The sequence below is a fragment of the Neorhizobium sp. DAR64862/K0K3 genome (assembly GCF_050500185.1).
Classification (GTDB): domain Bacteria; phylum Pseudomonadota; class Alphaproteobacteria; order Rhizobiales; family Rhizobiaceae; genus Neorhizobium; species Neorhizobium soli.
On record NZ_CP191449.1, the window covers coordinates 57,672 to 284,022 of the forward strand.

Genomic DNA, 226,351 nt, shown 5'->3' on the forward strand with positions numbered 1-226,351 from the left:
CCATCCGCGATCGGGCGTTCGTCGAGAAGGCCGTCGAGCACAACACGCTCTGGCTCGACAAGCTGACCCACGCATTTGAAACGCTCGGGCTCAAGGTCACGCCGTCGGTCACCAATTTTGTGCTGATCCATTTCCCTGATGTGGACGGCAAGCGTGCGCCGGATGCCGATGCCTTCCTCACCAGCCGCGGCTATATCCTGCGGGTCGTCAAGGGCTATGGCCTGCCGAACGCGCTGCGCATGACGATCGGCTCGGAAGAAGCCAATCGCGGCGTCATCGAAACGCTCGGCGAATTTCTGGCACGCTGACAGCAACGGGACCGACATCATGACCCATCCGCAGTTCGATCGGATCGCTCTGATCGGCATCGGCCTGATCGGCTCATCTATTGCGCGCGACGTGAAGGAGCTCGGGCTCGCCAATCACGTCGTCATCTCGACACGCAGTAGCGAGACGCTGAAGCGGGCGGAAGAGCTGGAGCTTGGCACCGAATACACCGCGTCTGCAGCCGATGCGGTGAAGGATGCCGACCTCGTCATTGTCTCTGTGCCTGTTGGTGCGTCGGAAACGGTCGCCAAGCAGATCGCGGGCAGCCTGAAGCCGGGTGCCATCGTCACCGATGTCGGCTCGACCAAGGCCTCCGTCATTGCGCAGATGGCGCCGCATATGCCTGAAGGCGTGCATTTCATTCCCGGTCACCCGCTGGCCGGTACCGAGAAGTCCGGTCCGGATGCGGGCTTTCCGGGTCTGTTTCGCGATCGCTGGTGCATCTTCACGCCGCTGCCGGAAACGGATCAGGCGGCGCTCGAGCAGTTGAAGGCCTTCTGGGTGGCGCTCGGTTCGCGCATCGACGAGATGGATCCCGAACACCACGACAAGGTGCTCGCGATCGTTTCCCACCTGCCGCATATCATCGCCTATAATATCGTCGGCACGGCGGATGATCTGGAAACGGTCACCGAATCGGAAGTCATCAAGTATTCCGCCTCCGGTTTCCGCGATTTCACGCGTCTTGCAGCCTCCGATCCCACCATGTGGCGGGACGTCTGCCTGCACAACAAGGATGCGATCCTGGAAATGCTGGCCCGGTTTTCGGAAGATCTTGCCTACCTGCAGCGGGCAATCCGCTGGGGCGAGGGCGACAAGCTGTTCGAACTGTTCAGCCGCACCCGCACCATTCGCCGCTCCATCATTCAGGCCGGGCAGGATGTCGACGCGCCGGACTTTGGCCGGCACGCACTGGATGTGAAGAAATAAGCAGGTCTGTCTGCACTAGATCCGCGGAATTTCGCCGATCTGGATCAGCCCGCCCGCCAGAACCTTGCCGCGCCGGATGGTGATGTCGAGTGAGGCATTTTCACCACCTCCAAGCGCTGCCAGCATGTTTGCCGCGGTCTTGATGGTCGATGCGAGATCCGGAAACACTTCGCCGAGGCTCTGCTGCCACGCGTCGATCTTTTCCACGCGCAGTTTGAGCTTGCCTGACATGCGCCCTTCGTCATCGAAGGAGAAGGGGCCGGAGATAGTGGCAACCCGTCCCTCGCCGAGATCGGCCTTCAGGGAACGAAGCTCGCCCTTGGTATTGTAGAGTGCTGTACCGTTCGGATCGCTGCCGTCAATCATGCCGGCGCGACCGGCAAGCGTCACGTCCACGAGAGCGTTGAGCTTGGGCAGAAGCTCTGCCATGCCCTCGGCTGTCGTCGAGGTGCCGTCGAGCGAGATCGCGGCATCGAGATCGTCGCCGTTCTGGCGCAGGTGGATTTCCGTCCGGTCGGTGGTGATGTCGAAGGGCTGGGTGTTTGCCGCGGAAACGACGCTTGCGCGCGAGCCCTCGATGACCATCGACGCCCGCTCGACGCCTTTCAGCTTGGCAGCGATACTGGATTGCAGCGATTTCCAGGTGGTGGATACGGAGAAGCCATGGCTGGTGCGGACTTCAGAGGGTGCGTCGAGTTCCCAGACGATGTGACCAGGCGCATAGACCTGGGCTGCCGAGCGCAAAGCGCCGAACGTGCCCGAAATGCCGTTTTCACGGTCATCCACCGTCACCTTGGAGCAGAACAGGCCTATACGGAAAGGATAGCCGCGATATTCGGCATCGGTGCATTCGGCGACGATGCCGCGCTTCTGCTGGCTACCCAGCAGTGCCAGCGTGTTCTGTTTCAGAACCGATGCGGCATAGAACCAGCCTGCCGTATAAAGGGCTATCGCCAGAATGACGGCACTCGCCAGGATCCATAGTTTTCTGCTGACGCCGCTTCGGCTTGACGCTGCCATGTTGTTCTCCCAAAGGTCTTTTCGCAAATCTCGATGACGGCATGGCGTGCGATATGGACGAATTTTGGGTGTTTGGCTACGGATCGCTGATGTGGAACCCGGGCTTTCCGTTCGAAGAGAAGGCGCAGGCCCGCGTTTACGGCTTTCGCCGGTCGCTGTGCATCTGGTCGACAGTGCACCGTGGAACGCCGGATCGTCCGGGTCTGGTCATGGGGCTCGATCGTGGCGGATCGTGCAGGGGCGCGGCCTTCCGGGTAGCTGGCGGCGAATGGGACGATGCGATCGAGTATCTGCGTCGTCGCGAACTTGTCACCAATGTCTATCTCGAAAAGATCGTGCCGATCACGCTGATGGACGGGCGGCAGGTGAAGGCCGTCACCTATGTCGTCGATCGTTCGCACCGGCAATATGCCGGTGCGATGGATGTCGAGAAAGCAGCTGGCATCGTGCGTCACGCGGCCGGCCAGTCCGGCCCCAACGATGCCTATGTGTTCAACACCGTCGAGCATCTCGCCCAGATCGGTATTCGCGACCTGTGGCTGGAAGGGGTTGCCGCAGCGCTTGCGGCCTGAAGTTCCCCGCTCAAACCGGCGTTTGTTGCGCTTTCAGTTCCGCCAGACGTTTCGACGCCGTCGGAGGCAGCGGCACATGCGGGTTCGCCGCAACGGTCTCGACCAGCAGCTGATCGCTTGCCGTTTCCAGCGTTTCGATCAGGTGCTTGTAGAAGGCATCCGGCTGCATTCCCGGCTGGATGGCCGGCAGGATCCGGACCTTGAAATGGCCCGGATATTTCACCAGCTTGCGGCGTCCCCAGAACAGCCCCCAATGGGCGACGACCGGGACGACCGGAACCTTCGCATCGCGATAGATGCGGGCGATGCCGTAGCGATAGTCCGGTTCGGCGCCAGGCGAGCGGCGGGTTCCCTCAGGGTAGATGATCAGCTGGCGGCCGCTGTCCATCTCTTCCTTGGTGCGCTTCATCACCTCGACCATGACCTTGCCGCGGGCACCGCGATTGACCGGGATCATCCGCTGCCTGGCCAGATACCATCCGAACAGCGGGATCCACAGAAGCTCGCGCTTCAAGATATAGACCGGGTCGGGATAGTGGGGCATCAGCGCGAATGTGTCCCACACCGACTGGTGCTTGGGGGTGAAGATACAGCCGCCTTCCGGAATGTTCTCGAGACCCTCGATTTCGAAGGTCGCGCCGACGATCTTTCCCATCAGCCAGTTGCTGGACGAAGCCCAGCCCTTGGGAACGCTGAACGCGGCCTTGCGCGAGGCCAGGAAATAATAGGGCGCGAACACGATCATCCGCAGGATCATGTTGGCGTAAAAGGCGGTATTAAACACGACGGAGCGGATGAGAAGCATGGAGCGGGCTTTCTTGCAGACTGCCCGTTGCCTACACGAGAACTCGAGCGGACAAAAGCGCGAGATCGACGGCCTGCTCAGATCAGGGAGATTTTTTCGGCACCGACCCGGTCGGATCGCCGTCGGTTCGAAGCCCGCTGCCCTTCTGCATGCCCACCCAGTCGCGAATGGTTGCCAGCACCACCTTTACGTATTCCGACAGCATCGTGCGCAGAGTATCCGGCTCGGCGAACCAGGCGCGGCGGGCGAGATCTGCATTGATGACCGGATAGGGAATGAATTCCGTCGCGGGATCGGCGCGGCGCAGTTCGTGCAGACTGCGCAGCATGTGGTAGTTGTTGGTCACGACGAGCACGGATTTGTAGTCGTTGTCGTGGATCCAGCGGGAGATCTCGTTGGCATTGCCGATCGTATCGATCGCATCATAGCCGATATCGACGCAGCACTTGAAAAGGTCGGGCGAGGCCTGCGTGACCTTGCGGATCTGCGTTGGCGTGGTGGATGGATGCGCGCCGGAAATCAGAAGCCGCCTGCCGGCCCCGTCGCGCAGCAGACCGAGCGCCTGTTCTATGCGCAGATATCCACCTGTCAGAACAACGATTGCATCGGCCTTGACGCCATCGGGCGCTCGCAACGATGTGACCGCGTCCGCGAACCAGAGGAAGCCGCCGACGACGATCGCAACGCAGATAAACGCCACCATGACGATCCGTCTTGCTATTCGTCTAAACGTGCTCCGGCGCGAGAGCAAAGCCCTTCGTCTCCGGTCCGAAGTCCGGTCGTCCGTCACATCGGGAGGGGTCTGGCCGAGTGTCATGATTTCGTTGATAGACCTAGATTTCGTTGTCGCCTAGCCCCACAACGGGTTCACTTCAAAAAACACGTGCGGGTTATGATTTCGGCGCGCCATCCGCCCGTGCCGGATCGGAGCGGATCAGGTCGATCTCGTCGATGGTTTTCATCACCGTCAGGCGGGCGGTCAGCGTCGTCAGAAGGGCGATCACCAGGATCGTCGCGAAGATCCCGAGATAGCCGCCGAAGCCGATCGTGAAGGATCCGAACAAGGCGGTCGCCTGCTCGCTCTGGGGCGTCGCGCGCGAATTCGACTGCCACAGATTGGCGGCCGCAAACAGCAGTGCCGCCAGCGCGCCGCCGGCTGCCGATCCCTTGATGCTGATCTTCAGGAAATGCTTCTGGAATTCGCGGGCGACGAAACCGCTTTCGGCGCCGACGAAATGCAGGACTTCGATGATATGCCGGTTGCCGGACAGGGCGCCGCGGGTGGCAAACACGACGGTCAGGATCATCGCGGTAAAGACGAGGATCAGCACACCCATGCCGATCAGCACCGTGGTGCGCGCCATCGAGACCAGCCGGTCCACCCAGGTACGGTGGTCATCGAGAAAGGCTTGCGGCACCTCGGTCTTCAGGAGGTCGCGCATGGCTGCGAAATCGGGCGGGTTCTGCTCGTCGATCGTGATGATCACCAGCCGCGGCACGGGCAGGTCGGCAAGGTCGAGGCCGGTGCCGAGCCAAGGTTCCAGCAGCCGCGCGGTGGCGCTGTCATCCATGATCGTGCCGTCCCGGGTGCCGACAAAGGTCAGTGCGACATCGCGCGCCTTCTTCAGCGCCGCATCCATGTCGAGGCCATCGTCCGGCTTGATCTGGATGGTGATTTCGCGGGCGATCTCGCTCTGCCAGCCGGCCGCGGTGGCGCGCACCATGCTGACCCCGCCGAGCGTCAGGCATGCGAGGAAGGCCATGATGGCGATCACCACCATCAGCGCATTGCCCTGGATATTGGAGGGAGGCAGGATCGGGGCCGTCGGGCGCACGCGCATCGAGGCGCGGCGCGGACCCTGGTCGTTCGCTGTCTCGGCGCCTTTCTCCTGCCAAGCGTTTGCCGGTGCCGGGGCTTTCTCCGTCTTAGCCGGTTTGGTCTTCTTGGGAGGGCGCGGCTCATTCATAGATATCAAGCCGCCCTTCGGTGAGGATCATCCGCCGTGCATCGACCTGATCCATCAGCGCCAGATCGTGCGTCGCGATGACGACGGCGGTGCCGAGCCGGTTGAGCTCGAGGAACAGGCTGAGCAGCCGGCGGGCCATGGGCGGGTCGACATTGCCGGTGGGTTCGTCGGCGAGCAGGATTTCCGGACGGTCCATCAGCGCACGGGCAATCGCCGCACGCTGCTTTTCGCCGCCGGACAGGACGGCCGGCAGCACATTGATGCGCTCGCCGAGGCCGACCCATTTGAGGAGCTCGATCACGTCATTGCGATAGGACGCCTCGTCCTTGCCGCGCACCCGAAGCGGCAGGGCGACGTTCTCATAGGTGGTCAGATGGTCGAGCAGGCGAAAGTCCTGATAGACGATGCCGATTCGCCGGCGCAGCATCGGCAGCTCGCTCCGCGGGATCTGCGACAGCTCGCGGCCGAACATGCGGATGATGCCGCGGGTGGGGTAGAGCGAGGTGAAAAGCAGGCGCAGAAGCGTCGTCTTGCCGGCACCGGACGGGCCGGTCAGGAACTGAAATGACCGTTTCGGGATGTCGAACGTCATGTCCCGGAGAATCTCCGGGCCCATGCCGTATCGCAACCCAACATTTTCGAAATGAATCAACGGAAGACCAAATCCCTGAACCCTTCAGATTCGCACCTGACCATCTCTTAACGATGAAGGTAAACGAAAGGTAAAACGCCGGTCAAAAAGGGCTTATTTCGGGCGCTGTTTGCAAACGGTTAACCAATCGAATTTACGACTAGGGGGGATTCGTTTCAATGGCCGCCTCTTTCGATATCGGGGGACAAGCGGCGCCGAAGAGGTCCGATGAACACGTTCAGCAGCCGCGCCGGCAAGACGATCGTCCGCATGGACATCCTGCCGCCCGAAATCACAACAGGCCCCAAGGGCCGGGTGAAGGCGCGTGGTCCCGTGGTGGATGCGCAGTTCGTGCCCGTGACTGATGGCGGGTGGCAGCGGTCCAGACCGCGTTCGCACAACGACAATTCAGACGACAGGACCAAGAACCGGGCGACCGGCAAGCCTGCAGAGAGCGTGAGGTCCAGTGCTCCGGCCTCGGTGCCGAATGGCTTCGTCGGCAAGGTCGAGCGCGTGCTGAATACGCTTTCGGCCGATCTGTTCTGCGCTCTTGTGGCTGCCGCTTTCGTGCTGGTCTTTGCGAGTGCCGGCGGCTTCTCGTTCCTGTTCAACGACAGCGGAGAAGCCCAAGCCGAGCCATCGCTCGATATCACTCACATCACCATGACGCCACGCGATGCGGATGGCATGCGGGTTCTGCTGATCAACGGAATCGTCGAGAACCGGACCAGTGACGCAAAGACCATGCCCGCGATCCGGGCGGAGCTGATGGCCGGCGACACGCTGGTCGCCTCGACCTTGATTGCCCCGCCGGCTTCCGCCATTGCTGCCGGCCACAGCCGCGGGTTTTCTGCGCGGGTGCCGCATCCCGGCGGAAAACTCCCGGATTTGCGCCTGACCTTTGCGGAACGGGATGCGTCCCGCCTCTGATTGTGTTATCGCGGCGCTTCCGATCTATCAGGAGTATCCGTATGCCCGTCGTCCGCGGCAAAAACATCGAGCCGCTTTTCACTGCCGAACAGATCGCCGAGCGCAATCACCAAATCGCAGCGCAGATCGCGACCGGTCCCACGAAGGATCTGCTCGTCATCGCCGTCCTCAAGGGCTCGTTCATTTTCGCAGCGGATCTTCTGCGCGCGCTGCATGAGACGGGCCTTGCACCGGAAGTGGAGTTCATCACACTTTCGAGCTACGGCACCGGCACGGTCTCGCAGGGCGTTCGCATCGTCAAGGATATCGACAGCGACGTGAAGGACCGCGATGTTCTTCTGATCGACGACATCCTGGAATCCGGGCGCACGCTGAAATTTGCCAAGGAATTGCTCTATGAGCGCGGCGCCCGCCATGTCTCGCTGGCCGTCCTTCTCGACAAGAAGGTGAAGCGCAAGGAAGACCTGGAAGCGGATTACGTCGGCTTCGAATGCCCCGACTACTTCGTCGTCGGCTACGGCATGGACGTCGCCTACGCGTTCCGCGAACTGCCTTTCGTCGGCGTCGTGACTGGCGACGCGTGAGTTGATTTTGGTTCGGATGGGGGCAGAAATCTGCCGCCATCCGGTCGCAAGGTGTTAACCATGGCGCGGTTTGAGCCTCGCCTGTTTACTCCTCGACAACCAAACTCTGGTGAATTGCTCTCGGATTGATACACAAAACGGGAGCGATGATCGCTATGGCCAAGATCCTTATTACCGAGGATGAACACACGTTGCGCATGTTTGTTGCGCGCGCTCTCCGGATGGATGGCCATGAGACGCATGAGGCCGGCGATGGCGCCGAAGGCCTCGAAAAGCTCGAGCAGGGCGCGTTCGATCTTCTGCTTTCCGACATACGCATGCCTGTCATGGATGGCATTGCGCTGGCGCACGAAGCCGCCGCCCAGTATCCCGACATGAAGATCCTTCTGATGACCGGCTATGCCGAACAGCGCGAACGCGCCGATGACCTGTCGTCGAAGATCGTCGATGTGGTGCAGAAGCCTTTCGCATTGCCGGAGATCCGCAAGGCAGTCGCCATGGCGCTTGCCGTGCAGACATCCTGCGCCGCCTGATCAATAGCTGGCGAATTTAGCGGATCTCGAGCAACCGCTCGAGATACTGACGCTCGGCATCGCCCGATAGGGTGTTGCCCAGCTTTTCGCGGATCGCATCGAGGATCTCGCGGGCCCGCTGAACGTCGATTTCGTCCGGCACCTTCACCTGATCGCCGAAGTCCGGGCCTGACGTTGCGCGGGGACGACCCAGCGGATCGCGACCGTTCTGGCCGCCCTGGTTGGCCATGCCTTGTCCTTCGCCGTCCTGCTGGCCTTCGCCTTGGCCCTGACCCTGCTGCATGGCCTGCATCATCTGCTGCATCATGCTCTGGGCGCCTTGGCGAAGCGCGTTAAGCGCGTTGCCCTGGCCTTCGACGGCCTGTTCGCCCTGGCCGTCACCGAGCGCCTTGCCGGCGCTGCCCATTTGACTCTGGGCTTCCCCGAAGCCTTGGCCTGGATCCATGCCCATGCCCTTCAGGGCCTGCTGTAGCTCGCCGAGCTGTTTTCCGAGGCCTTCCTGCTGGGCACGCAGGTTCTTCAGCGCCTCACGCAGCTGCTCGGCTGTCATCTGGTCGGTATTCTGTTCGCCGCCCTGGCCGTTCTGACCCTGACCTTGCTGGCCCTGCTGCCCGCGCTGTGCCTGCTGGCCTTGCTGACCCGGTTGGCCCTGCTGACCCTGTTGGCCGTTCTGGCCCTGCTGCTGCTCGCCCTGTTCACCGCTCTGCGGATCGGGGTCGCCGCGCTGCATGCGATCACGCAATGCCTGGTCCAGCTTGAATGTCTGGTCCATCAGCCGCTGCTGTTCCTGCATGATCTGGCCGAGCTTGTCGATCTGCTGGCGCATCTGGCTGTTCTGCTGCTGTTGCTGACCCTGCTGGCCGCGCTGCGGGCGTCCGGCCTGCAGGTTGTTCATCATCCGCTGCATCTGCGACAGCATCTCCTTGGCCGCGTCACGATTGCCGGATCGAGCGAGGTTTTCGATCTGGTCCATCATGTTCTGCAGGTCGCGCTGGCGAATGATATTCTGCGCCTGCATGTTCTGCTGGCCCGGCGGTGCGTTTTGCATGCGCTGCGCGAGCTCGTTCATAAACTGCTGCATCGCCTCGCGCAGTTCCTTCATGAGGGCAGCGATTTCCTGATCCCCGGCACCTTTCTCGAGCGCGTCCGACAGATTGCGCTGGGCATCGCGCAAACGGCGTTCGGCGGCGGAAAGATCGCCGTCCTCGATGCCGAGCGCGATTTCCCAGAGGTAGTCGGCGGCGTCCTTCAGCTGTTCCTCGTTGCGGGCAATCTTCATGCGCTCGCGGGCCGAGCGGATTGCCAGGAAGTGGCCAAGGTTCGGAATGGTCTCGTCGGGACGGATCGCCAGCGCGTCGTTGAGCTCGATCGCGCGCGGCACCTGGCGCGTGTCGAGCGCGAAAACCTGGCGCTGTTCGGCAACGGCTGCCGCCAGCGGTTCCGAGAAGCCGCGGCCCGGCATTACCATTTCATGGGCGGGGCTGCGGCCGGTCTGACCGGCGCCGTCCTTGGCAATCAACGTAATCCTGACCCGCTTTCCGGCCAGCGGATGCTCGACCAGGCTGCGGCTGGTCAGGGCCTTCACCTCCTGGCCGCGGTTCTGGCGCGGCAGGTCGAGGCGGTATTCCGGCGCCGGGTAAAGAGGCGTGGCCGCCGGGTCGATAGGTCCGACAGGCTCGATCAGCGCATGGGCTTCCCGAATGCCGTAATCGTCCTTGCCGCGGAAACCGATTTCGAGCGCGCCATTGACGGACCGCTTCGGCTGGCCGTCGAAGGCGATCTCCGGCGGGCGGTCGGGAATGACGTCGAAGGTCCATGTCTGGCCATTAACGGTGAGTTCGCCGCTTTCGTCCACATTGAAGGCGTAGCTGCGCGGCGGCACAGTCTGTGCGGTCTGCGGCTGTTTGACGGGTGGCTGCGGCTTGGCCTGCTGGCCCTCGGGCAATGGCGAGCCTGGTGCCTTACCTTGTGCCTGCTTGCTTGCGTCTTCAGCCGCCTTGCGCGCTTCCTCGGTGATCAGCGTCAGCGGCTCTCCGCCGGATTTCGGCGTGAAGACGACCGCTTCCTCGCCCTCGCCACCGGTTACGCGCACGGTCAGGCCGGAATTCTGCGGCACAGATGCCGTGTTGCCGGCCGTATCGCCCGCGGCTGCGGGCGCCGTGTCGCGGCCGGTCAGGAATATCGGGGCGCGGCCGGTGTAGGATGGCGGCGTCAGCCAGGCGTCGATGCGCAGGTCAGGGTTGGTGCTTGCAGCCAGTGGTGCCGGACGGAAGGCGTCCGCAGGCGACCCGCCGCCGTTCGAGAAGGAATAGCCGAGCGCCACGGCAAACACGAGCGCCGGCACGGCGCGCAGCGCGAAACGGTCATGGCTTGCAATATCGGGGCGCGGCATGCCCGTATCGAGCGCTGCGATCCGCTCGGCCATGCGGATCTGGTGTTCTTTCCAGAGCGCGCGGGCAAACGGTGTCTCGAACGCCGGCTGGTCTTCCTGCACGGCGACGGGCTGGTGCGGCAGGCCGTTGCGATCTTCCAGCAACCGATCCGCATCGGCGGCGTCAGGCCAGCGAAGTCTCGCCAAGGGAAGGAGAGAGGTCAGGAACGCGAAGGTGAAAAAGCCGAGCAGTATCCAGCGCAGCAGATCAGGCGTGACGCGGAAAAGGCCGAACCAGGAGACGGAGAAGAACAGGGCAACGACCGCGAGCGGGGCCAGAAGCTTCGGCAGAAGGCGTTCGGAAAACAGCACGAAACGGGCAAACGACCGTTTCAGCGCAACGCGTCTTGCGAGCGCCGGATGTGTTTCGAATGCACCTTTGCGGATCAAGCTCATGCGGTCCGTCTCCGATCGTGGCGGCCCAAATCAAGCTATCAACATAACAATGTTTGTGGCGAAGACGAGGGCGGCGACATGCCGGCCCCGATATTTCCAGGCGGTTTGCCGCAAAAGTGAACGTTTCTGCGCGGGTCTAACCAAGCCAGGCAGGCATGGAATCCAGTCCGATCAGGTCATCATAGGAGCCGCGCGGGCGGATTACATGGAACTCCGAGCCCTTCACCAGCACTTCCGGCACCAGCAGGCGGGAATTGTAGGTACCGGCCTGCACGGCGCCATAGGCACCGGCAGAACCGACGGCGATCAGGTCGCCGGGCTTCGGTTCCGCCATCTCGCGGTCGAGCGCCAGATAGTCTCCGGTCTCGCAGACGGGGCCGACCACGTCGCCCTTGATCCGCGGCGCATCGGCTGGCGGCACCACGACCGGGCGGATCGAGTGATAGGCCTCATAGAGCGTCGGGCGGATCAGGTCGTTCATCGCGCCGTCGACGATCACGAAGGTCTTTTCGCCGCCATCCTTCACATAGATGACTTCGGTCACGAGAATACCGGCATTGCCGACGATCAGGCGGCCGGGTTCGGTCACGATCTTGCAGTCGAGCGTGCGCAGCTGCTTCTTGATGGTTTCCGCATAGGCGTCCGGCAGCGGCGGCGGAGTGTTGTCGTCCTTGTAGGGAATGCCGAGACCACCGCCGACATCGACGTGGCTGATCGTGTGGCCATCGCCGCGCAGCAGATCCACCAGCGCCCGCAGCAGTCGGTAGGCATCCTCGAACGGCTGAAGCTCGGTGATCTGGCTGCCGATATGCATGTCGATGCCGGTGACTTCGATGCCGGGAAGCGTTGCCGCATGGGCATAGACGGCGCGGGCCCGGTCATAGGCGATGCCGAACTTGTTTTCCTTCTTGCCCGTCGAAATCTTGGCATGGGTGCCCGCATCCACATCCGGATTGATGCGGAAGGACACATGCGCGCGTTTGCCGACTTTAAGGGCGCGCAGGTTCAGCACTTCCAGTTCCGGCTCGGATTCGACGTTGAAGCAATAGATACCGGCCTCGAGCGCCAGATCCATTTCGGCGACGGTCTTGCCGACGCCCGAAAACATGATGCGGGAGGCGGGAATGCCGGCCGCCAGCGCACGCCGCAGTTCGCCGCCCGAGACGACATCGACGCCGGCGCCGAGCTTTGCCAGGGTTTTGAGGACGGCCTGGTTGGAGTTCGCCTTCATGGCGTAGCACACCATCGTATCCACATCGGAAAACGCCTGCGCGAACACCTTGTAATGGCGCTCCAGCGTGGCGGTCGAATAGACGTAGAATGGCGTGCCGACGGCTTTTGCGATTTCCGGGATGGCGACGTTTTCGGCGTGAAGCACGCCGTCGATGTAATGGAAATGATTCACGTCAAAACTCGGAAAACTGAAGGGGTCTGGAAACTACAGAAGCGGGTCGAGGAAGAACGGGCGCTCGGCAACCGGTTCCTTGTTGGCGTCACCGGGTTTGCTGCTCTTGCGGATGTTCTGCTGTTCGACGGGCGTGCTGGGGCGGTCGAGGTCGCCCTTGCGGCCGCAGCCGGCGACAACGAGGCTGACGACGCCCAGGATCAGGCTGACATGGGCGATTTTCACCAGGGATTTCGACATTCTCTTCCTTCTCCGGCACGGTCACGCAGACTTCATAGCGAAGTTCCGCGCGCTTGTGCAGTATCCTTGCCGCTTCATTCGTCGTGCAGGCGTCAGTTTCTCTCGCGCCACCAGGCGATCTGCTTGCGCACCTCGGAGGGAGCCGTACCGCCGAAACTGACGCGGCTGGCAACCGATGCATCCACCGAGAGAACGTCGAAGACCTTGTCGGTGATGGCGGGATTGATCGCCTGCAGTTCTTCAAGCGTGAGTTCGGAGAGGTCGCAGCCCTTTTTCTCCGCCAGCGCCACGGCATGGCCGGTCGCATGATGCGCTTCGCGGAAGGGCAGGCCGACTTCGCGAACCAGCCAGTCGGCAAGATCTGTCGCGGTGGAGAAGCCGGCGCCGGCCGCGGCGCGCATCTTGTCGGCGCGGATGGTCATATCGCGCATCATGCCGGTCATGGCGGCAATCGCCAGTTCCAGGTTTTCGGCGCAGTCGAACACCTGCTCCTTGTCTTCCTGCATGTCCTTGGAATAGGCGAGCGGAAGACCCTTCATGACGGTCAGCAGCGCGACCAGCGATCCATTGATGCGGCCGGTCTTGGCGCGCACCAGTTCGGCGGCATCCGGGTTCTTCTTCTGCGGCATGATCGAGGAGCCGGTCGAAAACGCGTCGGACAGGCGCACGAAGCCGAATTGCGGCGTCGACCAGATGACGATTTCTTCGGCAAGACGCGACAGATGCACGGCGCAGATGGCAGCAACCGACAGGAATTCCAGCGCGAAATCGCGGTCGGAAACGGTGTCGATCGAGTTGCGGGTCGGTTCGCGGAAGCCGAGGGCCTTTGCCGTCATGTGGCGGTCGATCGGGTAGGGCGTGCCGGCAAGCGCTGCGGCACCGATCGGGCTTTCGTCGAGATGTTCGATCGCATGGCGAACGCGGGCGCGGTCACGGCCGAACATTTCGACATAGGCCATGCAGTGATGGCCGAAGGTGACCGGCTGTGCCGTCTGCAGATGGGTGAAGCCGGGCATGACCGTATCTGCATGCTCTTCGGCGCGGTCAAGAAACGCGGCGATCAGGCCCGTCAGCATCTTCTCGGTCTTGACGAGCTCTTCCTTGACCCAGAGGCGGAAATCGAGCGCGACCTGGTCATTGCGGGAGCGGGCGGTGTGGAGGCGACCGGCGGCGGGACCGATCAGGTCTGCCAGCCGCGCCTCGATGTTCATGTGAATGTCCTCGAGCTTGCGCGAGAACTGGAACTGTCCGCTTTCGATCTCTGACATGATCGTGTTCAGGCCGGAAACGATCTTGTCTTTATCTTCGTGCGAAATAATGCCTTGTTCCGCCAGCATCGTCGCATGGGCGATCGAACCGCGGATATCCTGGGCGAACAGCTTCTTGTCGAAACCGATCGAGGCATTTATCTCCTCCATGATCGCATCCGGCCCGGAAGCGAAGCGTCCGCCCCACATCTGGTTGGAAGATGTCGCGTCCTTCGTGTCGGCCATGAATTCAGTCCTGGAGTAGTTGATGACGTCCAAAAGACCGCTTGGCCTTCCGTCTGTCCGATTGATCCTGATTGCCGCCGTCCTCGGGATCGTCGCCGGCACCGTCGCCGTATACGTGACGAACATGGGGTCTGGCAATGGTTTGGATGGGGCTGGGGACGCCTCGATGTCCGCCTCTGCCGGGCAATGCGAGGGTTCCGCGGAACTGGCGAAGTCCGTCGGCGCCTTTTCCAAGGGCCAGGTTGCCGCCATGGTCGAGGCACAGCCGCCGCGTCCGCTCTCTCTGTCCTTCAAGGGACCGGCGGGACAGGACATGACGACGGCCGATCTCGCCGGCAAAACCGTGCTGCTCAACCTCTGGGCCACCTGGTGCGTGCCCTGCCGCGAAGAGATGCCGGCGCTGAACGGGTTGCAGGCGGCGATGGGTGGCATTGATTTCGAGGTCGTCGCCATCAACATCGATACCGGCAGCGACGAGAAGCCGAAGACCTTTCTTGAAGAGTACAAGATCGACAAGCTCGGCTTCTACCGCGACAGTTCGATGGGCACGTTCAACGCCTTGAAAAAGGAAGGCCTCGCCTTCGGCCTGCCGGCAACGCTGATCCTCGACAAGAAGGGCTGCCTGATCGGCGCCATGAACGGCCCCGCCGCATGGGACAGCGACGACGCGAAGGCGCTGGTGACGGCCGCCAAGGGCGCTTGAGGGCTGCGGATGAAGGTCTTGCCCTTCACCTCAGCCGACCCCTTCTAGCATCCAGTCAAGCGGGTGCGGAGCGGGCCGCCACAAGGCTGATCCCTACCGCGTCGGGACCGGGACTTCGCCGCGATAGTCGTAGAAGCCGCGGCCGGATTTGCGGCCGAGCCAGCCGGCTTCGACATATTTGACGAGAAGCGGGCAGGGGCGGTATTTGCTGTCAGCGAGGCCGTCATGCAGCACCTGCATGATCGACAGGCAAGTGTCGAGGCCGATGAAATCGGCAAGCTGCAGCGGTCCCATCGGATGGTTGGCGCCAAGCCTCATGGCCGTATCGATCGCCTCGACCGAGCCAACGCCTTCATACAGCGTATAGATCGCCTCGTTGATCATCGGCAGCAGGATGCGGTTGACGATGAAGGCGGGGAAATCCTCGGCAACGGTGGCGGTCTTTTCCAGCGCGACCACGTATTCCTTGGCGGCCCGGAAGGTCGGCTCGTCGGTGGCGATACCGCGCACCAGTTCCACCAGCTTCATCAGCGGCACCGGGTTCATGAAATGGATGCCCATGAAGCGCTCGGGCCGGTCGGTCGCGGCGGCAAGCCTGGTAATGGAGAGCGACGAGGTGTTGGTGGCGAGAAGCGCTTCGGGCTTCAAAACCGGACAGACCTGCGCATAGATCTTGCGCTTGACGCTTTCGTCTTCGGTCGCAGCTTCGATGACCATGTCCATCGGTGCGAGGTCGTTGACATCGGCGGAGCCGGTGATGCGGGACAGGGCTGAGTTGCGATCCTCGTCGGAAAGCTTGTTGCTGGAAACCTGGCGGGCGAGGTTGCCGTTGATGGTCGCAAGTGCGCCTTCGATGCGGTCCTTGGAGAGATCATAGATATGCACGTGATAGCCGGCGAGCGCCGAAACATGTGCAATTCCGCAGCCCATCTGGCCTGCGCCGATGACGCCGATATTCTTCATGATCTCACTCGCTCCCTGGGTGCGGTTTTCGCCCGCGTCTCGCATTTTTCATCATCATCTGGCGTCTCACAGCAAAATGCCGGGTTGCTTGAGACATCCCGGCATTTTTCTAGTCTGCTAGCGTGTTTTTTGCCAGCATTTTCGCGTCGCCGAACTGCGGTGCGAAAAAGCCGGTCGGCCTCACAGGGCCTTTTCGAGCTGCGGCAGGATCTCGAAGAGATCGCCCACGAGACCGAAGTCGGCCACCTGGAAGATCGGTGCCTCCTCGTCCTTGTTGATCGCAACGATAACCTTAGAATCCTTCATGCCGGCCAGATGCTGGATGGCACCGGAAATCCCGACCGCGATGTAGAGCTGCGGTGCAACCACCTTGCCGGTCTGGCCGACCTGCCAGTCGTTCGGCGCATAGCCTGCGTCGACCGCTGCGCGCGAAGCGCCAACGGCTGCACCCAACTTGTCGGCGACGGGCAGGATGACTTCCTGGAATTTTTCCGAGGACCCGAGTGCGCGGCCACCGGAGATGATGATCTTGGCGGATGCGAGTTCAGGACGGTCCGAGGAGGCAAGAGCATCGGAGACGAAGGACGAGACGTCAGGGTTTGCTGCGGCTGCCACGGTTTCCACGGAAGCAGAACCACCTTCGCCGGCTGCCGCAAAGGATGCCGTGCGCACGGTGATCACCTTCTTGGCATCGGTTGCCTGGACGGTCTGGATGGCGTTGCCGGCATAGATCGGGCGACGGAACGTATCCGGCGAAATCACCTCGATGATCTCGGAAACCTGCGCCACATCGAGCAGCGCTGCAACGCGCGGCATGACGTTCTTGGCGGACGCTGTCGCCGAGGACATGATGACGTCGTAGGAGCCGGCCAGCGACACGATCAGTGCTGCAAGCGGTTCGGCAAGGCTGTTGGCAAGGCTTGCGTCGTCTGCAAGCAGAACCTTCGAGACGCCGGAAAGTTTTGCCGCCGCATCCGCTGCGGCCTGCGCGCCCGAACCGGCGACCAGAACGTGGACGTCGCCACCGATCTGCGAAGCTGCCGTCAGCGCCTTGGCGGTCTGGTCGTTGAGGCTGGCATTGTCGTGTTCTGCCAGAAGAAGAATGGCCATGAGTTTATCTCCCTAAAATCAGATCACGCCGGCGGTCTTCAAGGCGCCGACCAGTTCCTCGACGGACTTCACCTTGATGCCTGCCTTGCGGCCGCCCGGTTCCTCGGTCTTCAGAACCTTGAGGCGAGGGGCGATATCGACGCCGAAATCCGCTGCCGTCTTCTTGTCGAGCGGCTTCTTCTTCGCCTTCATGATGTTCGGCAAGGACGCATAGCGCGGCTCGTTCAGGCGCAGGTCGGTGGTGACGACGGCTGGAAGCTTGACCTCGACGGTCTGCAGGCCGCCATCAACTTCGCGGGTAACCACAGCCTTGTCGGCGGAAAGCTCGATCTTCGAGGCAAAGGTTGCCTGTCCGGTGCCGAGCAGGGCTGCCAGCATCTGGCCGGTCTGGTTGGAATCGTCGTCGATAGCCTGCTTGCCGACGATAATGAGGCCCGGCTGTTCGGCGTCGACGACGCCCTTCAGGAGCTTCGCCACGGCAAGCGGTTCGACCGTCTCGTCGGTCTCGATCAGGATCGCCCGATCGGCGCCCATTGCAAGCGCCGTGCGCAGCGTTTCTTCAGCCTTTGCCGGACCGATCGATACGACGATCACTTCCTCTGCCTTGCCGGCCTCCTTCAGGCGCAAGGCTTCCTCGACGGAAATCTCGTCGAACGGGTTCATCGACATCTTGACGTTGGCAAGCTCGACACCGGATCCATCCGGCTTGACGCGGATCTTCACGTTGTAGTCGACGACGCGCTTTACAGGCACCAGGATCTTCATGGGGTCCTTCCTTGACTTTTCTCCAGCCGCAGATTGCGACATCTGCGGCTTATCCATTTGTCAGTGGGCGACATGGATACCCATTTTTGCCCTGATGACAACGTGGATTATCCCATCAGGGTTGCGGTTTTCTCATAGGCCTATTCGGCCAGTCGCGTCTCTTGCGATATGCTCTGCTTGTGCAGCACGGCCTTCGGCGTGACGATCTCGCGGTCGAACAGGGGAACGCCCCGGCGCCGCATCACGATGACAAGTGCGGCACCCGCCAGAATTCCGCCGACATGCGCGCCCCAGGACACCGCACTATCGGCTTCGAGCCAAAGCATCACAAATTGCTGAACGATCCAGAGCGTCAGCGGAACGAAAGCGGGCAGCGGCAGCGGAATTCGAAACAGCACAAGCACCCATACGCGAACGCGCGGATGCAAAAGGAAATAGGCGGCGACGACACCGGAGATGGCGCCCGATGCGCCAATCAGCGGCCCCTCGGACATCGGGCCGACGAGGCCGTGCACCAGCGCGCCGGCTGCGGCGCAAAGCAGGTAGAATATCAGGAAGCGCACGTGCCCCAGCGCGTCCTCGACATTGTCGCCGAACACCCAGAGAAACAGCATGTTCGATGCAAGGTGCCAGAAATCCAGGTGCAGGAAGGCGTAGGTGACGAAGGTCGCATCTTCCGGGACGAGGATGGCGGAGGGGTCGAGCACCGCATAGTCGAAGATGATCGCCGGAATGAAGCCGAGACCCAGCGAGGCGATCTCCGTCGTTTCCGACGGAGCAAGCGTCGTGAACACCCACATGAGCACGTTCGCGGCGATCAGCGAGATCGTCACCCACTGCACACGGATGTATTTCAGCGCGACGGCATCGTGCAGCGGAATGAACATGCGTCGCTTCCTCTCCTCCCGTCCGTCGCGCCTTGGTCGCGTTTTTGCCTATCTGTTCTTGCCGGGCACCCACAGAATGTCTGTCCTGCCATTCTCGTTGGCGACGCGGGCGGCGACAAACAGAAAATCCGACAGGCGGTTGATGTATTTGAGCGCAGCCGGGCCGATCGCCTCATGTCGTGAAAGCTCGACCATCAGCCGTTCTGCACGCCGCGACACGGTGCGGGCGAGATGCAGATAGGCGGATGCCGGCGAGCCACCGGGCAGCACGAAGGATTTCAGCGGTTCGAGATCCGCGTTCAGCGTGTCGATCTCGGTTTCGAGACGTGTCGCCTGCGCTTCGATGATCCGCAGAGGCTCGTATTCGGGCTTTTCGCCGGTATCTGGCGTTGCAAGATCGGCACCGAGATCGAACAGGTCGTTCTGGATGCGAAACAGCATCTGGTCGACCTCGCCCATGCCGGCCGTATGAAGCCTTGCCATGCCGATTGTCGAGTTGACCTCGTCGACCGTGCCATAGGCTTCGACCCTGATGTCGTGCTTGTCGCGCCGCGGGCCGGATACCAGTGCTGTCGTCCCGTCGTCGCCGGTGCGCGTGTAGATCTTGTTGAGCTTGACCATGAAGACTGTAATTTCCTTAGTTCGGCATTTCTCTAGCTCGGCCGGCCGCCGCCGGTCAGCCAGAGCGTGAACATGATGAGGATGACGGCCACGGCCTGGAGCAGCAGACGCAGCTGCATCAGCTTGTTCGACCGGTTGGCATCGGTGCCCTTTACCATGTTGAACAGGCCCTTGATCAGAACGAGTACGACCAGGCCGATGACGATCACGGTCAGAACGGTGGTAAAGGTGGCCATCGAGTTTTTGCTTTCCGCTTGCTCGCGATCAGTCGATCCGTTGCATCAATTTGTAGAAGAGCGCTGCCGGCAGGATACGTTTCAGGAACGCGCCCTGCTTGGCCGGCTTCGTCACCAGATAATGTGGCTTCGGGTTGTCGGCGGTCAAGGCATGTTTCAGTACCGTGTGAACGGCGTCCGGCCCCAGCTTGTGGCGGTTGACCGGCCCGCTCCCGTCCAGGCGCTGCAAGTGCCGCTTGTATTGTTCGGCATGCGGCGAATTGATGAGGTCGATATTCTCTTTGACCTTGGCAAGCGCATTGGCCGTGAACTGCGTGTCGATCGGTCCGGGCTCGATCAGGCTCACATGAATGCCGCTTCCGTAAAGCTCCATCCGCATCGTCACGGTCAGACCTTCCAGCGCGAATTTCGAGGCGGTGTAGGCGCCCCGGTAGCGGTAGGGAACGATGCCGAGGATGGAGGAGCAGTTGACGATGCGTCCATGGCCCTGTCTCCGCATCACGGGGATGATGCGGGTTGTCAGGTCATGCCAGCCGAACAGATTGGTCTCGAACTGGAGACGCAGCACGTCGGTCGAAAGGTCTTCGACAGCGCCGGGCTGACCATAGGCGCCATTGTTGAAGAGCGCGTCTATGCGGCCGCCGGTGCGCGCGAGAACGGTGTCGACGAGAGCCTCGATCGTCTCAGGCTTGGTGTAGTCCATCAGCAGGGCTTCGATGCCGTCCTCATCCAGCGCCACGAGGTCGGCTTCCTTGCGCACGGTCGCGAACACCCGCCATCCCTCGGATTTCAGGGCGCGGGCACAATGAGCGCCGATCCCTGAGGAACAGCCTGTCACAATAATCGTTCTTCCGTCTGTCATGCCGATTGCATACCGTTAAGGTCTCTCTGTACAAGTTGCCGCCTACCTTCCATATTTTGCCACAAGCCTCAACTCATCCTCCACCGAAGCCCTCAGGGAGATGCCGCCTTTGGAAGAAAACTCCCCGGTCAGGTGGCCGAGACTGGCGTTCAAGGTGCTCTGGGATGCCTATTGGCATTTCTCGGAGGACGATGGATGGGCGATGGCGAGCCACGTGGCGCTGTCGGGGCTACTGGCGCTGTTTCCATTCCTGATCTTCGGCACGGCACTTGCCGGCTTTCTCGGTGCCGGCGGCTTTTCGCAAACGACCGTGCACCTCCTGTTTGATACGTGGCCGGCCGATGTCGCCGATCCGATCGCGTCCGAACTTCAGCGGGTGCTGGAGATACCGCGCGGCGGGTTGCTGACCGTATCCGTGCTGGCGGCTGCCTATTTCGCGTCGAACGGCGTCGAGGCCCTTCGCATCTCGCTCAACCGCGCCTACCGGGTCACCGAAACGCGACCCTGGTATGTGACGCGTCTTGCCAGTCTGGGTTACGTCATCCTGGCGGTGGTGATCTTTGCGGTCATCAGCATTCTTCTTCTCGCCGTCCCCGTCGCATCGCGGTTTGCTCAGACCCGTTTCCCTTGGCTGATCAGCGATCTCAACGCGGCCGCCAACTGGGGTCTCGTCGGCACGGCGTTTCTCCTGATGATCGGTCTGCTCGGGTCGCACAAATACCTTCCGGCGGGAGATCGCCGGCTGATCGACATCATGCCGGGCGTGGCGCTGACGGTGCTTTTGTGGACATGCTTTGGGTTCGGTTTCGCGGCCTATCTTTCGACCTTCGCCAATTACGCAGCGACCTATGCGGGTCTGGCGTCGATCATGATCGTGCTGATCTTCCTTTATATGGTGGGCGTGATCTTCATGCTCGGCGCCGAGTTCAATGCGGCGTTGATGAAGTACCGGATCTATTCGGTCTTCTCCCGCGTCCGGAAAGAGCGTCGCCGCCGGGGCGATGCTTCGGCTCTAGCCCTCAAGGCCGAGGAGGCGGCGAATGTCGAGCGGGCCGAGACCCGCGTCGCGCAGAGCCGAAAGCCCGGTTGATCCCTCGCTCTTCGAGAGCTTCCGGCCGTCCGTGCCAAGAATGAGCCGGTGATGGTGGTAGAGCGGCTGCGGCAGACCGAGCAGATCCTGCAGAAGCCGGTGAACCGAGGTTGCGTGATAGAGATCCATGCCCCGCACCACATGGCTAATACCCTGCGCCGCGTCGTCCACGGTAACGGAGAGATGATAGCTCGAGGGTGCATCGGAGCGCGACAGGACGACATCGCCCCAGGCTGCCGGATCCGCCGGGACTTGCCTTTCGGCGCCGTCGCTTATCTCCCGCCATGTCAAAGCGTCCGAAACTCTCGCCAGCGCCTTGTCCATGTCGAGCCGCCAGCTGTGGCGGATGCCGCTTTCGATCAGCCTCTTCCGCTCGGTTTCGCTCAGGTGCCGGTCATCCTGCGGATAGAGCGGTGACCCATCCGGGTCGCGCGGCCATGTGGCGCCACCGGTCTCAAAATCCGAGACTTTCGCCTTTACCTCGCCGCGCGTCATGAAGGCCGGATAGACGAGCCCAATGTCCATCAATTCACCAAGCGCTTCCCGGTAGATCTCGAAATGCTCGGACTGGCGGCGCGGCGGTTCTTCCCAGGAGAGTCCCAGCCAGCGGAGGTCGCGGTAGATGGCGTCCTCATACTCGGGCGTGCAACGGGCAAGGTCGATATCCTCGATCCGCAGCAGGAAGCGGCCATTCATGTCCCGCGCCATGTCGTGGTTGAGGACCGCCGAAAGCGCATGTCCGAGATGCAGCAGTCCGTTCGGGCTTGGCGCGAAACGCAGGATTGGTCTATCAGGATCGGTGGCGATTTGGGCGGCTGGCATGCCTCCTTCTGCCATGATTTGTGATGCGCAACCATGGAGAAAACCGTGCGGATCATCCGCGACCGATCGGATATCGACGAGGGGCTTGCCGAACTGGTGATCGCCGATCCGCGCCTTGCCCCCATCATCGAGCTGTCCGGCGAGCTGCCACTGCGGCTGATCGAGCCGGGTTTTGCCGGCCTTGCCTCCATCATCGTCTCGCAGGTCGTATCGCGGGCAAGCGCCGACGCGATCTGGAAGCGTATGGCGGCTGTCGGTGCCACCGAAGCAGAGGCTTTTGCAGCGCTCGATCCCGAGGTCGTGGCGAGCTTCGGTCTATCGCGGGCCAAGGCTGCGACGCTGATGCATCTTGCGACGGCGATTGCGCAGAAGGGCTTCGATCTCGATGCGATCGCGGGACTGGAGGCATCAGAGGCGACACGACAGCTGATCGCACTTCCCGGCATCGGTCCCTGGACGGCAGAGTGCTACATGATGTTTTCCGCGGGCCACCCGGATTTCTTTCCGGTAGGCGACGTGGCGCTGCAGGCAGCGGTTGCCGATGGGCTTGGCATGGAAGCGCGCCCGACAGAAAAGCAGCTCGCCGCCATCGCGCTCATCTGGCGGCCGTGGCGCTCGGTCGCGACGAGGCTTTTCTGGTCCTATTACGGGGTCCGGACGAAGCGCGACGTCTCTCCGATTTTGTGAAGTTTGAGTGACGAAGCCGCCTGTATTTAAAGGGCTTCACAATCCTGTAACAACGGTCCTAATATAGAGGAGATAGATGCCGAATCCGTTAGGAGCGTCATTTGACGATTGCAGTCTCCCCGCAGGCCTTACCGGCGCTCGTGTTGAACGCTGACTATCGGCCACTGAGCTATTATCCCTTGTCGTTGTGGTCCTGGCAGGACGCGATCAAGGCGGTTTTCCTCGACCGTGTGAACATCATTGCCGAATATGAGCATTCGGTGTGTTCGCCCAGCTTCTCGATGAAACTGCCAAGCGTTGTCAGCCTGAAGACCTATATCCAGCCGACCCGCAATCCCGCATTCACGCGCTTCAACGTGTTCCTTCGCGACAAGTTCGAGTGCCAGTATTGCGGCGATCACGACGATCTGACCTTCGACCACGTCATTCCGCGGGCGCATGGCGGCGAAACGACCTGGCAGAACGTTGTGGCGGCATGCTCGCCCTGCAATTTGCGCAAGGGCAGCAAGCTTCCCAAGCAGGCCGGCATGTTCCCGCACCAGAAGCCCTATGCGCCGACCGTGCAGGACCTGCATAACAACGGCCGGCTGTTTCCGCCCAACTATCTGCACGAAAGCTGGATGGACTATCTCTACTGGGATTCCGAGCTGCAGCCGTAAGGGTTACGTCTCACGCGGCCTTCTTGGCGCCGATCAAGGCGATGGCCGCGAGGATGACGCTGGCGATCACGTTCCAGCCTGCAAAGGACAGACCGAGCACGCGGAGTGCTGCTTCCGTGCAGGACGGACCATGCACCGTGTTGAGGTCGGAGAGAAGGCTGCCGGCATTGGTGGTGACGCCCGCGCCGCCGCCGCAGCTTGCGGGACCTTCCCAGAAGGCCCATTCGACGCCCGCGTGATAGACGCCCATGCCAGCGCCAACCAGCATCATCAGGCCGACGAGGATCAGAAGCGTGCGGCCGATCCAGGCGGGCATGCCGAATGCCAGGGCACCCATGGCAAGAATGCCGACCGGAATTGCATAGTAATAGGGTTCGCGCTGCAGCAGGCACATCGCACAGGGAATATAGCCGCCGAGATACTGGAAACCGAGCGCTGTGCCGACGGTTGCCGCCATGCCGAGCGTGACGATGACCGCATGGCCGAGGCCTTTGCGGGCATGGGTGGTGGAAGCTGTCAGCGCCATCGGCGTATCCTTGTATTCCCGACGAGATTTCGGGCGCAGCTGTAAATCAGAACCGGCCATCCTGTAAACCGTGTGCCCCTTGTCAGGCAGGGCGTGTGCGGCACATTTCCGTGATGGCCCCATCCGATTTCCCATTTCTTACGAAAAGGTGCCTTCTTACTAAAAGTTACTATGGATGATATTGAAGCGCATCAGCAGCATTGGAGAATGCAAATGGATTTCACGAAAGCAACAATCCTGATCACCGGCGGCAATTCCGGCATCGGCCGCGGTCTCGCCATCGCCCTTTCCGAACGCGGCGCGAAGGTGATCGTTACGGGGCGCAACGAGGCGAGTCTGAATGAGACGCTGAAGGACAATCCGGCGCTTTCCGGATACCAGCTCGATGTCACCGACAAGGACGGCCTGAACGAGTTTGCCGCTTCGGTGGTCATGGATCATCCGGATCTCACCGTCGTCATCCACAATGCCGGCATCATGGAGCGTGAGAACGTGCTCGCAGACGTCTACGACGTCGATGTGGCCGAGCGCACCATCACCACCAACCTTCTCGCGCCGATCTGGCTGACCTCGGCACTGCTTCCGCATCTGCGCCAGAAGCCGGAAGCTGCGATCGTCACCGTCTCCTCCGGCCTTGCCTTTGTACCGCGCACCGATTCCATGACCTACAGCGCCACCAAGGCGGCCATCCATTCCTGGACGATGAGCCTGCGGCACGAATTGCGCAGCACCAAGATCGCCGTGGTGGAGCTTGCCCCGCCACAGGTGGCAACGGAGCTGACGCCCGGCCAGTCGAAGTTCGCGACAGCCATGCCGCTTGCCGATTTCGTCTCCGAATCCGTCGGTCTGCTCTGCGCCGATCCGACGCCGTCGGAAGTGATGGTTCAGCGGGTGTCGCGGCAGCGCACGGCCGAAGCCACCGGCAATTTCGACCAGGTGTTTGCGATGATCAACCCGAGCTGACGGCTGCACGATCCGAGGGCGCCGGTATCGCCGGCGCCCTCAGTCTTCGTCGTCGAAAGCCGTTCTCGCCTTTGCCACCGCATCGTGGTTCTCGACCGCCCAGATCCACACATTGCAGAAGGCAGCTCCGAGCGTCAGGCCAAGCGGAGAGAGGCTGTATTCCACCTTGGGCGGCACGCAGGCATAGGTCTTGCGGATGACCAGACCGTCGCGTTCCATGCGCCGGAGCGTCTGGGTCAGCATTTTCTGGCTGATGCCGGTAACGCGGCGGGCGAGGTCGGAAAACCTTAAAACACCTTCGTCCCACAGCGTATCGAGGATGACCACCGTCCACTTGTCGGCGAAGCCCGAGATCATCTGGCGGACGAGGTCTTCCACCTTGGGATCGACATTGTCAGGATAATCGCGGGCCTTGTAGCTCTCTGCCCGCGCCACGTCGTCGGCCGTGAAGACCGGCTTCTGCTGGATGCTCATGGTGGCGTTTTCCTTGGGCTCGAACCTTGAGTGCGTTTGTATCGAAAAGAGAGTTAGGCAGCAAGACGAGCGCCTTCGATCCATCCACCGTGCGTTGTGGAACTATTGCGCCGGTGGGACATTCGGACTCCCTAGCCGTGCCGGGAGCGTTCCATGTCCGATACTCTTTCAACCTACCGCAGCAAGCGTGATTTCAAGAAGACCAAGGAGCCGAGTGGCGCCGCGGAAGTCCGGCCGTCCAAGCGTGGCCGCTTCGTCATCCAGAAGCACGATGCGACGCGACTGCATTACGATCTGCGGCTGGAAATGGATGGCGTGTTCAAATCCTGGGCGGTCACGCGCGGTCCCTCGCTCGATCCTCAGGACAAGCGCCTTGCCGTCGAGGTCGAGGATCATCCGCTAGATTACGGTGATTTCGAAGGGACCATTCCGAAAGGCGAGTATGGCGGCGGCACGGTCATGCTCTGGGACCGGGGTTACTGGGAAGTCGATGGCGCGCTTTCCCTGGAAAAGGCGCTCGACAAGGGCGATTTCAAGTTCATTCTGGATGGCGAACGCCTACAGGGCGGCTTCGTGCTGGTGCGGATGAAAAAGGACCGCGATGGCGGCAAGCGAACCAACTGGCTGCTGATCAAGCATCACGACGATCACTCGGTCGACAAGGACGGCGATGCGGTCTTGAAAGAGATGGAAACCTCGGTCGCTTCCGGTCGCGACATGGCGACGATTGCTGCGGGCAAGGGGCGCAAGCCGAAGCCTTTCATGCTGACCAGCAGCGCGGTCGATGCGGATGCGGTCTGGGACAGCAGCGAAGGACTGGCGGCGGACGAACGGAAGGCCGGGGGCAAGGGCGCAGATAAGGGCAAGAGTGCAGATAAGGCCAAGCCTGCTTCGGTGAAGATGCCGGATTTCATCGCACCGCAGCTCTGCCAGATCCGCGACCGTCCACCATCGGCAGAAGGCTGGCTGCACGAGATCAAGTTCGATGGATATCGGGTTCAGATGCGCGTGCAGGATGGCAAGACCATCTTGAGGACCCGTAAGGGGCTCGACTGGACGGATCGGTTTTCGCAGATTGCCAAGGATGCCGAAGTTCTGCCGGATACGGTGATCGACGGGGAGATCTGCGCGCTCGATCACGACGGCGCGCCGGATTTTGCAGCGCTGCAGGCCGCACTTTCCGAGGACAAGACAGACGACCTCGTCTATTTTGCCTTCGATCTCCTCTTCCACGAGGGCCAAGACCTGCGCGACATGCCGCTCGATGAGCGCAAATCGAGACTTTCGCAGTTGATTGCCGAGGCGGAAGCGGGCGCCCGGATCCGCTATGTCGACCATTTCGAAACCGGTGGCGATGCGGTTCTGCGTTCCGCCTGCCGTCTCTCGCTGGAAGGTATCGTCTCGAAACAGGCGGACGCGCCCTATCGGTCGGGCCGAAGCGACACCTGGGTCAAGGCCAAGTGCCGGGCCGGCCACGAAGTGGTGATCGGCGGCTATGCGACCACGGAGGGCAAGTTCCGCTCGCTTCTCGCCGGGGTCTATCGCGACAACCATTTCGTTTATGTCGGTCGCGTCGGAACCGGTTTTGGCGCGGGCAGGGCGGCGGATCTGATGTCCAAGCTCGAACCGCTTTCTGCCGACAAAAGTCCGTTTACCGGTATCGGAGCGCCGAAGAAGACCAAGGACATGCATTGGGTGAAACCGGAGCTGGTTGCCGAGATCCAGTTCGCGGGCTGGACCAATGATGGTCAGGTGCGCCAGGCGGCATTCAAGGGCCTGCGCGAAGACAAGCCGGCTGACGAGGTCGAGGCGGAAAAGCCGGCTTCACCGGATCAGGAGACGCCGCAGCCAAAGGCGGCAAAGACCGCTAGCGCTGCAAAAACGACGAAGGTGCCGCGCGGCAGGGGTGGCAAGGCGGAAGTGATGGGCGTGATGCTCTCCAATCCCGACAAGCCGCTCTGGCCAAGCGATGCGCAGAACGGCGACACGCCTGTTACCAAGGAGGATCTAGGCCGTTACTACGAATCGGTCGCGGGCTGGATGATCGACCATATCAAGGGTCGGCCCTGCTCGGTCATCCGCGCGCCAGACGGGATAGGCGGCGAGCAGTTCTTCCAGCGGCATGCCATGCAGGGCACATCGAACCTTCTGGAACTGGTCAAGGTGCATGGCGACAAGAAGGCCTATCTGCAGGTCGATCGCATCGAGGGACTGGCAGCTCTCGCGCAGGTCGGATCGCTGGAACTGCACCCATGGAACTGCCAGCCGAACAAGCCCGAGGTTCCCGGAAGGCTCGTCTTCGACCTCGATCCCGCTCCCGATGTCGCCTTTCCGAAGGTAGTCGAGGCGGCGCGGGAAATCCGCGATCGGCTCGACGAACTGGGGCTGATGAGCTTTTGCAAGACGACGGGCGGCAAGGGCCTGCACGTGGTCGTGCCGCTGAAGACGGGCGGCCGCAAGGAACTGACCTGGGATGAAGCCAAGGATTTCGCGCACCGGGTTTCCAACCTGATGGCGCAGGACGATCCCGATCTCTATCTCACCAAAATGTCGAAGAAGCTGCGTGAAGGCCGCATCTTCATCGACTATCTGCGAAACGACCGCATGGCGACAGCCGTCGCGCCGCTTTCGCCGCGTGCGCGCGAGGGTGCGACGGTCTCCATGCCGCTCACCTGGACCCAGGTCAAAGCCGACCTCGACCCGCACCGCTTCACCATTCATACGGTGCCGGCGCTGATTGCGAAAAGCGAAGCGTGGAAAGACTATTGCGACGCCGAACGGCCGCTTGCCGAGGCGATCAAGCGGTTGAAGAAGGTTGAGGCTCGAGGTTGAGTGGTGAGGACAGTAGGCCGGCGTTCGGCCTACTCACGCAGCTGACAATGCTGTTATTGAACAACTCTACAGTCAATTGGAAAAGTGAGCCTAGTCCCAAACGCCCCTCATCCTCGCCCTTGTGGCGTGGATCCAGTCAGCTCAAATCCTTGAGCTGACAAGAGTCTTCGACCCGACAGGCGTCGTGTCGCTGGATCCCCGCCACAAGGGTGAGGATGAGGGAAGTGGGGCGTCGCTCTCGTCAAGCAACGCGCGGCTGGGGGACTTTCAAGGCCTGCGCGACCGAGGTATCGCCTGCATCCTGAGCAGTAGCTTCTTCAGTGGTTGTCAGCAGCCTGAGGCCACCGTTCCCCAAAAGCCGTCGCCCTACTTGCTCTTCCGCTTGTCGGCGGCCAGCGAGCGTTTCAGAGCATCCATGATGTCGATGACGTTGCTGGGCTTGTCCGACTCTTCCTTCTCGGCCTTTTTCGGTGTCGGGCGGCGTTGTTTCTTTTTCGACTTGATGATGTCGAGCAGATTGTCCTGCACCGGATCGGTCACGAATTTTGCGTCCCAGGGGCGGGTCTGCTGTTCGATCAGCTTGCGGATCAGCGGAAGTGTCTCTTTCTCGGGCTCCGCCTTGTCCAGTCCGTCGAAATAGTCCTTGGCTTCTCGCACCTCGTCGCCGTAGCGCAGCGTCCAGAGAACGATGCCCTTGCCGCGGGGCTCGATCATCACGGCCCGCTCGCGCCGGCCGAGCACCAGTCGCGAAATGCCCACCATCTCCTGGCTGTCCATCGCGGCGCGGATCACCGAAAATGCCTCTTCGCTGACCTTTTCGTTGGGCGTCAGATAGTAGGGGGTATCAAGCCAGATCCAGTCGATGTCGGAACGCGGCGTGAAGGTCGAGATATCGATCGTCTTGGTGCTTTCGAGCGCGACATTGTCGAGCTCCTCGTCTTCCAGCATCACGTAGTCGTCTTCGCCTCGCTGATAGCCTTTGACTTCATCGTCATCGCGCACGGGCTTGCCGGTCACCGAATCCACGTAGTGGCTCTGCACCCGGTTGCCGGTTTCGCGGTTAAGCGTGTGGAAGCGCACCTTCTCGCTTTCCGAGGTCGCCGGTGTCATCTCGACGGAACAGGTGACGAGCGAAAGCTTCAGATAGCCTTTCCAGTAGGGACGTATCGCCATGGCTGTCGTTTCCCTTAACCGGCCTTGCGGCGCGTGCTTGTCGAGGATGATGGTGCGGATTTGGCAGTCTTGCGTGGCGTCTTGTTGGTGTTGGCGGATTTCGGCTTGGCGGGCGCCTTGGTCTTTGCCTTCGGCTTGTCCGTTGATCCGGACTTGCCGCCCATGCCGGCGCTTTCACGCAGGGCCTGCAGAAGATCGGATGGTTTGGAGGCTGTCGGAGCCTTCCGCTTCGGGATCTTCTTGCCCTCGAGCTTCGCCTTCACCAGTTCGGCCAGCGCTTCTTCATATCGGTCGTCGAACTTGGTCGGGTCGTAGCTACCCTTCTTGGTGCCGATGATATGGGAGGCGAGTTCGAGCATCTCCTTGTCAATCTTGACCTCTGTCACGTCTTCGAAGGCCTTGTCCGTCGAGCGGACCTCGTAATCGAAATTGAGCGTGGTGCCGATCAGCCCGTCGCCGTGGGGACGGATCAGCACTGTCCGCAACCGCCGGAAAAGCACGGTGCTGGCGATCGCTGCGACGCCCGCCTCCTTCATGCCGTCGCGCAGAAGCGCAAAGGCTTCCTCGCCGAGCTTCTGGGGCGCAAGATAGTAGGGCTTGTCGAAATAGATGTCGTCGATCTCCGCGCAGGAGATGAACGCGTCGATATCGAGCGTCTTGTCGCTCTCGGGGATAGCGGCGGCGATTTCCTCGGGTTCCAGCACCACGTATTTGCCGCTGCCGGTCTCGTAGCCCTTCACTTGGTCGTCGTGCTCGACGGTGTTCCCCGTTTCGCTGTCCACGAACTCGCGGCGCACGCGATTTCCGGTCTTGCGATTGAGGATGTTGAAGCTGATCCGGTCCGACGATGAAACCGCTGTGTAGAGCGCGACAGGGCAGCTCACCTCGCCGAACTTGATATGACCTTTCCAGTTGGCACGTGGTGCACTCATATCAACCTGCTCCCTTGCTTGACGGCGAGATCGTCAACGAACGTGACGTAACGGAGCCAGAGGGCGATAGTTCCTTTTCGCGAGCGGTTGTCATGAAGTTCGATGAGACGCGGCCCTTAACGCTCATCGTTTTCACCGGGTAAAAAAAATTCGTTTTGGGTGGGAACAAAATTAGAAGTCATGCATTGCGCCTGTTCGAGCCGGGGGTGAAGAGCAGAATGAACGATGACCGCGTGACCGGCGACAGCCGGCCAACCCGATCTCAAACCTATTTCGACGATGTCATCGTCCGCGCCCTTCTGCCTGCGGCGAAAGCAGTCCTTTCCCTAATTCTCCTCTGTCCGCTGATGGTTTCCTGCTCCGGCGTGCAGTCGGTGCTTGATCCCGCGGGACGGGAAGCTGCGGGTGTCGCGACACTGTTCTTCGCAATGCTGATCGGCGGCGCGGTAATCTGGGTCGGCGTCGTGGCGCTTCTGTTTTATGCGGCGCGCAAGAAGAACGCCCATTCCGAACAGGGGGCGGGAAAGCTGATCCTATGGGGCGGCGCCGTGATGCCCTGCATCGTTCTTGGCGCGCTGTTATCCTACGCCATGTGGCTGATGCCCAATGTCCGTCCGTTTTTCTCGGGAGGCGGTGAGGGGCTGCAACAGATCGATGTCACGGGCGAGCAGTACTGGTGGCGGGTCCGTTATCTCGATCCGGACGGCTCTGTCGCCTTCGAGACCGCCAACGAGATCCGCATGCCGGTCGGCGAGCGGGTGGCGTTTCAGCTGACCTCACCCGATGTCATCCATTCGTTCTGGATCCCGGTGCTCGGCGGCAAGATGGACATGATCCCCGGCCGTCGCAACGTGTTGACGCTGGAGGGCAACAAGCCCGGCTCCTATCGCGGTGTCTGCGCCGAATTCTGCGGCACCTCGCATGCGCTGATGGGCTTTACCGTGGAGGTAATGGAAAAGCCGGCCTATGACGCCTGGCTCGCCTCCCGCCGCAGCGCTTCGGGTAGCGGCGATGCCGAGGGGCTGGCACTGTTTCTGAAACACGGCTGTTCCGCCTGCCATGCGATCTCAGGCACCGAAGCGCGCGGCGTCATCGGCCCGGATCTGACCGCTTTCGGCGAACGCGGTTCCGTCGGCGCCGGCACGCTTGGCAATTCCACTGCCGATATCGCCCGTTTCCTGCGCGATCCCGCCGGCATCAAGCCCGGTGTGCGGATGCCGCATTACAATATGGTGCCTGAAGCCGAAACCGATCGCATTGCACAGTATCTGAAGGGGCTTCGATGAGCGTTGAACTCGGAAATTTCTCGCCCGAGGAGCGCGCCGCCCAGGAAAAGAGGCTGCGCGACACCTGGGAAACGCCGAAGGGCTGGCGCTACTGGACGTCGGTCAACAACAGCGAGATCGGCCTCTGGTACGGCGTCACCGCATTCGTCTTCATGCTGTTTGCCGGTGTTCTCGGCCTGCTGATCCGGCTGCAGCTCGTCGTCCCCAACAACGATTTCATGTCGGCCGAGCTGTTCAACCAGGTCTTCACCCTGCATGGCACGGTCATGATGTTCCTGTTCGCGGTGCCGATCTTCGAGGCGATCGCGATCTTTCTTCTGCCGTCCATGCTCGGCGCACGCGAACTGCCGTTCCCGCGGCTGTCGGCCTTCGGCTACTGGAGTTTCCTTCTCGGCGGCATCTTCGTCTGCGGCTCGATCTTCTTCAACGCGGCACCCAATGCCGGCTGGTTCATGTATCCGCCGCTTGCCACCGACAAGGAATATGCAGGCATCGGCGCCGACATCTGGCTGCTTGGCCTCTCCTTCATCGAGGTGGCATCGATTGCCGCAGCCGTCGAGATCATCGTCGGCATCATGAAATGCCGCGCCCCCGGCATGCGCATCAACATGATGCCGATGTTTGCCTGGTATCTGCTGATCGTCGCGGGCATGATCCTGTTTGCCTTCCCGCCGCTGATTGCCGGCGACATCCTGTTCGAGATGGAGCGGATGTTCAACTGGCCGTTCTTCGATCCATCGCGCGGCGGCGATCCCTTGCTCTGGCAGCATCTGTTCTGGATCTTCGGCCACCCGGAAGTCTACATCGTCTTCCTGCCGGCCATCGCGCTGATGGCGATGATCGTGCCGACATTTTCGCGGCGTCCGATCGTTGGCTATTCCTGGATCGTGTTGGCGGCTGTCGGTACGGGTTTCCTGAGTTTCGGGCTGTGGGTCCACCACATGTTTGCGACCGGCCTGCCGCAGATTTCGCTCGCCTTCTTCTCGGCGGCATCGGAAGCGGTGGCGATCCCGACCGGGGTGCAGATCTTCGTATTCATCGCCACCATGCTTGCGGGCCGGGTGATCTTTTCGGTGCCGATGCTGTTTGGCGCGGGCGGGCTGATCATCTTCGTGATCGGCGGGCTGACCGGCGTCATGGTGGCCCTCGTTCCGTTCGACTGGCAGGCGCATGACACCTATTTCATCGTGGCCCACCTGCATTACGTGCTGATCGGCGGCATGTTCTTCCCGATCGTCGCCGGCATCTACTATTACTTCCCCTTCGTGACCGGCAAAAAGCTGTCGGATACCTGGGGCAAGGTGTCGTTCTGGCTGATGTTCACAGGCTTCAACACCGCGTTCTTCCCGATGCATTTTTCCGGGCTGCGGGGCATGCCGCGACGCGTCTTTACCTACCCGGAAGAATTCGGCTGGGATATTTTCAACCTCGTCTCGACCATCGGAGCCTTCATCTTTGCCGCAGGTATCGCGACATTCGTGATCGACATCTTCCGGCCGAAACCCAAGCCTGCGGAACGCAATCTCAACCCGTGGAATTCCGGAACGCTGGAATGGACCAACGATCCGGACGAGAGCTGGGGCATGCGCTCCGTGCCGATCATCACCAGCCGTTACCCGCTGTGGGACCAGCCGAACCTGCAGGCCGATATCGAGGCTGGCCGCTTCTATCTGCCGGATGCGAAATCCGGTCGGCGCGAGACGCTGGTCACGTCGGTGCTCGATGCAAAGCCGATCCAGTGCCTGCGCGTCGGCGGCGTGTCCTATGTCACCATCATAGCCGCCCTGTCGCTGGGTGGCGTGTTTATCGCGCTCACCTTCCACTGGTGGATCCCCACCATCATCTGCGCCATCATCACCTTTGTCGCCATCATCTACTGGCTGTGGACGGGCACGGCGCAGATCCCTGAAGCGGCTGAGACGGATGTCGGGCTGGGCCTCAGCCTGCCGGTCTATGTTTCAGGCCCCGCGTCCGTCGGATGGTGGGCGATGTTCATCACCATGGTTGGGGACGGTACCGCCTTTGCCAGCCTGATCTTCGGCTATTTCTTCTACTGGACGGTGCATGACGATTATACCGGCGTCAGTGCCGGGCCGGGTGTGTTCTGGCCGATGGTGGCGCTGGTGCTCTATCTTGTCGCCTGGGGCCTGACGATGCTGGCCCGGCAGCTGAACGAAAAGGGCCCGGTCGGTTGCCGCTTGGCCCTCGTTGCAGCCGCAGCCGTTACCATCGCCGCCTCGCTTGCCGGTCTCGCCGGTCCATATCTTACCGGCATGGACCCGACCTCCAACGTCTATCCGGCCACCGTCTGGGTGATTGCCCTCTGGACCGTCATCCACGGCGTGGTCGGCGTCGTGATGCAGCTCTATTGCCTTGCCCGCAGCCTCACCGGCAACATGACAGGCGAATACGATCAGGATATCCGCAACGTCACGCTCTACTGGCATTTCATGGCGTTTACCGCCGTCGTCACGTTCGGCGTGCTCGGTCTCTTTCCGCTGGTGGCATCATGAAGAGCGTTATCCCCCGCGAGGTCGAAACTCTCTGGACCCTGTTTACGGCGCCAGTGGTCTGGGCGCTGCATTTCATCATCTGCTATGCGACGGTCGCGGTTTTCTGCGCCAAGCGTCTGCCGGCGTCGTTCAGCTTCGATACGGTCCGGATCGTGCTTGTCGTCGTGACACTCGCCGCGCTCGCGATGATCGTGCTTTCGGCCTATCTCGCCTGGCGCCAGTGGGGGTTCGGTGCCAAGGACGCGCCGCATGACGAACCGACGCGCTCGTCGCGCACGCTGTTCCAAGGGTTTGCAACGCTGCTTCTGTCGGGCCTGAGCTTCGTGTCGGTCGTCTATGCGGCCATTCCGCTGATTTTCATTGCGGAGTGCCAGCCATGAAACGCCTTGCACTGATCGCGGGGGCGCTGGTCCTCGGTCTGCTGTGGTTCGGCATCCTGCCGTTTTCCGATCGTGGCTCGTTCTCGGTGCACATGGTCGCGCATATGGGTGTGGTTGCCGTTGCATCGCCGCTGATTGCGTTTGGCATGTCCGGAAGCCGCTTCGATTTCACGGCCGGTCATCTCTGGCTCACACCGATGCTCGCCTCGGTGCTGGAACTGTTTGCCGTCTGGGGCTGGCATATTCCGGCCATGCGCGAGCTATCGGAAGGGTCGGTCCCGTTCGCCGCTCTCGAGCAGATGGTATTTCTCACGGCCGGGCTGACGCTGTGGCTCTCCTGTCTCGGCGGTGCGGCATCGGGACGCGAGGCGCGTCGACTTGCCGGCACGTTCGGCCTCTTGTTTACCTCGATGCATATGACGCTGCTCGGCGCGCTCCTGTCGCTTTCGCCGCGGCCGCTATACGGGGCGGGCGAGGTGAGCTGTTTCGGCATTTCGCTGACGGCACTCGCCGATCAGCAGACAGGCGGTGTGGTGATGCTGCTGGTTGGTGCTATCGTCTATCTTGCAGGCGGCGTGGCGCTGCTCGCCGGCATGCTGAGGCATGATCCGGCTCCTGAGCTTGAGGGGAACGCATGATGACGATCCGCTGGAAGCATCTGATCATTCTTGCCATCCTTGCGCCGATCCTCGGCCTCGGCGTCGCCTGGTCGGGCCTGATCAGCGTGCGCGCCTCGACGGGACACTGGGCAGCGACCGACTGGTTCCTGCATTGGGTGATGCGAAATTCGGTCAGCACTGCCTCAATGTCCGTCGATCCGCCACCGCTCGACAATCCGGCTTTCGTGCCGGCCGCTGCGGGTCATTTCGAAAGCGGATGTGCCACCTGTCACGGGTCGCCGGCGCAGGGCCGGTCCGATGCCGTGCTGTCGATGCTGCCGCCGCCGCCGGATCTGAAAGTAGTCGTGCCGACCTGGACCGACGCGCAGCTGTTCGAGATCGTCAAGCACGGCGTTCGCTTTACCGGCATGCCGGCCTGGCCGGTGCAGACGCGCGACGACGAAGTCTGGGCGATGGTGGCGTTCTTGCGCAAACTGCCCGAGATGGACGGCAAAGCCTATATCGCCGCGTCAGGGCTGCACGGAATGGGAACCGCGGGCGAAGTATCGCCGCTGCCGATCACCTGCGAAAGCTGTCATGTGGAGGCAAAGCTCAACGATGGCAGCATAATCCCTAGGCTCGTAGGACAGTCGGAGACCTATCTGCTGGAAAGCCTTAAGGCCTATCACGACAACAGGCGGCCGAGCGGGATCATGGGTGTCGCAGTCGGCACGCTCCCGGAAGAAAGCCTGCCGGAACTGGCGCGCTACTATGCCGGTCAGCAAAGTCCGAAACGCGATATGCCGCCGAAGGACCAGGCGCTTGTGGAACGAGGCCGCGAGCTCGCCGAAAGGGGAAGGTCTGCGGACAAGATCCCCGTCTGTCTCAGCTGTCATGACAAGGACGGTGCGAACCCTGCCTATCCGAAATTGTCGGGGCAGAATGCCGCCTATCTGAAGCAGCAGCTCGATCTGTTTCGAGGCGATGTTCGTGGCGGCACGTCATCGAGCCATCTGATGGTGAATGCTGCAAAATATCTTCAGGATGACGATATCGACGCGCTGTCGGCTTTCTTCAGCCAGCGCTGACGCCTGAAAGAGATCGGCCGGGCGCAACGGGTGTTGCGTCCGGCCGGTTTTGTTTTTTAGGCGCGCAGGTCGAAACGGTCTGCGTTCATCACCTTCACCCATGCGGCAACGAAATCCTTGACGAACTTCGTCTTGGCATCGGCCTGGGCATAGATCTCGGCAATCGCGCGCAGCTGCGAATGCGAGCCGAAGATCAGGTCGGCGCGGGTGGCAGTCCACTTCTGCGCGCTGGTGCTGCGGTCGCGACCTTCATAGACGCCACGCTCGCCGGCAACAGGTGCCCAGACGGTGCCCATGTCGAGGAGGTTGACGAAGAAGTCGTTCGTCAGCGTCTCCTTGGCAGTCGTGAACACGCCATGCTCAGGGGTGCCAACGTTCAGAACACGAAGGCCGCCGACCAGAACGGTCATTTCCGGTGCCGTCAGGGTCAGAAGCTGGGCACGGTCGACCAGTGCTTCTTCCGCCTGCATGAACTGCGTGCGCTTTTCGTTCACGTAGTTGCGGAAACCGTCGATGCGCGGCTCGAGTGCTGCAAACGACAGGGCGTCGGTCTGCGCCTCGGAGGCATCCATCCGGCCGGGCGAGAAGGGCACGACGACATCGTGACCAGCAGCCTTCGCCGCCTTTTCAACGCCGGCAGCGCCCGCCAGCACGATCAGGTCGGCAAGCGAGACCTTCTTTGCACCGGCATGGGCCGTGTTGAAGGCGGTCTGGATGTCTTCCAGCTGACGCAGAACCTTGGCAAGCTGTTCCGGCTGGTTGACGTCCCAGTCCTTCTGAGGGCTCAGACGGATGCGGGCACCGTTGGCACCGCCGCGCTTGTCAGAACCGCGGAAGCTGGAAGCCGAAGCCCAAGCGGTGGACACCAGTTCCTGAACCGAAAGACCTGTTGCCAGAACCTTTTCCTTGAGGTTGGCGATGTCAGCATCGTCGATCAGCGGATGATCGACCGGCGGAATGACGTCCTGCCAGATCAGGTCTTCGGCGGGCACTTCCGGGCCGAGGTAGCGAACCTTCGGTCCCATGTCGCGGTGGGTCAGCTTGAACCAGGCGCGGGCAAACGCGTCGGCAAATTCGGCCGGGTTTTCGAGGAAGCGGCGCGAGATCGGCTCGTAGATCGGGTCGAAACGCAGCGCCAGGTCAGACGTCAGCATGGTTGGCACATGCTTGCGGCCGGGAATGTGCGCGTCCGGTACAGAAGCGTCGGCGTTCTTTGCCTGCCACTGGTGGGCACCGCCCGGGCTCTTCGTCAGTTCCCATTCAAAGCCGAACAGGTTTTCGAAGAAGTAGTTGCTCCACTGGGTCGGCGTCTGCGACCAGGTGACTTCGAGGCCGCTGCCGATCGTGTCGGCGCCCATGCCGGTGCCGTGCTTGCTCGCCCAGCCGAGGCCCTGCGATTCCAGCTCGCCGCCTTCCGGGTCGGTTCCGACCAGCGACGGATCGCCGGCGCCATGGGTCTTGCCGAACGTGTGGCCGCCGGCGACCAGCGCCACGGTTTCCTCGTCGTTCATCGCCATGCGGGCAAAGGTGCTTCTGATGTCGCGGGCCGAGGCCAGCGGGTCCGGATTGCCGTTCGGGCCTTCCGGGTTGACGTAGATGAGACCCATCTGCACGGCGCCGAGGGGTTCGGCCAGCTCGCGCTCGCCGCTATAGCGCTCGTCGCCCAGCCAGCTGCCTTCGGGACCCCAATAAAGTTCTTCCGGCTCCCACACGTCGGCACGGCCGCCGGCAAAACCGAAGGTCTTGAAGCCCATCGATTCCAGCGCGACGTTGCCGGTCAGGATCATCAGGTCGGCCCAGGAGATCTTGTTTCCGTATTTCTGCTTGATCGGCCACAGAAGGCGGCGAGCCTTGTCGAGGTTGACGTTGTCAGGCCAGCTGTTGAGCGGTGCGAAACGCTGCTGGCCCATGCCGGCGCCGCCGCGGCCGTCGGTGATGCGGTAGGTGCCGGCGCTGTGCCAGGCCATGCGGATGAAAAGACCGCCGTAATGACCGAAATCGGCCGGCCACCAGTCCTTGCTATCGGTCATCAGCGCATGAAGGTCCTGCTTCACGGCGTCGAGATCGAGCGTCTTGAATTCTTCGGCATAATCAAACGACTTGCCCAGCGGGTTGGCCAGTGCCGTGTGGGTATGTAGAATCTGAACGTTTAGCTGGCTTGGCCACCAGTCGCGGTTCGAGCGACCGCGCGGCGTATTGCCCTGGGGGTTCTGGCCATGTGCAACGGGACACTTGCCCGCAGTGTCAGTTTTCGTGTCCATGACATTCTCCTTAGATTGTCTGTGTGCATTGCATGAAAAGGGGAGGATTGTGTGTCTCAACCCGTTGCCGAGAGTTCTACAGGAACATTTCGATAAATTTAAGTTGGATTTCCTGATGGTTGCGATAATTTCACCTTATGACCAATTTTACTCTCAAACAGCTCCGCTATTTCGAGGCTTTGGCGCGCGACGCGAGTTTCCGCAAGGCGGCTGAAGCCTGCGCCATCTCTCAGCCTGCGCTGTCGATGCAGATCAAGGAACTCGAAGATCAGGTCGGCCGCGCCCTGTTCGACCGAGGCACGCGCGACGTCCGGCTGACCGCGTTCGGAGAGCTTTTTGCGCTCCGGGCGCGAGATATCGTCCGAGCCGCCGACGAACTCGCCGATCTCTCGCGCGCCTCGCGCGACCGGTTCCTGTCGCGGCTTCGCATCGGTGTCATCCCGACCGTCGCACCCTATCTGCTGCCGTCGGTCATCAACGAGCTCAATCGCGCCTTCGACGGGATCCGGGTCGAGATCCGCGAAACGCAGACGACCAGACTGGTGCAGGAAGTGATGCAGGGCGGGCTCGATGTGGCGATCGTCGCGCTGCCGGTCTCCGAGCCTTCACTGACGGAGCTCAAACTGTTCGACGAGGAATTCGTGCTGGTGCGCAGCCGTGAGGATGGCGACAAACCGGTGCCGGAGCCGGATGCGCTCAAGGAAATGCGGCTTCTCCTTCTTGAGGAGGGACATTGTTTCCGCGATCAGGCGCTGTCCTTCTGCGGCATCGGGTCGAACCGCCCGCGCGAGATCCTGTCTCGGGAAATCATGGAGGGAAGCTCGCTGTCGACGCTGGTGCAGATGGTCGGTGCCGGCATCGGCGTCACGCTCATTCCGGAAATGGCGGTGCCGGTCGAGACCCGCTCCGCGCGGGTCTCCATTTCGCGGTTCGATTCACCGCCACCGGCCCGCAGCATCGGCATGATCTGGCGCAATTCGACGCCGCTTGCCAAGCAGTTGCTGCAGGTGGCCGACGTGGTACTTGGTGCGGCCGCCATCATGCGGCAGCAGCAGACGGCCTATACGAGGCCGTCGTCCGATGCGCTTGAGATCGACGACGTAGGCGCTGCATCGTCGTTGATCTCGTAGGCATGGATATAGTCGATGACCATCTTGGCTCCGCCGGACAGATCACCCGGCTTGCCGGCCGCGCCGCCGACGGCCAGATTGACCAGAAGGTACATCGGGTCATGCATGTCTGACGGTGTCTCGGCGCTGGCAATCGCCACGTCGTCGAAATACCAGACGATTTCCTCTTCGGTCCACAGCATGCCGTAGGTGTGGAAGCCTTCGGTGCTGGGAACGCTGATCGCAGACGTCTGCGTGGTCTGCTTGCCGGTCTCATTGGAATGCGCGGAAACATGAACCGTGTTCGGGTCCTGGCCGCGCATTTCCACCACGTCTATTTCCGGTGGCCACGATCCGTCTTCCGGCAGCAGCCAGAAGGCTGGCCATGTCGCCTGGTCGGTCGGCATGTCGGCGCGCATTTCAAAATAGCCGTAGGTCTGCGAGAATGTCGAATGGGTGTTCAACATTCCAGACACGTAGTCGTAGCCGTTGACCGCGTCCGAGATCGCATCCGGCGTATTCTTGGCGGTGATCGTCAGCGCTCCGTTTGAGACCGAGAACGGGCTGTAGCCGGCGGTCGGCGAATAAAGCGGGTTCACGTACCACTGGCTTTCGCCATTCGTCGGCAGGGAACTGCCCTGGTCCGGCGCCCAGTGGAAGTTTGCGTCCCACGTGCCGCTCGTGCCGTTATTCAGGGAAAGCGCGTTGAACTCGTCGCCGAATGTCTTCGTCAGGACCGAGCGGTCGAGGCTGAGCGCAAACTGGTCGGCAGACAGGTCATCGGCTGTCGTGCCCGCAAACACGAGGCTGTCGCCGTCCCCGAGGTCAAGCCGCAGATTGGCGCCTTCCTGGGTCAGGCTGTTGCCCACCTGTTCGAAGGAGGTGAAGCTGTAGCCATCGAGGCGGATCTTGTCGTCGGCACTGAAATCGGTGATCAGGTCGCTGCCATTGCCCTTGGCGACGATGAATGTGTCGGCCCCGCCGCCACCGGTCAGCACGTCGTTCCCCGCACCGCCATCGAAGGTCTGGCGCGAGGACGAGCCCGAGATGATGTTGTCGAGATCGTTGCCGAAGGCGAAGCGGTTGTCACCGGTGACGCGCAGGTTTTCGATATTGTCCGGCAGCGTGTAGCTCATCCAGGTATCGACCGTATCGATGCCCTGGCCTGCCGCTTCAGCGGCCCGGTTGATGCTGGAATAGAGGTAATAGACGTCGTCGCCGGCGCCGCCGCTCATGGTCACGTTGACGGCGCTGTCGCCGTACATGGAGTCATTGGCCGCTGTGCCTGAGAGTGCGGTGCCGGCACCCGTCGCCGAAATCCAGGCTTTGGATGTTCCGCTGTAATACAAGGTTTCGCCAAGGGCGTTCAAAACGGTTTTGGTCATCAAAGTGTCTCCTGTTTGAAAAACGTTGACCTTTGGTCTTCTCCTCCGTTTCGTTAGAGCTCCCTGTTTCAGGCTACCGCGTCGATGCTGCACCGCACAGCGCGAACCGCTGGCGGGCTGAACAAGCTGCTCCCATTTCTGGACACGACTGTTCGTGCCGTCCTTTTTTGCGACAGAAGTGTGCGGGTATGGGGCAGGCATGCCAGATCTGGCTGTGGACAGTCGCGGTTACGGGCGGTCCAGTTCAGGTCCCAGCTGCGCGGTCAGCCATGTCTTGAATGTCAGCATGGACGGGCTGGAATGGATATGGGGCGTGCTGAACCAGTAGCCGAAATCGCTCCGGTAACCGAGGCCGGCCGGATTGATGAGCCTGCCGGTAGCTATCTCGTCGAGGATCAGGCCGCGCGGGATCAGTGCCAAGCCCTGGCCGGCAAGTGCGGCGCGGATCACCATCGTGTAATAGCCGAAGCGGGTAATGTGGCGAACAGTAGCCCCGTCGCGGTTGTGATGAGCTACAAAATGTTGCCAGTGAAACGGCGTCTGGGGATGTTCGAGCATCACGTGTTCGGCGAGGTCGTCGATGTCACAAGGCGTTCCGGCCTTGGCGAAATAGTTCGGCGCGCTCACCAGAAGCACGTCGTGACCGAAGAGATAGGTGCTGTTGTCCCGGTGTTGTGGCGTCGCCGCAAACTCGAAAATGCCGTCCGGGACTTCAGACTGCGACGGCGAGATGAAGGTCGTGAACTGCACCTCGATGTCAGGATGCTGTTCCGCAAACAGATGAAACTTCGGCAACAGCCAGCGATCGCCGAAAATCGGCAGGACCTGCAGGCGCAGCACGCCGGGGCCGGGTTTCAGCCGGGCCACCAGAAGCGCGGCGTCTTCCATGGCCTTCAGGGCCGTGCGCGCGTGGTCGATATAGATGCGGCCGGCCTCGGTCGCCACCATGCCGCGCGGCGTGCGCAGAAAGGCGGGGCTGCCGATCAACTCCTCCAGCGCCAGCAACTGTTTGCTGACAGCACTCTGGGACAAGGCCGTGGTTTCCGCCGCAGCACTGGTCGATCCGCGTTCGGCCACCGCCAGCAGAACCTGAAGCGATGCGGTGGACGGCAGGCGCCTTCGACGTTGCTCCATCAGGGTCTCGCTGTTTGATCGGTATGCGTTCGATCCATTATCGCCAGCGCGTCGTTTTGTGCTAGTCGTTTTTGTCATAGGGCCAAGGAAATAAGTTCGCTTGCCCATTCGTGGTGCACATGGGATCCCTGCCCATTATCTGAACAGAGGGGTTTGCTCATGTCGGCATCCGCACAGCTCTGGGGTGGACGTTTCAAGTCCGGTCCTTCCGAAGCTCTGGCCAATCTTTCACGGGCACCTGCCTCCTATTTCCGCCTCTATCGCGAAGACATCGCCGGCTCCCGGGCGCATGCGTCCGAGCTGAAGCGCGCCGGCGTGCTGGATGCGGCCGAATTTTCGGCCATCCGCTCGGCGCTCGACACGATCGAAGCCGATGTCGCGGCAGGCCGTGAAACGCCTGTCGCCGGCGACGAGGATGTGCATACGTTTCTCGAGCGGCTGCTGATGGCCCGTCTCGGCGCTCTGGGCGGCAAGCTGCGCGCCGGCCGGTCGCGCAACGACCAGACCGCCAACAACACCCGTCTCTACCTGCGCCGCATGGCGCGCGAACTCTCCGCCGGCCTGGTCGAGGTCGAGGACGCGATCCGCGAGCAGGCGGCACGCCATGTCGAAACCGTCATGCCGGGATTCACCCATCTGCAGCCGGCGCAGCCTGTCGTGCTCGGTCATCACCTGATGGCGCATGCGCAGTCGCTGTTGCGCGATCTGGAGCGCTTTGGCGATTTCGACCGCCGCTTCGACCGGTCGCCGCTGGGTGCGGCAGCGCTTGCCGGTTCCGGCATCGTCAACCGCCCGGATCTGTCGGCACTTGAGCTCGGATATTCGGCAGCTGCGGAAAACTCGATCGACTCGGTCGCCTCGCGCGATATCGTCGCCGAATTCCTGTTCATCGCCTCGCTGATCGGCGTCAACCTGTCGCGTCTGGCTGAGGAAATCTGCATCTGGAGCTCCAAGCAGTTCTCCTGGGTGCGCCTGCATGACAGCTATTCCACCGGCTCCTCGATCATGCCGCAGAAGAAGAACCCCGATATTGCCGAGCTGACGCGCGGCATGTCCGGCACGCTGATCGGCAATGTTACGGGCTTTCTTGCCACGATGAAGGCGATGCCGCTCGCCTATAACCGCGATCTCGCCGAGGACAAGAAGGTCCTGTTCGAGACGATCGATACGCTGCAGCTTATACTGCCAGCCTTTGCCGGCATGGTCGCGACGCTGGAGTTCGACGTCGAGAAGCTGAGGGCAGAGGCGCCGCGCGGCTTTACGCTGGCAACCGAAGTGGCCGACTGGCTGGTCAGCCAGAACGTCACCTTTGCCGAAGCGCACGAAATTACCGGCGCTGTGGTGCGCTACTGTGAAGAGCGCGGCCATGATCTTGAAGGGCTCACCGCCGAAGATCTGCCGAAGATCGATCCGCGTCTCGGCCCCGGCCTGCTCGAAGCGATCACGCTCGAACATGCGCTTGCCAGCCGCACCGGTTACGGCTGCACGGCACCCGCTGCGGTGCGCGAGCAGATCGGCCGTTTCGAGGCAGCAATTGACGCCCGTCGACGTTTCGCGATGGAAGAGATCGGCGCAAAGACGCCTAAAGCCGCAAACGCTGCGGAGGCTGGCACCCGATGAGCGCACCCACGACCGTTGCTGTAGACGACAGCGCAAAATACGAGGTTGCCCATCTGAAGCTGGTGCCGAAGCGGCATATCGGCCGCAATGTGGCCGCCGGCATCGTCATTCTGCTGATGGCAGCGCTCGTGCGCGCCTTCAGCGTCGGCCAGATCGAATGGTCCTATGTGCGCGACTTCCTGTTTGCGCCGGTCATTCTGCAGGGCCTCGTCAACACGCTGGTCATGACGGTTGCTGCCATGGCGATCGGCATCGTGCTCGGCGTCGTCATCGCCATCATGCGCATCTCCGGCAATCCGGTCCTGTCGTGGATCGCGATCGGCTATCTGTGGATCTTCCGCGGCGCGCCGGCACTGCTGCAGCTGATGCTGTGGTTCAATCTGGCGCTGATCTTCCCCACGCTCGGCATTCCCGGCCTGTTCGAATTCCGCACCGTCGATATCATGACGCCGTTTGTGGCGGCCATGCTCGGTCTCGGTATCCAGCAGGGCGCCTACACGTCGGAAGTGGTGCGAAGCGGTCTTCTGTCGGTCGATAGCGGCCAGTACGAGGCTGCCCGCACGATCGGCATGACGCAGATGAAGATGCTGCGCCGCATCGTTCTGCCGCAGGCCATGCGCGTCATGGTACCGCCTGTCGGCAACGAGGTGATCGGCATGGTCAAGCTCACCTCGCTTGCCAGCGTCATCCAGTTTTCCGAAATCCTACACAATGCGCAGGTCATCTACTACGCCAACACCCGCGTTCTCGAACTGCTGCTGGTGGCAAGCTTCTGGTACCTCGTCGTGGTGTCCGTTCTGTCCGTCATCCAGCAGCGCATCGAGCGCTATTACGGGCGCGGATCGAAGTCTATCAGAGCATCGATGTGAGGTTGGACATGACGAAAGATATTCTGGTCAAGGCAATCGACGTCACCAAGAGCTTCGATGCGTTCAAGGCCCTCGACAAGGTGAGCCTAGAAGTCCGGCGCGGCGAAGTCGCCTGCATCGTCGGACCCTCCGGTTCCGGCAAGAGCACGTTCCTGCGCTGCATCAACCTCCTGGAGCGGATGGACGAAGGTGCGATCTGGGTCAATGACGAGCTGATGGGCTATCGCCGCGAAGGCGACAACCTGCATGAACTCGCGGACAAGGAAATATCCCGCCAGCGTCGCCGCATCGGCATGGTGTTCCAGCGCTTCAACCTGTTTCCGCATCAGACGGCTGTCGAAAACGTCATGGAAGGACCGGTCCAGGTTCTCGGCCAGCCGGTCGCCAAGGCGCGCGAGGATGCGCTTGCGCTTCTCGCCCGCGTCGGCCTGTCCGACAAGGCGAACCATTACCCTTCCGAACTTTCCGGCGGCCAGCAGCAGCGCGTCGCGATCGCCCGTGCCATGGGCATGCAGCCCGATCTCATCCTGTTCGACGAGCCGACGTCTGCGCTCGATCCGGAACTGGTGTCTGAAGTGCTCGACGTGATGAGGGATCTGGCGGCGTCCGGGATGACCATGATCGTCGTCACCCATGAAATGGGGTTTGCACGCAACGTTGCGAACACCGTCACGTTCATGGAAGCGGGCAAGGTCGTCGAAACCGGCCCCGCTTCGGAAGTGCTGTCGGCGCCGAAAAGTGCGCGCACCGCGGAATTTATCCGGGCAGTCCATAACTGACCGCGTCAACGTTCAACCAGTCGACCAAAAACAAGAGAACAGGGGATATCATGACCAAGACATTCGCAATCGTCGCCCTCGCAGCCGTTGCTGCGGCCAGCTCGGTTTCGGCTCAGGCCCTGCCGGAGCGTATCAAGACCGCCGGCAAGATCGTCGTTGCCAACACGCCGAACTATCCGCCGATGGAATACAAGGACCCGGCCACCAACACGCTGATGGGCCTCGATATCGATCTTGGTCTGGCGCTTGCCAAGCAGCTCGGCGTGACGGTCGAATGGTCGGATATCGGCTTTGAACAGATGGTGCCGTCGGTTGCCACCGGCCGCGTCGACATCATCCATTCGGGCATGAGCGATCTGCCGAAGCGCCGCGATGCTCTCGATTTCGTCGACTACATGAAGTCCGGCGCCCAGTTCTATACGACGGCGGCCCGCAAGGATGAACTGAAGTCCGAAACCGATCTTTGCGGCAAGAATGTCGGCATGAGCCGTCGCACGTCCTTCCCGGACGAAACGGCGAAGTGGAGCGCTGCCAACTGCGAAGCCAAGGGCCTGCCGGCCGTCAAGGTCGTCGGCACCGAAGGTTCGGCCGATGCCCGCACCCAGCTGAAGCAGGGCCGCGTCGATGCAGCCGTCCAGGGTTCGGAAACCGTTCCCTACCTGATGACGCTCGAAAAGGGCGCATACGTTTCGATCGGCGCGCCGTTCACCGCCATCTACCAGGGCATCGGTTTCTCCAAGAAGGATACCGAACTGCGCGACGCCTATATCGGTGCGATGAAGGCCCTGATGGCCAGCGGCGAATACAAGACGATCCTTGCCAAGTGGAACCTGGAATCGGCTGCCCTCGACGGCATCTACGTCAACAGCGAAGCCCAGAAGTAAGCTTTCACGTTTTGCAAAACGGGTGCCTCCGGCCTGATCTCCTTCAGGCCGGACGGTCGGCGGACCAGTCCGTTTTGCATCGGAAGCCGGGCTATCTGTTCAGCGGTGGCCCGGCTTTGCATTCTTCCCGACCGGAGGTTTTATAATGCCCTTCGACCTTTCTCCCCGTCCGCTCAATCCGGCGCCTGTCACACCCGCCATGGTTTGGCCGAACGGCGCGAAAAGCACGCTCTTCATCGGCTTCGACGTGGACGCGGAAACCGCCTGGATCGGCAACAATCCTTCCAATGTCGATCGCATGGTTACGACGTCGCATGGCGGCTACGACGCCCGCGTCGGCATTTCGAAAATCGTGTCGCTGATGGATGAATTGTCGCTGCCGGCGACCTTCTTCATTCCCGGCTGGACGGCATTGGCGCATCCCGCCCAGTGCGAAGCGATCCTGAAAGCTGGCCACGAGATCGGCCATCACGGCTATCTCCATAAGCTGCCCGACCGCGACAAGCTGGATGAGGCTTTCGAGGAAATCGATCGCGGCTATGAGGCGTTGCAGCAGGTGCTAGGCGTGCGGCCGATCGGCTACCGCGCACCATCGGGTGAGAATTTCCCGGAACTGCTCGCCTATCTCTCGAAATCCGGCATGCGCTATTCCAGCTCCTTCCGCGACGATATCCTGCCTTATCGGCATGCGGACCATGGCGGCGAGCGCGGCCTCATTGAGATCCCGGTCAATTTCGCCTTCGACGACTGGAATTTCGGCATGACGAGCCGCACCAGTTCACGGCCGATCTTCGGACGCGACGCGGTGCTGCAGATGTGGATTGACGAGTTCGAGGCGACCCATGCCTGGGGCGGCGTCACGACGCTGGTCCTGCATCCGCAGGTTTCGGGACGGCCGATGCGCTGGCATCTGCTGCGCGATTTCGTGATCCATGTGCAAAGCAGAACCGACGTCTGGATTGCCACGGGCGCCGAGATATCGGACCATTTCGACGCGCTGGAAGCGGCCCGCGCAGAGCTTTAAGAAAGACCTGGAGAAACCGACATGACGTTCGACACGAAAAAGCTGGAAGAGCTTCGAGCAAAATACGGCGAAGGCCACGGCGGAAGCATCCATGATCCGGAATTTCGCGCCGTCGCCGACCGGATCTTTTCCGCAAGCGGCACCCGCTCGGCCCCCTATGCCGGCGTGCCGACACTTCTCGATGCGCCTTTGGTCAGCATCGATGCGGACAATCCGGATTTCGGCGATCTTCAGGTGGCGCTGATCGGCGTGCCGATGGATCTCGGCGTCACCAACCGTCCGGGCTCCCGCTTCGGGCCGCGGGCGCTACGCACGATCGAGCGCGTCGGTCCCTATAACCACGTTCTGAAGACAGCGCCGACCTTCGAGGTGAAGGTGGCCGATATCGGCGACGTGCCGTTCCGCAGCCGTTACCGGCTGGAGATGAGCCATGACGATATCGAGGCGCATTTCAACAAGGTCGTCGATGCGGGCGTGATCCCCTTGTCGGTCGGCGGCGACCATTCGATCACGCATCCGATCCTCAAGGCGGTCGGCCGCGACCGACCGGTCGGGATGATCCATATCGACGCGCACTGCGATACGGGCGGCGCCTATGACCTTACCAAGTTCCACCACGGCGGCCCGTTCCGCAACGCGGTTCTCGACGGCGTGCTCGACCCGACACGGGTCATCCAGATCGGCATTCGCGGTGCGGCGGAATATCTGTGGGAGTTCTCCTTCGAAAGCGGCATGACCGTCATTCATGCCGAAGAGATCGGCAAGATAGGGATCGACGCGGTCATCGCCAAGGCGCGCGAGATCGTCGGTGATGGCCCGACCTATCTCTCCTTCGATATCGACAGCCTCGATCCGGCCTATGCGCCGGGCACCGGCACGCCTGAGATCGGCGGGCTGACGAGCCGCCAAGCGCTCGATATCCTGCACGGGCTCAAAGGTCTGAATTTCGTCGGCGGCGACGTCGTCGAAGTGGCGCCGCAATACGATACGACCACCAACACGGCGCATGCGGGCGCGCAGATGCTGTTCGAGATCCTCAGCCTGATCCGCTTCAGCCCTGCACTGAAGGGCTGAGCTCTAAGCCTTCTGACAGTAATGCGCCGTCGGTGCGTTACTGTCAGGCTCGGCTTCGCCTGGCTGCGGCGACACGATCGGCTTGAACAGGCTCCGGTCGGGCTTGAGATCAAGAAGTGGCGTGCCATCGAGGCAATCCATACCGCGCACCAGAAGCACATTGCCCTCGACGCCTTCGAGAACCACGATGGACGTGCCGATCGGGTTCGGTCTGACAGGGGAGCGCAGCGAGAAGGTGCCGTGCACCTTGCCGCTGCTGGCGGGGCTCTGCAGAACCAGATCGCGGCGCGCCTGATGCAGCCAGTAGAGGATTTCCAGCCTCTCGAATGTCTCGACGCCCTTCAGGGCCGCAACCCATGGCTCGAATATCTCGATCCGGCAGAGTGGTCCGCTATGGCTGCCCTGACGCGGCGTTTCGCTGCGTGCAGCCCAGGGGGTCGAAATGCGTCCGATGAAGATCAGCCCCGCATCGTTCGCCTCCGGCGGAGTCACCTGAACCTCGTTCTCGCGGATGCCGTTATCCTGCGCCATGTCGTTCTCCGATCAACTGGTCCTGCTTCACGTTCGCGAAGCAACCAGATCTCCCCAGCATGGCCGAAATACTGCTGTTTCGCAAAATGTGAAGCTGCGCGGAACAGTTTCCCTGTTTCCGGATTTCTTATTGCGAATAATTTGCAACTACGATCTTTATGTGCGAATGAATTGCAATTGCAACAACGAGAGCACGATCGACGATGGATATCCGATCCCGAATGAATTCCAGCGGCTGGCTCAAAAGCGGCGGTGATGCCTCGCTGATGGATGTTCATCGCTCGATCCCGGTGCGCGGACAGGGATCGAAACTTCGGCGGGCCTTCGCGTTCTTCGGTCCGGGTTATCTCGTCGCCGTCGGCTACATGGATCCGGGCAACTGGGCGACGTCGCTCGCCGGTGGTTCGCAGTTCGGTTACCTGCTTCTGTCGGTTGCGCTCCTCTCGAACATCATGGCGATCGTGCTGCAATCGCTCTGCGCCCGGCTGGCGGTCGCTTCCGGCCGCGATCTCGCCCAGGCCTGTCGCGATGCCTTCCCGCGTCCCGTCGCCTACATGCTCTGGCTGTTTGCCGAAATCGCCATCATCGCCACCGATATCGCCGAGGTGATCGGCACCGCGATCGGTCTCAACCTGATCTTCGGCATTCCGCTGGAAATCGGTGTTCTCATCACCGCGCTCGATGTCTTCCTCATTCTCTACCTGCAGAAGCTCGGATTCCGGTTCCTGGAAGCCTTCGTCATCGGTTTGCTGGGCGTCATTACCGCTTGTTTCGCCATCCAGATCGCCATGGCGGACCCGAACTGGGGCGAGGTCATTCGTGGCTTTGCGCCGACCACCGAGATCGTCACCAATCCCAACATGCTCTATCTGGCGCTGGGTATTCTCGGCGCCACCGTCATGCCGCATAACCTTTATCTGCATTCCGGCATCGTCCAGACCCGTAATTACGGGGACAGCGTCGAGGAGAAGCGGGAGGCGATCAAGTTCGCGACGATCGACAGCACCGTCGCCTTGATGTTCGCGCTTCTGATCAACGCATCGATCCTCATTCTGGCCGCCGCCGCCTTCCATGCCAACGGCCATACGGCGGTGGCGGAACTCGGCGATGCGCATAATCTTCTCTCACCGGTTCTCGGTTACGCCATCGCGCCGACGCTGTTCGGTATCGCACTCCTCTGCTGCGGCCTGAATTCCACGGTGACAGCGACCTTGGCGGGCCAGATCGTCATGGAAGGGTTCCTGCATATCCGGCTGGCAGCCTGGGTGCGGCGGCTGATCACCCGCGGCATCGCCATCATTCCGGCGGCAGCGGTCACCATACTCTATGGCGATGGCGGCACGGCGGAGCTTCTGATCCTGACGCAGGTCGTGCTCAGTCTGCAGCTCTCCTTCGCGGTCTTTCCGCTGGTGATGTTCACGTCCGACAAGCGCAAAATGGGCGTGTTCGTTGCACCTCTCTGGCTGCGCGCCTTTGCCTGGCTGATCGCCATCGTCATCGGCGCCCTCAACATCAAGCTGCTGGTGGATTTCGTCCTGTAACCGGAAAAGCCATCGAGCCCAGAATGTGTTCGGCCGTGCGAGCGATCGTCTCGGCGGCCGCTCCCTTTTTCCACGCAAGCGACAGATGCATGTCGTAGGCCTCGGGAAGCGCGATCGCCGCCATCCGCTCGTCCGGCTGCGGAATGGCCCAGAGCGGCAGAAGCGCGATATAGCCGTGATCGCTGACCAGATTTGCGATGACGGGAATGGAATCGATTTCGACGAAGGTCAGTGCCGCCCGTTCGTCCGTGGTCAGGATGTCCTCGGTCAGCGTTCCGAATTTCTGCCGCAACCCGCTTTTGAGGCTCGGCAGCGCGATCGGATGACGCAACAGCAATTGCCGCAGGTCGCCACGATGGTCAGCGATCACGTCGGCTGCTCCCACCATGGCAAGTCCGCTGCGTGAGATCACCCGGTGCTCGACGCCGGGCGGCATGTCGAGCGTGTCGACCAGCACGAGATCATACGTCCGGTCGGTGATACCAGACAGCAGCTCCTCGGCATTGGTGCTGGAGATATAGAGCGGCCGTCGCGGCATGTGCTTCGGCCAGTCGGCGGCGAGCTTTGCGAGGATCCGGGCAATTAGGCTTTCGCGTCCAAGCGGCGTCACGGAACCGACGCGGGTCGTCGATGCGGCACGCCGGAAACGGTCGCCGGCGTGATCGGAAATCTTGAGCCAGATCGCTTCGAGCTCTTCTCCCAGAGCGATCACCCGTTGCCCGCTTGCATTGGGAACGGCGCCAGCGGCCGCCCGGTCGAGAAGGGGAAGGCCCAGATCACGCTCGAGACTGCGGATCTGCCGCGTCAGTTGCGGCTGGCCGATGCCGATCTCCTGCGCCGCCCGCCGTATGCTGCCGCTGCGGCCGACCACCAGGAAACGCTGCAGCGCCAGAAGCGGCACGGAAAGCCGGGCTCCGTCTTCGGGCGTGCCGTCGTTCTCGCCGAGAGCCGAGAGCTCGCCGACCAGCACCGCCGCCCGCTGCAAATCGCGACCGATCCGCACGCCCTCAAGCGTCGGCTGGATGCGGTTGCCGGATGTCGTCGTCAGCGGCGTCGCAATATGAAACTGCAGCCGCGCCAGCGCGGCGGAGACGCTGGAGACGGGCCGATCCAGCACCTTCGCCGTTTCGCGGATGCCGCCTGTGGCGAGCACATGATGGGCGATCAGAAGCGACGCAAGGTCCAAGACGGCCTCCGGGTGAGCATATAAGAGGATGACAGCAGTGATATCGTGCGTTCACGATATGGGATATCCCTCTGCCCATCAAATTCTCCTAGTCTGCCCTCCCAAGCGGTTCCGATCGAACGCGCGCCTCAAGGCTCAAGGGCTCAAGGCTTCAAGGCTTCAAGGAGACAGGCCGATGTCGGATTTCGATCTTGTTCTGAAAGGCACGCTGGTCCTTGCCGACCGCATCGTTCCCGAAGGGTACGTGGCGGTCCGCGACGGTCTCATCGCCGCTGTCGGTCAGGGTCAGATGCCGTCCGCCCGCGAAAGCCACGATCTCGGTGCGTCGCTGATCCTTCCCGGTGCCGTGGATGCGCAGGTGCATTCGCTTTCCCAAAAGAACCAGGAGGATTTCATCTGGTCGACCCGCTCGGCTGCTGCCGGCGGCGTCACCACCATCGTCGACATGCCCTATGACGAGGGCAATCTGGTCTGCTCGGCGGATGCGGTGCGAAGCAAAGTTGCCCATGCGGAAAGCCAAGCGCGGGTCGATTTCGCGCTCTATGGCACCGTCGATCCGCAGGAGGGCGCGGTGCGCATCCGCGAACAGGTTGAAGTCGGTGTCGCGGCCTTCAAGTTCTCCACCTTCGGGACAGACCCGAAGCGTTTTCCGCGCATCTTCGCGCCGCTGATGGCCGAGTGCTTTGCCGCGATCGCACCAACCGGCCTGACGGCGGGCGTCCACAACGAGAATGATGAATATGTGCGCTGGGCGATGGCTGAGGTGAAGGCCTCCGGCATCACCGATTACCGCGCCCACGAGATGTCGCGTCCGCCGCTGACCGAGCTTCTGGCGATGACCGAAATCTACGAGATCGGTGCCGCCACCGGCTGTCCGGCCCATGTGGTGCATTGCTCGCTTGGTCGCGGTTACGAGATTGCCGCCGGTTACCGCGCGCAAGGGCATCGCGCCACGGTCGAATGCCTGATCCACTACCTGACGCTCGACCAGGAAACCGATGCGAGACGGCTCGGCGGCAAGTCGAAATGCAATCCGCCGATCCGGCCGCGGGCGGAGGTGGAAAAGCTCTGGCGGCATCTGGCGGCCGGCAATGTCACGCTTCTCTCCACCGATCACGTCAGCTGGTCGCTCGACCGCAAGACCAATCCGGATATGCTTGCCAATGCCTCCGGCCTGCCGGGTCTTGAAGCGATGGTGCCGCTGTTTATCAAGGGTGCGCTGGAGCGCGGTGTGCCGCTCACCTGGGCCGCGAGGCTGATGGCGCTCAATCCCGCCCGGCATTTCCGGATCGATCACGTCAAGGGCGCGCTTGAAGTCGGCAAACACGCGGATATCGCGGTGCTGACGGCGGAAGAGCATGTGTTCGACGCGTCGAAGACCGGCAACAACGTTGTCGGGTGGTCGCCCTATGACGGAATGACCTTGCCCTACAAGGTGGCCGGAACCTATCTTCGCGGCGCACTCGCCTATGACGGATCGACGGTGCTGGCGCAGCCCGGCAACGGCCGGTTTGTGCGGCCCCCGGCCAACCTTTCACTTCAGGATTTTTGATCGCATGACATCCAATCTCGCCGTCAACGCCGACCGGATCGCTGCCGATATCGAAGCGCTGGCTGCTATCACCGAACCGGACAGGCCCTGGACGCGCCGGGCCTTCACGCCGATGTTCTTGAAGGGCCGCGCTTACGTCGAGAAGATCTTTCGCGAGGCCGGGCTCGAAACCCACATCGATGCCGCCGGCAACCTGACCGGGCGGCGCAAGGGAACGGTGGAGGGCAAGGGCACGATCATGCTCGGCTCGCATACGGATACGGTGCCGAACGGCGGCCGGTTCGATGGCATCGCCGGGGTGATTGCTGGTCTCGAAGTGGCGCGCTCGCTTGCCGACGCCGGCATCAAGCTCGAACACGATCTGGAAATCGTCGATTTTCTGGCCGAGGAAGTGTCGATCTTCGGTGTGTCCTGCATCGGCAGCCGCGGCCTGACCGGCGTTCGCCCGCCCGAATGGCTGGAGCGCAGCACCGATGGTGTCGCGCTGGCAGACGGCATCCGTCAGGTCGGCGGAGATCCCGACACCGTCTTCACGCGCACCGATATCAAAGTCTTCCTCGAACTGCATATCGAGCAGGGCACGGTGCTGGAGCGCGAAAACGTTGATATCGGCATCGTCGGCGCCATCACCGGCATTTCCCGTTTCGAAATCCTGGTTGAAGGCCGTGCCGATCATGCCGGCACCACCCCGATGAATGCCCGCTTTGATGCGCTGGGGGCCGCATCGATCATCGTGCTCGGTATCGAGGAGATCGCGCGGGAGCTTGCGTCGGGCAAAAGCTATTTCGCCGGCACGGTCGGCGAGTTCTCGATGGAGCCGAACGCCGCCAATGTCATCCCCTCGCATGTCCGCATGCTGATCGATGCGCGCGCCGTCGATGACGCGGTGATGGACGAATTCGTCGCTTCCGTCACCGCGCTTTGTGCACAGACGGCCTCGGAGCGCAGCGTGACGATCGCCGACCCGCGGCGGGTGTCGCATGCGGCGCCGACGCCGATGTCTGAGATGGTCACCGGTGTGCTTGCCGAAAGTGCGCAGCGGATCGGCGCGACCAGCCGGCCGATGGTCTCCGGCGCCGGTCACGATGCGGCGTTTCTGTCCAAGGTGGCGCCGGCTGCGATGATCTTTATCGCCAGCAAGGATGGCCGCAGCCACGCTGCGGAAGAATGGTCCGACAACGACGATATCGCGCTGGGGGCTGCCGTTCTCTACGAGGCGGTCCTGCAACTCGACAAACAATAGGGGCAAGGGCATGGGTCGCATACTGACGGAGAAGGATGTCGAGGCGGCGGTTCGCGGCGGCTCGGTCTATGCGGCGGGCGGCGGTGGCTGGTCGGATCACGGGCGCATGCTCGGCTATGCCGCCGTCTCGGTCGGCCGGCCCGAACTCGTGTCGATCGACGAACTGTCCGACGACGACTGGGTGGCGACGGCTGCCGCGATCGGCGCACCGGCCTCGACCACCGCCTGGGAAATGCAGGGCATCGACTACGTCAAGGCGGTGCAGCTGTTGCAGGATGCGCTCGGCGAAAAAGTTGCGGCGCTGATGATCGGCCAGAACGGCAAGTCCTCGACGCTCAACGGATGGCTGCCATCGGCCATCCTCGGCACCAAGGTGCTCGATGCTGTGGGCGACGTGCGCGCCCATCCGACCGGCGACATGGGCTCGATCGGCATGGCGAATTCGCCCGAGCAGATGATCCAGACCGCAGTGGGCGGCAACCGGGCGGAGAACCGCTATATCGAACTCGTCGTGCGCGGCGCCACCGCCAAGGTCTCGCCGATCCTGCGCACCGCCTCGGACATGTCCGGCGGCTTCATCGCCTCCTGCCGCAATCCGCTGCGGGCCTCCTATGTGCGCAACAATGCAGCGTTGGGCGGCGTCAGCCTTGCGCTGGCATTGGGCGAGGCGATCATCGAAGCCGATGCGAAGGGCGGATCCGCCGTCATCGACGCGATCGTCAGTACGACAGGGGGTACGATCGTCACCGAGGCCGAGGTAACTGCCAAGTCAGTGGTTTATACCAAGGAAGCCTTCGATGTCGGCACGATCACGCTTGGGTCCGGCGATGGGGCAATCACGCTGCATGTCATGAACGAATACATGGCTGTGGACGATGCCGGCGGCAACCGCCTCGCCACCTTCCCTGATATCATCGCGACGCTGTCGCCGCAGGGCGAACCAATGAGCGTCGGTCAGCTGCAGGTCGGCATGCCGGTATTTCTGCTGCATGTGCCAAAGACGCTCATTCCGCTGTCGTCCAGCGTCAAGGACCCCTCGGTCTACCCGATCTGCGAGACGGCGCTGGGGATCAGCATTGCGGACTATGCGCTGGGGTAGGGTCGGAAAGACCCCGCCCCAAACCCCTCCCCACAAGGGGGAGGGGCTTAACCTGCCGCACCGACAGCGCTGGATATAGGACGCGACAGTGCCGCAGATCTTCTCCCCCCTTGTGGGGGAGATGGCCGACAGGCCAGAGGGGGCCTGGCTGCCCTCACACCCTAACCCTCTCCCCGCGAGTAGGGAGAGGCGACGCGCCTCGATTGGGGCAGGGAGCGTGCCGCAGATCTTCTCCCCCCTTGTGGGGGAGATGGTCGGCAGGCCAGAGGGGGCCTGGCTGCCCTCACACCCTAACCCTCTCCCCGCGAGTAGGGAGAGGCGACGCGCCTCGATTGGGGCAGGGAGCGTGCCGCAGATCTTCTCCCCCCTTGTGGGGGAGATGGCCGGCAGGCCAGAGAGGGTCTTTCTTGGCCCAGCACTACATTGGGTGAGGCAATCCTCACGAGACAGGAGATCACGCCATGCCAAAGTCCAACCCGCGCCATCCGAAATTCCCGATCCCCGGCGGGCCCGAACTGCGTGCCAAGGGCTGGCGGCAGGAGGCTCTGCTGCGCCTCCTCGAAAACGTGCTCTCAGTGGGCGAGGATCCGGACAATCTGATCGTCTATGCGGCGCTGGGCAAGGCGGCGCGCAACTGGGCGGCGCATGAGGCGATCGTTCGGACGTTGACGACGATGGACGAGGATCAGACGCTGATCATTCAGTCCGGAAAGCCGGTCGGGTTGTTGAAGACCCATGACAGGGCACCGCTGGTGATCATGGCCAATTGCAACATCGTCGGTCAGTGGGCGAAGGCCGAGTATTTCTACGCGTTGCAGGCGAAGGGTCTGATCTGCTGGGGCGGACTGACGGCCGGGGCGTGGCAGTATATCGGCAGCCAGGGCGTCATCCAGGGCACCTACGAGATCTTCATGCGGATCGCCGAGAAGCGTTTTGGCGGATCGCTTGCCGGTCGCTTCATCCTGACGGCTGGCCTCGGCGGCATGGGTGGCGCGCAGCCGCTGGCCGGCCGCATGGCGGGCGCTGCGATCCTGGTGGTCGATATCGATCCGGAGCGGGTCGCCAAACGCCGCGAGATCGGGTTTCTCGATGAGGTCGCGCCGGATCTCGATACGGCGCTTGCGATGATCGATGCGGCGGTAGCCGACAAACGTGCCGTCTCGATCGGCCTCGTCGGCAATGCCGCCGACATCTACCCGCAGATTGTCAAGCGCGACATCGTGCCCGATATCGTCTCCGACCAGACCTCGGCGCACGATCTGGTCTACGGCTATGTCCCGAAGGGGATGAGCCTTGAGGAAGTCCGCCGGCTTCGCAAGGAGGGCCAGGGCCAGCTGATGGCAGCGAGCCGCGCCTCGATCGCCGATCATGTCCGCGCCATGCTGACCCTGCAGGAACGGGGTGCGGAAGTGTTCGACAACGGCAACCTCATCCGCACCCAGGCGCGCGAGGGCGGCGTTGCCAACGCTTTCGACATCCCGATCTTTACCGAAGCCTATCTGCGGCCACTGTTCTGCAAGGCGATCGGACCGTTCCGCTGGATGGCGCTGTCGGGCGAAGAAAGCGATATCGCCCGTATCGACGATCTCGTGCTCGAGCTTTTCCCGGATAATTTCATCGTCACCAACTGGATCCGGCTGGCGCGCGAGAACGTGCCTTTCGAGGGCCTGCCGGCGCGGATCGCCTGGCTTGGTCATGGCGAGCGCACGAAGCTTGCGTTGGCCGTGAACGCGCTGGTCGCAAGCGGCGAACTTGCCGGACCGATCGCGTTTTCGCGCGACCATCTCGATGCGGGCGCGATGGCGCATCCGAATATCATGACCGAGAACATGAAGGACGGATCAGATGCGATCGCCGACTGGCCGCTGATCAACGCGATGACCATGTGCGCGTCGATGGCCGATCTCGTCGTCATCCACTCGGGCGGCGGCGGTTACGCCGGTTACATGACGTCAGCCGGTGTCACGATCATTGCCGATGGGACGGAAAAGGCAGCCGAACGGCTTGAACATTCGATCACCAACGACACCTCGCTCGGCATTATCCGCTACGCGGATGCCGGCTACGACGAGGCGATCGAGGCTGCCGAAACGGCCGGACTGAAATTGCCTTAGAACGGGTCTTCGTTAAAGCTTTGGAGGGGTGCGTTAACCTTTTGTTAACCACCCCGGCGCTACATCTAACGTCAACGATTTGTTTACGTAGATGACCAAAGTGCTAACAGACGCTCGCTCAATCCGTATCAAGGGCCGCTCGTTTTTGGCGGTCGTCTTGTCCCCCGATCTGCCGCTCGACAACTGGCTCTCGCGCCTTGACGATCTGGCAGCCCGCTCGGCCGGCTTCTTTCTCGACCGGCCGGTCGTGCTCGATATTTCCGAGGTCTCGATCGACAAGATCGAGCTGAAGGACCTGCTCGAACAGCTGGCCGAACGCAATGTCCGGATCATGGGTATCGAAGGCGCTCGCCCGTCGATGCTTGGCCCCGGCATGCCGCCGGCGATGCGGGGCGGCAAGGCTGCATCCGATTTCGAAGTCCCGGAAAAGTCCGAGGATAAGTCGGCTCAAGAAAGCTCCGGACAAGTTGGCGTTGCTACCAAGCAAGGTGCCAAGCAGCCGGAAACGGATACCGACAGTCAGCTCCGCAACGAGCCGATCAAGGTTGCCGAGGTCCGGCCGGTCATCCAGTCGCTGGTGATCAACGAGCCGGTTCGCTCCGGTCAGTCGGTCATCTTCGCGGAAGGTGACGTGACCGTTATCGGTTCGGTTGCCTCCGGTGCCGAAGTGATCGCCGGCGGTTCGGTGCATGTCTACGGCGCAATACGCGGCCGGGTCATGGCTGGATCATTGGGGAATGCAACGGCTCGGATCTTTTGCCGCAAGCTCGAGGCCGAACTGGTCGCGATCGACGGCATCTACAAGATGGCCGAGGACATGGACGCAAGCCTTCGCGGGCAGCCGGTCCAGCTCTGGCTCGACGGCGACATCATCATGGCAGAAACGCTCAGTTAAGAAATGAAAAAAAGCAAATGATAACGGGCCGGCAGGACACAGGAGAGATTGGTATGGGGAAAGTCATAGTTGTGACTTCGGGCAAGGGAGGGGTCGGCAAGACGACCTCGACCGCGGCCCTCGGCGCGGCGCTCGCCAGCCGCGGCGAAAAGGTCGTCGTCGTCGATTTTGATGTCGGGTTGCGTAACCTCGATCTCGTCATGGGTGCCGAGCGCCGGGTCGTCTACGACCTCGTCAACGTCATCCAGGGCGATGCGAAGCTTCCGCAGGCTCTGATCCGCGACAAGCGCCTCGACAACCTGTTCCTGCTGCCCGCCTCGCAGACACGCGACAAGGATGCCCTGACATCCGAAGGCGTCGAGCGCGTGATGGCCGATCTGAAGCGCTACTTCGACTGGATCATCTGCGACAGCCCTGCCGGCATCGAGCGCGGTGCGACACTTGCCATGCGCCATGCGGATATGGCCGTCGTGGTCACCAATCCGGAAGTCTCCTCGGTGCGCGACAGCGACCGCATCATCGGTCTTCTCGATTCCAAGACGCTCAAGGCCGAAAACGGCGAGCGGATGGAAAAGTATCTTTTGCTGACCCGCTACGACGTCAACCGTGCCGAGCGTGGCGACATGCTGAAGGTGGACGACGTTCTGGAAATCCTGTCGATCCCGCTGATCGGCATCATTCCGGAAAGCATGGATGTGCTGCGTGCCTCCAACATCGGTGCGCCGGTGACGCTGGCCGACGCCAAGAGCGCTCCGGCCCAGGCTTATTTCGATGCCGCGCGGCGTCTCGCCGGCGAGGTCCTGCCCATGACCATCCCGGGCGAAAAGCGCGGTCTCTTCGGCAAGATCTTCGGAAGGAAGGCCGCATGAACATGTTCCGCCTTTTCAACAGGCCGAAATCGGCGCCCGCGGCCCGCGAGCGTCTCCAGGTACTGCTTGCTCATGAACGCATGGTTGTCGGCACCGATCTGGTCGCCGTGCTGCGCGAAGAAATTCTGGCCGTCATCGCCAAACACGTCCAGCTGGACGCCGACCGCGTAACGGTAAAGATGGATCGCGACGAGCACTGCACTATCCTGGAGATCGACGTCGAGATCCCGCTCAATGCGAGCGCCCAGGCCGCAGCCTGAACGTCTCTATCGAGTTAGCCTCCCAAGGCTGGTTTGAAAGGCGGGTATGTCCGGCGGGACATGCCCGCCTTTTGCGTCGTCCCAGCGGACTTCCAGATGGCCGCCGAGCGCCCGGACGCCCTTGTCGATGGCTTTGAAATCCGGGTAGCGGCTCTTGTATCCGCGGGTCTGGAAATACTGGCCGGTGCCGGCCTCTTCATCCATATCGCGCATGATCCACCTTATCGCGTAGCAGCGGCTTCGCAGCTGATCGAGCGCCGGAATGCCTGTCAGCTTGTAGGGCTTCCGGCTGCGGCGAAAACCGTAATAGCGGGCCGCCGCCTGGATCCGGTCCCAGCTGACGCCCGGAAACGCGTCGCAGATCTCTTTCCGGTCTGCGTCGGGATAGAGCCTGCGCAATTTCTGCCGGGCCGACCATCCCCAGGCCTGCCGGCGTGGTGCAAGACCCAGTCTCTGGCAGCGTGTCTGTATGGCCTTTTTCGACCGGGCATGCAGAACCTGGCTTATGGCAAAGTAATCGGGATGAAAGATCCGGCAGATCAGGTCTTCCTCATCCGTCCAGAGCTTGTGTCCGCTGATGGTGAAGCCCGAACGCAGTATCTTCAGTCGTGTCCGCTCGGTGAGAGCTAAATTTTTCGCAAGCTGCGCCAGGTCCATTGCAGGGCCCTCTGACGACGGCGGCTATGGCTTCTTGACGTTCAGCGCCCGGAATGAGTTGAACGTTCCTCCCTTGTCGGTGAACAGGTCCACAAGCGGCTTCGGCAGACCGTTCAGCTCCCGCAGCTTGAGCGCGAGGAAGGCAAATTCCAGCTTGAGGCGATCGATTTCCTGCGCCCGGGCATCGAGAATGCGTGCCTCGATCTCAGCTTTCTGGCGAAGAAGATCATCCAGTACGGACATGACAACGCTCCAAAATATGACGTTTGAATTTGGCTTTCTTGAAAAATTGCATGCGGGAAAAACCGTGTGCGGTCACACGTTCGGACAAGCTGTCACGGAAATTCGATTTTGCCAATCGCCGTCGCCATTTCCAACGTCACCCGATTCTGATGTCGCTATGCTGGCGCGTGTTTACAGAGGTGCTATACAGGCCAATGATTTAGGTAGGCGTCTCGGGCAGTCGCAAATGCGAGACGTCACGATCGCGGCCAATGACCATGCCTTCGGAGTGCCAGATGAATTTCCATTCGCCCTATAGCCACGGCTTCATTCGCGGCGCCGCCTGCACGCCCGTCTGCGAACTCGGCGACCCGGACTTCAACGCGCGTGCGACGCTGGATCTGGCCCGTGAAGGTCACGCGCGCAGCGTTGCGCTGATGGTGTTTCCGGAACTTGGCATTTCCGGCTATTCGATCGACGACCTGCTCGGCCAGGACGTTCTTCTCGATGCGGTCGAAAGCGCGCTTGCGACGATCGTCGAGGAAAGCAAAGGGCTGCTTCCCGTTCTCCTCGTCGGCGCGCCGCTGCGTCACGAGGGGCGGTTGTTCAACTGCGCCGTGGTCATCCATTCGGGCCGCATTCTCGGCGTCGTGCCGAAGACCCATATCCCGAATTACCGCGAATTCTACGAGAAGCGCTGGTTCGCATCCGGCCGCAGCGTGCGCGACATGATGATTTCGGTTGCCGGACAATCGGTGCCCTTCGGCATCGATCTGCAGTTTGCCGCTGAAAATATCCGCGATTTCATCTTCCACGTGGAGATCTGCGAAGACGTCTGGCTGCCAGCGCCGCCGAGCGATTTCGGCGCCATGGCCGGTGCTCTGATCCTCACCAACCTGTCGGCCAGCAACATCACCGTCGGCAAGGCGGAGATGCGCAAGCTGCTTTGCGCCACCCAGTCGGCGCGCAATTTTGCAGCCTATCTCTACTCTGCGGCTGGACCCGGCGAATCCACCACCGATCTCGCCTGGGACGGCCAGGCCTGCATCTACGAACTGGGCGATCTGTTGGGCGAGACCGAGCGTTTTCCGGCCGGCCCGCAGATGTGCGTCGCCGATATCGATGTCGAGCGGCTGCGTCTCGAGAGAATGCGCACCGGCACGTTCAACGATGCCGCAACGCTGCATCTGACGGCAGGCAAGACGTTCCGGCGCGTCCTGTTCGACTTCGAGCGGCCGCAAGAAACGCTTGATCTGGAGCGGGCCATCCAGCGATATCCGTTCGTGCCAGCAGATCCGAAACGGCTCGACCAGGATTGCTACGAGACCTTCAACATCCAGGTCCAGGGCCTGATGAAGCGGTTGAAATCGACCGGCATCAAGCGGCTCTGCATCGGCATCTCAGGCGGCCTCGATTCGACCCATGCGCTGCTGGTCGCAGCCAAGGCCTATGATCAGCTCGGCTGGCCGCGCACCGATATTCTCGGCTTTACCATGCCGGGTTTTGCCACCGGCGACGACACGAAGTCGAATGCCTGGGCGCTGATGCGCGGCATGGGCATTACGGCCGAAGAGGTCGACATCAAGCCGCTTGCCACCCAGCTTCTGCACGATCTCAAACATCCGTTCAGCGGTGGCGAGCCGGTCTATGACGTGACGTTTGAAAATGTGCAGGCGGGTCTGCGAACCGATTTCCTGTTCCGCGCCGCCAACCAGCGCAACGCGCTTGTGCTCGGCACCGGCGACCTGTCGGAGATCGCACTTGGCTGGTCGACCTACGGTGTCGGCGACCAGATGAGCCATTACAACGTCAACGCTTCGGTACCGAAGACGCTGATCCAGCACCTCATCCGCTGGGTCATCGAGGCCGAGAGCTTTGATGACGAAACCAACGCGACGCTGCAGCGCATCCTCAATACGCTGATTTCGCCGGAACTGGTGCCGGCGGGCGCCGATGGCGCCATGCAAAGCACGGAAGACAAGATCGGCCCCTACGATCTGCATGATTTCACGCTCTATTATCTCACCCGTTTCGGCCTGAAACCGTCGAAGATCGCCTATATGGCGTTGCAGGCCTGGAAGGATGCCGGCTCTGGCGCCTGGCCGTCGCATTTCCCGGAGGAGAAAAAGCGGCAGTTCGATCTGCCCGTCATCAAGCGCTGGATGGAGACGTTCCTATTCCGCTTCTTCACCATCAGCCAGTTCAAACGCTCGGCTTCGCCGAACGGGCCGAAGGTCACGTCGGGCGGTTCGCTCTCGCCGCGCGGCGACTGGCGGGCACCGTCGGATGGCAATGGCCGGATCTGGATCAAAGAGCTCAAGGACAACGTGCCGGACGCATGACGGCGGCGGTTCACAACACGCAATTGTCAGGCGGAATCGGCGAAATCGGGAAACCGATGAGCGCTTAAGGGGTTGTTCCTTCCAGAGACAACAGGGAAGGAGCTCAATTCATGGAACTCAACCGTCGAACCGTTCTCACCGCAACCGCTTTCACAGCGGCCGCTGCTGTGTTTCCAATTCCCAATATTGCACGGGCCGCCGCGCCGTTTGCGCAGCCGAAGCTGCCATTCGGCGAGGGCGATCTGGCACCCGTCATTTCCGCAAAGACCGTGGGCCTGCATTACGGCAAGCATCACAAGGCCTATTTCGACAAGCTGAACACGCTGTCGACCGGCACCAAATATGCCGACATGGATCTTGAGGCGATCGTTGTGGAATCAGCCAAGTCCGATGCCGATGCGGACAAGAAGATCTTCAACAATGCCGCCCAGGCCTGGAACCATGTGGCCTACTGGGATCAGTTCGTACCCGGTGGCCCGAACCGGCCGCAGGGCGAGCTGGCAACGACGATCAACGAGACGTTCGGCGACTATGACGGCTTCATCAAGCGCGCCGTCGATATCTCGGATACCGTGTTCGGCACCGGCTGGGTGTGGCTCACTCGGGATGACGCCGGCAAGCTGGCGCTGATCGGCTATGAGGACGGCAAGAACCCGATTGCTGTCGGTCGCCCCGCCTATCTCGGCATCGATATATGGGAACATGCCTATTACGTCGATTACGAGAACCGCAAGCCGGAGCATATCCGCGCCGTCCTCGACAAGCTCGTGAACTGGCGTTCGGTCGAGGAACGCATGGCAGCCTGAATCTGCGATGTTCCCTTTAGTCAACAGAGAGAGGAGTGCCCATGGCCCAGGATCCATTTGAACCCGTACCCGGCCCAATCCCGCCAACACCCGCTCCGCCGGTCCCTCCGATCGGTGAGCCGGAGCCCGACAGGTTGCCGGATGAAGATCCGGTGCCGAACCCGGATGAAAACGACGATCCGCCGCAATACGCCTGAGTTAGCGGCTCACCACGATGAACGGACGGCCGGTCAAGGGACCGGTCGTCTTTCTGTCTGCTTCGCTGGAAGGCGCCACAGGCCCGTCCGCTTTCCCCTCACCAGTGCCTGCATCGGCCGCTCCAGCGCTTCATAGGCGAGGACGCCGACCAGCGTGCCGGCGACCACGGCGATCGTGGTTGCCGCGACAGGCGGCAGGGATGCAGACGACAGGATCTTGACGGCGACCGAGACCGCAAACGTATGCCAGATGTAGATTGAATATGACGCATCGCCGAGATAGGCGAGGGCAGGGATCTTTGGGACCGAGCGGCTCTTTTCAAGGCTGAGCGCGCCGGTCACCAGAATGATCGCAAGCGGTCCACAGGACCATGCATCGAATTCGAGCTTAAAAAACTGAATTGCCGCGAACCCGGCGATCGACAGGCAGATCAGCGCCAGCCCGATCGGGGCCGGCGGGACCTCGCCGCGCTGCCAGAGTTTCGCAAGCGCTGCACCGGCCACGAATTCCAGAATGACCGGGGCCGTGTAGAAGCCAACCGACGGATTTTCGGGCGGCATGACGAGGCCGATTGCGACAAGCGTTCCGAACACCAGCGCCAGCAACGGAAGCCGGGCCGATGGGCGCGCAAACAGGGTCAGCGCAAACACGGCGTAGAAGAAGATCTCGTAGTTCAGCGTCCAGCCTTGCACGAGGACAGGCCAGAGTGCGCCGGTGCTGGGCGAGGCAACGGGCAGGAACAGCAGCGAGCCCAGCACATGCGGCAGGCTCAGCACGAGGTTTGGAAACGCACCGGCGAGGGCGCCGGCGATCATCAGAAGCGTCGCCGCCCAGTAGATCGGCACGATGCGCAGCAGCCGGTTTTTGAAGAACTTGCCGGGACTTGCCGAGCGGGCGTCGCTGATCGCCATCATGATAAAGCCGCTGACGACGAAGAACACGTCGACACCCGCCGCACCGATGGTGAAGTGCAGGCCGCTTTTCTCGCCGGCATGAAACAGCACCACGGCCAGCGCCGCAAAGGCTCTCAGATACTGGATCGAATAGAGAGTAGGCATTGTCTTCACGTCCTTCGACGCCCGTTTGGGCGTGTCAGCCTGCCGGAATGCCCGGTTCGCCATTTTGCCCGCGCTCGGGCCCCGTGGGTGAATTCGGCATGAAACCGTATTGAGGGCGGTCCGCCTTTGCCTTGACCGGCCTCACCGCCAGCGTCAGACGACCGGCCATGAAGTAGAACAGGAAAGACCCGACCTGGTATGGGTTGAGGATGTCGATCTCCACGAAGGACCGAATCGCAAGCAGGGTCGACAGGCCGACAAACAGCAGCGATTCCGGCGTGCGCGAGATGGTCAGCAGCCGTTTCAGATGGCCGGTGAGGCAGGCGATCAGGATGAAGACAAGCAGGCCCGTGCCGATGATGCCAGTCTCCACCATGCTTTCGATATAGGTGTTGTGGAAATGGAAACCGCTGCGGCCGGTGATGAAGAATTCCTGCCAGAGGCGTTCGGCCTCGGAGGCGCCTGGAACCCAGTATCCCTGGTAGCCCATGCCGATGATGGGAGACTGTGCAGCGGCGGCAATGCCCTGCTGCCATAGATAGGTGCGGCCCGTCAGGGTCGAGTCCTTGCCGAACACGCCGAGGATCGCATCCATCGCGCCAAACTGCAGCGCACCGACGATGCCGGCAAGCCCGAACACGAGCGCAATCGCAAAGAAGCCGCGTCGGTGCTTCGGCGAAAAGAACATGAACCCCTGCAGGCCGATGCAGAGCGCAACGACACCGGCCGTGGTGATGACAGAGGTCGCAGACTGCGAGGCGAGCAAGCAGTAGGCCGACAGGAGCGCGCCGCCGCCGGCACCGATCATCCAGATGCCGCGCATGCGAAACAGCATCACCGCCGCATAGGAGAAGATCACGCCGAGGGACGCGAAGAAGCCCAGCTGGTTCTTGGAGGAAAATGCGCCGACGAAGCTGAACGTATTGTCCATCGCGTCCATCAGATAGGTGCCGAACAGGATCGAATAGACGAGCACGATCCCGGTTCCGATCAGGCCGCCGCGCAGCAGCGTCTTGGTGCTGAGCATCCGCATGGCAATCAATGCGCAGACGATATGCGTCAGATACTGGATGGCGGTGCGCAGCGACACGCCAAAGGCCGGCGACCAGAAAGCGGAGATGAAGCAGAAGATGCCGAACGAGAAGATCCAGAGAAACCGGGAATAGCGGCCCAGCACCCGTCGGTAGTCGGTTACGACCGGAAGGAACCATACGCCGTAATAGGCAAGGATCGAGATCTGCCCGAACCTGCTCGAATAGGCGAAGACGAAAAAGGACAGCGCGACGGCGGCAATCCCGTAGATCTCATTCTTCTCCGGGTCGATCAGGGACGACTTGGCAATCTTCATCCGGTTACCCCTATTGCATCAGCAGTTCGGAGGTCACCTTCACCACGTCGCCCGGCATCAGACGGGCATTCTCGTCGACGGCCACTTCCTTGGGGCCGTCGCCTTCGTCGCGCACGACGGTGTATTTGATCGTCGCGGCTGTCTTGCTCGGGTCGAAGCGCAGCGCCTCGGCGGACTGTGCAACTGCCTCCGAGATCAGTTGGCGGCTGGTGGTCAGCTGCAGGCCGAGCTTTTCAAGTTCCGCTTCGGTATCCTGAAGCTCCTTTGCCCGGTCTGCTTCCCAGTCGTTGCGCAGGTTGATCTCGTCCTGGTTCGCCTGGCTGATATCCTGCTTTGCCTTCAAGGTCGACGTGTCGATGTCGAGCAGGGTCGACTGGATGCTGGCCGTGCGCTCCTCGATGGTCAGGAGGCGGCTGCTGGTAGCCAGACCCTGTTCTGTGAGCCGGGACATCTTGTCCCGGTTTTCCGACACGAGATCGAGCTGGCGCTGTTGCGTCTCTGTCTTTTGCGCGAGCGACTTCACTTCGCTTTCGAGAAGGCTGCGCAGCTCGTTGAGGGCCTGCAGCTGCAGCTCATAGCGGTCGCGGCGCGATTTCATCAGCGATGTCTCGCTGGCAATCAGCTGCGCGGCATTGGGCACGTCTTTCAGCTCCGCCGGGATCGGCAGATCGCGCGATCCGGAAACCTCGGCCACAAGCCGTGCCCGGCGGGCAATCAGGCGGCCGCGCTGGTTGTCGTAGACGGCAACGTCGCCCTGCGCATTGATGAAGTCCTTGGCGAAGCGCTGACCGGCGTCGGAACGGCGCAAGCCGCCGGCAAGGCTTACCGCCTTCAGCACGGTCAGGTTCGGGGAGTAGGGAAACTCTCCCGGGGTCGTGACGTCGCCGGCGAGATAGACCGGCCGGTACTGGCTGATTTCAACCGAGGCAGAGGGCAGGTTTCGAAGCGCGAACTTGTCGCGCAGCTGCTGGCCGATCAGACCGGCAACTTCGGCGGTCGTCTTTCCGGCTGCGTCGAGATCGCCGATAAACGGAAGCGACAGCGCGCCGGACGGGCCGACCGTGTATTCGCCGCCGACCACGTCCCAGTCGCGCACCGTGCCATCGGCCGGCTGCCATTCGGCCACGCGGATGCGCAGCTTGTCCATGACGCCGAGCTTATAGCCGCCGCTGGCAGGACCGCTTGCGGCAACCGCTGCAGGGGTCTTGGGTGCCGCAGCCTTGCCAGGTGTTGCGGTTTCGGCCTCAGTGGAGGTCTGTTGTGTGGTCTTCGGGGCTTTGTCCTGCGCCAGGACTGGCGCGACTGAACTCAGCAGCAGGGCGCCGGCTGCAAAAAGGAGCGCCGGCGAACCGCTTTTCGAATGATCGTTCTTCAACATCTACGGGTCCTTCAATCGCATTCAAACGCAAATCCGTGGGAGGTCGGCTCGCGCTTGTTTCGACTGTTGAGTTCGTCTGGTGACTTATTCTTGGTTTTTCTTGCGGCCGGTGACCGACCAGGATTTCTCAGGCTATCAAAAGAAACTCAGATCAATAGCTGCCGCGGGCAAAGCAGACGGCAGGAATGGTCTTTGCAATGATGGCGATGTCGCGAACCAGCGACCAGTTCTGGACGTATTGCGTATCGAAAGCGATGCGGGTCTCGTAGGACACATCATTGCGACCGCTGATCTGCCACAGGCCTGTGAGGCCAGGACGGGTGCGAAGGTAATAGACGGCAAACGCGTCATAGACTTTCAGTTCCTCGTCCACGACGGGACGCGGTCCAACCACGCTCATTTCGCCACGCACGATGTTGAGCAACTGCGGCAGCTCGTCGAGCGACAGCTTGCGCAGGACTTTGCCAACGCTCGTTACGCGTGGGTCGTCTTTCAGCTTGCGCGTCTGACGCCACTCTTCGGCGGCATGCGGATTGTCACGCAGATAGGTGCGCAGCAATTCGTCGCCGTCGGTCGCCATGGTCCGGAACTTGAGGCATTTGAAAATGCGTCCGTTATGGCCAATGCGGCTATGGCCATAAAAAGCAGGGCCCTTATCGGTGAGTTTCACCAGGGCCATGATCATCAGGAATAGCGGGCTGAACAGGATCAGCGCGCAGGCAGCTGCGGTCATATCGAAGCTGCGTTTAGCGAGGCCACCGATCGGGAGGGTACCGAAGGCCTGGTCGGAGTCTACAAACGGCGAACTAGCCGAACGTGTCGCTGACTTCATAGAGGGTAACTCCATTTAGGTTTTGCGATAGTCGGTGATGCCTTTCGGCGGGTCTTTTCGTCGACAATTTGATAATAAGTCTGTGTTCGGAATTTGATGCCAGCCAATTTTTTCCGGGAGCGCTGTCCCGATGCGGGTCGATGCGCGCCAAAATCCGATCAGCACTCCGATTTTTTTACAATCGATTGAATAGCGACCCCAGGTCTACTGTTCTTTTCTGGCAACTATACCCGGAGTTAGAATAATACCCGTGCCATTAGCGTATTGGGGGGCTTCTGCGCAGGGCCAGTCCAGAGCTAAACCTGTGATTGCTTCTTTGAGCAGGGCCAGGAAGTAGCTTGCGTATAAGACCAAAGGCCTACGCATTTCGCACCGCAATACAATGATGCAGCGCAATATGGCTTCGTCGGGTCTCGTCACCTTTGTAACAAAAGTTGAACGCCGGTGACCCCGACTCTGCGACATCCAGCAGCGGAATGTTCCAGACGGCGAGCTTCACGTCCAAATTGTGGCGAAAATGCGATTGGGCGCTGTGGTACCAAGGTAAGAAACCATTCACGCTAATCGCAAGGAACTGCCGAGGCGGGGCAGGGAACCGGCAAACCTTACGAAAGTTTCATTAATACTCGGCATAGCAGATGCTGTATTGCTTGCATCCGACTACTGCCGGTCCTATCGTGACGGTGCAGGGAGGAGCCTGCGTCTAGAAGCCAAGAACTATAAGCTGCTCGGGAGGGCGATCATGTATGCGCCGCGCGTATTTATAAGTATCCTTTGCGTCCTGGTCGTTTTCGCGCTCGCGTCCTTTTTCATCAGCGGGTCCGTCTACACAGCATTTATACACACGCTCCTCTGCGCGGTTATTATCCAGGTGGGTTATTTCGTTGGCATCGTTTACCTCGTTCACCGCGAGAAGCTCGCGGGTAGCAGGGGTCGGACAGATACCGCCGTCGCTGCGCGCTCCAGAGAGGTTTCCAACCTTCCGTCCGACGTGACGTCACACCTGCCTGCCCGGGATATCTAGCCGGCGCTCTCAGTCCCATTTCGGTTTTTGTTGCAGTGCTTCCATATGGAGGCCATCTTCCTGCGTTCAGGTGCTCGCACGACGAACGATGGAGACAGTCTCATGGAGAGCGCAACGGCCCACCCCGATGTTCAGACGATTTGCGTCGTCATCGCAGCCAAGAACGCAGCAGACACGATCGCCACCGCCGTCCGGTCCGCCTTGCATGAAGCGCTTGTCAGCGAAGTCGTCGTGGTCGATGACGGCTCGAGCGACGACACGGCCGGCGCTGCCCGCAGTGTGGATGATGGCAGCGGGCGGCTCCAGATCATCTCGCTGGAGAAGAACCAGGGCCCGTCTGCTGCGAGAAACCGGGCGATCGCCGCCTCCAGTGCACCGCTGATCGCCATTCTCGATGCGGACGATTTCTTCTTTCCTGGACGGTTCGAGCCAATGCTGGCGCTTGGCGACTGGGACATGCTGGCCGACAACATCGCCTTCATCTCCGATCCTGCCGCCGCATTGCCGCCCGAAAAGTTCGAGTCGAGGGCGCGGACGATCTCGCTCATCGAATTCGTCGAGGGCAATATTTCCGAGCGCGGAAAGCCGCGCGGCGAGACAGGGTTTCTGAAGCCGATCATTCGTCGCTCGTTCCTCGATGCCCATCGTCTTCGGTACGACGAGGGCCTGAGGCTTGGCGAGGATTACGATCTCTATCTGCGGGCTCTGGCCAAGGGTGCGCGCTACAAGGTGATCGAGCATTGCGGCTACGGCGCCGTCGTCAGGGCCGATTCGCTCAGCAGCCGCCACCGCACCCATGACCTCAAGACGCTATACGAAGCGGACGAGGCGATCCTGTCGGATCCGCTGCTGCCGACGCAGGCAAGGGCGGTAATTACCCGTCACCGCGACCACATCCGGGAACGCTACGAGCATCGCGCCTTCCTTGATACCAAGTCGAATTCGGGGATTGTCGCGGCCGCTAGCTACATGTTCGGCCGGCCGCAGTTCCTGCCCTATGTCGCGCAGGCGATCCTGCTGGACAAAATGGAGGCAAGACGTGGCGGACCGGTTCCGGTCGCCACGCCGCATGCCATGCGCTATCTGCTTGCCGGGGTTCCGGCAGCAGCGGACCCTGCCGCCGTTCAGAAGTAGTCGCGGCGGATCTCGTCCAGAACGGCGCGAAAACGCTGCTTCTTGTCTTGGAGCATCGCATCCGGGCTGAGCTGTGGCTCGGTCCGGCTGGCCTGCCAGAGCGCCAGGATCGACGGTGCCGCAAGGACCTGCTTCGCCATGCCGCGAAGGCCTGACTGAGCAGGAGCTGTCGGCGCAGACGTCCGCGTCATCACCGACGCATCCCCGCTTGCAGGTTCGTGATGGGCTGGCTGCTGCTGGCCGCCGCCGCCGTCGAAGCTCATTCCCCAGAACTTGGTTTTCTTGGCGACCGCCTCGGCGCGCGTTGAAACCGGCACGAAGTGCGGGTTATAGGTCGCACCGACGGACTGCGCCCAGTCGTTCCACTTGAAATTGTTGATGGATCTGGATGTGCTCACCGCAATCCACGGCACCCGGAATGCATCGGCCAGGATCGCGCCATGCATGGATTCGGCAACGATCATCTCGGACTGGGCAATCGCCCGGATGACCGATTTCGCCTCGCCGCGCGGGTCGAGCCAGGTCAGTCCGGCGGGCTCGCAGACCGATTGCCACATGCCGAATTCCGCCGATTCCCAATGGGGAACGAAGGTCTTCTTGTGGATCTTCGGCAGGTTCTGGAATTCCGGCATATCGGGGATGAGGGCCGCGGGGTCAGTGATCCCTCTCTCGAGGGGAAGACCGAGCTTCGCCGCCGTCAATGGTCCGCGCACGCAGCGCACGTCCCATTCGGGATCATTGATATCGGGTGCCTCGCCATAGCCATAGCCGCTGCCGATCACCAGTTTCTTCTGCCCGGGCGGAAGCAGGACGGGGTTGAGAACGGTACCGACGCCGACCAGCATCGTATCGGCGTGGACGTCGCGAAAGCCCGGAAGAAGATAATCCCAGAGCCACAGATTGAGGTCGTCGCCGAAATTGCCGTGGTGGGATGCCCAGTAATAAGGTTGCATGCAAGCCTCCTGATGGGAGTGAAGTCTTTGTAAAGAATGCGAAGTTTACGTCGCCGAGCGCTCGCGCGCACCCATGCCGAGTTTTCCCGCGCCCAGTTCGAAGGCCGCGCGGATGAGTGCCGGATCGCGCATCACCCACTTGGCCAGAAGGCCGAATTCCGGGCTCTGGCGCCGCTTCATCCGCCCGGCCTGGCCCCACAGGGCCTGCCGTCTTGCGGTGTTCTTGTAGCCTGCAATCGACGCGACGTCGCCCGGCCTGTTGCTGAAACGCTGTTCCAGCGTATCGAGCGCGACCCAGGTGTTGAACTGCTGGCGCAGGAATTCCGGCGACTGGTTGTCGATCGAATGGAAAATGTTGATACCCATGCCGCGCGCAGCGCCCGGCTCGTCGCAGAGGATCGTCCGCTTCGATTTCAGGATGCAGTCGCAGAAGAACAGCACGTCTTCGGCGGCCAGTCTCAATTCGGGCTCGAAGCGGACCGCCTCGAAGACCGGACGGGACATCACCATGCAGGTGAGATGCAGAAAGCTCCAGTTGCGCAGCATGACGCTTGCCAGGTCCTGAAGCTCGATGATGAGCGGCTTTTCCGATAGCCGTGTGCCGCCTTCGGTCTTCTCCAGCTGCGCCATGCCGAAGTGATAATAGAACTCTTCGCTCGCCTGCATCGAGGCCCAGTAGCACTCGGCGCCGAAGCGGCTCATACTCTCGAATGCGTTGGTCAGATGATCCGGAAGCCACACGTCGTCGCTGTCGAGAAGCGCCACAAAACGCGTTTCGGCGGGCACCGCGTCCAGCCCGGTATTGCGCGCCGCCCCCGGCCCGCCATTCTTTTGTTCGATGATTCGGATGCGCTCGAGCCAGGCCGGATCGGCGTCCTGAAGTTCGATTTTCGCGTTATGGGGTAACTCGTCGTCCACGACGATGATATCAAAATCCACGAAGCTCTGGCTGAAAACAGATTGCAGGGCCCGGGTCAGAATACCCGGTTCCCGTTGATAAAATGGAATAATTACGGTGAATGTCGCCATGTTTCTGCCCCTGCTTTTTTCAAGAATTGCAAACCGCTAGCCGCCTGGACGGCTTGGATTGCGGCTTCACGCTGGCTCTCAATCAGTATCCAACAATAGGAATTCGAAGATGGCCCCAACCCAAGGCGTGAAGACGATCACGACAAATGTCGGTTGGAGTGTGCTGTCAAAGACCGCCACATTCGGGCTGAAATTTGTCACTGTACCGATATTGGCAAGACTGTTGACCCCGGAAGATTTCGGAACGGTGGCTGTCGCACTCACCGTCGTACAGTTTTTGGCGATGATCGGTGGTGCCGGTTTGACGTCGGCACTGATCGTCGATCGGGACAGTGGCATGGATACGGTGCACACCGTTTTCTGGGCCAATCTCGCGATGTCTTTGATCATGTCGGTGATCCTTTTCCTCGGTGCAAACGGCATCGGCAGCTGGATGGGTGCGGCCCAGAGCGCCGATCTCCTGCGTATCATGGCCTTTCTCATTCCGCTGCAACTGACGGCCGATGTCGCCTATTCGTTGCTCGCCCGCGAGATGAATTTCAGCAAGGACGCGATCCTCAGCACCGTATCGGAAACCACGGCGGCGCTGGTCGCCCTGGCTCTCGCCTTTATGGGTTTCGGCATCTGGGCGCTGGTCGTGCAGCTGTTTTCCTCGGCGGTGATCCGGCTTGTCGGCCTCTACTCGATCACGCGCTACGTGCCGCGTTTCGTCATCAAGCCGGATCGGATGGGGCCGCTGGTGCGCTATTCTTCAGGGCTGATGGGGTCCGAGATCGCCAATTTCGTGACCTTTCAGGCGCCGATGGTGGTGATCGCGCGGATGTTGACGCTTGCCGATGCGGGTGCCTATTCGGCCGCCAACCGGTTTGCCAGCATTCCGAACCAGGTCGTGCTGTCGGCGGTAATGGGCGTGCTGTTCCCCGCCTTTAGCCTGATGGGCGACGACCGCAAGCGCCGCACCGACGCCCTGATGCTGTCCACTCAGGTAATGACGGTGGTGCTGGCGCCGGCCATGTTCGGGCTTTGGGCGGTGGCGGAACCGGCCATGCTGGTGCTGTTCGGGCCGCAATGGGCCTATGCCTGGCCGGTGCTTGGCCTGCTCGCGCTGTCGAAGGCGATCGTGACGCCCTGCAGCACGTTCATCCCCTACCTCAAGGGCACCGGCCAAAGCCGTGTGCTGTTCTGGTCGGCGGTGCTGCGCGCCATTGCAACGACACTTGCCATCATGCTCGGCGCCACCTATGGCAGCCTTGTCGATGCCATGGTGGCGCTTTGCGTCGTCAACGCCATCACGCTGGTCGGTTATTCCTGGGCCGTGTTCCGGGTCGACGGCATTCCGTTCTTTTGGGGTCTGATGACCAGCAGCCGGTCGATGCTCACCTCGCTCGTCATGGGCGTCGGGGTCCGGTTGACCCTTTCCACCTTCGAAGCACAGCTCACCAGTCCCTATCTCCAGCTCCTCGTTGGCGCTGTCGTGGGCGGCGTGCTCTACGGCGCCATGTTCCTCGTGACGGAAAGGGCGCTCGTCAAAAAAATAATCGGCATGGTCAAGCGGCGTCGTGGTGGGTCGGTTGCGGATGCACCTCCTGCATAACGAAGGGTGCCCTTGCCTCATCGTTGAGACGCATTTTCGCCTTAATCGCGCCGCAATCGGGCGAGTATGCGAACCGATTTGATTGAGTGTCGTCTGAGGTCGAAGTTATTTTCACGACGAATTGATTTTTTTCTCTGTTGTGCAGTGCAGCATAAGAAATCAGTGATCCCCCCGGAATCCATAGCGTTTCAGCACTCGCGAAAGTAGAACTCGCGAATGGAACGGGTAACGGGATGCCGCTGCGGACCGGGCGGATCCCGGCTTTTCGCTGCGCCGCCACATTTTGTGCCAAACTGCACCTGATCCTTGGCACTCGAAAATGCGGGCTCAAAGTCTGCTCTGATTGAAACGGTGGTGACGGGAGGCGCCGCCCAAAAAGGGTAGTTCGTTTGACTGTTGATCAAACCATTTCCTCCCGTATCAATTTGATGCGCATCCTTCTGATCTCGGGCATCGTGTTCGTCCACGTCCCGTTCGATCCGCAGACCAGCCCGTTCCTCGGCCAGAACGGTTTCTTCGATTGGCTCCGCGTGTTTTTTGGCGACAGCCTGTTTCGTATCGGCGTACCGTGCCTCAGCGCGATTTCCGGCTATCTGCTGTTTCGCCGTGGCTGGGATGCTTTCGACTACGGCAAGGTGATGCAATCCAAGGCGCGAACCGTGCTTGTGCCGTTCCTGTTGTGGAACCTCGGCCTGTTCGCCGTCGTCCTTCTGGTGCAGCGCGCCGGCATGGGCATCGGGTATTTCCCGGACCTGTGGAATGCATCCTCCCGTGAACTGGCGAACTATGCGTTTGCGAGCGAGAATTTTCCCGTCGACATCCCGCTCTATTTCCTGCGTGACCTTGTCGTCTGCATCGCCCTGTCGCCAATCCTTGCCTTCTTCGTGCGCAAGGCTGCGGTGCCGACGCTGGTCATCCTGTTCGTGGTGGCGATCTTGCCGGATCTCACGCTCTTCATCGTTTTGAAGAAGTCGATCCTGTTCTCTTTTACCTTCGGCATCTTCCTCGCTTTGAACCGGATCGATCTCTCGGCGCTCGACCGTTTTGCCGTTCCCGGCACTGCGCTGGTTGTGGCCGCCGCCGTCCTGTTGTCGATCGCGCTTTATCAGACGGGACCGGACTATTCCTGGTCGCTTGAGCTTCTGCGCAACGCACTGTCGATTATCGGTGCCGGCGGTTTCTGGCTGATGTCGGCGCTCGCCATCCGCTCGACGCTCGGCAAACGGCTGGCCGCCACCGGCAGCCTCAGCTTCTGGATCTTCTGCGCCCATTACCCGCTGCTCGTGGTGATGTGGATGGTCTGGAACCGCATTGCGGGCGATCAGCTTTACCCGCTGTTCTATGTCGGCGCGATTTCCTCGGCCCTCGTGATCCTGGTGATTTCGAATGCGCTGGTGTCGCGCCTTATGCCCGGCCTTTACCAGACGCTCACGGGCAGTCGCGGCCGCAAGGCAAAGCTTGCGCAGACGCAGAACTCCAATTCGTCCGGGCATTCCGCGCATGGCCGCGAGCCCGCCCTGACCCACAGAAGAGGTGAAACATGACGGCACCAGCCAGACAGATTCGACCCGCTTTCCGAGCCGCTGCAACGGCATTCGCCGCGCTGGCAGTGCTCGCCTGCGCTCCAGCTTTTGCCCAGGCGCCTCAGCCTCCGGCACCTCCCGGGACAGCCCCTAATGCTCCAGATCAGGCAGCCAGCAAGCATCCGGGTGGCAAACCCCACCCGGGTGGCAAGCCGCAGCCGGATGCCAAGGGCACGTCCTTCGTCGAGAATTTCGATCGGCTCGACCGGTCGTTCTGGTTCGTTTCGAACGGCTGGAACAATGGCGCTCATCAGAACTGCACCTGGTCGCAGCGCCAGGTGACGACCGATGGCGGCAATCTGAAGCTCACCTTCGAGGAGCGCCAGAACAAGGACCGCAAAAACGTCTGCGGCGAGATCCAGACCCGCGCCCGCTTCGGTTACGGTACCTATGAGGCGCGCTACAAATCGGCGACCGGTCCTGGCCTCAACTCAGCCTTCTTCACCTATATCGGCCCGACCGACAAAAAGCCGTGGGACGAGATCGACTTCGAGGTGCTCGGCAAGAATGTCGATCAGGTTCAGCTCAACCAGTATATCAATGGCAAGGGCAAGAACGAGAAGATCGTTCCCGTTGCCGGTGGTGCGGACAAGGGCTTCAACGACTACGCCTTCATCTGGGAGCCGGAGCGGTTGCGCTACTTCCTCAACGGCAAGCTGGTGCAGGAAGTCACCGACCCGTCGAAGATCCCGCAGAACGCCCAGAAGATCTTTCTGAGCCTGTGGGGCAGTGATACGCTGAAATCCTGGATGGGCCCGTTCGCCTATTCCGGCCCCACCACGATGGAAGTCGATCGCATCGCCTATACGGCGCTCGGCGAAGACTGTGCTTTCCCGCAATCCGTGCTTTGCACGCTCGACTGATCTTTCGACAGGGAGTTGAACGACGTGACACTGCAGGTCCTCTATCTGGCCCATGATCTTGCCGACCCGGCCATTCGCCGGCGGGTGCTGACGTTGAAAACCGGCGGCGCCAGCGTCACGGTGGCAGGCTTCAGGCGCGCGGGAAACCTGCTGGGCCAGGAAGAGGGCGTGCGCTCCATCGATCTCGGTTCAACGCAGGACGGACAGTTCAGCCAGCGCATCAAGGCCGTGATTAGTGCCCGGATGCAGTTGCAAAAGAGACTTGCCGGCGTTCCCATGCCGGATGTCATCATTGCCCGCAATCTGGAAATGCTGGTTCTCGCCGATGGCGCCGCGTCGCTGTTCGGCGGCGACGTGCCTGTCGTCTACGAATGTCTCGATATCCACCGGCTGCTTCTCGACGAGGGCGCCAAGGGCCGGGTGCTGCGTGCCGTGCAGCGGCATTTCGCAAAGTCGGCCCGGCTGCTGATCACCAGCTCGCCGGCCTTTGTCGAAAACTTCTTCAAGCCGAAATCCGGGCTCGATCTTCCGGTCCTTCTGCTCGAGAACAAGGTTCTGCAGCTGGGCGAAGCGTCCGTCGCAAAGCCGCAACCGCGTCTGCCCAAGCAGGGTGAGCCCTGGAAGATCGGCTGGTTCGGTGCGATCCGCTGCCGCAAGTCGCTCGATATCCTGACGGCCTTTGCCGAAAAGATGAACGGCGGGGTCGAGGTCATCATCCGGGGACGGCCGGCCTATAGCGAGTTTGCCGATTTCGATGCGCAGGTGAAGAACGCGCCGTTCCTGCGTTTCGAGGGTCCCTACCGCAATCCGGAGGATCTGGCAGAGATCTACAACGAGGTGCAGTTCACCTGGGCGATCGATTTCTTCGAGGAAGGTCTGAACTCCGAGTGGCTTTTGCCGAACCGTCTCTATGAAGGCGGGCTGCATGGCGCGGTTCCGATCGCACTGGCGCGCACCGAGACCGGCCGCTTTGTGGCTAAGCGCGATATCGGCATCCTTCTCGACAACGCGACGCCTTCCGATCTGGAAACCCTGTTCTCGGGCATGACCGACGCACTCTACCTCGATCGCTTCACCCGGCTTGCGGCCGTCGATCGCAGCCAGTGGGTTACCGATGCTAGCGATTGCCGCGCCCTGGTCGACAGGCTTGCGGGCCTCAATCGCAATATTTCGCTGGCCGTACCGTCGGTACCGGCCGTTTCAACCGTGCAGTCGTGAGGTGAGATAGGTCATGCGTGTGCCTTCGAATGCCGATGTTTCCCATGGCGACCTGTCCTTGATCCGGACACTGATCGTCGTTCCGTGCCTTGATGAGGCAAAGACCATCGAGCCGCTTTTGCGCAAGCTCGACCAGCAGCGTAGCTCGGCCAGCGACATGATCGTCGTTGCCGATGGCGGCAGCAAGGACGGCACGCAGGAGATCGTCCTTCGCGTCGCTCAGGAACTGCCGAACGTGGCGCTGATGCACAATGCCAAGCGCATCCAGAGTGCGGCGATCAATCTCGCGGTCCAGCGCTTCGGCGCGGAGTTCGAATATCTGATCCGCATCGACGCGCATGGCGATTATCCCGACGATTATTGCCGGACGCTTCTGCAGGAAGCGGTGTCGCTTGAGGCGGATTCCATCGTGGTCGGCATGGAAACGGTCGGCTTTGGCCTGTTCCAGCGGGCAACGGCTGCGGCGCAAAACTCCAAGCTCGGCAATGGCGGCTCCAAGCACCGGGCCGGCGGCGGCGGCGAGTGGGTCGATCACGGCCACCACGCCCTGATGCGCATCTTCGCGTTTCAGGCTGTCGGCGGCTACGACGAGAGCTTCAGCCATAACGAGGATGCGGAACTGGATTTCCGCCTTCGCCAGTCCGGTTTCCGCATCTGGATGACCGGCAAGACTTACATGACCTATTATCCGCGCTCCACCGCCTCGGCGCTGTTCCGGCAGTATCTCGGCTATGGCCGCGGCCGGGCAAAGAACCTTTTGAAGCATCGGTCGATCCCCAAGATCCGCCAGGCCATTCCGTTGGCGGTCGCACCTGTCGTGATCGGCGCCGTGCTTGCCGTCCTCTACTGGTGGGCGGCCATTCCGCTGGTTGTCTGGGCGGTCGCCTGCCTCGGCTACGGCGTCTGGATGGCTGTTGGCCAAAATAACCCGCTCGGTCCGCTTGCCGCGGTGTCGGCGATGATCATGCATTTCGCCTGGTCGGCAGGCTTCTGGCTGGAACTGATCGGCATCAAATCGAGGAGGCGTGCATGATCGTGGCTGGCAGCGGCAAGCTCCGCATCGATATCGGCATCTGCACCTATCGGCGCCCGGAACTGGAGGTCACGTTGCGGTCGCTGTTTGCGCTCGACGTGCCTGAACACACGCAGGTCCGGCTGATCGTCGCCGACAATGACGCGGAGCCAAGCGCGCAAGCCTTGGTGGAGCGGCTGAAAGCCGTCTCGCCCTTCGAGATCGAGTATGTCCATTGCCCGAAATCGAACATCTCGATTGCGCGCAATGCCTGCCTTGCTGCCTGCCAAGCCGATTATCTGGCCTTTATCGACGACGACGAGACAGCCGGTCCTGGCTGGCTTGCAGCGCTTGTCGACCGCGCCGAAGCGACGTCGGCCGATGCGGTTCTAGGCCCTGTCCGCGCCATCTATCCGGATAATGTGCCGGCCTGGATGCGCAGCGGTGATTTCCACTCGACCAATCCCGTGTGGGTCGATGGCCGTATCGTCACCGGCTATACCTGCAACGTGCTTCTCGACATGCGCTCACCGAAGCTTGCGGCCCGCAAGTTCGCGCTGTCGCTCGGCCAGAGCGGTGGCGAGGATACGCACTATTTCACTCAGCTGACCGATGCCGGCGGAAAAATCGAGTTTGCCCGCGAGGCCATGCTGGAAGAGCCGGTGCCGAAGAAGCGCGCCAGCTTCTCGTGGCTTGCCAAACGCCGCTTCCGCTCCGGCCAGACCCATGGCCGCATTGTTGCCGCAAAGAGTGCCGGTCTGTCGCGGTTCAAGAAAGCAGCAATCGCCGGGCTGAAATTTGGCTATTGCGCCGTGGTCACCATCGCAACTGTCGCAATTCCGGTCACCCGCACGCGCTATGCCCTGCGCGCAGCACTGCACGCCGGTTCGGTCATGGGGACGCTCGGCATGCGCGAGATCCGCCAGTACGGCATGGTGGAGGCCACATGACATCTGTTGTCACCGCACCCGATGTCAGCTTCGTCATCGCCGCCTACAATGCTGAGGAGACGCTGGAAAGCGCGATCGATAGCGCGCTTGCCCAGGTCGACGTCTCCCTGGAAGTGATCGTCGTCGACGACTGCTCCAGCGACGGCACCCGCGAGCTTGCGCTTCGCTGCCGCGATCGCGACGATCGCGTCAAGCTCATCGTCCAGCCCGCCAATGGCGGACCGGCGGCCGCGCGCAATGCCGGGTTCGATGCGGCAACCGGCCGCTGGATCGCCGTGCTCGATGCCGACGACACGATCCATCCGCAGCGCCTGAAGCGGATGATCGCACGCGCCGAGGCGATGGATGCACGGATCGTGGTCGACAATATCGACGTCGTCCCGCTCGAAGGCGGCCAGCCGACGGCGATGTTTTCGCGCTCCGATCTGGAAGCGCGGAACACGCTTGAGCTCGCCGATTTCATCGAATCCAACATCATCTTCGAAAGCACGTTCAATTTCGGTTACATGAAGCCGATTTTCCGCCGCGATTTCCTCAATCAGCACGGCTTGCGCTTTGATGAGAACCTGCGGATCGGCGAGGATTACATCCTGCTTGCATCTGCGATCGCGAGCGGCGGCGTCTGCGCCATCGAGCCCGAGGCCGGTTACGTCTACCACCTGCGCCACGGTTCGATCTCGCGGGTGCTGAAGCCCGAACACCTCACGGCGATGCTTGCCGGCGACGAGAAGTTCCTCGGCCGCTTCACGCTCGAACGGCAGGCGATGGCAGCACAGCTGCGCCGCACGCAGAGCATTCGGGAAGCGGCATCCTTCCTCACACTCGTCGACCAGATCAAGAAGCGGTCGGTCGGCGGGATCCTGAAAACGGCAATCGACAATCCGCGGGCGCTCAAGCACCTGCGCATGCCGATTGCCGTCCGTATGCGCCGGTTCGCAAGAGCTGCCGGCGTTTCTTGACAATCCGATCGACGGGGCGGGGGCGTCCCGGAAAGGACAACGACACTATGGAAATGAGACCTGTTCGCAAGGCGGTCATTCCGGTTGCAGGCAATGGAACACGGTTCCTGCCGGCCACCAAGGCGATGCCAAAGGAAATGCTGACGATCGTCGACAGGCCCGTCGTGCAATATGCGGTCGATGAGGCCATGCAGGCCGGCATCGAGCACATCATCTTCGTGACCAGCCGCAACAAGACGGCAATCGAAGATTATTTCGACAGTAATCCCGAACTGATCGCCAGCCTCACCCGCGCCGGCAAGACGGTTCAGGTGACCCAGCTCGAAAAGATGCTGCCGCTTGCCGGCACCGTCAGCTACACCCGCCAGCAGGTTCCGCTGGGTCTCGGCCACGCCGTCTGGTGCGCCCGCGAACTGGTGGGCAACGAGCCCTTCGCGCTGCTTTTGCCGGATATGGTGTCCTATGGCGCCCGCGGCTGCATGGCAGGCCTCGTTGATCTCTATGAGGAAGTCGGCGGCAACGTCTTCGGCGTCGAGCAGTGTGCGCCCGAGGAGACGTCCAGCTACGGCGTCGTCGCGATCGGCGAAAGCAAGCAGCACGGCTTCGAAGTGACCGGCATGGTCGAAAAGCCGGCACCTGCCGATGCACCGTCGAACTATTACCTTAATGGTCGCTATATCCTGCAGCCGCAGATCTTCGAACTGCTGGAAAGCCAGGAACGCGGAGCCGGCAACGAGATCCAGCTGACCGACAGCATGCAGAAACTGCTGCAGAAGCAGCCGTTCCACGCACAGCCCTATACCGGACGGACCTTCGACTGCGGTTCCAAGCGCGGTTTCATCGAAGCCAATGTGGCCTTCGCGATGTTGCGGAGCGATATGGGCGAGGAGATCTATCACTCCGTCAAGGAGCTTCTCGCCAACCACGAATCGAAGGTTAAGGCGGCTTAAGGGCCGCTCCAACGTCGCAGTCAGACCAAAGCCCGAGGAACGGCAGTCCATTTCTGCCGTTCCTCTCGACAATTCCGGAAAGCGGACAAAGCCATGGACCAGGTTAATTATAGGCCGATGAACATCTTCCCGAACGAGCAAAAAGAAACTGACACGTTCATCGACCTCGACAAGCTGTGGTCGGCAGCCATGCGTCGGCTTGGCGTGATCATCATCTGCGTGGTCGCCATGGTCGCGCTTGCGGCAGCCTATCTGTTTACGGCGCAGCCGAAATACACGGCCGCGACGCAGATCCTGGTGGACGACAACCTGTCCCGCTATGCGGAAGAGGAAACCGAAGGCCAGACCGCGCAGCAGATCGACAACCGCATGTCCAGTTCGGTCGAGATCCTGAAATCCAAGGCGCTGGCGCTCAGCGTCGTCGACAAGGGCAAGTTTGCGGAAAACGACCTGATCGTCGATCCGCCCAAATCGCCGGTCGATCTTGCCAAGGACATGGTAAAAAGCGTTGTCTCGCTGGTTTCATCAGGCGGCCCGTTGCCGAGCGAAGACCAGGTGCGCGCCGGACGCCGTGAAAAGGCTGCCGCCATCCTTCAGCAGTCGATCACCGTCGAGCGCGTCGGACGCAGCTCGGTCATCTCGCTCTCCGTCCGCTCGCCAGACCCGGTTCTTTCCGCCCAGCTTGCCAAGACCTATGCCAGTTCCTTCCTGACGGAAGAGCTCAATGCCAATTTCGACGCGACCGAGCGCGCTTCCGTGTGGCTCCAGGAACGTTTGAACGACCTCAACATCCGCGCACAGCAGGCATCGCTGACGGTCGAGCAGTATAAACGCGACAACGGCCTCGTATCGCCGCGCGGCGAGCTGATGTCGGCCCAGCAGCTGTCCGATCTCAATACCCAGCTGATCTCGGCGCAGGCCGAAGTCGCCAGCGCCCAGGCCCGCTACAACCAGTACAAGGTGATCATCGACAAGGGCTCGGAAGCAGCCGTCGAAAACGCCGTCGTTGCCAACCGCGATACCGACAACACGGTGCTGCAGAACCTTCGCCAGCGCTACACGACGGTCAACGATCGTGAAAAGGGCGTGGTCGAGCAGTTCGGCGCCGATCACCCGCAGGCAGTCGCGCTCCGCTCTGAAAAGCAGGACCTGGCGCAACAGATCCTGCGCGAGTTGCAGCAGCTGACCGGTTCGTTCCGCAACGAGCTGGATGTCGCAAGCTCGCGCGAGCAGTCGCTGCGTGCCAGCATCGAAAGCGTGGCCGGCCGCAACCAGGATGCCAATGTTTCCATGGTGCAGTTGCAGGAACTGCAGCAGCGCGCTGATGCTCTGAAGACGCTCTACCAGTCCTATCTGCAGCGGTTCGAACAGGCGTCGCAGCTGCAATCGCTGCCGATCGCCAAGGCGCGCGTCATCTCGGAAGCCGGCGTGCCGATCTCGCCGTCCAGCCCGCGCAAGACGCTCACCATGGCTCTGTCCGTCGTGCTTGGACTGCTGCTCGGCGGCGCACTTGCAGCGCTTCTGGAATTCCGCGAGCGCTTCTTCCGCACCGGCGCCGACGTGCAGGACAAGCTCGGCGTCCGCTTCCTCGGTTACCTCCCGAAGATTGGCAGCGCCCAGACCGACGACAACGGCTCCGACAAGCCAGCCGACGCCATCGACGGCCAGATCCTGCCGGAGGGCGATCCGATCGCGCTTCGCCGCAAGATGCGGGTTGCCGTCGAAGCGCCGCGCTCGCAGTTTGCCGAGACGCTGCGCAATGCCAAGCTTGCCGCCGATATCGTGCTGCAGGGTCGCAAATGCTCGGTCATCGGCGTCGTCTCCTGCCTTCCCGGCGAAGGCAAGTCGATGGTTGCGGCAAACCTTGCCGGCCTCATCTCATCCAACGGCGTTCGCACGCTGGTCATCGATGGCGATCTGCGCAATCCGGGTCTGTCCAAGATGCTGGCGAGCGAACCGGATGTCGGCCTGATCGACGTCGTGCTGCAGAAGGTTCCGTGGACGGCGGCCGCCCGCGTCGACCGCCGCTCGCGCCTGACGATCCTGCCGATGACCACCCGCAGCCGCCAGCTTGCCCATACATCGGAGCTTCTCGCCTCGACCGGCATGAGCCAGTTCCTCGAAAGCATCAAGGACACGTTTGACGTCATCATCGTCGACCTGGCACCGCTGATCCCTGTTATCGATGCGAAGGCCTTCGAGCCCTATGTCGACGGCTTCATCTTCGTCACCGAATGGGGTGTCACGCCGGTCAAGGCCGTGCAGAGCGTGCTTCAGTCGGAACCGCAGATTGCCGCAAAGACGATCGGCGTCATTCTCAACAAGACCGAGATGGGCGAGCTGCGCAAATATGCCGATCCGGGCGCGCCAGAGCGCCTGCATTCAAGCTATTCATCCTATTACAAGGATGCCATTCCCGGCGTGCCGCGCTAAGTTGCGGCACGTTCCGAAAGACTGATCGAAGGCCGCCGCTCCCTGAGGAACCGGCGGCCTTTCACGTTTCAGTGGTTGCCGTGTGCCTTTAGCGCCAATGCGTGCTTCCGTGCGGGAACAAAATTCCCTACCATGTCCCCAGTCCGATGATCCGCGAGGCCGAATTTCATGAGCACTCTCAACCGTTTCTCCGTTCACCCGCTGGCATCCATGACGCGATTGCTCGCCGACGTCGCGTCGGCACGGCGCGAGCCTGATCTGGTCATCCGGGATGCACGGATGCTGTCGACCTATTCGGAGCGCATCCTGCCCGGGCGGGAAATCTGGCTCTCCGGCGGCCGTATCGCCGCGGTAAAGCCCACCGGTTCCTACAAGGGAACATCGGCCAAGATTTACGACGCAAAGGGCGGCATTCTCGCGCCTGGCCTCGTCGATCCGCATATCCATATCGAATCCTCGATGGTGACGGCCTGCGCCTATGCGGAGGCTGCCCTTCTCAATGGCACCACCACGATCTTCTGCGACAGCCACGAGATCGGCAATGTCATGGATGTCGCCGGTGTCGAGGCGATGCTGGAAGACGCGCGCATGGCGCCGCTGTCGATCTTCCTGACGGTGCCGAGCACCGTTCCCGCCACCTCGCCGGAACTGGAAACCGCCGGTGGCGACCTGACGCCGGACAAGATCGCGGCGCTGTTCGACAAATGGCCGGAAGCGGTGGCGCTCGGCGAAAAGATGGATTTCGTTCCCGTCGCGATGGGCGACGAACGCAGCCATGCGATCCTCGCTGCTGCTCTGTCGCGCGGCCGTCCCGTATCGGGCCATGTCTACGGCCGTGAATTCGTCGCGGCCTATGCCGCCTCCGGCGTGACCGACACTCATGAGGCGATCGACCGCGATATTGCTGACGATCTGCTGGAAGCCGGCGTCTGGCTGTTCCTACGCGGCGGCCCGCCGACGACGCCCTGGCATTCGCTGCCGCAGGCGATCAAGACGATCACCGAGCTTGGCGCCTCGCACAAGCGCGTCGCCGTCTGCACCGACGACCGCGACGCCGAGGATCTGCTCGCCTTCGGAATGGACTGGGTGACCCGCGAGGCGGTCAAATATGGCATGACGCCGGAACAGGCCTGGGCCATGGGCTCGCTGCATGGCGCCACCCGCTTCGGCATGGAAAACGAGATCGGTGGTCTCGGCGGCGGACGGCGTGCAGATCTGGTGCTCCTCTCCGATAACCTGGAGCCGGTCAGCACCTGGTATGGCGGCGAACTGGTCGTGGACCAGAAGAAGATCACGCCTGTTCTCGATGAGGCTTTGTCCAAGCCCTATCGCTATCCGGAAGCCGCCTATCATACGGTGAAGCTGCCGAAGAACCTCAAGCTGACGCCTGAACTGCCGACCGAGACCGTCATTGCCCACACGATCAAGACGGAGCTGCCGGGCATCACGCTCGGCCATGTCACCGTCACGCTCGAGCCGGCCAACGACTGGCAGACCCAGTTCGATCGCCACGGGCTTTGCTTCGTCACGGTCGTGGAACGTCACGGCAAGTCGCCGGGCAATGTCGCTCACGGTCTGCTCAATGGCTTCGGCCTGAAGAAGGGCGCCGTCGCCTCCTCGGTCGGTCACGACAGCCACAATATCATCGTCGCCGGCACCAATGAACGCGACATGCAGGTCGCGCTCGATGCCATCGAGGCGGTCCAGGGCGGCGTCTGCGTGGTCATGGATGGCAAGCTGACCGCCATGGTGCCGCTGCCGATCGCGGGGCTCTTGTCCGACAAGCGCGTCCACGAGGTCGCCGACGAGGTGAAGGCGTTGAAGCTCGAATGGGAAAAGGCCGAATGCACGATCGCCTATATGGGCTTCAATCTCATTCCGTTGTCGGTCATTCCGGATATCCGCATTACCGACAAGGGCCTCGTTCTGGTGCCGGAAATGCAGATGCAGACCCTGTTCGAACCGGCATGAGAGCTTGAGCATGACATCTGAAAACACCGATCTCGCCCGCGTTCTCGCCCATATCGACGCCAACAGCGACAGTTTCGTCGAACGGGTGATGGAGTATGTGAAGCACAAGTCGATCAGCGCCTCCAACGAGGGGATCACGGAAGCCGCCGATATCCTCGTCGGCATCCTCAATGGTCTCGGCATGCAGGCCCAGGCGATCACCACCCGCAACCACCCGATGGTGATCGGCCGGATGGAGAACCAGCCCGGCAAGCCGACCGTGTTGCTCTACGGGCATTACGACGTGCAGCCGCCCGAGCCGCTCGACCTCTGGAAAAGCCCGCCCTTCGAGCCCGAGATCCGCGACGGCCGCATCTACGCGCGCGGCATCGGCGACAACAAGGGCCAGCATTTCGCCCAGTTGCTGGCGATTGAATCCTATCTCAAGGTGGTTGGCGAACTGCCCTGCAATGTGATCTTCCTGCTCGAAGGCGAGGAGGAGATCGGCAGTCCCCATATGGCGGAATTCGTCGCCGAACATGCCGACAAGCTCAATGCCGATCTCGTCGTGACCTCGGATGGCTCGCTGCATGACAGCGGCCGCCCGGTCGTCACGTTTGGCGTGCGCGGCGTCGCTTCCTTCGAGCTACGTGCAAAGACTGCCAACCGCGACGCCCATTCCGGCAATTTCGGCGGCGTCATGCCGAACGCGATCTGGAAGCTCGTGCATCTGCTCGCAACCATGAAGAACGACCGCGGCGAGATCACCATAGATGGTATCTACGATCCGGTGGTGCCGCCGACCGATCTGGAATTGCAGGCGATGGCGGCTTTGCCGCTTGATGTCGAGAAGATCAAGGCCGAGCTTTGCATGACGGCGATCGACGAGCCGGCGGATCGTCCCTATTACGAGCGGCTGATGTTCCAGCCGACGCTTACCATCAACGGGCTGCATGGCGGCTATGGCGGGCCGGGGCAGAAGACGGTTCTTCCAAGCGAAGCCTATGCGAAATGCGATATCCGGCTGGTCGAGAGCCTGACGCCGGACTACGTGTTCGAAAAAGTCCGGGCGCATGTGGAAAGATACGCACCCGACGTGGAGTTCGTGCCGCAAAACTCCATGCTGCCGTCGAAGACCCCGATGGACAGCCCGTTCGCATCCGTGATCCGCGAGGCGATCGTCGCTGCCCGCGGCGTCGAGCCACTGCTCTACCCAAGCCTCGGCGGCAGCCTTCCGGACTACGTCTTCACAAAAATCCTCGGCAAACCCGCTTTCGTGGTGCCCTATGCCAATGCCGACCAGGCAAACCACGCCCCCAACGAAAACCTCAAGCTCGACCTCTTCCACGCCGGCATCCGCACCGGTGCTGCACTGCTGGCGAAGCTGGGTGAGATGAAGGGGTGAATGGTAGGGCAGGGATGGTGGATTTCGCCAAACCGCTCAGTCGATCACCAGCATGTTGGCAATGGTCTGTCGAAGATCTATGCCGAGGCTGTGGTCGTACGCTGCCCATGCGCTGGTTATAATAAGTGCCCATAGGACGCTGAACAGGGATCCGACCAGAAAATATTCGGCGAATTCACGCTGATCCAGCTTCTGGAACCTGGCGACCGTTTTCAGTGCTATCACGGCGGCGAGGATCTCCCAACTGTGAACAACGATCCCGGCCGCGAGTATCAGCCTCTCCAGAATGCCGATCACTCGTCCGGCGCTGATGGTCGAGGGAGGACTTTCCGAGACCATGTCCTTCAGGCCGGTCAGATCGAAAAGCTTGCGACATAGCCAGTTGCCTCCGTAAGTCAGCAAGCCCAGTGCGACAGCCGTATAGACGAGTGCGTGGATCATGCGTGCTGCCTTTCGAGCGACAAGGAACCGTCCAGTTCGGCAAGGGCCTCTTGAATGGCATTCCATTGAAGCAGGTAAAGATCAAAGTCTCCAGAGTTTCTGACCTTGTAGATGCTGTGCACGGAAACATTGCGTAGTTTCGCGATCTCGCTTGCCGTCTTTCCCGCCAGAAAGGCCTGGATGTCGTGACGCTGGGTCGGCGTCCATCGACGTTCGATGGCGGTCAGCGTTGCGCCGCCTGCCTCCAGCAGGGTCTCGAGCACCTGATAGCCTGGAATGTGGAACCGGTAATAGGTGGTGGCCGCTTTCTCGTTGAGCTTCGCCCTCGTGGCGGCGAGACCCGTCCCCATCATGTTCCAGGCGCGCTCTGGGTTGAGCGGCGTTTTCAACGCGGCAACTCCGATTGCAAACCGGCAGTCGATGGAATCGCGCATCAAATCGTATCGAACCTTGCGGGCAATCCGCATCGCACCAGCAAGCGAGGTCGCGAAACCCTGGAACTCGTCTCCCAAGGTGATCGTAAGCGGCGAGGCCAGGATTCGAGCAGATTCGGTGTTCTGACGGTCGATCGCTGCGTTAAATTGTTCATGGAGGCGTTCGATAGATGGGCTGATCTCGCTTTGAACGATATCACCCATGATGATCGCAAGAGGATTTTTGTTTGACCCTATCATGGGTCAAATCTACGATTTACCCAAAAAAGGGTCAATCAGAAAATTGACCCCAATCTGGTTCAAAGCTCCTGCCCCTTTCCAACCGGTTCAAACCCCACTGCAACGCTGCAGTTTACATTGCCGCGCTGGCCGCCTAGGCAGGGTGCCACATCAGGAACGGGTAGGTTACGGGTCATGTTGATCAAGCAGAGCGACTATCACCGCATTTACCGGGTCATCAACAGCCTGCTCGTCAACGAGAACGCCAACACCGCCGTTGCCGGGATGTATTTCAGCACGTTCGGGGCGTTCATCCTGCGCCAGCATTATGGTGTGACTGCCACGCCGAAAAGCGGGCTGGCCGCCTACAATCTCGGCGGCACCCGCATCCTCTTCGCAGACCAGCGCGAAGACGGGTATGTCACGGGTGCTGGCGAGAATTTTCATTGCTGGGTGGAGGCCGACGGCTGGGCGATCGATTTCATGGCGCCGGCGTTTTCGCAAAGCGCATCCGAGCTTGGCGTGCCCTCGAAGATGTTCCAGCGGCCTCTGTCGGCCATGGCTTCGAGCATCAACGATCTCGAGCAATCCGGCGATTTCTTCTATCAGTCGGAGCCGGAGGCGAGCGCAAGGCGGTTCGCGGATTGGCACAAGCACGCGATGATCGGTGATCTCGCCTCGGTTGCCGCAAACTGGTTCCGGAAATCGCCCAAGCAGATACCGAAGTCACTGTCCATCGCGAGCGAGCCGGGAAAGAGCGTGCCGTTGCTGGGGAATGCGCTTTCTGGCGCCTGGTGATGTCGGAGGCCTGCGAGCCGGGACAGGCTCGGCGATGACGGCGAGCTCCGCTACGGGGCGTTAGAGGGCGAAATGCTGTCGCACCCCGCCGCCCTTGTGAATTCAGCCCTTCTTCAGCGCCGCATAGGCCACGGCCATCTTGGCGGCGAGGCGGGCGTTGTTTCTCACCAGTTCGATATTGGCTTTCAGGCTTTCACCCTTCGACAGTTCGTTGATGCGAGCGAGCAGGAACGGCGTCAGTTCCTTGCGGCCGATGCCGCGCTCATCCGCTTCGCGCACCGCATCGGCAATCGTGCCGTCGATGAAGTCAGGGGTCAGGGCGGCTTCTTCCGGGATCGGGTTGGCGATCAGGAGGCCGGTGCCGGTGCCGAGCTGGTGGTGGAGATACATGGCGCGGGCAATCTCTTCTGCCGTATCCAGCCGGTGATCGGCCTTGTAGCCGCTCTGGCGGGTGAAGAAGGCCGGGAAGTCCTCGGTGCCGTAGGCAATGACCGGGACGCGCTGGGTTTCCAGGTATTCCAGCGTCTTTGCGATATCGAGGATCGATTTCACGCCGGCGCAGACGACGGCTGTCCTGGTGCGGCCAAGCTCGGTCAGGTCGGCGGAGATGTCGAATGTCTGTTCAGCGCCGCGATGCACGCCGCCGACGCCGCCGGTTGCGAAGATCTCAATGCCGGCGAGGTCTGCCAGAAGCATCGTTGCTGACACCGTCGTACCCGCCGTCTGGCCGCGCACCATGGCAACGGCGAGATCACGGCCCGAGGCCTTGACCACGCCCTTGGCCTGAGCCAGCTTTTCCAGCTCGTCGTGTTCGAGGCCGACGCGGAGTTCACCGTCGATGACGGCGATGGTAGCAGGCACGGCACCGTTTTCACGCACGACTGCCTCGACCGAAAGCGCCGTCTCCAGATTGGCCGGGTAGGGCATGCCATGGGTGATGATGGTCGATTCGAGCGCCACGATGGCACCGCCGTTCGCGAGAGCGTCTGCAACTTCAGGGCTGAGTTTCGGCTTCAGCAATGACATGGGATTTCCTTTCTGGAAGCAGTTCCGGCAAAGCCGTGAAGCGGTTTTGCGTCTGGACCTGCGTTGGGATTAAACACTGGAAGCACTTCCGTACTTCAGGACAAACGGTGCATATGGGCCTGCAAAAAGGCCTCGGAGAGTTCGGGGTGGACGCTTGCAGCGCTTTCGGTGGTGAGCGTCGCCACCAGCGCGCCGATGCGGGCAGCGGTGTGGATGTCGTCGCCGGCAATCACCCGGTGCAGGGTTCCGGCAATCATCGCGTCGCCGGCGCCGGTCATGTCGATCGCTTTTGCTTCGACGGCTTCGAAACTGGCTGAAGCATCGATGCCGGCAACCGCAATGCCGGCTGCCCCCATCGTCACCACCGCCTCGCGGGCGCCGGCCTTCTGCAGGCCGTGTGCCGCCTTCAGTGCGTCGTTGATCGTCTCGCGGGCCGACAGGCCGAGAATGGCGTTCGCCTCGTCGATATTCATGAACAGCAGATCGATACCGGTCAAATCCTTCGGCAGGCGCATGGCCTTGACGGTGGAGACGGCGTCGATGGCAAGCCGGAAGCGTGCGTCGCGCCTGCGCGTGATCAGCGCTGCCAGTGTTTCGGCGGGCGGGTTGCAGTCGGAGAACACGAAGCTTGCGGAAGCCAGATGCGGCCAGACGCGGTCGAGATGTTCGGGTCGCAGCAGGTCGAATATGCCCATGTCAGCGATGCCGAGCGCGAGATCGCCGCGCGGATCGAGGATGGCCGCATATTCAGCGGTCGGGCGCTCGGTGCTGATGATCATCTGGCTGACGTCGATGCCGCGCTCGCGCATATAGGTCATCAGCGTGCGGCCTCCCTCGTCGTCGCCGACGATCGAGATGAAACCGGTTTGCGTGCCAAGACGGGCGAGGTTTTCGGCGACATTGCGGGCAACGCCACCCATGGAGCGGGTGCTGTCGACCGGATTGGACGTGCCCTGAACGATCTCCTGCTTCGCGTGATATTTCCGGTCGAGAACGGCGCCGCCGAGACAGATCGCGCGCGAGGGCTGCGGCATCACATAGCCGCGGCCGAGAACATGGCCCTTCTGCATCAGCTGCACGATATGCGCTGCCACCGTGGAGCGGGCGAGCCCCAGCATCTCGGCAATCTCCTGCTGTCCCGCAAAAGGATTGTCCCTGATAATGCCGAGAACGGCGGCTTCCTGGCTGGTGAGATCGTCCATCGTGGCTTCCCGTGAAGGATCACGGTTTATAAACAACTGTTCATCGCGTCAACAGTTGTTTTGCGCGCGCTTCACGCCGTCAGCTGCGAACCCGCAGGCCGTCCATCAAAAGCATGATCAGGCGATTGCCGCTGGCGCGCCATTCGGGGGAGTCGGGAATGGAATAGATGCTCGACATGGCGTGCATCAGATCCGCCTGGCCGATATCGCTGCGGATGAGATTTGCCTCGCGGCCGTTTGTTAGGAGCCTGTCGAGTGCCTGCCGGATGGTCCCGAACCCCTCCGCAAACAGTGTCGTGTTGGAACTGGCGATGATTTTCAGGCTGTTGGCCATGCCGCGCTTGGTCGCCATATAGCCCACGAAGCGCAGCATCCAGAGCTCCAGTGCCTTGTCGGCCGGGTGGGTGGCTGCAAGTTCGTCCGCTGCTGCCGCCAGTGCCGTCAGCTCGCGGCGATAGACGAGTTCGACCAGATGTTCGCGGGTCGGGAAATGCCGATAGAGCGTGCCGATGCCGACGCCGGCCTGGCGGGCAATCTCTTCCAATGAGGTCTCGACGCCCTTTTCCGCAAATGCCTGCGCTGCCACCTCGACCAGCTTGTCGCGGTTGCGGCGAGCGTCCGCGCGAAGTTTCGGAGCCGGGGTCTGTGCATTTTTCGGCGTGGCCAAAGCCCGAAATCCTGTTCCAGTGGTTAGGCTCTCTGGGGTCGTAATCCTGGTTTCCGGCATCCTGAAACGGATGTTTTCGAAATCCAGCCTTGACTGATCTCAGCGAGCGGCTAGTTTAAACGGAGTTGCCTCCGTTTGAGGCGGCGCATATGTCTTTTTAGATCAGAAGGCGGCCGGATGTCATGTCGAAAGATGTCGCTCCGCCTTATCGACCGCGATCGGCGGCGCGCGTTTAGACGATATCAGGGACCCATGCCCTCGCCAGACGGCCGGTCCAGCCTAATTCTTTGAAATTCTCTTCGTGAAGATTGCAGGAGCCTGTCATGACACGAACCATTCACCTCAACCTCGATATCAACGGCAAGGGTTACGACCTCGATGTCGAGCCGCGCGTGACGCTGCTCGATGCGCTGCGCGACCATCTTGTTCTCACCGGAACCAAAAAGGGTTGCGACCAGGGCCAGTGCGGCGCCTGCACCTGCCATGTGGATGGCAGACGGGTGTTATCCTGTCTCACCCTGGCGGCCCAAGTCGAAGGCCGTCAGGTAGAAACGATCGAAGGACTGTCCGGGGCCGACGGAACCTTGCATGCGGTTCAGGCGGCTTTCCTGGAGCAGGACGCTTTCCAGTGCGGTTATTGCACGCCCGGACAGATCATGTCGGCAGTCGCCTGCATTCGCGAGGGTCATGCGGGATCGGATGCGGAAATCCGCGAATACATGTCCGGCAATCTCTGTCGCTGCGGTGCCTATAACAGCATCGTCGCTGCGGTGCGCCAAGCGGCGCAGGCCGTCGTTCCTGCAACGAAGGAGATGGCCGATGCGTGATTTTTCCTATCTTCGTGCAGCCACCCTCGATGAAGCCCGCCAGGCGGTGCTGCAGGCAGGGGCATCCATTCTGGCCGGCGGCACGACCCTGATCGACCTTGCCAAATGCGGCGTTGCCGAACCGGAAACGGTCGTCGATATCTCCCATCTCGAAGGGCTCTCCGGCATCGAGGTCATGCCAAAGGCGGTCACCATCGGCGCGCTTTCCCGTATGTCTGACGTTGCCGATCATGCGGGCATCAAAGCGGAACTCCCGGCTGTCTCGGAATCGCTGCTGCTTGCGGCGTCGGCGCAGCTGCGCAACATGGCGACGATCGGCGGTAACGTGATGCAGCGTACGCGCTGTCCGTATTTCCGCGATCCGGGCACGTTCCCGGCCTGTAACAAGCGCAATCCCGGCTCTGGCTGTTCGGCGCTTGGCGGCATCACCCGCAACCATGCGGTTCTCGGCACCAGCGAGCACTGTCTCGCCTCCAATCCCGGCGATCTGGCCGTTGCGCTGGTCGCGTTCGACGCGGTCGTCGATCTTGGATCTCGCACGGTACCGTTCGACGAGTTCTTCCTCCTGCCCGGTGATACCCCGGACCGGGAAACCGTGCTTCAGCCCGGCGAGATGATCGTCGGCCTGTCGATCCCCAAAAGCGCTGCCGCGAAAAACTCCACCTACCTGAAGGTCCGCGATCGCCAGTCCTACGAGTTTGCAGCCGCAAGCGCGGCCGTCGGCCTGGAACTGGAAGACGATGGCCGCACGGTCAAGGATATCCGCGTGGCACTTGGCGGCGTTGCCACCAAGCCATGGCGGGCGCGCGCCATCGAACAGGCGCTGATCGGCAAAGTGCTCGACGATGCCACCATCAAAGCAGCAAGCCTGCTTGCCATGGAGGGCGCCGTTGCTCAGGGCGACACTCAATACAAGATCGATCTTGTGCCGCGGGTCGTCGCCCGGGCGATCGAGACGGTCTCGACGGACAAATCTGGAGGTCTCGCATGACTATTATGCCCCCCCGCAAACACGGCGATGCCTCCGATGGCATGGTCGGCGGACGTCTGACCCGGTTCGAAGGCAGCCTCAAGCTCACAGGTGCTGCCACCTATGCGCTGGAATACCCGATCGATAACCTCGCCCACGCGGCTCTCGTGCAGAGCACGATTGCTGCAGGCCGCGTCGTCAACGTCGATGCGAGCAGAGCGCTCGCCTCGCCCGGCGTCCTGATGGTGCTGACACCGGAAGACGATCTCGGACTGCGTGTCTCAGCCGACTGGCAGGGCAACCGGCCGGAAGACAAGCCCTATCATCCGCTGCCGCGCGAGGTGCAGTTCAACGGTCAGTCGATTGCAGCCGTGATTGCCGAAAGCCGCGAACAGGCGACGGAAGCCGCAAAGCTTGTTGTCGTCACCTATGAGGAAACGTCGCCGGTCATGAGCATCGACGATCCGGCGGCTGGCGACGGCAAGCTGATGGACAATCTCACCATCGGCTGGGGAGATGCGGAAGCCGCCCTTGCGGCATCGCCGGTCCGGATCGAAAGCGAATACAGCACGCCGCGCGAATACCACTGCGCCATGGAGCCGCACGGGCTGACCGCCAAGTGGGACGGCGACGAGCTGACGATCTGGGAACCGAGCCAGTGGTCGCACGGCATGGCCCGCATGTATGCCGAATGGTTCGCCATGGACTACGAAAAGGTGCGGATCATCTCGCCCTATATCGGCGGCGGTTTCGGCTCCAAGGGCCAGCCGCTCGCCTATGGCGCGGTGGCGGTTGCGGCAGCCAGGAAGCTCGGCCGGCCGGTCCAGCTTGCCGTCACACGGCCGCAGAACTTCACTAGCTACGGCGGTCGTGCGGCAACCCGCCAGACGATCGCGCTCGGCGCTTCCGAAGACGGTGTGCTGCAGGCGATCGTCCATCGCGGCCGGACCGAGACGTCAGTCTATATGGATTACCCGGAACAGACGGGGGCAGCGACGCCCATCCTCTACAAGGTGGAAAACTTCTCCTCCCAGTCGCGCGTCGTGCCGGTAAACACCGTCACTCCCGGCGCGCTGAGGGGCCCGGGCAAGAACCCCAGCGCCTACGGCATCGAAAGCGCCATGGAAGAGCTTGCCTACAAGCTCGATATGGATCCGCTGGAACTGCGGCTGAAGAACTATGCCGATCACGACTATCAGTCCGGCAAGCCTTGGTCGACGCGGATGCTGCGCGAAGCCTTGACGCAAGGGGCAGCCGCCTTCGGCTGGGAAAAGCGCAGCCATCAGCCCCGCTCGATGCGGGACGGCAAGACGCTGATCGGCTGGGGCATCGGCTGCGGCACGTTTCCGGTCATCCGGGCACCGTCGGAAGCGATGATCCGCGTGCTCGCGAACGGCCGCGTCGAGGTGGTCAGCGGCTCGATCGACATGGGGCAGGGCACTTATACGATCCTTGCCCAGACGGCAGCCGAAGCACTCGGCGTGCCGGTCTCGCAGGTCGACGTGCTCCTGGGTGACAGCCGCATGCCCGGCTCATCGATTGCCGGCGGATCGATGCTGGCGGGATCCATCACCGGTGCCGTGCACAAGGCAGCGATCGCAGTCCGCGACGAACTGATCGGCCTTGCGCTCAACGAGACCGGCTCGCCGTTCCGCGATACCGGCGCCAACACGCTCTCTCTGGTTGGCGGGCGGATCGAGGCATCGCGCGGCGGTGGACCATCGCTGTCGCTGCAGGAGCTGATGCAGGCTGTTGGCCGCAATGAGCTCGAGATCCGCCGCAACACGCTTGCCGAAAACGCGCAGTCGCCTGATGATCAGAAACAGGCCTGGACCACCATGTCCAAGGTGCAGGGGCCGACCTCGGGCGATCTTTCCATGCACAGTTGGGCTGCCCATTTCGTCGAAGTCCGGATCGACGAGGATTTCGGGACGATCCGGGTCTCGCGCATGGTCTCCGCCTTCGATTGCGGCCGCCTCTACAATCCGAAGCTGGTGGAAAGCCAGTGGAAGGGCGGCATCATCATGGGCATTGGCCAGGCGCTGCTGGAGGAAGGTGTCGTCGATCCGCGCAACGGCCGCACCATCAACAGCAACATGGCCGACTATCTGGTGCCGACCAATGCCGACATTCCGGATATCGAGGTGATCTCGGTCGGCGTGCCGGATCTCGACGCATCCACGCTCGGCGGCAAAGGGGTTGGCGAAGTCGGCATCGTCGGCGTCGCCCCGGCAATCGCCAACGCCGTCTTCCACGCGACAGGCAAACGCATCCGCGACCTGCCGATCACGCTCGAAAAGCTGATGTGATCTCCTGGGCTGTCGCTCTGGCGGCAGCCCTTCCCACATTGGGCGGTATCAGCTGGCTTAAACGTCGCTTGCGGTGTTACCGCAACCCAAGCGGTCCCCACACCCTTACGTCGCCAGAACTTGTTTTCGGATCACCAACGACCGCATTGATGTAGCTGTGGTTAGGCTTTGCATCCGGAACTCTGGAAGGAAACGTAGTACGTGCAAATAGCATGAGGCGGGCATCTGCCTTGGGATTTCCAGTCGATTTCCTCATGGAAACTGTGGCCATTTTTCCCGCCGCATCTGTCCTGATCATGACCTCTCCAATTCGTTCACCAGGACTGCAGCCGACAACGAGAAAGCTCAGTAAGACTAGGGCTATCGGACGCATGAAAATTCCTGGAGCAACGGAAGGGTGATCAACTTTCCGTTGCATATTCTTCAAGGCAAAGCAACGGGATAGGCCGACGCCGCTCAATCCTCCGAATACCGTTCCTCGGCCCAGGGATCGCCGCGCATGTGGTAGCCGTTCTTTTCCCAGAAGCCGGCATTGTCGATGCCGAGGAAGTCGATCCGCTTCAGCCATTTGGCGCTTTTCCAGAAATAGAGATGCGGCACGACAAGGCGCACCGGTCCACCATGCTCTTCGGTCAGCGGCTTGCCGTCCCAGTGGGTCACGATGAGCGCGTCGGGAACTGCGAAATCGGAGAGGAGAACGTTTGTCGTGTAGCCGTCATAAGCGGTCAGCATCACCGCGGTCGCCTTGTCGGTCGGCTCCACGGCATCGAGCAGGTCGCGGGTGGAGACGCCCTTCCAGTCGTTGTCGTAGCGCGACCATGTTGTCACGCAATGGATATCGGAGCGCATCTCGGTCTGCGGCAGTGCCTGGAAACTGTCCCAGTTGAAGGTCGTCGGCTTGTTGACGAGCCCGTAGATGTCGAGCTTCCACTGTGACGGCGAAATGCTGGGCTGCTGGCCGAGATCGAGCACCGGCCAGTTCTTGACCAGATGCTGGCCCGGCGGCAGGCGATCGGTATCTGGCCGTGCATGCCGGCCGGTCAGGAATTTTCCCTCATCAGCCCATTTGCGCTTGGTGCTGGTGAGCTTGGAATCCTGCGGAAGATTGTCGTCCATAAGTGGTTCTCCTTGCCTCGGAGGATAATCTGATAAACAACAAGGGCAATCAATTCCTGACGCCACCGCCCGAGATTTCGTCGAGACCCCATGCCCGCCACCCATCCGCGCCTGAATGCCCGCTTCAACCCCTTGATCGAACAACTGTCGCTGCCACCGGTTCCAGCCGTCGCGGCCTGGGGGCGTGCCTATGACAAGGCTCTGGGGCCGCTGATCGATCTGTCGCAGGCGGTGCCCGGCTATCCTGCCCATCCGGACATGCTGCGGCTTCTGGGCGAGACGGCGTCGTCAAAAGCCTATACCGGCTACGGCCCGATCGAGGGCGAAACGGTTCTGCGCACCGCCTATGCAAGCCACGTCTCCGAGGTCTATGGCGCAGCGCTTGCCGAGACAAACATCCACATCACCTCCGGCTGCAACCAGGCTTTCGTCTGCGCGGCGATGACGGTTGCCGGTCCCGGCAGCACCATCCTGATGACCGAGCCGTTCTATTTCAACCATGAAACGACGCTTGCGATGATGGGCATCGGCACCGCCTTCGTGCCCTGTTCTGCCGAAAACGGGTTCCTGCCGGATCTGGTGTCGCTCGAAGCGGCGATGACCGATGGGGTCAAGGCGCTGGCGCTGGTGTCGCCCAACAATCCGACCGGCGCCATCTATCCTGCGTCGCTGCTCGAGGCGATCTTTAGGCTATGCCAGGAAAAAGGCATCTGGCTGATCCTCGACGAGACCTATCGCGATTTTCTGCCGCAAGCGGGAAGCCGTGCCCATGGCCTGTTTTCGCAGTCCGGATGGGAAGAAACGCTGATCAGCCTCTACAGCTTTTCCAAATCCTTCTGCATCCCCGGCCATCGTCTCGGTGCCATCACCGCCGGCGAGGCGGCGATCGGCCAGATCGCCAAGATCATGGACAATCTGCAGATCTGCGCGCCGAGAGCCGCCCAGGCAGCGGTTGCCGAAGCGCTGCCGTTGCTCACCGCCTGGCGGGAGGAAAACCGCCAGGAAATCGGCCGCCGTGCCGAAGCGCTGAAAGCCGTCATGCGCGGCGTCTCCGGTTGGAAGCTCGATGCGATCGGCGCCTATTTCGCCTTCGTGCGGCATCCCTTCCCGGGCAGGGGCTCGGCGGAAGTGGCCGAACAGCTCGCCAAACGCGCCGGCATCAGCTGCATCCCCGGCGTCTATTTCGGGCAAGGCCAGGATGGCTATCTGCGGTTTGCCTTTGCCAATGCGGATGTCGAAACCATCGGTCTTCTGGAAGAACGTTTACGGAACTTTTCGCTGTCGTAAAGCGGCTGCCGGCTCTATAAGGGACCATGGTTCAGAGAGCAGGCAGCGCCGATCTTCCGCTTCATGGTGGCCGGGTTCCCCGGTGGCTGGGCGACCGCATGACCAAGCTCGGCGCCGTCATCACCGAAGCCATCGTTCTGCACTACGGCCGTGACGAATTGCTCAGCCGGTTGGCACATCCGTTCTGGTTCCAGTCCTTCGGGGCGGTGATGGGCATGGACTGGCATTCATCCGGCATCACCACCAGCGTCATCGGCGCACTCAAACGCGGGCTGACGCCGATGTCCGGCGAACTCGGTATTCATGTCTGCGGCGGTCGCGGTCGCAATTCGCGGCAGACGCCGGACGAGTTGATCGCCATCGGCAACCGCGTCGGCATCGATGGCTTTGCCCTTGCCAAGACCAGCCGGCTCGTCGCCAAGGTTGACAGCGCCGCCGTGCAGGACGGTTTCGATCTCTACCTGCACGGTTTCATCGTCACCGACGATGGCAAATGGGTCGTCGTCCAGCAGGGCATGAACGGCGACAGGAAGCAGGCGCGGCGCTATCACTGGCAGTCGCAGGGCCTCAAAAGCTTCGTGGATTCGCCGCATGCAGCGATCGAGGGCCGCGGCCAGGGCGACATCGTCAACCTCGCCGATCACCGGGCAGAGGCCTCGCGCCATGGTCAACTCGATCTGCTCGCATCGCTTAGCCCCGACCGCATCGTCCGCGAGGTGATCGCCATCGATCCGGGCCGGCAGCGCAAGAAGGATCTGTCGCAGCCGATGTTGCCGCATCTGATCATGCCTGACCATCACGACGTCCGGCAGGAAGACGTCAACATGAGGCGCCTGCATGGCACGCTTGCCGCCGCTGCCGATCGCGGCCCAAAAGATTTCGAGGATCTGCTTCTGACGCCCGGCGTCGGCGCCCGCACCGTGTCGGCGCTCGCGATGGTCGCCGAAGTTGTGCACGGCGCGCCATGCCGGTTTTCCGATCCGGCGCGGTTTTCACTCGCCCATGGCGGCAAGGACCGGCATCCGTTCCCGGTGCCGATCCGGGTCTATGACGAGACGATCAGGGTGATGAAATCGGCCGTCGGCAAGGCAAGGCTTGGCCGCGACGAGGAAATGCAGGCGTTGCGCCGCCTAGACGACCAGGCCCGCCAGCTTGAGAGATACGTGACCGGCCCCGACCTCAAGGAAATCGTCGCCGGCGAATTTTCCCGCTCGCACGAATGGGGCGGGCGGAGTGTGTTCGGATGGGAGCCTGAGGCAGAAGACGATAAACGGACGGGGTAATTGCCTTCTGCGCTCGTCCCATATCCACCGAAACTGAAGGCTCCTCGTTCCAGAGGCGGCCGGGAGACCAGCAATTTGTCGCATGAAACGGAGACGCGAAGCGCCGGGTGGCGATCGTTCGTGGCCGATACGTTAGCCCTCATCCTGTTCTTCACCACGACCGGCATCATCAACGAGCGGTTCGTTGCAGGAATGAGCTGGGAGCAGGTTTTTGACGCGCGCCTTCTCGGTGCCGTGCTGATGGTTCCCTCGGGACGTCCATACGGGCTTTGGCGAGACTGGGTAATGCGCTTTGCCGGCCCCGGGCGCATGTCACAGATCCTGTGGGATACGCTTGCGCTCGTCAGCTTCCAGGTGCCGCTCTATGCGGCGATCCTCGCCATCACCGGTGCTGATAGTGCCGAACTTTTGCGGGGAACACTGGGTGTGATCGTGATCATGCTGGCATCTGGGCGGCCCTACGGAGCCTTCCTCAACTTCATCAGGCGCCGCTTCGGCCTGTCGCCGGGCGGAACGAAGCCGATGTCTCTCAACACGTGAGTGGGTGGTGCCAGGGGAAGAAAATGCCCGGGCACCGAGACTGCTGACGAACTCTGAAGAAGCTTTTTTCACGGGAGCGATACCCCACCCTCCCTCATCCTCGCCCTTGTGGCGAGGATCCAGCGACCCGACGTCCGTCGGGTCAAAGACTCCTTCAGCTCAAGGACTTGAGCTGACTGGATCCCCGCCACAAGGGCGAGGATGAGGGGAGTTTGGTGACAGGCTCAGTTTCCCAAGTAACCTGCAGAATTGTTAGATAAACCAGCAGTCTGATGCGCCCGGGAAGAAATCCCCGGGCACATGATTCTATTGGCGCTCGCTGCCTTACGGGATCAGACGGTTTGCGCGCAGATCTTCGAACAGATCGAAGAAGGCGTCGTCGGTCGGCTGATATTCGAGGAAGCCGAGACGACGGCTTTTCGACATGTCGGTGACGACTTCGATAGGGCGTCCGAGATCGGCGTCCGTATGCCAGGGCGATACGAGGCGGTTCATGTCCGGTTCGGCCAGATTGTGGCGTTCGGCAATCGCGCGCCAGATCGCGGCATCCTCGGCCATCTGCTTTTCAAGGGGCTGCACGGTCCCGTCGAAGGTGGCGGGTTCCAGCTCGAACCAAGCGGCGATGCGGCTCCACATCCACTTCCAGCGGAAGACATCGCCATTGACGACGTTGAATTCGCCGTTGGCTGCACCCGGGGTGGTGGAAGCCCAGAGGAGATGGCGGGCGAGAAGGTTGGCGCTGGTCATGTCGGTCAGCCCCTCCCACTGCATCTCGACGCCCGGGAAGCGGAAGGGGCGGCCGGTGTGCTTGCAGATGGCAGCGTAGACGGCAAGCGTCGTGCCCATGTTCATGGCATTGCCGACAGCCTTGCCGACGATCGTGTGCGGGCGATGGACGCTCCAGGTAAAGCCGTCGCGGGCGGCTGCCGCAAACACTTCGTCTTCCTGGGCGTAGTAGAAATTATCAACCTCAAGCCGGCCCTGTTCCTCGCGGAACGGCGTCTGCGGCAGGGCGCCCTTGCCGTAGTTCTCGAACGGTCCGAGGTAATGCTTGAGGCCCGTCACCAGCGCCACGTGCTTGACCGAGCCTGCCGGAGACAGCGCGTCGAGGACGTTGCGTACCATCGACGAATTGACGCGGATGTTTTCGGCTTCCGTCGACTGCCGCAGCCAGCTCGAGATGAACACATGCGAGGGATCAAGACCCGCCAGCGCTTTCGAAAGCGAGGCCGGATCGAGAAGATCCGCGGCCACCGGTGTCACGTTCGTCTGCTGCTGCGGTGTGCGCGACAGGCCGAGAACCTGCCAGCCGTCGTCGCCCAGAACCTTTGCTGTTGCGCTGCCGACAATGCCGCTTGCGCCCACGATCAATGCTTTTTTTGTCATAATTGCTCCTGTCGTTCTGAGCCTGATCTAGTGTCTTGCGGCAGACTGTGCCAGAAGGCACCCGAATGGGACATAGGCACCCTGACGTAACCAGATGGGGAACAGATCATGCAGCCAGGCTCACCTGACAACGAATGGCGCGAAGACTGCGCACCGCGCCGCGTCCTCGACCTTTTCTCCTCGAAATGGACGAGCATGATCCTGCATGTGCTCGATACGCGGCTGGAGGGCTGTGCGCGGACCGGCGTTCTGCTGCGCAGCCTGCCCGGCATTTCCAAGAAGATGCTGACCCAGACCCTGCGCGACATGGAAGCCTCGGGTCTTGTCATCAGGCGCGTCTATGGCACGGTGCCCCCGGCAGTCGACTATACGCTGACGCCGCTCGGCAAGCGTTTCGTCGAGCTGATCGATCTGCTCTACGGTTGGGGTCGAGACAATGCCGATGCGCTGGACGCGCTCAAAGCGAAGAAGGGCGAGGGAGCCTAGATCAGGGATTGGGCCTCCCAGTTCGGATGGAACGATGGTGGCCGGCCCGTGTTCTCCTTGGAACAAGGGAGACTTGCTATGTCAGACCACAAAGACGTCGACCCCGCAGCCGATACGGCTTCCAAGGAAGCGACCCGGTTCGGCAGCAGCCAGCCCAAGGTGTCCGAACAGTCAAGGGATAGCATCCACCCGGCCGCCGATGCGGCTGAGGATGTACAGGCTGACCACAAGGTCGAGAAGAGCTTTGGTACCGGCGAGGATGGGTCAGTGCGCAAGACGGATGCGGCAACCGTCGAACTCAATCGCGCCCGCAAGGCGGCTGGAGCCGAAGGCTCCGGCGTCCCGAGCGATCATGAGGCCGACGCCGGCGACATCGGCGGCTGAGACTTCCACCCGCGGTCGCCGCGGGTGAGAGACTACTGGATATGCGGCGGCGCCTCTTCGCGCGCCGCGATCCGGCCGGCGAGTTCGCCGATGCGGCGGATCGCTCCCTCCAGCACATCATCAGGCACCGTGAGCGATATGCGCAGAAAGCCTGCCGCCTGATCGCCGAAGGATGTGCCGGGCATGACTGCCACCTTTTCCTCGCGCAGCAGTTCCCAAGCAAATTCCTCGCCACCGAGGCCTGTTGCCGTCACGTCGAGCAGGATGAACATCCCACCTTCCGGCATCATCGGCTTGACCAGATTGTTGCCCTTCAGCACAGTTTCGACGATCGCGGCGCGCCTGTGATAATTGGCGCGCATCACGTCGGCTGTCGGGAAGTTTTCAGACAGCGCCATGGCGGTCATGTCGGCAATGAAGGGCTGCACGCCGAACAGCATGATTTCAGACACCGGCAGCAGACGTTCGCAAAATTCCTCCGGGCCGGCTGCCCAGCCGGATCGGAAACCGGGTGCCGCATGCGACTTGGAGATGGACGAGACCACGATCGTGCGCTCCGCCAGTTCCGCCATGTCAAAGGGTGAGGCAAAGCTGGTGCCGTCGAAGATCAGCTGTTCATAAACCTCGTCGCAGATGATCCAGAGATCGTGCTTGCGGCAGATCTCGCCGATCCTTGCGATTTCGGAGGCTGACAGAACGGCACCGGTCGGGTTGTGCGGCGTGTTCAGAAGCAGCACGCGTGCTTCCGGCGTCACGGCCCGTTCCAGATCGTCCGGCTGCATGTGGAATTTCTTCTCCGGCCGCAGCGGCACGGGGATCATATGGGCGCCGGTGGAGGCAATCACGCCTTCATAGGTCGCGTAAAGCGGATCGCCGACCAGCACGCCATCGCCAGCGCCAACCAGACCGGTCATGACGCAGTAGAGCGCGCTCTGGGTGCCGGGAAAGCAGAGGAAATTCTTTTCCGTCACGCTGCTGCGGCGTTTCGAATATTTCGCAACAAGCGCCTTCAGCGTATCCGGCTCGCCTCTTCCGTTGGAATAGCGGGTACGGCCGGCATACATGGCGCGCGCGGCTTCATCCAGCAGCGCCTTGTCGGGCACGACGTCAGGCTCGCCGATCGTCAGCTCGACCACGTCCTCCCCCTCGGCCTTCATGCGCCTTGCGGTCAGATGCAGCGCCCAGCGGCCTGAACCGAGATGGGCGAGACGGTCGGTGATCGTGGCATAGCGCATGAATAGGCCTCATGTTCGAGGATTAGGATGGGCCGCCTCTAGCAAATACGCCGCGCCGGAGCAAATGGCGCGGCGATGGTGCTGGCGCTCAATCCTTGTTTCCCGTCCGGTAACGACCGCCCACATGCCGGGCCGGCAGTCTCAGTGCACCGAACAGCTTTTCGCGCAGCGTGCCCTCGCGATAGCCGGTCTTGTAGACACCGCGTTCCTGCAGAATGGGGATCACCAGCTCGATCACGTCGTCGAAACATTCCGGCACCACGGTGCGCGACAGGTTGAAGCCGTCGACATCGGCTTTCTCCATCCACTCCTGCAGGCGGTCGGCGATCTGTTCGGCGGAGCCCACCATCGGCATCTGGCGGCTGCCGAGAATCATCTGGTCCAGCAGCTTTCGCTTCGTCCATTGCGGTCCGGCGCTACGGGTCATCGCCTCGACATTGGAGACGATGGCATCGCTTTTGCCGGTCTGGATCGGTTCGTCGAGATCATAGCGCGCAAAATCGATGCCGAGCGATGCGCTGGCATGGACAAGTGCTGCCTCGGAACTGGCATGGCTGCGATAATCCTCGAACTTCTCCTGCGCTTCCTTTTCCGTGCGGCCGGTGATGATCGTTGCGCCAACAAAGACTTTGAGATCATCGGCGGTTCGGCCTCCGGCAATCGCGCGGGAGCGAATATCGTCGACGAGGTCGCGCACGCCTTCCATCTTCTGGCCGTTGACGAAAACGCACTCGGCATGGGTGGCCGCAAACGCGCGGCCGCGGGTGGAGGAGCCGGCCTGATAGAGAACCGGCGTTCTCTGCGGGGAGGGGGCGGAAAGATGCATCGCGTCCAGCCGGTACTGCCGGCCTTCGTGGCTGATCTTTCGAACCTTGGCCGGGTCGGCGTAGACACCGGCGGCGCGGTCGAACACGACGGCATCGTCGTCCCAGCTGCCTTCCAGCAGCTTGTAGATCACGTCCATATATTCGTCGGCGAGATCGTAGCGGTCGTCATGCGCCATTTGCGCGTCGAGGCCGATCGCTTTCGCCGCGCTGTCGAGATAGCCCGTCACGATATTCCAGCCGATCCGACCACCGGTCAGGTGATCGAGCGTCGACATGCGGCGGGCAAACAGGAAGGGTTGCTCGTAGGTGAGGTTCGCCGTCACACCGAAGGAGAGGTGCTTCGTCACCGCCGCCATGGCCGGCACCAGCAGCATGGGATCGTTGACCGGCACCTGCACGGCGCCCCTCAAGGCCGCATCCGGGCTTTCGCCGTAGACGTCGTAGACGCCCACCACGTCGGCCAGGAAAATCCCGTCGAACAGGCCGGCCTCCAGCCGTTTGGCGTAATCCGTCCAGTAGGCAAGCTCGGTGTAACGGTTGGACTGGTCGCGCGGATGCGTCCACAATCCGTGCTGGATATGGCTGACACAGTTCATGTCGAAGGCGTTGAATCGGATTTCGCGCAAAGAGCATTCCCCCGCGTTGCAGATCTGGTGCGTCTCTTATAAGTTCCTATCGTCCACTATAGAAGACGATCGTTCGGAGGCAAGCGGATAAAGCCATGGAAGCAGATGTTGGAGATGCCATTGCATCGCGTCTCAGAACGGAACGCGAGACACGCAAATGGTCGCTTGCGGACCTCGCCGAACGCTCCGGCGTGTCGAAGGCGATGATCAGCAAGATCGAGCGTGGCGAGGCCAGTCCATCGGCCGCCGTGCTCGGCCGGCTGTCCGGCGCTTTCGGCCTGCCGCTGTCGGTGCTTCTGGCACTGGCGGAAGGCGGCGAGGAGCGGCTCCGCGTCCAGTCCGGCCAGCCGGTCTGGACCGATCCCGAGACCGGCTATACCCGCCGGGCCCTGTCGCCGCCCAATGCGCCGCTCGAACTGATCGAGGTTCTGCTGCCGCCTGCCGTGCGCGTTCCCTATCCGGCCTCCGCCTTCGCCTTCCAGCATCAGCAGATCTGGCTTCTCGCGGGCGCGCTCGATTTTATCGAAGGCACGGTGCTGCATTCTTTGAAGGAGGGCGATTGTCTCATGCTGGGGCCGCCCGCCGACTGCGTCTTTTTCAATCCCGGTAAGGTCCCGGCGCGTTACGTTGTGGCGCTTTCCCGAAGGTAACGGAGCAGAACGGCAGACGTGAAAAAGGCGCTTCCCGAAGGAAGCGCCAGTTGGGGAGATTGTGACTTTGCCGGTCGCGCTGATGGATGCGACCTACAAGTCCGTGAACACGAACCCCTGGCGGTTTGTTCCCGCAGAAAGTGTGAAATCCTTTTCTTTCCCGGAACGATCCGATATCCTGTCGGTTACACCGCAAGAACGGATCGAAGCCTGGGAGGAGGATGCGATGCTGGGATTGGGTCATTTCTGGAAACGGGTGCAGGCCCGCAAGGCGGAAACGGCAACGCCTGAGTTTGCCGATCGCAGTGATGCCGGCCGGCAGCTGGCCGAGGCACTGCAAATCTCACAATCCTTGTCCTCTGTCGCCGGCGATCCCGTGGTGGTCGCCGTGCCGCGCGGCGGCGTGCCGGTGGCGTTCGAAGTGGCGCAGCGGCTTGGACTGCATCTCGATCTCTTGATCCTGCGCAGGATCGCTGCCCCCGGCCACCCGGAATTTAGCATCGGCGCCGTGGTCGACGCCAAAGAACCAATCGTCCATATCGACGAGGCAAGCGTGCGGCGTTTTCCCCTGCCTCCTGGTTATCTTAACGAGGAGCGGCAGCATCAGATCGCCGAGGTCGACCGCCATCACCGCATGTATTTCGGCGAGGATCACGCCGACGAGCACGATCTTGCCGGGCGTCACGTCATTCTGATCGATGAGGGGCTTTCCGATGCCGGGTCGATGGAGGTCAGCATCCACGCGCTCAGGCAGCTGGGTGTCGCGATCATTACCCTTGCCGTACCGGTCGCCTCGCAGGACACGCTCGATGCAATCAGGGACAAGGTTGAAGACGTGGTCTGCCTGTCGATCACGCCATCATTCGGCGATGTCGGTGACCACTACAAGGATTTCCTGAAAACCACCGATCAGGATGTCGTCCGGCTGCTCAAGGAAGCCAGACGGTCGGAGCGGTTGCTCAACTAGATTTCAATCGTCGCCAACAACGGCAAGTGGTCGGATGCCCGCCGCGTCAGCGGTGTCGAGACCACTTCCGCATCGATCACCTTGATGCTGTCGGAAACAAAGATGTGGTCGAGCCGAAGCAGCGGAAAGCGGGACGGAAACGTTGCCCGCCACGGTTTGACAAGCGCCGTCTGCACATCGGTCAGGCGCTTGGCCGCATGCCGGTAGGTCCTCGTGATCGGTGTCGAGTTGAAGTCGCCGATCAGGATGCGCGCCGGGTTTTCCTTCTCGAGGCCGCCGAGCCAGTCCGGGCCCGTCAGCTCCGTCATCTGCGCCATCCGGTCTTTACCGCGGAGTCCGAGATGGGTGTTGAAGACCTGCAGCGGTTTGCCACCGACGTCGATTTCCACCCAGACTGCGCCGCGCTGCTCGCCGATCGAGGAAAGCATGTCGGCCTTGATCACTTTCAGCGGCAGGGATGTCAGAATGGCGTCGCCGTAGCGTTCCTCGGCCACATGCAGCGCCGCGTGAAAATGGTAGTCCATCTCCACCTCGCGGGCGATGATATCGACCTGATCGACGCCACCGGTGCGCGAGCGGCCGACATCCAGTTCCTGCAGGCCGATAATATCAGGCTTCAACTCCGAGATGACGTCGGCGATCCGCGCGGGATCGAGCCGTCGATCGGTGCCGATGCAGCTATGCACGTTGTAGCTCAGAATTTTCAGGCGGCGCCGGGAGGAAGTTTGAGGCGAGGTGTCGGAGGGCGGTTTGGGAAGCGCATCGATCATAGCGCGGGAACACCTTGGACAGTCATTTCGTTCCACCCTGCACAGCATGAATGGAGATGGAATGAAGATCTGGCGGCCCCTCATCAAATGTCTTGTGGTTGCCGCGGTCTGCCTTGCCGCACTCCTCGTCTACCGCAGCCTGCAACGCTACACATGGGACGAAATCGAGGAGTCCGTGCTGTCCATCGCCGGCATTCGGTTGGTGGCCGCGTTCGGCTTCGTCATTCTCTCCTATGCCTGCCTTGGCATGTTCGATGCGCTTGGCGTGCGCTATGCGGGCAAGCCGCTTGCCTACCATAAGACGGCACTCGCATCCTTCACAAGCCTGTCGATCGGCCACAATGTCGGCATGGCAGCGCTCAGCAGCGGCGCGGTCCGTTACCGGTTCTACTCCCGCTGGGGCCTTCAGCCTCAGGACATCGCAAAGGTCATCGTGTTTTGCGGCGCGACTGTTGGGTTGGGGCTTGCCACACTGGGCGGCATTGCCATGCTGCTCGATGTCAATGGATCGGACGACTTCTTCGGCCTTGGCAGGGGAGAGAGGGCCGCCATCGGCGTCGCCTGTCTGGCCGTGCCGGCTGCCTATCTACTGCTTTGCGCTTTCGTGCGCCGGCCGTTGCCCGTCCGCTCCTGGCGTTTCACGCCGCCGGATCTGTCGCTCGCGATCGGCCAGATCATCGTCGGCACACTGAATTTCCTCTGTGTCGCCTCCGCGATCCGCCAGCTGCTGCTTGCGTTTACCGATGTCGGATTCCTGCAGGTCGCCAGCGCCTACGTGACCGCAAATCTCGGCGCGCTGGTCAGCCACGTGCCGGGCGGTCTCGGCGTGCTGGAAGCGGTCATGCTGAACCTGTTGCCGGGCACATCGGCGATCGGGGCACTGATCGCCTTCCGCGTCCTCTACTTCTTCGTGCCGCTCGCGATCGGCGTACCGGTGCTGATCGCAAGCGAGGCCTATTACCGGCGTCAGGGAAGTGCCTATTCAGGCCGCGCGGCGGAAGGAAAGGCGTGAAAACAGCTTCCTGATCCCGGACTTGATCTCCGGGATCGGCCAGAACGGCTGTTTCGGATCGACAATGCCGGTGCCGATCAGCGAGGTGATCTCGCCCTTCAGCGTATCCACCTCGAACGGCCGCAGGCAACGTGGGTTGACGTTCAGGATGTCGATCGCCGCCAGCATCGATCCGGTCTGCTGAATGATGCGGGACACGTCTTCCTTGTTGGCGCAGAGATGCTCGGCCAGAAGATCGTCGCGCAGATCAAGGATTGCCTTTTGCGACGCAGCCTCGACGGTCTCGAGCGCGATATCGCATTCCGTATCGAGCCCTTCCGACCGGTTGTTGAGATTGGACGAGCCAACCCGCACGAAGCGGTCGTCGACCACGATCAGCTTGGAATGAACAATGATCTCGCGATCGTTGCCATCGGCATCCGGGGTCGTGGCGTAGTAGATCCGCAGCCGGCCGTAGCGATCCGCGCGCTTCAGGCGGCGGATCAGGCGGGTGCGGTTGTTGCCCATCATCAGCTTTTCGAGAAAGCCGTGGGATTCGCGCGTCACGATGATGACGATTTCCGGGCCCTGCGCTGCCTTGAGCTTGCGGGCAAGCGTGCGCGCCACGCCGAAGGAGGCGAGATACTGCGTCTCGATATAGAGGTGCCGCTCGGCTGCCTTCAGCGCATCATGGGTGAGCTTGATCGCCTCGCGATGACCGCGGCGACCCTTCCATTTCCAGGGTTCGGTCAGCGCAAGTCCGCTGCGGCAATTCGTGAGATTGGGTTCGAGATCCTGCGGCCAGGCGGCTTCGCCCGCAACCGTGACCGGTTCGAGCTCGATCTTCGTCACCTTTTTCCAGCGCCGGCGCGTCACGTCGCCGATCAGCCGGGCGATATCGCCGGTGACGATCGTCTGCATGTCGTGAACGGGACCATAGGTCGTGCCGTCGGGGGAGGTCCGAGCCGGGTTGATGCAGGCATGCCCGCGGTCGTCCCAGCGGCGCGCGGTCAGATCGATGCCGCCGACAAAGGCGGTCCTGTCGTCGACCACGACGATTTTCTGGTGATGGCTGGCACGCAGCGGATGCTCGAAATCGAAGCGCAATTCGATGCGCGGATGGTCGTTCCAGTCCATCTTGCCGAACATCTTCAGGCTCTTGCCGGAATAGACCGGGCCCATGCCCCAGACGAGAATGCGGATTTCCAGTTCCGGCTTTTCCTCGACCATGCGGCGCAGCGTGGCACCAAGCGTCGGGCAATCAGGGTCGCGCGGACGCAGCTTGATACCAGGGTTGAAGTCCCAGCCGAGGATCATCACGGACCGTTCGGCCTGTTTCAACACGTCGTCCAGGCGCTGGTAGTATTCCTCGCCATCGATCAGGAAGCCGACGCGCTCGGCCTCGGCGCTGCGCCAGACGTTGCGGCCGGGTCGAATGATCGCACGGCCGGATGGCTCCGACCGGCGCCAGGACGAAAGTGCGGAAGAGCCTGTCTGGCTCGGCGAAGTTTTTGAAGAAAAATTAGACACGTCCACCTTTTGACCCCCGTCAATTGCGTGGCCCATTAACGCGCTAAGCTGCAGGATGTTCCAGGGACGCTGGAACATCGCGGACGTTGACGGGTTTACAGTCGTTGCGTACCAAATCGACCCGGGGGAAGACGTAACGAGGAGGACGTGAACATGACGCATGCGCGGGACAATTTCATTACTTGGCTACGCAATGCCCATGCGATGGAGGAACAGGCAGTCACGCTTCTGACAGCTCAGGCACGCCGGATCGAAAGCTACCCGGATCTCAAGGACCGCGTTCTGGAGCATCTCGAGGAAACCCGCGGCCACGTCGCGGCGCTGACCGAGATGCTGGAAAAGTTCGCCGTGACGACGCCGACCTTCAAGGACATGACCGCCAAGCTTGCCGCGACGGCCCAAGGTGTCGGCGGATTGCTGGTCAGCGACGAGGTCATCAAGACCATGACGACTGCCTTCGCATTCGAACACACGGAAATCGCCACCTATAAGGTGCTGATTGCCGCTGCCGACGAACTGGACGAACCGGAAGCCGTCGCCGTCTTCGAACACATCCTGTCCGAGGAAGAAGACATGGCGGAATGGCTGAACGACAATATCGACAGCATCACGCGGATATTCCTGATGCGCGACGAGCGGGATCTCCAGGCGAAGCGGTAGTAGACGCCTCTGCTTCAGTCCTGACTTTTCAGAAGACCTGACAGGTCCAGCCGATGCTGGAGGGCGCCTTCGTCGCAGGCGCCGTGCTGGTAGAGATCGATGATCTCGGCCGCGAGGTTCTTTGCCGCCGTGCTTTCGCCAGACAAGCCGCGTTCGGCGCAGGCGGCATCGAAGACGTGCTGCAGGAAATCCAGTTCCCGCGGTTCCATTGCCGCATTGAATGCAGGTGTATTCATCTGTGGCCTCCCGTCGTGGAATGGATGTTGGGGGAGATCGCTCTGATGTCTTCCCGTCGCCGGCGGCCTTCGATTGTGCCGACGATGGGTGAAGTCTAAGCAAACTCCCCCCCGTTGCAAAGGGAGGGAGAAGGTTAAATTCCTGTAATGACGGGATTGTCAGTGAGCGCGCCGCAGCGCGTGAACGCCCCGTCATTCCGGATGGTTTCGTCAGCCTGCCGGCTTCATCGACTGGACCACGGTCGGCCACAGTTCCGAAACGGTGGGGTGGATAGGCACGGCCCAGCGCAGGGCATCATAAGTCGCGCCGGCATTCATCATGTCCAGCACGCCGTGGATCGCCTCGTCGCCGCCGGTGCCGAGAAGGGCGGCGCCCAGGATCTTTTTCGTCTGCGCATCGGCCACGATCTTCATCAGGCCGATCGTCTCGCCCTTTTCCACGGCGCGTCCCACCTGGCTCATCGGCCGCGTGCCGACGAGAACCTTGTGGCCAGCCTTCACCGCCTGGTGTTCGGTCATGCCGACACGGCCGAGCGGCGGGTCGGTATAGAGCGCATACCCGAGCAGACGGTCGGAGACCTTGCGGCTTTCGCCATCGAACAGATTGGCCGCAACGATCTCGAAATCATTGTAGGCGGTGTGGGTAAACGCTCCGCGGCCGTTGCAGTCGCCCATCGCCCAGATGCCCGCGACATTGGTCGACAGATCGTCTCCTACCTGGATATAGCCGCGCTCGTCGAGCGTCACACCCACCTTGTCGAGCCCGAGATCGTCGGTATTGGGACGGCGTCCGACCGCGAGTAGCACATCGGAGCCGATGACTTCAGGCGCGCCTTCGTCGCAACTGATGCCGACTGCGATACCGTCGTTGGTCTTCCTGAAACGGATACATTCGGCGCCGGTCCTGATGACGATCCCTTCGGCTTCCAGCATCTCATGGATGGATTGCGAGATCTCCGCATCCTCGCGGCTGACGATACGCTCGCCGCGCTCCACGACGGTTACCTTCGCGCCGAAGCGGCGATACATCTGCGCATATTCAAGCCCGATATAACTGCCGCCGATGATCACCAGATGCTCCGGCACCCTGTCCAGCCCGACGATGTCGCTGTTGGTCATATAGGGGATGTCGTCGACGCCCTCGAAATCCGGAATGGTGGCGCGGGCGCCGACATTCAGGAAAATCTGCGGCGCCGTCAGCAACTCGTCGCCGACGCGGATCGTGTCGGCAATTTCGAAGCGCGCATGCCCGCGGATCAGCGTGCAGTGGGGCATCTTCTCCAGCCAGCTTTCGTTGCTGCCGCGGCTGTCCATCGTCACTTTCAACGCCCGCCGCATCACAGCCGGCATGTCGACCGTCACCTCGCCACCGATGCCGATGCCGTAATCAGCGCTGCGGCGGGCAAGATGCGCGGTGTAGGCGCTTGCCACCAGCGTCTTGGTCGGCTTGCAGCCGGTGTTGACGCAGGTGCCGCCCACATGCTTGCGCTCGATGATGGCAACTGTCTTGCCCGCGTCGTTGAAGCGTCCGGCAAGCGATGGCCCCGCCTGTCCGGCACCGATGATGATCGCGTCGAATGTCTGCATGATGCTCAGATCTCCGTTAGGCGGCCGGCGTTCCCGGCAAAAGCAGGATGACAATCAGGGCTGCGACGACGGCCACGCCGTCCTCGATAAAGGCTGCCGGTGCATCCTTGCCGAAATGGGCGGCAAGCTTTGCCCGCACTGCGGCGCCACCCAGCGTGCCGATCACGGCGCCGATAATGCCGGAGACGAGGCCGGCCAGCCAGTAGCCGTAGGGCATTCCAATCGCAGCACCCGAGAGCGCGCCGGTCAAGATGCGCGCACCGAATTGCTGCGGCACCTTCCGGCTTGGCGTCGAGGGCAACTGGTCGGTGATGAATTCGACGATGGCGATCAGCGTGAGGATCAGCACGGCCCATTTGGAGCCCATGAAGGCGAGCCAGGTGCCGGAGAGATCGAGCCAGCCGAGACCGGCCGCCCAGCTGACGATCGCCGGTGCCGTCATGGCGCGAAGTCCGGCCACCGCGCCGATGACGAGTGCAAGCATGTAACTCATGATGATTCCCTTTGCCGCCGCCGACGGATGCCGGTGAAAACAAGTCTTCGCAAGTTTTAGTGGAATTCGCCAGTGCCGGATTTTAAGGTGACGACCGAGGACGAGTTGGGAGGAGGAGCCCGGCATCTGGTGAGATACGCAATCCTTGCAGCGGCGGGCGTGGCGGTCATGATCGGTCTGGGCATCTATGTCCAGGGCGCCGGCATGATCGCGAGCGGCTACATGGAGGAGGCGAAGGCGCAGGCCAACACCACGCTGAGGCTTGCCGTTTCCGGTCTCGACGGGCACCTGAAGCGCTACGAGGCGCTGCCGGCCCTGATCGCCGACCAGCAGAATGTCGAGGCTTTCGTGCTCGATCCGTCCAACACAACCCTGCAGGCCGCCACCAACGCCTATTTGAAAGACACCAACGCGCTCCTCAAATCCTCCGACATCTATCTGATGACGATGGACGGGCAGACCATTGCAGCCAGCAACTACGACAGCGACGTCAGTTTCGTTGGCGAGAATTTCTCCTACCGTCCGTATTTCCAGGAAGCTGCAAAGGGCCGCCAGTCTCGCTTTTATGCGCTCGGCACCACGTCGCTCAAACGCGGCTACTACTTCTCGTCGCCGATCGAGATCGCCGGGGTGATCCGCGGCGTCATCGTCTTCAAGGTCGATATCGATCTGGTCGAGGACAGCTGGGGGAAGGGGACCGCCCAAGGCACCGAAGACCGCATCTTCGTTGCCGACCCCGAGGGCATCATCTTCATGACCAGCCGGCCGGAATGGCTCTATGCCACGACCCTGCCGCTGTCGCCGGGGCGCATCGCCCGCACCCAGACCTCGCGGCGCTATGCGGATGCGAAACTGCGCGAGCTGCCGGTGCGGCGCGGCGAATTCGCCGGTCACGAGGTGATGACGATTGCCGACAACGGAGGCGACCGGGAATATCTCGTCGTGTCGCAACCGATGCCCGACGCCGGATGGACCGTCAGCGTGCTGATGGATACCGGGTCCGTGCATGCCCAGGCAAAGACCACCGTCGCTGCCCTGCTTCTCTCCCTCTGTCTCGCCGTCCTCGGGCTTGCCGTCATCCTGCAGCGCCGGGCGCGACTTGCCGAGCGCATGCATCTTCAGGCGGAAGCGCAGAACGCGCTGGAACACCGGGTTGCCGAGCGCACCGCCGATCTTGCCCGCGTCAATGCCCAGATCGAGGAGGAAGTGGCCGAGCGCCGGGCCACCGAACAGCGACTGCGCCAGACCCAGGCCGACCTCATCCAGGCCGGCAAGCTTGCCGGCCTCGGTCAGATGTCGGCGGCACTGTCGCACGAGCTCAACCAGCCGCTTGCGGCCGCGAAAACCTATGCGGAGACGGCCGGCGTGCTGATGGACCTCGACCGCACGGACGAGGCGCGCGACAACGTTAGACGCATTTCGGCGCTGATCGATCGCATGGCCTCGATCAGCAAGCATCTGCGCAACTTTGCCCGCAAGCCGAACGAGAAGCTCGGCGCCGTCTCGCTGCAGGAGGTGATGGACGACACGCTGGAAATCGTCGCGGCGCGGCTGAAGGCGGCCGATGCCGATCTCGTCGTCGACATCCCCGCCAACCTGCCGAAGGTGCGGGCCGGCTCTATCCGTCTGCAGCAGGTTCTGGTCAACGTGATCGGCAATGCGGCAGATGCGGTCGAGGGACTTGCCGACCGGCGCATCGCCGTCTCGGCGTCACGGACCCACGATACCGTGACGGTGCATGTGCGCGATGGCGGGCCGGGTGTGCCGGCATCGATTCGCGAGCGCATCTTCGATCCCTTCTTTACCACCAAGGGCATCGGCAAGGGTCTCGGCCTCGGGTTGTCGATCTCCTACAACATCGTCAAGGATTTCGGTGGTAGCCTTTCCGTCACCGATGATCCCGATGGGGGGGCCGTGTTCACCATCGAGCTCGACATTGCCGATGAAAACCTGATGGAGGCTGCCGAGTGAGCGAAGCAAGGGATGCGGCGCAAAGGGTTTTGCTGGTTGACGACGAAGAGGAGCTGCGCCGATCCACCGCCCAGGCCCTGGAGCTGTTCGGGCTCTCGGTGCAGACCTTTTCCAATGCCGATCATGTTCTCGAACTCGCCGGTTTCGGCTTCGAGGGCGTTATCGTCAGCGATATCCGCATGCCCGGAACAGACGGCATGACGCTTCTGCAGCGGGTGCGCGAACTCGATGCGGAGATCCCGATCATTCTCGTCACCGGCCACGGCGATGTGCAGCTGGCGGTGAAGGCGATGCGCGAGGGCGCCTATGATTTTCTGGAAAAGCCGTTCACGCCGCAGCATCTGGCCGGTGTCATCCGCAGAGCGCTCGATCGCCGCGCGCTGGTCATGGAGAACCGCCGACTGAAGGCGGTGGCCGGCAAGCGCGACGATCTGGAAACCCGCATGCCCGGCCGCACTCAGGTGATGGTTGATCTGCGCTACCGGATCCGCGCGATCGGCGCCACCGATGCCGATACGCTGATTATCGGCGAGACCGGTGCCGGCAAGGAAGTGGTGGCGCGGGCGCTGCACGATGTCAGCCCGCGCGCCAACCGGCCGTTTATCGCCATCAATTGCGCGGCACTTCCGGAAACGCTGATCGAAAGCGAACTGTTCGGCCACGAGGCGGGCGCTTTTCCGGGAGCCATCCGGCCGCGATACGGCAAGTTCGAACATGGCCGCGGCGGCACGATCCTGCTCGACGAGATCGGCTCGATGCCCTTCGACCTGCAGGCGAAATTCCTGCGCGTCCTGCAGGAGCGTGTCATCACAAGGCTCGGCTCGAACGAAACCGTGGCCCTCGATGTCCGCTTTATCGCCACCAGCAAGGTGGATCTGGAGGCGGAAGTCGCGGCCGGCCGGTTCCGGGCTGATCTGCTCTACCGTCTCAACGTCGCGACCATTCATGTGCCGTCACTTCGGGAGCGTCGGGCCGATATCGCGCTCCTGTTTCTGCAGCTGGTTCGCGAAGCCTCCGCCCGCTACGGCCGTGACGATCTCGACGTGCCCGTTGACGTGATCGCGACGATCGGCGACCAGGCCTGGCCCGGCAATGTCCGCGAGTTGCGCAACGCCGCCGACCGGCTGGTGCTGGGTCTCGATCTTCCGTCGACAGATTCCAACGGCAGGCTTCGCGATCCGGCCGGGCGATTGGCCGACAAGGTGGCAGCCTTCGAGCGCAACCTGATCGCCGGAGAAATTGCCGCGCATGGCGGTGCCCTGCGTCCTGTCTACGAATCGCTCGGCATTTCGCGCAAGACGCTCTACGAAAAGATGCAGAAACACGGGCTCGACAAGCGCCTGATCTCGGCCGACCAGATGCTGCAGGACGATCTGAACGGGTGACGGAACATATCCCAAACCCCGCACTGGGTGGATTTCCACCCAGGCTTTGATGTGATTGTTCCCTAATCCACCCATGCTGCATTGCACGCCAGCGATAAACTTAGCAACGCTGCGTCCCGCCTGATTGCGGCCAGTGAAATCACCACTGCAAATGGCACCACGCTGGCGGAGGAGGACTGTTGCCAGCTCACCAGTTTGCATGCTGATTTTCACGCTCGGGAGGACAAATCATGAAAATCGTCAACGCCATGATCGGCGCAACGGCTCTTGCCGCCATTTCGCTGTTTTCGGCTTCTGCCAACGCGCAGGCCTATCCGGAACGCCAGATCACGATGATCGTACCGTTTGCGGCCGGCGGCCCGACCGATACGGTTGCGCGTCTTGTGGCCGAATCCATGTCGCGCGATCTCGGCCAGCAGATCGTCGTCGAAAATGTCGGCGGCGCCGGCGGCTCGCTCGGTGCCGGACGCGTCGCCAATGCGGAAGCGGACGGATACACCGTGCTTTTGCACCATATCGGCATGGCGACCAGCGCCACGCTTTATCGCAAGCTCGCCTATGACACGCTGAACGCGTTCGAATATGTCGGCCTCGTCACGGAAGTGCCGATGACGCTTCTCGCCCGCAAGGACATGGAAGCGACCGATTTCAAGGGACTGATCGAATACGCCAAGGCGAACAAGGACAAGGTGACTGTTGCCAATGCCGGCATCGGCGCTGCCTCGCATCTGTGCGGCATGCTGTTCATGAGCTCGATCGAAACGCCGCTCGTGACCGTTCCCTACAAGGGCACCGGCCCGGCCATGACCGATCTCCTCGGCGGACAGGTCGATATCATGTGCGACCAGACCACCAATACGACAAAGCAGATCCAGGGCGGCACGGTAAAGGCCTACGCCGTCACCTCCGCTGACCGCCTCGACATCCTGAAGGACCTGCCGACCGTCAAGGAAGCCGGTTATCCGCAGATGGAAGTGGGCATCTGGCACGGCATCTACACGCCGAAGGGCACGCCGAAGGAAGCCAACGACAAGCTGTCTGCGGCGCTTAAAGTCGCACTGAAAGACCCGAACGTCGTTGCCCGTTTCGGTGAACTCGGCACCAAGCCTTCACCGGAAGCCGACGCCACGCCTGAGGCGCTGAAGACCAAGCTGGAAAGCGAAATCGCCCGCTGGAAGCCGGTCATCGAGGCAGCCGGCCAGTACGCCGACTGATCTCTCGTCACGGCACTGCCCCTCACCCTGGCCCCTCTCTGGGCAGGGTGAGGGGTTCTGCTCGATCGGCCTTGGAGCCCGCAACCTTTGTCCTTCTCCCCCGCGGGGGAGAAATTGCCGGCAAGCTGATCGCTCAGATCGACCGCTGATCGGCGCGAACGTCTGCAAGGACCCCACCGGCAAGCGACACTCCTGCTAGCGACCATGCCGACCCGCGGCGCAGATCCACAGAGCTCTTCCAATATTTCGGAGCCATCATGAATTCACTCAATATCGACAGGACCAATCTGGTCTGCGGGCTGGCGCTCATGCTGACCGGCCTGTTCTTTGCCTATCAATCGATCGAACTGGAACTCGGCACGGCGCTTCGCATGGGGCCGGGCTATTTTCCGTTCATCCTCGCCTGCGTTCTCGTGCTCTTGGGCGGCGTGATCGTCTTCCAGGCCATTCGCGTTCACGGCGAACCGGTGGGTGCGCTTGCCTGGCGCGGGATGGCCTTCATCCTGCCGGCACCGATCTTCTTTGGTCTCACCGTGCGCGGTTTAGGCTTCGTGCCGGCGATCTTCTTTACGGCGCTGATCGCGGCATTCGCCTCGCACAAGATGAAGCTGTTGATGGCCGTCATCCTGGCGGCTCTGCTCACGGTCTTTTCGGTTCTCGTCTTCAGCTATGGTCTTGGTCTGCCGTTCCGGCGGTTCGGGCCGTGGCTGGGCATGTAAGGGGCTCGGTTCATGGAATTATTCAACAATCTCGCCCTCGGTTTCTCCACCGCCACGTCGATCGAGAACCTGTTCTTCTGCCTCATCGGGGTGCTGCTTGGCACGCTGATCGGCGTCCTGCCCGGCATCGGCGCAACGGCGACGATCGCCATGCTGTTGCCGATCACCTTCCAGCTCGAACCCGTGTCGTCGCTGATCATGCTCGCCGGCATCTACTACGGCGCGCAGTATGGCGGCTCCACCACGGCCATCCTCATCAATATGCCCGGCGAATCTTCGTCGGCGGTCACCGCCATCGACGGTTACCAGATGGCGCGCAAGGGCAAGGCGGGACCGGCGCTTGCCATCGCTGCCATCGGATCGTTCTTTGCCGGCACGGTTTCCACCTTTCTTGTGGCGATCTTCGCGCCGCCGCTGACCTCGATCGCCCTGCAGTTCGGTGCGGCGGAATATTTCTCGCTGATGGTCGTCGGTCTCGTCTCGTCGATCGCGCTTGCTCACGGGTCGATCATCAAGGCGCTCGCCATGGTCTGCCTTGGCCTGCTGCTTGGCCTCGTCGGCACCGATATCTACACCGGCACGCCGCGCTTCACGCTCGGAATCCGGGAATATGCCGACGGCCTGAACTTCGTCGCGGTCGCGGTCGGCGTCTTCGGTATCGCTGAAATCCTGCGCAATCTCGAAAGCGAAAAGACCCGCACCGTGCTGATGGCGAAGGTGTCCAACCTGATGCCGTCGCGCGAGGATTTCAAGGCAATGGTCGGCCCCGTTCTGCGCGGCACGGCGATCGGCTCCGTCCTCGGCATCCTGCCGGGCGGCGGCGCCATCCTTGCGGCGTTCGCCTCCTACACGGTCGAGAAGAAGGTATCGAAACATCCGGAAGAATTCGGCCACGGCGCGGTCGCCGGCGTTGCCGGGCCGGAATCGGCCAACAATGCGGGTGCACAGACCTCGTTCATCCCGCTCCTGACGCTCGGCATTCCGGCCAACCCGGTCATGGCGCTGATGGTCGGCGCGATGATCATCCAGGGCATCGTTCCAGGTCCGAACGTTGCCGTCGAACAGCCGGCGCTGTTCTGGGGCATCATCGCTTCGATGTGGATCGGCAACCTGATGCTGGTGGTCCTCAACCTGCCGCTGATCGGGCTGTGGGTGAAGCTTCTGACGATCCCCTATTACGTCCTCTTCCCGATCATCATGGCGTTCTGCGCCATCGGGGTCTACAGCGTTAATTCCAACGTCTACGATCTCTACGCCGTCGCCTTCTTCGGCCTGCTCGGATACGTGCTTTTGAAGCTGCGCTGCGAGCCGGCACCGCTTCTGCTCGGTTTCGTTCTTGGCCCGCTCCTGGAAGAAAACCTGCGTCGCGCAATGATCCTCTCGCGCGGCGACGCCACCACCTTCATCACCCGCCCCATCAGCGCCGGCCTGCTCGCGCTTGCCGCACTCGTGCTCATCGTCGTCTTCCTGCCCAGCGTCAGGAAGAAGCGCGAAGAGGTGTTCGTTGAGGAGGATTGAGGGGTAGCAACTTTTGGAGGAGGAGAGGGGGACGGCTCCCTTTCCTCATCATTTCTGTGCTTGCCACAGGGATCCCGACAGCCCAGGTCCCTGGGGTGTAAAGACTCCTTTCGCCACGCGGACGCGTGGCGGCTGGCCTACTGTGACAAGCACAAAAATGAGGGGTGGTCTGGGCCGCCGCTGCTCCCAGCATCACACCGTCTGCAGCGCCTGCAGGTCCTCGACCGGCACCTCTCCACCCATCTGCTTCAGAAGCAGCGCGGCCATAAGACGACCAGCCTCCGCGAGGTCCTCGTAGATCGTTTCGATACGCGGGCGGACCTGGTCGAACAGGCCGGACGTCTGTTTGGCGACCAGGCGCACATCTTGGCCGATGGTGCGGCCGGTGTCGTAGGCCGCCGACATCACGGCCATGGCGGAGACTTCGCCGCCGCAGATGAAGCCGTCGGGCGCGTCGTCGGCCGCCAGTCGTTCCGCCACATGGTCGCGGATCGCGTCGGACTTGCTGTCGAGCGAGACACGGTCGGAAATCTCGAAGGCGACGCCTTCCTCGCGCACCGCCGTCATGAAGCCATGGCGCATGTGATGGGCGAAGGTGAACTGGGCGGGCGGCAGGATGATGAACAGCCGCCGACAGCCAGCATTGATGAGGCTTTTCGCGGCCCGGTAGCTGAAGGCGTAATTGTCGTAATCCACGTAAGGATGCGGCGTCGCAAGCTCGGTGCGGCCGTGGCACACGAAAGGAAAGCCCTGTTCCATCAGGAATTTCACACGCTCGTCGGCGGCTTCGGTGCGGCTGAACAGGATGCCGTCGGCCATCCGGTTGCGGACGATATGCTTCACCGGATCGATCTGCGGCGTGTCTGAAAAATGCGGCGTGATCACCAAGTGGTACCTCGTGCCGCGCAGTGCCGCACTCATGCCGCGGATCATCGATGTGCCGTAGCCGAGGATTTCCTCGTGCGGATCAAGGACGAGGCTGATCACGTTGGTGCGTCCGGTGCGCAACCGCTGCGCCGCGCGATCCGGCAGATAGCCGACATCTTCGGCCGCCTGGCGCACGCGGATGCGGGTTTCGAGCGCAATCTGGGGATCGTCGGAGAGCGCCCTCGATACGGTCGTGACCGCAAGCTCGGTCAGTTCGGCGACGGTCTTCAGCGTCGGTTTCTTCTGGGCTGTATCGCGGGGCAAGCGGTTCGCGTGCGGCCGCGCCGGGCGTCCCTGCTGCAGCGTATCCGGGTCGATGTCCTCACCCCGGTCATCCCGGTCGTCAAGCGGCATTCCTGTCTCCTCCAGCGCCCCTCCAGGCGCCCTGTTTGTATCGTTGCAAAACGCCGCAAATTCGGCAAGTGCAAATCAACTCTTCACCGTCGCAAACGGGAAATATCGCTTTTATCGTTTTATAACAGGGTGATGCCGGATCTTTAGCATCACTGAAATTCTGTCCCCTACGGGGTTGACACTCGCATGAGTTATATCGTTATAAATCGATGTCCGGAGAGGAGCCCGGCTTTGAGGGAGATATTTCAATGACTATTCGTTTGATCGGCAAACTGGCCGCCGGTGCGGCTATGATTGCGCTGACCGCTGGCGCCGCAAAGGCAGCCGAACAGGTTGAAGTTCTGCACTGGTGGACGTCCGGCGGCGAAGCCGCGGCGCTCAACGTGCTCAAGGAAAACCTGGCCAAGCAGGGTATCGGCTGGAAAGACATGCCGGTTGCCGGTGGTGCCGGTTCTGCCGCGATGACGGCGCTGCGCGCCCGTGTGACCGCCGGCGATCCGCCGACCGCCGTCCAGCTGCTCGGTTTCGACCTGCGCGACTGGTCCGAGATGGGCGTCGCCGCCAATCTTGACGATCTCGCCGCCAAGGAAGGCTGGGACAAGGTCATTCCGGAAGCGCTGCAGGCGTTTTCCAAGTATGATGGCCACTGGGTTGCTGCCCCCGTCAACATTCACTCCACCAACTGGCTGTGGCTGAACAAGGCTGCCTTCGACAAGGCCGGCGGCAAGCAGCCGACCAATATGGACGAGCTGTTCACCATGCTCGACGCCTTCAAGGCGCAGGGCATCACCGCGCTCGCCCATGGCGGCGTTCCGTGGCAGGACGGCACGCTCTGGGAAGCCGTGGTTCTCTCCGTCGGCGGTCCTGATTTCTACAAGAAGGCCGTGCTCGATGCCGATCCGACAGCGCTGTCGGGTGATACGATGAAGAAGGTGTTCGACGATATGTCGAAGCTTCGCACCTATTTCGACCCGAACTTTTCCGGCCGCGAATGGAACCTCTCCACCGCGCTCGTCATCGAAGGCAAGGCAGGCGCTCAGGAAATGGGCGACTGGTCGAAGGGCGAATGGCTGCGCGCCAAGAAGACCCCCGGCACCGATTTTGTCTGCATGCGCTTCCCCGGCACACAGGGCTCCGTCCTGTTCAACGCCGACCAGTTCATGATGTTCGACGTGGGTGAAGAGCAGAAGGACGCACAGATGAAGATGGCATCCGCCGTCGAAGATCCCGCGTTCCAGATCGCCTTCAACACGGTCAAGGGTTCCGTGCCTGCCCGGACCGACGTCTCGGACGAAAAGTTCGACGATTGCGCCAAGAAGGGCATGAAGGATCTGGCGGAAGCCTCGTCCAAGGGCACGCTGATGGGCTCGCTTGCTCATGGTTATGCGCAGCCGGCCGCTGTCAAGGAAGCCATGCTTGACGTCATCACCCAGCATCTGAATGGCCAGCTGACAACGGATGCCGCGCTGAAGCGCCTGCCGGAAGCGGTTGCTGCCGCGAAGTAGTCAAAAAAACCCCGCCCCAAACCCCTCCCCACAAGGGGGAGGGACTTAACCCAGCCGCACTGTCTGGGCCCGATTTGGTCGGTGGGTGCCCACAGGTTTTCTCCCCCCTTGTGGGGGAGATGGCCGGCAGGCCAGAGGGGGCTTTTTTGTTGGCGCACCTTCAAACGTCTCTATTCGCATCCGGAGATCCCCCATGACGACAATCGAACCGGCTCCGATGGTGACGCCGACCAGGCCGCGGCGGTCCATGGCCGATGGTTTGCGCAACGGCTTGCCGAAGCTTGTTCTGGCGCCGTCCTTTGCCATCATTCTGGTGTTCGTCTACGGCTTCATCCTGTGGACGGTCTATCTGTCGTTCACCACGTCGAAGATGATGCCGATCTACAAGTGGGGCGGGTTCGATGCCTATTACCGGCTATGGTCGCAGCCCAACTGGTATGTGGCGATGCAGAACCTCGCCATATTCGGCGTGCTCTACATCGTGCTCTGCACCGCGATCGGGCTTTTCATCGCGATCCTGATGGATCAGCGCATCCGCGCCGAAGGCGTCCTTCGGCCGATCTTTCTCTATCCGATGGCGCTGTCCTTCGTCGTGACAGGCACGGCCTGGAAGTGGTTCCTCAACCCGGGCCTCGGGCTTGAGAACACGATGCACAATCTCGGCTGGGAAAGCTTCAAGTTCGACTGGCTGGTCAACCCGAAAATGGCGATCTACACCGTCGTCATCGCCGGTGTCTGGCAGGCCTCGGGCTTCATCATGGCGATGTTTCTGGCGGGCCTGCGCGGCATCGACGGCGAGATCGTCAAGGCGGCCCAGATCGATGGCGCCTCAACGGTCTCGATCTATCGCCGCATCATCATTCCGATGCTGCGCCCGGTCTTCCTGTCGGCCTTCATCGTGCTCGCGCATATGGCGATCAAGTCCTATGACCTCGTCATCGCGCTCACGGGCGGCGGGCCGGGCAATGCCACCGAACTGCCGTCCACCTTCATGTATTCCTACACGTTTACCCGCAACCAGATGAATGTGGGCTCGGCCAGCGCCGTGATGATGCTGATGGGCATTACCGCGATCATCGTCCCCTATCTCTATTCCGAGCTTCGGGAGAAGAACCATTGAGCGCGATCCCTGAAAATGTCAGCGCCGGGTCGGTGCGCACCGTCCGCTATTTCATCTATGGCGCACTGATCATCCTTGCCGCCGTCTATCTGCTGCCGCTCTATGTGATGCTGACCACGTCGCTGAAGTCGCTCGACGAGATCCGCGGCGGCGACATGCTGGCGCTGCCGTCCGATCCCTCCATCGCCGCCTGGGTCAAGGCTTGGGGCGAGGCCTGCATCGGCGTCTCCTGCGTCGGCATCAAGGGCTATTTCTGGAACTCGCTGAAGATGGTGGTTCCGGCTGTGGCCATCTCGACGCTGCTCGGCGCGCTCAATGGCTATGTTCTCACCAAGTGGCGCTTTCCCGGCCACAAGCTGGTGTTCGGCATGATGCTGTTTGCCTGCTTCATCCCGTTCCAGGCGGTGCTGATCCCGATGGCGCGTCTGCTGGGTGCGATGGGTATGTCCAATTCCACCGCCGGCCTCGTCTTCGTCCATGTGGTCTACGGCCTCGGCTTCACCACCTTGTTCTTCCGCAACTATTACGAGGCGTTTCCGGACGAGCTGGTCAAGGCTGCGATGATGGATGGCGCCGGCTTCTTCAAGATCTTCTGGCGCATCCTGCTGCCAAGCTCCGGCCCGATCATCGTCGTTACGGTCATCTACCAGTTCACCAATATCTGGAACGACTTTCTGTTCGGCGTCTCCTTCTCGTCGGGCGAAGCATCGCCGATGACGGTGGCGCTCAACAACCTCGTTTCGTCTTCCACCGGCGTCAAGGAATACAATGTCGACATGGCCGCCGCCGTGTTCGCGGCATTGCCGACGCTGTTCGTCTATGTCGTCGCCGGACGTTATTTCGTGCGTGGCCTGATGGCCGGCGCAGTCAAGGGTTGATCCAACATGAGCTTTCTCGAGATCAAGAATATCCGCAAGAAGATCGGCAATGTCGAGATCCTCAAGGGCATCGACATCGATCTGGAAAAGGGCGGCTTCCTGGTGCTGGTCGGCCCGTCCGGCTGCGGCAAGTCCACGCTGCTTAACGCCATTGCCGGCCTGCTGCCGCCGACATCCGGTGACATCGTCATCGATGGCGAGGTGGTGACGGACCTGCATCCGTCCAAGCGCGACATCGCCATGGTGTTCCAGTCCTACGCGCTCTATCCGAACATGACGGTGGAGGAGAACATCGCGTTTGCGCTGGAGATGCGCGGCATCGACAAGGCGGAGCGGGAAACGGCCGTCGCAAGCGTGGCAAAGACCCTGCAGATCGAGCATCTCCTGAAGCGTCGTCCGAGCCAGCTTTCCGGCGGCCAGCGTCAGCGCGTCGCCATGGGCCGGGCGCTGGTTCGCAAGCCGCGCGTGTTCCTGTTCGATGAACCGCTCTCCAACCTCGATGCAAAGCTGCGCGTCGAGGTGCGGGCCGAGATCAAGGCGCTGCACCAGAACACCAATGCGACGATCGTCTATGTCACCCACGACCAGATCGAGGCGATGACGCTTGCGACCAAGATCGTCGTCCTCAAGGAAGGCATCGTACAGCAGGTCGGAACGCCGGCCGAAATCTACAATCTGCCGGCCAACCTGTTTGTCGCCGATTTCATGGGCTCGCCGGCAATGAACATGCTGAAGGGCAAGGTCGTCTCCGACGGCGTCGCCCTTTTCGGCGGTTCGACGACGGTTGCCGTGCCGCCAACAGTGACGTCTGCTTTGCCCGCGGGCAAGGATGTCATTCTCGGTCTGCGCCCCGAAGCGATCACCGATTCCGGCCTTGCCGATCCAACAGCCCATGCGATTGCCTTCGTTGATGCGCAGGTAACGATGGTCGAGCCGACGGGCTCCGACACGTTCGTGACCGGTCGGATGGACGGGGTCAATTTCACGGGACGCGCCCGCGCCGAAGTACCGGTCACGCTTGGCCAGACATTCCGCTTCGCCTTCAATCTCGACAAGGCCGTCGTGTTTGATCCGGAAAGCGGCAGCCGCATCGGCTAAGTCCATGATCGGGCCAGAAAATTGACTTGACAAAAGACAATTTTCCTATCCCGAATCCGGTCGTTACGGGGCAATAGGGAACTATTCCTGTCCGCCCCGTGTTTCCCTTGTGACTGAAACAAGGGAGAGATGCCATGTCGCTGACCCGCGATTTCACGCCCTACGATTCGCGCCGGACCGCGTCCGGCCACGTCTCGTCCGGCGCGCCCGTGCGCCGATCCTTCCCCAAATCCTGGGGCGCCGAACATGTCGGCGAAAACAGCGTTCTGTTCCGCCTCTGGGCACCGGACATCGAGCGCCTGCGCCTTCGTATCGCTGGCCGCAACCGCGAAATGCTGCCGGCCGGGCAGGGCTGGTTCACGCTGACCGTCGAAGGCGTCGAGCCCGGCACGCCCTACCAGTTCGTCATGCCCGACGGTAAGGCGTTCGCGGACCCCGCATCGCGGGCGCAGGACGGTGGCGTCGATGGCCACTCGATGATCGTCGATCCGGCCTTCTACCGCTGGAACATGCCGGCCTGGAAGGGGCATGCCTGGGAAGAGGCTGTGATTTACGAGATGCATATCGGCACCTTCACGTCCGAGGGCACGTTTCGCGCCGCAGCGTCGCGTCTCGCCGACCTTGCCGATCTCGGCTTCACTGTCATTCAGCTGATGCCGGTCGCCGAATTTCCGGGCGATCGCGGCTGGGGCTATGACAGCGCGCTTCCCTATGCCCCGCACCACGCCTACGGTTCGCCTGATGACATGAAGGCTTTCGTCGATGCCGCCCACCGGGTCGGCCTGTCGGTCATGCTGGATGTCGTCTACAACCACTTCGGCCCGGCTGGAAACCTGATCGTCTCGAACATCCCGTCTTTCTTCGATCCGCAGTTTATCACGCCGTGGGGTCCGTCGATCAACTTTGCCCAACCAGCCGTGCGTGCTTTCTTCATCGAAAACGCGCTCTACTGGCTGGAAGAGTTCAATCTCGATGGCCTTCGCATTGATGCGGTGGACGAAATCCTGGATGAAACGTCAGAGAAGCACATTCTCGTCGAACTTGCAGAGCGCGTTCATTCCGAAACGACGGGTCGGCGCCGCCATCTCGTGATGGAGGACCATCGCGCCATCCTGCGCAACCCGGAACGTGGCGGTACGCCGGATGCGTTTGTGGCCGGATGGAACAACGACGCCTACCACGCCGCACATGTGATCGCGACAGGCGAGGCCGTGGGCCATGCCGGACCTTTTGCCGCGCAGCCGGTCGCCAAGCTCGCCGCTTGCCTCGCGCATGGCGGCATGCCGTCGCAGGACGATGACGAGCAAGACGCGAGGTCAGACGCGGACGCGGGCGGATCTTCGCCGCTTACCTCGTATATCCACTTCCTGCAGAACCATGATCATGTGGGCAATCGCGCCCATGGCGAACGATTGATCTCCCTGTCGGAGCCGGGGCTTCTCGACGTCATGACTTCAATGCTGCTTCTGTCGCCGCAGGTGCCGATGATGTTCATGGGCGAGGAATATGGGGAAGTGCAGCCGTTCGCGTTCTTTGCCGAATACGAGGGCGACATCGCCATGACCACCTGGGCCAACCGGTTGATCGAGGCGGAAAAATTCGGCGGCCTGCCGGAAGGCGTCACAGAACCTTGGCAGTTGGACAATCCGAATGCGCCGGAAGCGTTCGAGAAATCGAAACTGCGCTGGGAGCGTCGCGACACGGCGGAGGGCTCTGCCGCCTACGGGAAGATCCGGGATCTGATCGGAAAGCGGCGCGAGCACGTGGTTCCAGGGCTTTCCGGCATGCCTCACAGCGTCGGTCGCGTTCTTGCCTCCGCGCCGGAGACGATTGCAATCGACTGGCAGCTGTCGGATCGTCTCGTGCAACTGCGTGCCAATCTGAGCGCGTCTGAGGTCGAAGCACCTGGCATTTCCGGGTTTGTGATCCACCGGGTGCCGGAAACCGTCGTTGCCGATGGAACTGGGCCGCTCGTCATGCCGGCAACGTCGCTGCTTGCGGCGATCTCGCGGCACTGAATATTCGAATATTCATCGGAAAGGTGACGGCCGCATCACCAAGTCCTTGGCCAGTGTTCCAAAAGCCGCTAGAACTCATGGCGTTGCTTTCAAAGCCAAGGGACGGGGCTAAGAATGGATCACCAGCGCGGCGGCTCTGCTGCCTGCCAACCTTCCCGCGCAACGGTCGTGCGGGATGGCTAGGTTTGCGCGGCTCTTCCCGACGGCACCGATCGGGGCTTATCTGATCGCGCTCGTCGTGGGCGTGGCTTTACCGCTGCTTGTCTTCGGCGCCTTTCTCATGCTGCAGCTGGAAGAGCACGAACGGGACATGCTCTCCTCGAATACGGCAGAAGACGCCCAGATGATCGCTCGTGCGGTCGACCGCGAGCTGCAGGACATGGCAACGACGCTGCGCCTGCTGGTCAGTTCTCCCGAGCTGGAGTCCGGTGACCTTCGCGCCTTCCACGAGCGGACCCGGTCGAGCCTGCGTTCCACCAAGCTTTTCGTGATCGTCGCAGACCGGGACGGACAGCTTCGGCTGAATACCCGCGTCCCCTTCGATACGCCGCTCGGCAAGACCGCCAACATGCCAGCGCTCGAATCCATGCTGCGCAGCGGCTTGACGGAAGCCTCCAGCATGTTTCGCGGCACGACCAGCGGAAAGTGGGTCTTCAACGTCGCGATGCCGCTGTCTGAGAAGACAAACGCCTCGGGCGCTGCGATGATCATCACGCAGAATGCCGAGGATCTGCAAAAGCTACTGTCCGTCGATGGCCTGCCGGATGGCTGGTCTGCCGCGGTCCTCGATGGCAGCGGTCAGGTTGTCACCTCGGTCGGTGCCGCAAAGATGGCGGAGGGCGCCAGGTTTCCCAGCGAAACTCTGCGGCTGATGACCGGTTTTCGCGGCACGATCGAAGATGTCGATGGTGCGGGCAAACAGATGTACGGCTATGCGCAGATTACCGGCTGGGCCTGGAAGACCGTCGTCTGGGGGCCGATCGCGTCCGCGCAGGAAAACATTATCTCCACCTGGCGGCAGCTCGTTGCGGGCGGCATCGTCTTTCTCGCCATAGCCATGGTCGTCGCCTACCTCGTCGCCTGGCAGCTGCGGATCCCGATTAGGCAGATCGCCGACATGGCCGAACGGATCGGCAAGGGCGAAATCGTCTCGCCGGTGGAGACCAAGATCACCGAGGCGAACCAGATCGCCGTCGCGCTTTCGAACGCTTCGTTCGACCGAAGCCAGGCAGAAGACCGTATCCATCTCATCCTGCACGAGCTGGTTCACCGGACAAAGAACATCCTCACGCTTGTCCAGGCTATGATGCGCCAGCTGGCACGCAAGGATACGCCGATGGACGAGTTCCAGAGGGCAATCAGCACCCGCCTCCAGGGGCTGGGGAAATCGATCGAGGCTCTTGCCGAAGAGCAATGGGGCGGTGTTCCGATGCATGGGGTCGTCGAGATCCACATGAGCACGTTTGCGGAAGCGGCGGACCGCGTCCAGATCCAGGGCGAGGATTTCGTGCTGAAGGCGGGTGCAGTTCAGAATCTCGGCTTGGTGCTGCATGAACTCGCCACCAATTCCGTCAAATACGGCGCATTGTCTGTACCCCATGGTACGGTACGGATCTCATGGAGCGATATCGCCGAGGAGACCGTCTCGGATGGAGACGGCGAGAGCCGTGGTGTGAACCTGCTTCTGGTCTGGGAAGAAAGCGGCGGCCCGACGGTAAAGCCGCCCACCCGCACCGGGTTCGGCACGACCATCATCAAGCGCCACGCGACCGCTGCATTCAGCGGCACTGTCGATATGGATTTCCGGCCCGGCGGCCTGGTCTGGCGGATGACGGTACCGCGTGCCAACCTGGAGCGCCCGGACGCTTCGGAAGGCTTGCGCGACGTCCCTCTTTAAGTTCTCTGGGTGTTTCAATGCGTGGGAACGAAGCGATATCCATCTCAGTTTAGCGGTTATGGATACGTTAGTCAGCACCATTGAAATTGACGTCGAGTCTCTCAAGACGATCGGCCTCACCTATGTCAACGATACCGAACCCGGCATTCGGCGGGAACGACGCGGCAAGGGGTTCAGTTATCGGTTGCCGGATGGTGGCTTGCTGGTCGAGGATGACCACCATACCCGCATCTCCGCACTCGGCCTGCCGCCAGCCTACGAAAACGTCTGGATCTGTCTCGATGCCAGCGGCCATCTGCAGGCAACCGGCTATGACAGCCGCGGCCGCAAGCAGTATCGCTATCACACGGACTGGCAGAATTTCCGCAGCGAGCGAAAGTTCGACCAGCTTGCCCAGTTTGGCGAGGCCTTGCCGCGCATCAGGTCCAGAGCTGCCCGCGATCTGTCGCATGGTCTCGACAAGTCCGAGGCGGTGATCGCCGCGCTTGTGGCGCTGATGGACATGACACATCTGAGGGTCGGCAACCGCGCCTATGCCAAGGAAAACCGCACCTACGGCGCAACGACGCTTCTGAAGCGTCACATGGTTTTGTCCGGTGACGGTATCCTCTTGAAATTCACCGCCAAGGGTGGCAAGCGGGTGCAGCACACGCTGAAACATCCGCGTCTCCAACGTATCCTGGAAGACGTCGCCGACCTTCCGGGACGCCAGCTGTTTTCGTTTCCCGATGAACACGGTACGCCGCGACCGATCGATTCTGGCCGGCTTAACGCCTATCTCGCCAAGGCCGCCGGCTTTCCGGTCACGGCGAAGACGTTCCGCACCTGGGGCGGAAGCCTCGCAGCCTTCATGTCAGCCTGGAATACAATGGCTGAGGACGGCCACCGTCCCAAGATCAAGGCACTGTGCAACGCAGCTTCCGAAGCGCTGCACAACACGCCTGCCGTCTGCCGCACCAGCTACATCCATCCGCAGATCCTGGGCCTTGCCGAGGATGTCTCGCCGCTCGAAAAGATCATGAACGCGAAGACCCTGCCGACGGACGGCCGCCGTGGTCTGCGCATGAACGAGCGCCGGCTTCTGGCATTCCTGAAGCAGGAACAGACCTGACCGGACCGGTTCTCGCTCCATCAGCCAGCGTATGATCTCGTGGCACGCAGACAAGAGAAAGCCCGCACCGACCATGCCGGAGCGGGCTTTCGTTACCAGTCATTCTGCAATCAAGCGGCCTGTCTGTTGTGACGGCCCTCGTTGACTTCCTCGACGATCTTGTCGACGAACTGCTGCAGGTCGTCGGGTGACCGCGATGTGATGATGCCGTTATCGCAGACCACGGCTTCGTCCTGCCAGGACGCGCCTGCATTGCGAACGTCGGTCCGGATCGACGGGTAGGATGTCGCCTTGCGGCCACGCAGGGCATCCGCCTCGATCAGCAGCCATGGACCATGGCAGATGGCAGCAACAGGCTTGCCGCTCGCCACAAAATCTCGCACGACGCTGATCGCCGTTTCATCCTTGCGCAGCACATCGGGATTGATCTGTCCGCCGGGCAGAACCAGCGCATCGAAATCGCTTGCCTTGACGTCCTTCGCTTCAAGGTCGACCGCGACAGAGTCACCCCAGTCGGTCTCGTCCCAGCTTCTGATCTCTCCAGACTTGATCGAAGCGATCTTCACGTCAGCACCACGTTTGCGCAGTTCATCGAGCGGAAACCGGAGCTCCGAGCGCTCATAGCCGTCGGTTGCAAGAATCAGGATGGAAGCGGACTTCATGTCAGCCATGTTTCACTCCTTTTTATTGTCATGGACTGTTGTCGTGGGCCGGCCCGGTTAAAGGCGGCCAGTCGAGAGATCCCTGCCATTGATAGACGCGGGGACACTGATCTCCTCTCGCGCTGTTCTGGGAAGCGGCAGTACGACGGCATCGGGCACAAGGACCCTAAGCTCTTGCGGGCTTTTGGCCGCAAGATGCTTTGGATGGCCGAAGCTGCGATGCGAAAGGAACCGGTTCTTCAGCATTGTCAGAACGTGATGCATGATGGATCTCCCGTCGTGAACACAAGGTTTTTGCCCGGTCACTGGATGTCCAACCCGACCGGTGTCATTTCGTTCCAGATCTTACACGATGTAATAGTACGTTACTGAACGACTCGAACGCGCCAAGCTCACAGGAAGTCTCGCCGATAAAAAGTTGGCGTCAGCGAAGAGGCCAGCCACAGTCATGTGTCGCTGGTGTCAGTCAATGGGATGACCGGTCGATCGCTAGATCGGAACGACCATCATGTAACAGGCCGCGATGACCATCACGAAACCTGCAGCCTCGATCCATTCCTTGACCATGATTGCCTCCCGCCACACTCCTAAAGCCTATCAACTGCGATACGGAATCATGGTTCCACGAAATGGCCACAAATGCGGCGAAACGGCCTTATTCATAAAATTTGATTAACTCTTGTCGGCTTCTGCCCTTGCACGTGCAGCTTCCAGCACCGAGCGCACTTCGCGGGCCATGGCGTTTTCGATCGCGAAGGCACCATCGGGGGAGAAACCGGGATCTTCCTCGTTGTCCTTGAATGTAGCGTCGTCACGCAGCCGCTGCACGAAACGGGTGGTCGTCAGCTCGCCGCCAATCATTGCAGCGATCAGATCGATCATCAGTTCGCGATGCGCGTTCAGCCGGCCTTCGAGCTCTTCCGGGGACATGGTCGTCATGGTCTTCTCCCTGCTGTTATGGGTACCACTAGAGAGATAGGGGAGGCGGCCCATCCGGAAACGCGTGCCGCCCTCAAAATTTCGCGGGCAACTTGCGAAACCTCCTAAATTGCAGGGCCTCTGGAACGAATTGCAGCCTCGCACCTTCTATAGGCGAAAGTTTCAATTGGTATGACCAGCGGGGAAATATGGATACGAAACCGAGCCACTTTGTCGTTCACCCGGGTTCCTGGCTGCAGCTGGGCGCAAATTACGACGGCGATGGCGTCAACTTCGCGATTTTCTCGGCGCATGCCGAGCGCGTCGAACTTTGCCTGTACGACCCGAGCGGCAAGGTGGAAATCGCCCGCCTCGAACTGCCGGAATACACCCACGAGATCTGGCACGGCTATATCCCCGGCCTGAAGCCCGGCGCTCTTTACGGCTACCGCGTGCATGGCCCCTATGACCCGGAAAACGGCCATCGCTTCAACCCCAACAAGCTGCTGATCGACCCCTATGCACGCGAACTGTTCGGCGACGTTGAGTGGAACGAGGCACACTTTGCCTATGACCTCCTTGCCGAAGACAAGGACCTGACCTTCGACGAACGCGACAGCGGTCCCTACACGCCGAAGGGCGTTGTCATCGACCCGAATTTCGACTGGCACGACAACAACCGTCCGAAGATCAGCTGGCCACAGACAGTCCTCTATGAAACGCATGTGAAGGGCTTTACCCAGCTCAATCCCGGCGTTCCGATCGATCTGCGCGGCACGTATGAAGGCATGGGCCACAAGGCGACCGTCGATTACATCAAGAACCTCGGCATCACCTCGGTGGAGCTGCTGCCGGTCCACTCCTTCCCGGACGATCAGCACCTGCTCGATCGTGGCCTGAAGAATTTCTGGGGCTACAACACCCTCAACTTCTTCTCGCCGGCCTCGCGCTACTTCGGACCGAAGGGCATCCAGGGTTTCCGCGAGATGGTGCGGAACTTCCACGATGCCGGCGTCGAGGTCATTCTCGACGTGGTCTACAACCACACGGCCGAAGGCAACGAGCTTGGACCGACCCTGTCGTTCAAGGGCATCGACAACTTCTCCTACTACCGTACCATGCCGGACCAGCATCGTTACTACATCAACGACACCGGCACCGGGAACACCGTCAACACTTCGCATCCGCGTGTACTGCAGATGGTCACCGACTCCCTGCGCTACTGGGCCGAAGCGATGCATATCGACGGCTTCCGCTTCGATCTTGGCACCATTCTCGGTCGCGAGCCGGAAGGCTTCAACGAGCGCGGTGGCTTCTTCGATGCGATCACTCAGGATCCGGTCCTTTCCAAGGTCAAGCTGATCGGCGAGCCTTGGGATATCGGTCCGGGTGGCTACCAGGTCGGCGGCTTTCCGCCTGGCTGGGCCGAATGGAACGACAAGTACCGCGATACGGTGCGCGAATACTGGAAGGGCGACAACGTCTCGACGGACTTTGCGGCGCGCCTTCTCGGTTCCGGCGATCTTTACGATCAGCGCGGTCGTCGTCCCTGGGCATCGGTAAACTTCATCACCGCCCATGACGGCTTCACCTTGAACGACATGGTTTCGTACAACGAGAAGCACAACGACGAGAACGGCGAGGACAATAACGACGGCCATAACGACAACCGTAGCTACAATTACGGTGAGGAAGGTCCGACGGAAGACGAGGGCATCAACGCGGTGCGTGAGCGCCAGAAGCGCAACTTCCTCGCCACGCTGATGTTCTCGCACGGCACGCCGATGCTGCTGGCCGGTGACGAGTTCGGTCGCAGCCAGCTCGGCAACAACAACGGCTACTGCCAGGACAGCGAGATCTCCTGGGTCGCCTGGGAAAACCTGCCGGAAAGCAATGAGCAGCTGCGCGAGTTTACCCGCCAGATCATCAAGCTCCGGCACGAGCAGCCGTTGCTGCGCCGAGAGAACTGGCGCGATGGCATGGACATCAAGTGGTTCAACGCCGGCGGTGGTTTCCAGACCTCCGAACAGTGGGACGAAGGCTCGACGATCGGTCTCTACATTGGCCGTGGCGACCTGAAGGAAGAAGAAGGCATCTGGCACGACGTGCTGCTGCTGTTCAACCCGTTCGAAGGCAACGTGCCGTTCCAGATCCCGCAGTTCGGCGAAGGTGGCTGGGTGCTGGAGATGACCACATCGGATTATTCCAAGAAGGGTCTCGTGATCACCAAGGAACGGGACTTCGAACTCGAAGGCCGCAGCCTGGCACTGTTCCGCCGTCCGTGATGGCAGCCTGAATACTCTGATCTCCAAGCCCCGCCGGTCTCCGGCGGGGTTTTTCGTTTGGGTGGTATGCCCCAAGGGCAGAACTCACCAGCCTTCAGCCGAACTTATTCGATGACAGCTTTTCCTCATGCTATGTCTCTGTTCACACCACGATGCAGGGAGGGAAGCACAGTATGTCGGCAGAAAAGGTAGCGATCGTCACAGCGGGCGGAAGCGGTATGGGAGCGGCGTCTGCGAAAAAGCTCGCGGCCGATGGGTTCAAGGTAGCGATCCTCTCCTCGTCCGGTAAGGGTGAGGTCTTGGCGCAGGAACTCGGGGGACTCGGCATCACCGGCTCCAACCAGTCCAACGACGATCTCAAGCGGCTCGTTGATGCGACTATGGAGACATGGGGACGGATCGATGTGCTGGTCAACAGCGCCGCCCACGGACCGCGTGCACAGATCGTCGAGATCACCGACGACCAGTGGCATACCGGCCTCGATGTCTATCTGCTCAACGTCATCCGTCCAGTGCGGCTGGTGGCGCCGATCATGCAGGCCCAGAAATCGGGCTCTATCGTCAATATCTCGACTGCCTGGGCGTTCGAGCCCTCTGCAATGTTCCCGACATCGGCCGTGTTTCGCGCCGGGCTCGCCGCTTATACGAAAATCTTTGCAGATACCTACGCGGCCGACAATGTGCGCATCAACAACGTTTTGCCCGGCTGGATCGACAGCCTGCCGGCAACCGATGATCGGCGCGACAGCGTGCCGATGAAGCGCTACGGCACAAGCGAGGAAATCGCCGCAACGGTCGCGTTCCTGGCATCCGAGGGCGCCGGTTACATCACCGGGCAGAACCTGAAGGTGGACGGTGGTTTGACGCGGTCGGTCTGAGACCTGCGGTTTTCGTTAGCCGAACGCTGTGTGCGCCGTGCGCCGTTTTCGTCAAGGAATCAAACGACGCAGGTGCCGATCACGGCACCTGCCGGATCAAAAGCTCGCTCGTCGGTCCGCGGAGGAGTTGCCGGCCTTGCGCACCAGGTTGGTGTAGACGGTGGCGTATTGCTGGGCGCTGCGCTCCCAGGAGAATTTCGCCTTCATCGCCTGGTTCTGCAACCGGGCCCACATTTTCGGTTCCTGGTAGGCGTGCATGGCCCGGCGCAGCGCGAGACGCAGTCCGTCGGTCGTCACAGGGTGGAACTGGAAGCCGGTCGCAACCCGTGCCGACATCGCTGCATCATTGGCATCGATGATGGTTTCCGACAGCCCGCCTGTGCGCGAGACGACGGGCACGGTGCCGTAGCGAAGCGCGTAAAGCTGCGTCAGGCCGCAGGGCTCGAACCGCGAGGGCTGCACGATCGCGTCCGAACCGGCATGGATGAGATGCGCGGTCGGTTCGTCGTAGCCGATGTGGACGGCCATCTTGCCGGGATAGCGCGCAGCCGTATCCAGCAGCGCCTGTTCGATATCCTTGTCACCCTGGCCGAACACGATGATACGGCCGCCATTGTGGATGACCTCGTCCGCCGTATCGGCGAACATGTCGAAACCCTTTTGCCAGGTGAGGCGGCTGACGGCGGAAAAGATCGGTCCGTTGCCTTCAGGGTCGAGCCCGAACTTTTCCATCAATACGGTCTTGTTGTCGCGCTTGCGCTTCAGCGAGGAGACATCGTAATTGCGCGGAATATGCGGATCCGTTGCCGGGTCCCAGATGTCGAGGTCTGTGCCGTTGACGATGCCGCGCAACACGGTCACGCGCTCGTTCAGGACACCGTCAAGGCCCATGCCGAAACGCGGCGTGAGGATCTCCCGGGCATAGGTGGGGCTGACCGTGGTGATGGCGTCGGCGGTCAGAAGGCCGCCCTTCAGGTAGCTGATGCCCCCGAAATATTCGATCCCGTTGATTGAAAACAGCGAGCTGGGAAGGCCGATCGCGGGAAGGATGTCTGCGGAATACTGGCCCTGGAACGCGATGTTGTGGATGGTGATCACGCTCGGAATGGCGCAGCCCATTTCGCGCATGTAGACCGACGTCATCGCCGATTGCCAGTCATGGGTATGAACGACATCGGGTACGAAACCCGGGAGAAGCCCACCGGCGATTTCCGCCGCAGCCTTCGACAGAGCTGCGAAGCGCCGCCAGTTGTCGTGGTGGTCGTTGCCATGCTCGTCGACATAAGGTCCGCCAAGCCGGTCATAGAGTTCCGGCGCGTCGAGCACGAACAGGTTCAGGCCTTCGATTTTCACATGCAGCAGCGACGCGCGGGTACCGAGCAGATCGTCGAACAGAGCAAGTGGCGTCACGCCGGAGCTTACCTGGGCCATCACTTTCGGATAACCCGGAATGAGCGTTATGGTATCGATCCCGAGGGCAGCAAGCGCCTTCGGCAGGGATCCTGTCACATCGGCCAATCCGCCGGTCTTGACCAGCGGGAAGATTTCCGAGGTGACCGACAATACTTTCATCGCGAAATTTTCCCCACTGCGTCCCCCAAGGCTCCGCTGCGTGCTACGCCCGGGAACGGCGTCCGACGAGTGCGAACGGTCAGTACTCTGACTGGCAACCGGGTCATCAACTGATGCTATTTCGATGGGGCCATCCAAGGGGCCGTACGCGTCCATCATGCCAACTCCCACCCTTGTCCATGCCATTTCACATCAGTGCCGGAGGGGAGACCTGTGTCAGCGACCGCCGAAATGGGAAAACCAGTCAGAGAAATACACGAATACGCAAAAGCCATTGCCGTCTTTCAGATGTAATGATTACCCCGCGGCAGAGACTGCCGCGGCCCGTCATGTCCGCTCTTGTCTGCGTGACCCGGCTGGCGTCAAAGGCCAGCCCGGCCTATCGGGACCGCTTCTTGGCAGGCTGTTTGCCCGCGGGAACCGGGGCCGGAGAAACCGGCACGGACTTCTTTTCGCTTGAGGCCTCGGAGGCGAGCGCTTTTTTCGATTTTTCGGACCCCGCCGCCGCTGACTTGGCAGGCTTAGCTGCTTTGGCGGTGGAATCCTTGGCATTTGCGGTGGGCAGTTTCGGCGCGGATGCTGCAGGCTGTTCGTGGGCGGCCGGTGCCGACGCAGTCGGCTTCAACGTCGCAAACTCCAGTTTGGCGCGCTCCCAGTGCTCCGTATCTTTGCCTGAAGGATACCCCTCTTCCTCCCAGAGCGCATACGCGCGGTGCTTGATCCAGTCTTGTTCGGAATCAGCCATCTTTGTCTCCATTCACCCAAAAGCCGAAACGACCTTGTTGGGAATAAGTTCCATGGATTTCACGACAGAAATTCGATTGATTCAAATCGTGTTGGCACAAACAACCGACCGGACGGAACTATTCGAGGAGTTACGCGTTTGAGACCGCCGGGAGGAGACGCTGCAATGCAAAACTACTGCGATATTGTTCCAGACGCAACGGGCTGGGTCTATGTAATTGACGGGGTACATTCAACTTCGTACTTCCATACAGTGGAACTTGCCGTGGAGGCGGCGAAGGTCCAACTGCTGCGGCGTGGACGATTCCATGCCGGAGTTTTCCGCAGGCTTGGTGTCGATGGAAAGATGGCTCCGATTGAAATGCTGCCGAAATCCGGCATCCCGAAAGCCGCTTACCATAGCTGATTGACACCATTTTTAGCTGCCACGCCATTCATACGTCTTCGCAATCCTGTGGGACTGCGGAGCGTTTTTGTTTTGGCCATAGTCCGCGCGCCGATGTCGCAGACCGCAAATCAATCCAAAAAAGTCCGGCATGTGCCGGACTTTTTCGTTTTTCTGGCGTCACGTTCGCGAGGAGACACCCGATCTGGTGATCGGGCGTTTGTCGCTGTGGCGATCAGGCTGCCTTCTTGGCAGCGGCGTTGACGGTGGACTGTGCCAGTGCAGACAGCGCTTCGTCGGTCTTGCTTTCTTCTGCAAGCGTCTCGTCGAGAAGCTTTGCCACGTCCTTCAGGCCGAGTTCGGTCGCCCATGTGCGCAGCGTGCCGTAACGGCTGATCTCATAGTGTTCGACTGCCTGTGCAGCGGCCAGAAGGCCGGCGTCGAGAGCCGATGTGCCCTTGAATTCTTCGAGGATTTCCTCGCCTTCGGACAGGATGCCTTCGATCGCGTCGCAGGTCTTGCCCTGAGCGCGCTTGCCGATCAGTTCGAAAACCTGCTTCAGGCGTTCGATCTGGCCTTCGGTCTCTTCCTTATGGGTCTCGAAAGCGGCCTTCAGCTTCGGATCCTGGGCACCGCGAGCCATTTTCGGCAGCGCTTTTACGATCTGGCGCTCGGCGTAGTAGATGTCCTTCAGCGTTTCGTAGAACAGGTCTTCGAGGGTTTTGTCTTTAGCCATGGTGGATCTCCTTGAGAGTCGAATTCGCACCCAATGAACCAAAGCAGAAGCTGAAAGTTCCTCACATATTTGTGAAAAAGGTCGAGAAGGGGCGACAGCTTGCGGTTGGTCCGCAGATCAGATGTTCGCGCATGCGCCGGCGAGCGCTCATCTCGAGGTCAGGCGGTCAGCTGCCTTTACCGTCGAGCTTTTCGGACAATTCCTTCTGAAGCTGCAGGGCAAGACCGAGCAGGCGATCGGGCACGTCTTCCTTCTCGATCTCCGCCAACAGAACGGAAACCTTGCGGTTGACGCTGCGTCCGAAACTCGCGTCTTTTTCTTCCACCGGCTTGCTCTGCTTCTTCATTCCGACCTCTGACGTCACCGCCACCGAAAACACCCTCTGCCGGACGCGTTCGCCCGCATTCCCTAAGCCCTTTAGAAACCTCTTATACCAATAAGATTAATTTCGGATATCCCGAAAAAGTCACAGCGAAGAATGAAAAAGGGCGACCTCCTATTCGGAGGCCGCCCACTTTGTTCCAATGGTCCGGGCCGGTATCAGTTCTTCGGCGGCTCCGGGGTGCCGGCCGGAATGGACGTTATTGTTGCGGCGACCGGATCGCTTGCCGGAAACGTATCTTCCAGGCCCTCGTCGAGTTGCTGTTCGAGGTCAGCGTCGCTGCCCTTTTCGCGCGCCGACTGCTCAGCCTTCTTGGCCTTCCACTCGTCGCTCTGTGCGCTGTTCTGGTCGTTGTCGTTGGTTTTGTCGGTAAAGCTCATGACATTCCCTCCTTGGCGTTGCCGATGATGCTGAAAAAACGGCGTGCTGCTTCTGTTTGTTCCGGCAGGCCGGCAAGAGCCCCATATTTTCAAGGTGATCTGCCGGCAATCTCCGGGTGGGGTTGAGAGGGCGGAACCAAAATGAAGGGGCACGCGTTTGCAGAAGTCAATCCGGCCGTCGAGACTTGGGAGAGGTAGGCAACGGTGTCTGAATCACAGTTGAATGGCGATCCTGCGCGGGCAGATATCGTGAAGCTTATACCGGCGCTTCGTGCCTTCGCGCGTACGTTCTGCCGCAATACGACGGATGCCGACGATCTCGTGCAGGAAACGCTGATTAAGGCGCTGGCCAACCTCGACAAGTTCGAGCGCGGCACGCGGCTGAAGTCCTGGCTCTTCACCATCATGCGCAACACGTTCTATACCCGATCCAAGATTTTAGGCCGCGAGGCTCCAGGGCTCGAAGAAAACGTGTCGGGCGATACGCCGATAGCTGCTTCGCAGGAAATGGCAATCAGGGCGAAGGAAGTTCGCGACGCTCTCGTAAAGCTGCCTCCCCATTACCGCGAGGTATTAACGCTGGTTGCAATCCTCGGCGAGAGCTACGAGGCAACGGCCGAAATCTGCGGCTGCGCTGTTGGAACGGTCAAGAGTCGTCTCAATCGCGCACGGCACCAGATCCTTCAGGAACTGGGGGAGGAAGCAAGATAACCCCGCTCGTCATCCAAACGCGGCTGCCCGAAGAGGCAGCCATCAATGCTCAGGAGCGCAAGGACATGAAGTTCGTACTGATCGCGACCGCGATCATGATAGCCACGGTCGCTCCTGTCTTCGCATTTATCTAGCCACAAACGTCAAGGCGCCGAAGCGCCTATGCCGGATCCTCGTCGAGTTCGGGATAGTGGCGAAAGATACCGCTCTCGTTGAAAGCGATGCGGCGCTCCGATTTGAGATAGGCAGAGATCCTCGGCCTTTTCCCGACGGCGTCGCGAAGTCTCGCCACATTCGGATAGCGGCTGTCCAGCGATGCCATCGCTCGCGGGAAAGCGTAGGTCAACCCTTCGGCGATCTGGAAGAGCGACAGGTCCACATAGGTGATCGCGCCGCCGACAGCCCAGCCTTCGCCGGTCGGGTTTGATCCGATCACGCCGTCGAAATAACCGAGAAACTTTGGCACCCGCTGCGCAAGAAACGCCTTTGTGCGCGCCTTGGCCTCCGGCTTCTGATCCTCGTAATAGTCCCCGGTGCTGATCGGATGGTGGGTGTCGTGAACCTCGGCCACGAAGTCGGTGATCGTCAGCTGCAGACCCTGCGCAAACACACGCAACCGTTCGTCATCGGGAGCAAGCCCGAGCTTCGGGCCGAGATAGTGCAAGATGTTGGCGACATGCGAGACGACGATCTCGCCGTCTTTCAGAAACGGCGGAGCGAATGGCAGGTCGGGATAGGCTTTGCTACCCTTCAGGTAATTCATCATCTTTTCGGACCCGTCCGTGGTTCTCGCCACGTCGAGATAGTCCGCACCGGCGTCTTCCAGCGCCAGTCTGACGAATTCGCCGCGACCCTGCAGGCCGTCCCAGTAGTAGAGTTCATATGCCATGGCTGTGCTTGCAATCCCTGTTTGAGTGGGTCGCCGTCGATCGCTGCGGCGTTCTCTTTCCGAACGAGCAGAGCGCCCGTTTGTTCTCGCACTTCTGCACGGCTGGCATTCCGTATCGTATCTTGAACATCTCCGGAGAGCGCTAGATTACCACGCGACACCGGCTGAATGTCCGGCTTGCCACCTATAATGCCCGTCTTCAGTTCGGAACGGAAACCACCATGGCTCTCAAGATCACCGCCATCATCTTCACCCTGCTCGGGCTCGCTCTCGCCATCGGCGGCGGACAGCTCGTCATGCTGGGGGGTAGTGTTTATTATCTCATCTGCGGCCTTGCCTTTGTGCTGACCGCCATTCTGCTTTTCCTTCGGAAACGCGCGGCACTGCATGTCTATGCCGGTATTGTCATCGTTTCGCTCGTCTGGGCGCTTTGGGAAGTCGGTTTCGACTGGTGGCAGCTCGGCCCGCGCGGCGGTCTCATCATCGTCCTCGGCTTCTGGCTGCTGACACCGTGGATCCGCAAGCCGCTCGGCTTTCTCAGCCCATCCGGCATGCAATACAGCGCCAGTGCCGTACCGCTGGCCATCGCCTCGGTCATTGCCGTGGTCGTCGCCGTCGCCTCGATGTTCTTTGACCCCTACGACCAGAGCGGTGAGCTGCCGGACCAGTCGGTCGCAGCCGCCCCGAAGCTCGGCGGTGATGTGCCTGATGGCGAATGGCACCAGTATGGCCGCACGCCCTATGGCCAGCGCTATTCGCCGCTCGACCAGGTCAATGTGGACAACGTTGCCAACCTCACGGAAGTCTGGCGCTACCAGACCGGTGACGTGAAGCGGCCGGACGACGTGGGCGAGACGACCTATCAGGTCACGCCGCTCAAGGTCGGCAGCTCGCTTTATCTCTGCACGCCGCACAATCTCGCCATCGCGCTCGATGCGACGACCGGCAAGGAGAAGTGGCGCTACGACCCGAATTCCGGCATGAACCCGGACCGCCAGCACCAGACCTGCCGCGGCGTCAGCTATTACAAGGACCAGGCGGCCGCTGCCGGTTCCGCATGCGCCGAGCGCGTCTATCTCCCGACATCCGATGCCCGTCTGATCGCGCTTGATGCGGCCAACGGTCAGGTCTGCCCTGCGTTTGCCCAGAACGGCACGCTGCGTCTGGAAACCGGCATGCAGCACAACCCGGCCGGCTACTACTATTCCACATCGCCGCCTGCGATCGTCGGCAACAAGATCATCATCGGCGGCGCCGTCAACGACAACTACTCGACGCAGGAACAGTCCGGCGTCATCCGCGCCTTCGACGTCAACACCGGCGCATTGATCTGGAACTGGGATTCGGGCAATCCGAGCCAGACCCAGCCGATTGCCGAGGGTCAGACCTACACGACCAATTCGCCCAACAGCTGGTCGGTCTTCTCGGTCGATGAGGAACTCGGCCTCGTCTACATTCCGCTCGGCAACCAGGTGCCCGACCAGCTCGGCATGAACCGTTCGGAAAGCGTCGAGAAATACTCGTCCTCGATCGTCGCGCTCGACATCAACACCGGTGCCGACCGCTGGGTTCGCCAGACGGTGCATCACGATCTCTGGGACATGGACGTGCCGGCCCAGCCGGTGCTGATCGACCTGTCGCGCCCGGATAATTCCGTGGTGCCGGCGCTGGTTGGCCCCACCAAGCAGGGTGACATCTACGTTCTCGACCGTCGCACCGGCGAGCCGGTCTTCCCGATCACCGAGGAGCCTGCTCCGAAGGGTGCCATTCCGGAAGATTTTACCGCTCCGACGCAGCCCACCTCGGCCGTCTCCTTCAAGCCGGAGCCGCTGAAAGAAAGCGACATGTGGGGCGTCTCGATGCTCGACCAGATGGTGTGCCGGATCTGGTACCACCAGTATAATTACGAGGGACGCTATACGCCGCCGTCGCTCAACGGTTCGATCATCTATCCCGGCAATTTCGGCACGTTCAACTGGGGCTCCGTCGCAGTCGATCCGGAACGCCAGGTGATGTTCGGCATGCCGACCTATCTCGCCTTTACCTCCAAGCTGGTTCCGCGTGCGGATATCCCGGCGAAGGGTCAGGACGAAAAGGGTTCGGAACAGGGCCTCAACCGCAATGACGGCGCACCTTACGGCGTGTTGATGGGTCCGTTCCTCGGTCCGTTGAACATTCCTTGCCAGGCACCGCCATGGGGTTATGTCGCCGGCGTCGATCTTCGCACCGGCAAGACCGCCTACAAGCATCGCAACGGTACTGTCCACGACATGACCCCGCTGCCGCTGCCGTTCAAGGTTGGCGTTCCCGGCATCGGTGGCCCGATGATCACCAAGGGTGGCGTTGCCTTCCTCGGTGCCGCCGTCGACAACTACCTCCGTGCCTATGACCTGAAGAACGGCAAGACGCTGTGGGAAGCCCGGCTTCCGGCCGGCGGTCAGGCGACGCCGATGACCTACGCGGTCGAGGACGGACGCCAGTTCGTCGTCATGGTCGCCGGCGGCCACGGCTCGGTCGGCACCACACCCGGCGACTACGTCATCGCCTACGCGCTGCCGCGTTAAGCGGCAGTCGCTCAGGCGGTCTGGTCTCAGCCAACAAAAAAGCCCGGAAGCGTCTGCTTCCGGGCTTTTTGCATTGAAGGCTTTCGAGGCCTCAGGTGAGATGGCTGCCGGCTTCGGCGGTGATGCTGTTGCGCACCTCGGTCACGCCTTCAACGCTGCGGACCACTTCCTCGGCGCGGGCGATCTCGCGGGCGTCGGCGACCCGGCCTGCCAGGGCAATGGAGGTTCCGGTGACGGTGACGGTCACTTCGCTTGCATCAATGCCGCCCGCCGAGGCAAGCGCGTCGGCGACCTTGCCTTCCAGCTGGGCGTAAGCCGGGAACTCGACTTCGATCTCCGGCGCGGTTTCGTTAAATTGCGGATGTTTGAATACCATGTGACGTTCTCCCTGATGTCGTCGCGTCCAGCAGGAGATGAGGGCGAAACGACCCTCGCGCGGCACCTGCGGATCATCAGGAGATACAACGCGGCGCACAGCCGTTGGTTCAGCTCGCGCTTCCGAGCATGGTGGCGATCACGTCCGCCAGCTGGTTCTGGGAGAACGGCTTCGGCAATCGCGGCAGTTGCAGGCGGTCGTCCTCGCCAGGCGGCAGTTCGGCATAGCCGGTGGCCAGCACCACCGGCAGGCCCGGCCACTGGCGGTTGATCTCCGACGCGAGTTCGCTGCCGGTCATTCCCGGCATGGAATGGTCCGTGACGACGAGATCGATCGTATGCGTGCGGGCTAGCGCATCCAGCGCTTCGCGGCCGTTATGGGCCTCGATCACCGTGTGGCCGAGATCCTCCAGCATCAGGGATGTGTTCATCAGCACCAGCGCGTCGTCGTCGACGGCCAGCACCGTCAGCCTCTCCTTCGGTCGCGCCGCAGGGAGATCCGAGGCGGGCTTCTTCTCCTCCGGGCAGTCTTCAAGACGGGCGACGGGCAGAAACAGGGAAACTGTGGTCCCCTTGCCCTCTTCGCTGTCGATCGAAAGCCGGCCGCCCGACTGCTCGGTCAGGCCCTGTACCATGGGCAGGCCGAGACCCGTTCCCTTGCCGACGCCCTTGGTGGTGAAGAACGGTGTGGTAGCGCGGGCAAGCGTTTCCGGATCCATGCCTTCGCCCGTATCGGAAACGCTGATCTTGACGTAGTGACCCGGCTGGAGCCTGTCGTCGCCTTGCGCGAAGTGCACATCAATGGCGGTGATCGTCACGGTTCCGCCTGTTGTCATCGCGTCACGGGCATTGACGACGAGGTTCAGAAGCGCGCTCTCGAGCTGCACCGCGTCACTTAGAACCGGGGGCAGGCTGTCGGGAATGTCGGTTCTGATTGTGAGGTCCGATCTCAGCGAACGCTCGAAGAAATTCATCATGCCATCGATCAGACCGGCAACGCCGATCGGGGCCATGTGGAGTTCCTGCCGCCTCGAAAAGGCCAGCATGCGCTGCGTCAGCGCTGCACCGCGCTCGGCGCCCTGAATGGCGTTTTGCAGAAGCGGCATTAGCGACGGGTCGTCCGGCAATCTCTTCTTGAGGATTTCGAGGCTTCCCAGCACCGCCATCAGCAGGTTGTTGAAGTCATGGGCGATGCCGCCAGTCAGTTGGCCGATCGCTTCCAGTTTCTGCGCCTGGAACAGATCCTCACGGGCGACGGTCAGCGCCTTCTGCGCCTCGACCTTTTCCGTGATGTCGCGGGTGATCTTGGCGAACCCTTTCAGCTCTCCGGTCTCGTCGCGGATCGCGTCAATGATCACATGCGCCCAGAAACGGGTGCCGTCCTTGCGGTGGCGCCAACCCTCGCCCTCGAAGCGGCCGTCCCGCAGGGCCGTTGCAAGATTTTTTGTCGGTTCGCCGGCGGCGCGGTCGTCTACCGTGTAGAACGTCGAGAAATGCTCGCCGACGATCTCCTCGGCGCGGTAGCCCTTGATGCGTTCGGCACCGTGGTTCCAGTTGCTGACATTGCCCTTGCCATCGAGCATGTAGAGCGCGTAGTCGCTGACCCCTTGCACCAGGACCTCGAACTGCCGCTCGCTGCGTTTCAGGTCTGCTTCGGCATTCCTGCGCTCGGTCAGATCGCGGGTGACCTTGGCAAAGCCGAGGAGCTGGCCATCGCCGTCGCGGATAGGATCGATGATGACATGCGCCCAGAAACGGCTGCCGTCCTTGCGAACCCTCCAGCCTTCGTTCTCGAACCGGCCTTCCGCCGCGGCAATCCTCAGTGCGCGTTCCGGCAGATGGTCAAGCCGATCTTCTTCCGTATAGAATCTGGAGAAATGCTGGCCGAGGATTTCGGATTCCTCGAACCCCTTGAAGCGCCGGGCGCCCGGATTCCAGCTGGCGATGTGGCCTTTCGGATCCAGCATGTAGATCGCGTAATCCGTGATGGAATCAATCAGAAGCCGATACCGCTCCTCGTTAAACGGGGATACCTGATGGCCTTCCTGCACGGTCTTCAACTTTCCCACCGCCCAAACTCAATATGCGATGTACCCCGAGCTTACGTCTCGAGGCGCCAGTGGGTCCACCATGCCTTGCATTGCAGAAAAATACGAGTGCCTTGACACAATGAGGTTAAAGATGAATAGTGACGAAAAATGAAATTCGTCAGTCGTTAATTGAAAGCCATTCCGTTATGGACGTTCCCGTCAGCACTCCCGAGGATACACGCCAGGAAAACGTGGTCCGCATCCTCGAAGCCGCCGAGCGACTGTTCAAGCATTACGGTTACGCCAAGACGACAGTGGCCGATATCGCCAAGGATCTCGGCATGTCGCCGGCCAATATCTACCGGTTCTTCGGGTCGAAATCCGAGATCCACAAGGCGCTTGCCAACCGCATGCTCGAGGCGAGCCGAGCCGTTGCCTGGGAGAATGCAAAGCGCGCTGTCAGTGCCACCGAGCGACTGCGTGACCATTTTCTGCAGCAGCACCGCATCACGGTCGAGACGCTGCTGCACGAAAACAAGGTCCACGAGATGGTTGTCGTAGCGATCGAGGAACAGTGGTCGGTGATCGAAGACCATATCATGCAGCTTCGAGCGATCGTCGCAGGCCTCGTCGAGGAGGGGATTGCAATGGGAGAGTTCCGCGCACAGGACGCTGAGCTTGCCGCAGAATGCCTCTGTGATTGCACGGTTACGCTGTGTCACCCGCAGATCATTGCCGAATGTCTGTTTGAAACCCGGCGCGCCGCGCCGGCCGATGTCGTCGACTTCGCCCTCAGGGCGCTGAAATAAGAACCTGCGCTTGTCGCGCTCACCGTAACCCGCCTTATGGAGTGGGATCATGTCTTTCCGAGGAAAGTCTTTCGTCGCAGCCCGTCAATTTTCTTCCGCCTTGAAAGGCGTTGCAGTCGCTGCGGCGCTTCTTTCGCTCGCGGCATGTTCCGAAGAGAAAAAGGCCGAGGCGCCGGAGATCGTGCGGCCGGTCAAGGTGACGCAGATCGGTGCGCCGGATGAGGGCCGCAAGCTCGTCTATTCCGGTTCCGTGCGTGCCCGCACCGAAATGAATCTCGGCTTTAGGGTCGCGGGCAAGATCACCGAGCGGCTTGTGGATGTAGGCGACCGCGTCACGCCGGGCGAAGTGCTCGCTCGGATCGATTCCACCGATTACAAGCTTGATCTCGGCAGCGCCGAAGCCGATCTCGCATCGGCCACCAAGCAGGTCGAGATCTCCGGCCTGGCGCTTCGCCGCGCGGAAACGCTGGCGGCCAAAGACGTCACCTCAAAATCGCAGCTGGAACAGGCACAGCTCAGCAGCGAGCAGGCCTTGGCACAGCGGGATTCAGCGCAGTCTGCGCTCGAAAAGGCCCGCAATCAGGTTGCCTATTCCGAACTCAAATCCGACCGCGACGGTATCGTCACGGCCGTCAGCGCCGATCGCGGCCAGGTGGTGAGCACCGGCACTTCCGTCGTCACGGTCGCTGTGGATGGCGAGAAAGAAGTCCAGATCGCGGTTCCGGAAATGGATGTCTCGCATTTCAAGCCGGGCGACGGGGTCAAGGCACGGATCTGGTCGTCTGCCGATCTCGTGATCGACGGCAAGGTGCGTGAAGTCGCGCAGAGCGCCGATGCCCAGTCACGCACGTTCGCGGTGCGGGTGAGCCTTCCGGCCGACCCGAAGATCCTGCTCGGCATGACCGCATCGATCGAGGCTGTCGCCGGCAACGCGGTCAAGGCCTTTGCCATTCCGCTTGCAGCGCTTTCCAAGAAGGGTGACCAGCCGATCGTCTGGGTGGTCGATCGCGGCAAGGGAATTGTCGCGTCGCGTCCGGTCAAGGTGGCGGATTTTTCCGATGACGGCGTGCGCATCTCGGAAGGCCTTGCCGAAGGCGATCTCATCGTCTCGGCCGGCACCCAGTTCATGAAGGACGATATGAAGGTGAAGCTGCCGGAAACGGTCGCGACACGCTTCGGCTCGGTGTCGAGCCAGTCCACCGCTTCCGTCCAGCCCTGATATTTCCGGTTAGAGGATCAAGATCATGAGTTCCGATCATCAGGCCAATCCGCTGGAAAAGCAGAAGGAAAAGGGCAGTTTCAACCTGTCCCGCTGGGCCATCGGCCATCCCAGCATCGCGCGTTTTCTGTTCGGTCTCATTATCGTCATGGGTGCGCTTGGCATCATGAACATGGGCCAGAAGGAAGATCCGGACTTTACCTTCCGCGTCATGGTCGTGCAGGCCCAGTGGCCGGGTGCCTCGATCGAGGACATGCAGAACCAGGTGGTCAACAAGATCGAGCGCAAGCTGCAGGAAACCCCGCATCTCGACTGGGTCAAATCCTACACCCGCGCCGGCATCTCGATCACCACGATCCAGGTGAAGGGCGACACGAATGCGCAGGACGTTGCAGATGCCTTCTATCAGGTGCGCAAGAAGATCGGCGACATTCGCCAGGATCTCCCGTCCGGTATCTACGGGCCCTATTTCAACGACGAGTTCGGCGATACCTATATCACTCTCAACGCCATTACCGGCGAGGGCTACAGCTATCCGGAGCTGAAGCAATACGCCATCCAGGCCCGCGACATGCTGCTGGCCACGCCCGGCGTCGAAAAGGCAACGATCCTCGGCGACCAGCCGCAGAAGATCTTCATCGACGTGTCGTCGCAGGCGCTTGCCGAGCGCGGCCTCACCGTCAATGACATCAGCACCGCGCTGGCCGGCCAGAACGATGTCGATGCGTCCGGCTCGGTGGAAACCGCCGATCGCTCCGTGCGGATCTCGGTCGAGGGTGGCGTGACCACGCCAGATGATATCAAGGCGCTGCGGCTGCGCGCCGGCGACCAGGTCTTCCGTCTCGGCGATATCGCCACGGTGAAGGAAGGTCTCGAGGACCCGTATCAGCGCAAGTTCCGCTTCAACGGCCATGACAGCGTGCAGCTCGGCGTGGTGATGGCGAACGGCTACAAAGTGACCGACGTCGGTCATGCGGTGGAGGAAACCTACAAGCGCTTCGAGGAGACGCTGCCGGTCGGCGTCCAGGTAGAGCAGATCTCCAACCAGCCTGAGGTCGTCACTGAAGCCGTCGGCGAGTTCACGCAGGCGCTTCTCGAAGCGCTGGTCATCGTGCTGGTCGTGTCGCTGATCTCGATCGGCTGGCGCTCGGGCATCGTGATTGCGATCGCCATTCCGCTGGTTCTGTCGGCAACGCTTGCCATCATGTTCTATCTCGGCATCGAGCTGCAGCGTATCTCGCTCGGCGCGCTGATCATCGCGCTTGGACTGCTCGTCGACGATGCGATGATCGTCGTCGAGTTGATGGAAAGAAAGCTGGAGGAGGGGTTCGAGCGGCTCGATGCGGCAAGCTTTGCCTATTCCTCCACCGCCTTCCCGATGCTGACCGGGACGCTGATCACCACCGCCGGCTTTATCCCCGTCGGCTTCGCGGATTCGACCGCCGGCGAATACGTACGGTCGCTGTTCTACGTCGTCGGCATCGCGCTCGTCGTATCCTGGTTCGTGGCCGTCTATTTCACCCCGTGGCTCGGCTACATGATCCTCAAGCAGCGGAGCCATGCGGGCAGCGGCGATCATCACGATGCCTATGATACCCGCATGTATCGCGGCGTGCGCCATGCGGTTGGCTGGTCCGTGCGCCACAAGGCGATCGTGCTCATCGCCACGCTCGGCGCGTTTGCAGCCAGCCTCTGGTCGTTTCAGTTCATTCCGCAGAGCTTCTTCCCGCAGTCGTCGCGACCAGAAATTCTGGTCGACATGTGGCTGCCGGAGGGCACCGCGATCAAGGAAGTGGAACGTCAGGCCAAGGCGCTCGAAGACCGGATCCTCGACGACCCCGACAAGAGCTTTGTCGCCACCTATATCGGCGAGGGTGCGCCCCGGTTCTTCCTGCCGCTCGACCAGCAGTTGCGCAACCCGAACTACGCCCAGCTCCTGATCATGTCGAACGGTCTCGAAGAACGCGAGCGGATGATCGTCAAGCTGCGAAAGATCCTTGCCGAAGAATTCCCGACGGTCCGCGGCAAGGTCGACCGTCTCTTCCTCGGCCCGCCCACGGGCTGGGCCGTGCAGATGCGCGTCGTTGGCCCGGACAAGGCGGAAGTCCGCCGCATCGCCGACCAGGTCAAGGCGCGGTACGAAAGCCAACCAGATTTCGGCGCCATTCACGACGACTGGATGGAGCCGGTCGCGGGTATGAAGCTCGTCATCGACCAGGACCGCGCCCGTGCGCTCGGCGTCTCGTCGCAGCGGGTTCGGCAGATGCTGCAGGCGGCAACGTCGGGCGCTCCGATCAGCGATTTCCGCGATGGCGAGGAGACCGTTTCGATCGTGGTGCGCGAGCCGGATGCCACTCGCAACCTGCTGGCCGCCGTCCAGTCGGTCTATATTCCGACCGATCTCGGCACTTTTGTGCCAGCTTCGCAGGTGGCCCGAGTCGAGCCTGTCCTCGAACAGGGTATCGAGTGGCGTCGCGACCGTCTGCCGACGATTACCGTCAAGGCGACCCTGCCTGACGGCGTCGAGCCGACGCAGGCCTCGGTGAACCTCTATAACTCGATGGCCGACCTGCGCGCGGCCCTGCCGGCCGGCTATTCCGTGGACATCCAGGGCGGCGCCGAAGATGCGGCCGAAAGCCAGGCCTCGATCGCGGCAAAGGCCCCGATCATGCTGCTTGTCATCATGCTGCTCCTGATGATGCAGCTGAAGCATTTCGGCAAGGCGATGCTGGTTCTGTCGACCGGTCCGCTCGGCATCATCGGCGCTGCAATGGCGCTTCTGATCACCGGCGCACCGTTCGGCTTCGTCGCCATCCTCGGTGTCATCGCGCTGCTCGGCATCATCATCCGCAACTCGATCATCCTGATCGACCAGATCGACCAGGATATCGCGGCGGGCATGCATCGCCAGGAAGCGATCGTCGGCGCCGCCGTCAGGCGTTTCCGCCCGATCATGCTGACCGCGCTCACGGCGGTGCTGGCACTGATCCCGATCTCGCGCGGCCTGTTCTGGGGACCGCTCGCCTATGCCATGATGGGCGGCATCCTCGTCGCCACCGTCCTCACCATCATCGTGCTGCCTGCCGGCTACTCCCTCTTCTTCGGCCGCGAGCCGAAGGCGAAGAACGAGAACAAGTCTGAGACGCCCGCCAACCAGGGCGAGCTGTTCGAGGACAAGCACGATATGCCGATGGCGGCGGAGTGAGGGGCTTTCCCGGTGGGAGTGCGCCATAATCTCCCTCATCCCTGTGCTTGTCACAGGGATCCAGCTGCCCCAAGTCCTTGGGGCTGCAAACCCTCTTTCGCCACGCAGACGCGTGTCGGCTGGATTCCTGTGACACGCACAGGAATGAGGGTGGGTGGGGTAGAGGATGGAGGACACAATGGCCAATCCAGTGCAACCTGCAACTGAAGCCGAGGTGCTGTTCAGTCGCCGCGGGTCTGCCGCGGTGATCTCGCTCAACCGGCCGAGGGCGCTGCACAGTCTCAACCTTTCCATGGTGCGGGCGCTGGACGACATACTCGATCGCTGTGCTGCCGATACCGATATTTCCTGCGTGATCATCAGGGGCGAGGGCGAGCGTGGCCTGTGTGCTGGTGGCGATATCCGGGCCATTCATCAGGCAGGGCGGGCGTCCGACCCCGAGGTGACGCGGTTCTGGCGGGAGGAGATGCCGTTTAATTATCGCATCTCGCGCTATAAGAAGCCCTATGTGGCGCTGATGGACGGGATTGTGATGGGCGGCGGTGTCGGCATTTCGGCGCATGGGAGCCACCGCATCGTTACCGAGCGCACGAAACTCGCCATGCCTGAAACCGGGATCGGCTATGTGCCGGATGTGGGCGCGACGTGGCTTTTGCCCCGGGCGCCCGGCGAGGCGGGAACCTGGATGGGGCTGACCGGTGACGTGGTTGACGGTGCCGATGCGATCCATGCCGGGTTGGCGGATTCGTTCGTGCCATCAGAGAAGTTGGATGATCTCGTCGCCGCAATTGGACAGCTTCCCGGAGGCTCAGAGGCTGAGGCAATCCAAGCCGTGATCGATGGTTTCACCGTGTCCGCCGAAGGTGGCCGGCTTGCGCAGAACCGTGACGTAATCGACCGAACCTTTGCGCATGATACGGTCGAGGAGATCCTCGCGGCGCTCAGCCGCGAGACGGGAGAATTCGCCGCCCGAACCCTCGAGACTCTGTCGAAACGCTCGCCGACCAGCCTCAAGCTGACGCTGAAACTGTTGCGGCTCGGCCGTGACAGTTCAAGCCTCGTCGAATGCCTGGAGCGGGAATTTACCGCCGCTTGCGAACTGCTGAAACACCATGATTTCTACGAGGGCGTACGGGCCGCCGTGATCGACAAGGACCGCAATCCGCGCTGGCAACCGGCAAGCCTTGCCGAGGTGACGGAAGCCGATCTTGCTCCTTATCTTGCAGCCGATCACCCGGTCCTGTTTGCCGATCATCGGTTGTAGCAGCAAAACCGTCCACACCGGCGAAACCGGCATGGTTGAAACGGGAATGGGGCAGGCAGCGGTATCGTGGGTATGAGGAAGATGATGATCTGCCTGCCCCGATCGAGTTTGGTGCGGTCTTTTGGAAGATGTCAGTTCCCGCTAGCCCGCATGTCGTTCGACCGTCACCGGAAACCGAGCTTCGTCCTCAGAAGCGCTGAACCGTCGGGGACCGGTTCGCGAAAACGGTTTCCCATCCGATGACGACGCCATTATCGCGTGGCTTTCAGGCGTGAGGATGAAAAAGATCGCGACGAATTTTTGTTCGCTTGTCTTTCAGGCACTTAACAAAAACATGCTGCCCGTTTCGTCCTCACGGCCCAAAACAGCCGTATCCTCTTTGCCCCCGGATCGGGGCGATCCACTGCGCTTTGGCGCCTTCCGGCAAAACCATCGCCGAATGCTGCGATAAATGGATGAAATTTCTCCGTGTATCACCTGCAGGAGAGGGCAGTTCCTCGCGGTCTACCGATACTCCCGGTAGTGTCGCCTCAACTTCCCATTCCGGAGACACTGATGAACCGCCTTCTTATTCTCGGCACGGCACTTGCCGCCCTCTTCGTGCAGCCGGCGTTTGCGCAGGAGCAGAAACTGCTCAACGCTTCCTATGACGTCGCCCGCGAGCTGTTTGTGGCCGAGAACGAGGCCTTCGTGAAGGCGCATCCCGGCGTCACGATCGATCAGTCGCATGCGGGTACGTCCAAGCAGGCACGCTCGATCGTCGAGGGTCTCGAGGCTGACGTCGTCACCTTCAACCAGTCGACCGACGTCGATTTCCTGGCAAAGCAGGGTTTTGTTGCCGCGGACTGGAACAAGGCGTTCCCGAACAACGCCTCGCCCTTCTATTCCTTCCCGGCCTTCCTGGTGCGCGCCGGCAATCCAAAAAATATCAAGGACTGGGGTGATCTCGCCCGTGACGACGTCCACGCGATCTTCCCGAATCCGAAAACATCCGGCAACGCCCGCTACACCTATCTCGCGGCAACAGCCTGGGCGAAGGAAGAGTTCAAGGACGACCAGGAGAAGATCGAAGCCTATATCACCAAGATCTTCGACAACGTTCCGGTGTTTGATACCGGTGGCCGCGCCGCCACGACGACCTTCGTCGAACGCGGCCAGGGCGACGTGCTGATCACCTTTGAGGCCGAAACCCGCGGCATCGAAAAGCAGTTCGGCAAGGACAAGGTCGAAAACGTCATTCCGTCGGTCTCGCTGCTTGCCGAATTCCCGGTCGCAGTCGTCGACAAGGTCGCCAAGAAGCATGGCACGGAAGCGCTGGCAAAGACCTATCTGGAATTCCTCTACACCGAGGAAGGCCAGAAGATCGCCGCCGAATTCGGCCACCGCGTCCATAACGAAAAGGTCGCGGCCGAGTTCAAGAGCCAGTTCCCCGAAATCCGCCTCTTCAAGGTCGACGATGTGTTCGGCGGCTGGGCCAAGATCCAATCCGAACACTTCGCCTCCGGCGGCACGCTCGACAAGCTCTACGGCAGCCGCTGATTGGACTGGGGTTGATTGGCTGAGGTGAGTTGTCTCTCAAGGATTGCTACCCATTCACCCTCATTCCTGTGCTTGTCACAGGAATCCAGCCAGCCTAAGTCCTTAGGCTGAAAAAACCCTTCAACCCGGCACGCGTCGGGTCCTGTGGCCGCCACAAGAATGGGGGACGCTAAAGAACTGCGAAACCAGACCGGTGGATATTCGTCCGCCGGTTCTTGCTGTTGAAGACTTTGTTGCAGTTGAAAACGAGGAACTGATCATTTGAGACGACGCAATGTCCTGCCTGGCTTGCCGCTATCGCTGGGCGTGACCCTGTTTTATGTCGGCCTGATCGTCGTGCTGCCGCTGGCGGCGCTTGTCATCAAGGCCGCGAGCCTGGGGCCTGAAGACTATTGGCGGATCGTCTCCTCGTCGCGGGCGCTTGCCAGTTACCGGGTGACCGTGCTGTCGGCGCTTGGTGCCACCGTGTTCAACCTGTTTTTCGGGCTGTCACTTGCCTGGGTCATTACCCGCTACCGGTTTCCCGGCCGCCGCATCATCGATGCGATGGTCGATCTGCCGTTTGCGCTGCCAACGGCGGTTGCCGGCATTGCGCTAACGGCGCTGTTTGCCAACAATGGCTGGTTCGGTTCGGTGCTGGAAGGTTACGGCATCAAGGTCGCCTATACGCCGCTCGGCATCATGATCGCCATGTGTTTCACTTCGCTGCCGTTTATCGTGCGCACGGTGCAGCCGGTGCTGGAAGATCTTGATCCGGCGCTGGAAGAAGCGGCGCAATCGCTCGGCGGGTCCGACTGGACGATCTTTACCAAGGTCATCCTGCCGCTGCTGGCGCCGGCATTGCTGGCGGGCCTCTCGCTGTCGTTTGCCCGTTGCCTTGGCGAATTCGGGGCGATCATCTTCATCGCCGGCAACCAGCCGATGTCGACGGAAATCACAGCGCTGCTGATCTTTATCCGGCTCGAAGAATACGATTACCAGGCGGCCGCCGCCATTGCCTCGGTGCTGCTGCTCGTCGCCTTTACGATGCTGGCCGTTACCAACTGGCTGCAGTCGCGGGCGCTGCGTTACACGGTGAAGGGATAAGACCATGAGCGCCGTTTCCTCCCATCGCAAACCGCCGCGGGTCGGCGACAACACGGTGTTCCGCCGCACGCTGATCGGCATCGTGCTGGTGCTCGTCGCCTTCGTCATCGTCGCGCCGCTGATCATCATCGGCGTCGAGGCATTCTCGAAGGGCTGGGCGGTCTATCGCGATACGATCCTCCATCCGGATACCCGACACGCGATCATGCTCACGGTTGTGGCGGCGCTGATCGCCGTTCCCGTCAACACCGCCTTCGGCATCGCCGCCGCCTGGGCAATCACCAAGTTCGATTTCTGGGGGCGGCGGTTTCTGCTGGTGGTGATCGAGATCCCGTTTTCGGTCTCGCCCATCGTTGCCGGCGTCGCCTATCTGTTCGTCTATGGCCTGCAGGGCCTGTTCGGGCCTGTTCTCGATGCCTACGGGATCAAGATCCTGTTTGCGGTGCCGGGCATCATCATCGCCTCGATGTTCGTGACCGCACCCTTCGTTGCCCGCGAACTCATTCCGCTGATGCAGGCGCAGGGCCGCGATCTCGAGGAGGCCTCGACCTCGCTTGGCGCATCCGGCTTCCGCACCTTCTTTTCGGTGACGCTGCCGAATGTCAAATGGGCACTGCTTTACGGTGTCATTCTCTGCAATGCGCGCGTGATGGGCGAGTTCGGCGCCGTCTCGGTCGTATCAGGCAATATCCGCGGCCAGACCAATACGCTGCCGTTGCATATCGAGCTGCTCTATCACGACTATCAGGCGGCGGGCGCCTTCGCGTCGGCTTCCATCCTGGCGTTGATCGCCGTCCTTACCATCATCGCCAAGGTCGCGCTCGAGCGCCAGGGTGCGGGCCGCGTCCGCAAAACCGCCATTCCGGCAGAGAAAACAGCATGAAGATCCGTCTCGAAAACGTCGTCAAAACCTTCGACACCTTCCGTGCCGTGAAGGGCGTGTCGCTCGATATCGAAAGCGGCGAACTGGTGGCGCTGCTCGGCCCCTCCGGCTCTGGCAAGACGACCATCCTGCGCATGGTGGCGGGGCTCGAATATGCCGATGGCGGCGCCATCTATTTCGGCGATCAGGATGCGACCGACATTCCGGTGCGCGACCGCGGCGTCGGCTTCGTGTTCCAGCATTACGCGCTGTTTCCGCATATGACGGTGGCGCAGAACATCGCCTTCGGCATGAAGGTTTCCAAGGTGAAGCGCGACAGGGCGGCGATCGATGCCCGCGTTGCCGACCTGTTGCGGCTGGTGCGGCTGGATGGTCTCGGCGACCGCTTTCCGGCCCAGATTTCCGGCGGCCAGCGGCAGCGCGTGGCGCTTGCACGGGCGCTGTCGGTCGATCCGAAGGTGCTGCTGCTCGACGAACCGTTCGGCGCGCTCGATGCCAATGTCCGGCACGACCTGCGCCGCTGGCTACGCGAGATCCATTCGGAACTCGGCATCACCACGATCTTCGTCACCCACGACCAGGAGGAAGCACTCGATCTCGCCGACCGGGTGGTGATCCTGAAGGACGGCCAGATCGTGCAGGAAGGCACGCCGCAACAGGTCTGCCGCGATCCGCAATCGGCCTTCGTGATGAAATTCCTGGGCGATGCCAATGTGCTGTCAGCCCAGGTCCGCGACGGCCGCGCCCATGCCGGCGGCCTTTCGGTCGATGCATCGGGGATACCAGACGGCAAGGCCGAGCTCTACGCCCGCCCCGCCGATCTCGACTGGTCGGCACAGGCGCCCGGCATTGCCGCAACGATCTCCCGCGTCCTCGACCGCCCCGACAGCCGCCGTGTTCTGGCGGTAACGGAAACCGGCGAACAGCTGGAATTCGACGTCGAACCGGAACGCCAGGTGTCAGCCGGTGAGGGCGGGTTCGTGACGCTGCGGCGGGCGAAGGTGTTTGCGGTTTAGGGGGACGCCCCACCTACACCCCTCATTCCTGTGCTCGTCACAGGAATCCAGACACGCGAGTGGAAAGACCCTTTCGCGCCGCAGACGCGACCCTGCTAGGTTCCTGTGAGGAGCACAGGAATGAGGGAGGTCAGACGTCTGCCATCGCAAGACGCGGTCATTGCGGATGATCACGAGGCATCATCATCTGCCGGACGCATGACCGTCGTCAGTGAACGTGAAGCGTCAGTTTTCAAACGTTGAGATTGGCGACTTCTCTAATCCGCCATTTGCGGTCATCGCAGCGCTCCTGTCGCAAATCGGTGGTAGCGTCGACAAACTGCGTCTCTCTACGATTGCCGAGGACAGAATGAGTGCGACCTTCAAGGAGCTGAGTGACCGGATTGGTCACGTCGGGGACCTCTATGCCAGGGTGCATGCCATTGAACGGAGCGCCGACTGGTATCTTTTGAAGCTGACCGAGGAACTTGGCGAATTGACCGCTGAGCATCTCCTGATCACCGGTCGGGCGAAGCCAAATGCCGATGGTTCAGGCGGTACCCGCGAAGCCCTGGAAAACGAAGCGGCCGACTTGTTCGGGCAGTTCGTTTTGTATCTTCGCGCAAACGAAATCGACATCGAGGCGGCCATCGAGCGCAAATGGCTCAGGCGTCTCGATCAGTATGTTGCTCTCGGCACGGAAATTTAAGCGCTCTGGCGGCTATGACAGGTCGTGGAGGTTTTTGCCCAAGGCCTGACCGATCTGCCACTCACTGAATCTTACCTCCAGGCCGGCTCTTTCGGGAGTGCAGCACATCGGGCCAACGAAATAATGATCCGCTTTTGGGAATGGGCAAAGGCGGACGAGTGGCCAAGTCTGGCCATCGGCTGACGCTTGGATTCTCAGAACGCCGCTCTGGACGGTCACTCTTATCCAAAAATCTGATGGGTCGCCGTCGTATCGTCCCGTGGCCCAGTCGGAGGCGTCATTCGTCAGCACACTGCCGAGCAAGCCATAGCCGTCCGAAAACTCGATCCCGGTCTTGACCCACCGTCTCTCGTCAAGCCTGACCATGAGGCCAGCCTGGTCGTAAAGATGCTCAAAATGGGCCTGGACCCGAACCTGGGCGGTGAAGTCGCCGTCGGTCTGGAATGCGTAGAAGTGGCCGTTGTCGCGGACAAAGCCATAGTGTGTCTCTCGCCAGAAGTCCGTGCTGGCGTCGGTCGTGACAGATAGTCCGAGATCCGAAGCTTCTGAATTTGCGGGCTGATTTAGCCACCGTCCATTCTTAAGGCTCTGCAATAGTGGCTCCTATGACAACCGGCGGACTTCTTTGCCGCATATTTCGTCGAGAGATTATTGCGAGAGCGCATGAACTGCCAACAAAAAAGGACTGACAGAGAATTTCTGCGTCGTGCCAAGAGCTGCGAGGAGAATGTGGAATGATAGCGTACGACGATTACTCTTCCTTCGGCCAGCAGCAGAGCTCATGCGCGGCGCAGGAGTGGTCGTGGCGGGGCATAAAACGATAGGGCATTCCTCTCTCATTCGGGCCGAACTCAGCTCCGCGTCCTGACATCGGTCGGGGTGAGGGACAGATTTACTCGCGACCAACCGTAACCCCGCGGCCACCCATCCTTTGACTTTTCGCGCCGAAGCCTATAGGGACGGCGCAAACGTTCGGCTGCGATCGTTGCAGCCATGGGGCCTTTGAGCCCGACATATCCGAAAGACAGATTTGATGACCGATATCAACGGCGCCGCCCCGGCGATCGCGAAGGCTTTGCAAAAGCGCGGCTATGAGACGCTAACCCCCGTCCAGCTGGCCATGCTCGATCCCGCGCTTGAAACCGCCGATGCGCTCGTTTCCGCCCAGACCGGCTCCGGCAAGACGGTTGCCTTCGGCATGGCCATGGCGCGCACGCTGCTCGACGATGGTGAGAAATTCGGCCGGGCTGCGGCACCTCTCGCACTCGTCATCGCGCCGACCCGCGAGCTTGCCATGCAGGTGAAGCGCGAGCTCGACTGGCTCTACGCCGAAGCGGACGCCGTGATCACCTCCTGCGTCGGCGGCATGGATATCCGCGCCGAGCGTCGTTCGCTGGAACGCGGCGCCCATATCGTCGTCGGCACGCCTGGCCGTATCTGCGACCATATCCGCCGCAACGCGCTCGACATGACGGAAATCCGCGTGGCCGTGCTCGACGAAGCCGACGAGATGCTCGATCTCGGTTTCCGCGAAGATCTCGAATACATTCTCGAGGCAGCCCCTGCCGAACGCCGCACGCTGATGTTCTCGGCAACCGTTCCCTCGGCCATTGCCAAGCTTGCCAAGAGCTACCAGCGCAATGCCGTGCGCATTGCAACCGCATCCGAACAGAAGCAGCATGTGGATATCGAATATCGCGCGCTGGTCGTCACGCCGTCGGACCGCGAGCATGCGATCGTCAATGCGCTTCGCTTTTACGAGGCGCCGAACGCAATCGTGTTCTGCTCGACGCGTGCTGCCGTCAACCATCTGCATGCCCGTCTTGCCAATCGCAATTTCTCCGTTGTGGCCCTTTCGGGCGAGCTGACGCAGACCGAGCGCACCCATGCGCTGCAGGCCATGCGTGATGGCCGCGCCCGCGTCTGCATCGCAACCGACGTCGCTGCCCGCGGTATCGACCTGCCGGGTCTCGAACTCGTCATCCATGCGGATCTGCCGACCAATTCGGAAACGCTGCTGCACCGTTCGGGCCGCACCGGCCGTGCGGGGCGCAAGGGCGTCAGCGCCCTGATCGTTCCGGTCAGCCAGCGCCGCAAGGCTGAGCGGCTTCTCGCCGGCGCGCAGGTTGAGCCCACCTGGGCCCGCCCGCCATCGGCCGAAGAGGTGACCGCGCGCGACGAGGAACGTCTGTTTGCCGATCCGATCTTCGAAGAGATCGCCAAGGACGAGGACGAACAGGGCCTGATCGACAAGCTGGTGGCGCGTTTCGACGCGACGAAGCTGGCATCCGCCTTCGTCAGCCTTTATCGCGGCAAGAATTCCGCGCCGGAAGACATTACCGAAGTGTCGCTGGAGACCCGCAAGCCCCGCGAAGGCGGCAATGATTCGGCACCGCGGCCGCTGACGCCCCGTGGAGATTTCGGCGCAGCCGTTTGGTTCTCGCTGTCGGTCGGTCGCAAGCAGCGCGCCGAACCGCGCTGGCTGATCCCCACCATCTGCCGCGCCGGTGATCTCACCAAGCAGGAGATCGGCGCGATCAAGATGCAGGCCGAAGAGACCTTCGTGGAAATTGCCGCAGCACACGCCGACAAGTTCATGGCCAAGCTCGGCAAGGATGGAATGATGGAACGCGGCGTGCGCGTGACGCGTCTCGATGGCGTTCCGGATTTCAGCAAGTTCTCGCGCGGCGATGACGAAGGCTTCGTCAAGCGCGAAGGCCCGCGTCTCGACAAGCCCTACAAGGACAACAAGCCGTTCAGCAAGGATGGCCCGCGCAGCGACAAGCCGTTCAACAAGGACAAGCCCTACGGCGACAAGCCTTTCAACAAGGACAAGCTGGCCGGTGCCAAGCCTTACGGCGATGCGCCGCGCAAGGACTGGAAAGCCAAGCCCGCCGGCGCCAATGTCGACCGCCGCGTCGACGACGAAGTCTGGGGCGAAAAGCCGAAGTCCAATTTCGCCAAGAAGCCTGGCGACAAGCCGTTCAAGAAGCCGGCCCCCAAGGGCGGGTTCGACAAGCGCAAGTAGTTGATAGCGGGGGGCGAGGTTTCGTCCCCCGCTTGTTTATTGGCAGATCGGGCGGGCAGGTTACATCCCCTAGCCCTCGAAGCTGCCGCCATAGTCCTTTGGGACGAGGTCGGCTTGCGCGTTGCCGCTCCGCACAAGCTCAAGGATCATGTCTGCCACGCGTTCCGGCGGATGTGCGAAGGATGCGGTTTGGATCTCCTGTGTCTTTGCCGATTCCAGCCCAGACCTGACAGCGCCATAAAACTCGGTTGCGGTGATGAACGGATGCATGATCGAGACGGCAATACCGGCATCGGCAAGCTCCAGGCGCGCGACACTTGAAAGCATGTTCAGCGCTGCCTTGGAACTGGTATAGGCAGCCGAGCCCGGATAGGTGGCAAGCGTTGCGCCTGAGCTGACATTGACGATGCTGCCGGCACCTTGGCTGCGCATATGGGGAATGACCGCCTGCATCATGACCAGCGGCGCGACGCAGTTGAGATCGAGCACATCTTTGAAATCCTCAATGCCGATCTCTTCGATCGTGGCATGCAGGCCCTGTCCGGCGTTGTTGACCAGAACATCGATGCGACCGTATTTCTGAGCGGCGGCCTGGACGGCTTGTTCAACCTGCTCAGGGCGCGTGACATCACACACCACCGCCAGCGCATCATTGCCGATCTCCCGTGCCAGCGCTTCGATGCGATCTTGTCTGCGGGCCAGCAATACGACCCGCGCGCCGGATCTCGCCGCAGCGCGCCCCGTCGCTTCGCCGATACCCGAGGAAGCGCCGGTGACAATCACAACCGCGTCTTTGATTTCCATCTGGAATGTTCCTTCATAAAATGGTGTCCCGCGCAGCATCGCAACAAGGCTGCGCGGGTGAGTATCCGTAGACCGGAGGCGATCCCGTCGCGCGTCCGATCCGGTCTGAAACTTGCACATTCCTGCTTATGCGTTGCTCTGGACGGAAAGCCGTGCCACATCTCTGCTCATGAGCGATGCCATCAGGATGTTGAAGGAGTTTGTGGAAGAACGCGCTGCAGGCGTGCTCACGACCACGGGCATTCCCCGCGTTGACATCCTCAAGGTGACCGAACCGACCGAGCTGTTTCCCGAAATCTATCAGCCTCTGGTTAGCCTGATCCTGCAGGGAGAAAAGCGCCTGCTGATCGGGAGCGAGGTGATCAGTTACACCGCAGGGCAGACATTCATCGCGTCCGTGGCGCTGCCTGTCATCGGCGAGATCGTTCATGCGAGTGTGAAGGGCCCCTATCTCGCGGTCAGGCTCACCTTCGATCGCGCGATGATCGCCGATTTGCTGCTGGACGATCCCGGCCCGGCTGTGTCGTCTGACACGCCCAGCTTTTGCGTCAGTCACGCAAGCGACAGACTTATCGACGCCTGGCTGAGGATGCTGCGCCTGATGGAGGAGCCGGATGAGATTGCGGTGATGGCACCCTTGCTGGAACGGGAAATTCTGTTCCGACTGCTGCGCGGCCCGCAAGGCGCCGTGCTGCGGCAAGTCGCCAGCATCGACGATCGGTTCGCGCAGATCAGGAACGCGCTGGTCCGGCTGCGCAAGGACTATGCCACCACCTTCCACGTGGACGAGCTTGCCTCCGCTTCAAACATGAGCCCATCCGCCTTTCAGCGGCGCTTCAAGACGAGCACCGGCCTGTCGCCGATCCAGTATCAAAAGCGGATCCGGCTATACGAGGCGCGCGGCATGCTGTTTGCACGGCCGGGCGATGTGGCAGCCGTCGCACTTGCCGTCGGCTATGAAAGCCTGTCCCAGTTCACCCGGGAATACGCAAGAATGTTCGGATCGCCACCCGCCCGCGACATCAGGAATTTGCGGGCGACCTCGCCGGTGGGGCCACCGGGGTATGGTGGGGCCGCGGCGGGGTAGGTGGCTTGTGGCTGCGGTTGTGGGCGGCAGGGAGCTGGGTCGGGCTTTAGGTTCGACCAAGGAGTTTAACGCATTGCCTCTGCTATACGGAGCAGGGCCGCGTATATGATCTCCGGGTTGTCAGGTGCTACGGCATTTCGGGCGATGGTTTCGGCGTCAGCGGCGATTTTATGGGCCGCACACAATGCGGTCCGGCCCTTCGGTGTCAGTTCGGTTGTGAGAACCCGGCCGCGGACCGGATGAGCCATGCGCTTGATAAGGCCGTCCCGTTCGAGTGTGGCTATGATGGACTGCATCGTCTGCGGTGTCACGAAGGCGCGCCGGGCCAAGTCCGCACTTGATAAGCCCGCGCTGAACTCCAATCCCGCCAGTACCGAATATTGCGGGGTCGTCAGTCCGATATCTCTCAGCTGGTTGTCGAGATGGCCCCGCAGCGCTAGCTGCGCTCGCTTCAGCGCGTATCCGAGCGAGCGGTATGTGTCATCGACCGGTGGATCCATGAGAGTGGACATATCAGGGCCCTTATACTATTAGATGTCAGTACCCTGATAATACCGGGTCTCATTGAAAAGGATAGGCAGCCTATGGCTCGATTAATTGGACCGGATTTCATCGGCATCCAGACGAAGGATCTGGACGCCGCACTCACCTTCTATCGGGATGTCGTCGGGCTTACGCCCTCGGCGAAAGGACCTCCCGGCGCGATTGTTTTCGAAACCCACCCTATTCCATTCGCCGTTCGCACGCCGATCGAGGACTTTGATGAGACGGTAAAGCTCGGAACGGGCGTTGCAATCTGGTTTGGTTGTGACGACGCTGACGAATTGCACGCGCATCTTTCCGAGAGGGATGTGGAGATAGCATTCCCACCCAAAGACGGGCCGTTCGGGCGCTACTTCGCATTCGTCGATCCATTTGGATATACGATAACGGCGCATAACGTCTCACCGCTGTGACGAGAGCATTTGGCCTTCAGGGTGACGGCAGTCTGAGGCGTATCAAATGCTTTAGCGTCATAAGACTAAAGCGAAGTGCGTTCGATGAACGCACTTCGCTCTAAAACGGCGCCCGAAAAGCCCGACACCTGCCATTTTGTGTTTTCCGCCAGAAGGAAGCGCAAGCAATATGAACACGTTGAGCTAAGTTAAAAGCAACTCTTCTGATTTTCATATCATTATTATGAAATATTCGAAAATATTATTGATTTAGGTCTCTCTCCAAGGCCGAGGCGTCAAAATGCTTGGCGCAAGCTTTGCATTCGATAGTGCAGTACCATTTCTATACTTAAGGTATTGCTACAATGAAAATCGACACATCAACAAGTCGCCTCTACGCGAGCCAAAGCGCGCAGCTATCTACTGCTTCCGACGACACCTCGGCCTCGTTTTTGGCCGCGCTGAGCACTGCCACGGCAGGTGCGTCCACGTCGGATGCAGAGGACGCCGAAGAGACTGACTTTACCAGCATGACCCGCCAGGAAATGCAGGACTGGAGCAATGAGCAGATCCGCAACGGGAATATGTCGCTTGATGAAGGCCTTCCCTTTATGGCGATGACAATGAAAATTCCGGTGGGTGGGGGTACTGCCGGCGAGTTGCAGTCTTCCGATGATGGCGAACGCGTTGATTTTACGGAAAAGGTTCGCGCCGGCATCGAGGGTGCGATGTCGCGCAACGACGAGGACGCGCTCACGATGCTCGAGAAGGCCATGGAGACTATGCAGCAGTATCAGGACGAAACATCCGGCGACGACGCCCGGGGTTAAAACCCCTCAGCCGAACATGCCTGCCTCAACCCACACCATCGCCAGCACATAAAAAAACGGCCGGAGCTTTCACTCCGGCCGTTTCGCATCTCACCAATCAGCTGATCAGTTCATCTGGCTGACATACTTCGTTTCCAGATAGGCCGCGACGGCTTCGGAGCCGCCTTCGGTGCCGTAGCCGGAATCCTTGACGCCGCCGAAGGGGACTTCGGGCAGCGCGAGGCCGTTGTGGTTGATGGTCAGCATGCCGGCTTCGACTTCACGGCCGAGTGCGTGGGCGGTCTTGACCGAGCCGGTGAAGGCGTAGGATGCGAGGCCGAAGGGCAGGCGGTTTGCTTCGGTGATGGCCTCTTCATAGGTCGAGAAGCGGTTGACGATGGCGATCGGGCCGAAGGGCTCGTCGTTCATGATCTTGGCTGACGTCGGCACGTTGGCAAGAACCGTCGGTTCGAAGAAGTTGCCCTTGTTGCCGATGCGCTTGCCGCCGGTCTTCAGTTCGGCGCCGGACGACACTGCGTCCTGGATCAGCGCTTCCATGGCCGGGATGCGGCGTTCGTTGGCAAGCGGGCCCATCGTGGTGCCGGCGTCCATGCCGTTGCCGACCTTGAGGGCTTCTGCAGCCTTTACGAAGCCTTCGAGGAACTTGTCGGCGACGCCGTCCTGGATCAGGAAGCGGGTCGGCGCGACGCAGACCTGGCCGGCGTTGCGGAATTTCGACATGGCAGTCACTTCGATCGCCTTGTCGAGATCGGCGTCATTGAAGATCAGGACCGGTGCGTGGCCGCCGAGTTCCATCGTGGCGCGCTTCATGTGCTTGCCGGCGAGCGCTGCGAGATGCTTGCCGATCGGCGTCGAGCCGGTAAACGAGATCTTGCGGATGACCGGATGCGGAATAAGGTATTCCGAAACTTCCGACGGAATGCCGTAGACGAGGCCGATGACGCCTGCAGGCACGCCGGCGTCTGCAAAGGCCCGGATCAGTTCGGCCGGCGATGCCGGGGTTTCCTCAGGTGCCTTGACGATGATCGAGCAGCCGGTGGCAACCGCTGCAGACAGCTTGCGGACGATCTGGTTGATCGGGAAGTTCCACGGCGTAAAGGCCGCGACCGGGCCGACCGGCAGCTTGATCGTCATCTGGTTGACGCCGTAGAAACGGGCCGGAATGATCTGGCCATAGGTGCGGCGGGCTTCTTCGGCAAACCAGTCGATCGTATCGGCGGCGCCCATGATTTCCATCTTCGACTGGGCAAGCGGCTTGCCCTGTTCGCGGGTCATCATGAAGGCGATGCTATCGGCGCGCTCGCGCAGGAGATCGGCTGCCTTGCGCATCATCTTGGAACGGTCGAAGGGCGAGGTGTCGCGCCAGATCTTGAAACCCTTGTCGGCCGCTTCAAGCGCCAGATCGAGATCCGCCTTACGGGCGTGGGCAATCTTGCCGATCACTTCGTCGGTCGCGGGATCGGTGACTTCGATCGTCTCGCCGGCGATCGCATCGCGCCATTCGCCGTTGATGAAGAGCTTTACGTCGGGATAGGTCTGCATAGGGTCCACTTTCGTTCGTGAAATTCGCGCAAGGGCAGGGGCCGAGGAGGTTCATCCGGCCGCCGGCAGAGGTGTCAAATGTTCCGGTGCCTGAGTTAAGACAAAGACGGGAGACAATCAACGGCGGGCATCGAATAAGTCATACTTATATCGATTAAACCGGGCAGCGTTTTCAGCTGCCGTGCCCCCGCGTGCTCTATAGATAGGGAGGCGTGACGGCGCTGACCACCTCGCAGCGCACAGGTCCGACATTTCGGTAGCGATGCGGCAGGCGGCTGTCGAACAGATAGGCATCGCCGCGCTTCAGGATACGGGTCTGGGTGCCGACGGTGACTTCCAGTTCGCCGGCAACAACGACGCCGCCTTCCTCCGCCTCGTGGGAAAGCATGGTTTCGCCGGTATCGGCGCCGGGCTCGTAGAATTCATGAAACACCTGCACGCTGTGGGATTTGGCATCGCCCACCTGCAACAGCGTCAGCGCGCCTGTCGACAGCGGCGTCAGTTCGTCGGCACGGTAAAAGATCTGGTCGACGGGCGGCAGCGTCAGCGCGAAGAAATCGGTCATCGGATAGTTGATCGCTTCCAGGATCTTCTTCAGCGAGGCGACCGAGGGGCTGACCTTGTTCTTTTCAATCAGCGACACCAGCGAATGGGTAACGCCGGCCTTCACCGCCAGGGCCCGCTGCGACAGCCCGTGCGCCTGGCGCACCAGCCGGAGCCGATCGCCGACATCGAACGCCGCTTCGGGTTCGCTCAGCGGGTGATCGGTTTCCGGTTTTTCCGTTCCGTGCATTCTTCGCGCGCGCCTTCATGCATCGCCAGCGCCTCAAGCGGCGGCAGCGATTTGTGATACACCGAAGGGTGGGGGATGGCCAATGACGAAAAGCGGCGTGGGTGGTGAGGGGGTGTGGGGCGGGCGTGAAGAGGGGGGTGGGAAGCGACAGGCAGGTTTTGGCCGGACACTCAGTAGAAAGCTCCATTCCTAGGTGGGCCGAAGCCAGTATCGGACGTATATGAGAGTGTTCACGAGCGTTCGACCTTGGTCCTGCCTTTAACCGGATTATCGTATGCTAGCTACCTGAAGATGACGTTGCTAGCCATTTCCTTCCCGAGGAAATCCATCAGCATATTGGGTTTTTCCAGATCCTCGTTAGTTAACGCTCCAATCCCTTGCCCAACCACGACCTCCCAGGGCTTCTTACACTCAAGCAACGCACATATGAGCTGACGGATTTTCTTAATCTTCCTGTGACGCAGCCGATCATCTGATCCTGCAAGTTCCTCTATAAACGCTCTGTCCGGATGCTGCGAATTTTTCTCCACCCATTTCGCCGCAGCAGCCATAAAACCTTCCCAAGTCGTGCCCATCACTGAGAGGCATGGATCAGTCACAAGAGCATTCTCAATGGCGTAGCAATGGAGGCGGTATCTTTTAATTGGGGGGCGATGCTCAAGCGGTTGATCAACCACGCCATCGCCGTCGCGTAGAGAAAAGGCGATCGGGTTGTCGTAGAGCGTGCCGAGGAGGTCGACGCAGAAGCTTTCGAGTTCTCCCTGCTGATTTACACTGCCAGCCAGTACAGGGAAGAGCTTGATCCGACCCTGCGACGTTCGCGCAGCCTGCTGCCAAACGCGTTCGTCGTCCTCGCCTTCCAGAATTAGCGCCGCGTCTTCACTTAGCGAGAGTGAAAGAGGATGACCGAAGAACGGAGCAATCTTGCGAAGCTCGGCACTGGTCGGTTTAAGTTCTACCATATCAACTGCGAAGCTCTTTGTGCCCAAAGACACATACTTCGAATCGGCGAGAGAACACACAAGCGGGCTGCTATGCGTGGAGAGGCATATGGCGATGCTTTCCCCGTAGGCCCTAAACTCGTCCAACATAGAGATGATCAACTTACCGAGTCGTGCTTGTAGGTCTCGGTGAAGGTGCACGTCTGGCTCGTCAAGTAGTAGTAAGTTAATCCTCGCGGGGTCTATAGTATCGAAGAAATAAAGAATTTCGGCAGCCAGTGCTACTGCTTCAGACTCGCCGCTGCTGATTTGGTCTGGGCTTATCGTCTGACCATCAGCGAGGGCACGGAATTCAAAATCGGCCGCACCCATCTCTAGGGAAATATTGGTTAGCAGCTGATTTACTTTGCTTAGCCGGTCTGTTTCGAAGTTGCGCGTTGGATCCATCCGAATTTCAGGCGTGCTGGCAAGCCGACGTAGGTAAAGTGTCTCGGCTTCACGAAAAAGCATAGCCGACGCGGCTTTGAAGTTGCTGGCCTGATTAACCGACCGTACTTGCCGTAGCCACGTAGGGTCATTGCTCATATTTGTCAGGACGTTGCCATCGCGCTTGAAAGACCCAGCGCGCTCCGGGCTAACGTAGCGGACATTATAAAGCTGTGTGTTTTGACTGGTTACTCCGTCGATGTCGCGGAGGAAGCGGCTTTTTCCCGCGCCATTACGGCCCATGATTACGTTGATGTTATTTAGGTTGGTAAGGTGGGCATGTTGCCCCTTCAGTTCAGCTACTTTCAACGTCGCCCCCGATGTTTCTCCAACTCTATGTCATCAGGCGCGGGAATGGAATATTGCGGGGCCGTTCGAGCAGAGTTTGGATGTTTCTTCTACCTTTGGCTGCTAATCAAATGAGTGGCAATTTTGGATGGCAACGCTCACCGCCGGCTATTCAAGACAATGGATCGAAACAGGTCGTTCAAAAACGCGTTGGCCTGTGTCCACTTCCACCCCCATCTCGCGCAAAAGAAAGCCCGGCACACAACAGCGCGCCGGGCTTATTACGCAGCAAAATCCCCCTCAGAAAAACGCCTGTATCCCCGTCTGCGCACGGCCTAAAATCAGCGCATGGACGTCATGCGTGCCTTCATACGTGTTGACCGTTTCGAGGTTCTGGGCGTGGCGCATGACGTGGTATTCGATCTGGATGCCGTTGCCGCCGTGCATGTCGCGGGCTTGGCGGGCGATGTCGAGTGCCTTGCCGCAATTGTTGCGCTTGACGATGGAGATCATTTCCGGGGCCATCTTGTGCTGGTCCATCAGCTGGCCGACGCGCAACGATGCCTGCAGGCCGAGCGTGATTTCGGTCTGCATGTCGGCGAGCTTCTTCTGGTAGAGCTGTGTGCCTGCGAGCGGCTTTCCGAACTGCTTGCGATCCAGCCCATACTGGCGGGCGCGGAACCAGCAGTCTTCGGCAGCGCCCATCACGCCCCAGGAAATGCCGTAGCGGGCGCGGTTGAGGCAGCCGAACGGGCCTTTGAGGCCCGACACGTTGGGCAGGATGGCATCTTCGGTCACGTCCACGCCGTCCATGACGATTTCGCCTGTGATCGAGGCGCGCAGCGAAAGCTTGCCGCCGATCTTCGGGGCCGAGAGACCCTTCATGCCCTTTTCGAGCACAAAGCCGCGGATCTCGTTGTTATGGGCTTCCGATTTTGCCCAGACGACAAAGACATCGGCGATCGGGGCGTTGGAGATCCAGGTTTTTGCGCCGCGCAGGCGATAACCGCCTTCGATCTTTTCGGCGCGGGTCTTCATGCCGCCGGGGTCGGAGCCGGCGTCCGGTTCGGTCAGGCCGAAACAGCCGATCAGGTCTCCGGAGACGAGGCCGGGCAAATACTTCTTTTTCTGCTCGTCGGAGCCGTAGGTGAAGATCGGATAGATCACCAGCGACGACTGGACGCTCATCATCGAGCGATAGCCACTGTCGATGCGCTCGATCTCGCGGGCGACGAGGCCGTAGGCGACGTAGGAGGCGTTGGCGGCGCCATATTCCTCGGGCAGCGTCACGCCGAGAAGGCCGGTCTGGCCCATCAGCTTGAACAGGTCCTTGTCGGTGGTCTCATCGAGATAGGCATCGTTGATGCGGGGCGCGAGTTCGGCCTTGGCAAAGCTTGCGGCCGCATCGCGGATCATCCGCTCTTCGTCGCTCAGTTGGTCTTCGATGAGAAAGGGATCGTTCCAGTTAAACGCCATGCTTCTGAGGCCTCCGGATTTCAGCAATTCTGTTGATGGCGATTATCGCCGTGGGGCGCGCAAGGGCAAGACCCGTTTACTCAAACGGTCATGATCTATAGTCATAGGGCATGCTCACCCTGTCGCGAAAGCTTCTGCCGTCCACCTCGGCGCTTGCCGCCTTCGATTCCGTTGCCAGGCTCGGCAGCTTTTCGGCGGCCGCCGAAGAGCTGTCCTTGACGCAAGGCGCCATCAGCCGGCAGGTTTCCGGGCTTGAGGAGCAGCTGGGCATGCCGCTGTTCGAGCGCACCAGCCGCGGCGTGGTGCTGACCGAGACCGGGGCGGACTATGCCAAGTCGATCAGCGTGGCGCTCTCCCAGATCCGCTCGGCCTCGCTTGCGGCCATGAGCAAACGGCATGGCGACCAGCTGAACCTTGCGATCTTGCCGACATTCGGCACCCGCTGGCTGATGCCGCGCATTCCGCAATTCGTGGCCCGGCATCCGCAGGTGACGCTGAATTTCGCGACCCGTATCGGGGTGTTCGATTTCGACCGCGAGGGCATCGACATGGCGATCCATGTGGGCACGCCCGACTGGCCGGGCGCTGAATGCACCTATCTGATGAGCGAAATGGTGGCGCCGGTCTGCTCGCCGGAGTTTCTGGCCAGCCATCCGATCCGCGCGGGCGAAGACCTGCTCCGGCTGCCGCTTCTGCACATGGCATCCCGGCCCGGCGCCTGGAGCCACTGGTTCGCAAGCCTCGATATCGACACGGCACCCTCCCAGGCGATGCGTTTTGAACAGTTCTCAAGCGTTGCGCAGGCGGCGATTGCGGGGCTGGGCGTCGCGCTGATGCCGCTGTTCCTGATCGATTCCGAACTGGCAAGCGGCCAGCTGGTCGAAGCCTTCCCGCATGAAGTCAGAAGTCCCAGCGCCTATTACGCGGTGGCACCCATCAGCAAACGCGATTTTAGGCCGGTGGTGGCGTTTCGGGAGTGGCTGCTGGAGGAGGTGGCGCGGTATGGGCAGGAGGTGGTGGGGTGGTGAAGAGTGACGGAACGGTGCGTCTCGCCCCTTCACCATAATCCATCCATCGCTCCTTGAACCTATTCATCGTTGATGGTCGCGAACAGCAACGACCGGTGAGCAGCCACGCCCGCCAGGCTTCCATCGCCGACCGCGAGTGCAACTGAGGCCATGAGCCGCGCGGCGTCGCCGCAGGCGAAGACGCCGGGCAGGCTGGTTTCCTTCATCGCATCAGTCTTGATGGTAGCGCCAAGGGGGCCTTGCTCCATGTCGAGGCCGAGCTGCTGCGCGATTGAGGTGGAGACCTCGAAGGGAGCAAGCGCGAACAGGCCGGAGAAAGACAGGGTCCTTCCATCTACAAGCTGCACATCGGCGTGATCGGTGAGGGCCTTCACGGGGGAGCGCTCGATGACGACGCCGCGCGCTGCGAGGGATTGAAGCTGATCTCTATCCGGCTCGAATGCCTGGTTGAGAAGCAGGGTTGTCGGTCCCCAGTCGGGAAGCATCAGCGCATGGTGCATCGAGAGCGCCGAGCCGGCGATGACGCCGATCTTGCCCTGGTTGAGTTCGTAGCCGTGGCAGTAGGGGCAATGGAACACGCTTTTGCCCCAACGCTCCTTCAACCCCTCGATGTCAGGAAGAATGTCGCGTACGCCCAGAGCCAGGATCAGCCGGCGCGAACGGTAACGGGTGTCTCTCACCAAAACGGTGACATGAGCCGCTCCGGAGCCTTTCTCACCGTTGTGCTGAACGGTCTCTGCACGACCCGAGACCCAATCCACCGTTGGGTACTCCATGACCTGTGACCGGGCCTCGGCTGCAATTTCAGCGGGATCGACATGGTCCTGGGTGAGGAAGCCATGCGAGTGGGATGCGAACCGATTGCGCCTGAGGCCTTCGTCGATCATCAGGACCTTTCGACGCGCGCGGCCGAGTTGAAGCGCTGCCGACAGCCCGGCGTAGCTGCCTCCGATGATGATGACGTCGTAGATCGTGTCGCTCATGACTTTCTCCTTTATCTCGCAACAACATAAGTGTCGTGAAAAGTCGGGTCAAGTCTCATGGCACTTCGATTGTATCGTGAATGACGATCGTGCTAGTGTCGGTGGGGAAGCACGAGAGGGAGCAGAGGATGAGGCAGGACAGTCGGCTATCGCGCATGCTGCATGTGTTGATCCATATGGGGCGACATGACGGGGCGATGACATCCGAGACGATCGCACAGATGCTCGACGCCAACCCTGTCGTCATCCGGCGCACCATGGCGGGACTGCGCGACGAAGGGTATGTCAGCTCCGTAAAAGGGCATGGTGGCGGCTGGACGCTGGCGCGTCCTCTCGAGGAACTGACGCTTCTCGATATCTACCGGGCGGTCGGAGAACCGTCCATCTTTGCGGTTGGACCCGCTTACGACATGCCGGGATGTCCGATCGAACAGGCGGTCAACGGAACTTTGACGGACGTCTTCAACGAAGCTGAGGACCTGCTGCGCAAGAGGTTTGCCGGGGTAACGCTTGCCGATATTGCCAACGGGTTTCAAGGCTCAGGCGAACAGGACGGCGGTCAACGATGCACGCCATGACCGCAGGCGACACCCCAGCCATGTCTTCGGCCGCGGATTGACCCCTCTGTAGACCAAGCCCTCTGCTTCACGCTGGGTGTGCCCCAAGCCCATGCTGTGGTGCCGGATTTTCGCTCTGGCCGCCCAGGGTGTGAGTTTGCAACCATCCGGCAGGACTCGACTCCTCATCCGTTTTCTGCTTTTCTGATTAAACGATTAATCAGAGCGCCTCGATGGCTCCCATCCGCCCCGGTTCGAACATGACTGCGATAGCGAGCGCCCTTGGCGTGTCGGCGGCCACCGTGTCGAATGCGTTGTCGGGCAAGGGGCGGGTTTCGCCGGAGCTTGGGGCGAAGATACGGGCGAAGGCCGAGGAGCTTGGGTATGTGCCGAGCGTGACGGCGCGGGCGCTTCGCACGGGGCGCAGCCGCGTCATCGGGCTGGTGCTTCCCGATATTGCCAATCCGCTTTTCCCGCAGATTGCCCAAGCGATCGAGAATGCTGCAGCCGATGCCGGTTACGGCGTTTTGATCGCCGACAGCCGTGGCGACAGTTCGATGCAGACGCTTGCGATCCAGCGGCTGGTCGAGCGCCAGGTCGACGGGATCGTCATCGTGCCGCGGCTCGGTACCCGCATTGCCGACCTCGGTTGCCCGGTCGCCGTCATCGACAGCCCGTCGACTCCTGGCAACACGGTCTCTTCCGATCACTGGCAGGGTGGCCAGGTGGTGGCCGATCATCTGGTCGGGCTCGGGCACAGGAATTTCGTGCTGATCGGCGCCAATCCGCTTTCGAACGTTCAGAACGACCGCATCGGCGGCATGAAATCGCGCCTGCCGAAGGGTTCCCGCTTTGAGACGATCTGGATCGAGAAGCTTGAGGCGCTGGCGGGAGCCGGCTGTTCGCTCGGTTTGAAGCAGAAGGTCGATCTCGGTTTTACCGCCTTTGCCGCCACAAGCGATCTGCATGCGCTGCGTGCGCTGACCGAACTGCAGCAGGCGGGCATCCGTATTCCGCAGCAGGCAAGCGTCACCGGTTTCGACGATCTCGTCTGGTCGTCGGTGGTTTCGCCGGGCCTTACCACCGTGCGCCAGGATATGGCGGTGATCGCAGAGATTGCCGTCGGCGCGCTGGTCGGTGTGATCGGTGACGATGCGGCCGAGCCTGATGCCGCGACCATAACGGTCGGCGTCACTGCCGTTGCAAAGACCGATCGCGTGCCGATGACACTCGTTGCCCGCCAGACCACCGCATCCGTTTCCAGCCCCCAATTTTCACCCGCATCCCCAGCCTTGGAAGGGAATGACCCATGAAGACCCTGATTACCGCATCCGCCGCAGTTTTGCTTGCCACGACAGGCCTTGCCCAGGCCCAGGAAAAGACGCTGACCATTTCCGTCTATGCGCTGGCGCAGGACGAGTACAAGCAGATCGTCTATGATCCCTTCCAGGCGATCTGCGGCTGCAAGCTGGTGGTCGAGACCGGCAACAGCGTCGAGCGGGTGGCCAAGATGGAGGCCAACAAGGCCAATCCGGTCATCGACATGGCCGTCGTCTCCATGGCCGATGCGCTGTCTGCGTCCCGCAAGGATCTGACCGACACGATCGATACGGCCAAGCTCAAGAGCTTCAACGCGCTGTACGACATCGCCAAGGATCCCAACCAGGACGGCAAGAGCGTCGGCTACACGTTCTACGCCAACTCGATCGTCTACCGGTCCGACAATATGAAGATCGAAAGCTGGGCGGATCTGTTCAAGCCGGAATATGTCGGCCATATCGCGTTTCCGAACATCACTACCAATGGCGCGGCACCAACGCTCTATATGCTCGGCCAGGCGCTGGGGAAGGATACGCCTGACCTTGCAGCCCCGATCGCGACGATCGGCGAGAACAAGGACGAGATCGTCACCTTCTACGAGAAGTCCTCGCAGCTGGTGCAGCTGATGAAGCAGGAAGAGATCTGGGCAGCGCCCGCCGGTCGTTTCGCCTGGGCGCCGTTTACCAAGCTCGGCCTGCCGATGGCATGGGCGACGCCTAAGGAAGGCCAGGCCGGCGGCATGAATGTCATGGTCGTCACCAAGGGTTCCAAGAACCGCGACCTGGCGCTGCAGTTCATGGATTTCTGGCTGTCGACCGAGATCCAGACCAAGCTTGCGGAAAAGCTGGTGGACAGCCCTGCCAATAGCAAGGTGAAGGTATCCGACGAGATCGCTGGCAACCTTACCTTCGGCAAGGCAACCGCCGAAAGCCTCAAGTTCATCCCCTCGGCTGTCGCTCTCGATAACCGCGCCGGCTGGATCAAGACCTGGAACGACAAGGTCGGGCAGTAAGCTTCAGCAAACCGTGCGTCTTGCGGCGCCGCAATCCTTTCGGCCCGGGTTCCGGGCTGAAAGGGCGCGGCCTGCGAAGCGCGCGGGAATGATGACGTGACACAGTTCGACGATACTACCGGAGACCACGCATGTTTCAAAACCGGGCCGAGGCGTTTGCACTTGCGCTGCCTGCCGCAATTTTTGCGGCGGCGGTGTTTATTGTGCCCGTGCTGATCCTGCTGTCTGACGGGTTCAGAAGCCTTGATGGTGGCTGGACGCTTGCGGCTTACGGCGAGTTCTTCGCCTCGCCGCTCAATCAGGCGGTGTTTTTGCGCACGCTGAAGCTTGGCGCGCTAGTGACGGTGGTTTCGGCGGTGATCGGCTATGCGGCGGCGTTTTCCATTGTCAGCCTGTCGCCCGCCGCCAAGGGGCGGATGACCGGGCTGGTCGTTTTGCCGCTGATGATCTCGCCGGTGGCGCGCACCTATGCCTGGATCGTCATTCTCGGCCGGACCGGCATCGTCAACCAGGCCTTCCAGGCGCTGGGGCTGAGCGAGGCGCCGCTGCGCATCCTGTTTTCCGAAACGGCGATCTTTATCGGCCTGCTGCAGCTGTTCCTGCCGCTGATGATCATCTCGCTGATCTCGGCGCTCGAGAATATGCCGAAGGATGCGGTTCCGGCAGCACGGGTGCTCGGCGCCAACTGGTTCCAGGTGTTCTGGAAGGTGATCCTGCCGCTCACCAAGGAGGGGTTGGTCATCGGCGGTACGCTGGTCTTCACCGGTTGCCTCACAGCCTATATCACCCCGGCGATCCTTGGCGGCTCCAAGGTGCTGATGCTGGAAACGCTGATGTACCAGCAGGTTGCCGTCAGCAATAATTTTGTCGCCGCAAGCGTCATCGCCTGCATCCTGATCGTCATGAGCTTTGCCGCCAACCTTCTCCTGAAGCGGGTGGCAACGGCGCGCAACACGCAGAGGAGAGCTGCCCGATGACCGCTCGCAGCCTGTTCGTCCCCGCCACGCTGTTTCTGCTGGCGACCTTCCTGATCGGGCCGTTTCTGATCATCGTCGCGGCGTCGTTTTCGGCCGGCGAGACGCTAGCCTTTCCGCCGCAGGGCTTTTCGCTGCAATGGATCCTCAAGGTCTTCACCGTCGAAAGTTTCCGCGCCTCGTTCGCGATGTCGATGTTTCTGGCCATCGGCGGCACGGCGGCAGCGCTGGTGCTCGGCATTCCCGCATCCTACGCACTGTCGCGCTACCGGCTGCCGGGGGCAGAAATCATCCGCACCATCGTTTCGGCGCCGATCATCGTACCGGGCATCATCGTCGGCCTTTCGCTGCTGCGCTACGTGGTCGTGCCGTTCGGCGTCGGCATCACGCTTGCGCTGTTTCTCGCCCATACCGCGCTGATCCTGCCCTATGCGGTGCGCGTCGTTTCGGCGAGCCTCGACAACCTGCGCTCGGATATCGAGGAGGCGGCGGTGCTGCTCGGTTCGTCCCGGCTCGGTGCCTTCTTCCGGGTGGTCATGCCCAACATCAAGGGCGGCATTCTATCGGCCTTCATCCTCGGCTTCGTCACCTCGTTCAACCAGGTGCCCGTATCGCTGTTCCTGTCCGGTCCCGGTGTGCGCACGCTGCCGATCGACATGATGGCCTATATGGAAATCGTCTTCGATCCGTCGGTTGCGGCGCTCTCGTCGCTGCTCGCCTTCCTGTCCATCGGCATCGTTTTTGCTGCTGAACGCTTTCTCGGATTTTCCCGCTATGTCTGATCAATCCTATCTCTCGCTTGAAAAGCTGACGCTTGCCTATGGCGACAGCGTCGCCGTTGCCGATCTCGACCTGTCGGTCCGGCGCGGCGAACTCATCGCGCTGCTCGGACCCTCCGGCTGCGGCAAGACGACGACCATGCGGGCAATCGCCGGGCTGTTGCCGGTGAAATCCGGCAAGGTCATCCTCGATGGCGAGGACATGACGCGCACGGCGCCGAACAAGCGTGCCGTGGGGCTGGTGTTCCAGTCCTACGCACTGTTCCCGCATCTCTCCGTCTACGAAAACGTTGCCTTCGGGTTGCGGCTGAAGGGCATGAAGGGCGCCGGACTGGATGCCAAGGTGCAGTCCGGCATCGCTTCCGTCGGGCTGGCAAAATTTGCCGACCGCAAGCCGGCCGAGCTTTCCGGCGGCCAGCAGCAGCGCGTGGCCCTTGCCCGCTCGATGGTGATGGAGCCGAAGGTTCTGCTGCTCGACGAGCCGCTGTCCAACCTCGATGCCCGGCTTCGGCTGGAAATGCGCACCGAATTGCAGCGCGTGCAGCGGGAGACCGGCGTGACGATGATCTTCGTCACCCACGACCAGGCGGAAGCCCTGTCGCTTGCCGACCGGATCGTCGTCATGAAGAACGGCGCGATCGAGCAGATCGGCACGCCGGAAGATATCTACAACCGGCCGACCTCCTCCTTCGTGGCGGATTTCGTCGGTTTCGAGAACATCTTTGCGCTGGAAGGCGGCGGGCTGAAGACGGACAACGGCAGCGTTCCGCTCTCGGTCGCACCCGGCCTGGAGGCGCCTAAGGCTGCCGGTCTTGCCTGGCGTCCGCGCATGGTGACGCTTGGAACCGGACCGTTTCGCGGAACGGTGCGCGGCACATCGTTTGCGGGCCATTCCCGCGAATATTTGCTGGACAGCGCGCTCGGTCCGATCAAGGCTGAGGTGGATGCTTCCGAACCGGTGCATGTGTCCGGCTCGGACCTGTCCTTCGACCTGCCGGTACACAAGGCCGCGCAACTTTCGCGCATTGCCTGAGGAGATATAGCCATGGGCATCTGGATCGACACAGACATGGGGTTCGACGACATCGCCGCGATCATGGTCGCGGCGCATGCCGGTCTCGGCGTGGACGGGGTTTCGCTTGTGTTCGGCAATGCACCGATTGAACGTGTTCGCAGCAATGCGGCCGGTGCCTGTGCGGCGTTCGTGTGGCCGTTCCCGGTTCACGCGGGCCGCGCCTTTCCAGTGATGGGCAGGCTTGAGACGGCGCAGGACGTGCTGGGCGATGAAGGCATGCCGAGCGCCGGTCTGCACCTGCCGTACATGCCCGACACATTTCACGACGATGCTTTCGAGGCGCTGTGCCGGTGGCTGGAAACGAGCGACGGCGACGCGCGCCGGATCCTGGCCCTTGGGCCGCTCACCAATATCGCAGCCGTTGCGCTGGCACGGCCGGATCTTGCCGCCAAGATCACCGATCTCACCTGGATGGGCGGCAGCCTGACGGCCGGAAATCAGACAGCATCTGCCGAATTCAACGCCTATGCCGATCCGGAAGCGGTTGCGATCGTGCTTGCGCATCAGATCCCGCTCAGGATGGTCGATCTCGATATCTGCCGCAGGGTTTTGTGCTTTCCGGATGACGTGGCGCCGATCCGCGCTGCCGGCGGACGCAATGCGACGCTGGTGGCCGATCTTCTAGCCGGCTTCGTCGAGATCGCCACCAGCCGCGGCCGGCCGGCGATGGCGCTTTACGATGCGGTTGCCGCTTTCGCCTTCGCCTATCCGGATCACGTCACCTGGCGCGAGGCGCGCATCGACATGGAAACCGCCGGTACCGTGACGCGTGGGCGGACCGTGGTGGAGACCCGGGCGGCCAAGGTTAGCGGTTTCAACGGATCCTATGCGGCCGAGATAGACGTCGAAAAGGCGCGCGATACGATCCTTGAAACCCTCAAGGCGGAGGCAACGTGGTGATGAGCGGCGAGATGAAGACCATCGTGACTGACATCTACGGGTTTACCGATGCGGGCTTGCGCGACCGGGCAGTGATCGCTGCCCGCGGTGATGCGCCTTTCGACATCCTGATCACCGGCGGCACCCTGGTCGACATGGTGACGGGCGAACTCCGCGCGGCCGATATCGGCATTGTCGGGCCGCTGATCGCCAGCGTCCACGCGCCTGCTAGCCGCAGCGATGCCGACCGGGTGATCGATGCCGGCGGTGCCTTTGTGTCGCCGGGGCTGATCGATACGCATATGCATATCGAAAGCTCGATGGTGACGCCGGCCACCTACGCACAAACCGTGCTGCCGCGCGGCGTCACAACCGTCGTGTGGGATCCGCACGAATTCGGCAACGTCAACGGTGTCGATGGCGTGCGCTGGGCGGTCGAGGCAGTGAAGTGCCTGCCGCTGCGGTGCCTGGTTCTTGCGCCGTCCTGCGTACCGTCTGCACCGGGGCTCGAAATGGCGGGCGCCAGTTTCGAAGCTGATGCGATCGAGGAAATGCTTTACTGGCCGAAGATCGCCGGTCTGGCCGAAGTGATGAACATGCGCGGCGTGATCGATCGCGACCCGCGCATGAGCGAGATCGTCCAAGTGGCGCTGGCTGCGGAAAAGCTGGTCTGCGGCCATGCCCGCGGCCTTGCCGATGCGGATCTCAATGCCTTCATGGCATCCGGCATCACCTCCGACCACGAGCTTGTTTCGGGCGCAGACCTGATCGCCAAGCTGCGCGCCGGACTGACGGTGGAGCTGCGCGGCAGCCATGACCATCTTCTGCCGGAGTTCGTCGCAGCGCTTGGCGAACTCGGCCGTCTGCCGCAGACGCTGACGCTTTGCACCGACGACGTGTTTCCCGACGATCTCGTCGATGGCGGCGGGCTGGACGATGTGGTGCGCAGGCTGGTGCGCTACGGCATGAAGCCGGAATGGGCGCTTCAGGCCGCAACGCTGAACGCGGCCCAGCGCATCGGACGCGCCGATCTCGGCCTGATTGCCGCCGGGCGCCGTGCCGATATCGCTATCTTCGAGGATCTTACGGATTTCCGCGCCCGGCATGTGTTCGCCAGCGGTACGGAAGTTGGCTGCCGCGGAGCGATTTCGGTCGAGATCAAACCGACCGATCCGGCCCCGCTGACGGCTTCGGTCAAGCTCAAGCCTTTGCAGGCAGACGATTTCCGGGTTCGGTCGGAGGGCACGAAGGTGCGCCTTGCCACGATCGACCGGCCACGGTTTACCCGCTGGGGAAGCGCGGATGCCGATGTCGTCGATGGTTTCGTGGTGCCGCCTGAGGGTGCGACGCTGATTGCCGTGACCCACCGCCATGGCCGGGCCGACTGCCGCACCCGCGTCGGTTTTCTCACCGGCTGGGGCACATGGCGCGGCGCTTTTGCCACCACGCTTGCGCATGACAGCCATAACCTGACCGTGTTCGGCGCCGATCCAGTCGATATGGCCGTTGCCGCCAATGCGGTGATTTCTGCCGGCGGCGGCATGGCGGTGGCGATCAACGGCAAGGTGGACGTGCTGCTGCCGTTGCCGCTTTCGGGCCTCGTCTCGGAAGCGCCGATGGAAGAGGTAGCAGACGGCTTTCGGGCCATCCGCGCGGCGATGGACGGCATCGTCGACTGGACGCCGCCCTATCTTGTGTTCAAGGCCTGCTTTGGCGCGACGCTTGCCTGCAATCCCGGTCCGCACCAGACCGACAGGGGCATCGCCGATGTCGCAACAGGCAAGGTGCTGGAAAGCCCCGTTCTCGAAATTCTCGGATAAGGGGCGTTCATGCAGCCGCACGACTTCTGGCAGGAGATGCATCCGGCGGGCACGTTTTCATGCGAGGCGCCGTTTTCTGGGTTCTTTCCCGTCAGCCTCGATGACGGGCGGCAGCTGCGACTGCCGATCCGCCCGCTTTCCGACGGCAAACACGCGCTCGCCTCGCTGATCATCAACCAGGCGAGTTTCGAGGTGCAGGATGCGCTGGCGGCGGATCTCGCAAAGAAACTCGAACCCTACCGCCCCGAGGTGATCGTCGGCCTGCCGACGCTTGGCCTGACGCTCGCCTCAGCCGTCGCCCGCGCGCTGGGATTGCCGCGCTACGTTCCTCTCGGGACCTCCAGGAAATTTTGGTACGACGAGACGATGTCTGTGCCGCTGTCGTCGATCACCACACCCGACCAGGTGAAACGCCTCTATGTCGATCCGCGCATGCTGCCGCTGATCAAGGGAAAGCGCGTGGTGCTGGTGGACGACGTGATCTCCTCCGGCACCTCCATCGTCGCCGGTCTGACGCTGCTGGCGTCGCAGGGCATCGAGCCCGTCGCGATCGGGGCGGCGATGCTGCAATCGGTGCGCTGGCATGACAGGCTCGACGGGTATGGCGCCGAGTGGCGGGAGAAGGTCGTGGGAGTGTTCGGGACGCCGATGCTGGTGACGGCGGGTGAGGGGTTGTGGGGTTTGTGACGTCAGTCCAAAAAGCGTTCTCTCACGCGAAGGACTTCGCGCGGCTGGGTTCCTGTGACGAGCAAAGTGATGAGGGAGCTTGTCACAGGAATCCAGTGCCATCGCGTCCGCAATGCGGGGAGCTCTTGATCGGGCCGTTATTTCGACAGGTGCGTCTGAGCGCATTTCCAACTTGCGAAACACGGCCGGCGGGATAGGATCGCGATCACCCACCGCTTCTGACAATCACGATATCGGGAATGAAATCATGCAATTGGTGTTCGACGGCCATAACGATGTGCTTTTGCGGCTCTGGCGGAACATGAAGGCTGGTGGGGATCCGGTGGCGGAGTTTGCAGGGGGGACGGCGGGGGGGCATATTGATGCGCCGCGCGCGAAAAAGGGCGGTCTCGTCGGTGGACTTTGTGCCATCTACATTCCCTCGGGCGATTTGGTTCTGTCGGATCCGGATGCGGACGGACATTATGCGACGCCGCTGGCAGCGCCGCTCGATTATGCGCCGTCGCTGGATATCGCGCTGGAAATGGCCTCCATCGCGCTGCGGCTCGACCGGGCCGGGGCTTGGCGGTTGTGCCGGTCGGTTGCGCAGATCCGCAAGGCGATCGAGGACGGCGTCTTTGCCGCCGTGATGCATATGGAGGGCTGCGAGGCGATCGATGCGGATCTTGTCAATCTCGACGTGTTCCATGCGGCGGGCCTGCGGTCGCTCGGTCCCGTCTGGAGCCGCCACAACATCTTTGGCCATGGCGTGCCCTTCGCGTTTCCGATGACGACCGATACGGGGCCGGGGCTGACCGATGCGGGCTTCCGGCTGGTTAAGGAATGCAACCGGCTCGGGATCGCGATCGACCTTTCGCATATCACCGAGAAGGGGTTTTGGGATGTGGCGAAGACCAGCGACCAGCCGCTGATCGCCAGCCATTCCAACGCGCATGCGCTGACGCCGGTCGCCCGCAACCTGACGGACAGGCAGATGGACGCGATCAAGGAAAGCGGAGGTCTGGCCGGGCTGAACTATGCGGTGACCATGCTGCGGCCCGACGGGCGCGACGATGCGGCGACCCCGCTTTCCGACATGGTGCGCCACATCAACTACATGGTCGAGCGGATGGGGATCGACTGCGTGGCGCTTGGATCGGACTTCGACGGCGCCACGATACCGCAGCAGATCAGCGATGCTGCAGGCAATCAAAATCTGGTTGCGGCCCTCAAAACTGAGGGATACGCTGACGAGGATCTCGCAAAGCTTTGCCGTGAAAACTGGTTGAGGGTTCTGGGCAAGGCTTGGCAGGAATAGGCTCGGAAGACGGGCTTCGAACGGGTTAGAAACAGGCTTCCGCAACGTACGGAACAGGGGAAATCATATGCTTCATCTTCGCTCCCACACTCTTCGAATGCTGTCGGCGACCGCCGCGCTGTCGCTGCTTTCGTTTGCCGCACCCTATGGTCTTTCCGGAGAGGCGATGGCCGCAACGCCGGCCGATACGCTGGTCGAAGGCTTTGCGATCGACGACATTATCAGCATCGATCCGGGCGAAGCTTTCGAGCTTTCGGCGGCTGAAGTGACCGCCAACAGCTATAGCAAGCTCGTGACGCTCGATCCGTCCGACACGTCGAAGGTGATCGGCGATCTCGCCGACAGCTGGACGGTGTCCGACGATGGCATGACCTATACGTTCAAGCTGAAGCCCAACCTCAAATTTGCGTCCGGCAACCCGATCACCGCAGAAGACGTCGCCTTCTCGTTCGAGCGCGCCGTGAAGCTCGACAAGTCGCCGGCGTTCCTTCTGACCCAGTTCGGCCTGAAGGCTGACAACGTCACCGAAAAGGCGAAGGCATCCGGCGCCGACACGTTTACCTTTGTCGTCGACAAGGCCTATGCGCCGAGCTTCGTGCTCAACGTGCTGACCGCAACAGTGACCGCGGTGGTCGACAAGAAGGTGGTGATGGAGCATGCGAAATCCGTCACCCCGACGGCCGAATACAAATTCGACACCGATTTTGGCAATGAGTGGATGAAGACCGGCTATGCGGGGTCCGGCCCGTTCAAGGTGGTCGCATGGCGCGCCAACGAAGCCGTCGTGATGGAAGCCAATCCCAATTATTACGGCGAGAAGCCGAAGCTGAAGCGGGTGATCTACCGCCACATGAAGGAAAGCTCCGGCCAGCGCCTTGCGCTTGAGAATGGCGACATCGATGTCGCCCGCAATCTCGAGCCGAACGACATGGACTCCGTGTCGAAGAAGGAGGGCATCGCGCTCACCTCAGCGCCGAAGGGCACCGTCTACTATTTCAGCCTCAACCAGAAGAACAAGAACCTCGCCAAGCCGGAAGTGGTCGAGGCGATGAAGTATCTCGTCGACTATGATGCGATCGGCGCGACGCTGATCAAGGGTATCGGCGAAATTCACCAGACCTTCCTGCCGAAGGGCCAGCTCGGCGCGCTCTCCGACAACCCCTACAAGCTGGATGTGGCGAAGGCGAAGGAACTGCTGGCCAAGGCGGGTCTGGCTGACGGCTTTACCGTGACCATGGACGTGCGCAACACGCAGCCGGTGACCGGCATTGCCGAAAGCGTGCAGCAGACGCTGGCGCAGGCCAATATAAAGCTGGAAATCATTCCGGGCGACGGCAAGCAGACGCTGACCAAGTACCGCGCCCGCACCCACGACATCTATATCGGCCAGTGGGGTTCGGACTATTTCGACCCGAACTCGAATGCCGAGACGTTTACCGTCAACCCTGACAATGCCGATACGGGCACGACGAAGACGCTCGCCTGGCGCAATGCCTGGGACGTGCCGAAGGAACTGTCTGACGCCAGCAAGGGCGCGCTTCTCGAAAAGGATGCCGCCAAGCGCGCGGCCACCTACGAGGACCTGCAGAGAAAGGTTCTGGCCACCAGCCCGTTCGTGATCGTCTTCCAGCAGACGGAAGTGGCCGGCTATTCATCCAAGGTGAAGAATTACAAGCTCGGCCCGAGCTTCGACACCAACTTCGTTGCTCCGGTCTCGAAGGAATAGCCGATAGGGGACGATTTCCTTGACGCTTCCTGATGTAACGACTGTGACACGGCGCAACAGGCGCCGTGCTCCCTCCATTGTCAAAGGTACGCTGCGGTTTCTGATCACCGCGGCGACCACTTTCCTTGGCCTGTTGGCCGTTACTTTTTTCATCGGCCGCGTGGTGCCGATCGATCCGGCGCTGGCGATCGTCGGTGACCGGGCGCCAGCCCATGTGGTGGAACGGGTGCGCGAGGAACTGGGCCTCAACCTGCCGCTCTATCATCAGTTCTGGATCTACATAAAACAGGCGCTGACCGGTGATTTCGGCACCTCGGTGCTGACGACGAACCCTGTCATGACCGATATTGCCCGGGTGTTTCCGGCAACGATCGAGCTTGCCACGATCGGCACGCTGATCGGCGCCGTCATCGGCGTGCCGCTCGGCGTACTGGCGGCCGTCAAGCGGGGCTCGATCGCCGACCAGATCGTGCGTATCATCGGCCTGATCGGCTATTCGGTACCGATCTTCTGGCTGGGACTGCTGTCGCTTGTCGTGTTCTATGCGAAGCTCCGCTGGGTCGCCTATCCCGGCCGTATCGACATCGCCTACGAATACACGTTCACGTCCGTGACCGGCTTCTTCCTCGTCGATGCCATCTGGCAGGGGGAGTGGGAGGTGGTGTGGGACCTGTTCCGTCACATCATCCTGCCCGGATGCCTGCTCGGCTATTTCTCGCTCGCCTATATCAGCCGCATGACGCGCTCGTTCATGCTGACCGAGCTTGCGCAGGAATACGTGGTTGCGGCGCGTGCCAAGGGCCTGTCGGAAACGCGGATCATCTGGTTCCACGCGCTGCGTAATGCGGCCGTGCCGTTGATCACCGTCATCGCGCTTTCCTATGCGGGGTTGCTTGAAGGCTCGGTTTTGACCGAAACCATCTTCTCCTGGCCGGGGCTTGGCCTCTACATCACCAACTCGCTGCAAAATGCCGACATGAACGCGGTGCTCGGGGGCACACTTGTGATCGGCATGGTGTTCGTCGCCATCAACCTGTTTTCCGATCTTCTCTATCGGACGCTCGACCCGAGGACGCGCCGATGAGTGTCGTTGAACCGTTGAAACCCTATAGCCGGGCGTGGCTTTTGTCCGACCGGCCGACCTCCCGGCATCAGGCCCGTGTTGGCCGTGCCTATGTGGTCTGGCGCCAGTTTTCCGAAAACCGGCTGGCACTGCTTGGCCTGTTCATCATTCTGGGCCTGATTTTCATCGCCATCTTCGCCAACGTTCTTGCGCCGCATAACCCGGTGCAGGGCGACCTGCGCAATTCGCGGCTGCTGCCGCCGGGTTCGGCCGGCTTCCTGCTCGGCACCGACGACCAGGGCCGCGATATCCTTTCGCGGCTGCTCTACGGATCGCGGCTGACGCTGTTCGTGGTGGTGCTGGTCGCGGTCATCGCCGCGCCGGTCGGGCTGATCGTCGGCACTGTCTCCGGTTACGCCGGTGGCTGGGTGGATGCGGTCCTGATGCGGATCACCGACATCTTTCTCGCCTTTCCGAAGCTCGTTCTGGCGCTGGCGCTGGTCGCGGCATTGGGACCCGGCATCGAGAACGCGGTGCTTGCCATCGCCGTCACGTCCTGGCCGCCCTATGCGCGTATCGCCCGCGCCGAAACGATGACGTTCCGCAACTCGGAATTCATTTCGGCCGTGAAGCTGATGGGTGCGTCGCCATTCCGCATTGTTCTGCGCCATGTCATGCCGCTCTGCATGTCGTCGCTGATCGTGCGTGTCACGCTCGATATGGCAGGCATCATCCTGACCGCCGCCGGCCTCGGCTTCCTGGGTCTCGGTGCACAGCCGCCGCTGCCTGAATGGGGTGCGATGATCGCATCCGGTCGTCGCTTCATTCTCGACCAGTGGTGGGTAGCCGCCATGCCCGGTATCGCCATCCTGATCGTCAGCCTCGGCTTCAACCTGCTCGGCGACGGATTGCGCGATGCGCTGGATCCGAAGGAGGCCGGACAATGACGGAGAAAGGCCAATGATGATGGGCAATCCTTCCGTCAACATGACTGGTACCACCGAAGCGCCGCTACTTGCGGTCGACGACCTGCGCGTGACGTTTCCGACCCGCACCGGCGAGGTGAGCGCCGTGCGCGGCGTCTCGTTCACGCTCGGCAAGGAACGTCTCGGCATTGTCGGTGAATCCGGTTCCGGCAAATCGCAGACCGGTCGCGCCATCATGGGGCTGACGGCGGGGCATGCGAAGATCACCGCAAACAAGCTGGAATTCAGAGGCCGCGATTTGCTGTCGATGCCGAAATCGGAGCGGCGGCACATTCGCGGCAAGCAGATCGCGATGATTCTGCAGGACCCGAAATATTCCCTCAATCCGGTCATGACCATCGGTCGGCAGATCGTCGAAACGCTGAAGACCCATGAAAAGGTCTCGGGATCGCAGGCCAAGGACCGCGTGATTGCGATGCTGGAAGCGGTGCAGATCCGCGATCCGGGCCGTGTCTACGATCTCTATCCGCACGAGGTTTCCGGCGGCATGGGGCAGCGGGTGATGATCGCGATGATGCTGATCTGCGGGCCGGAGCTTCTGATCGCTGACGAACCGACGTCCGCGCTCGACGTGACCGTGCAGCTCGACGTTCTCGACATTCTCGACAAGCTGGTGTCCGAGCGCGGCATGGGGCTGATCTTCGTGTCTCACGATCTGCGTCTGGTCTCCTCCTTCTGCGACCGGGTGCTGGTGATGTATGCCGGACGGGTGGTGGAGGAACTGGCGTCTGCCGATCTTTCCAAGGCGAGCCATCCCTATACGCTGGGGCTTCTCAATTGCCTTCCGACGATAGGCTCAAACCGGCATCCGCTGCCGGTGCTCGACCGCAAGCCGGAGTGGTCGCTATGAGTGCCATCATCTCCATCCGAGACATGCTCGTCACCTATGACGACTTTGCCGCACTCGATCATGTCAGCATTGATGTGGAAGAGGGCGAAAGTTTCGGGATCGTCGGTGAATCGGGCTCGGGGAAATCGACGCTGTTGCGCGCCGTTTCCGGGCTGGCAGGGTTCGACAGTGGCTCGCTGACGGTCGCGGGAAAGACCTATTCGGGGCAGGCGAGGACCAAGGAATTCTACCGCATTGTCCAGATGGTGTTCCAGGATCCCTACGGATCGCTGCATCCGCGCCAGACGGTGGACCGGCTGCTGCTGGAGCCGCTGGCGATCCACGGTTTTAGCGACGTCGATGTGCGGATTGCCCGCGCGCTGGATGAGGTCGGGCTGGGAGCGGGTTTCCGCTTCCGGTATTCGCACCAGCTTTCCGGCGGCCAGCGGCAGCGCATCGCGATTGCCCGGGCACTCATCCTCGAACCGAAGATCCTGCTGCTGGACGAGCCGACTTCGGCGCTCGATGCGTCGATCCAGGCGGAAATCCTCAATTTGCTGGAGCAGGCAAAGCGCGACCGCGGTTTGACCTTTGTGATGGTCAGCCATGATCTCGGTGTGATCAGCCATATGTGCGGCCGTCTTGCGGTGATGAAGAGCGGCAAGGTGGTGGAAACCGTGCCGGCGCAGGCGCTTGAAAACCGCGAGTTCTCGGCGGATTACACCCGACAGCTGCTGGTGGCGAGCGAAGGCTTCAGCCGCGGCTAATCCTTGTGGCGGGCGGCAGAAGACTATTGTGCACCTGCGAAATGCCCGTAAGATCGCGGTCAAGAGATCAATAAGCAGGGGAACAATGCCATGAAGACGGTTGCTGGTTGGGGTGTGTTTTCGCGCCGGAGCGTGATTGCGGCGTCTGTTGCGCTTGGCCTTGCCGCCTCGATGGGAAGCGGGGCGTTTGCCGCGGCAAAGACGTCGGTCACGATCGGCATGACGATCGAACCCATCGGTCTCGATCCGACGATTGCCGCCCCTGTGGCGATCGGCCAGGTGAGCTGGCAGAATATCTTTGAGGGCCTGACGACGGTCGACAGCGCCGGCAAGGTGCAGCCGCAGCTTGCGGAAAGCTGGGAGATCTCCCCGGACGGAAAGACCTATACGTTCAAGCTGCGCCAAGGCGTGACCTTCCACAATGGCGTCGCCTTCGACTCGTCCGTTGCGAAATTCACGATCGACCGGGCTCGCGGCGCCGACAGCGTCAATCCGCAGAAGCGCTATTTCGCCTCGATCGAGACGGTGGAGACGCCCGATGCCGCAACGCTGGTACTGAAGCTGAAGCAGCCGGCGGGCAGCCTGCTCTACTGGCTCGGCTGGCCGGCCTCGGTGATGGTGGAGCCGAAATCTGCCGCCGATAACAAGACCACGCCGGTCGGTACTGGTCCGTTCAAGTTCGTGTCCTGGCAGAAGGGTTCGAAGGTCGATCTGGCGAAGAATGCGGAATACTGGAACAAGTCCGTTTCGTTGAAGCTCGAAACGGCGGTCTTCCGGTTCATCGCCGATCCGCAGGCGCAGGCAGCGGCGCTAAAGGCCGGCGATGTCGACGCCTTCCCGGAATTCGGCGCGCCGGAACTGGTCTCCTCCTTCGAAGGCGACAGGAAGCTTACGACCGTGATCGGCAATACCGAGCTGAAGGTCGTGGCGGGCATGAACAATTCGCGCAAGCCATTCGACGACAAGAAGGTTCGCCAAGCGCTGATGATGGCGGTGGATCGTGCGACCGTTGTCGAAGGTGCATGGTCGGGTTACGGCACGCCGATCGGCAGCCACTACACGCCGAACGACCGCGGCTTCAAGGACTTAACCGGCGTCTACCCCTACGACGCCGAAAAGGCGAAGGCGCTTTTGAGCGAGGCCGGATATCCGAACGGCTTCTCCTTCACCATGAAGGCGCCGCAGATGGCTTATGCGCAGCGCTCGTCGCAGATCCTGCAGGCGATGTTTGCCGAAATCGGCGTCACGATGAATATCGAAACGAGCGAGTTTCCCGCAAAATGGGTATCGGACGTGCTGAAAGCCGGCGACTACGACATGACCATCGTTGCCCATGCGGAGCCGATGGACATCGATATCTACGCCCGCGACCCCTATTACTTCCACTACAAGAACCCCGCCTTCAACGAGATCCTCGCCAAGGTCGAAGCGACGGCCGATCCTGCGGAACAGGACAAGCTCTACGGCGAGGCGCAGACGATCCTGGCAGAGGACGTCCCGGCCTTGTTCCTGTTCGTGATGCCGAAGCTCGGGATCTGGGACGCGAAGCTGAAAGGACTGTGGGAGAACGAGCCGATCCCTTCGAACGTGCTGTCCGAGGTGTATTGGCAAGAATGACGATGCGTCTCGCCGTAATCTGCGCCGGTGACGTTTCCGACAACGGGAGAGGCGTCAAGCAGTGCGATGAGCGGGCCTTGCGAAAGATGGGGCTCATTCGCGGATGACTGAAATCCCCCTCTGGCCTGCCCGCCATCTCCCCCACAAGGGGGGAGAAGGTATGCGGCACCCGATTGCCTCGATCGTGGCCCGGCGGTTCGGCTGGGTTAAGCCCTCCCCCTTGTGGGGAGGGTGGGGAGGGGCGACTGGCGTAGGCATGGTGGATGTTGGAGGGTGCGGCCCATGATTTCCATCCTTATCCGCCGCATCCTGTCGCTCATCGTCACGCTTCTCGTCGTGTCGCTGCTGATCTTCGTCGTCATGGATCTCTTGCCGGGTGATCCCGCGGCGATTGTGCTGGGGACGTCAGCAAGCCCGGAAACGCTGGCGGCGCTCAGAACCCAGATGGGGCTCGATCAGCCCTTGCCGGTGCGGTATCTTGCCTGGCTCTGGGGTGTCTTTCAGGGCGATCTCGGGCAGTCCTATACCTACGGCGTGCCTGTGGCGGGGCTGATTGCGGAGCGGCTGACGGTGACGCTGCCGTTGGCGTTGATGGCGGTTCTGCTCTCGGTCGGGATCGCGGTTCCGCTCGGGGTGCAGGCGGCGAAGAAGCATAACGGCATGTTCGACGCGGTTGTCGGCGCGGTGTCCTATGTCAGTATCGCGGTGCCCGCCTTCTGGGTGGGGCTGCTGTCGATCATCCTGTTTTCGACGCTGCTCGGCTGGATGCCGGCGGGTGGATTTCCGGGCTGGGACGCGGGGCTGCTGGCCGGGTTGCAGGCGTTGCTGCTGCCAGCGATCGCGCTGGCGCTGCCGCAGGCGGGCGTGTTGACACGCGTCGCGCGGGCCGCGGTGCTGGACGTGATGAACGAGGATTATGTGCGCACCGCCCGCGCCAAGGGGCTGGGCGAGGGGGCGGCACTCTGGCGCCATGCGGTGCCGAATGCGCTTGTGCCTGTGGTGACGATGATCGGCATGCAGTTCACCTTTCTGATCGCCGGTGCAGTGCTGGTCGAAAACGTCTTCAACCTGCCGGGTCTGGGAAGGCTTGCCTACCAGTCGCTGGCGCAGCGTGACATCGTGGTCATGCAGGACGTCGTCCTGTTTTTCTCAGCCCTTGTCATCGTCGTCAATTTCCTCGTCGACCTTCTTTACCTGGTGATCGATCCGCGGCTGAGGGTGGGGGTGAGATGAGGCAACTTCTGCGCCGTCCCGTTCTTCTTGCCGGGCTTGTCGTGACGCTGTTCCTGTTTCTGGTGGCGTTGCTTTCGCTGGTCTGGACGCCTTATCCGCCGTCGAAGATGAACATCGTCCACAAGCTGAAGCCGCCATTCGAATTCGGCCTGCTCGGGACCGACCAGTTCGGACGCGATGTGGCTTCCGCGCTGATGGTCGGCGCCTGGAATTCGCTGTCGACGGCGCTGCTTGCGGTGGCGATCGGTGCCACGATCGGCACGGCGGTCGGCACCGTGGTGGCGATGCGGCGCGGCTGGGTCGAACAGATCGTGATGCGCGGCTGCGACATCATCTTCGCGGTTCCGCCGATCCTGTCGGCGATGATGCTCGGCGCCTTTATCGGATCCGGCCGGTTCACGGCGGTCATCGCTATTGCCACGTTCATGGTGCCCGTCTTCGCACGCCTCACGCTGGCCGCGGCCCGGCAGATCTGGACGCGCGACTATGTGGCGGCGGCTATCGGCATGGGGCGTTCGAAGCTGAAGATCACGTTCGTCCACATCCTGCCCAATATTTCGAACCAGATCATCGTGCAGGTGATGATCCAGCTCGGTCTCGCGATCCTGACGGAGGCGGGGCTTTCCTATCTCGGGCTCGGCATGCCGCCGCCGAACCCGACCTGGGGGCGGATGCTTGCGGATTCGCAGACGTTCCTTGGGCAGGCGCCTTGGCTCGCCTTGATGCCGGGGCTGGCGATCGCGATCGCGGTGCTGGGCCTCAACATGCTCGGCGATGGTCTGCGCGACCTTCTCGATCCGCGCTCGACACCCTGATTTTAAACGACGACCTGAGTGAAAGACTTTTCATGAACGCCCTTTTGAAACTGACGATCCGGGACATTCTTTCTCTTTATGCGCAGAAGAAGCTTTCGCCGCTCGAATACTGGGAGGTGGTCGAGGCACGGGTTGCGGCGTTCGAACACCAAGTTCAGGCGCTCTACCTCTACGATCCGGAAAGCGCACGGCAACAGGCGAAAGCCTCCACCGAGCGCTGGGCGAAGGGCGAGACGCTGGGGATGCTCGACGGCATTCCGGTGACGATCAAGGAACTGATCGCCACGAAAGGGCATCCGGTGCCGCTCGGAACCGCCGCGACGGAGCTGACGGCAGCGGCCAGCGATGCGCCGGCCGCTGCACGGCTGCGCGAGGACGGCGCGGTAATCTTCGCAAAGACCACATGTCCCGATTACGGCATGCTGTCGTCAGGGCTTTCCAGCTTTCACCCCTTAAGCCGCAATCCCTGGGACCTGACGCAGAACCCGGGCGGATCCAGTGCCGGCGCGGCGTCGGCTGCGGCTTCGAGCTTCGGACCCCTGCATATCGGCACCGATATCGGCGGTTCGATCCGGCTGCCGGCCGGCTGGACGGGGCTTTTCGGCTTCAAGCCCAGCCAGGGCCGCATTCCGGTCGATCCGTTCTTTGTCGGGCGCTGTGCCGGGCCGATGACGCGGACGGTGGACGACAGTGCGATCGCCATGGCGACCCTGTCGCGCCCCGACTGGCGCGACGCGACATCGCTGCCGCCCAACGCCTTCGACTGGGTGGATCTCGACATCGACGTCAAGGGGATGAAGATCGGGCTTATGCTGGATGCGGGCATCGGGATCTCTCTCGACGACGAGGTCCGCGCGGCGGTGACGGCTGCGGCAAAGCGGTTCGAGGCGGCGGGGGCCGAGATCGTGGAGGTTGCGCCCGTCATGACGCGGACGATGCTGGACGGGCTCGACAGTTTCTGGCGGGCGCGGTTCTGGGGCGATATCGAGACGATGCCGGACGAGCGCAAGGCGCAGATCCTGCCCTACATCTTCGAATGGGCAAAGGGCGGGGCTTCGGTTTCCGGCGTCGAGGCGGTGCGCGGTTTCAACCAGACGAACGAGATGCGCAAGGCCTGTGCGAGACTCTTCTCCGGCGTCTATGCGGTTTTGTCGCCGACCAACCCGATCGTCTCCTATCCGGCCGACTGGGCATCGCCGACCAACGATCCTCTGAAACCGTTCGAGCATATCGGCTACACGGTGCCGTGGAACATGTCGGAGCAGCCGGCCGCCTCGATCAACTGCGGTTTCTCCCGCAGCGGAATGCCAATCGGGCTGCAGATCGTCGGACCCCGGTTCGCAGACGTGCTCGTTCTGAAGCTGTCGCATGCGTTTGAGCAGTGGACCGGCGGCGTGACCAACTGGCCAGAGCCGAGACTTACGCCCTGATCTGCGCATCGAGTGACGGTCCGAGCGCAAAAATCGGCGATGGAACCTTCACGGTTTCGCCGCGTTTCATTTTGGCAGACGAATGCGTGCACTTTGCGTCTGGTGGAGTATGATGTGCGAGAGGCATCCTTTCGAACACGGCCGGGCCTGATATCCCGATCTTCGCCTAGCCTCACAGTTTGCATGTCGTTTGAACCTTTCCGCAAAGCCCGCGCCTTCCGCGCGGCGCCAAGATCCGTAGAAACAGGAGATCTCCATGGCCGCAGCTACTTCCACGAATGCCGAAATTGCCCGCGCTCGCACCGCCGCCGGTGCTGCTACGACGTCTGACATCGAAGCGCAGCTGCAGCAGCTCCGCGAAGATATCTCGTCGCTTGCCAAGACCGTCGGCGCCGTCGGCAGCAGCACGGCGAGTGAAGTGAAGGGCAAGGCCCGTCGCGCCGCATCCGATGCGACCGATGCGTCCATGCAGATGGTTGAAGCTGCCCGCGAGCAGGCGATCTCGTTCGAGCGCGACCTGGAAGCGAAGATCCGCAAGGCACCGATCCAGTCGATCGCGATCGCAGCCGGCGTTGGCTTCGTCTTCGCTCTTCTGTCGCGTCGCTAAAGATGATGGGCCTTGGTCCCCTTATCGCTTCGTTTGCCGCGATGGATATCGCGGCATTTACGGAGCGGCTGAAGCGCAACATCATGCTGTATGGGCTCGCTGCACTTTTCGTGCTGACGGCCTATGTGCTGGGCGTTGCGGCACTTGCCGTTCATCTGTCGCAGTTCTGGGGCCTTCCCATAGCGCTTCTGGTGGTTGCAGGCGGCGCGCTGCTGCTGGCCGTGATTTTCTACCTTTCGGTGACGCTCACGGCGAGAGCGGAAGTCAAGCGCAAGAAGCAGGCAGTGGCCGCCAATAGCGGCAAGACGCTGGCTTTGACGGCAGCACTCACAGCGGTTCCGCTTCTTCTGAAGTCGAAGCCCCTGATGTTTGCATCGATCGCGGGGGGCCTCGGCTTCCTCGCCCTGAGCGGTGGCAGGACGCGTCGTCGCTTTACAAATCCTGGAGAGTAACACCAGCCGTTACTCGTCTTTCGATCATCGAGCTGCCGGACAAATTCCGGCAGCTTTTTTTGTGTCTTGTCGGATTGTCATCAGGCTCTGGTCGACGCTCGCGCGGAGCGAATGGATCTGTGCTATGCAAAATACTGCAAACACAGGGGAGGGCAGTTGTCTGGTGCTACGCGAAACACACAAAAACGCCGCCCGTGAAGGCGGCGTCTATGAGTTTACATGTACTTCGCTGAACGTTCAGCCGCCGAAGGCGCGGGACGTGATGGCTGCGTCACCGGCATCCGGGCCGTAATCGACCTCGCCGGATACGCCAAGGAGTTCCTGTAGGCGTGTACGGGCGCGCGAGACGCGGCTCTTGATCGTGCCGACAGCGCAACCGCAGATCTCTGCAGCTTCCTCATAGGCAAAGCCTGCGGCGCCGACGAGAACAATCGCTTCGCGCTGATCGTCCGGAAGCTTGTCGAGCGCTGCACGAAAATCCTGCAGGTCGAGGCGACCATACTGTTCGGGGTGCACGGAAAAGCGTTCGGAGAACAGGCCGTCGCTGTCTTGCACTTCGCGGCCACGCTTGCGCATCTGGCTGTAGAATTCGTTGCGCAGGATCGTGAACAGCCAGGCCCGCATGTTGGTGCCGGCCGTAAAGCTCTTCTGGTTCGCCCACGCCTTCATGATCGTGTCCTGGACAAGGTCATCGGCCTTGTCGTGACGACCGGTCAGCGAGACGGCAAAAGCGCGTAGGTTCGGCAGCGATGCCAAAAGGTCGCGCTTAAAAATGCGATCGTCGTTGTCTTCTTCCTTGCTCATTTCGCATCCACCGACTTGGCGTTGCGCTCGGCATGGTCGAGCCGTTCGAGCAGATCGAGGAAGCGATCGGGGATACCCTCCTCCTGGACTGCGTCATAAAATTCACGCAGTTTGCGAGAGATCGAGGCGTTGGGAGACACTGACCCAGGCCTTGCTTCTTGAGATTGGCTTGTTGTCATGTCATCTTTTTTTGTGTTGTCGTCACTCATCACTCAAATGGCCTGTTCGATATCGTCACCTCACAATTCGCGGATCGAAAAAAAGTTCCACCCTTGCGGAACTTTTTTTAAGTACCCACGTTATTAGTCCGTCAATTGCCCTCATTGGGTCCCGGGGAGTATTTTTTTATGTCACTGACCTCACGCGTTGCGTCTCATCTTCCATATCTGCGCCGCTATGCGCGGGCCGTTACCGGATCGCAGACATCGGGAGACGCCTATGTCGCGGCGGTCCTCGAGGCCCTGATCGCGGACGTCTCCATCTTTCCGGAGTCGTCTAAGGATCGTGTATCGCTTTACAAACTGTTTGTCGCAATTTTTGGTTCCACTTCAATCGAGATCCGGCCGATCGACTCGCCGTTTGCTTGGGAACAGCGCGCAGCGGCTAACCTTTCGAACCTTCCGTCGCAGTCCCGTCACGCCTTCCTTCTGATTTCGGTCGAAGGCTTCACGATTGAGGAAGCGGCTGAAGTTCTCGATATCAGCGTTGGTGAAGTGAACAAGCTTCTCGACGAAGCCTCGCGCGAAATCTCCCGCCAGGTCGCGACCGATATCATGATCATCGAAGACGAGCCGCTGATCGCGCTCGACATCGAGCAGATGGTACAGGACCTTGGTCACCGCGTCACGGGTATCGCCCGTACCCACAAGGAAGCGGTATCGCTGTTCCAGACATCGCAGCCGAAGATGGTTCTCGCCGATATCCAGCTGGCGGACGGAAGCTCCGGCATCGACGCGGTCAACGAGATCCTGAAGTCCTCCAATGTCCCTGTGATCTTCATCACGGCATTCCCGGAGCGTCTGCTGACCGGCGAGCGGCCTGAGCCTGCTTTCCTCGTCACCAAGCCTTTCAATCCGGATATGGTGAAGGCTCTGATCAGCCAGGCCTTGTTCTTCAATGACGCGGTTAAGGCTGCTGCCTGATCTATCTGCCATCGATCGATTTTAGGCAGGAACAAACCCCAAAGAGAGGCGTTCTGGGATATCGGAACGCCCCGCTTGCTTTCCCGTTATGATGCCGAGCGATGTCTTCCCTTGATTTAAAGCGTCCGTGGGATACTTACCTGCGGATATCGAAAAAGAGATTTGGCATGGTTGGTACGTCTCGTTAGAGCTAAGGATTACCAAAGGGTTGGGTTGTTTCGACAAGACCGACACTTTATAAGATTTTGAACTTGAATGAGTTGCGGAAGTCTATATTCAGACTTCCGTTCGCCTGGAAGTCGCAACGGAGTTTACCAAGTGACGCATCCGCTGACATGGCAGCAAGCTGGTCAGAGTGATGACAAGTTGCGTGAGTTTTTCATGCCAGCGCTGATTGATCTCGGCGCATGCATCATTATCCAGGACACCCAGCAGAATTACCTTCTCGTTGCCAACCTGCCTCAGGTCTGGTCGCTTCAAGGCGTGGATGCGCCAAGCGATGCGGGCCTGTTCGGCGACGACGTGGCCGCGAAACTCCACACGCTGAAATCGGAAATGACCGAGCTTGGCCGCAAAGGCCATATCGAGGTCACGGCGGGTTCGGACCAGGTCTTCGAATTCCGCGTCCAGGCCGTCGGCGTCGAAGGCGGGAACCTGCATCTGGTCACCACGATCAATGACCGGTCGGAAGAGCGGCATCGTGAGCGGTTGCTCCGGGCCTTGCTGCGTGAAGTCAGTCACCGCTCCAAGAACCTGCTTGCGATCATCCAGAGCATCGCGCTGCAGACGGCGCGCTATTCAGGGTCGCTCGATCTTTTCCTGCACAAGTTCCGTGGGCGGCTCTATTCGCTGTCGCAGAGTCAGGACCTTATCACCGATTCGAGTTGGCGCGGCGCCTATCTTTTCGATCTGGTTCAGCAACAGACCGAAAAGTATCTTCCTGATAACAAGCATCTCGTCCGCATGGGGGGTGACAACGTGCTGCTGACGCCCAATGCATCGCTGCATGTGGGGCTGGCACTGCACGAACTGGTGGTCAACGCCGTCAGTCACGGCTCCGTCATGCGCAGCCGCCTGCCGATCGAAGTGGCGGCCAACCGGGTGCACGTGGATGGGCATGACGTTCTTGAGATCGTCTGGGACGAGGCGTTGATTGAAAACGACAGCGTCGACGTCAGCGAGGACGGGATGCGATCGCATTTCGGCAGCACCGTTCTCGAACGGGTGGTACCTGCGTCCGTCAACGGGAAGGCACGATATGTGATCTCCAACGATCGCATTCAGTACCGCCTGAGCTTTCCGCTCGAAGGCGCCAGCGACTGAAGGTCGGGCCAACCAATTCCCCACATGATGCGAAGGCCCGATGATCGAAGCATCGGGCTGTTCGCGAATGTCGAGCCACGGGGATAGCCCCATGCGAGGCTCGTTGCTTGGCGCCATGTTTTCACGTCACAAGGGAACAAGTCGTGCCGGCGATAGCGGCTGCCCAAAACGGAGCTGGCTCGGTTCCACTAGGGAGCCGAGCCAGTTCTTCTCTTCGAGGGGGATTGAAGAGTATGTCCGAAGGCTCTTTGTAGGGCGGGGGACGGGGGGTCGCCTTCAGACATCAGTAGAACGGGCGTCCGGGAATTAGGTTCCGGCATATTTTCAAAAAATCGAAGAAAAAATGAGAGCGGACGACGCAACGGAAAACGGCGGCTTTCGCCGCCGTTCCGGGTCGTATCTGGAGCGCTGAAATCAGCGCTTCAGGGTTCTCGGATCGAGCGCATCGCGGATTGCATCGCCCATGTAGTTGACGCTCAGAACCGTTGCAGAAATCGCAAGGCCTGGCCACAGCACGCGTGATGGCGTCAGCTGCAGGAAGTTGGCGCCGTCAAACAGCAATCGTCCCCATGTCGGAAAATCCGACGGGAAGCCCAAGCCGAGGAAGGACAGCGACGATTCCGTGATGATGGCCGAGGCGATCCCGAGCGTCGCAGACACCATGATCGAGGACAGGACGTTGGGCAGGATATGCCGCAGCACGATCCGGTATTCCCGCATGCCGCTCGATTTCGCCGCCAGGATGAATTCCTGGCTTTTGACCGCAAGCACATCGCCACGCACGATACGTGCCGTGTGCATCCAGCTCGTGACGCCGATGACGACCACGATCAGGATGAAGATGCCGGTCTCCGGTCCGAAGGCTGCGCGCAGCGTATCGCGGAACAGAAGCAGGATCACGAGCAGGAGCGGCAGAAGCGGCAGGGCCAGGAACAGGTCCGTCAACCGCATCAACGGCCCATCGAGCCTGCGGAAGTAGCCCGAGAGGACCCCCACCAGCGTGCCGAGGAAGAGCGCGAGAAGCATGGCGGTGATGCCGACCGCAAGCGAGATGCGGCCGCCGGCCAGAACCTGGGCAAGCATGTCCTTGCCGAGGTTGTCGGTGCCGAACGGATGCGCCAGCGATGGCCACTGGTTCTTCTCGCGGATGTTCAGCTGGTTGGGCGCGACCCTGTGGATATAGGGGCCGACATAGACAGCCAGAACGATGAAGGTGAAGACGATGAGGCCGGCGACGCCGCCCTTGTGCGCCCTAAACTGCCGCCACATGTCGGCCATCGCGGAGCGTGTCGGGGATGACGCCCTGGCGGGTGCGGGGTTTGCGATTGTCGCGTCAGTCATACCGGATCCTCGGGTCAAGAATGCCGTAGAGAACGTCGGCGATCAGGTTGAAGAGTACGATCAGCACCGCGAAGATGAAGGTCAGTGTCTGAACGAGAGGAATATCGGCGCCCTGGACGGCGACGATCAGCAACTGCCCCAGCCCGTTCACGCGGAAGATCTGTTCGGTGATGATGGCGCCGGAGAAGATGGTGGGTACGCCGAGCGCAATCACCGTCACGACCGGGATCAGGCTGTTGCGCAGAACGTGGACGAGCAGCACGACGTTTTCCTTGACGCCCTTGGCGCGGGCGGTGCGGACATAATCCTGATGCAGGTTGTCGAGCATGGATGCGCGCACGAAGCGGGTGATCTGCGACGCGTTGTAAAGCGCCAGAACCGCCACCGGCATTGCCATCTGCTTTGCCTGCGCGACGAAGGTGGCAAAGCTCGTGACCTGCAGATTGGTGTCGTAGACCGATGGGAACCACTGGAGGTAGGACGAGAAGATGACGATCAACAGCACGCCGGTGAAGAAGGTCGGCACCGAATAGCCAACCATCGACACGAACGTGCCGACCTGGTCGAAGATCGAATACTGCTTGTAGGCGGAGATGACGCCGATCGGAACGGCGATCAGAATGCCGAACAGGTAGGCGAGGCCAACGACCCAGAGCGTCTGCGGCAGGCGCTGCACAATGAGGTCGACGACAGGGCTCCGGGTTGCCCAGGAGAGGACACGCATGCGCTGCCCATCGCCGAACTGCCAGCCTGTCAGACGTTCGAGAATATTCAGCGGCTCGTTGATGAAGAACTGCTGCAGCCAGTAGAGATAGCGCAGGAGGAAGGGCTGATCCATGCCGAGCGAGGCACGGATCTGTGCGCGGACTTCCGGCGGGATCGTCAGGGGCAGGTCGCCAGTCGGATCGTTTGGTGCCAGATCGAGCAGCGCGAAGATGACGAAGCTGATGATCAGCAGGGTCGGTATTGCGAAGAACAATCGTCGCAACGTGTATGTGAACATGTACGAATTTCTCCAGACGACGCCGGATCATGCCGCAGAATGCGGTGATAGGGCGCAAAGTCCTGATGTGCCGCATCAGATTTTCCCGGGCCGATGAGCCCCGGGAAGATCATGCCATACGAAGCGTGAGACAGAGCGCCGGCAACCGCTGAGGGCTGCCGGCTGTCTCCTTACTTCTTGCGCGACCAGTCTGCGATGTTCCACACCTGGCTGTCCCAGGAGTTCATCTTGATGCCGTCGAGCGTGAGCGCGAAGGACGACTGGTCACCGCGGTGGACGAGCGCGATATGTGCGCCTTCCTCGGTCAGCATGTCGTTGAGCTGCTTGGCGATTGCTGCGCGCTTGTCGAGATCTGCGGTTCTGGACAGTTCGCTGACCAGCTTGTCGTAGTCAGGGTTGCAGTAGCGCGGGATGTTCTGCCCCTGCCAGCCGTTTGCCGGGCCGGGGATCTTGTCGCACAGCCATTCCGCCATGTACTTTTCAGGATCGGTGCCATCGAAGTTGTTGGTGTACATTTCAACGTCGGCATAGAACTTCTGGAACGTGTCCGGGCTTGCCGGGTCGCCACCGAAGAAGACGGAGGCAGACGCGTTGCGGAGTTCCGCATCAACGCCGATTTCCGCCCACATCGCCTTGACCAGTTCCTGGGTCGCCTGGCGAACCGAGTTGGTCGAGGTGGAGTAAAGGTAGGAAAGGCGCACGCCATCCTTGGCGCGGATGCCATCGGAACCCTTCTTCCAGCCGGCATCTTCGAGCAGCTTGTTGGCGCCCTCGATATCCTGCTTCAGGCACCAGCTGTCGTTCTTGGTGGAAGCAACGACTTCCGGAGCGGGCAGGATGTTGCAGGTGGCCCTGCCGGACTGGCCGTAGCCGGCCTCGACGATGATGTCGCGGTCGATGGCAAGCGACAGTGCACGGCGAACGGCCGGATCCTTGAGCGACGGATGCGGGCCGGCTTCCTTGGTGGAGCGCTTGGCGCCCAGCGAAGGATCTGCATTGAAGTGGTTGAGGTTGATACGCTCGACCTGGGTGCCGAACGAGATTTCAAGACGGCCCTTGCCGGCAGCGAGCATGGTCTGCAGCACTTCAGGCTCGACCTGGGCATTCCAGGCGTAATCGTATTCGCCGGTTTCAAGCACGGCGCGGGCAGCAGAGGCAGCGTCGCCACCGCCCTTCAGCGTGATCGAGGCGAAGGCTGGCTTTGCCGGATCGCGGTAGTTCGGGTTGGCCTTGAAGGTGATGACGTCGTTCGGCTTGAAATCGGCGACCATGAAGGCGCCGGTGCCGATCGGACCGAAGTTGGCGGCCGTGCAGCCGGGAGCCTTGGCGCCGACGCAATCCTTGAACTGCTTGGCCTGGATGACCGGCGACTGGGCGCCCACAAAAGCCGAATAGGGGTAGGGCTTGGGCTCGGTAAAGGTGATCTTGACGGTGTTCGGGTCGATCGCCTCGACGTTCTTGACGCCTTCGTACTGAGCCGCCTGGGCGCAGCCGCCATCCGGCGCCGTGCAGTATTTCCAGGTGAAGATCACGTCTTCAGCGGTAAACGCCGTGCCGTCGGACCATTTGACGCCCGGCTTGATCTTCCAGGTCATGCTAAGAAGGTCTTTTGCCACGCCGCCGTTTTCGACGGTCGGGATCTCGGTCACCAGCCACGGAACCAGTTCACCCTTCTCGTCGTAGCGGGCAAGGGGCTCAATCACGATCGAGGACGCATAGACTTCCTTCGTGCCGGCGGAAAGATACGGATTCAGCGTGGAAACCGCCTGCCAGAACAGGGCCTTCAGGTCTCCGTCAGTGCCGCGCTCGGCGTGGGCTGCGGTGCCACCCAGGGCGAGCACGGCCACCGTGCCGACCAATAGGTGCTTCAACTTCTTCATGCTGCTATTCCCCTTGATGTTGATTTGTCTCGATTTTAGTGCCCGGATCGCCCGTTTGCCGGTGTCGATGCCGTCGAGCTGCATGGCGCCCTGTCTTCCCTGGCGCGTCGCAGATTAGAATTCCCGCATCCTCCTGAAAAGTAGGTCGTATATTACATTTGATACCCGCAATATGCTGAGGTGATCAAAATTTGAGCCATCTAAGCATAGGCCTATTTTGTGTTCAAGGGCGAAAATTGACGCTTGCAAATTCCAACGAAGCCGTCGCAATATCGCAGCCTTCGAGACTGGAAATACCAATAAATCTAGAGGATTGCCCAAATGCCTGTCATCAATCGCGTCGCCGAAATGCAGGATCAGGTTGCAGGATGGAGACGCCATCTGCACGAGAATCCGGAGCTTCTCTACGACGTTCACTACACATCCGCCTTCGTTGCCGAGAAGCTGAAAGCCTTTGGTTGCGACGTGGTTGAGAGCGGCATCGGCAAGACGGGCGTCGTCGGCATCATCAAGGGCAGCCAGGGCGATGGCCCGGTTATCGGCTTCCGCGCCGACATGGATGCGCTGCCGATCCTTGAGACATCGGGCGTGCCGTGGGCTTCGAAAACGCCGGGCAAGGCGCATTCCTGCGGCCATGACGGACATACCGCAATGCTTCTGGGTGCTGCGCAGTATCTTTCCGAAACCCGCAATTTCAAAGGGTCGGTTGCTGTCATCTTCCAGCCCGCCGAAGAAGGCGGCGCGGGCGCGCTTGCCATGATCGAGGACGGCATGATGGACAAGTTTTCCATCAAGGAAGTCTACGGCATGCACAATGCACCGGCGCTCCCGGTCGGCAGTTTCTCGATCCGCAAGGGCGGCATCATGGCGGCGGCCGATACTTTCGAGATCACCATTTCCGGCCGTGGCAGCCATGCCGCCCAGCCGCATCTTTCGATCGACCCGGTGCTGACCGCATCGCATGTGGTGATCGCGCTGCAATCGGTCGTGTCGCGCGAGACGGATCCTCTCAAATCGCTGGTGGTCACGGTCGCATCGATCCATGGCGGCCAGGCAAGCAACGTCATTCCGGCCTTCGTGACGCTGGCCGGCACCGTGCGCACGCTGCTGCCGGAAACGCGCGACTTTGCCGAAAAGCGCCTCAAGGAAGTGGCCGAAGCGACGGCGATCGCGCATGGTGCGACGGCCAAGGTCGTCTACAATCGCGGCTATCCGGTCACCTTCAACCATGACAACGAGACCGATTTTGCCGTCGGGATCGCCTCGAAAGTGGCAGGTCAGGGCAAGGTCGACGCCAATGCGGCACCGCATATGGGCGCTGAAGACTTCTCCTACATGCTGGAGCAGCGGCCGGGTGCCTTCATCTTCCTCGGCAATGGCGATACCGCCAATCTTCACAATGCGGCCTACGACTTCAACGACGAGGCCATTCCCTACGGCGTGAGCTACTGGGTTTCGCTTGCCGAAACGGCGCTCGCCGCCTGATCGTATCCTCTTCCGACCGGCCCCTCGCGATGCCGCCACCAGTCGCGACGGGGCCGCCCAAATCAAGGAAACATGCATGCTGCTTTCCGGACCTGCGATGGAACAGTCTGGCGGATCGGTCACTCCGGTCCTGTCTGTGAAGAACCTGACGACGTCGTTCAAGGTGAACGACGAATGGAAGACGGTTGTGCGCAACATCTCGTTTGATGTGGCACCGCGCGAGACGGTTGCGATCGTGGGCGAAAGCGGCTCCGGCAAATCGGTGACGTCGCTGTCGATCATGCGGCTGTTGCAGAAGAATTCGAGCCGGATCGAGGGGCAGGTCTTCCTGCAGGGCAAGGAGCTTCTCGGTCTGCCTGAGGAGGAGATGCGGCGGGTGCGCGGCAACGACATCTCGATGATCTTCCAGGAGCCGATGACCTCGCTCAATCCGATCTTTCCGATCGGAAAGCAGATCGCCGAGGCGCTGACGGTTCACACCAACATCTCCAAGGCCGAGGCAAAGGCGGAGGTGATACGGCTTCTCGAGAAGGTTCGCATCCCCAACGCCAAGAGCCGTTTCGACGAATACCCGCACCAGTTTTCCGGCGGCATGCGCCAGCGCGTGATGATCGCCATGGCACTTGCGGCCAAGCCGAAGCTTCTGATCGCCGACGAGCCGACGACGGCGCTGGACGTGACGATCCAGGGGCAGATCCTTGATCTCATCAAGATGCTGCAGGAAGAGGAGGGCATGTCGGTCCTGTTCATCACCCATGACATGGGCGTTGTGGCGGAAGTGGCCGACCGGACGATCGTGATGTTCCGTGGCGACGCGGTGGAAACCGGCCAGACCGGCGATATCTTCCATCGCGGCCAGCATGCCTACACGCGGGCGCTTCTTTCCGCCGTGCCGCGGCTGGGCTCGATGGGGCAGAGCAAGCTGCCGATGCGGTTTCCGCTGATCGACGTCAACACCGGCGAACAGCAGGTTCTGGGCGAAGTGTTCGACACGGTTGCCAAGGGCAAGACGCCGATCCTCGACGTGAAGGACCTGACGACGCGGTTCGACATCCATTCCGGCCTTCTGGGACGCAAGTCCGGGGCGGTGCATGCGGTGGAAAAGGTCTCGTTCGATCTCTATGCCGGCGAAACGCTTGCGCTGGTGGGTGAATCCGGTTGCGGCAAGTCGACCACCGGACGATCCGTCACGCGGCTGATCACGCCGACCAGCGGCACCGTGCAGGTGGACGGCTACGACGTGATGAGCCTCGATCAGCATGCGCTTCGAACCATGCGCCGGTCGATCCAGATGGTGTTCCAGGATCCGTTCGCTTCCTTGAACCCGCGCATGAGCGTGGGGTCTGCCGTCGCCGAACCGTTTATCGAGCACAAGCTCGGCACCAAGGCGCAGGCGCGCGAAAAGGCGGCGAACCTTCTCGAAAAGGTCGGACTTTCGGCCGACATGATGCGGCGCTTTCCGCACGAGTTTTCCGGCGGCCAGCGGCAGCGCATCGCGATCGCCAGGGCTTTGATGCTCGATCCGAAGGTGATCGTTGCCGACGAAGCGGTATCGGCGCTCGACGTGTCGATCAAGGCGCAGGTCTGCAACCTGCTGCTCGACCTGCAGCAGTCTCTCAATCTCGCCTTCCTGTTTATCTCCCACGACATGGCCGTGGTGGAGCGCGTCAGCCACCGCGTGGCGGTGATGTATCTGGGCGAGATCGTCGAGATCGGCCCACGGGCGGCCGTGTTTGAAAATCCGCAGCATCCCTATACGAAGAAGCTGATGTCGGCGGTGCCGGTGCCGGATCCGTCACGGCGCCGGATCAAGCGCAACCTTTCGACCGAAGAGATCAAGAGCCCGATCCGGTCTGTCGATTTCGTGCCGCCGGTACGGGAATATCGCGAAGTCGGCGTAGGACATCTGGTGCAGGTGGCCTGACGGCGGTCGGCCCGGAACGAACGCGAATGCGGCGCCAACTGGGGCGCCGCCTCGCATCTATCATTTGTCGGATTTCGCGATCTGCAGTATGGTGGCTGCATGAGCGACAGGGATGATATCCGCCAGCGCACACTGGAAGCGGCGCACCTGCAGATGATCGAGGGTAACCCCCTCGATGCTGACGATTTAGCCATGTTCGAAATGTTCGATCGAGAGGGGTTTTCGCCGGATCAGGCAATTGCCTATGTCACCAGCAGGATTCGAGTACAAGCCGAAACGAAAACCAAACAATAGGACGGATCGTACATGGTCACGATCACAGTCACCCAGTTGCAGGACGACTTCGAACGTTATCTCGAGATGGCGCAGCGTGAGCCCGTCTCGATAGAGAAGAAAGGCGAGGACAGCGTCGTCATCATGTCCGCTGAAGAATACAAACGGCTCAAGGTCTATGATGACAGGCAAGCCGTTTATCCCTGGGAATTGCCAGACGAGGCCATTGCCGCCCTGGATTTGGTAGAAGTTCCGGAAGAAGCAGCTCGGTTCGATCATGAATACAAGTGAAGGAGGGCTCTGCTGAGTTCAGAGCCCCGCCCAGGTCTTGTTATTCGGTACGCTTATCTGTGGCGGAACGAGGTCCTCCGTGGGCAGGAGGAGGGAAAAGATCGGCCCTGCGCTGTTGTGCTGGCGGTCAGATCCGACGCAGGTCGGTTACGCCTATATGTCGCGCCGATCACGCACAGCCCGCCGACAGATATGAAATATGCGATTGAGCTGCCACCAGAAACCAAGCGGCGCCTTGGCCTGGACGGGCAACCTTCCTGGGTGAAAACAGACAATCTCAACGTGTTCACATGGCCTGGGCCAGACGTGCGGCCGGTCGGACGAGGCCAGGGCTTCGCCTACGGCTTTCTTCCGAAAGCCATGATGGTCGATGTTCTTGACGGAATACGTCAATCAATTCGCGATGGACGGGCGAAAGCGGTCAATCGCGACGTCGCCGTCAAAGCGGAGGAATGACACTCCTTCCCCATCGCCATTTGACAGCCCCTCAAAAAACATGTCAGCAAATCGACAGAGGAGATTTACTGCCATGGCTAAGCGGAGTGACACCCAAGGCCGGCTCGACGATGCTGCGCGCGCGGGCTGGCTCTATTACGTCGCGGGGAGGACCCAGGACGAGATCGCCAATGCCATGGGCATTTCCCGCCAGTCGGCCCAGCGGCTCGTGTCGCTTGCGGTTGCCGAGCGGTTGATCAAGGTCCGGCTCGACCATCCGATCTCCGCTTGTCTCGAACTCGCTGAAGGGCTGCGCAAGAAATACGATCTCAAGCATGCGGAAATCGTGCCGAGCGATCCGGGGGGCAGTTCATCCACGGTCGGTATCGCCGAAGCGGGCGCGGGCGAGATCGAGCGCTGGCTGAAACGGCCGGATCCGATCATCATTGCGGTTGGGACAGGTCGGACGCTGAAAGCCGCTGTCGATCAGCTGCCGCCGATGGAATGCCCGCAGCACCGTATCGTGTCGCTGACCGGCAATATCGGGCCGGACGGGTCGGCCGCCTATTACAACGTCATTTTCTCGATGGCCGATGCCATCAAGGCGCGGCACTTTCCGATGCCGCTGCCGGTCCTTTGTGCCTCCATCGAGGAGCGCGACACGCTGCATGACCAGGCGCTCGTGCGCTCGACACTTGCGCTCGGGGCACAAGCCGACGTCACCTTTGTCGGGATCGGCGAACTCGGCGTCGATGCGCCGCTTTGCGTCGACGGATTTCTGGATCGCGACGAAATGGTGTCGCTGGTCGATCGCGGTGCCGCGGGCGAAATTTGCGGCTGGATCTACGATCAGCAGGGTGAGTTGCTCGACAGTGCCGTCAACGGCCGGGTGGCCTCCGTGCCGATCCCGTCGCGCGAGACATGCTGTGTCATTGGCATTGCCCAAGGCAAGAAGAAATGGGTCGCCATGCGTGCAGCCCTGAAAGGCGGACTGCTCAACGGCATCATCACCGACGAGGCCGCAGCGCGGTATCTGCTTACTGCTTAAGCGCGGCAGATAGAATTCTGCCTGAAATTTCAGTGAATTGTCGCTTTCGGTTGCATCGCAGCGATGAATTCCCATTGACTTGCGCTAGCTTTATGTGGGTAATTGCCCATGAGCAAAGCGAATGCTCGCATTCCATCTTCTCGGGAGGAAGATATGACTATGAAAACTATTCTGCTGGGCGCCTGCTCAGCTCTGGCCTTTGTGGCCACGACTGCATCTGCCGAAACCCTCACCATTGCGACAGTCAACAACGGCGACATGGTCCGCATGCAGGGCCTGACGTCCGAGTTCACCAAGGCGAACCCGGACATTCAGGTCGAGTGGGTCACGCTCGAAGAAAACGTCCTGCGCGAACGCGTGACGACGGATATCGCGGCCGGTGGCGGCCAGTACGACATCGTCACGATCGGCAACTACGAAGTTCCGATCTGGGCCAAGCAGAAGTGGCTTCTGCCGCTCGAAGGTCTCGGCGACAAGTACGACATGGACGACCTGCTGCCGGCGATCCGCGGTGGTCTTTCGGTCGACAACAAGCTCTATGCGGCACCGTTCTACGGCGAATCCGCCATGATCATGTACCGCAAGGACCTGTTCGAAAAAGCCGGCCTGAAAATGCCGGAAACCCCGACCTGGGAATTCATCGCTGACGCTGCCAAGAAGATGACCGACCGCAAGGCCGACATCAGCGGCATGTGCCTTCGTGGCAAGGCCGGCTGGGGCGAGAACATGGCCTTCGTTTCGGCGCTGACCAACTCGTTCGGCGGACGCTGGTTCGACGAAAACTGGAAGCCGCAGTTCGATCAGCCGGAATGGAAGGCAGCACTTACCTTCTACGCCGACATGATGAAGAATTCCGGCCCGTCAGGCGCTTCGTCCAACGGCTTCAACGAAAACCTGACGCTGTTCCAGCAGGGCAAGTGCGGCATGTGGATCGACGCGACCGTCGCTGCATCGTTCGTATCGAACCCGAAGGACTCCAAGGTTGCCGACAAGGTCGGTTACGCGCTCTTCCCAAGCAAGGAAGGCGTCGCCAACCACGGCAACTGGCTGTGGTCCTGGAACCTTGCCGTTCCGGCATCGTCCAAGAAGGCTGAATCGGCTCAGAAGTTCATCTCCTGGGCAACCAGCAAGGAATACACGACGCTTGTTGCTGCCAAGGAAGGCTGGGCCAACGTTCCTCCGGGCACGCGCACCTCGCTCTACAAGAACGCGGACTACCAGAAGGCCGCTGCCTTCGCAGCTCCGACGCTTGCTGCCATGGACGCTGCCGACATCACCAAGCCGACCGTCAAGCCGGTGCCTTATACCGGCGGCCAGTTCGTCGCGATCCCTGAATTCCAGGCTCTCGGCACCACTGTCGGTCAGTTGTTCTCGGCTGTCATCGCCGGCCAGTCCACGGTCGACGACGCGCTTGCCGCCGCTCAGGCAACGGCAACCCGCGACATGACCCGCGCCGGTTACATCAAGTAAGCTTGGTCAAGACACTGCTGTCCGGCATCCGTGCCGGGCAGCAGATCACAGGATGACGATTGGATGCTGAACTGCATCTCGCTGTTCCAGCACGCTACCCTATAAAAACAAGATCATGCCTTCGCGTCCTCCTCTGGCCGCGTGCGGCGCGCTTACCTCCGGGGAGGGGCCTCAAAGATGGCAACGCAAAATACCAAGACGTTGGCACGCCTGATGATGGCGCCCTCCGTCATCGTTCTTTTGGTCTGGATGGCCGTACCGCTCGCAATGACGCTGTACTACTCGTTCCAGAACTACAACCTGCTGACGCCGCAGAACGTGAGCTTCGCAGGCTTCTTCAATTATCAGTATTTCTACACCGATCCGGCCTTCTTCCAGTCGATCTGGAACACGATGCTGCTGGTGCTCGGCGTGCTCGGCATTACCGTCATCGGCGGTGTCGCGATCGCGCTTCTGCTCGACCAGCCGATCTTCGGCCAGGGTATCGTGCGCATCCTGGTGATCTCGCCGTTCTTCGTGATGCCGCCGGTGGCCGCGCTGATCTGGAAGAACATGATCATGCATCCGGGCTACGGCGTGTTGGCGGATCTTGCCCGGTTCTTCGGGGTTCAGCCGATCGACTGGTTTGCCCAGTATCCGCTGTTTGCGGTGATCATCATCGTCGCCTGGCAATGGTTGCCGTTTGCGACGCTTATCCTTTTGACGGCGCTTCAGTCGCTCGATAGCGAGCAGCGCGAAGCAGCCGAAATGGATGGCGCCAACTTCTTCAACCGCTTCATCTACCTGACGCTGCCGCATCTTTCGCGCGCGATCACGGTCGTCATCCTGATCCAGACGATCTTCCTGCTCGGCATCTACGCTGAAATCCTGGTCACCACCAATGGCGGTCCGGGCTATGCGTCCACCAACCTCACCTTCCTCATCTACCGCACTGCACGTCTCGGCTATGACGTCGGCGGGGGTGCAGCGGGTGGTATCATCGCCGTCGTGCTTGCCAACATCGTCGCCTTCTTCCTGATGCGCGCCGTCGGCAAGAACCTGGACAAGTAGGAGGAACGATCATGGCTCGCAAAGTAACAACCGGAGCGAAGATCGGCTGGACAATCCTGGCCTGGGTCGTCGCACTCCTGATCTTCTTCCCGATCCTCTACGCGCTGATCACCAGCCTGAAGACGGAGCAGGAAGCGATCGCCGGCTTCAGCCTGATCCCATCGGGCACGCTCGAGAACTACATCACGGTGCAGACGCAGCGCGACTATTTCAAGCCGTTCATGAACTCGGTGATCCTGTCGGTCGGCTCCACCATCCTCGCGCTGATCATCGCGATCCCCGGGGCCTGGGCGATGGCGTTCGCGCCCGGCAAGCATACCAAGGACATCCTGATGTGGATGCTGTCGACCAAGATGATGCCGGCCGTGGCGGTGCTGCTGCCAATCTTCATCCTGTTCCGCAACTTCGGCCTGCTCGACAGCCGCATCGGCCTCACCATCATGCTGACGCTGATCAACCTACCGATCGTGGTGTGGATGCTCTACACATATTTCCGCGAAATTCCGGGCGAAATCTTGGAAGCGGCACGGATGGACGGCGCCAACCTGTGGAAGGAAATCGTCTACGTGCTGACGCCGATGGCGGTTCCCGGCATCGCCTCGACGCTGCTCCTCAACATCATCCTTGCCTGGAACGAAGCGTTCTGGACGATCCAGCTGACCACGACCAACGCGGCTCCGCTGACGGCCTTCATCGCCTCGTTCTCCTCGCCGCAGGGTCTGTTCTGGGCAAAGCTTTCGGCGGCCTCGACCATGGCCATCGCGCCGATCCTCATCCTCGGCTGGTTCAGCCAGAAGCAACTCGTTCGCGGCCTCACGTTTGGCGCGGTTAAGTAAGGATCACTCTTATGGGCAGCATTACTCTTTCCAAAGTCTCGAAGACGTTCGGCGAAGCCAAGGTCATCCCGTCGATCGATCTCGAAATCAACGACGGCGAGTTCGTCGTGTTCGTCGGACCTTCGGGTTGCGGCAAGTCCACGCTTCTGCGTCTCATTGCGGGGCTTGAAGACGTGACCGGCGGCCAGATCAAGATCGACGGTCGCGACGTGACGGACGCGGCTCCGGCCGAACGCGGGCTTGCGATGGTGTTCCAGTCCTACGCGCTCTATCCGCATATGAGCGTGCGCAAGAACATCGCCTTCCCGCTCAAGATGGCGAAGATGGAACAGTCGGCGATCGACAAGAAGGTCGCCGATGCGGCGCACATCCTCAACCTCACCGACTATCTCGAACGCCGGCCGGGTCAGCTTTCGGGCGGCCAGCGCCAGCGCGTGGCAATCGGCCGTGCGATCGTGCGCGAACCTTCGGCCTTCCTGTTCGACGAGCCGCTCTCCAACCTCGATGCGGCACTGCGCGGCACGATGCGTCTGGAGATCAGCGACCTGCACAACCAGCTGAAGACCACGATGGTCTACGTTACCCACGACCAGATCGAAGCCATGACCATGGCCGACAAGATCGTGGTGCTCAACCGCGGCAATATCGAGCAGGTCGGCTCGCCGCTCGAGCTTTACAAGTCGCCGCGCAATCTGTTTGTCGCAGGCTTTATCGGTTCGCCGAAGATGAACCTGCTCGAAGGCGATTACGCCAAGGCGAAGAACGGCAAGACCGTGGGCGTTCGTCCCGAACATATCGGGCTTTCCAAGGACAGCGGTCTGTGGACCGGCCGGGTTTCGGTTGCCGAACATCTGGGCGCCGACACGTTCCTGCATCTCGACGTTGATGGTATCGGCCCGATCACGGCGCGTGCCGGCGGCGAGTTCGGCGCGAGCTACGGCGACACGGTCTACCTGACGCCGGATGAAACCAAACTGCATCGCTTCGACGACAAGGGTCTTGCGATCCGGGCCTGAATGATCCCAAAGGCCTGAACAGCAGGCCAATCGGAGTATGAGAAAATGACTGTGAAGCTTTCGTTGGCAACTCTCAAGGATGCCGCAGCGACCGCTGGCGTGCCCGCCTACGATCCGAAGACACTCTCCCCCGGCATCGTGCATTTCGGCGTCGGCAACTTCCACCGCGCCCACCAGGCGATCTACCTGGACGACCTGTTCAACATCGGCAAGGGCCATGACTGGGCCATCATCGGCGCAGGCGTAATGCCGTCCGATGCGGCCATGCGCGACAAGCTGAAGGCGCAGGATTTCCTCACCACCGTCGTGGAGCAGGACAACAACAAGACCGGCGCCCGCGTGACCGCGCCGATGATCGACATCATTGCGCCTGATGACAAGCAGGCGCTGATCGAGAAGCTGGCCGATCCGACCATCCGCATCGTCTCCATGACGATCACCGAGGGCGGCTATTTCATCGACGCGTCCGGTCATTTCAACCCGGCCCATCCGGCCATGATCGAAGACGGCAGCAACCCGGATGCGCCGAAGACGGTGTTCGGCATGATCCTTGCCGGCCTCAAGCTTCGCCGTTCGCGCGGACTTGCGCCATTCACGATCATGTCCTGCGACAACATTCCCGGCAACGGCCACGTGACGGAAAACACCGTCGTTGGTCTCGCCAAGCTTTCGGATCCGGATTTCGCGACCTGGATCCACGACAATGTCGCCTTCCCGAATTCGATGGTCGACCGCATCACGCCGGCCACCGGTCAGCGCGAAGTCGATATCCTGAAGAACGACTACAATATCGACGACAACTGGCCGGTGTTCTGCGAAGAGTTCAAGCAGTGGGTAATGGAAGATCATTTCCCACTCGGCCGTCCGGCGCTTGAAGAAGTCGGCGTTCAGTTCGTGCCCGACGTCGCGCCCTACGAGCTGATGAAGCTGCGCATCCTCAACGGCGGCCATGCGACGATCGCTTATCCCGGCGAGTTGCTGGACATCCATTTCGTGCACGAGGCAATGGAGCATCCGCTGATCCGGGCCTTCCTTGCCAAGCTCGAGAAGGAAGAGATCATCCCGATCGTGCCGCCGGTTCCAGATACCAGCCTCGACGACTATTTCGACCTGATCGAGCACCGCTTCCTCAACCCGAAGATCGGCGACACCATTCCGCGCCTGGCGCAGGACGGTTCCAACCGCCAGCCGAAGTTCATCCTGCCATCGACCCGCGACCGGCTGGACCAGGGTCTCGATATCGTTGGCCTGTCGCTTGTATCGGCGCTGTGGTGCCGTTATTTTGCGGGCACGTCGGACAGCGGTCGCCAGATCGTGTTCAACGATACGAGTGCCGAGAAGCTGCAGGCGGCCGCGATCAAGGCCAAGGACGACCCGGATGCGTTCCTGGTGTTCGACGAGATCTTCGGCGAAGTCTCGACGTCTGAGCTGTTCCGCAAGCGGTTTGCGCATGCGCTGAAGACGCTCTGGACGGAGGGCACGGCCAAGACGCTGCAGCTCTATCTCGACGACCAGCTCGTCAAGGATTGAGGTGAACACCGTGACGGGAATTAGCGCAATCAAACCACGCCATCTCGTGATCTTCGATTGCGACGGCGTCCTTGTCGACAGCGAGCCGTTGTCGGTGCGGGTTCTGGTGGCTGCGCTCAACCGCCACGGTATCGAAATGGCCGAGGAGGAAGCCTATGAGCGCTTCCTCGGCCGCAGCCTGGCGACCATGCGCCAGGTCATGGACGAGGAATACGGTTTCCACACCGGGCCGGAATTTCTCGAGGGTATGCGCACCGATCTCTACAGCCTGTTCAAGGCCGAGCTGAAGCCGATCCCCGGCATCGCCGAAACGCTCGAGGCGCTCGGGCTTCAAGCCTGCGTCGCATCCTCCAGCAATCCCGACCGCATCCGGCTGTCGCTGACGATCACCGGCCTGATCGACAAGCTCGATCCCCATATCTTTAGCGCCACAATGGTGAAGAACGGCAAGCCCGCGCCGGACCTCTTCCTGCTGGCAGCAAGCGAAATGGGGTTCGCGCCGGAAGATTGCATCGTCATTGAAGACAGCCCCGCGGGCATCGAGGCGGCCCAGCGGGCGGGCATGGCGTCATTCGCCTTTACCGGCGGATCGCACACCCACACTTCCGGATACCGTGACCGGATCGAGGCGCTATCGCCCGACGTCGTGTTTGACGCGATGCCGGATTTGCTCCACCTTGTCCAAAAATATATCGAGGATCGCAACGGTTCGGTTTCCGCGAACACCTGAAGCTCGGCTTTCAGGCTGGCGGGACGCGACGGGGACAGTCTGCGCGACTTACAGGGACAGGAAACAAATCGGGATGCGTGATTTTCTCGTTGCGGTCGATATCGGCACGGCAAGCGCCCGTGCCGGCGTGTTCGGCCGCGAGGGAACGCTGATTGCGAAATCCAAACATCCGATCCTGATGTTCCGCCCGCGGGATAAGCACGCCGAACATTCCTCCGAAGACATCTGGTCCGCAACCTGCATCTCCGTGAAAGCGGCGTTGGCCGAGGCTGGGATTTCTGCATCCCAGGTGGGGGCCATCGGCTTTGACGCGACTTGCTCGCTTGTGGCGCGGGACCGCGACGGCGCACCGCTGAGCGTATCTGTCAGCGGCAACGCGCATCAGGATACGATTGTCTGGCACGACCACCGGGCGATCAGTCAGGCGGAGACGCTGTCAAGAAGCGGCCATGCGGTGCTTGATTTCGCTGGCGGATCGATCTCGCCGGAAATGGAAATGCCCAAGCTGATGTGGCTGAAGCAGAACCTTCCAGACAGCTGGAGCCGGGCCGGTTATTTCTTCGATCTTGCCGATTTCCTGACCTGGAAAGCCACAGGTTCCGCGTCGCGTTCGCGCTGCACGCTGACGGCCAAATGGAATTACCTGGCGCATGAGACGCCGGGCTGGAGCGCGGATTATCTGGCGCTTGCCGGGCTCGACGACCTTATTGAGAAGGGCGGTCTGCCGGACGATACGATCGGTGTCGGCGGCTCGATCGGACCGCTCAGCGAAAAGGCGGCGGCCGAACTTGGCCTCGATACCGGCGTTCAGGTCGCGCCGGGAATGATCGACGCTTACGCGGGTGCCTATGGCGTGCTTGGCGGTGTTGGGGCGAAAAGCTTTCCAGGCTCGTCGCTGGAGACGAGCGTTGCCCTGATCGGGGGTACATCGAGCTGCATCGTCGCCTTCACCAGGGAGCCGAAACCCGGTCGCAGCCTTTGGGGCCCATATTACGAGGCGGTACTGCCCGACCATTGGCTGGTCGAAGGCGGACAGTCGGCGGCGGGCGCGCTGCTCGATCATATCGTCATGATGCACGCAGCCGGCGGCGAGCCGACCACCGAGCTGCATGAGCGGATCATTGCCCGCGTCGGCGAGATGCGTGCAGCGGCAGGCGGCGAGGAGATCGCGCCGGATCTGCACATTCTGCCGGATTTTCACGGCAACCGTTCGCCGCTTGCCGACCCGCATGCGACCGGCGTCATCAGCGGGCTGACGCTCGATACGTCCTTCGATGGGCTTTGCCGCCGCTATTGGCGGACCTGCGTGTCGATCGCGCTCGGCATCCGTCATATTCTCGATGCGATGGCTGACTTTGGGTACCGGTTCGAGACGCTGCACGTGACCGGCGGGCATGTGAACAACCCGCTGCTGGTGGAACTCTATGCGGATGTCACGGGCTGCAAGGTGGTCATCCCGCACAACCGCGATGCGGTTCTGCTCGGAACGGCCATGGCTGCCGCGGTCGCGGGCGGTCTGCATGGCTCGTTGCTTGATGCCGGACATGCGATGAACAGCGGCGGCAGCGAGCGGCTGCCCAGTGCGGGGCGGGGCCGTTACGAGCGCGACTATCGGCGCTTTCTGGCGATGATCCGTCACCGTGAAGAGCTGCGGTCGCTGGACTAAGCTGCAACTCAGCCCGAAAGCTGATCCGCCTCGACGATGCGCTCGCCCTTTTCACCGCCGATCGCTGCATCCAGCAGAACTTTTGCCACCACATGGGCCGGGCTGATGCGCAGCCGTCGCGGCAGGATGGGATGGGCGATCTTCAGCGCCATGCTTGCAAGCCGTTCGCCGAGCCGGAATTCGCTGCGGTCGCCGCCGAGAAGGCCGGGCCTGACAATGGTGAGCGTGGAAAAGCCGATGGCGCGGATGGCATCTTCCAGTTCGCCCTTTGTGCGCAGGTAAAGCAGTCTGGACTTGGAATTGGCACCGCTGGACGAGACGAGCGAAAAACGGGTCGCGCCCCGTTCATGGGCGCGGCGGGCCGCACTGAGCGGAGTAGCGTAATCCACCAGGCGGAAAGCCTCGTCCGATCCCGCCTTTGCCCGGGTGGTGCCGAGCGCCGAAATGACCGCGTCGACGGTCCACCAGTCCGCGTCGGGAAGACCGCTGCTAAGATCGGTGATGGGATTTTCGAGCTTCGGATGGGCCGGCAAGGCGGTCGGAGGCAGCGGCCGGCGGGTGGGCGCGACGACGCGGGTGACCCGGTCGTCCTTGAACGCCAGTTCGAGGACGTGGCCGCCGACCAGTCCGGTGGCGCCAAGCAGCAGCAGGCTTGTCATGCGGATCTCCGTCACTACTACGCCCGGTGCGGGTGTCTGCGGTTCAGTATACGTTTCCCGCAGCCGGATTCCTATATCAACCGGCGCTTGTTCCAGGGCGATGGTTGACCTACATGCTGCGAGCTTAACCTGGAGACGCCGATGATCCTCGACGCCGCACGCCTATCGCTGATCAACCTGTTTGCGCCCGAGACAAGATCGGCGTTCTGGAAGACGCTGGGGCTGACATTCCTGATCTTGATCGGGTTGTGGTTCGGCTTGCGCGAGCTCTTTGCGATCTACCTCTGGCCCTGGTTTGCCGCCTTCTTTCCGGATGTGCCTGATTGGACGGGATGGCTGACGCTGTTTGCGGCGATCGCGGCCGGCATCGGGCTGGCGCTGGTGCTGGCTCTGCTGATCGCGCCGATCACTGCGCTCATCGCGGGTCTGTTTCTCGACGATGTGGCGGCAGTGATCGAAAAACGGGACTATCCCGATGACGTGCCGGGCCGGGAAATGCCGCTCGGACAGGCGATCCTAGGGTCGATCCAGTTTCTCGGCATCGTCATCATCGGCAATATCATCGCGCTGCTTTTGCTGTTCATTCCCGGCGTCAACCTCATCGCCTTCTTCCTGGTGAACGGGTATCTGCTGGGGCGGGAGTTCTTCGAATTTGCCGCGATGAGGTTCCGGCCGCCGGCAGAAGCGCGGGCGTTCCGCTCGAAGCATTCCTCAACCGTGTTTATGGCAGGCCTTTTGATCGCCGGCTTCCTGGCGATCCCCTTCGTCAACCTGCTGACACCGCTGTTTGCGGCCGGGCTGATGGTGCATCTGCACAAGAAGGTATCGAAGCGCGATCCGTCCTTCCGGCTTCAGACGCCGATCACCTGAGGCGGTAGCTCGACCAGCGGCGCCGGGATAGGACAGGTCTTTTCGGGCGACCGACAGAGGTCGGCGATGACGCAGTGCTCGCATTCGGGCTTGCGGGCCTTGCAGGTATAGCGGCCGTGCAGGATCAGCCAGTGATGGGCGTGGAACAGGTACTGGTCGGGGATGACCTTCAGGAACTGCTCTTCGACCTCATCCGGCGTTCTGCCCGGCGCCATCAGGCAGCGGTTGCCGATGCGAAACACGTGGGTATCGACGGCAAGCGTCGGGATGCCGAAGGCCATGGACATCACCACATTGGCCGTCTTGCGGCCGACGCCCGGCAGGCGCACCAGGTCCTCGCGTGTGCTTGGCACCTCGGATCCGAACTCGTCGATCAGCATGCGACAGAGCGCGATGACGTTCTTGGCCTTGTTGCGGTAGAGCCCGATCGTCCTGATATGGGCGATGACGCCGTCCTCGCCGAGCGCCAGCATCTTTTCCGGCGTGTCGGCGATCTTGAACAGCTCGCGGGTCGCCCTGTTGACGCCGACATCGGTTGCCTGCGCCGACAGCGCCACGGCGACCACGAGCGTGAACGGATTGACGTGCTCGAGCTCGCCCTTCGGCTCCGGCCGTTGCACCGAGAATCGGCGGAATATCTCCACCATTTCGTCAGGCGTATAGGCCGGCTTGAAGCGTTTCGGCTTCCGGCTTTTGGCGGTGCTGCTTTTTGTCGCCGGGGTTTTCGTGGATTTGATTTTCGCAAGGGCCATGACACTGTATAGTCTCGCCCCATGACGGAAATCAACGCGCAGCCGATGGATGAGAAACCGGTCTTTGCGGCCGAACTGACGCCCTATCGGTCGCTCGGCCGACGCGGGTTTTTTGTCGTGCTGTCGATATCGGGTGCCGTCTGCATGTTCTACGGCCTTTTCTTCCTGGCGACCGGCGCCTGGCCGATCGGGCTGTTCCTCGGTTTTGATTTCCTGCTTCTCTATGGCGCGCTGAAACTCAGCTACCGTTCCGGCCGGCAGCGCGAGGAAGTCACGGTGTCGAGGACCAATCTTTCGATCCGGAAATTTTCACCAACGGGGCGGATGGTGGAGCATCGCTACAACCCGTTTTGGGCGCGATTCAACGTCAGCAGGCACGAGGAATTCGGGATTACGGCGATGCAGGTCTCGGGTGAGGGACGGCAGACCGAAATCGGTTCGTTTCTCAACCCGGACGATCGTGAGAGCTTTGCGAGGGCATTTCGCGGAGCGCTGGCGACCGTCACGAGACGATTGTGACCCCGACAAGAAACGGGTGGCTCTGATGGGATCGAGCGTGCATCTATAGGGCACAGGGAGATTGCCATGAACGCTCTTGCTTCGCTTTCCAGGCCCGACATGTCCGCACCCGGCATCGACGTGACGCCTGATGGCTCCGACTATGAAACCGTGCGGCGTGTCATCGAGATGCTGACGCTCGATTATCGCGCGCAGCCTTCGCTCGAAACGATCGCGGCCGAACTTGGCCAGTCGCCGACGCAGTTGCAGAAGGTGTTCACCCGTTGGGCAGGCCTATCGCCCAAGGCATTCCTGCAGGCGGTGACGCTCGATCATGCCAAGCGGCTGCTCGGCCAGGAAGGTCTGCCGCTTCTCGAAACCTCCTACGAACTCGGGCTGTCGGGTCCCGGCCGTCTGCACGATCTGTTCGTGACCCACGAGGCGATGTCGCCGGGCGAATGGAAGGGAAGGGGCGCGGGTCTGACGATCCGCTACGGGTTCCACCCGTCGCCATTCGGCATGGCGCTGGTCATGGCGACGGAGCGTGGGCTTTCGGGACTGGCGTTTTCCGATCTCGGCGGCGAAAAGCCGGCCTTCGAGGACATGGTGCGGCGCTGGCCGAATGCGGCCTATGTCGAGGACAGTGAAGCGACTGCCCCCTATATCGGCCGCATCTTCGACCGGGGCCAATGGACGGCCGACCGGCCGCTCAATGTCGTTCTGATCGGCACTGATTTTCAGCTGAAAGTGTGGCAAAGCCTGTTGAAGATCCCGTTCGGCAAGGCGGTCACCTATTCCGCCGTCGCCTCGGACATCGGCCAGCCGACGGCAAGCCGGGCAGTGGGTGCCGCAATCGGCGCCAACCCGATCTCCTTCGTCGTGCCCTGCCACCGGGCTGTGGCGAAGAACGGGGCTTTGACCGGGTATCACTGGGGTCTGACCCGCAAGCGGGCGATCCTGGGCTGGGAGACAGGCAACGCCTGAGCCGCACAGTCCGCCCGACAACTTGCCGTCCTTCAGGTGCGTGTCAGCAAACAGGCTGAAATGATTGCCATCCTGCACTTCAATGGACGGCAGCATGGAACAGTCACGCGTCAGAAGCTGGTTTCGCATGGGAGCCTCGGCGATTTTCGCTGCCGCTCTGGGGTTGGGGGCCTATCTCGGGTATCTGCAGCTCAGCGGCAATTTCCATACGGTGATCGACGGCGAGCTCTACCGGTCTGCCCAGCCGGGTGCCGCCGATATCGAGACCTACGCAAAGACCTACGGCATCCGCACCATCGTCAACCTGCGCGGTGAGGACGACAAGGCCGGATGGTATGCCGAGGAGGTCTCCGCCGCAAAAAGGCTTGGCCTGACGCATCTCGATTTCCGGATGTCGGCTTCCAAGCAGTTGAGCGAAGCGGAGGCGGACCGGCTTGTCACGATGATGCGGGACGCACCGAAGCCGATCCTGATCCATTGCCGCTCGGGTTCCGACCGCACCGGCCTTGCCGCCGGGCTCTACAGCAGCGAGATCGCCGGCATGTCCGAAGAGATCGCCGAGCGCCAGCTTTCCCTCTACTTCGGCCATATCGGTATTCCGGTCATCTCGTCGGCCTATGCCATGGACAGGACATGGGAGCGGCTCGAGCACCATTCCTGGCGCGACAGGATTGCATTGCTGACAACGGATATCGACCTCTGACGTCGTTGCGGCCGAGGCTGGGAAACTCCTGTGGCAGTTGGCGGGTCGTGCCCAATGCGCTAGGATCTCGGCCAGTTCCAAGGAGCCATCATGCCAACATGCAACGTCGTTCTGACAGAGCACCACCAGCAGGTGATCGAGCGGCTTCTGGAAACGGGACGCTATCAGAACGCCAGCGAAATCGTGGGCGATGCACTGCGGCTTATCTGCCCAGGCCGACATCACCAAGATCATTGCCTATACGGATGAGAACTTCGGACGCGGCGCAAGGCGCCGTGACGAACAGCTTCTCGTGACTGCCTTTCGCGATTTGTCGCAAGACCCGACCCGGCCGGACTCAATCGATAGGGCGGAGCTTGGGGCAGGCATACGCAGCTTCCATCTCAGGCATAGCCGGACGAGGGCTAAGCACGCAAGCGGACCGGTCGTGCAGCCTCGCCACTTCATTCTCTATCGGTATCTTGAACCGTCGCTTGCCGGGATCGGTCGCGTGCTTCATGACGCTGTCGATCTCGAAAGGCACCTCACGTCAGCATTCGGCGATGAAAGCGAGCGGTCCTAATCCACTTCCGCCAGCCGCAGCAGCTCCACTGCGGCGGTTTCGTCGGTGATGAGGGTGTTGCAGCCGATGCGTCGGATGGTGGCGCGGATGGCGATGGCGCGGTGTGTGCCGCCGGAGGAGAGGACGATGTGTTTTGCCTTGGCGAGCGTATCGAGGTCGACGGACATGACCCGCTCGTTGAGCTTCTGATCGACGGACCGGCCTTCCTCGTCGAGGAAATTGAACATCGTGTCGCAGACACAGCCGGCGGCGATCAGCCGCTCGAGTTCGGTGGCTGAAATGAACCCCTCCGACAGCGAGGTCGAATGCGGGCCGATATCACCGCAGCTGACGACCGCGAGATCGAGGTTCTCGGCGAGGTCATAGACGGCATCGAGGCCGCATTTGTCGATCAGAGCCCGCTTGGTGGCGACGCTGTCGACCAGAAGCGGGGCGAGGAACATGAAGCATTCGGCGCCCAGCTGGCCGGCAAAGCGCCAGGTGAAGTCGATCGGGTTGGTCTGGTGGACAGCGACAATGCCGCCGAGCAGCGAGACGACCTTGCAGCGTTCGCGACGGGGCGGGCGGAAGCTCGAAAGCGCTGCCGTCATCGTGCGGCCCCAGCCGACGCCGATCGTCATGTCGTTCTGGATTGCTTCCGACAGGAACTGGCCGAGCGCCAGACCGACGGCGCCGGCCAGTGCATCGGCGCTGTTGTCGCGCGGGGCGGGCACCACGACCGCCTCATCCAGTCCGTAGGCGCGTTCCAGCTTGGTCGCCAGCTCGACGCAGGTGTCGATGCCTTCCGAGATCCAGATCTGCACTTCGGAGCGTTTCATTGCCTCGTCGAGAAGGCGGATGACGGTCGAGCGACTGATGCCGAGCCGCTCGGCTACCTCCTTCTGCGTCAGGCCCTGGTTGTAGTAGAGCCAGGCAGCGCGAAGCCGCAGGGAGGACGCTTCCGAATATGCGGTGTGGGTATCGCGTCTCAGCTTGGCCAAATTCTGATGTCCTTTTTCATTCAGGACCATAGGGCTGACGTGAAACATATGTCAATTGTGAAGGACAAATGTCTTGACTTCTTTACCCTGAAGGGTTGTTATCCGGTCAACAGCGATCCAGAAACCATACGACGCCCCGAGCGTTTGTATTCGCTTAACAAGGATTTATTCGGATGACGTCGAAACTAGAGCAGCTTCGTTCCATGACAACGGTCGTCGCCGACACGGGCGACATCGAGGCGGTGACCCGCCTCAAGCCGGTCGATTGCACCACCAACCCGTCGATCGTTCTAAAGGCGATCGGTTCGCCGGCATTTGCCGACACGTTCCAGGAAACGGTAGCCTGGGGCCGCAAACAGGGCGGCAGCGACGACGCGATCACGGTTGCCGTGGCTGACAAGCTGGCGATCGACGTGGGCGCGGCACTTGCGGGGATTGTCCCCGGCCGTGTTTCGACCGAAGTCGACGCCGACCTTTCCTTCGACACCGAAGGTTCGATCACCAAAGCGCACAAGATCATCGCAGCCTACAAGGATCGCGGCATCGAGCGCGAGCGCATCCTGATCAAGCTGGCATCGACCTGGGAAGGCATCAAGGCCGCCGAAGTTCTGCAGGCCGAAGGGATCGACTGCAACCTGACGCTTCTGTTCAGCCACGCCCAGGCCGTTGCCTGCGCGGACGCCAAGGCGTTCCTGATCTCACCTTTCGTTGGGCGCATTCTCGATTGGTACAAGAAGTCGACCGGTGAAGACTACACGTCCGAGACCGATCCGGGCGTCGTCTCGGTGCGTTCGATCTACAATTACTACAAGGCGAACGGCATCTCGACGATCGTCATGGGCGCCTCGTTCCGCAATGTCGGCGAGATCGAAGCTCTTGCCGGTTGCGACCGCCTGACGATTTCGCCGAACCTGCTCGACGAGCTCGACAAGGCTGAAGGCACGCTGGAGCGCAAGCTTTCGCCTGAAAAGTTCGAGCCGGCCGCGCCGATCAAGATGGACGAAAAGACCTTCCGCTGGATGCTCAACGAAGACCAGATGGCGACCGAAAAGCTTTCGGACGGTATCCGGGCGTTCAACAAGGATCTCGGCGCGCTTCGCGAGCTCGTGAAGAAGGAACTGGTCCGCGCCGCGGCCTGATTTCCTCAACGTTTTCCAATGATAAGGCCCGCCTCGTGCGGGTCTTTTTCGTTTTCCTAATGTGCGCGGCCGAGGCACAGGGTTAACCGAACGTTTAGCCGGAACTCCTAGATCTTTCAGCCTACAAATCACTTTGAAGCTGGAGCGCATCGATGGCTGGGATTTCTTTTGGCCGTATCTTGTCCAACGCCGCCGTGATCAAGGCCCTCAACCGGTCGCAGGCGATCATCGAATTCGACCTGAAGGGCATTATACTCGATGCCAACGAAAACTTCTGCAATGCGCTCGGCTACCGCCTGGACGAGATCGTCGGCAGGCATCACAGCATGTTCGTCGATCCGGCCGATGCCGCTTCCTCAGATTACTCGGCGTTCTGGGCACGGCTTTCCACAGGCGCGTTCGATCAGGGCAAATACAAACGCGTGGGCAAAGGCGGCCGCGAGATCTGGATCGAAGCCACCTACAATCCGATTCTGAAAGGCGGCAAGCCTTACAAGGTCGTGAAGTTTGCGACCGACATCACGGAAGCGCGCAAGCGGGCGCTCGAGGACCGCGGCAAGCTTGAGGCACTGTCGCGGGCGCAGGCGATCATCGAATTTTCGCCGACAGGCGAGATCCTCAACGCCAACGACAATTTCTGTGCCGCCGTCGGCTACCGTCTCGATGAGATCGTCGGCAAGCACCATTCTATCTTCTGCGAACCCGACTATGCGCGCTCGCCGGACTATCAGGAGTTCTGGAAGAAGCTCGGACGTGGCACCTTTTCGGCCGATCAGTTCACCCGCATCACCAAGACCGGCGAGAAGATCTATATCCAGGCATCCTACAACCCGATCATCGACGACAGCGGACGGGTGTTCAAGGTCGTCAAGTTCGCAACGGATGTGAGCGAACGGGTAAGGGTGGTCAACGATCTCGGCACCGGACTTGCACGTCTCGCCGATTGCAATATCCAGCAGACGCTGGATACGCCCTTCATCGTGGAATTCGAGCCGCTGCGCCGGGACTTCAACGCCTCGATCGGGGCGTTCCAGAAGACGCTGATGGGGGTCCTGCAGCAGACTTCCAGCCTCAACGACAGCAGCCAGGACATGCAGGTGGCGGCCGACCAGCTGTCCGCCCGCACCAAGGAGCAGGCAGCGTCGCTTCGAGAAACGACAGCGGCGCTGGAGCAGGTGACGGAGACGGTAAGGTCCTCCAACACCAATGCGGAGGAAACCCGCAAGCTGGTCAAGGGGGCGCTGCAATCTGCGACCACGTCCTCCTGCGTGGTGCAGGAAACCATCACGGCGATGAAGCGGATCGAAGGCGCATCGTCCGAGATTACCAAGATCATCAGCGTGATCGACGAGATCGCGTTCCAGACCAATCTTCTGGCGCTCAATGCCGGCGTCGAGGCGGCCCGTGCGGGCGAGGCGGGCAAGGGCTTTGCGGTTGTGGCACAGGAGGTGCGTGAACTGGCGCAGCGTTCCGCCAAAGCCGCCAAGGAGATCAAGGGACTGATCGAGAATTCCGGCCGGCAGGTCACGGAGGGCGTGCGCCTTGTCGACGCGACGGGCGCCGCGCTGCACGAGATCGAACGGTTTGTCGCCTCGATCGACCAGAATGTCCAGTCGCTGGCCACTGCGGCGCAGGAACAGTCGGGTGGCCTGTCCGACATCAACCAGACGGTTTCGCAGCTCGACCGGATGACGCAGCAGAACGCGGCGATGGTGGAGCACACGACCGGCATCAGCCGCCAGCTTGCAAGCGGCGCGGCTCTGTTGTCGGAACTGGTCGGACATTTCAAGCTCAACAGGCGCGGCGAAATGCGCGAAACGGGTTCACCGCGTGCCGGCGGCGGCCGCAGGGCCGCTTGACGCAACAGCGAGCGACGACCGGTGGAGAGGCCCGCGTCATGCGGGCCTTTTGTCGTCTGAAGGTCAAGCATGATGGGCGATGGGCCGGCCGGAGCGTGGATGCGCCTCGTGAGCCTCATTCCGGGACAGGCGTTGGGCGAAGGAAAAGCCCAGGCTTAAAGCTTCTTCAATCAGAGTAGCGCAGACTGCGGCTTGAGTATTCCATGTCTTGTTGTGCGTGATGGGGTGAAGATGCCGGAGTTCGGCGCGTGAAGATACGGCTATCGAAGAAGCTGCTCGCGGTCGTCGGCGGTGTTTCCGTGCTCTGCGCCGGCAGCGGCGCGGCGGCCGTGTTCGTGGGCAAGGAAAAGTTTTTCGGCCCGTCCTACGCCGATCTCAACGGCCTGACCTGTTCGGTGTTGCAGACGTTCACGACCAAGCGCGACGGACGCACCTGGGTGCGCCGCTATGTGAATGCCGACGAGGTTGCCTCGGCGGATGGCGTTGGTGACGGCATGGCCCGCATCCGCACCGCATTGCGCGTGGCAAAATCCATCCAGGAGAAGGAAAAGGCCGACATCGTGCAGGTGGCGATGGTCGACAAGGCGGGTCCGAAGGACCGCGCCGAAATGCGCGGCCGCATGATCGGCGCGCAGGTCGTCTACATTCCAGATGTTTCCAAGGCACCTGATGGCGCAGCGCGGGAACCCTATTCCGCATTCTATGTCGAGGGTGCTGCGACATCCAAGGGCGAGTATTACGGCCAGCGCATCGACATGCCGCTCGCCGATATCGAGCATCTCGAAGCAAGTCTCACCGACAAGACCGATTGTATCGACCCCGTGGCGATTGCCGCGGCCGAGGCTGCTGCCGCAGAAGGACACGGCGCGGCCAAGGGGCATGACAAGAAGCCTGCCAAGGGGCATGAACCTGCCGGACATGGCGAAGCCTCCGGTGGGCACGACGCACCAGCCGCTGAAGGAGAAGCGCCGGTAGGCGAGCACGGCAGCGCGCCCGCCGAAGGACATGGCGAGGCCGCGGCCGCGGGCCATGGCGAGGGCGGGGAACCTGCCGCCAAGGAAAGCGGCGGTCTCCTGAGTTCGGTGACCGGCCTGATCTTCGGTTCGAAAGAGGAAGCAGCGCCTGCCGCCGCCGCGCATGCGCCGGACGGCGAGGGGCACGCTGCACCGCAAGGCGGCGAGCATCCAATCGACGCGAAGCAGGATGGTCATGCACCAGCTCCAGCCGCAGCGGGGGATGACACAGCCGACGGTTCGAAAGAGCATGCCGCAAAGGTTGAGCCTATCTCTGCGCCGGCAGAAACACCTG

General features: G+C 61.4%; 213 protein-coding genes (2 of these 213 only partly in view). 137 read left to right on the plus strand and 76 right to left on the minus strand.

Annotated features, from left to right (window positions below; translation table 11 throughout):
- Positions 1-308: the 3' end of a histidinol-phosphate transaminase gene (gene hisC / locus ACQY1L_RS00375; RefSeq protein ID WP_430242034.1), read on the plus strand. It extends 796 nt beyond the left edge of the window; the window shows 308 of its 1,104 coding nt (coding positions 797-1,104); its start codon lies off the left edge, out of view; it ends in the stop codon at positions 306-308.
- A 16-nt stretch (positions 309-324) separates the two neighbouring features.
- Positions 325-1,257, plus strand: a complete 933-nt coding sequence (locus ACQY1L_RS00380) for a prephenate/arogenate dehydrogenase family protein (RefSeq protein ID WP_430244023.1) — start codon at positions 325-327, stop codon at positions 1,255-1,257.
- A 15-nt stretch (positions 1,258-1,272) separates the two neighbouring features.
- Here ACQY1L_RS00380 and ACQY1L_RS00385 read toward each other — a convergent pair whose 3' ends face one another.
- Positions 1,273-2,277 carry a DUF2125 domain-containing protein gene (locus ACQY1L_RS00385; protein WP_430242036.1) on the minus strand — a complete coding sequence of 335 codons (1,005 nt, stop codon included), beginning with the start codon at positions 2,275-2,277 and terminating at the stop codon, positions 1,273-1,275.
- A gap of 53 nt (positions 2,278-2,330) precedes the next feature.
- Between ACQY1L_RS00385 and ACQY1L_RS00390 the strand changes: the two genes are divergently transcribed.
- Entirely contained in the window at positions 2,331-2,849 is a 519-nt protein-coding gene (locus tag ACQY1L_RS00390) for a gamma-glutamylcyclotransferase (RefSeq protein WP_092660949.1), read from the plus strand.
- A 10-nt stretch (positions 2,850-2,859) separates the two neighbouring features.
- Here ACQY1L_RS00390 and ACQY1L_RS00395 read toward each other — a convergent pair whose 3' ends face one another.
- The 4 genes from ACQY1L_RS00395 to ftsE form a co-directional block, all read right to left on the minus strand.
- Positions 2,860-3,654 (minus strand): lysophospholipid acyltransferase family protein, encoded by a 795-nt coding sequence (locus tag ACQY1L_RS00395; RefSeq protein ID WP_430242038.1) that lies wholly within the window; start codon positions 3,652-3,654, stop codon positions 2,860-2,862.
- 82 nt (positions 3,655-3,736) lie between these two features.
- Positions 3,737-4,471, minus strand: coding sequence for a YdcF family protein (locus ACQY1L_RS00400; RefSeq protein ID WP_062581780.1), 735 nt, complete (start codon positions 4,469-4,471; stop codon positions 3,737-3,739).
- 73 nt (positions 4,472-4,544) lie between these two features.
- The gene (locus ACQY1L_RS00405) at positions 4,545-5,621 is read right to left on the minus strand and encodes a cell division protein FtsX (protein WP_371816218.1); all 1,077 of its coding nucleotides are present in this window, start codon (positions 5,619-5,621) and stop codon (positions 4,545-4,547) included.
- Positions 5,614-6,273 carry a cell division ATP-binding protein FtsE gene (gene ftsE, locus ACQY1L_RS00410; protein ID WP_062461741.1) on the minus strand — a complete coding sequence of 220 codons (660 nt, stop codon included), beginning with the start codon at positions 6,271-6,273 and terminating at the stop codon, positions 5,614-5,616. The genes ACQY1L_RS00405 and ftsE overlap by 8 nt, the downstream gene beginning before the upstream one ends.
- Positions 6,274-6,480: 207 nt before the next feature.
- Here ftsE and ACQY1L_RS00415 point away from each other — a divergent pair, with 207 nt between their 5' ends.
- The 3 genes from ACQY1L_RS00415 (at position 6,481) to ACQY1L_RS00425 (ending at position 8,299) form a co-directional block, all read left to right on the plus strand.
- Positions 6,481-7,182, plus strand: a complete 702-nt coding sequence (locus ACQY1L_RS00415) for a hypothetical protein (RefSeq protein WP_430242040.1) — start codon at positions 6,481-6,483, stop codon at positions 7,180-7,182.
- Positions 7,183-7,223: 41 nt separating this feature from the next.
- Positions 7,224-7,766, plus strand: coding sequence for a hypoxanthine phosphoribosyltransferase (gene hpt / locus ACQY1L_RS00420; protein WP_430242042.1), 543 nt, complete (start codon positions 7,224-7,226; stop codon positions 7,764-7,766).
- Between the two features lie 155 nt (positions 7,767-7,921).
- Positions 7,922-8,299: a response regulator gene (locus tag ACQY1L_RS00425; RefSeq protein WP_062462002.1), complete on the plus strand. Its 378-nt coding sequence runs from the start codon at positions 7,922-7,924 to the stop codon at positions 8,297-8,299.
- A gap of 16 nt (positions 8,300-8,315) precedes the next feature.
- Here ACQY1L_RS00425 and ACQY1L_RS00430 read toward each other — a convergent pair whose 3' ends face one another.
- The 4 genes from ACQY1L_RS00430 to argH (ACQY1L_RS00445) all read right to left on the minus strand — a co-directional run bounded on the left by ACQY1L_RS00430 (position 8,316) and on the right by argH (ACQY1L_RS00445) (position 14,264).
- Complete coding sequence (locus ACQY1L_RS00430; protein WP_430242044.1) at positions 8,316-11,126, minus strand: TIGR02302 family protein; 2,811 nt, start codon at positions 11,124-11,126, stop codon at positions 8,316-8,318.
- A gap of 136 nt (positions 11,127-11,262) precedes the next feature.
- The gene (gene lysA / locus ACQY1L_RS00435) at positions 11,263-12,531 is read right to left on the minus strand and encodes a diaminopimelate decarboxylase (RefSeq protein WP_430242046.1); all 1,269 of its coding nucleotides are present in this window, start codon (positions 12,529-12,531) and stop codon (positions 11,263-11,265) included.
- Positions 12,532-12,564: 33 nt separating this feature from the next.
- The gene (gene lptM / locus ACQY1L_RS00440) at positions 12,565-12,771 is read right to left on the minus strand and encodes an LPS translocon maturation chaperone LptM (RefSeq protein WP_430242048.1); all 207 of its coding nucleotides are present in this window, start codon (positions 12,769-12,771) and stop codon (positions 12,565-12,567) included.
- A 92-nt stretch (positions 12,772-12,863) separates the two neighbouring features.
- Entirely contained in the window at positions 12,864-14,264 is a 1,401-nt protein-coding gene (gene argH, locus ACQY1L_RS00445; protein ID WP_192077797.1) for an argininosuccinate lyase, read from the minus strand.
- A 22-nt stretch (positions 14,265-14,286) separates the two neighbouring features.
- On the opposite strand from argH (ACQY1L_RS00445), the gene tlpA reads away from it, so the two are divergent.
- Positions 14,287-14,967 carry a thiol:disulfide interchange protein TlpA gene (tlpA, locus tag ACQY1L_RS00450; RefSeq protein ID WP_430242051.1) on the plus strand — a complete coding sequence of 227 codons (681 nt, stop codon included), beginning with the start codon at positions 14,287-14,289 and terminating at the stop codon, positions 14,965-14,967.
- Between the two features lie 93 nt (positions 14,968-15,060).
- Here tlpA and ACQY1L_RS00455 read toward each other — a convergent pair whose 3' ends face one another.
- The 7 genes from ACQY1L_RS00455 to ACQY1L_RS00485 form a co-directional block, all read right to left on the minus strand.
- Positions 15,061-15,930, minus strand: a complete 870-nt coding sequence (locus ACQY1L_RS00455) for a 3-hydroxybutyryl-CoA dehydrogenase (RefSeq protein ID WP_082476452.1) — start codon at positions 15,928-15,930, stop codon at positions 15,061-15,063.
- Between the two features lie 180 nt (positions 15,931-16,110).
- Positions 16,111-17,040, minus strand: coding sequence for an electron transfer flavoprotein subunit alpha/FixB family protein (locus tag ACQY1L_RS00460; RefSeq protein WP_430242054.1), 930 nt, complete (start codon positions 17,038-17,040; stop codon positions 16,111-16,113).
- An 18-nt stretch (positions 17,041-17,058) separates the two neighbouring features.
- Positions 17,059-17,805, minus strand: a complete 747-nt coding sequence (locus tag ACQY1L_RS00465) for an electron transfer flavoprotein subunit beta/FixA family protein (RefSeq protein WP_062461709.1) — start codon at positions 17,803-17,805, stop codon at positions 17,059-17,061.
- 140 nt (positions 17,806-17,945) lie between these two features.
- A complete protein-coding gene (locus ACQY1L_RS00470) occupies positions 17,946-18,692 on the minus strand; it encodes a rhomboid family intramembrane serine protease (protein WP_430242057.1) in 747 nt (248 codons plus the stop codon).
- Positions 18,693-18,740: 48 nt separating this feature from the next.
- Positions 18,741-19,313, minus strand: a complete 573-nt coding sequence (locus ACQY1L_RS00475; RefSeq protein WP_062461703.1) for a cob(I)yrinic acid a,c-diamide adenosyltransferase — start codon at positions 19,311-19,313, stop codon at positions 18,741-18,743.
- A 32-nt stretch (positions 19,314-19,345) separates the two neighbouring features.
- Entirely contained in the window at positions 19,346-19,549 is a 204-nt protein-coding gene (locus tag ACQY1L_RS00480) for a twin transmembrane helix small protein (protein WP_062461700.1), read from the minus strand.
- Between the two features lie 28 nt (positions 19,550-19,577).
- Positions 19,578-20,411 (minus strand): SDR family oxidoreductase, encoded by an 834-nt coding sequence (locus ACQY1L_RS00485; RefSeq protein WP_430242060.1) that lies wholly within the window; start codon positions 20,409-20,411, stop codon positions 19,578-19,580.
- Positions 20,412-20,511: 100 nt separating this feature from the next.
- On the opposite strand from ACQY1L_RS00485, the gene ACQY1L_RS00490 reads away from it, so the two are divergent.
- Positions 20,512-21,501 (plus strand): YihY/virulence factor BrkB family protein, encoded by a 990-nt coding sequence (locus ACQY1L_RS00490; RefSeq protein WP_430242062.1) that lies wholly within the window; start codon positions 20,512-20,514, stop codon positions 21,499-21,501.
- Here the strand turns inward: ACQY1L_RS00490 and gluQRS are convergent.
- Positions 21,424-22,338: a tRNA glutamyl-Q(34) synthetase GluQRS gene (gluQRS, locus tag ACQY1L_RS00495; RefSeq protein ID WP_430242064.1), complete on the minus strand. Its 915-nt coding sequence runs from the start codon at positions 22,336-22,338 to the stop codon at positions 21,424-21,426. The two genes, ACQY1L_RS00490 and gluQRS, sit on opposite strands and share 78 nt — an antisense overlap.
- An 18-nt stretch (positions 22,339-22,356) precedes the next feature.
- On the opposite strand from gluQRS, the gene ACQY1L_RS00500 reads away from it, so the two are divergent.
- Positions 22,357-23,010, plus strand: a complete 654-nt coding sequence (locus ACQY1L_RS00500) for a DNA-3-methyladenine glycosylase family protein (protein WP_430242066.1) — start codon at positions 22,357-22,359, stop codon at positions 23,008-23,010.
- Positions 23,011-23,111: 101 nt separating this feature from the next.
- Positions 23,112-23,669 carry an HNH endonuclease gene (locus tag ACQY1L_RS00505; protein WP_062581810.1) on the plus strand — a complete coding sequence of 186 codons (558 nt, stop codon included), beginning with the start codon at positions 23,112-23,114 and terminating at the stop codon, positions 23,667-23,669.
- A 10-nt stretch (positions 23,670-23,679) separates the two neighbouring features.
- Here ACQY1L_RS00505 and ACQY1L_RS00510 read toward each other — a convergent pair whose 3' ends face one another.
- A complete protein-coding gene (locus tag ACQY1L_RS00510; RefSeq protein ID WP_062461996.1) occupies positions 23,680-24,189 on the minus strand; it encodes a disulfide bond formation protein B in 510 nt (169 codons plus the stop codon).
- A gap of 219 nt (positions 24,190-24,408) precedes the next feature.
- Here ACQY1L_RS00510 and ACQY1L_RS00515 point away from each other — a divergent pair, with 219 nt between their 5' ends.
- On the plus strand, positions 24,409-25,158 hold the full coding sequence (locus ACQY1L_RS00515; protein ID WP_430242068.1) for an SDR family oxidoreductase: 750 nt from the start codon (positions 24,409-24,411) through the stop codon (positions 25,156-25,158).
- Positions 25,159-25,197: 39 nt separating this feature from the next.
- Here ACQY1L_RS00515 and ACQY1L_RS00520 read toward each other — a convergent pair whose 3' ends face one another.
- Positions 25,198-25,632 (minus strand): winged helix-turn-helix transcriptional regulator, encoded by a 435-nt coding sequence (locus ACQY1L_RS00520; RefSeq protein ID WP_113111803.1) that lies wholly within the window; start codon positions 25,630-25,632, stop codon positions 25,198-25,200.
- A gap of 153 nt (positions 25,633-25,785) precedes the next feature.
- On the opposite strand from ACQY1L_RS00520, the gene ligD reads away from it, so the two are divergent.
- Positions 25,786-28,464, plus strand: a complete 2,679-nt coding sequence (gene ligD / locus ACQY1L_RS00525) for a DNA ligase D (RefSeq protein ID WP_430242071.1) — start codon at positions 25,786-25,788, stop codon at positions 28,462-28,464.
- A 366-nt stretch (positions 28,465-28,830) separates the two neighbouring features.
- Here ligD and ACQY1L_RS00530 read toward each other — a convergent pair whose 3' ends face one another.
- Positions 28,831-29,637 carry a Ku protein gene (locus ACQY1L_RS00530; protein WP_430242073.1) on the minus strand — a complete coding sequence of 269 codons (807 nt, stop codon included), beginning with the start codon at positions 29,635-29,637 and terminating at the stop codon, positions 28,831-28,833.
- Between the two features lie 14 nt (positions 29,638-29,651).
- Entirely contained in the window at positions 29,652-30,569 is a 918-nt protein-coding gene (locus ACQY1L_RS00535) for a Ku protein (RefSeq protein WP_430242075.1), read from the minus strand.
- A 218-nt stretch (positions 30,570-30,787) separates the two neighbouring features.
- Between ACQY1L_RS00535 and coxB the strand changes: the two genes are divergently transcribed.
- From coxB to ACQY1L_RS00560, 5 genes are read left to right on the plus strand one after another with little or no spacing between them, the layout of a single operon-like run.
- Positions 30,788-31,855: a cytochrome c oxidase subunit II gene (coxB, locus tag ACQY1L_RS00540; protein ID WP_430242077.1), complete on the plus strand. Its 1,068-nt coding sequence runs from the start codon at positions 30,788-30,790 to the stop codon at positions 31,853-31,855.
- The gene (ctaD, locus tag ACQY1L_RS00545) at positions 31,852-34,368 is read left to right on the plus strand and encodes a cytochrome c oxidase subunit I (protein WP_430242079.1); all 2,517 of its coding nucleotides are present in this window, start codon (positions 31,852-31,854) and stop codon (positions 34,366-34,368) included. The genes coxB and ctaD overlap by 4 nt, the downstream gene beginning before the upstream one ends.
- The gene (locus tag ACQY1L_RS00550; RefSeq protein ID WP_062461668.1) at positions 34,365-34,748 is read left to right on the plus strand and encodes a hypothetical protein; all 384 of its coding nucleotides are present in this window, start codon (positions 34,365-34,367) and stop codon (positions 34,746-34,748) included. Before ctaD ends, ACQY1L_RS00550 begins: the two co-directional genes overlap by 4 nt.
- The gene (locus tag ACQY1L_RS00555; RefSeq protein ID WP_430242081.1) at positions 34,745-35,386 is read left to right on the plus strand and encodes a cytochrome c oxidase assembly protein; all 642 of its coding nucleotides are present in this window, start codon (positions 34,745-34,747) and stop codon (positions 35,384-35,386) included. The genes ACQY1L_RS00550 and ACQY1L_RS00555 overlap by 4 nt, the downstream gene beginning before the upstream one ends.
- Entirely contained in the window at positions 35,383-36,435 is a 1,053-nt protein-coding gene (locus ACQY1L_RS00560) for a c-type cytochrome (RefSeq protein WP_430242083.1), read from the plus strand. Before ACQY1L_RS00555 ends, ACQY1L_RS00560 begins: the two co-directional genes overlap by 4 nt.
- Before the next feature lie 56 nt (positions 36,436-36,491).
- On the opposite strand, the gene katG is transcribed toward ACQY1L_RS00560, so the two are convergent.
- On the minus strand, positions 36,492-38,696 hold the full coding sequence (gene katG / locus ACQY1L_RS00565; protein ID WP_092659434.1) for a catalase/peroxidase HPI: 2,205 nt from the start codon (positions 38,694-38,696) through the stop codon (positions 36,492-36,494).
- 137 nt (positions 38,697-38,833) lie between these two features.
- On the opposite strand from katG, the gene ACQY1L_RS00570 reads away from it, so the two are divergent.
- Positions 38,834-39,826: a hydrogen peroxide-inducible genes activator gene (locus ACQY1L_RS00570; protein ID WP_082476450.1), complete on the plus strand. Its 993-nt coding sequence runs from the start codon at positions 38,834-38,836 to the stop codon at positions 39,824-39,826.
- Here ACQY1L_RS00570 and ACQY1L_RS00575 read toward each other — a convergent pair.
- Positions 39,757-41,190, minus strand: a complete 1,434-nt coding sequence (locus tag ACQY1L_RS00575) for a family 16 glycosylhydrolase (RefSeq protein ID WP_113111812.1) — start codon at positions 41,188-41,190, stop codon at positions 39,757-39,759. The two genes, ACQY1L_RS00570 and ACQY1L_RS00575, sit on opposite strands and share 70 nt — an antisense overlap.
- Before the next feature lie 228 nt (positions 41,191-41,418).
- Positions 41,419-42,324 carry a LysR substrate-binding domain-containing protein gene (locus ACQY1L_RS00580; RefSeq protein ID WP_192077779.1) on the minus strand — a complete coding sequence of 302 codons (906 nt, stop codon included), beginning with the start codon at positions 42,322-42,324 and terminating at the stop codon, positions 41,419-41,421.
- A gap of 159 nt (positions 42,325-42,483) precedes the next feature.
- Between ACQY1L_RS00580 and argH (ACQY1L_RS00585) the strand changes: the two genes are divergently transcribed.
- From argH (ACQY1L_RS00585) to speB, 6 genes are all read left to right on the plus strand, one after another.
- Entirely contained in the window at positions 42,484-43,944 is a 1,461-nt protein-coding gene (gene argH / locus ACQY1L_RS00585) for an argininosuccinate lyase (protein WP_430242085.1), read from the plus strand.
- Positions 43,941-44,813, plus strand: a complete 873-nt coding sequence (locus ACQY1L_RS00590) for an amino acid ABC transporter permease (RefSeq protein ID WP_430242087.1) — start codon at positions 43,941-43,943, stop codon at positions 44,811-44,813. Before argH (ACQY1L_RS00585) ends, ACQY1L_RS00590 begins: the two co-directional genes overlap by 4 nt.
- 8 nt (positions 44,814-44,821) lie before the next feature.
- Positions 44,822-45,592: an amino acid ABC transporter ATP-binding protein gene (locus ACQY1L_RS00595; RefSeq protein WP_092659446.1), complete on the plus strand. Its 771-nt coding sequence runs from the start codon at positions 44,822-44,824 to the stop codon at positions 45,590-45,592.
- Positions 45,593-45,642: 50 nt separating this feature from the next.
- Positions 45,643-46,476 carry an ABC transporter substrate-binding protein gene (locus tag ACQY1L_RS00600; protein ID WP_062581841.1) on the plus strand — a complete coding sequence of 278 codons (834 nt, stop codon included), beginning with the start codon at positions 45,643-45,645 and terminating at the stop codon, positions 46,474-46,476.
- A gap of 145 nt (positions 46,477-46,621) precedes the next feature.
- Positions 46,622-47,500 carry a polysaccharide deacetylase family protein gene (locus tag ACQY1L_RS00605; RefSeq protein WP_430242089.1) on the plus strand — a complete coding sequence of 293 codons (879 nt, stop codon included), beginning with the start codon at positions 46,622-46,624 and terminating at the stop codon, positions 47,498-47,500.
- A gap of 21 nt (positions 47,501-47,521) precedes the next feature.
- Positions 47,522-48,574 carry an agmatinase gene (speB, locus tag ACQY1L_RS00610; protein ID WP_430242091.1) on the plus strand — a complete coding sequence of 351 codons (1,053 nt, stop codon included), beginning with the start codon at positions 47,522-47,524 and terminating at the stop codon, positions 48,572-48,574.
- Between the two features lie 3 nt (positions 48,575-48,577).
- Here speB and tsaA read toward each other — a convergent pair whose 3' ends face one another.
- The gene (gene tsaA, locus ACQY1L_RS00615) at positions 48,578-49,105 is read right to left on the minus strand and encodes a tRNA (N6-threonylcarbamoyladenosine(37)-N6)-methyltransferase TrmO (protein WP_430242093.1); all 528 of its coding nucleotides are present in this window, start codon (positions 49,103-49,105) and stop codon (positions 48,578-48,580) included.
- 221 nt (positions 49,106-49,326) lie between these two features.
- Between tsaA and ACQY1L_RS00620 the strand changes: the two genes are divergently transcribed.
- Positions 49,327-50,646: an Nramp family divalent metal transporter gene (locus ACQY1L_RS00620; RefSeq protein ID WP_062581848.1), complete on the plus strand. Its 1,320-nt coding sequence runs from the start codon at positions 49,327-49,329 to the stop codon at positions 50,644-50,646.
- On the opposite strand, the gene ACQY1L_RS00625 is transcribed toward ACQY1L_RS00620, so the two are convergent.
- A complete protein-coding gene (locus tag ACQY1L_RS00625; protein WP_430242095.1) occupies positions 50,618-51,832 on the minus strand; it encodes a LysR family transcriptional regulator in 1,215 nt (404 codons plus the stop codon). The genes ACQY1L_RS00620 and ACQY1L_RS00625 overlap by 29 nt on opposite strands.
- Positions 51,833-52,007: 175 nt before the next feature.
- Between ACQY1L_RS00625 and ACQY1L_RS00630 the strand changes: the two genes are divergently transcribed.
- From ACQY1L_RS00630 to minE, 7 genes are all read left to right on the plus strand, one after another.
- Complete coding sequence (locus tag ACQY1L_RS00630) at positions 52,008-53,384, plus strand: dihydroorotase (protein ID WP_430242097.1); 1,377 nt, start codon at positions 52,008-52,010, stop codon at positions 53,382-53,384.
- Between the two features lie 4 nt (positions 53,385-53,388).
- Entirely contained in the window at positions 53,389-54,627 is a 1,239-nt protein-coding gene (locus ACQY1L_RS00635) for a Zn-dependent hydrolase (protein WP_430242099.1), read from the plus strand.
- A 10-nt stretch (positions 54,628-54,637) separates the two neighbouring features.
- Positions 54,638-55,726 (plus strand): DUF917 domain-containing protein, encoded by a 1,089-nt coding sequence (locus ACQY1L_RS00640; RefSeq protein ID WP_430242100.1) that lies wholly within the window; start codon positions 54,638-54,640, stop codon positions 55,724-55,726.
- Positions 55,727-56,187: 461 nt separating this feature from the next.
- Positions 56,188-57,840: a urocanate hydratase gene (locus ACQY1L_RS00645; RefSeq protein WP_430242102.1), complete on the plus strand. Its 1,653-nt coding sequence runs from the start codon at positions 56,188-56,190 to the stop codon at positions 57,838-57,840.
- A gap of 91 nt (positions 57,841-57,931) precedes the next feature.
- A complete protein-coding gene (gene minC / locus ACQY1L_RS00650) occupies positions 57,932-58,735 on the plus strand; it encodes a septum site-determining protein MinC (protein ID WP_113111823.1) in 804 nt (267 codons plus the stop codon).
- 53 nt (positions 58,736-58,788) lie between these two features.
- Positions 58,789-59,604: a septum site-determining protein MinD gene (gene minD / locus ACQY1L_RS00655; RefSeq protein ID WP_062461610.1), complete on the plus strand. Its 816-nt coding sequence runs from the start codon at positions 58,789-58,791 to the stop codon at positions 59,602-59,604.
- On the plus strand, positions 59,601-59,864 hold the full coding sequence (gene minE, locus ACQY1L_RS00660) for a cell division topological specificity factor MinE (RefSeq protein ID WP_062461607.1): 264 nt from the start codon (positions 59,601-59,603) through the stop codon (positions 59,862-59,864). Before minD ends, minE begins: the two co-directional genes overlap by 4 nt.
- Positions 59,865-59,870: 6 nt before the next feature.
- Here the strand turns inward: minE and ACQY1L_RS00665 are convergent, their stop codons facing one another.
- Both ACQY1L_RS00665 and ACQY1L_RS00670 read right to left on the minus strand, forming a co-directional pair.
- A complete protein-coding gene (locus tag ACQY1L_RS00665) occupies positions 59,871-60,521 on the minus strand; it encodes a hypothetical protein (RefSeq protein WP_430242105.1) in 651 nt (216 codons plus the stop codon).
- A 24-nt stretch (positions 60,522-60,545) separates the two neighbouring features.
- The gene (locus tag ACQY1L_RS00670) at positions 60,546-60,764 is read right to left on the minus strand and encodes a hypothetical protein (protein ID WP_062461605.1); all 219 of its coding nucleotides are present in this window, start codon (positions 60,762-60,764) and stop codon (positions 60,546-60,548) included.
- A gap of 275 nt (positions 60,765-61,039) precedes the next feature.
- On the opposite strand from ACQY1L_RS00670, the gene ACQY1L_RS00675 reads away from it, so the two are divergent.
- The 3 genes from ACQY1L_RS00675 to ACQY1L_RS00685 all read left to right on the plus strand — a co-directional run bounded on the left by ACQY1L_RS00675 (position 61,040) and on the right by ACQY1L_RS00685 (position 64,088).
- A complete protein-coding gene (locus tag ACQY1L_RS00675) occupies positions 61,040-63,085 on the plus strand; it encodes an NAD(+) synthase (protein WP_430242107.1) in 2,046 nt (681 codons plus the stop codon).
- Positions 63,086-63,195: 110 nt separating this feature from the next.
- Positions 63,196-63,891 carry a superoxide dismutase gene (locus tag ACQY1L_RS00680; RefSeq protein WP_062461599.1) on the plus strand — a complete coding sequence of 232 codons (696 nt, stop codon included), beginning with the start codon at positions 63,196-63,198 and terminating at the stop codon, positions 63,889-63,891.
- Between the two features lie 41 nt (positions 63,892-63,932).
- Entirely contained in the window at positions 63,933-64,088 is a 156-nt protein-coding gene (locus ACQY1L_RS00685; RefSeq protein ID WP_092659468.1) for a hypothetical protein, read from the plus strand.
- Positions 64,089-64,121: 33 nt separating this feature from the next.
- On the opposite strand, the gene ACQY1L_RS00690 is transcribed toward ACQY1L_RS00685, so the two are convergent.
- From ACQY1L_RS00690 to ACQY1L_RS00705, 4 genes are all read right to left on the minus strand, one after another.
- Entirely contained in the window at positions 64,122-65,147 is a 1,026-nt protein-coding gene (locus ACQY1L_RS00690; protein ID WP_430242109.1) for an acyltransferase family protein, read from the minus strand.
- Positions 65,148-65,181: 34 nt separating this feature from the next.
- A complete protein-coding gene (locus tag ACQY1L_RS00695) occupies positions 65,182-66,495 on the minus strand; it encodes an O-antigen ligase family protein (protein ID WP_082471973.1) in 1,314 nt (437 codons plus the stop codon).
- A gap of 10 nt (positions 66,496-66,505) precedes the next feature.
- Positions 66,506-67,873, minus strand: coding sequence for a polysaccharide biosynthesis/export family protein (locus ACQY1L_RS00700; protein WP_082471974.1), 1,368 nt, complete (start codon positions 67,871-67,873; stop codon positions 66,506-66,508).
- A gap of 151 nt (positions 67,874-68,024) precedes the next feature.
- Complete coding sequence (locus tag ACQY1L_RS00705; RefSeq protein ID WP_113166854.1) at positions 68,025-68,705, minus strand: sugar transferase; 681 nt, start codon at positions 68,703-68,705, stop codon at positions 68,025-68,027.
- A gap of 742 nt (positions 68,706-69,447) precedes the next feature.
- Between ACQY1L_RS00705 and ACQY1L_RS00710 the strand changes: the two genes are divergently transcribed.
- Both ACQY1L_RS00710 and ACQY1L_RS00715 read left to right on the plus strand, forming a co-directional pair.
- Positions 69,448-69,729: an exopolysaccharide production repressor protein gene (locus ACQY1L_RS00710; RefSeq protein ID WP_082472025.1), complete on the plus strand. Its 282-nt coding sequence runs from the start codon at positions 69,448-69,450 to the stop codon at positions 69,727-69,729.
- Positions 69,730-69,831: 102 nt separating this feature from the next.
- Entirely contained in the window at positions 69,832-70,863 is a 1,032-nt protein-coding gene (locus ACQY1L_RS00715; protein ID WP_184654523.1) for a glycosyltransferase family 2 protein, read from the plus strand.
- On the opposite strand, the gene ACQY1L_RS00720 is transcribed toward ACQY1L_RS00715, so the two are convergent.
- The gene (locus tag ACQY1L_RS00720) at positions 70,854-71,816 is read right to left on the minus strand and encodes a polysaccharide pyruvyl transferase family protein (RefSeq protein ID WP_430242112.1); all 963 of its coding nucleotides are present in this window, start codon (positions 71,814-71,816) and stop codon (positions 70,854-70,856) included. The two genes, ACQY1L_RS00715 and ACQY1L_RS00720, sit on opposite strands and share 10 nt — an antisense overlap.
- A 45-nt stretch (positions 71,817-71,861) precedes the next feature.
- Positions 71,862-72,845 carry a glycosyltransferase family 2 protein gene (locus ACQY1L_RS00725; RefSeq protein WP_430261932.1) on the minus strand — a complete coding sequence of 328 codons (984 nt, stop codon included), beginning with the start codon at positions 72,843-72,845 and terminating at the stop codon, positions 71,862-71,864.
- 109 nt (positions 72,846-72,954) lie between these two features.
- Between ACQY1L_RS00725 and ACQY1L_RS00730 the strand changes: the two genes are divergently transcribed.
- The 11 genes from ACQY1L_RS00730 (at position 72,955) to ACQY1L_RS00780 (ending at position 87,762) form a co-directional block, all read left to right on the plus strand.
- Complete coding sequence (locus ACQY1L_RS00730) at positions 72,955-74,439, plus strand: lipopolysaccharide biosynthesis protein (protein WP_184654520.1); 1,485 nt, start codon at positions 72,955-72,957, stop codon at positions 74,437-74,439.
- A 389-nt stretch (positions 74,440-74,828) separates the two neighbouring features.
- Positions 74,829-75,983 (plus strand): acyltransferase family protein, encoded by a 1,155-nt coding sequence (locus ACQY1L_RS00735; RefSeq protein ID WP_430242115.1) that lies wholly within the window; start codon positions 74,829-74,831, stop codon positions 75,981-75,983.
- Positions 75,980-76,885 carry a family 16 glycosylhydrolase gene (locus ACQY1L_RS00740; protein WP_430242117.1) on the plus strand — a complete coding sequence of 302 codons (906 nt, stop codon included), beginning with the start codon at positions 75,980-75,982 and terminating at the stop codon, positions 76,883-76,885. The genes ACQY1L_RS00735 and ACQY1L_RS00740 overlap by 4 nt, the downstream gene beginning before the upstream one ends.
- Positions 76,886-76,909: 24 nt before the next feature.
- Positions 76,910-78,103, plus strand: coding sequence for a glycosyl transferase family 1 (locus ACQY1L_RS00745; RefSeq protein ID WP_430242118.1), 1,194 nt, complete (start codon positions 76,910-76,912; stop codon positions 78,101-78,103).
- A 13-nt stretch (positions 78,104-78,116) separates the two neighbouring features.
- On the plus strand, positions 78,117-79,136 hold the full coding sequence (locus ACQY1L_RS00750) for a glycosyltransferase family 2 protein (RefSeq protein ID WP_174197067.1): 1,020 nt from the start codon (positions 78,117-78,119) through the stop codon (positions 79,134-79,136).
- Complete coding sequence (locus ACQY1L_RS00755) at positions 79,133-80,065, plus strand: glycosyltransferase (RefSeq protein WP_430242120.1); 933 nt, start codon at positions 79,133-79,135, stop codon at positions 80,063-80,065. The genes ACQY1L_RS00750 and ACQY1L_RS00755 overlap by 4 nt, the downstream gene beginning before the upstream one ends.
- Positions 80,062-81,024: a glycosyltransferase family 2 protein gene (locus tag ACQY1L_RS00760; RefSeq protein ID WP_430242122.1), complete on the plus strand. Its 963-nt coding sequence runs from the start codon at positions 80,062-80,064 to the stop codon at positions 81,022-81,024. Before ACQY1L_RS00755 ends, ACQY1L_RS00760 begins: the two co-directional genes overlap by 4 nt.
- Before the next feature lie 47 nt (positions 81,025-81,071).
- On the plus strand, positions 81,072-81,974 hold the full coding sequence (locus tag ACQY1L_RS00765) for a UTP--glucose-1-phosphate uridylyltransferase (protein ID WP_062461568.1): 903 nt from the start codon (positions 81,072-81,074) through the stop codon (positions 81,972-81,974).
- A 93-nt stretch (positions 81,975-82,067) separates the two neighbouring features.
- On the plus strand, positions 82,068-84,407 hold the full coding sequence (locus ACQY1L_RS00770) for a Wzz/FepE/Etk N-terminal domain-containing protein (RefSeq protein WP_113166844.1): 2,340 nt from the start codon (positions 82,068-82,070) through the stop codon (positions 84,405-84,407).
- A 168-nt stretch (positions 84,408-84,575) separates the two neighbouring features.
- The gene (locus ACQY1L_RS00775) at positions 84,576-86,378 is read left to right on the plus strand and encodes an adenine deaminase (protein ID WP_430242125.1); all 1,803 of its coding nucleotides are present in this window, start codon (positions 84,576-84,578) and stop codon (positions 86,376-86,378) included.
- Positions 86,379-86,388: 10 nt separating this feature from the next.
- Positions 86,389-87,762, plus strand: a complete 1,374-nt coding sequence (locus ACQY1L_RS00780) for a M20/M25/M40 family metallo-hydrolase (RefSeq protein ID WP_430242128.1) — start codon at positions 86,389-86,391, stop codon at positions 87,760-87,762.
- Between the two features lie 36 nt (positions 87,763-87,798).
- Here ACQY1L_RS00780 and ACQY1L_RS00785 read toward each other — a convergent pair whose 3' ends face one another.
- Entirely contained in the window at positions 87,799-88,203 is a 405-nt protein-coding gene (locus tag ACQY1L_RS00785; protein ID WP_062581889.1) for a hypothetical protein, read from the minus strand.
- Positions 88,200-88,841, minus strand: a complete 642-nt coding sequence (locus ACQY1L_RS00790; RefSeq protein ID WP_430242130.1) for a SatD family protein — start codon at positions 88,839-88,841, stop codon at positions 88,200-88,202. Before ACQY1L_RS00790 ends, ACQY1L_RS00785 begins: the two co-directional genes overlap by 4 nt.
- A 210-nt stretch (positions 88,842-89,051) precedes the next feature.
- On the opposite strand from ACQY1L_RS00790, the gene ACQY1L_RS00795 reads away from it, so the two are divergent.
- Entirely contained in the window at positions 89,052-89,654 is a 603-nt protein-coding gene (locus tag ACQY1L_RS00795; protein ID WP_430242132.1) for a DUF2026 family protein, read from the plus strand.
- Positions 89,655-89,756: 102 nt separating this feature from the next.
- Here ACQY1L_RS00795 and ACQY1L_RS00800 read toward each other — a convergent pair whose 3' ends face one another.
- The 3 genes from ACQY1L_RS00800 to ACQY1L_RS00810 form a co-directional block, all read right to left on the minus strand.
- Positions 89,757-90,680, minus strand: coding sequence for a pseudouridine-5'-phosphate glycosidase (locus ACQY1L_RS00800; protein WP_430242134.1), 924 nt, complete (start codon positions 90,678-90,680; stop codon positions 89,757-89,759).
- Between the two features lie 95 nt (positions 90,681-90,775).
- Complete coding sequence (locus ACQY1L_RS00805) at positions 90,776-91,882, minus strand: carbohydrate kinase (RefSeq protein WP_430242136.1); 1,107 nt, start codon at positions 91,880-91,882, stop codon at positions 90,776-90,778.
- Positions 91,883-91,961: 79 nt separating this feature from the next.
- Positions 91,962-92,609, minus strand: a complete 648-nt coding sequence (locus ACQY1L_RS00810; protein ID WP_430242138.1) for a TetR/AcrR family transcriptional regulator — start codon at positions 92,607-92,609, stop codon at positions 91,962-91,964.
- A gap of 263 nt (positions 92,610-92,872) precedes the next feature.
- On the opposite strand from ACQY1L_RS00810, the gene ACQY1L_RS00815 reads away from it, so the two are divergent.
- The 3 genes from ACQY1L_RS00815 to ACQY1L_RS00825 are packed head-to-tail and all read left to right on the plus strand — an operon-like array spanning position 92,873 to position 96,655.
- The gene (locus ACQY1L_RS00815; RefSeq protein ID WP_062461544.1) at positions 92,873-93,376 is read left to right on the plus strand and encodes a (2Fe-2S)-binding protein; all 504 of its coding nucleotides are present in this window, start codon (positions 92,873-92,875) and stop codon (positions 93,374-93,376) included.
- The gene (locus ACQY1L_RS00820) at positions 93,369-94,367 is read left to right on the plus strand and encodes an FAD binding domain-containing protein (protein ID WP_430242140.1); all 999 of its coding nucleotides are present in this window, start codon (positions 93,369-93,371) and stop codon (positions 94,365-94,367) included. Before ACQY1L_RS00815 ends, ACQY1L_RS00820 begins: the two co-directional genes overlap by 8 nt.
- Complete coding sequence (locus tag ACQY1L_RS00825) at positions 94,364-96,655, plus strand: xanthine dehydrogenase family protein molybdopterin-binding subunit (RefSeq protein WP_430261934.1); 2,292 nt, start codon at positions 94,364-94,366, stop codon at positions 96,653-96,655. Before ACQY1L_RS00820 ends, ACQY1L_RS00825 begins: the two co-directional genes overlap by 4 nt.
- 456 nt (positions 96,656-97,111) lie before the next feature.
- On the opposite strand, the gene ACQY1L_RS00830 is transcribed toward ACQY1L_RS00825, so the two are convergent.
- Positions 97,112-97,771: a sulfite oxidase-like oxidoreductase gene (locus ACQY1L_RS00830; RefSeq protein WP_430242144.1), complete on the minus strand. Its 660-nt coding sequence runs from the start codon at positions 97,769-97,771 to the stop codon at positions 97,112-97,114.
- Positions 97,772-97,861: 90 nt separating this feature from the next.
- Between ACQY1L_RS00830 and ACQY1L_RS00835 the strand changes: the two genes are divergently transcribed.
- From ACQY1L_RS00835 to alaE, 3 genes are all read left to right on the plus strand, one after another.
- The gene (locus ACQY1L_RS00835; RefSeq protein ID WP_430242146.1) at positions 97,862-99,058 is read left to right on the plus strand and encodes an aminotransferase; all 1,197 of its coding nucleotides are present in this window, start codon (positions 97,862-97,864) and stop codon (positions 99,056-99,058) included.
- A gap of 26 nt (positions 99,059-99,084) precedes the next feature.
- Entirely contained in the window at positions 99,085-100,341 is a 1,257-nt protein-coding gene (locus ACQY1L_RS00840; RefSeq protein WP_430242148.1) for a DUF763 domain-containing protein, read from the plus strand.
- Between the two features lie 75 nt (positions 100,342-100,416).
- Entirely contained in the window at positions 100,417-100,881 is a 465-nt protein-coding gene (alaE, locus tag ACQY1L_RS00845) for an L-alanine exporter AlaE (protein ID WP_430242150.1), read from the plus strand.
- 324 nt (positions 100,882-101,205) lie between these two features.
- Here alaE and ACQY1L_RS00850 read toward each other — a convergent pair whose 3' ends face one another.
- A complete protein-coding gene (locus ACQY1L_RS00850; RefSeq protein ID WP_430242152.1) occupies positions 101,206-102,267 on the minus strand; it encodes an SDR family oxidoreductase in 1,062 nt (353 codons plus the stop codon).
- A gap of 108 nt (positions 102,268-102,375) precedes the next feature.
- Between ACQY1L_RS00850 and ACQY1L_RS00855 the strand changes: the two genes are divergently transcribed.
- Complete coding sequence (locus ACQY1L_RS00855) at positions 102,376-102,753, plus strand: winged helix-turn-helix transcriptional regulator (RefSeq protein ID WP_062581919.1); 378 nt, start codon at positions 102,376-102,378, stop codon at positions 102,751-102,753.
- Positions 102,754-102,831: 78 nt separating this feature from the next.
- On the plus strand, positions 102,832-103,137 hold the full coding sequence (locus ACQY1L_RS00860; protein ID WP_092659522.1) for a hypothetical protein: 306 nt from the start codon (positions 102,832-102,834) through the stop codon (positions 103,135-103,137).
- Between the two features lie 32 nt (positions 103,138-103,169).
- On the opposite strand, the gene ACQY1L_RS00865 is transcribed toward ACQY1L_RS00860, so the two are convergent.
- Entirely contained in the window at positions 103,170-104,372 is a 1,203-nt protein-coding gene (locus tag ACQY1L_RS00865) for a pyridoxal phosphate-dependent aminotransferase (RefSeq protein ID WP_430242155.1), read from the minus strand.
- Positions 104,373-104,460: 88 nt separating this feature from the next.
- Positions 104,461-105,825, minus strand: a complete 1,365-nt coding sequence (locus tag ACQY1L_RS00870) for an LLM class flavin-dependent oxidoreductase (RefSeq protein WP_430242157.1) — start codon at positions 105,823-105,825, stop codon at positions 104,461-104,463.
- A 95-nt stretch (positions 105,826-105,920) separates the two neighbouring features.
- Here ACQY1L_RS00870 and ACQY1L_RS00875 point away from each other — a divergent pair, with 95 nt between their 5' ends.
- Entirely contained in the window at positions 105,921-106,475 is a 555-nt protein-coding gene (locus ACQY1L_RS00875; RefSeq protein ID WP_092659526.1) for a helix-turn-helix domain-containing protein, read from the plus strand.
- A gap of 61 nt (positions 106,476-106,536) precedes the next feature.
- Positions 106,537-107,442 carry a phosphoribosyltransferase gene (locus ACQY1L_RS00880; RefSeq protein ID WP_430242159.1) on the plus strand — a complete coding sequence of 302 codons (906 nt, stop codon included), beginning with the start codon at positions 106,537-106,539 and terminating at the stop codon, positions 107,440-107,442.
- Here the strand turns inward: ACQY1L_RS00880 and ACQY1L_RS00885 are convergent.
- Positions 107,439-108,212: an endonuclease/exonuclease/phosphatase family protein gene (locus tag ACQY1L_RS00885; RefSeq protein ID WP_062581929.1), complete on the minus strand. Its 774-nt coding sequence runs from the start codon at positions 108,210-108,212 to the stop codon at positions 107,439-107,441. The genes ACQY1L_RS00880 and ACQY1L_RS00885 overlap by 4 nt on opposite strands.
- Positions 108,213-108,273: 61 nt before the next feature.
- Between ACQY1L_RS00885 and ACQY1L_RS00890 the strand changes: the two genes are divergently transcribed.
- A complete protein-coding gene (locus ACQY1L_RS00890) occupies positions 108,274-109,224 on the plus strand; it encodes a UPF0104 family protein (RefSeq protein ID WP_430242161.1) in 951 nt (316 codons plus the stop codon).
- Here ACQY1L_RS00890 and ACQY1L_RS00895 read toward each other — a convergent pair.
- Entirely contained in the window at positions 109,195-110,733 is a 1,539-nt protein-coding gene (locus ACQY1L_RS00895) for a phospholipase D-like domain-containing protein (protein ID WP_062583051.1), read from the minus strand. The genes ACQY1L_RS00890 and ACQY1L_RS00895 overlap by 30 nt on opposite strands.
- Positions 110,734-110,886: 153 nt before the next feature.
- Here ACQY1L_RS00895 and ACQY1L_RS00900 point away from each other — a divergent pair, with 153 nt between their 5' ends.
- Positions 110,887-111,393 (plus strand): ferritin-like domain-containing protein, encoded by a 507-nt coding sequence (locus ACQY1L_RS00900; protein ID WP_062461507.1) that lies wholly within the window; start codon positions 110,887-110,889, stop codon positions 111,391-111,393.
- Positions 111,394-111,407: 14 nt separating this feature from the next.
- Here ACQY1L_RS00900 and ACQY1L_RS00905 read toward each other — a convergent pair whose 3' ends face one another.
- The 3 genes from ACQY1L_RS00905 to ACQY1L_RS00915 form a co-directional block, all read right to left on the minus strand.
- Positions 111,408-111,629 (minus strand): hypothetical protein, encoded by a 222-nt coding sequence (locus ACQY1L_RS00905; RefSeq protein ID WP_062461504.1) that lies wholly within the window; start codon positions 111,627-111,629, stop codon positions 111,408-111,410.
- Between the two features lie 210 nt (positions 111,630-111,839).
- Positions 111,840-113,219, minus strand: coding sequence for an FAD-containing oxidoreductase (locus ACQY1L_RS00910; RefSeq protein WP_430244026.1), 1,380 nt, complete (start codon positions 113,217-113,219; stop codon positions 111,840-111,842).
- A 13-nt stretch (positions 113,220-113,232) separates the two neighbouring features.
- Positions 113,233-113,709: a DUF4126 family protein gene (locus ACQY1L_RS00915; RefSeq protein ID WP_062461499.1), complete on the minus strand. Its 477-nt coding sequence runs from the start codon at positions 113,707-113,709 to the stop codon at positions 113,233-113,235.
- Positions 113,710-113,838: 129 nt separating this feature from the next.
- On the opposite strand from ACQY1L_RS00915, the gene ACQY1L_RS00920 reads away from it, so the two are divergent.
- From ACQY1L_RS00920 to ACQY1L_RS00940, 5 genes are all read left to right on the plus strand, one after another.
- Positions 113,839-115,680, plus strand: a complete 1,842-nt coding sequence (locus tag ACQY1L_RS00920; RefSeq protein WP_430242164.1) for a sensor histidine kinase — start codon at positions 113,839-113,841, stop codon at positions 115,678-115,680.
- Entirely contained in the window at positions 115,677-117,065 is a 1,389-nt protein-coding gene (locus ACQY1L_RS00925; protein WP_184654499.1) for a sigma 54-interacting transcriptional regulator, read from the plus strand. Before ACQY1L_RS00920 ends, ACQY1L_RS00925 begins: the two co-directional genes overlap by 4 nt.
- 230 nt (positions 117,066-117,295) lie before the next feature.
- Positions 117,296-118,279: a tripartite tricarboxylate transporter substrate-binding protein gene (locus ACQY1L_RS00930; RefSeq protein WP_184654498.1), complete on the plus strand. Its 984-nt coding sequence runs from the start codon at positions 117,296-117,298 to the stop codon at positions 118,277-118,279.
- Between the two features lie 257 nt (positions 118,280-118,536).
- Positions 118,537-118,998 (plus strand): tripartite tricarboxylate transporter TctB family protein, encoded by a 462-nt coding sequence (locus ACQY1L_RS00935; RefSeq protein WP_430242167.1) that lies wholly within the window; start codon positions 118,537-118,539, stop codon positions 118,996-118,998.
- Between the two features lie 12 nt (positions 118,999-119,010).
- Positions 119,011-120,516 carry a tripartite tricarboxylate transporter permease gene (locus tag ACQY1L_RS00940; protein ID WP_430242169.1) on the plus strand — a complete coding sequence of 502 codons (1,506 nt, stop codon included), beginning with the start codon at positions 119,011-119,013 and terminating at the stop codon, positions 120,514-120,516.
- 192 nt (positions 120,517-120,708) lie between these two features.
- On the opposite strand, the gene ACQY1L_RS00945 is transcribed toward ACQY1L_RS00940, so the two are convergent.
- Entirely contained in the window at positions 120,709-121,797 is a 1,089-nt protein-coding gene (locus ACQY1L_RS00945; protein ID WP_430242171.1) for a LacI family transcriptional regulator, read from the minus strand.
- A gap of 248 nt (positions 121,798-122,045) precedes the next feature.
- Here ACQY1L_RS00945 and ACQY1L_RS00950 point away from each other — a divergent pair, with 248 nt between their 5' ends.
- The 7 genes from ACQY1L_RS00950 (at position 122,046) to ACQY1L_RS00980 (ending at position 131,424) form a co-directional block, all read left to right on the plus strand.
- Positions 122,046-123,302 carry an ABC transporter substrate-binding protein gene (locus ACQY1L_RS00950; protein WP_062581941.1) on the plus strand — a complete coding sequence of 419 codons (1,257 nt, stop codon included), beginning with the start codon at positions 122,046-122,048 and terminating at the stop codon, positions 123,300-123,302.
- 193 nt (positions 123,303-123,495) lie between these two features.
- On the plus strand, positions 123,496-124,422 hold the full coding sequence (locus ACQY1L_RS00955) for a carbohydrate ABC transporter permease (protein WP_082471979.1): 927 nt from the start codon (positions 123,496-123,498) through the stop codon (positions 124,420-124,422).
- The gene (locus tag ACQY1L_RS00960) at positions 124,419-125,300 is read left to right on the plus strand and encodes a carbohydrate ABC transporter permease (protein ID WP_062461481.1); all 882 of its coding nucleotides are present in this window, start codon (positions 124,419-124,421) and stop codon (positions 125,298-125,300) included. Before ACQY1L_RS00955 ends, ACQY1L_RS00960 begins: the two co-directional genes overlap by 4 nt.
- Positions 125,301-125,306: 6 nt before the next feature.
- A complete protein-coding gene (locus tag ACQY1L_RS00965; protein ID WP_430242174.1) occupies positions 125,307-126,398 on the plus strand; it encodes an ABC transporter ATP-binding protein in 1,092 nt (363 codons plus the stop codon).
- A gap of 134 nt (positions 126,399-126,532) precedes the next feature.
- Positions 126,533-128,416, plus strand: coding sequence for a malto-oligosyltrehalose trehalohydrolase (gene treZ, locus ACQY1L_RS00970; RefSeq protein WP_430242176.1), 1,884 nt, complete (start codon positions 126,533-126,535; stop codon positions 128,414-128,416).
- A gap of 175 nt (positions 128,417-128,591) precedes the next feature.
- Positions 128,592-130,313, plus strand: coding sequence for an HWE histidine kinase domain-containing protein (locus tag ACQY1L_RS00975; RefSeq protein WP_430242178.1), 1,722 nt, complete (start codon positions 128,592-128,594; stop codon positions 130,311-130,313).
- Positions 130,314-130,398: 85 nt separating this feature from the next.
- On the plus strand, positions 130,399-131,424 hold the full coding sequence (locus ACQY1L_RS00980) for a DNA topoisomerase IB (RefSeq protein ID WP_062583059.1): 1,026 nt from the start codon (positions 130,399-130,401) through the stop codon (positions 131,422-131,424).
- 110 nt (positions 131,425-131,534) lie between these two features.
- On the opposite strand, the gene ACQY1L_RS00985 is transcribed toward ACQY1L_RS00980, so the two are convergent.
- The 3 genes from ACQY1L_RS00985 to ACQY1L_RS00995 form a co-directional block, all read right to left on the minus strand.
- Complete coding sequence (locus ACQY1L_RS00985) at positions 131,535-132,095, minus strand: type 1 glutamine amidotransferase domain-containing protein (RefSeq protein ID WP_062461469.1); 561 nt, start codon at positions 132,093-132,095, stop codon at positions 131,535-131,537.
- Between the two features lie 48 nt (positions 132,096-132,143).
- Positions 132,144-132,350 (minus strand): hypothetical protein, encoded by a 207-nt coding sequence (locus ACQY1L_RS00990; protein WP_062581951.1) that lies wholly within the window; start codon positions 132,348-132,350, stop codon positions 132,144-132,146.
- 408 nt (positions 132,351-132,758) lie between these two features.
- The gene (locus ACQY1L_RS00995) at positions 132,759-133,025 is read right to left on the minus strand and encodes a hypothetical protein (protein ID WP_062581954.1); all 267 of its coding nucleotides are present in this window, start codon (positions 133,023-133,025) and stop codon (positions 132,759-132,761) included.
- A gap of 188 nt (positions 133,026-133,213) precedes the next feature.
- Between ACQY1L_RS00995 and glgX the strand changes: the two genes are divergently transcribed.
- Both glgX and ACQY1L_RS01005 read left to right on the plus strand, forming a co-directional pair.
- A complete protein-coding gene (gene glgX, locus ACQY1L_RS01000) occupies positions 133,214-135,289 on the plus strand; it encodes a glycogen debranching protein GlgX (RefSeq protein ID WP_430242180.1) in 2,076 nt (691 codons plus the stop codon).
- Between the two features lie 173 nt (positions 135,290-135,462).
- Positions 135,463-136,167 carry an SDR family oxidoreductase gene (locus ACQY1L_RS01005; protein ID WP_184654490.1) on the plus strand — a complete coding sequence of 235 codons (705 nt, stop codon included), beginning with the start codon at positions 135,463-135,465 and terminating at the stop codon, positions 136,165-136,167.
- Between the two features lie 96 nt (positions 136,168-136,263).
- On the opposite strand, the gene glgA is transcribed toward ACQY1L_RS01005, so the two are convergent.
- Both glgA and ACQY1L_RS01015 read right to left on the minus strand, forming a co-directional pair.
- Positions 136,264-137,739 carry a glycogen synthase GlgA gene (gene glgA / locus ACQY1L_RS01010; RefSeq protein WP_162728410.1) on the minus strand — a complete coding sequence of 492 codons (1,476 nt, stop codon included), beginning with the start codon at positions 137,737-137,739 and terminating at the stop codon, positions 136,264-136,266.
- A 379-nt stretch (positions 137,740-138,118) separates the two neighbouring features.
- Positions 138,119-138,484: a DUF2934 domain-containing protein gene (locus ACQY1L_RS01015; protein WP_062461451.1), complete on the minus strand. Its 366-nt coding sequence runs from the start codon at positions 138,482-138,484 to the stop codon at positions 138,119-138,121.
- Between the two features lie 165 nt (positions 138,485-138,649).
- Between ACQY1L_RS01015 and ACQY1L_RS01020 the strand changes: the two genes are divergently transcribed.
- Positions 138,650-138,889, plus strand: coding sequence for a hypothetical protein (locus ACQY1L_RS01020; protein ID WP_139283771.1), 240 nt, complete (start codon positions 138,650-138,652; stop codon positions 138,887-138,889).
- Between the two features lie 214 nt (positions 138,890-139,103).
- Here the strand turns inward: ACQY1L_RS01020 and ACQY1L_RS01025 are convergent, their stop codons facing one another.
- The 3 genes from ACQY1L_RS01025 to ACQY1L_RS01035 all read right to left on the minus strand — a co-directional run bounded on the left by ACQY1L_RS01025 (position 139,104) and on the right by ACQY1L_RS01035 (position 140,366).
- Positions 139,104-139,604 (minus strand): ferritin-like domain-containing protein, encoded by a 501-nt coding sequence (locus ACQY1L_RS01025; protein WP_062461448.1) that lies wholly within the window; start codon positions 139,602-139,604, stop codon positions 139,104-139,106.
- A 166-nt stretch (positions 139,605-139,770) separates the two neighbouring features.
- A complete protein-coding gene (locus tag ACQY1L_RS01030) occupies positions 139,771-139,950 on the minus strand; it encodes a hypothetical protein (protein ID WP_062461446.1) in 180 nt (59 codons plus the stop codon).
- A 194-nt stretch (positions 139,951-140,144) separates the two neighbouring features.
- Positions 140,145-140,366 carry a hypothetical protein gene (locus ACQY1L_RS01035; RefSeq protein WP_062581961.1) on the minus strand — a complete coding sequence of 74 codons (222 nt, stop codon included), beginning with the start codon at positions 140,364-140,366 and terminating at the stop codon, positions 140,145-140,147.
- Positions 140,367-140,570: 204 nt separating this feature from the next.
- Between ACQY1L_RS01035 and ACQY1L_RS01040 the strand changes: the two genes are divergently transcribed.
- Positions 140,571-141,077 (plus strand): sigma-70 family RNA polymerase sigma factor, encoded by a 507-nt coding sequence (locus ACQY1L_RS01040; RefSeq protein WP_430242186.1) that lies wholly within the window; start codon positions 140,571-140,573, stop codon positions 141,075-141,077.
- Between the two features lie 160 nt (positions 141,078-141,237).
- Here ACQY1L_RS01040 and ACQY1L_RS01045 read toward each other — a convergent pair whose 3' ends face one another.
- The gene (locus ACQY1L_RS01045) at positions 141,238-141,966 is read right to left on the minus strand and encodes a glutathione S-transferase (protein WP_430242189.1); all 729 of its coding nucleotides are present in this window, start codon (positions 141,964-141,966) and stop codon (positions 141,238-141,240) included.
- 221 nt (positions 141,967-142,187) lie between these two features.
- Here ACQY1L_RS01045 and ACQY1L_RS01050 point away from each other — a divergent pair, with 221 nt between their 5' ends.
- Positions 142,188-144,530, plus strand: a complete 2,343-nt coding sequence (locus ACQY1L_RS01050; RefSeq protein WP_430242191.1) for a glucose/quinate/shikimate family membrane-bound PQQ-dependent dehydrogenase — start codon at positions 142,188-142,190, stop codon at positions 144,528-144,530.
- Positions 144,531-144,621: 91 nt separating this feature from the next.
- Here the strand turns inward: ACQY1L_RS01050 and ACQY1L_RS01055 are convergent, their stop codons facing one another.
- Both ACQY1L_RS01055 and ACQY1L_RS01060 read right to left on the minus strand, forming a co-directional pair.
- Positions 144,622-144,906, minus strand: coding sequence for a BON domain-containing protein (locus ACQY1L_RS01055; RefSeq protein ID WP_062461431.1), 285 nt, complete (start codon positions 144,904-144,906; stop codon positions 144,622-144,624).
- Positions 144,907-145,015: 109 nt separating this feature from the next.
- A complete protein-coding gene (locus ACQY1L_RS01060; RefSeq protein ID WP_430244028.1) occupies positions 145,016-146,956 on the minus strand; it encodes a PAS domain S-box protein in 1,941 nt (646 codons plus the stop codon).
- 185 nt (positions 146,957-147,141) lie between these two features.
- Between ACQY1L_RS01060 and ACQY1L_RS01065 the strand changes: the two genes are divergently transcribed.
- The 9 genes from ACQY1L_RS01065 (at position 147,142) to ACQY1L_RS01105 (ending at position 158,644) form a co-directional block, all read left to right on the plus strand.
- Positions 147,142-147,744, plus strand: a complete 603-nt coding sequence (locus tag ACQY1L_RS01065; RefSeq protein ID WP_062461428.1) for a TetR/AcrR family transcriptional regulator — start codon at positions 147,142-147,144, stop codon at positions 147,742-147,744.
- Positions 147,745-147,793: 49 nt separating this feature from the next.
- Positions 147,794-148,963: an efflux RND transporter periplasmic adaptor subunit gene (locus ACQY1L_RS01070; RefSeq protein WP_092659558.1), complete on the plus strand. Its 1,170-nt coding sequence runs from the start codon at positions 147,794-147,796 to the stop codon at positions 148,961-148,963.
- 25 nt (positions 148,964-148,988) lie between these two features.
- The gene (locus ACQY1L_RS01075) at positions 148,989-152,168 is read left to right on the plus strand and encodes an efflux RND transporter permease subunit (RefSeq protein WP_430242194.1); all 3,180 of its coding nucleotides are present in this window, start codon (positions 148,989-148,991) and stop codon (positions 152,166-152,168) included.
- 178 nt (positions 152,169-152,346) lie between these two features.
- Entirely contained in the window at positions 152,347-153,432 is a 1,086-nt protein-coding gene (locus ACQY1L_RS01080; protein WP_430242196.1) for an enoyl-CoA hydratase/isomerase family protein, read from the plus strand.
- Positions 153,433-153,987: 555 nt separating this feature from the next.
- On the plus strand, positions 153,988-154,971 hold the full coding sequence (gene cysP / locus ACQY1L_RS01085; RefSeq protein WP_430242198.1) for a thiosulfate ABC transporter substrate-binding protein CysP: 984 nt from the start codon (positions 153,988-153,990) through the stop codon (positions 154,969-154,971).
- Between the two features lie 261 nt (positions 154,972-155,232).
- Entirely contained in the window at positions 155,233-156,057 is an 825-nt protein-coding gene (cysT, locus tag ACQY1L_RS01090) for a sulfate ABC transporter permease subunit CysT (protein ID WP_430242200.1), read from the plus strand.
- Positions 156,058-156,061: 4 nt separating this feature from the next.
- On the plus strand, positions 156,062-156,940 hold the full coding sequence (cysW, locus tag ACQY1L_RS01095; protein ID WP_192077728.1) for a sulfate ABC transporter permease subunit CysW: 879 nt from the start codon (positions 156,062-156,064) through the stop codon (positions 156,938-156,940).
- On the plus strand, positions 156,937-157,956 hold the full coding sequence (locus ACQY1L_RS01100) for a sulfate/molybdate ABC transporter ATP-binding protein (protein ID WP_430242202.1): 1,020 nt from the start codon (positions 156,937-156,939) through the stop codon (positions 157,954-157,956). The genes cysW and ACQY1L_RS01100 overlap by 4 nt, the downstream gene beginning before the upstream one ends.
- A 211-nt stretch (positions 157,957-158,167) precedes the next feature.
- Positions 158,168-158,644 carry a hypothetical protein gene (locus tag ACQY1L_RS01105; RefSeq protein ID WP_249406427.1) on the plus strand — a complete coding sequence of 159 codons (477 nt, stop codon included), beginning with the start codon at positions 158,168-158,170 and terminating at the stop codon, positions 158,642-158,644.
- 12 nt (positions 158,645-158,656) lie between these two features.
- Here ACQY1L_RS01105 and ACQY1L_RS01110 read toward each other — a convergent pair whose 3' ends face one another.
- Positions 158,657-159,238, minus strand: a complete 582-nt coding sequence (locus tag ACQY1L_RS01110; RefSeq protein WP_430242205.1) for a DUF1349 domain-containing protein — start codon at positions 159,236-159,238, stop codon at positions 158,657-158,659.
- Between the two features lie 439 nt (positions 159,239-159,677).
- On the opposite strand from ACQY1L_RS01110, the gene ACQY1L_RS01115 reads away from it, so the two are divergent.
- A complete protein-coding gene (locus tag ACQY1L_RS01115) occupies positions 159,678-161,672 on the plus strand; it encodes a DEAD/DEAH box helicase (protein WP_430242206.1) in 1,995 nt (664 codons plus the stop codon).
- 69 nt (positions 161,673-161,741) lie between these two features.
- Here the strand turns inward: ACQY1L_RS01115 and ACQY1L_RS01120 are convergent, their stop codons facing one another.
- Positions 161,742-162,476 (minus strand): SDR family oxidoreductase, encoded by a 735-nt coding sequence (locus ACQY1L_RS01120; RefSeq protein ID WP_430242208.1) that lies wholly within the window; start codon positions 162,474-162,476, stop codon positions 161,742-161,744.
- 187 nt (positions 162,477-162,663) lie between these two features.
- Here ACQY1L_RS01120 and ACQY1L_RS01125 point away from each other — a divergent pair, with 187 nt between their 5' ends.
- On the plus strand, positions 162,664-163,563 hold the full coding sequence (locus ACQY1L_RS01125; RefSeq protein ID WP_430257683.1) for an AraC family transcriptional regulator: 900 nt from the start codon (positions 162,664-162,666) through the stop codon (positions 163,561-163,563).
- Positions 163,564-163,628: 65 nt separating this feature from the next.
- On the opposite strand, the gene ACQY1L_RS01130 is transcribed toward ACQY1L_RS01125, so the two are convergent.
- Positions 163,629-164,075, minus strand: a complete 447-nt coding sequence (locus ACQY1L_RS01130; protein WP_430242213.1) for a MarR family winged helix-turn-helix transcriptional regulator — start codon at positions 164,073-164,075, stop codon at positions 163,629-163,631.
- Positions 164,076-164,147: 72 nt separating this feature from the next.
- On the opposite strand from ACQY1L_RS01130, the gene ACQY1L_RS01135 reads away from it, so the two are divergent.
- Together ACQY1L_RS01135 and ACQY1L_RS01140 are read left to right on the plus strand one after the other, a co-directional pair.
- Positions 164,148-164,519, plus strand: coding sequence for a VOC family protein (locus ACQY1L_RS01135; protein WP_430242215.1), 372 nt, complete (start codon positions 164,148-164,150; stop codon positions 164,517-164,519).
- A 344-nt stretch (positions 164,520-164,863) separates the two neighbouring features.
- Complete coding sequence (locus ACQY1L_RS01140) at positions 164,864-165,328, plus strand: hypothetical protein (protein WP_430242217.1); 465 nt, start codon at positions 164,864-164,866, stop codon at positions 165,326-165,328.
- Positions 165,329-165,433: 105 nt separating this feature from the next.
- On the opposite strand, the gene ACQY1L_RS01145 is transcribed toward ACQY1L_RS01140, so the two are convergent.
- The 4 genes from ACQY1L_RS01145 to ACQY1L_RS01160 form a co-directional block, all read right to left on the minus strand.
- On the minus strand, positions 165,434-166,870 hold the full coding sequence (locus ACQY1L_RS01145; protein ID WP_430242219.1) for an NAD-dependent succinate-semialdehyde dehydrogenase: 1,437 nt from the start codon (positions 166,868-166,870) through the stop codon (positions 165,434-165,436).
- A 196-nt stretch (positions 166,871-167,066) separates the two neighbouring features.
- On the minus strand, positions 167,067-167,663 hold the full coding sequence (locus tag ACQY1L_RS01150) for a cupin domain-containing protein (RefSeq protein WP_430242221.1): 597 nt from the start codon (positions 167,661-167,663) through the stop codon (positions 167,067-167,069).
- Between the two features lie 281 nt (positions 167,664-167,944).
- Positions 167,945-169,399, minus strand: a complete 1,455-nt coding sequence (locus ACQY1L_RS01155) for an AAA family ATPase (protein ID WP_430242223.1) — start codon at positions 169,397-169,399, stop codon at positions 167,945-167,947.
- Between the two features lie 279 nt (positions 169,400-169,678).
- Positions 169,679-170,854, minus strand: a complete 1,176-nt coding sequence (locus ACQY1L_RS01160) for an acyl-CoA dehydrogenase (RefSeq protein ID WP_430242226.1) — start codon at positions 170,852-170,854, stop codon at positions 169,679-169,681.
- 110 nt (positions 170,855-170,964) lie between these two features.
- Between ACQY1L_RS01160 and ACQY1L_RS01165 the strand changes: the two genes are divergently transcribed.
- A complete protein-coding gene (locus tag ACQY1L_RS01165) occupies positions 170,965-171,882 on the plus strand; it encodes a LysR family transcriptional regulator (RefSeq protein WP_430242228.1) in 918 nt (305 codons plus the stop codon).
- A 59-nt stretch (positions 171,883-171,941) separates the two neighbouring features.
- Here ACQY1L_RS01165 and ACQY1L_RS01170 read toward each other — a convergent pair whose 3' ends face one another.
- Positions 171,942-172,865 (minus strand): NAD(P)/FAD-dependent oxidoreductase, encoded by a 924-nt coding sequence (locus tag ACQY1L_RS01170; protein ID WP_430242230.1) that lies wholly within the window; start codon positions 172,863-172,865, stop codon positions 171,942-171,944.
- Between the two features lie 128 nt (positions 172,866-172,993).
- On the opposite strand from ACQY1L_RS01170, the gene ACQY1L_RS01175 reads away from it, so the two are divergent.
- The 21 genes from ACQY1L_RS01175 (at position 172,994) to ACQY1L_RS01275 (ending at position 194,790) form a co-directional block, all read left to right on the plus strand.
- Complete coding sequence (locus tag ACQY1L_RS01175; protein WP_430242232.1) at positions 172,994-173,443, plus strand: Rrf2 family transcriptional regulator; 450 nt, start codon at positions 172,994-172,996, stop codon at positions 173,441-173,443.
- Between the two features lie 212 nt (positions 173,444-173,655).
- The gene (locus tag ACQY1L_RS01180) at positions 173,656-174,735 is read left to right on the plus strand and encodes a LacI family DNA-binding transcriptional regulator (RefSeq protein ID WP_430242234.1); all 1,080 of its coding nucleotides are present in this window, start codon (positions 173,656-173,658) and stop codon (positions 174,733-174,735) included.
- Positions 174,732-175,754, plus strand: a complete 1,023-nt coding sequence (locus ACQY1L_RS01185; RefSeq protein WP_430242236.1) for an ABC transporter substrate-binding protein — start codon at positions 174,732-174,734, stop codon at positions 175,752-175,754. The genes ACQY1L_RS01180 and ACQY1L_RS01185 overlap by 4 nt, the downstream gene beginning before the upstream one ends.
- 131 nt (positions 175,755-175,885) lie before the next feature.
- Positions 175,886-176,731: an ABC transporter permease gene (locus ACQY1L_RS01190; protein WP_430242238.1), complete on the plus strand. Its 846-nt coding sequence runs from the start codon at positions 175,886-175,888 to the stop codon at positions 176,729-176,731.
- Complete coding sequence (locus tag ACQY1L_RS01195; protein WP_092659627.1) at positions 176,728-177,510, plus strand: ABC transporter permease; 783 nt, start codon at positions 176,728-176,730, stop codon at positions 177,508-177,510. Before ACQY1L_RS01190 ends, ACQY1L_RS01195 begins: the two co-directional genes overlap by 4 nt.
- The gene (locus ACQY1L_RS01200) at positions 177,503-178,540 is read left to right on the plus strand and encodes an ABC transporter ATP-binding protein (protein ID WP_092659629.1); all 1,038 of its coding nucleotides are present in this window, start codon (positions 177,503-177,505) and stop codon (positions 178,538-178,540) included. Before ACQY1L_RS01195 ends, ACQY1L_RS01200 begins: the two co-directional genes overlap by 8 nt.
- Before the next feature lie 12 nt (positions 178,541-178,552).
- Positions 178,553-179,482: a nucleoside hydrolase gene (locus ACQY1L_RS01205; RefSeq protein WP_430242241.1), complete on the plus strand. Its 930-nt coding sequence runs from the start codon at positions 178,553-178,555 to the stop codon at positions 179,480-179,482.
- Positions 179,482-181,281 (plus strand): adenine deaminase, encoded by a 1,800-nt coding sequence (locus ACQY1L_RS01210; protein WP_430242243.1) that lies wholly within the window; start codon positions 179,482-179,484, stop codon positions 181,279-181,281. Before ACQY1L_RS01205 ends, ACQY1L_RS01210 begins: the two co-directional genes overlap by 1 nt.
- A 9-nt stretch (positions 181,282-181,290) precedes the next feature.
- Complete coding sequence (locus ACQY1L_RS01215) at positions 181,291-181,968, plus strand: phosphoribosyltransferase (protein WP_430242245.1); 678 nt, start codon at positions 181,291-181,293, stop codon at positions 181,966-181,968.
- Between the two features lie 247 nt (positions 181,969-182,215).
- A complete protein-coding gene (locus ACQY1L_RS01220; protein ID WP_430242247.1) occupies positions 182,216-183,265 on the plus strand; it encodes a dipeptidase in 1,050 nt (349 codons plus the stop codon).
- Positions 183,266-183,332: 67 nt separating this feature from the next.
- On the plus strand, positions 183,333-184,991 hold the full coding sequence (locus ACQY1L_RS01225; protein WP_192077704.1) for an ABC transporter substrate-binding protein: 1,659 nt from the start codon (positions 183,333-183,335) through the stop codon (positions 184,989-184,991).
- A 43-nt stretch (positions 184,992-185,034) separates the two neighbouring features.
- Complete coding sequence (locus ACQY1L_RS01230) at positions 185,035-186,075, plus strand: ABC transporter permease (RefSeq protein WP_430244030.1); 1,041 nt, start codon at positions 185,035-185,037, stop codon at positions 186,073-186,075.
- Positions 186,072-187,001 (plus strand): ABC transporter permease, encoded by a 930-nt coding sequence (locus ACQY1L_RS01235; RefSeq protein ID WP_062582012.1) that lies wholly within the window; start codon positions 186,072-186,074, stop codon positions 186,999-187,001. The genes ACQY1L_RS01230 and ACQY1L_RS01235 overlap by 4 nt, the downstream gene beginning before the upstream one ends.
- 40 nt (positions 187,002-187,041) lie before the next feature.
- Complete coding sequence (locus ACQY1L_RS01240) at positions 187,042-187,890, plus strand: ABC transporter ATP-binding protein (protein ID WP_209903545.1); 849 nt, start codon at positions 187,042-187,044, stop codon at positions 187,888-187,890.
- Positions 187,887-188,636, plus strand: coding sequence for an ABC transporter ATP-binding protein (locus tag ACQY1L_RS01245; protein ID WP_430242250.1), 750 nt, complete (start codon positions 187,887-187,889; stop codon positions 188,634-188,636). Before ACQY1L_RS01240 ends, ACQY1L_RS01245 begins: the two co-directional genes overlap by 4 nt.
- Positions 188,637-188,726: 90 nt before the next feature.
- Positions 188,727-190,253, plus strand: coding sequence for an ABC transporter substrate-binding protein (locus ACQY1L_RS01250; protein ID WP_430242252.1), 1,527 nt, complete (start codon positions 188,727-188,729; stop codon positions 190,251-190,253).
- Positions 190,254-190,535: 282 nt separating this feature from the next.
- Complete coding sequence (locus ACQY1L_RS01255) at positions 190,536-191,486, plus strand: ABC transporter permease (protein ID WP_430242254.1); 951 nt, start codon at positions 190,536-190,538, stop codon at positions 191,484-191,486.
- Positions 191,483-192,301, plus strand: a complete 819-nt coding sequence (locus tag ACQY1L_RS01260) for an ABC transporter permease (protein WP_430242256.1) — start codon at positions 191,483-191,485, stop codon at positions 192,299-192,301. The genes ACQY1L_RS01255 and ACQY1L_RS01260 overlap by 4 nt, the downstream gene beginning before the upstream one ends.
- Positions 192,302-192,333: 32 nt before the next feature.
- Positions 192,334-193,731, plus strand: coding sequence for an amidase (locus ACQY1L_RS01265; protein ID WP_430242258.1), 1,398 nt, complete (start codon positions 192,334-192,336; stop codon positions 193,729-193,731).
- Between the two features lie 256 nt (positions 193,732-193,987).
- On the plus strand, positions 193,988-194,338 hold the full coding sequence (locus ACQY1L_RS01270) for a DUF883 family protein (protein WP_062461311.1): 351 nt from the start codon (positions 193,988-193,990) through the stop codon (positions 194,336-194,338).
- Positions 194,339-194,340: 2 nt separating this feature from the next.
- Complete coding sequence (locus ACQY1L_RS01275; protein WP_062461309.1) at positions 194,341-194,790, plus strand: hypothetical protein; 450 nt, start codon at positions 194,341-194,343, stop codon at positions 194,788-194,790.
- A 237-nt stretch (positions 194,791-195,027) separates the two neighbouring features.
- Here the strand turns inward: ACQY1L_RS01275 and ACQY1L_RS01280 are convergent, their stop codons facing one another.
- On the minus strand, positions 195,028-195,594 hold the full coding sequence (locus ACQY1L_RS01280) for an RNA polymerase sigma factor (protein ID WP_062461307.1): 567 nt from the start codon (positions 195,592-195,594) through the stop codon (positions 195,028-195,030).
- Positions 195,591-195,773, minus strand: a complete 183-nt coding sequence (locus ACQY1L_RS01285; protein ID WP_062461941.1) for a NepR family anti-sigma factor — start codon at positions 195,771-195,773, stop codon at positions 195,591-195,593. Before ACQY1L_RS01285 ends, ACQY1L_RS01280 begins: the two co-directional genes overlap by 4 nt.
- 168 nt (positions 195,774-195,941) lie before the next feature.
- On the opposite strand from ACQY1L_RS01285, the gene ACQY1L_RS01290 reads away from it, so the two are divergent.
- Positions 195,942-196,736 (plus strand): response regulator, encoded by a 795-nt coding sequence (locus tag ACQY1L_RS01290; protein WP_062461304.1) that lies wholly within the window; start codon positions 195,942-195,944, stop codon positions 196,734-196,736.
- A 381-nt stretch (positions 196,737-197,117) separates the two neighbouring features.
- Entirely contained in the window at positions 197,118-198,059 is a 942-nt protein-coding gene (locus ACQY1L_RS01295; protein WP_430242262.1) for an HWE histidine kinase domain-containing protein, read from the plus strand.
- 414 nt (positions 198,060-198,473) lie between these two features.
- On the opposite strand, the gene ACQY1L_RS01300 is transcribed toward ACQY1L_RS01295, so the two are convergent.
- From ACQY1L_RS01300 to ACQY1L_RS01310, 3 genes are all read right to left on the minus strand, one after another.
- Complete coding sequence (locus tag ACQY1L_RS01300; protein ID WP_092659653.1) at positions 198,474-199,400, minus strand: ABC transporter permease; 927 nt, start codon at positions 199,398-199,400, stop codon at positions 198,474-198,476.
- Positions 199,393-200,403 (minus strand): ABC transporter permease, encoded by a 1,011-nt coding sequence (locus ACQY1L_RS01305; protein WP_062582030.1) that lies wholly within the window; start codon positions 200,401-200,403, stop codon positions 199,393-199,395. The genes ACQY1L_RS01300 and ACQY1L_RS01305 overlap by 8 nt, the downstream gene beginning before the upstream one ends.
- A 170-nt stretch (positions 200,404-200,573) precedes the next feature.
- Positions 200,574-202,283 (minus strand): peptide ABC transporter substrate-binding protein, encoded by a 1,710-nt coding sequence (locus ACQY1L_RS01310; RefSeq protein ID WP_092660974.1) that lies wholly within the window; start codon positions 202,281-202,283, stop codon positions 200,574-200,576.
- A gap of 321 nt (positions 202,284-202,604) precedes the next feature.
- On the opposite strand from ACQY1L_RS01310, the gene ACQY1L_RS01315 reads away from it, so the two are divergent.
- The 13 genes from ACQY1L_RS01315 to ACQY1L_RS01375 all read left to right on the plus strand — a co-directional run bounded on the left by ACQY1L_RS01315 (position 202,605) and on the right by ACQY1L_RS01375 (position 216,037).
- Positions 202,605-203,768 carry a M20 aminoacylase family protein gene (locus tag ACQY1L_RS01315; protein ID WP_430242265.1) on the plus strand — a complete coding sequence of 388 codons (1,164 nt, stop codon included), beginning with the start codon at positions 202,605-202,607 and terminating at the stop codon, positions 203,766-203,768.
- Between the two features lie 76 nt (positions 203,769-203,844).
- On the plus strand, positions 203,845-205,692 hold the full coding sequence (locus ACQY1L_RS01320) for an ABC transporter ATP-binding protein (RefSeq protein WP_325263289.1): 1,848 nt from the start codon (positions 203,845-203,847) through the stop codon (positions 205,690-205,692).
- A 99-nt stretch (positions 205,693-205,791) separates the two neighbouring features.
- The gene (locus ACQY1L_RS01325) at positions 205,792-205,986 is read left to right on the plus strand and encodes a hypothetical protein (protein ID WP_430242267.1); all 195 of its coding nucleotides are present in this window, start codon (positions 205,792-205,794) and stop codon (positions 205,984-205,986) included.
- 12 nt (positions 205,987-205,998) lie between these two features.
- The gene (locus ACQY1L_RS01330; RefSeq protein WP_184654453.1) at positions 205,999-206,256 is read left to right on the plus strand and encodes a type II toxin-antitoxin system Phd/YefM family antitoxin; all 258 of its coding nucleotides are present in this window, start codon (positions 205,999-206,001) and stop codon (positions 206,254-206,256) included.
- A gap of 57 nt (positions 206,257-206,313) precedes the next feature.
- Positions 206,314-206,712, plus strand: a complete 399-nt coding sequence (locus ACQY1L_RS01335) for a type II toxin-antitoxin system PemK/MazF family toxin (protein ID WP_430244032.1) — start codon at positions 206,314-206,316, stop codon at positions 206,710-206,712.
- Between the two features lie 73 nt (positions 206,713-206,785).
- Positions 206,786-207,739 (plus strand): sugar-binding transcriptional regulator, encoded by a 954-nt coding sequence (locus ACQY1L_RS01340; RefSeq protein ID WP_062461275.1) that lies wholly within the window; start codon positions 206,786-206,788, stop codon positions 207,737-207,739.
- A 153-nt stretch (positions 207,740-207,892) separates the two neighbouring features.
- Positions 207,893-209,209, plus strand: a complete 1,317-nt coding sequence (locus tag ACQY1L_RS01345) for an ABC transporter substrate-binding protein (protein WP_062461272.1) — start codon at positions 207,893-207,895, stop codon at positions 209,207-209,209.
- Between the two features lie 177 nt (positions 209,210-209,386).
- The gene (locus ACQY1L_RS01350) at positions 209,387-210,259 is read left to right on the plus strand and encodes a carbohydrate ABC transporter permease (RefSeq protein ID WP_062461269.1); all 873 of its coding nucleotides are present in this window, start codon (positions 209,387-209,389) and stop codon (positions 210,257-210,259) included.
- A gap of 11 nt (positions 210,260-210,270) precedes the next feature.
- A complete protein-coding gene (locus tag ACQY1L_RS01355) occupies positions 210,271-211,095 on the plus strand; it encodes a carbohydrate ABC transporter permease (RefSeq protein WP_430242271.1) in 825 nt (274 codons plus the stop codon).
- A gap of 11 nt (positions 211,096-211,106) precedes the next feature.
- Positions 211,107-212,111, plus strand: coding sequence for an ABC transporter ATP-binding protein (locus ACQY1L_RS01360; protein ID WP_113111924.1), 1,005 nt, complete (start codon positions 211,107-211,109; stop codon positions 212,109-212,111).
- Between the two features lie 45 nt (positions 212,112-212,156).
- Complete coding sequence (locus tag ACQY1L_RS01365; RefSeq protein WP_430242273.1) at positions 212,157-213,641, plus strand: mannitol dehydrogenase family protein; 1,485 nt, start codon at positions 212,157-212,159, stop codon at positions 213,639-213,641.
- Positions 213,642-213,660: 19 nt separating this feature from the next.
- Positions 213,661-214,371 carry an HAD-IA family hydrolase gene (locus ACQY1L_RS01370; protein ID WP_174196854.1) on the plus strand — a complete coding sequence of 237 codons (711 nt, stop codon included), beginning with the start codon at positions 213,661-213,663 and terminating at the stop codon, positions 214,369-214,371.
- A gap of 73 nt (positions 214,372-214,444) precedes the next feature.
- On the plus strand, positions 214,445-216,037 hold the full coding sequence (locus tag ACQY1L_RS01375) for an FGGY-family carbohydrate kinase (protein ID WP_430242275.1): 1,593 nt from the start codon (positions 214,445-214,447) through the stop codon (positions 216,035-216,037).
- 8 nt (positions 216,038-216,045) lie between these two features.
- On the opposite strand, the gene ACQY1L_RS01380 is transcribed toward ACQY1L_RS01375, so the two are convergent.
- Positions 216,046-216,696, minus strand: a complete 651-nt coding sequence (locus tag ACQY1L_RS01380) for an NAD(P)H-binding protein (RefSeq protein WP_430242277.1) — start codon at positions 216,694-216,696, stop codon at positions 216,046-216,048.
- Between the two features lie 141 nt (positions 216,697-216,837).
- On the opposite strand from ACQY1L_RS01380, the gene ACQY1L_RS01385 reads away from it, so the two are divergent.
- Entirely contained in the window at positions 216,838-217,566 is a 729-nt protein-coding gene (locus tag ACQY1L_RS01385; RefSeq protein ID WP_430242279.1) for a sulfate transporter family protein, read from the plus strand.
- On the opposite strand, the gene nth is transcribed toward ACQY1L_RS01385, so the two are convergent.
- On the minus strand, positions 217,548-218,318 hold the full coding sequence (nth, locus tag ACQY1L_RS01390; RefSeq protein WP_430242281.1) for an endonuclease III: 771 nt from the start codon (positions 218,316-218,318) through the stop codon (positions 217,548-217,550). The genes ACQY1L_RS01385 and nth overlap by 19 nt on opposite strands.
- A gap of 21 nt (positions 218,319-218,339) precedes the next feature.
- On the opposite strand from nth, the gene ACQY1L_RS01395 reads away from it, so the two are divergent.
- The 5 genes from ACQY1L_RS01395 to ACQY1L_RS01415 all read left to right on the plus strand — a co-directional run bounded on the left by ACQY1L_RS01395 (position 218,340) and on the right by ACQY1L_RS01415 (position 221,065).
- Positions 218,340-218,837 carry a DUF2244 domain-containing protein gene (locus tag ACQY1L_RS01395; RefSeq protein WP_113111918.1) on the plus strand — a complete coding sequence of 166 codons (498 nt, stop codon included), beginning with the start codon at positions 218,340-218,342 and terminating at the stop codon, positions 218,835-218,837.
- A 66-nt stretch (positions 218,838-218,903) separates the two neighbouring features.
- Complete coding sequence (locus tag ACQY1L_RS01400; RefSeq protein ID WP_174196071.1) at positions 218,904-219,800, plus strand: methylated-DNA--[protein]-cysteine S-methyltransferase; 897 nt, start codon at positions 218,904-218,906, stop codon at positions 219,798-219,800.
- Positions 219,801-219,894: 94 nt separating this feature from the next.
- Complete coding sequence (locus ACQY1L_RS01405) at positions 219,895-220,503, plus strand: dual specificity protein phosphatase family protein (protein WP_245341556.1); 609 nt, start codon at positions 219,895-219,897, stop codon at positions 220,501-220,503.
- Between the two features lie 90 nt (positions 220,504-220,593).
- The gene (locus tag ACQY1L_RS01410) at positions 220,594-220,752 is read left to right on the plus strand and encodes a ribbon-helix-helix domain-containing protein (protein WP_113167016.1); all 159 of its coding nucleotides are present in this window, start codon (positions 220,594-220,596) and stop codon (positions 220,750-220,752) included.
- A complete protein-coding gene (locus ACQY1L_RS01415) occupies positions 220,694-221,065 on the plus strand; it encodes a type II toxin-antitoxin system RelE/ParE family toxin (RefSeq protein WP_174196072.1) in 372 nt (123 codons plus the stop codon). Before ACQY1L_RS01410 ends, ACQY1L_RS01415 begins: the two co-directional genes overlap by 59 nt.
- Here ACQY1L_RS01415 and ACQY1L_RS01420 read toward each other — a convergent pair.
- Positions 221,062-222,045: a sugar-binding transcriptional regulator gene (locus ACQY1L_RS01420; RefSeq protein ID WP_092659685.1), complete on the minus strand. Its 984-nt coding sequence runs from the start codon at positions 222,043-222,045 to the stop codon at positions 221,062-221,064. The genes ACQY1L_RS01415 and ACQY1L_RS01420 overlap by 4 nt on opposite strands.
- Positions 222,046-222,218: 173 nt before the next feature.
- On the opposite strand from ACQY1L_RS01420, the gene tal reads away from it, so the two are divergent.
- From tal to ACQY1L_RS01435, 3 genes are all read left to right on the plus strand, one after another.
- Positions 222,219-223,184 (plus strand): transaldolase, encoded by a 966-nt coding sequence (gene tal, locus ACQY1L_RS01425; protein ID WP_113111915.1) that lies wholly within the window; start codon positions 222,219-222,221, stop codon positions 223,182-223,184.
- A 152-nt stretch (positions 223,185-223,336) separates the two neighbouring features.
- Positions 223,337-225,043, plus strand: coding sequence for a methyl-accepting chemotaxis protein (locus ACQY1L_RS01430; protein ID WP_430242285.1), 1,707 nt, complete (start codon positions 223,337-223,339; stop codon positions 225,041-225,043).
- Positions 225,044-225,291: 248 nt separating this feature from the next.
- On the plus strand, positions 225,292-226,351 hold the 5' portion of the coding sequence (locus tag ACQY1L_RS01435) for a hypothetical protein (RefSeq protein WP_430242288.1). The gene runs 389 nt beyond the window's last position; only the first 1,060 of its 1,449 coding nucleotides appear in the window; it begins with the start codon at positions 225,292-225,294; the stop codon falls past the right edge of the window.

Coding starts and splice junctions, on each gene's coding strand:
- glgX (WP_430242180.1), top strand. CDS start 133,214: ATGGATACGAAACCGAGCCACTTTGTCGTTCACCCGGGTTCCTGGCTG.
- ACQY1L_RS01400 (WP_174196071.1), top strand. CDS start 218,904: ATGAACGCTCTTGCTTCGCTTTCCAGGCCCGACATGTCCGCACCCGGC.
- ACQY1L_RS01035 (WP_062581961.1), bottom strand. CDS start 140,366: ATGAGCTTTACCGACAAAACCAACGACAACGACCAGAACAGCGCACAG.
- ACQY1L_RS00765 (WP_062461568.1), top strand. CDS start 81,072: ATGGAAATGAGACCTGTTCGCAAGGCGGTCATTCCGGTTGCAGGCAAT.
- ACQY1L_RS01180 (WP_430242234.1), top strand. CDS start 173,656: ATGGCTCCCATCCGCCCCGGTTCGAACATGACTGCGATAGCGAGCGCC.
- ACQY1L_RS01125 (WP_430257683.1), top strand. CDS start 162,664: ATGTTGAAGGAGTTTGTGGAAGAACGCGCTGCAGGCGTGCTCACGACC.
- ACQY1L_RS00800 (WP_430242134.1), bottom strand. CDS start 90,680: ATGTCATTGCTGAAGCCGAAACTCAGCCCTGAAGTTGCAGACGCTCTC.
- ACQY1L_RS00480 (WP_062461700.1), bottom strand. CDS start 19,549: ATGGCCACCTTTACCACCGTTCTGACCGTGATCGTCATCGGCCTGGTC.
- ACQY1L_RS00875 (WP_092659526.1), top strand. CDS start 105,921: ATGGAAGCAGATGTTGGAGATGCCATTGCATCGCGTCTCAGAACGGAA.
- ACQY1L_RS00665 (WP_430242105.1), bottom strand. CDS start 60,521: ATGGACCTGGCGCAGCTTGCGAAAAATTTAGCTCTCACCGAGCGGACA.
- ACQY1L_RS01070 (WP_092659558.1), top strand. CDS start 147,794: ATGTCTTTCCGAGGAAAGTCTTTCGTCGCAGCCCGTCAATTTTCTTCC.
- ACQY1L_RS01025 (WP_062461448.1), bottom strand. CDS start 139,604: ATGGCTAAAGACAAAACCCTCGAAGACCTGTTCTACGAAACGCTGAAG.
- ACQY1L_RS01280 (WP_062461307.1), bottom strand. CDS start 195,594: ATGAGCAAGGAAGAAGACAACGACGATCGCATTTTTAAGCGCGACCTT.
- ACQY1L_RS00985 (WP_062461469.1), bottom strand. CDS start 132,095: ATGGCTGACATGAAGTCCGCTTCCATCCTGATTCTTGCAACCGACGGC.
- ACQY1L_RS00755 (WP_430242120.1), top strand. CDS start 79,133: ATGATCGTGGCTGGCAGCGGCAAGCTCCGCATCGATATCGGCATCTGC.
- ACQY1L_RS01120 (WP_430242208.1), bottom strand. CDS start 162,476: ATGGAAATCAAAGACGCGGTTGTGATTGTCACCGGCGCTTCCTCGGGT.
- ACQY1L_RS00695 (WP_082471973.1), bottom strand. CDS start 66,495: ATGAAGATTGCCAAGTCGTCCCTGATCGACCCGGAGAAGAATGAGATC.
- ACQY1L_RS00630 (WP_430242097.1), top strand. CDS start 52,008: ATGTCGGATTTCGATCTTGTTCTGAAAGGCACGCTGGTCCTTGCCGAC.
- ACQY1L_RS00865 (WP_430242155.1), bottom strand. CDS start 104,372: ATGCGCTATGCCACGATCACCGACCGTCTCGCCCATCTCGGTTCAGGC.
- ACQY1L_RS01255 (WP_430242254.1), top strand. CDS start 190,536: ATGATTTCCATCCTTATCCGCCGCATCCTGTCGCTCATCGTCACGCTT.
- ACQY1L_RS01065 (WP_062461428.1), top strand. CDS start 147,142: ATGGACGTTCCCGTCAGCACTCCCGAGGATACACGCCAGGAAAACGTG.
- ACQY1L_RS01325 (WP_430242267.1), top strand. CDS start 205,792: ATGAGCGACAGGGATGATATCCGCCAGCGCACACTGGAAGCGGCGCAC.
- ACQY1L_RS00475 (WP_062461703.1), bottom strand. CDS start 19,313: ATGGTCAAGCTCAACAAGATCTACACGCGCACCGGCGACGACGGGACG.
- ACQY1L_RS00455 (WP_082476452.1), bottom strand. CDS start 15,930: ATGAAGAATATCGGCGTCATCGGCGCAGGCCAGATGGGCTGCGGAATT.
- ACQY1L_RS00715 (WP_184654523.1), top strand. CDS start 69,832: ATGGAGAGCGCAACGGCCCACCCCGATGTTCAGACGATTTGCGTCGTC.
- ACQY1L_RS00645 (WP_430242102.1), top strand. CDS start 56,188: ATGCCAAAGTCCAACCCGCGCCATCCGAAATTCCCGATCCCCGGCGGG.
- ACQY1L_RS01130 (WP_430242213.1), bottom strand. CDS start 164,075: ATGTCCACTCTCATGGATCCACCGGTCGATGACACATACCGCTCGCTC.
- nth (WP_430242281.1), bottom strand. CDS start 218,318: ATGGCCCTTGCGAAAATCAAATCCACGAAAACCCCGGCGACAAAAAGC.
- ACQY1L_RS01350 (WP_062461269.1), top strand. CDS start 209,387: ATGGCAACGCAAAATACCAAGACGTTGGCACGCCTGATGATGGCGCCC.
- treZ (WP_430242176.1), top strand. CDS start 126,533: ATGTCGCTGACCCGCGATTTCACGCCCTACGATTCGCGCCGGACCGCG.
- ACQY1L_RS01205 (WP_430242241.1), top strand. CDS start 178,553: ATGGGCATCTGGATCGACACAGACATGGGGTTCGACGACATCGCCGCG.
- ACQY1L_RS00700 (WP_082471974.1), bottom strand. CDS start 67,873: ATGTTGAAGAACGATCATTCGAAAAGCGGTTCGCCGGCGCTCCTTTTT.
- ACQY1L_RS01200 (WP_092659629.1), top strand. CDS start 177,503: ATGTCTGATCAATCCTATCTCTCGCTTGAAAAGCTGACGCTTGCCTAT.
- ACQY1L_RS00815 (WP_062461544.1), top strand. CDS start 92,873: ATGACACGAACCATTCACCTCAACCTCGATATCAACGGCAAGGGTTAC.
- ACQY1L_RS01185 (WP_430242236.1), top strand. CDS start 174,732: ATGAAGACCCTGATTACCGCATCCGCCGCAGTTTTGCTTGCCACGACA.
- ACQY1L_RS00885 (WP_062581929.1), bottom strand. CDS start 108,212: ATGATCGATGCGCTTCCCAAACCGCCCTCCGACACCTCGCCTCAAACT.
- ACQY1L_RS01285 (WP_062461941.1), bottom strand. CDS start 195,773: ATGACAACAAGCCAATCTCAAGAAGCAAGGCCTGGGTCAGTGTCTCCC.
- ACQY1L_RS00860 (WP_092659522.1), top strand. CDS start 102,832: ATGTCAGACCACAAAGACGTCGACCCCGCAGCCGATACGGCTTCCAAG.
- ACQY1L_RS00550 (WP_062461668.1), top strand. CDS start 34,365: ATGAAGAGCGTTATCCCCCGCGAGGTCGAAACTCTCTGGACCCTGTTT.
- ACQY1L_RS00955 (WP_082471979.1), top strand. CDS start 123,496: ATGACGACAATCGAACCGGCTCCGATGGTGACGCCGACCAGGCCGCGG.
- ACQY1L_RS00850 (WP_430242152.1), bottom strand. CDS start 102,267: ATGACAAAAAAAGCATTGATCGTGGGCGCAAGCGGCATTGTCGGCAGC.
- ACQY1L_RS01115 (WP_430242206.1), top strand. CDS start 159,678: ATGACCGATATCAACGGCGCCGCCCCGGCGATCGCGAAGGCTTTGCAA.
- tal (WP_113111915.1), top strand. CDS start 222,219: ATGACGTCGAAACTAGAGCAGCTTCGTTCCATGACAACGGTCGTCGCC.
- ACQY1L_RS01190 (WP_430242238.1), top strand. CDS start 175,886: ATGTTTCAAAACCGGGCCGAGGCGTTTGCACTTGCGCTGCCTGCCGCA.
- ligD (WP_430242071.1), top strand. CDS start 25,786: ATGTCCGATACTCTTTCAACCTACCGCAGCAAGCGTGATTTCAAGAAG.
- lptM (WP_430242048.1), bottom strand. CDS start 12,771: ATGTCGAAATCCCTGGTGAAAATCGCCCATGTCAGCCTGATCCTGGGC.
- tlpA (WP_430242051.1), top strand. CDS start 14,287: ATGACGTCCAAAAGACCGCTTGGCCTTCCGTCTGTCCGATTGATCCTG.
- ACQY1L_RS00595 (WP_092659446.1), top strand. CDS start 44,822: ATGACGAAAGATATTCTGGTCAAGGCAATCGACGTCACCAAGAGCTTC.
- ACQY1L_RS01170 (WP_430242230.1), bottom strand. CDS start 172,865: ATGAGCGACACGATCTACGACGTCATCATCATCGGAGGCAGCTACGCC.
- ACQY1L_RS00670 (WP_062461605.1), bottom strand. CDS start 60,764: ATGTCCGTACTGGATGATCTTCTTCGCCAGAAAGCTGAGATCGAGGCA.
- ACQY1L_RS00935 (WP_430242167.1), top strand. CDS start 118,537: ATGAATTCACTCAATATCGACAGGACCAATCTGGTCTGCGGGCTGGCG.
- ACQY1L_RS01300 (WP_092659653.1), bottom strand. CDS start 199,400: ATGACTGACGCGACAATCGCAAACCCCGCACCCGCCAGGGCGTCATCC.
- ACQY1L_RS00580 (WP_192077779.1), bottom strand. CDS start 42,324: ATGGAGCAACGTCGAAGGCGCCTGCCGTCCACCGCATCGCTTCAGGTT.
- ACQY1L_RS00400 (WP_062581780.1), bottom strand. CDS start 4,471: ATGACACTCGGCCAGACCCCTCCCGATGTGACGGACGACCGGACTTCG.
- ACQY1L_RS01245 (WP_430242250.1), top strand. CDS start 187,887: ATGAGTGCCATCATCTCCATCCGAGACATGCTCGTCACCTATGACGAC.
- ACQY1L_RS00405 (WP_371816218.1), bottom strand. CDS start 5,621: ATGAATGAGCCGCGCCCTCCCAAGAAGACCAAACCGGCTAAGACGGAG.
- ACQY1L_RS01220 (WP_430242247.1), top strand. CDS start 182,216: ATGCAATTGGTGTTCGACGGCCATAACGATGTGCTTTTGCGGCTCTGG.
- ACQY1L_RS01345 (WP_062461272.1), top strand. CDS start 207,893: ATGACTATGAAAACTATTCTGCTGGGCGCCTGCTCAGCTCTGGCCTTT.
- ACQY1L_RS01240 (WP_209903545.1), top strand. CDS start 187,042: ATGACTGGTACCACCGAAGCGCCGCTACTTGCGGTCGACGACCTGCGC.
- ACQY1L_RS01310 (WP_092660974.1), bottom strand. CDS start 202,283: ATGAAGAAGTTGAAGCACCTATTGGTCGGCACGGTGGCCGTGCTCGCC.
- ACQY1L_RS00945 (WP_430242171.1), bottom strand. CDS start 121,797: ATGCCGCTTGACGACCGGGATGACCGGGGTGAGGACATCGACCCGGAT.
- ACQY1L_RS01290 (WP_062461304.1), top strand. CDS start 195,942: ATGTCACTGACCTCACGCGTTGCGTCTCATCTTCCATATCTGCGCCGC.
- argH (WP_192077797.1), bottom strand. CDS start 14,264: ATGGCCGACACGAAGGACGCGACATCTTCCAACCAGATGTGGGGCGGA.
- ACQY1L_RS01265 (WP_430242258.1), top strand. CDS start 192,334: ATGAACGCCCTTTTGAAACTGACGATCCGGGACATTCTTTCTCTTTAT.
- ACQY1L_RS00465 (WP_062461709.1), bottom strand. CDS start 17,805: ATGAAGATCCTGGTGCCTGTAAAGCGCGTCGTCGACTACAACGTGAAG.
- coxB (WP_430242077.1), top strand. CDS start 30,788: ATGAACGATGACCGCGTGACCGGCGACAGCCGGCCAACCCGATCTCAA.
- cysP (WP_430242198.1), top strand. CDS start 153,988: ATGAACCGCCTTCTTATTCTCGGCACGGCACTTGCCGCCCTCTTCGTG.
- ACQY1L_RS00750 (WP_174197067.1), top strand. CDS start 78,117: ATGCGTGTGCCTTCGAATGCCGATGTTTCCCATGGCGACCTGTCCTTG.
- ACQY1L_RS00680 (WP_062461599.1), top strand. CDS start 63,196: ATGGAACTCAACCGTCGAACCGTTCTCACCGCAACCGCTTTCACAGCG.
- ACQY1L_RS00770 (WP_113166844.1), top strand. CDS start 82,068: ATGGACCAGGTTAATTATAGGCCGATGAACATCTTCCCGAACGAGCAA.
- ACQY1L_RS00430 (WP_430242044.1), bottom strand. CDS start 11,126: ATGAGCTTGATCCGCAAAGGTGCATTCGAAACACATCCGGCGCTCGCA.
- ACQY1L_RS00965 (WP_430242174.1), top strand. CDS start 125,307: ATGAGCTTTCTCGAGATCAAGAATATCCGCAAGAAGATCGGCAATGTC.
- ACQY1L_RS01175 (WP_430242232.1), top strand. CDS start 172,994: ATGAGGCAGGACAGTCGGCTATCGCGCATGCTGCATGTGTTGATCCAT.
- ACQY1L_RS00720 (WP_430242112.1), bottom strand. CDS start 71,816: ATGCAACCTTATTACTGGGCATCCCACCACGGCAATTTCGGCGACGAC.
- ACQY1L_RS01030 (WP_062461446.1), bottom strand. CDS start 139,950: ATGAAGAAGCAGAGCAAGCCGGTGGAAGAAAAAGACGCGAGTTTCGGA.
- ACQY1L_RS00805 (WP_430242136.1), bottom strand. CDS start 91,882: ATGGACGATCTCACCAGCCAGGAAGCCGCCGTTCTCGGCATTATCAGG.
- ACQY1L_RS01305 (WP_062582030.1), bottom strand. CDS start 200,403: ATGTTCACATACACGTTGCGACGATTGTTCTTCGCAATACCGACCCTG.
- ACQY1L_RS01080 (WP_430242196.1), top strand. CDS start 152,347: ATGGCCAATCCAGTGCAACCTGCAACTGAAGCCGAGGTGCTGTTCAGT.
- ACQY1L_RS00515 (WP_430242068.1), top strand. CDS start 24,409: ATGGATTTCACGAAAGCAACAATCCTGATCACCGGCGGCAATTCCGGC.
- ACQY1L_RS01410 (WP_113167016.1), top strand. CDS start 220,594: ATGCCAACATGCAACGTCGTTCTGACAGAGCACCACCAGCAGGTGATC.
- ACQY1L_RS01215 (WP_430242245.1), top strand. CDS start 181,291: ATGCAGCCGCACGACTTCTGGCAGGAGATGCATCCGGCGGGCACGTTT.
- ACQY1L_RS00485 (WP_430242060.1), bottom strand. CDS start 20,411: ATGACAGACGGAAGAACGATTATTGTGACAGGCTGTTCCTCAGGGATC.
- ACQY1L_RS00760 (WP_430242122.1), top strand. CDS start 80,062: ATGACATCTGTTGTCACCGCACCCGATGTCAGCTTCGTCATCGCCGCC.
- ACQY1L_RS01015 (WP_062461451.1), bottom strand. CDS start 138,484: ATGGCTGATTCCGAACAAGACTGGATCAAGCACCGCGCGTATGCGCTC.
- ACQY1L_RS01385 (WP_430242279.1), top strand. CDS start 216,838: ATGATCCTCGACGCCGCACGCCTATCGCTGATCAACCTGTTTGCGCCC.
- ACQY1L_RS01195 (WP_092659627.1), top strand. CDS start 176,728: ATGACCGCTCGCAGCCTGTTCGTCCCCGCCACGCTGTTTCTGCTGGCG.
- ACQY1L_RS00635 (WP_430242099.1), top strand. CDS start 53,389: ATGACATCCAATCTCGCCGTCAACGCCGACCGGATCGCTGCCGATATC.
- ACQY1L_RS01375 (WP_430242275.1), top strand. CDS start 214,445: ATGCGTGATTTTCTCGTTGCGGTCGATATCGGCACGGCAAGCGCCCGT.
- ACQY1L_RS00995 (WP_062581954.1), bottom strand. CDS start 133,025: ATGACGACCATGTCCCCGGAAGAGCTCGAAGGCCGGCTGAACGCGCAT.
- ACQY1L_RS00535 (WP_430242075.1), bottom strand. CDS start 30,569: ATGAGTGCACCACGTGCCAACTGGAAAGGTCATATCAAGTTCGGCGAG.
- ACQY1L_RS00500 (WP_430242066.1), top strand. CDS start 22,357: ATGGAGAAAACCGTGCGGATCATCCGCGACCGATCGGATATCGACGAG.
- ACQY1L_RS01415 (WP_174196072.1), top strand. CDS start 220,694: ATGCACTGCGGCTTATCTGCCCAGGCCGACATCACCAAGATCATTGCC.
- minD (WP_062461610.1), top strand. CDS start 58,789: ATGGGGAAAGTCATAGTTGTGACTTCGGGCAAGGGAGGGGTCGGCAAG.
- ACQY1L_RS00740 (WP_430242117.1), top strand. CDS start 75,980: ATGACGGCACCAGCCAGACAGATTCGACCCGCTTTCCGAGCCGCTGCA.
- ACQY1L_RS00710 (WP_082472025.1), top strand. CDS start 69,448: ATGTATGCGCCGCGCGTATTTATAAGTATCCTTTGCGTCCTGGTCGTT.
- ACQY1L_RS00415 (WP_430242040.1), top strand. CDS start 6,481: ATGAACACGTTCAGCAGCCGCGCCGGCAAGACGATCGTCCGCATGGAC.
- ACQY1L_RS00640 (WP_430242100.1), top strand. CDS start 54,638: ATGGGTCGCATACTGACGGAGAAGGATGTCGAGGCGGCGGTTCGCGGC.
- ACQY1L_RS00730 (WP_184654520.1), top strand. CDS start 72,955: ATGGCCCCAACCCAAGGCGTGAAGACGATCACGACAAATGTCGGTTGG.
- ACQY1L_RS01320 (WP_325263289.1), top strand. CDS start 203,845: ATGCTGCTTTCCGGACCTGCGATGGAACAGTCTGGCGGATCGGTCACT.
- ACQY1L_RS01050 (WP_430242191.1), top strand. CDS start 142,188: ATGGCTCTCAAGATCACCGCCATCATCTTCACCCTGCTCGGGCTCGCT.
- minC (WP_113111823.1), top strand. CDS start 57,932: ATGACCAAAGTGCTAACAGACGCTCGCTCAATCCGTATCAAGGGCCGC.
- ACQY1L_RS00830 (WP_430242144.1), bottom strand. CDS start 97,771: ATGGACGACAATCTTCCGCAGGATTCCAAGCTCACCAGCACCAAGCGC.
- ACQY1L_RS00685 (WP_092659468.1), top strand. CDS start 63,933: ATGGCCCAGGATCCATTTGAACCCGTACCCGGCCCAATCCCGCCAACA.
- cysW (WP_192077728.1), top strand. CDS start 156,062: ATGAGCGCCGTTTCCTCCCATCGCAAACCGCCGCGGGTCGGCGACAAC.
- katG (WP_092659434.1), bottom strand. CDS start 38,696: ATGGACACGAAAACTGACACTGCGGGCAAGTGTCCCGTTGCACATGGC.
- ACQY1L_RS01380 (WP_430242277.1), bottom strand. CDS start 216,696: ATGACAAGCCTGCTGCTGCTTGGCGCCACCGGACTGGTCGGCGGCCAC.
- ACQY1L_RS00705 (WP_113166854.1), bottom strand. CDS start 68,705: ATGAAGTCAGCGACACGTTCGGCTAGTTCGCCGTTTGTAGACTCCGAC.
- speB (WP_430242091.1), top strand. CDS start 47,522: ATGACGTTCGACACGAAAAAGCTGGAAGAGCTTCGAGCAAAATACGGC.
- ACQY1L_RS00425 (WP_062462002.1), top strand. CDS start 7,922: ATGGCCAAGATCCTTATTACCGAGGATGAACACACGTTGCGCATGTTT.
- ACQY1L_RS00775 (WP_430242125.1), top strand. CDS start 84,576: ATGAGCACTCTCAACCGTTTCTCCGTTCACCCGCTGGCATCCATGACG.
- ACQY1L_RS01020 (WP_139283771.1), top strand. CDS start 138,650: ATGCAAAACTACTGCGATATTGTTCCAGACGCAACGGGCTGGGTCTAT.
- ACQY1L_RS00915 (WP_062461499.1), bottom strand. CDS start 113,709: ATGAGTTACATGCTTGCACTCGTCATCGGCGCGGTGGCCGGACTTCGC.
- ACQY1L_RS01340 (WP_062461275.1), top strand. CDS start 206,786: ATGGCTAAGCGGAGTGACACCCAAGGCCGGCTCGACGATGCTGCGCGC.
- ACQY1L_RS00825 (WP_430261934.1), top strand. CDS start 94,364: ATGACTATTATGCCCCCCCGCAAACACGGCGATGCCTCCGATGGCATG.
- ctaD (WP_430242079.1), top strand. CDS start 31,852: ATGAGCGTTGAACTCGGAAATTTCTCGCCCGAGGAGCGCGCCGCCCAG.
- ACQY1L_RS00725 (WP_430261932.1), bottom strand. CDS start 72,845: ATGGCGACATTCACCGTAATTATTCCATTTTATCAACGGGAACCGGGT.
- ACQY1L_RS00520 (WP_113111803.1), bottom strand. CDS start 25,632: ATGAGCATCCAGCAGAAGCCGGTCTTCACGGCCGACGACGTGGCGCGG.
- hpt (WP_430242042.1), top strand. CDS start 7,224: ATGCCCGTCGTCCGCGGCAAAAACATCGAGCCGCTTTTCACTGCCGAA.
- gluQRS (WP_430242064.1), bottom strand. CDS start 22,338: ATGGCAGAAGGAGGCATGCCAGCCGCCCAAATCGCCACCGATCCTGAT.
- ACQY1L_RS01430 (WP_430242285.1), top strand. CDS start 223,337: ATGGCTGGGATTTCTTTTGGCCGTATCTTGTCCAACGCCGCCGTGATC.
- ACQY1L_RS00990 (WP_062581951.1), bottom strand. CDS start 132,350: ATGCATCACGTTCTGACAATGCTGAAGAACCGGTTCCTTTCGCATCGC.
- ACQY1L_RS01315 (WP_430242265.1), top strand. CDS start 202,605: ATGCCTGTCATCAATCGCGTCGCCGAAATGCAGGATCAGGTTGCAGGA.
- ACQY1L_RS00560 (WP_430242083.1), top strand. CDS start 35,383: ATGATGACGATCCGCTGGAAGCATCTGATCATTCTTGCCATCCTTGCG.
- ACQY1L_RS00790 (WP_430242130.1), bottom strand. CDS start 88,841: ATGGGTGATATCGTTCAAAGCGAGATCAGCCCATCTATCGAACGCCTC.
- ACQY1L_RS00900 (WP_062461507.1), top strand. CDS start 110,887: ATGACGCATGCGCGGGACAATTTCATTACTTGGCTACGCAATGCCCAT.
- ACQY1L_RS00395 (WP_430242038.1), bottom strand. CDS start 3,654: ATGCTTCTCATCCGCTCCGTCGTGTTTAATACCGCCTTTTACGCCAAC.
- ACQY1L_RS00780 (WP_430242128.1), top strand. CDS start 86,389: ATGACATCTGAAAACACCGATCTCGCCCGCGTTCTCGCCCATATCGAC.
- ACQY1L_RS01395 (WP_113111918.1), top strand. CDS start 218,340: ATGACGGAAATCAACGCGCAGCCGATGGATGAGAAACCGGTCTTTGCG.
- ACQY1L_RS01150 (WP_430242221.1), bottom strand. CDS start 167,663: ATGCACGGAACGGAAAAACCGGAAACCGATCACCCGCTGAGCGAACCC.
- ACQY1L_RS00575 (WP_113111812.1), bottom strand. CDS start 41,190: ATGACCAAAACCGTTTTGAACGCCCTTGGCGAAACCTTGTATTACAGC.
- ACQY1L_RS00690 (WP_430242109.1), bottom strand. CDS start 65,147: ATGCCTACTCTCTATTCGATCCAGTATCTGAGAGCCTTTGCGGCGCTG.
- ACQY1L_RS00795 (WP_430242132.1), top strand. CDS start 89,052: ATGTTGATCAAGCAGAGCGACTATCACCGCATTTACCGGGTCATCAAC.
- ACQY1L_RS00930 (WP_184654498.1), top strand. CDS start 117,296: ATGAAAATCGTCAACGCCATGATCGGCGCAACGGCTCTTGCCGCCATT.
- ACQY1L_RS01250 (WP_430242252.1), top strand. CDS start 188,727: ATGAAGACGGTTGCTGGTTGGGGTGTGTTTTCGCGCCGGAGCGTGATT.
- ACQY1L_RS01295 (WP_430242262.1), top strand. CDS start 197,118: ATGCCAGCGCTGATTGATCTCGGCGCATGCATCATTATCCAGGACACC.
- ACQY1L_RS00975 (WP_430242178.1), top strand. CDS start 128,592: ATGGCTAGGTTTGCGCGGCTCTTCCCGACGGCACCGATCGGGGCTTAT.
- ACQY1L_RS01005 (WP_184654490.1), top strand. CDS start 135,463: ATGTCGGCAGAAAAGGTAGCGATCGTCACAGCGGGCGGAAGCGGTATG.
- ACQY1L_RS01330 (WP_184654453.1), top strand. CDS start 205,999: ATGGTCACGATCACAGTCACCCAGTTGCAGGACGACTTCGAACGTTAT.
- ACQY1L_RS00785 (WP_062581889.1), bottom strand. CDS start 88,203: ATGATCCACGCACTCGTCTATACGGCTGTCGCACTGGGCTTGCTGACT.
- ACQY1L_RS00570 (WP_082476450.1), top strand. CDS start 38,834: ATGACCAATTTTACTCTCAAACAGCTCCGCTATTTCGAGGCTTTGGCG.
- ACQY1L_RS00530 (WP_430242073.1), bottom strand. CDS start 29,637: ATGGCGATACGTCCCTACTGGAAAGGCTATCTGAAGCTTTCGCTCGTC.
- ACQY1L_RS00905 (WP_062461504.1), bottom strand. CDS start 111,629: ATGAATACACCTGCATTCAATGCGGCAATGGAACCGCGGGAACTGGAT.
- ACQY1L_RS00940 (WP_430242169.1), top strand. CDS start 119,011: ATGGAATTATTCAACAATCTCGCCCTCGGTTTCTCCACCGCCACGTCG.
- argH (WP_430242085.1), top strand. CDS start 42,484: ATGTCGGCATCCGCACAGCTCTGGGGTGGACGTTTCAAGTCCGGTCCT.
- ACQY1L_RS00470 (WP_430242057.1), bottom strand. CDS start 18,692: ATGTTCATTCCGCTGCACGATGCCGTCGCGCTGAAATACATCCGTGTG.
- ACQY1L_RS01100 (WP_430242202.1), top strand. CDS start 156,937: ATGAAGATCCGTCTCGAAAACGTCGTCAAAACCTTCGACACCTTCCGT.
- ACQY1L_RS01270 (WP_062461311.1), top strand. CDS start 193,988: ATGGCCGCAGCTACTTCCACGAATGCCGAAATTGCCCGCGCTCGCACC.
- glgA (WP_162728410.1), bottom strand. CDS start 137,739: ATGAAAGTATTGTCGGTCACCTCGGAAATCTTCCCGCTGGTCAAGACC.
- ACQY1L_RS01360 (WP_113111924.1), top strand. CDS start 211,107: ATGGGCAGCATTACTCTTTCCAAAGTCTCGAAGACGTTCGGCGAAGCC.
- ACQY1L_RS00820 (WP_430242140.1), top strand. CDS start 93,369: ATGCGTGATTTTTCCTATCTTCGTGCAGCCACCCTCGATGAAGCCCGC.
- ACQY1L_RS01210 (WP_430242243.1), top strand. CDS start 179,482: ATGAGCGGCGAGATGAAGACCATCGTGACTGACATCTACGGGTTTACC.
- ACQY1L_RS00600 (WP_062581841.1), top strand. CDS start 45,643: ATGACCAAGACATTCGCAATCGTCGCCCTCGCAGCCGTTGCTGCGGCC.
- ACQY1L_RS01075 (WP_430242194.1), top strand. CDS start 148,989: ATGAGTTCCGATCATCAGGCCAATCCGCTGGAAAAGCAGAAGGAAAAG.
- ACQY1L_RS01160 (WP_430242226.1), bottom strand. CDS start 170,854: ATGGCGTTTAACTGGAACGATCCCTTTCTCATCGAAGACCAACTGAGC.
- ACQY1L_RS00385 (WP_430242036.1), bottom strand. CDS start 2,277: ATGGCAGCGTCAAGCCGAAGCGGCGTCAGCAGAAAACTATGGATCCTG.
- ACQY1L_RS01165 (WP_430242228.1), top strand. CDS start 170,965: ATGCTCACCCTGTCGCGAAAGCTTCTGCCGTCCACCTCGGCGCTTGCC.
- ACQY1L_RS00490 (WP_430242062.1), top strand. CDS start 20,512: ATGCCGCCTTTGGAAGAAAACTCCCCGGTCAGGTGGCCGAGACTGGCG.
- ACQY1L_RS00390 (WP_092660949.1), top strand. CDS start 2,331: ATGGACGAATTTTGGGTGTTTGGCTACGGATCGCTGATGTGGAACCCG.
- ACQY1L_RS01355 (WP_430242271.1), top strand. CDS start 210,271: ATGGCTCGCAAAGTAACAACCGGAGCGAAGATCGGCTGGACAATCCTG.
- tsaA (WP_430242093.1), bottom strand. CDS start 49,105: ATGGCGCAGGATAACGGCATCCGCGAGAACGAGGTTCAGGTGACTCCG.
- ACQY1L_RS00555 (WP_430242081.1), top strand. CDS start 34,745: ATGAAACGCCTTGCACTGATCGCGGGGGCGCTGGTCCTCGGTCTGCTG.
- ACQY1L_RS00620 (WP_062581848.1), top strand. CDS start 49,327: ATGAATTCCAGCGGCTGGCTCAAAAGCGGCGGTGATGCCTCGCTGATG.
- ACQY1L_RS01135 (WP_430242215.1), top strand. CDS start 164,148: ATGGCTCGATTAATTGGACCGGATTTCATCGGCATCCAGACGAAGGAT.
- ACQY1L_RS01235 (WP_062582012.1), top strand. CDS start 186,072: ATGAGTGTCGTTGAACCGTTGAAACCCTATAGCCGGGCGTGGCTTTTG.
- ACQY1L_RS00590 (WP_430242087.1), top strand. CDS start 43,941: ATGAGCGCACCCACGACCGTTGCTGTAGACGACAGCGCAAAATACGAG.
- ACQY1L_RS01365 (WP_430242273.1), top strand. CDS start 212,157: ATGACTGTGAAGCTTTCGTTGGCAACTCTCAAGGATGCCGCAGCGACC.
- minE (WP_062461607.1), top strand. CDS start 59,601: ATGAACATGTTCCGCCTTTTCAACAGGCCGAAATCGGCGCCCGCGGCC.
- ACQY1L_RS01405 (WP_245341556.1), top strand. CDS start 219,895: ATGGAACAGTCACGCGTCAGAAGCTGGTTTCGCATGGGAGCCTCGGCG.
- ACQY1L_RS01140 (WP_430242217.1), top strand. CDS start 164,864: ATGAAAATCGACACATCAACAAGTCGCCTCTACGCGAGCCAAAGCGCG.
- ACQY1L_RS01045 (WP_430242189.1), bottom strand. CDS start 141,966: ATGGCATATGAACTCTACTACTGGGACGGCCTGCAGGGTCGCGGCGAA.
- ACQY1L_RS00460 (WP_430242054.1), bottom strand. CDS start 17,040: ATGGCCATTCTTCTTCTGGCAGAACACGACAATGCCAGCCTCAACGAC.
- ACQY1L_RS00605 (WP_430242089.1), top strand. CDS start 46,622: ATGCCCTTCGACCTTTCTCCCCGTCCGCTCAATCCGGCGCCTGTCACA.
- ACQY1L_RS00835 (WP_430242146.1), top strand. CDS start 97,862: ATGCCCGCCACCCATCCGCGCCTGAATGCCCGCTTCAACCCCTTGATC.
- ACQY1L_RS00810 (WP_430242138.1), bottom strand. CDS start 92,609: ATGCCGGAAACCAGGATTACGACCCCAGAGAGCCTAACCACTGGAACA.
- ACQY1L_RS01145 (WP_430242219.1), bottom strand. CDS start 166,870: ATGCAGACCTATCCCGACGTAAAGCTCTTCATCAACGGCGAATGGCGC.
- ACQY1L_RS01275 (WP_062461309.1), top strand. CDS start 194,341: ATGATGGGCCTTGGTCCCCTTATCGCTTCGTTTGCCGCGATGGATATC.
- ACQY1L_RS00890 (WP_430242161.1), top strand. CDS start 108,274: ATGAAGATCTGGCGGCCCCTCATCAAATGTCTTGTGGTTGCCGCGGTC.
- ACQY1L_RS00855 (WP_062581919.1), top strand. CDS start 102,376: ATGCAGCCAGGCTCACCTGACAACGAATGGCGCGAAGACTGCGCACCG.
- ACQY1L_RS01225 (WP_192077704.1), top strand. CDS start 183,333: ATGCTTCATCTTCGCTCCCACACTCTTCGAATGCTGTCGGCGACCGCC.
- ACQY1L_RS00675 (WP_430242107.1), top strand. CDS start 61,040: ATGAATTTCCATTCGCCCTATAGCCACGGCTTCATTCGCGGCGCCGCC.
- ACQY1L_RS01055 (WP_062461431.1), bottom strand. CDS start 144,906: ATGGTATTCAAACATCCGCAATTTAACGAAACCGCGCCGGAGATCGAA.
- ACQY1L_RS00840 (WP_430242148.1), top strand. CDS start 99,085: ATGGTTCAGAGAGCAGGCAGCGCCGATCTTCCGCTTCATGGTGGCCGG.
- ACQY1L_RS01260 (WP_430242256.1), top strand. CDS start 191,483: ATGAGGCAACTTCTGCGCCGTCCCGTTCTTCTTGCCGGGCTTGTCGTG.
- ACQY1L_RS00950 (WP_062581941.1), top strand. CDS start 122,046: ATGACTATTCGTTTGATCGGCAAACTGGCCGCCGGTGCGGCTATGATT.